Origin of the sequence: Streptomyces sp. NBC_01450, from assembly GCF_036227505.1 — a bacterium.
Lineage (GTDB): Bacteria > Actinomycetota > Actinomycetes > Streptomycetales > Streptomycetaceae > Streptomyces.
Map to the genome: position 1 here is coordinate 7,535,844 of NZ_CP109480.1, position 230,686 is coordinate 7,766,529.

197 protein-coding genes, 4 tRNA genes and 3 pseudogenes (2 of these 204 only partly in view) are annotated in these 230,686 nt (G+C 70.9%); 93 read left to right on the forward strand and 111 right to left on the reverse strand.

Translation table 11 applies throughout. From position 1 onward, the window contains the following. The 4 genes from OG568_RS33490 to OG568_RS33505 all read right to left on the reverse strand — a co-directional run. Positions 1-784: the 5' portion of an MFS transporter gene (locus tag OG568_RS33490; RefSeq protein WP_329534239.1), read on the reverse strand. Its footprint begins 479 nt before the window's first position; only the first 784 of its 1,263 coding nucleotides appear in the window; it begins with the start codon at positions 782-784; its stop codon lies beyond the left edge, outside the window. Further along, complete coding sequence (locus OG568_RS33495) at positions 781-2,109, reverse strand: GH1 family beta-glucosidase (protein WP_329534240.1); 1,329 nt, start codon at positions 2,107-2,109, stop codon at positions 781-783. The genes OG568_RS33490 and OG568_RS33495 overlap by 4 nt, the downstream gene beginning before the upstream one ends. A gap of 172 nt (positions 2,110-2,281) precedes the next feature. Then, positions 2,282-2,548 (reverse strand): protealysin inhibitor emfourin, encoded by a 267-nt coding sequence (locus tag OG568_RS33500; RefSeq protein WP_329534241.1) that lies wholly within the window; start codon positions 2,546-2,548, stop codon positions 2,282-2,284. 32 nt (positions 2,549-2,580) lie between these two features. Further along, complete coding sequence (locus OG568_RS33505) at positions 2,581-3,654, reverse strand: M4 family metallopeptidase (protein ID WP_329534242.1); 1,074 nt, start codon at positions 3,652-3,654, stop codon at positions 2,581-2,583. Positions 3,655-4,007: 353 nt separating this feature from the next. On the opposite strand from OG568_RS33505, the gene leuA reads away from it, so the two are divergent. The 3 genes from leuA (at position 4,008) to OG568_RS33520 (ending at position 7,907) form a co-directional block, all read left to right on the forward strand. Beyond that, positions 4,008-5,729: a 2-isopropylmalate synthase gene (gene leuA / locus OG568_RS33510; RefSeq protein ID WP_266582405.1), complete on the forward strand. Its 1,722-nt coding sequence runs from the start codon at positions 4,008-4,010 to the stop codon at positions 5,727-5,729. Between the two features lie 186 nt (positions 5,730-5,915). Then, positions 5,916-6,611 (forward strand): tellurite resistance TerB family protein, encoded by a 696-nt coding sequence (locus OG568_RS33515; protein ID WP_266414071.1) that lies wholly within the window; start codon positions 5,916-5,918, stop codon positions 6,609-6,611. Positions 6,612-6,737: 126 nt separating this feature from the next. Beyond that, entirely contained in the window at positions 6,738-7,907 is a 1,170-nt protein-coding gene (locus tag OG568_RS33520) for a sialidase family protein (protein WP_329536530.1), read from the forward strand. A 29-nt stretch (positions 7,908-7,936) separates the two neighbouring features. On the opposite strand, the gene OG568_RS33525 is transcribed toward OG568_RS33520, so the two are convergent. Genes OG568_RS33525 through OG568_RS33535 form a run of 3 tightly spaced genes read right to left on the reverse strand, consistent with a single transcriptional unit; the run spans position 7,937 to position 10,208 of the window. Continuing rightward, positions 7,937-8,872, reverse strand: a complete 936-nt coding sequence (locus OG568_RS33525) for a dihydrodipicolinate synthase family protein (RefSeq protein ID WP_329534243.1) — start codon at positions 8,870-8,872, stop codon at positions 7,937-7,939. Between the two features lie 19 nt (positions 8,873-8,891). Beyond that, positions 8,892-9,974, reverse strand: a complete 1,083-nt coding sequence (locus OG568_RS33530; RefSeq protein WP_329534244.1) for an ABC transporter ATP-binding protein — start codon at positions 9,972-9,974, stop codon at positions 8,892-8,894. A 27-nt stretch (positions 9,975-10,001) separates the two neighbouring features. Next, a complete protein-coding gene (locus OG568_RS33535) occupies positions 10,002-10,208 on the reverse strand; it encodes an Arc family DNA-binding protein (protein WP_329534245.1) in 207 nt (68 codons plus the stop codon). A 17-nt stretch (positions 10,209-10,225) separates the two neighbouring features. On the opposite strand from OG568_RS33535, the pseudogene OG568_RS33540 reads away from it, so the two are divergent. The 3 genes and pseudogenes from OG568_RS33540 (at position 10,226) to OG568_RS33550 (ending at position 13,421) form a co-directional block, all read left to right on the forward strand. Then, positions 10,226-11,484, forward strand: a pseudogene (locus OG568_RS33540) (RNA-guided endonuclease InsQ/TnpB family protein). A 185-nt stretch (positions 11,485-11,669) separates the two neighbouring features. Continuing rightward, entirely contained in the window at positions 11,670-12,419 is a 750-nt protein-coding gene (locus OG568_RS33545; protein WP_329534246.1) for a FadR/GntR family transcriptional regulator, read from the forward strand. Between the two features lie 108 nt (positions 12,420-12,527). Beyond that, entirely contained in the window at positions 12,528-13,421 is an 894-nt protein-coding gene (locus OG568_RS33550; RefSeq protein ID WP_329532835.1) for an IS982 family transposase, read from the forward strand. 215 nt (positions 13,422-13,636) lie between these two features. Here OG568_RS33550 and OG568_RS33555 read toward each other — a convergent pair whose 3' ends face one another. The 3 genes from OG568_RS33555 to OG568_RS33565 form a co-directional block, all read right to left on the reverse strand. Then, a complete protein-coding gene (locus tag OG568_RS33555; protein WP_329534247.1) occupies positions 13,637-14,752 on the reverse strand; it encodes a hypothetical protein in 1,116 nt (371 codons plus the stop codon). Positions 14,753-14,853: 101 nt separating this feature from the next. Further along, a complete protein-coding gene (locus OG568_RS33560) occupies positions 14,854-15,690 on the reverse strand; it encodes an ABC transporter permease (protein WP_329534248.1) in 837 nt (278 codons plus the stop codon). Further along, a complete protein-coding gene (locus OG568_RS33565; protein WP_329534249.1) occupies positions 15,687-16,601 on the reverse strand; it encodes an ABC transporter ATP-binding protein in 915 nt (304 codons plus the stop codon). The genes OG568_RS33560 and OG568_RS33565 overlap by 4 nt, the downstream gene beginning before the upstream one ends. Positions 16,602-16,735: 134 nt before the next feature. On the opposite strand from OG568_RS33565, the gene OG568_RS33570 reads away from it, so the two are divergent. Next, a complete protein-coding gene (locus OG568_RS33570; protein ID WP_329534250.1) occupies positions 16,736-17,965 on the forward strand; it encodes a sensor histidine kinase in 1,230 nt (409 codons plus the stop codon). Beyond that, the gene (locus OG568_RS33575) at positions 17,965-18,627 is read left to right on the forward strand and encodes a response regulator transcription factor (RefSeq protein ID WP_329534251.1); all 663 of its coding nucleotides are present in this window, start codon (positions 17,965-17,967) and stop codon (positions 18,625-18,627) included. Before OG568_RS33570 ends, OG568_RS33575 begins: the two co-directional genes overlap by 1 nt. 33 nt (positions 18,628-18,660) lie before the next feature. Here OG568_RS33575 and OG568_RS33580 read toward each other — a convergent pair whose 3' ends face one another. Continuing rightward, entirely contained in the window at positions 18,661-20,898 is a 2,238-nt protein-coding gene (locus OG568_RS33580) for a serine/threonine-protein kinase (protein ID WP_329534252.1), read from the reverse strand. A 278-nt stretch (positions 20,899-21,176) separates the two neighbouring features. On the opposite strand from OG568_RS33580, the gene OG568_RS33585 reads away from it, so the two are divergent. The 3 genes from OG568_RS33585 to OG568_RS33595 all read left to right on the forward strand — a co-directional run bounded on the left by OG568_RS33585 (position 21,177) and on the right by OG568_RS33595 (position 23,139). Then, positions 21,177-21,404: a hypothetical protein gene (locus tag OG568_RS33585; protein ID WP_266582397.1), complete on the forward strand. Its 228-nt coding sequence runs from the start codon at positions 21,177-21,179 to the stop codon at positions 21,402-21,404. A gap of 114 nt (positions 21,405-21,518) precedes the next feature. After that, positions 21,519-22,265 (forward strand): DNA repair protein RecO, encoded by a 747-nt coding sequence (gene recO / locus OG568_RS33590; RefSeq protein WP_266414084.1) that lies wholly within the window; start codon positions 21,519-21,521, stop codon positions 22,263-22,265. 22 nt (positions 22,266-22,287) lie between these two features. Continuing rightward, on the forward strand, positions 22,288-23,139 hold the full coding sequence (locus OG568_RS33595) for an isoprenyl transferase (RefSeq protein ID WP_329534253.1): 852 nt from the start codon (positions 22,288-22,290) through the stop codon (positions 23,137-23,139). A 117-nt stretch (positions 23,140-23,256) separates the two neighbouring features. On the opposite strand, the gene OG568_RS33600 is transcribed toward OG568_RS33595, so the two are convergent. The 4 genes from OG568_RS33600 to OG568_RS33615 are packed head-to-tail and all read right to left on the reverse strand — an operon-like array spanning position 23,257 to position 26,431. Then, positions 23,257-23,673, reverse strand: a complete 417-nt coding sequence (locus OG568_RS33600; protein ID WP_266582395.1) for a Fur family transcriptional regulator — start codon at positions 23,671-23,673, stop codon at positions 23,257-23,259. A gap of 58 nt (positions 23,674-23,731) precedes the next feature. Next, positions 23,732-24,634, reverse strand: a complete 903-nt coding sequence (locus OG568_RS33605) for a metal ABC transporter permease (protein ID WP_329534254.1) — start codon at positions 24,632-24,634, stop codon at positions 23,732-23,734. Further along, a complete protein-coding gene (locus OG568_RS33610) occupies positions 24,634-25,401 on the reverse strand; it encodes a metal ABC transporter ATP-binding protein (RefSeq protein WP_329534255.1) in 768 nt (255 codons plus the stop codon). Before OG568_RS33610 ends, OG568_RS33605 begins: the two co-directional genes overlap by 1 nt. 52 nt (positions 25,402-25,453) lie before the next feature. Then, positions 25,454-26,431, reverse strand: a complete 978-nt coding sequence (locus tag OG568_RS33615; RefSeq protein ID WP_329534256.1) for a metal ABC transporter substrate-binding protein — start codon at positions 26,429-26,431, stop codon at positions 25,454-25,456. A gap of 191 nt (positions 26,432-26,622) precedes the next feature. Between OG568_RS33615 and OG568_RS33620 the strand changes: the two genes are divergently transcribed. Continuing rightward, complete coding sequence (locus OG568_RS33620; RefSeq protein WP_266414094.1) at positions 26,623-28,005, forward strand: glycine--tRNA ligase; 1,383 nt, start codon at positions 26,623-26,625, stop codon at positions 28,003-28,005. Positions 28,006-28,130: 125 nt separating this feature from the next. Here the strand turns inward: OG568_RS33620 and OG568_RS33625 are convergent, their stop codons facing one another. Continuing rightward, positions 28,131-29,183, reverse strand: a complete 1,053-nt coding sequence (locus OG568_RS33625) for a chitinase (RefSeq protein WP_329534257.1) — start codon at positions 29,181-29,183, stop codon at positions 28,131-28,133. Positions 29,184-29,418: 235 nt separating this feature from the next. Here OG568_RS33625 and OG568_RS33630 point away from each other — a divergent pair, with 235 nt between their 5' ends. Beyond that, positions 29,419-30,423 carry an aldo/keto reductase gene (locus OG568_RS33630; RefSeq protein ID WP_329534258.1) on the forward strand — a complete coding sequence of 335 codons (1,005 nt, stop codon included), beginning with the start codon at positions 29,419-29,421 and terminating at the stop codon, positions 30,421-30,423. A 26-nt stretch (positions 30,424-30,449) separates the two neighbouring features. Continuing rightward, complete coding sequence (locus OG568_RS33635) at positions 30,450-31,055, forward strand: TetR/AcrR family transcriptional regulator (RefSeq protein ID WP_329534259.1); 606 nt, start codon at positions 30,450-30,452, stop codon at positions 31,053-31,055. Positions 31,056-31,103: 48 nt separating this feature from the next. Here OG568_RS33635 and OG568_RS33640 read toward each other — a convergent pair whose 3' ends face one another. After that, on the reverse strand, positions 31,104-31,310 hold the full coding sequence (locus OG568_RS33640) for a hypothetical protein (RefSeq protein ID WP_266624619.1): 207 nt from the start codon (positions 31,308-31,310) through the stop codon (positions 31,104-31,106). A 199-nt stretch (positions 31,311-31,509) separates the two neighbouring features. Between OG568_RS33640 and OG568_RS33645 the strand changes: the two genes are divergently transcribed. From OG568_RS33645 to OG568_RS33655, 3 genes are read left to right on the forward strand one after another with little or no spacing between them, the layout of a single operon-like run. Then, the gene (locus tag OG568_RS33645; RefSeq protein ID WP_329534260.1) at positions 31,510-32,244 is read left to right on the forward strand and encodes a transporter substrate-binding domain-containing protein; all 735 of its coding nucleotides are present in this window, start codon (positions 31,510-31,512) and stop codon (positions 32,242-32,244) included. A gap of 14 nt (positions 32,245-32,258) precedes the next feature. Beyond that, the gene (locus OG568_RS33650; protein WP_329534261.1) at positions 32,259-32,639 is read left to right on the forward strand and encodes a VOC family protein; all 381 of its coding nucleotides are present in this window, start codon (positions 32,259-32,261) and stop codon (positions 32,637-32,639) included. Between the two features lie 12 nt (positions 32,640-32,651). After that, positions 32,652-34,664, forward strand: a complete 2,013-nt coding sequence (locus OG568_RS33655) for a PE-PGRS family protein (RefSeq protein ID WP_329534262.1) — start codon at positions 32,652-32,654, stop codon at positions 34,662-34,664. Here OG568_RS33655 and OG568_RS33660 read toward each other — a convergent pair. Continuing rightward, positions 34,657-36,087, reverse strand: a complete 1,431-nt coding sequence (locus tag OG568_RS33660) for an MFS transporter (protein WP_329534263.1) — start codon at positions 36,085-36,087, stop codon at positions 34,657-34,659. The genes OG568_RS33655 and OG568_RS33660 overlap by 8 nt on opposite strands. Positions 36,088-36,188: 101 nt before the next feature. Here OG568_RS33660 and OG568_RS33665 point away from each other — a divergent pair, with 101 nt between their 5' ends. Further along, entirely contained in the window at positions 36,189-37,172 is a 984-nt protein-coding gene (locus tag OG568_RS33665; protein WP_266414106.1) for a helix-turn-helix transcriptional regulator, read from the forward strand. Here OG568_RS33665 and OG568_RS33670 read toward each other — a convergent pair. Further along, a complete protein-coding gene (locus tag OG568_RS33670) occupies positions 37,169-38,614 on the reverse strand; it encodes an MFS transporter (protein WP_329534264.1) in 1,446 nt (481 codons plus the stop codon). The genes OG568_RS33665 and OG568_RS33670 overlap by 4 nt on opposite strands. A 168-nt stretch (positions 38,615-38,782) precedes the next feature. Between OG568_RS33670 and dusB the strand changes: the two genes are divergently transcribed. Then, positions 38,783-39,937: a tRNA dihydrouridine synthase DusB gene (gene dusB / locus OG568_RS33675; RefSeq protein WP_329534265.1), complete on the forward strand. Its 1,155-nt coding sequence runs from the start codon at positions 38,783-38,785 to the stop codon at positions 39,935-39,937. 18 nt (positions 39,938-39,955) lie between these two features. Here dusB and OG568_RS33680 read toward each other — a convergent pair whose 3' ends face one another. Both OG568_RS33680 and OG568_RS33685 read right to left on the reverse strand, forming a co-directional pair. Beyond that, positions 39,956-41,893, reverse strand: a complete 1,938-nt coding sequence (locus OG568_RS33680) for an amylo-alpha-1,6-glucosidase (protein ID WP_329534266.1) — start codon at positions 41,891-41,893, stop codon at positions 39,956-39,958. Continuing rightward, complete coding sequence (locus OG568_RS33685) at positions 41,890-43,548, reverse strand: MGH1-like glycoside hydrolase domain-containing protein (RefSeq protein WP_443077804.1); 1,659 nt, start codon at positions 43,546-43,548, stop codon at positions 41,890-41,892. The genes OG568_RS33680 and OG568_RS33685 overlap by 4 nt, the downstream gene beginning before the upstream one ends. 128 nt (positions 43,549-43,676) lie before the next feature. Here OG568_RS33685 and OG568_RS33690 point away from each other — a divergent pair, with 128 nt between their 5' ends. From OG568_RS33690 to OG568_RS33705, 4 genes are all read left to right on the forward strand, one after another. Next, positions 43,677-44,960, forward strand: coding sequence for an ROK family transcriptional regulator (locus tag OG568_RS33690; RefSeq protein WP_329536532.1), 1,284 nt, complete (start codon positions 43,677-43,679; stop codon positions 44,958-44,960). A gap of 453 nt (positions 44,961-45,413) precedes the next feature. After that, positions 45,414-48,164 (forward strand): pyruvate, phosphate dikinase, encoded by a 2,751-nt coding sequence (gene ppdK / locus OG568_RS33695; RefSeq protein WP_329534268.1) that lies wholly within the window; start codon positions 45,414-45,416, stop codon positions 48,162-48,164. A gap of 207 nt (positions 48,165-48,371) precedes the next feature. Next, complete coding sequence (locus OG568_RS33700) at positions 48,372-48,728, forward strand: FtsX-like permease family protein (RefSeq protein ID WP_443077805.1); 357 nt, start codon at positions 48,372-48,374, stop codon at positions 48,726-48,728. A gap of 53 nt (positions 48,729-48,781) precedes the next feature. After that, positions 48,782-49,717 (forward strand): oxidoreductase, encoded by a 936-nt coding sequence (locus OG568_RS33705; RefSeq protein ID WP_329534269.1) that lies wholly within the window; start codon positions 48,782-48,784, stop codon positions 49,715-49,717. 40 nt (positions 49,718-49,757) lie between these two features. Here the strand turns inward: OG568_RS33705 and OG568_RS33710 are convergent. The 3 genes and pseudogenes from OG568_RS33710 to nirB all read right to left on the reverse strand — a co-directional run. Next, positions 49,758-49,874: pseudogene (locus OG568_RS33710) on the reverse strand (SDR family oxidoreductase); the annotation flags it as partial. 58 nt (positions 49,875-49,932) lie between these two features. Further along, a complete protein-coding gene (nirD, locus tag OG568_RS33715) occupies positions 49,933-50,283 on the reverse strand; it encodes a nitrite reductase small subunit NirD (protein ID WP_329534270.1) in 351 nt (116 codons plus the stop codon). Then, entirely contained in the window at positions 50,280-52,931 is a 2,652-nt protein-coding gene (gene nirB / locus OG568_RS33720; protein WP_329534271.1) for a nitrite reductase large subunit NirB, read from the reverse strand. Before nirB ends, nirD begins: the two co-directional genes overlap by 4 nt. A 392-nt stretch (positions 52,932-53,323) precedes the next feature. Between nirB and OG568_RS33725 the strand changes: the two genes are divergently transcribed. Next, positions 53,324-54,106 carry a sulfite exporter TauE/SafE family protein gene (locus tag OG568_RS33725; protein ID WP_266414116.1) on the forward strand — a complete coding sequence of 261 codons (783 nt, stop codon included), beginning with the start codon at positions 53,324-53,326 and terminating at the stop codon, positions 54,104-54,106. Positions 54,107-54,119: 13 nt separating this feature from the next. Here OG568_RS33725 and OG568_RS33730 read toward each other — a convergent pair whose 3' ends face one another. The 3 genes from OG568_RS33730 to OG568_RS33740 all read right to left on the reverse strand — a co-directional run bounded on the left by OG568_RS33730 (position 54,120) and on the right by OG568_RS33740 (position 56,626). Continuing rightward, positions 54,120-55,076, reverse strand: coding sequence for a S1C family serine protease (locus OG568_RS33730; protein WP_329534272.1), 957 nt, complete (start codon positions 55,074-55,076; stop codon positions 54,120-54,122). 227 nt (positions 55,077-55,303) lie between these two features. Beyond that, the gene (locus OG568_RS33735) at positions 55,304-55,933 is read right to left on the reverse strand and encodes a class F sortase (RefSeq protein WP_329534273.1); all 630 of its coding nucleotides are present in this window, start codon (positions 55,931-55,933) and stop codon (positions 55,304-55,306) included. Between the two features lie 171 nt (positions 55,934-56,104). Next, a complete protein-coding gene (locus tag OG568_RS33740; RefSeq protein ID WP_329534274.1) occupies positions 56,105-56,626 on the reverse strand; it encodes a hypothetical protein in 522 nt (173 codons plus the stop codon). 324 nt (positions 56,627-56,950) lie between these two features. Between OG568_RS33740 and OG568_RS33745 the strand changes: the two are divergent. After that, positions 56,951-57,160: pseudogene (locus OG568_RS33745) on the forward strand (MFS transporter); the annotation flags it as partial. Between the two features lie 167 nt (positions 57,161-57,327). On the opposite strand, the gene OG568_RS33750 reads toward OG568_RS33745, so the two are convergent. After that, positions 57,328-58,998 carry a M4 family metallopeptidase gene (locus tag OG568_RS33750; RefSeq protein WP_329534275.1) on the reverse strand — a complete coding sequence of 557 codons (1,671 nt, stop codon included), beginning with the start codon at positions 58,996-58,998 and terminating at the stop codon, positions 57,328-57,330. Positions 58,999-59,196: 198 nt separating this feature from the next. Between OG568_RS33750 and OG568_RS33755 the strand changes: the two genes are divergently transcribed. Continuing rightward, the gene (locus OG568_RS33755; RefSeq protein ID WP_329534276.1) at positions 59,197-59,607 is read left to right on the forward strand and encodes a gamma-glutamylcyclotransferase family protein; all 411 of its coding nucleotides are present in this window, start codon (positions 59,197-59,199) and stop codon (positions 59,605-59,607) included. 98 nt (positions 59,608-59,705) lie between these two features. Here the strand turns inward: OG568_RS33755 and OG568_RS33760 are convergent, their stop codons facing one another. The 3 genes from OG568_RS33760 to OG568_RS33770 form a co-directional block, all read right to left on the reverse strand. Continuing rightward, positions 59,706-61,808 carry an alpha-galactosidase gene (locus OG568_RS33760; protein WP_329534277.1) on the reverse strand — a complete coding sequence of 701 codons (2,103 nt, stop codon included), beginning with the start codon at positions 61,806-61,808 and terminating at the stop codon, positions 59,706-59,708. A 144-nt stretch (positions 61,809-61,952) separates the two neighbouring features. Further along, positions 61,953-63,464: a membrane-associated oxidoreductase gene (locus OG568_RS33765; RefSeq protein WP_329536533.1), complete on the reverse strand. Its 1,512-nt coding sequence runs from the start codon at positions 63,462-63,464 to the stop codon at positions 61,953-61,955. A gap of 8 nt (positions 63,465-63,472) precedes the next feature. Then, entirely contained in the window at positions 63,473-64,180 is a 708-nt protein-coding gene (locus OG568_RS33770; protein WP_266582372.1) for a SanA/YdcF family protein, read from the reverse strand. A gap of 364 nt (positions 64,181-64,544) precedes the next feature. On the opposite strand from OG568_RS33770, the gene OG568_RS33775 reads away from it, so the two are divergent. The 5 genes from OG568_RS33775 to OG568_RS33795 all read left to right on the forward strand — a co-directional run bounded on the left by OG568_RS33775 (position 64,545) and on the right by OG568_RS33795 (position 71,680). Continuing rightward, positions 64,545-65,360, forward strand: coding sequence for a sirohydrochlorin chelatase (locus tag OG568_RS33775; RefSeq protein WP_266421794.1), 816 nt, complete (start codon positions 64,545-64,547; stop codon positions 65,358-65,360). Between the two features lie 62 nt (positions 65,361-65,422). Next, positions 65,423-66,760 (forward strand): deoxyguanosinetriphosphate triphosphohydrolase, encoded by a 1,338-nt coding sequence (locus OG568_RS33780; RefSeq protein ID WP_329534278.1) that lies wholly within the window; start codon positions 65,423-65,425, stop codon positions 66,758-66,760. Between the two features lie 91 nt (positions 66,761-66,851). After that, positions 66,852-68,117 carry an NAD(P)/FAD-dependent oxidoreductase gene (locus OG568_RS33785; RefSeq protein ID WP_329534279.1) on the forward strand — a complete coding sequence of 422 codons (1,266 nt, stop codon included), beginning with the start codon at positions 66,852-66,854 and terminating at the stop codon, positions 68,115-68,117. 144 nt (positions 68,118-68,261) lie between these two features. Beyond that, entirely contained in the window at positions 68,262-70,169 is a 1,908-nt protein-coding gene (dnaG, locus tag OG568_RS33790; protein WP_329534280.1) for a DNA primase, read from the forward strand. Positions 70,170-70,369: 200 nt separating this feature from the next. Further along, entirely contained in the window at positions 70,370-71,680 is a 1,311-nt protein-coding gene (locus OG568_RS33795; RefSeq protein ID WP_329534281.1) for an RNA polymerase sigma factor, read from the forward strand. A 292-nt stretch (positions 71,681-71,972) separates the two neighbouring features. Here OG568_RS33795 and OG568_RS33800 read toward each other — a convergent pair whose 3' ends face one another. The 4 genes from OG568_RS33800 to OG568_RS33815 all read right to left on the reverse strand — a co-directional run bounded on the left by OG568_RS33800 (position 71,973) and on the right by OG568_RS33815 (position 77,824). Next, complete coding sequence (locus OG568_RS33800; protein WP_329534282.1) at positions 71,973-73,901, reverse strand: ABC transporter ATP-binding protein; 1,929 nt, start codon at positions 73,899-73,901, stop codon at positions 71,973-71,975. Next, positions 73,901-75,634 (reverse strand): ABC transporter ATP-binding protein, encoded by a 1,734-nt coding sequence (locus OG568_RS33805; RefSeq protein WP_329534283.1) that lies wholly within the window; start codon positions 75,632-75,634, stop codon positions 73,901-73,903. The genes OG568_RS33800 and OG568_RS33805 overlap by 1 nt, the downstream gene beginning before the upstream one ends. 215 nt (positions 75,635-75,849) lie before the next feature. Next, a complete protein-coding gene (locus tag OG568_RS33810; RefSeq protein WP_329534284.1) occupies positions 75,850-77,304 on the reverse strand; it encodes an FGGY family carbohydrate kinase in 1,455 nt (484 codons plus the stop codon). A gap of 214 nt (positions 77,305-77,518) precedes the next feature. Beyond that, entirely contained in the window at positions 77,519-77,824 is a 306-nt protein-coding gene (locus OG568_RS33815; protein WP_054233549.1) for a hypothetical protein, read from the reverse strand. A 145-nt stretch (positions 77,825-77,969) separates the two neighbouring features. Here OG568_RS33815 and OG568_RS33820 point away from each other — a divergent pair. From OG568_RS33820 to OG568_RS33830, 3 genes are all read left to right on the forward strand, one after another. After that, a tRNA-Asn gene (locus OG568_RS33820) sits at positions 77,970-78,042 on the forward strand. A gap of 5 nt (positions 78,043-78,047) precedes the next feature. Further along, a tRNA-Asn gene (locus OG568_RS33825) sits at positions 78,048-78,120 on the forward strand. 165 nt (positions 78,121-78,285) lie between these two features. Continuing rightward, positions 78,286-78,359: transfer RNA gene (locus tag OG568_RS33830), tRNA-Ile, on the forward strand. Between the two features lie 225 nt (positions 78,360-78,584). On the opposite strand, the gene OG568_RS33835 is transcribed toward OG568_RS33830, so the two are convergent. From OG568_RS33835 to OG568_RS33845, 3 genes are all read right to left on the reverse strand, one after another. Then, positions 78,585-79,664 (reverse strand): glycoside hydrolase family 5 protein, encoded by a 1,080-nt coding sequence (locus OG568_RS33835; RefSeq protein WP_329534285.1) that lies wholly within the window; start codon positions 79,662-79,664, stop codon positions 78,585-78,587. 437 nt (positions 79,665-80,101) lie between these two features. After that, positions 80,102-80,359, reverse strand: coding sequence for a DUF1932 domain-containing protein (locus OG568_RS33840; RefSeq protein ID WP_329536534.1), 258 nt, complete (start codon positions 80,357-80,359; stop codon positions 80,102-80,104). An 8-nt stretch (positions 80,360-80,367) separates the two neighbouring features. Next, on the reverse strand, positions 80,368-80,700 hold the full coding sequence (locus OG568_RS33845; RefSeq protein ID WP_329534286.1) for a hypothetical protein: 333 nt from the start codon (positions 80,698-80,700) through the stop codon (positions 80,368-80,370). Positions 80,701-81,247: 547 nt separating this feature from the next. On the opposite strand from OG568_RS33845, the gene OG568_RS33850 reads away from it, so the two are divergent. After that, complete coding sequence (locus OG568_RS33850) at positions 81,248-82,165, forward strand: class I SAM-dependent methyltransferase (RefSeq protein WP_329534287.1); 918 nt, start codon at positions 81,248-81,250, stop codon at positions 82,163-82,165. 95 nt (positions 82,166-82,260) lie between these two features. Continuing rightward, complete coding sequence (locus OG568_RS33855) at positions 82,261-83,022, forward strand: SDR family oxidoreductase (RefSeq protein WP_329534288.1); 762 nt, start codon at positions 82,261-82,263, stop codon at positions 83,020-83,022. Positions 83,023-83,037: 15 nt separating this feature from the next. On the opposite strand, the gene OG568_RS33860 is transcribed toward OG568_RS33855, so the two are convergent. The 10 genes from OG568_RS33860 to OG568_RS33905 form a co-directional block, all read right to left on the reverse strand. Then, positions 83,038-83,787, reverse strand: coding sequence for an SDR family NAD(P)-dependent oxidoreductase (locus tag OG568_RS33860; protein WP_329534289.1), 750 nt, complete (start codon positions 83,785-83,787; stop codon positions 83,038-83,040). Positions 83,788-83,886: 99 nt separating this feature from the next. Beyond that, positions 83,887-85,398, reverse strand: a complete 1,512-nt coding sequence (locus OG568_RS33865) for a sensor histidine kinase (RefSeq protein ID WP_329534290.1) — start codon at positions 85,396-85,398, stop codon at positions 83,887-83,889. Between the two features lie 26 nt (positions 85,399-85,424). After that, positions 85,425-86,462, reverse strand: a complete 1,038-nt coding sequence (locus OG568_RS33870; RefSeq protein WP_329534291.1) for a rod shape-determining protein — start codon at positions 86,460-86,462, stop codon at positions 85,425-85,427. A gap of 210 nt (positions 86,463-86,672) precedes the next feature. Further along, entirely contained in the window at positions 86,673-91,454 is a 4,782-nt protein-coding gene (locus OG568_RS33875) for an SAV_2336 N-terminal domain-related protein (RefSeq protein WP_329534292.1), read from the reverse strand. Next, positions 91,444-92,517 carry an AAA family ATPase gene (locus OG568_RS33880; RefSeq protein ID WP_329534293.1) on the reverse strand — a complete coding sequence of 358 codons (1,074 nt, stop codon included), beginning with the start codon at positions 92,515-92,517 and terminating at the stop codon, positions 91,444-91,446. The genes OG568_RS33875 and OG568_RS33880 overlap by 11 nt, the downstream gene beginning before the upstream one ends. A 93-nt stretch (positions 92,518-92,610) precedes the next feature. Beyond that, positions 92,611-94,458, reverse strand: coding sequence for a VMAP-C domain-containing protein (locus OG568_RS33885; RefSeq protein ID WP_329534294.1), 1,848 nt, complete (start codon positions 94,456-94,458; stop codon positions 92,611-92,613). Then, on the reverse strand, positions 94,455-94,814 hold the full coding sequence (locus OG568_RS33890) for a CU044_2847 family protein (protein ID WP_329534295.1): 360 nt from the start codon (positions 94,812-94,814) through the stop codon (positions 94,455-94,457). The genes OG568_RS33885 and OG568_RS33890 overlap by 4 nt, the downstream gene beginning before the upstream one ends. A 107-nt stretch (positions 94,815-94,921) precedes the next feature. Next, positions 94,922-96,247 carry a carboxyl transferase domain-containing protein gene (locus OG568_RS33895; RefSeq protein WP_329534297.1) on the reverse strand — a complete coding sequence of 442 codons (1,326 nt, stop codon included), beginning with the start codon at positions 96,245-96,247 and terminating at the stop codon, positions 94,922-94,924. Continuing rightward, positions 96,240-97,775 (reverse strand): acyl-CoA synthetase, encoded by a 1,536-nt coding sequence (locus tag OG568_RS33900; RefSeq protein ID WP_329534298.1) that lies wholly within the window; start codon positions 97,773-97,775, stop codon positions 96,240-96,242. Before OG568_RS33900 ends, OG568_RS33895 begins: the two co-directional genes overlap by 8 nt. Positions 97,776-97,874: 99 nt before the next feature. Beyond that, the gene (locus OG568_RS33905; RefSeq protein ID WP_329534299.1) at positions 97,875-98,534 is read right to left on the reverse strand and encodes an O-methyltransferase; all 660 of its coding nucleotides are present in this window, start codon (positions 98,532-98,534) and stop codon (positions 97,875-97,877) included. Positions 98,535-98,617: 83 nt separating this feature from the next. Between OG568_RS33905 and OG568_RS33910 the strand changes: the two genes are divergently transcribed. From OG568_RS33910 to OG568_RS33925, 4 genes are all read left to right on the forward strand, one after another. Next, a complete protein-coding gene (locus OG568_RS33910; protein ID WP_329534300.1) occupies positions 98,618-99,058 on the forward strand; it encodes a DUF6086 family protein in 441 nt (146 codons plus the stop codon). A 150-nt stretch (positions 99,059-99,208) separates the two neighbouring features. Continuing rightward, positions 99,209-99,823 (forward strand): transcriptional regulator, encoded by a 615-nt coding sequence (locus tag OG568_RS33915; protein ID WP_329534301.1) that lies wholly within the window; start codon positions 99,209-99,211, stop codon positions 99,821-99,823. Continuing rightward, complete coding sequence (locus tag OG568_RS33920) at positions 99,820-100,428, forward strand: toxin-antitoxin system, toxin component family protein (protein ID WP_329534302.1); 609 nt, start codon at positions 99,820-99,822, stop codon at positions 100,426-100,428. Before OG568_RS33915 ends, OG568_RS33920 begins: the two co-directional genes overlap by 4 nt. A gap of 6 nt (positions 100,429-100,434) precedes the next feature. After that, positions 100,435-101,688 (forward strand): MAB_1171c family putative transporter, encoded by a 1,254-nt coding sequence (locus OG568_RS33925; RefSeq protein ID WP_329534303.1) that lies wholly within the window; start codon positions 100,435-100,437, stop codon positions 101,686-101,688. Here the strand turns inward: OG568_RS33925 and OG568_RS33930 are convergent. Then, positions 101,673-102,746 carry a MerR family transcriptional regulator gene (locus OG568_RS33930; RefSeq protein ID WP_329536535.1) on the reverse strand — a complete coding sequence of 358 codons (1,074 nt, stop codon included), beginning with the start codon at positions 102,744-102,746 and terminating at the stop codon, positions 101,673-101,675. The genes OG568_RS33925 and OG568_RS33930 overlap by 16 nt on opposite strands. A 248-nt stretch (positions 102,747-102,994) precedes the next feature. On the opposite strand from OG568_RS33930, the gene OG568_RS33935 reads away from it, so the two are divergent. From OG568_RS33935 to OG568_RS33950, 4 genes are all read left to right on the forward strand, one after another. Next, positions 102,995-103,840 carry a hypothetical protein gene (locus OG568_RS33935; RefSeq protein ID WP_329534304.1) on the forward strand — a complete coding sequence of 282 codons (846 nt, stop codon included), beginning with the start codon at positions 102,995-102,997 and terminating at the stop codon, positions 103,838-103,840. After that, the gene (locus OG568_RS33940) at positions 103,837-106,014 is read left to right on the forward strand and encodes a bifunctional serine/threonine-protein kinase/ABC transporter substrate-binding protein (protein ID WP_329534305.1); all 2,178 of its coding nucleotides are present in this window, start codon (positions 103,837-103,839) and stop codon (positions 106,012-106,014) included. Before OG568_RS33935 ends, OG568_RS33940 begins: the two co-directional genes overlap by 4 nt. 70 nt (positions 106,015-106,084) lie before the next feature. Beyond that, entirely contained in the window at positions 106,085-108,094 is a 2,010-nt protein-coding gene (locus tag OG568_RS33945) for a bifunctional serine/threonine-protein kinase/ABC transporter substrate-binding protein (protein ID WP_329534306.1), read from the forward strand. 199 nt (positions 108,095-108,293) lie between these two features. Continuing rightward, entirely contained in the window at positions 108,294-109,211 is a 918-nt protein-coding gene (locus OG568_RS33950; protein ID WP_329534307.1) for an ATP-grasp domain-containing protein, read from the forward strand. On the opposite strand, the gene OG568_RS33955 is transcribed toward OG568_RS33950, so the two are convergent. The 9 genes from OG568_RS33955 to OG568_RS33995 all read right to left on the reverse strand — a co-directional run bounded on the left by OG568_RS33955 (position 109,192) and on the right by OG568_RS33995 (position 120,786). Next, on the reverse strand, positions 109,192-109,797 hold the full coding sequence (locus OG568_RS33955; RefSeq protein ID WP_266624556.1) for a hypothetical protein: 606 nt from the start codon (positions 109,795-109,797) through the stop codon (positions 109,192-109,194). The genes OG568_RS33950 and OG568_RS33955 overlap by 20 nt on opposite strands. A gap of 38 nt (positions 109,798-109,835) precedes the next feature. After that, complete coding sequence (locus tag OG568_RS33960) at positions 109,836-110,081, reverse strand: Trm112 family protein (protein WP_329534308.1); 246 nt, start codon at positions 110,079-110,081, stop codon at positions 109,836-109,838. Continuing rightward, a complete protein-coding gene (locus OG568_RS33965; RefSeq protein WP_266421805.1) occupies positions 110,078-110,983 on the reverse strand; it encodes a hypothetical protein in 906 nt (301 codons plus the stop codon). The genes OG568_RS33960 and OG568_RS33965 overlap by 4 nt, the downstream gene beginning before the upstream one ends. A gap of 15 nt (positions 110,984-110,998) precedes the next feature. After that, the gene (locus OG568_RS33970; protein WP_329534309.1) at positions 110,999-111,769 is read right to left on the reverse strand and encodes a class I SAM-dependent methyltransferase; all 771 of its coding nucleotides are present in this window, start codon (positions 111,767-111,769) and stop codon (positions 110,999-111,001) included. Then, positions 111,766-113,172, reverse strand: a complete 1,407-nt coding sequence (locus OG568_RS33975; RefSeq protein ID WP_329534310.1) for a condensation protein — start codon at positions 113,170-113,172, stop codon at positions 111,766-111,768. Before OG568_RS33975 ends, OG568_RS33970 begins: the two co-directional genes overlap by 4 nt. After that, positions 113,169-117,701: an alpha-(1->3)-arabinofuranosyltransferase gene (locus OG568_RS33980; RefSeq protein ID WP_329536536.1), complete on the reverse strand. Its 4,533-nt coding sequence runs from the start codon at positions 117,699-117,701 to the stop codon at positions 113,169-113,171. The genes OG568_RS33975 and OG568_RS33980 overlap by 4 nt, the downstream gene beginning before the upstream one ends. Further along, positions 117,698-118,477, reverse strand: coding sequence for a class I SAM-dependent methyltransferase (locus OG568_RS33985; protein ID WP_329534311.1), 780 nt, complete (start codon positions 118,475-118,477; stop codon positions 117,698-117,700). The genes OG568_RS33980 and OG568_RS33985 overlap by 4 nt, the downstream gene beginning before the upstream one ends. 5 nt (positions 118,478-118,482) lie before the next feature. Beyond that, positions 118,483-119,634 (reverse strand): glycosyltransferase family 4 protein, encoded by a 1,152-nt coding sequence (locus tag OG568_RS33990; RefSeq protein ID WP_266414162.1) that lies wholly within the window; start codon positions 119,632-119,634, stop codon positions 118,483-118,485. A gap of 174 nt (positions 119,635-119,808) precedes the next feature. After that, the gene (locus OG568_RS33995) at positions 119,809-120,786 is read right to left on the reverse strand and encodes a DUF3068 domain-containing protein (RefSeq protein WP_329534312.1); all 978 of its coding nucleotides are present in this window, start codon (positions 120,784-120,786) and stop codon (positions 119,809-119,811) included. Between the two features lie 294 nt (positions 120,787-121,080). Between OG568_RS33995 and OG568_RS34000 the strand changes: the two genes are divergently transcribed. The 9 genes from OG568_RS34000 (at position 121,081) to arfA (ending at position 130,482) form a co-directional block, all read left to right on the forward strand. Continuing rightward, positions 121,081-121,233: a hypothetical protein gene (locus OG568_RS34000; RefSeq protein WP_329534313.1), complete on the forward strand. Its 153-nt coding sequence runs from the start codon at positions 121,081-121,083 to the stop codon at positions 121,231-121,233. Between the two features lie 209 nt (positions 121,234-121,442). Beyond that, on the forward strand, positions 121,443-122,657 hold the full coding sequence (locus OG568_RS34005; RefSeq protein WP_329536537.1) for a helix-turn-helix domain-containing protein: 1,215 nt from the start codon (positions 121,443-121,445) through the stop codon (positions 122,655-122,657). 185 nt (positions 122,658-122,842) lie between these two features. Then, on the forward strand, positions 122,843-123,619 hold the full coding sequence (locus tag OG568_RS34010) for an IclR family transcriptional regulator (RefSeq protein WP_329534314.1): 777 nt from the start codon (positions 122,843-122,845) through the stop codon (positions 123,617-123,619). Then, the gene (locus OG568_RS34015) at positions 123,616-124,488 is read left to right on the forward strand and encodes an SMP-30/gluconolactonase/LRE family protein (protein WP_329534315.1); all 873 of its coding nucleotides are present in this window, start codon (positions 123,616-123,618) and stop codon (positions 124,486-124,488) included. The genes OG568_RS34010 and OG568_RS34015 overlap by 4 nt, the downstream gene beginning before the upstream one ends. 189 nt (positions 124,489-124,677) lie before the next feature. Continuing rightward, positions 124,678-126,066, forward strand: a complete 1,389-nt coding sequence (locus OG568_RS34020) for an extracellular solute-binding protein (protein ID WP_329534316.1) — start codon at positions 124,678-124,680, stop codon at positions 126,064-126,066. Continuing rightward, positions 126,063-127,013 (forward strand): carbohydrate ABC transporter permease, encoded by a 951-nt coding sequence (locus tag OG568_RS34025; protein ID WP_329534317.1) that lies wholly within the window; start codon positions 126,063-126,065, stop codon positions 127,011-127,013. The genes OG568_RS34020 and OG568_RS34025 overlap by 4 nt, the downstream gene beginning before the upstream one ends. Next, a complete protein-coding gene (locus OG568_RS34030) occupies positions 127,010-127,867 on the forward strand; it encodes a carbohydrate ABC transporter permease (RefSeq protein WP_266624538.1) in 858 nt (285 codons plus the stop codon). Before OG568_RS34025 ends, OG568_RS34030 begins: the two co-directional genes overlap by 4 nt. A gap of 21 nt (positions 127,868-127,888) precedes the next feature. Then, positions 127,889-128,857 (forward strand): arabinan endo-1,5-alpha-L-arabinosidase, encoded by a 969-nt coding sequence (locus OG568_RS34035; protein WP_329534318.1) that lies wholly within the window; start codon positions 127,889-127,891, stop codon positions 128,855-128,857. A 119-nt stretch (positions 128,858-128,976) separates the two neighbouring features. Continuing rightward, the gene (gene arfA, locus OG568_RS34040; protein WP_329534319.1) at positions 128,977-130,482 is read left to right on the forward strand and encodes an arabinosylfuranosidase ArfA; all 1,506 of its coding nucleotides are present in this window, start codon (positions 128,977-128,979) and stop codon (positions 130,480-130,482) included. Here arfA and OG568_RS34045 read toward each other — a convergent pair. From OG568_RS34045 to OG568_RS34055, 3 genes are all read right to left on the reverse strand, one after another. Then, positions 130,479-133,469, reverse strand: coding sequence for a beta-galactosidase (locus OG568_RS34045; protein ID WP_329534320.1), 2,991 nt, complete (start codon positions 133,467-133,469; stop codon positions 130,479-130,481). The genes arfA and OG568_RS34045 overlap by 4 nt on opposite strands. A 179-nt stretch (positions 133,470-133,648) precedes the next feature. Next, complete coding sequence (locus OG568_RS34050; RefSeq protein ID WP_329534321.1) at positions 133,649-134,245, reverse strand: DUF4232 domain-containing protein; 597 nt, start codon at positions 134,243-134,245, stop codon at positions 133,649-133,651. A gap of 143 nt (positions 134,246-134,388) precedes the next feature. Further along, positions 134,389-135,483 carry an alpha-hydroxy acid oxidase gene (locus OG568_RS34055; protein WP_329534322.1) on the reverse strand — a complete coding sequence of 365 codons (1,095 nt, stop codon included), beginning with the start codon at positions 135,481-135,483 and terminating at the stop codon, positions 134,389-134,391. Positions 135,484-135,593: 110 nt separating this feature from the next. Here OG568_RS34055 and OG568_RS34060 point away from each other — a divergent pair, with 110 nt between their 5' ends. After that, on the forward strand, positions 135,594-136,106 hold the full coding sequence (locus OG568_RS34060; protein WP_329534323.1) for a DinB family protein: 513 nt from the start codon (positions 135,594-135,596) through the stop codon (positions 136,104-136,106). Between the two features lie 4 nt (positions 136,107-136,110). Beyond that, complete coding sequence (locus OG568_RS34065) at positions 136,111-136,503, forward strand: VOC family protein (RefSeq protein ID WP_329534324.1); 393 nt, start codon at positions 136,111-136,113, stop codon at positions 136,501-136,503. Positions 136,504-136,697: 194 nt separating this feature from the next. Here OG568_RS34065 and OG568_RS34070 read toward each other — a convergent pair whose 3' ends face one another. The 6 genes from OG568_RS34070 to OG568_RS34095 form a co-directional block, all read right to left on the reverse strand. After that, on the reverse strand, positions 136,698-137,120 hold the full coding sequence (locus tag OG568_RS34070) for a nuclear transport factor 2 family protein (RefSeq protein WP_329534325.1): 423 nt from the start codon (positions 137,118-137,120) through the stop codon (positions 136,698-136,700). 47 nt (positions 137,121-137,167) lie between these two features. Then, on the reverse strand, positions 137,168-137,908 hold the full coding sequence (locus tag OG568_RS34075) for a DUF2637 domain-containing protein (RefSeq protein WP_329534326.1): 741 nt from the start codon (positions 137,906-137,908) through the stop codon (positions 137,168-137,170). Positions 137,909-137,936: 28 nt separating this feature from the next. Further along, positions 137,937-138,092 carry a hypothetical protein gene (locus tag OG568_RS34080; protein WP_266582330.1) on the reverse strand — a complete coding sequence of 52 codons (156 nt, stop codon included), beginning with the start codon at positions 138,090-138,092 and terminating at the stop codon, positions 137,937-137,939. A gap of 157 nt (positions 138,093-138,249) precedes the next feature. Further along, positions 138,250-139,011: an intradiol ring-cleavage dioxygenase gene (locus tag OG568_RS34085; RefSeq protein ID WP_329534327.1), complete on the reverse strand. Its 762-nt coding sequence runs from the start codon at positions 139,009-139,011 to the stop codon at positions 138,250-138,252. 32 nt (positions 139,012-139,043) lie between these two features. After that, a complete protein-coding gene (locus OG568_RS34090; protein WP_329534328.1) occupies positions 139,044-140,366 on the reverse strand; it encodes a HupE/UreJ family protein in 1,323 nt (440 codons plus the stop codon). Further along, entirely contained in the window at positions 140,363-141,529 is a 1,167-nt protein-coding gene (locus OG568_RS34095; protein ID WP_329534329.1) for a DUF3500 domain-containing protein, read from the reverse strand. The genes OG568_RS34090 and OG568_RS34095 overlap by 4 nt, the downstream gene beginning before the upstream one ends. A gap of 154 nt (positions 141,530-141,683) precedes the next feature. Between OG568_RS34095 and OG568_RS34100 the strand changes: the two genes are divergently transcribed. Further along, positions 141,684-142,388, forward strand: coding sequence for a response regulator transcription factor (locus OG568_RS34100; RefSeq protein ID WP_329534330.1), 705 nt, complete (start codon positions 141,684-141,686; stop codon positions 142,386-142,388). Further along, on the forward strand, positions 142,385-143,773 hold the full coding sequence (locus OG568_RS34105) for a HAMP domain-containing sensor histidine kinase (protein WP_329534331.1): 1,389 nt from the start codon (positions 142,385-142,387) through the stop codon (positions 143,771-143,773). Before OG568_RS34100 ends, OG568_RS34105 begins: the two co-directional genes overlap by 4 nt. Here the strand turns inward: OG568_RS34105 and OG568_RS34110 are convergent. Together OG568_RS34110 and OG568_RS34115 are read right to left on the reverse strand one after the other, a co-directional pair. Next, positions 143,745-143,996 carry a DUF397 domain-containing protein gene (locus OG568_RS34110; RefSeq protein WP_329534332.1) on the reverse strand — a complete coding sequence of 84 codons (252 nt, stop codon included), beginning with the start codon at positions 143,994-143,996 and terminating at the stop codon, positions 143,745-143,747. The genes OG568_RS34105 and OG568_RS34110 overlap by 29 nt on opposite strands. Beyond that, positions 143,993-144,832 carry a helix-turn-helix domain-containing protein gene (locus tag OG568_RS34115; RefSeq protein ID WP_329534333.1) on the reverse strand — a complete coding sequence of 280 codons (840 nt, stop codon included), beginning with the start codon at positions 144,830-144,832 and terminating at the stop codon, positions 143,993-143,995. Before OG568_RS34115 ends, OG568_RS34110 begins: the two co-directional genes overlap by 4 nt. Before the next feature lie 128 nt (positions 144,833-144,960). On the opposite strand from OG568_RS34115, the gene OG568_RS34120 reads away from it, so the two are divergent. Next, on the forward strand, positions 144,961-145,467 hold the full coding sequence (locus OG568_RS34120) for an ATP-binding protein (RefSeq protein ID WP_329534334.1): 507 nt from the start codon (positions 144,961-144,963) through the stop codon (positions 145,465-145,467). Positions 145,468-145,562: 95 nt separating this feature from the next. Here OG568_RS34120 and OG568_RS34125 read toward each other — a convergent pair whose 3' ends face one another. The 8 genes from OG568_RS34125 to OG568_RS34160 all read right to left on the reverse strand — a co-directional run bounded on the left by OG568_RS34125 (position 145,563) and on the right by OG568_RS34160 (position 156,180). Beyond that, the gene (locus OG568_RS34125; protein WP_329534335.1) at positions 145,563-147,413 is read right to left on the reverse strand and encodes a pyridoxal phosphate-dependent aminotransferase; all 1,851 of its coding nucleotides are present in this window, start codon (positions 147,411-147,413) and stop codon (positions 145,563-145,565) included. 181 nt (positions 147,414-147,594) lie between these two features. Continuing rightward, positions 147,595-148,743, reverse strand: a complete 1,149-nt coding sequence (locus tag OG568_RS34130; RefSeq protein WP_266414185.1) for an aldose epimerase family protein — start codon at positions 148,741-148,743, stop codon at positions 147,595-147,597. A gap of 55 nt (positions 148,744-148,798) precedes the next feature. Then, a complete protein-coding gene (gene mmsB, locus OG568_RS34135) occupies positions 148,799-150,043 on the reverse strand; it encodes a multiple monosaccharide ABC transporter permease (protein ID WP_329534336.1) in 1,245 nt (414 codons plus the stop codon). Next, the gene (gene mmsA, locus OG568_RS34140; RefSeq protein WP_329536538.1) at positions 150,040-151,590 is read right to left on the reverse strand and encodes a multiple monosaccharide ABC transporter ATP-binding protein; all 1,551 of its coding nucleotides are present in this window, start codon (positions 151,588-151,590) and stop codon (positions 150,040-150,042) included. Before mmsA ends, mmsB begins: the two co-directional genes overlap by 4 nt. 32 nt (positions 151,591-151,622) lie before the next feature. Then, a complete protein-coding gene (gene chvE, locus OG568_RS34145) occupies positions 151,623-152,744 on the reverse strand; it encodes a multiple monosaccharide ABC transporter substrate-binding protein (RefSeq protein ID WP_329536539.1) in 1,122 nt (373 codons plus the stop codon). Between the two features lie 140 nt (positions 152,745-152,884). Next, positions 152,885-153,853 carry a hypothetical protein gene (locus OG568_RS34150; protein WP_266414188.1) on the reverse strand — a complete coding sequence of 323 codons (969 nt, stop codon included), beginning with the start codon at positions 153,851-153,853 and terminating at the stop codon, positions 152,885-152,887. Positions 153,854-154,021: 168 nt separating this feature from the next. Then, positions 154,022-155,026 carry a zinc-dependent alcohol dehydrogenase gene (locus OG568_RS34155; RefSeq protein WP_329534337.1) on the reverse strand — a complete coding sequence of 335 codons (1,005 nt, stop codon included), beginning with the start codon at positions 155,024-155,026 and terminating at the stop codon, positions 154,022-154,024. Further along, positions 155,023-156,180 (reverse strand): mandelate racemase/muconate lactonizing enzyme family protein, encoded by a 1,158-nt coding sequence (locus OG568_RS34160; protein ID WP_266414190.1) that lies wholly within the window; start codon positions 156,178-156,180, stop codon positions 155,023-155,025. The genes OG568_RS34155 and OG568_RS34160 overlap by 4 nt, the downstream gene beginning before the upstream one ends. Positions 156,181-156,445: 265 nt before the next feature. On the opposite strand from OG568_RS34160, the gene OG568_RS34165 reads away from it, so the two are divergent. Next, positions 156,446-157,282: an SCO2400 family protein gene (locus OG568_RS34165; protein WP_329534338.1), complete on the forward strand. Its 837-nt coding sequence runs from the start codon at positions 156,446-156,448 to the stop codon at positions 157,280-157,282. A gap of 172 nt (positions 157,283-157,454) precedes the next feature. Here OG568_RS34165 and OG568_RS34170 read toward each other — a convergent pair whose 3' ends face one another. Beyond that, entirely contained in the window at positions 157,455-157,889 is a 435-nt protein-coding gene (locus tag OG568_RS34170; RefSeq protein ID WP_266582321.1) for a MarR family winged helix-turn-helix transcriptional regulator, read from the reverse strand. Between the two features lie 124 nt (positions 157,890-158,013). Between OG568_RS34170 and OG568_RS34175 the strand changes: the two genes are divergently transcribed. Next, positions 158,014-159,033, forward strand: coding sequence for an NADP-dependent oxidoreductase (locus OG568_RS34175; protein WP_329534339.1), 1,020 nt, complete (start codon positions 158,014-158,016; stop codon positions 159,031-159,033). A 111-nt stretch (positions 159,034-159,144) separates the two neighbouring features. On the opposite strand, the gene OG568_RS34180 is transcribed toward OG568_RS34175, so the two are convergent. Further along, positions 159,145-161,709, reverse strand: coding sequence for a M14 family zinc carboxypeptidase (locus OG568_RS34180; RefSeq protein WP_329534340.1), 2,565 nt, complete (start codon positions 161,707-161,709; stop codon positions 159,145-159,147). A gap of 440 nt (positions 161,710-162,149) precedes the next feature. On the opposite strand from OG568_RS34180, the gene OG568_RS34185 reads away from it, so the two are divergent. After that, positions 162,150-162,947, forward strand: coding sequence for an EI24 domain-containing protein (locus OG568_RS34185; RefSeq protein ID WP_329534341.1), 798 nt, complete (start codon positions 162,150-162,152; stop codon positions 162,945-162,947). A 6-nt stretch (positions 162,948-162,953) separates the two neighbouring features. Here OG568_RS34185 and OG568_RS34190 read toward each other — a convergent pair whose 3' ends face one another. Next, positions 162,954-164,237, reverse strand: coding sequence for a pyroglutamyl peptidase (locus OG568_RS34190; protein ID WP_329534342.1), 1,284 nt, complete (start codon positions 164,235-164,237; stop codon positions 162,954-162,956). A 254-nt stretch (positions 164,238-164,491) separates the two neighbouring features. On the opposite strand from OG568_RS34190, the gene OG568_RS34195 reads away from it, so the two are divergent. Beyond that, positions 164,492-165,304 carry an NAD(P)-dependent oxidoreductase gene (locus OG568_RS34195; protein WP_329534343.1) on the forward strand — a complete coding sequence of 271 codons (813 nt, stop codon included), beginning with the start codon at positions 164,492-164,494 and terminating at the stop codon, positions 165,302-165,304. 161 nt (positions 165,305-165,465) lie between these two features. Beyond that, positions 165,466-167,919 (forward strand): glycoside hydrolase family 3 protein, encoded by a 2,454-nt coding sequence (locus OG568_RS34200; protein WP_329534344.1) that lies wholly within the window; start codon positions 165,466-165,468, stop codon positions 167,917-167,919. 89 nt (positions 167,920-168,008) lie between these two features. Here OG568_RS34200 and OG568_RS34205 read toward each other — a convergent pair whose 3' ends face one another. Both OG568_RS34205 and OG568_RS34210 read right to left on the reverse strand, forming a co-directional pair. Further along, positions 168,009-168,986, reverse strand: a complete 978-nt coding sequence (locus tag OG568_RS34205) for an aldose epimerase family protein (protein ID WP_329534345.1) — start codon at positions 168,984-168,986, stop codon at positions 168,009-168,011. Between the two features lie 37 nt (positions 168,987-169,023). After that, positions 169,024-169,926: an SGNH/GDSL hydrolase family protein gene (locus OG568_RS34210; protein WP_329534346.1), complete on the reverse strand. Its 903-nt coding sequence runs from the start codon at positions 169,924-169,926 to the stop codon at positions 169,024-169,026. A 243-nt stretch (positions 169,927-170,169) separates the two neighbouring features. Between OG568_RS34210 and OG568_RS34215 the strand changes: the two genes are divergently transcribed. Then, on the forward strand, positions 170,170-170,664 hold the full coding sequence (locus tag OG568_RS34215) for a DUF3145 domain-containing protein (protein WP_067369479.1): 495 nt from the start codon (positions 170,170-170,172) through the stop codon (positions 170,662-170,664). A 151-nt stretch (positions 170,665-170,815) separates the two neighbouring features. Here OG568_RS34215 and fabF read toward each other — a convergent pair whose 3' ends face one another. The 5 genes from fabF to fasR form a co-directional block, all read right to left on the reverse strand. Continuing rightward, entirely contained in the window at positions 170,816-172,087 is a 1,272-nt protein-coding gene (gene fabF / locus OG568_RS34220; protein ID WP_266414204.1) for a beta-ketoacyl-ACP synthase II, read from the reverse strand. A gap of 106 nt (positions 172,088-172,193) precedes the next feature. Next, a complete protein-coding gene (locus OG568_RS34225) occupies positions 172,194-172,442 on the reverse strand; it encodes an acyl carrier protein (protein ID WP_028800941.1) in 249 nt (82 codons plus the stop codon). A 77-nt stretch (positions 172,443-172,519) separates the two neighbouring features. Continuing rightward, positions 172,520-173,551, reverse strand: coding sequence for a ketoacyl-ACP synthase III (locus OG568_RS34230; RefSeq protein ID WP_266414208.1), 1,032 nt, complete (start codon positions 173,549-173,551; stop codon positions 172,520-172,522). Between the two features lie 14 nt (positions 173,552-173,565). Continuing rightward, positions 173,566-174,492: an ACP S-malonyltransferase gene (locus tag OG568_RS34235; protein ID WP_266634293.1), complete on the reverse strand. Its 927-nt coding sequence runs from the start codon at positions 174,490-174,492 to the stop codon at positions 173,566-173,568. A gap of 89 nt (positions 174,493-174,581) precedes the next feature. After that, positions 174,582-175,787, reverse strand: a complete 1,206-nt coding sequence (gene fasR / locus OG568_RS34240; protein WP_266582311.1) for a fatty acid biosynthesis transcriptional regulator FasR — start codon at positions 175,785-175,787, stop codon at positions 174,582-174,584. A gap of 91 nt (positions 175,788-175,878) precedes the next feature. On the opposite strand from fasR, the gene OG568_RS34245 reads away from it, so the two are divergent. Then, complete coding sequence (locus tag OG568_RS34245; RefSeq protein ID WP_329534347.1) at positions 175,879-176,541, forward strand: pirin family protein; 663 nt, start codon at positions 175,879-175,881, stop codon at positions 176,539-176,541. A 205-nt stretch (positions 176,542-176,746) separates the two neighbouring features. On the opposite strand, the gene OG568_RS34250 is transcribed toward OG568_RS34245, so the two are convergent. Continuing rightward, the gene (locus OG568_RS34250) at positions 176,747-177,571 is read right to left on the reverse strand and encodes a serine hydrolase domain-containing protein (RefSeq protein WP_329534348.1); all 825 of its coding nucleotides are present in this window, start codon (positions 177,569-177,571) and stop codon (positions 176,747-176,749) included. A gap of 126 nt (positions 177,572-177,697) precedes the next feature. On the opposite strand from OG568_RS34250, the gene OG568_RS34255 reads away from it, so the two are divergent. After that, on the forward strand, positions 177,698-178,186 hold the full coding sequence (locus OG568_RS34255; protein WP_329534349.1) for a MerR family transcriptional regulator: 489 nt from the start codon (positions 177,698-177,700) through the stop codon (positions 178,184-178,186). Further along, complete coding sequence (locus OG568_RS34260) at positions 178,183-179,196, forward strand: aldo/keto reductase (RefSeq protein WP_329534350.1); 1,014 nt, start codon at positions 178,183-178,185, stop codon at positions 179,194-179,196. The genes OG568_RS34255 and OG568_RS34260 overlap by 4 nt, the downstream gene beginning before the upstream one ends. A gap of 11 nt (positions 179,197-179,207) precedes the next feature. On the opposite strand, the gene OG568_RS34265 is transcribed toward OG568_RS34260, so the two are convergent. From OG568_RS34265 to OG568_RS34275, 3 genes are all read right to left on the reverse strand, one after another. Next, positions 179,208-180,071: a DUF4429 domain-containing protein gene (locus OG568_RS34265; protein ID WP_329534351.1), complete on the reverse strand. Its 864-nt coding sequence runs from the start codon at positions 180,069-180,071 to the stop codon at positions 179,208-179,210. Between the two features lie 57 nt (positions 180,072-180,128). Continuing rightward, positions 180,129-181,346: an alpha/beta hydrolase gene (locus OG568_RS34270; protein ID WP_329534352.1), complete on the reverse strand. Its 1,218-nt coding sequence runs from the start codon at positions 181,344-181,346 to the stop codon at positions 180,129-180,131. A 143-nt stretch (positions 181,347-181,489) separates the two neighbouring features. Continuing rightward, positions 181,490-182,146 carry a TetR family transcriptional regulator gene (locus tag OG568_RS34275; RefSeq protein WP_329534353.1) on the reverse strand — a complete coding sequence of 219 codons (657 nt, stop codon included), beginning with the start codon at positions 182,144-182,146 and terminating at the stop codon, positions 181,490-181,492. A gap of 244 nt (positions 182,147-182,390) precedes the next feature. Between OG568_RS34275 and OG568_RS34280 the strand changes: the two genes are divergently transcribed. Next, positions 182,391-183,881, forward strand: coding sequence for an MFS transporter (locus tag OG568_RS34280; RefSeq protein WP_443077902.1), 1,491 nt, complete (start codon positions 182,391-182,393; stop codon positions 183,879-183,881). A gap of 281 nt (positions 183,882-184,162) precedes the next feature. Here the strand turns inward: OG568_RS34280 and OG568_RS34285 are convergent, their stop codons facing one another. Together OG568_RS34285 and aceE are read right to left on the reverse strand one after the other, a co-directional pair. Next, positions 184,163-184,930 (reverse strand): potassium channel family protein, encoded by a 768-nt coding sequence (locus tag OG568_RS34285; RefSeq protein ID WP_329534354.1) that lies wholly within the window; start codon positions 184,928-184,930, stop codon positions 184,163-184,165. 93 nt (positions 184,931-185,023) lie between these two features. Beyond that, positions 185,024-187,771, reverse strand: coding sequence for a pyruvate dehydrogenase (acetyl-transferring), homodimeric type (gene aceE / locus OG568_RS34290; RefSeq protein WP_266414219.1), 2,748 nt, complete (start codon positions 187,769-187,771; stop codon positions 185,024-185,026). A 469-nt stretch (positions 187,772-188,240) separates the two neighbouring features. Here aceE and OG568_RS34295 point away from each other — a divergent pair, with 469 nt between their 5' ends. The 6 genes from OG568_RS34295 to OG568_RS34320 all read left to right on the forward strand — a co-directional run bounded on the left by OG568_RS34295 (position 188,241) and on the right by OG568_RS34320 (position 192,872). After that, positions 188,241-188,669, forward strand: coding sequence for a DUF3052 domain-containing protein (locus tag OG568_RS34295; RefSeq protein ID WP_329534355.1), 429 nt, complete (start codon positions 188,241-188,243; stop codon positions 188,667-188,669). A gap of 184 nt (positions 188,670-188,853) precedes the next feature. After that, positions 188,854-189,312, forward strand: coding sequence for a peroxiredoxin (locus tag OG568_RS34300; protein ID WP_266421819.1), 459 nt, complete (start codon positions 188,854-188,856; stop codon positions 189,310-189,312). Between the two features lie 129 nt (positions 189,313-189,441). Beyond that, positions 189,442-190,017, forward strand: coding sequence for a TerD family protein (locus OG568_RS34305; protein WP_329534356.1), 576 nt, complete (start codon positions 189,442-189,444; stop codon positions 190,015-190,017). Positions 190,018-190,141: 124 nt separating this feature from the next. After that, complete coding sequence (locus OG568_RS34310; RefSeq protein ID WP_054230997.1) at positions 190,142-190,717, forward strand: TerD family protein; 576 nt, start codon at positions 190,142-190,144, stop codon at positions 190,715-190,717. 111 nt (positions 190,718-190,828) lie between these two features. After that, the gene (locus OG568_RS34315; protein ID WP_329534357.1) at positions 190,829-191,977 is read left to right on the forward strand and encodes a DUF475 domain-containing protein; all 1,149 of its coding nucleotides are present in this window, start codon (positions 190,829-190,831) and stop codon (positions 191,975-191,977) included. A gap of 154 nt (positions 191,978-192,131) precedes the next feature. Continuing rightward, positions 192,132-192,872: a TerD family protein gene (locus OG568_RS34320; RefSeq protein WP_329534358.1), complete on the forward strand. Its 741-nt coding sequence runs from the start codon at positions 192,132-192,134 to the stop codon at positions 192,870-192,872. A gap of 16 nt (positions 192,873-192,888) precedes the next feature. Here OG568_RS34320 and OG568_RS34325 read toward each other — a convergent pair whose 3' ends face one another. Further along, positions 192,889-193,776, reverse strand: a complete 888-nt coding sequence (locus OG568_RS34325; protein WP_329534359.1) for a TerD family protein — start codon at positions 193,774-193,776, stop codon at positions 192,889-192,891. A 189-nt stretch (positions 193,777-193,965) separates the two neighbouring features. Here OG568_RS34325 and OG568_RS34330 point away from each other — a divergent pair, with 189 nt between their 5' ends. The 3 genes from OG568_RS34330 to OG568_RS34340 are packed head-to-tail and all read left to right on the forward strand — an operon-like array spanning position 193,966 to position 198,466. Then, positions 193,966-195,138, forward strand: a complete 1,173-nt coding sequence (locus OG568_RS34330) for an HpcH/HpaI aldolase/citrate lyase family protein (protein WP_329534360.1) — start codon at positions 193,966-193,968, stop codon at positions 195,136-195,138. 47 nt (positions 195,139-195,185) lie between these two features. Beyond that, complete coding sequence (locus OG568_RS34335) at positions 195,186-197,639, forward strand: phosphoribosyltransferase (protein WP_329534361.1); 2,454 nt, start codon at positions 195,186-195,188, stop codon at positions 197,637-197,639. Next, a complete protein-coding gene (locus OG568_RS34340) occupies positions 197,639-198,466 on the forward strand; it encodes an HAD family hydrolase (protein WP_329534362.1) in 828 nt (275 codons plus the stop codon). Before OG568_RS34335 ends, OG568_RS34340 begins: the two co-directional genes overlap by 1 nt. 142 nt (positions 198,467-198,608) lie before the next feature. Here the strand turns inward: OG568_RS34340 and OG568_RS34345 are convergent, their stop codons facing one another. Then, positions 198,609-198,833 carry an FmdB family zinc ribbon protein gene (locus tag OG568_RS34345; protein WP_266414233.1) on the reverse strand — a complete coding sequence of 75 codons (225 nt, stop codon included), beginning with the start codon at positions 198,831-198,833 and terminating at the stop codon, positions 198,609-198,611. Positions 198,834-199,168: 335 nt separating this feature from the next. Here OG568_RS34345 and OG568_RS34350 point away from each other — a divergent pair, with 335 nt between their 5' ends. The 3 genes from OG568_RS34350 (at position 199,169) to OG568_RS34360 (ending at position 204,298) form a co-directional block, all read left to right on the forward strand. Further along, positions 199,169-201,592 carry a transglycosylase domain-containing protein gene (locus tag OG568_RS34350; RefSeq protein WP_329534363.1) on the forward strand — a complete coding sequence of 808 codons (2,424 nt, stop codon included), beginning with the start codon at positions 199,169-199,171 and terminating at the stop codon, positions 201,590-201,592. A 111-nt stretch (positions 201,593-201,703) separates the two neighbouring features. Continuing rightward, a complete protein-coding gene (locus OG568_RS34355; RefSeq protein WP_329534364.1) occupies positions 201,704-203,005 on the forward strand; it encodes a hypothetical protein in 1,302 nt (433 codons plus the stop codon). A gap of 156 nt (positions 203,006-203,161) precedes the next feature. Continuing rightward, entirely contained in the window at positions 203,162-204,298 is a 1,137-nt protein-coding gene (locus OG568_RS34360) for an amidase domain-containing protein (RefSeq protein WP_329534365.1), read from the forward strand. A gap of 30 nt (positions 204,299-204,328) precedes the next feature. Here the strand turns inward: OG568_RS34360 and OG568_RS34365 are convergent, their stop codons facing one another. The 3 genes from OG568_RS34365 to OG568_RS34375 all read right to left on the reverse strand — a co-directional run bounded on the left by OG568_RS34365 (position 204,329) and on the right by OG568_RS34375 (position 207,404). After that, positions 204,329-205,027 (reverse strand): DUF4383 domain-containing protein, encoded by a 699-nt coding sequence (locus OG568_RS34365; protein WP_329534366.1) that lies wholly within the window; start codon positions 205,025-205,027, stop codon positions 204,329-204,331. A gap of 137 nt (positions 205,028-205,164) precedes the next feature. After that, a complete protein-coding gene (locus tag OG568_RS34370; RefSeq protein ID WP_329534367.1) occupies positions 205,165-206,553 on the reverse strand; it encodes a hypothetical protein in 1,389 nt (462 codons plus the stop codon). Between the two features lie 74 nt (positions 206,554-206,627). After that, positions 206,628-207,404 (reverse strand): DUF4097 family beta strand repeat-containing protein, encoded by a 777-nt coding sequence (locus OG568_RS34375; protein ID WP_329534368.1) that lies wholly within the window; start codon positions 207,402-207,404, stop codon positions 206,628-206,630. A 178-nt stretch (positions 207,405-207,582) separates the two neighbouring features. On the opposite strand from OG568_RS34375, the gene OG568_RS34380 reads away from it, so the two are divergent. Continuing rightward, positions 207,583-207,657: transfer RNA gene (locus tag OG568_RS34380), tRNA-Val, on the forward strand. A 251-nt stretch (positions 207,658-207,908) separates the two neighbouring features. Here OG568_RS34380 and OG568_RS34385 read toward each other — a convergent pair. Beyond that, positions 207,909-208,352 carry a hypothetical protein gene (locus tag OG568_RS34385; RefSeq protein ID WP_329534369.1) on the reverse strand — a complete coding sequence of 148 codons (444 nt, stop codon included), beginning with the start codon at positions 208,350-208,352 and terminating at the stop codon, positions 207,909-207,911. A gap of 278 nt (positions 208,353-208,630) precedes the next feature. Here OG568_RS34385 and OG568_RS34390 point away from each other — a divergent pair, with 278 nt between their 5' ends. Both OG568_RS34390 and OG568_RS34395 read left to right on the forward strand, forming a co-directional pair. Then, positions 208,631-209,524 carry a 2-dehydropantoate 2-reductase gene (locus tag OG568_RS34390; RefSeq protein WP_329534370.1) on the forward strand — a complete coding sequence of 298 codons (894 nt, stop codon included), beginning with the start codon at positions 208,631-208,633 and terminating at the stop codon, positions 209,522-209,524. Between the two features lie 356 nt (positions 209,525-209,880). Further along, entirely contained in the window at positions 209,881-210,282 is a 402-nt protein-coding gene (locus OG568_RS34395) for a hypothetical protein (protein WP_329534371.1), read from the forward strand. An 11-nt stretch (positions 210,283-210,293) separates the two neighbouring features. Here the strand turns inward: OG568_RS34395 and OG568_RS34400 are convergent, their stop codons facing one another. The 3 genes from OG568_RS34400 to OG568_RS34410 form a co-directional block, all read right to left on the reverse strand. Next, entirely contained in the window at positions 210,294-211,430 is a 1,137-nt protein-coding gene (locus tag OG568_RS34400) for a hypothetical protein (RefSeq protein WP_329534372.1), read from the reverse strand. 155 nt (positions 211,431-211,585) lie between these two features. Beyond that, entirely contained in the window at positions 211,586-212,467 is an 882-nt protein-coding gene (locus OG568_RS34405) for a nuclease (protein ID WP_329534373.1), read from the reverse strand. Between the two features lie 80 nt (positions 212,468-212,547). Further along, complete coding sequence (locus tag OG568_RS34410) at positions 212,548-212,889, reverse strand: hypothetical protein (protein WP_329534374.1); 342 nt, start codon at positions 212,887-212,889, stop codon at positions 212,548-212,550. A gap of 178 nt (positions 212,890-213,067) precedes the next feature. Here OG568_RS34410 and OG568_RS34415 point away from each other — a divergent pair, with 178 nt between their 5' ends. Then, on the forward strand, positions 213,068-213,547 hold the full coding sequence (locus tag OG568_RS34415) for a MarR family winged helix-turn-helix transcriptional regulator (protein WP_329534375.1): 480 nt from the start codon (positions 213,068-213,070) through the stop codon (positions 213,545-213,547). A gap of 103 nt (positions 213,548-213,650) precedes the next feature. After that, entirely contained in the window at positions 213,651-214,241 is a 591-nt protein-coding gene (locus OG568_RS34420) for a hydrolase (protein WP_329534376.1), read from the forward strand. Positions 214,242-214,278: 37 nt separating this feature from the next. Here the strand turns inward: OG568_RS34420 and OG568_RS34425 are convergent, their stop codons facing one another. Beyond that, positions 214,279-215,250, reverse strand: coding sequence for a ketopantoate reductase family protein (locus OG568_RS34425; protein ID WP_329534377.1), 972 nt, complete (start codon positions 215,248-215,250; stop codon positions 214,279-214,281). A gap of 125 nt (positions 215,251-215,375) precedes the next feature. Between OG568_RS34425 and OG568_RS34430 the strand changes: the two genes are divergently transcribed. Next, positions 215,376-215,609 carry a DUF2277 domain-containing protein gene (locus OG568_RS34430; protein ID WP_266582268.1) on the forward strand — a complete coding sequence of 78 codons (234 nt, stop codon included), beginning with the start codon at positions 215,376-215,378 and terminating at the stop codon, positions 215,607-215,609. A gap of 42 nt (positions 215,610-215,651) precedes the next feature. Here the strand turns inward: OG568_RS34430 and OG568_RS34435 are convergent, their stop codons facing one another. Then, a complete protein-coding gene (locus OG568_RS34435; protein WP_329534378.1) occupies positions 215,652-216,287 on the reverse strand; it encodes a DedA family protein in 636 nt (211 codons plus the stop codon). A gap of 201 nt (positions 216,288-216,488) precedes the next feature. Between OG568_RS34435 and OG568_RS34440 the strand changes: the two genes are divergently transcribed. Beyond that, a complete protein-coding gene (locus OG568_RS34440) occupies positions 216,489-217,025 on the forward strand; it encodes a superoxide dismutase family protein (RefSeq protein ID WP_329534379.1) in 537 nt (178 codons plus the stop codon). 57 nt (positions 217,026-217,082) lie between these two features. On the opposite strand, the gene OG568_RS34445 is transcribed toward OG568_RS34440, so the two are convergent. From OG568_RS34445 to OG568_RS34455, 3 genes are all read right to left on the reverse strand, one after another. Further along, positions 217,083-218,963, reverse strand: a complete 1,881-nt coding sequence (locus tag OG568_RS34445) for an FAD/NAD(P)-binding protein (protein ID WP_329536540.1) — start codon at positions 218,961-218,963, stop codon at positions 217,083-217,085. 296 nt (positions 218,964-219,259) lie between these two features. Next, the gene (locus OG568_RS34450) at positions 219,260-220,918 is read right to left on the reverse strand and encodes an alkaline phosphatase D family protein (protein ID WP_329534380.1); all 1,659 of its coding nucleotides are present in this window, start codon (positions 220,916-220,918) and stop codon (positions 219,260-219,262) included. Between the two features lie 108 nt (positions 220,919-221,026). Further along, entirely contained in the window at positions 221,027-221,671 is a 645-nt protein-coding gene (locus OG568_RS34455; RefSeq protein ID WP_266414272.1) for an HNH endonuclease family protein, read from the reverse strand. A 480-nt stretch (positions 221,672-222,151) separates the two neighbouring features. Here OG568_RS34455 and OG568_RS34460 point away from each other — a divergent pair, with 480 nt between their 5' ends. Both OG568_RS34460 and OG568_RS34465 read left to right on the forward strand, forming a co-directional pair. After that, positions 222,152-222,733: a TMEM165/GDT1 family protein gene (locus tag OG568_RS34460; protein WP_266414274.1), complete on the forward strand. Its 582-nt coding sequence runs from the start codon at positions 222,152-222,154 to the stop codon at positions 222,731-222,733. Between the two features lie 219 nt (positions 222,734-222,952). Beyond that, the gene (locus OG568_RS34465) at positions 222,953-223,612 is read left to right on the forward strand and encodes an HAD family hydrolase (RefSeq protein ID WP_266414276.1); all 660 of its coding nucleotides are present in this window, start codon (positions 222,953-222,955) and stop codon (positions 223,610-223,612) included. A gap of 228 nt (positions 223,613-223,840) precedes the next feature. Here OG568_RS34465 and OG568_RS34470 read toward each other — a convergent pair whose 3' ends face one another. Continuing rightward, complete coding sequence (locus tag OG568_RS34470; RefSeq protein WP_329534381.1) at positions 223,841-224,803, reverse strand: peptidoglycan-binding domain-containing protein; 963 nt, start codon at positions 224,801-224,803, stop codon at positions 223,841-223,843. Positions 224,804-225,162: 359 nt separating this feature from the next. On the opposite strand from OG568_RS34470, the gene OG568_RS34475 reads away from it, so the two are divergent. Next, positions 225,163-227,124, forward strand: a complete 1,962-nt coding sequence (locus OG568_RS34475) for a DHA2 family efflux MFS transporter permease subunit (protein ID WP_443077903.1) — start codon at positions 225,163-225,165, stop codon at positions 227,122-227,124. Positions 227,125-227,139: 15 nt separating this feature from the next. Here the strand turns inward: OG568_RS34475 and OG568_RS34480 are convergent, their stop codons facing one another. Next, complete coding sequence (locus OG568_RS34480; protein ID WP_329534383.1) at positions 227,140-227,643, reverse strand: GNAT family N-acetyltransferase; 504 nt, start codon at positions 227,641-227,643, stop codon at positions 227,140-227,142. Between the two features lie 154 nt (positions 227,644-227,797). Between OG568_RS34480 and OG568_RS34485 the strand changes: the two genes are divergently transcribed. Then, on the forward strand, positions 227,798-228,466 hold the full coding sequence (locus tag OG568_RS34485; protein ID WP_329534384.1) for a hypothetical protein: 669 nt from the start codon (positions 227,798-227,800) through the stop codon (positions 228,464-228,466). Between the two features lie 13 nt (positions 228,467-228,479). Next, positions 228,480-229,190: a hypothetical protein gene (locus tag OG568_RS34490; protein ID WP_329534385.1), complete on the forward strand. Its 711-nt coding sequence runs from the start codon at positions 228,480-228,482 to the stop codon at positions 229,188-229,190. A gap of 85 nt (positions 229,191-229,275) precedes the next feature. Here the strand turns inward: OG568_RS34490 and OG568_RS34495 are convergent, their stop codons facing one another. Next, positions 229,276-229,680: a J-domain-containing protein gene (locus tag OG568_RS34495; RefSeq protein WP_329534386.1), complete on the reverse strand. Its 405-nt coding sequence runs from the start codon at positions 229,678-229,680 to the stop codon at positions 229,276-229,278. 141 nt (positions 229,681-229,821) lie between these two features. On the opposite strand from OG568_RS34495, the gene OG568_RS34500 reads away from it, so the two are divergent. Continuing rightward, complete coding sequence (locus OG568_RS34500; RefSeq protein ID WP_329534387.1) at positions 229,822-230,217, forward strand: hypothetical protein; 396 nt, start codon at positions 229,822-229,824, stop codon at positions 230,215-230,217. Between the two features lie 23 nt (positions 230,218-230,240). Here OG568_RS34500 and OG568_RS34505 read toward each other — a convergent pair whose 3' ends face one another. Further along, positions 230,241-230,686 carry the 3' portion of an O-methyltransferase gene (locus OG568_RS34505; RefSeq protein WP_329534388.1) on the reverse strand. 226 nt of this gene lie beyond the right edge of the window, so the window shows 446 of its 672 coding nt (coding positions 227-672); its start codon lies beyond the right edge, outside the window; the stop codon is at positions 230,241-230,243.

Consider the following 230,686-nt stretch of genomic DNA (forward strand, 5'->3'; position numbering starts at 1 on the left):
AGTAGAGGAGGTAGAGCAGGACCAGGGCGTTGCTCAGGTTGATCAGGAAACGGGTCAGCCAGGCCCAGGCCAGGTCCGGGTGGCGGCGCGGACTCAGCCAGAAGGAGGCCGCGAACGAGCGCCAGGACCAGGCGGGCCGGGCCGCGGCCGGCAGCCGCAGATCCTCGTAGCGCAGTACGTACGGCAGTACGCCCACCAGCGTGAACACCGCGCACGCTGCGTAGCCGCCGCCCACACCCCCCGCCGCCGTCGCGAGGCCCGTTCCGCCCACCACGCCCAGGATCTGCGCGGCGCCCAGCCAGCCGCCCACGGAGCCTCGCTGGAGCCGCGGCACGCGGTCGGGGACGGCCGCGGTGATCGCGGCGAAGGCGGCGTTCAGGGTCAGCTGGACCAGGCACCAGCCGGCCGCCATCGTCCAGACCCCGCCCGCGCCCGCCAGGAGCAGCAGGGAGAGGGCGCCGCCCGCCGCGCCCGCCACGATCCACGGCGTACGGCGGCCCCAGCGCGCCGTCGTCCGGTCGGACAGCGCGCCGAAGAACGGGTTGGCGAACAGCGACACCACCGCGCCCGCGCCCGTGACCCACGCCAGCATCGTCTCCTTCGACATGCCGGTGCCGGGCGCGAAGTCCTCCGCCTGGGAGGCCAGCAGGATCTGCAGCGGGCCGTACCAGCCCACCCAGATCGCCCCGTTGGCGAGCGAGAGCGCCGAGGTCCAGCCCCGGCCGACCCGCTCCACGGGCTCGGCCAGCGCCCCCACGTTCGCGACGGGGTCCGCCGCCGTCATCCCCGCGCCCGCAGCGCGTCGCGCAGCCAGCCGTACGACGCCTTCGGGGTCCGCTTCAGCGTGTCGTAGTCGACGTGGACCAGACCGAAGCGCCGCGCGTACCCCTCCGCCCACTCGAAGTTGTCCAGCAACGACCACACGAAGTACCCGCGAACGTCCACGCCCTGTTCCGACGCCCGGTGCAGCGCCCGGACATGGCCGTCGAGGAACGTGATCCGCTCCTGGTCGTCGATGCCCTCGTAACTGCAGCCGTTCTCGGTGATGACGACCGGCGGAAGGCGGTCCCCGTAGCGCTCGCGGAAGCCCACGAGCAGCTCGGTCAGCGCCTCGGGGACCACCGGCCAGCCGAAGTCGGTGACCGGGTAGCCCTCCAGTTCCCTTACGGAGAAGGGGAGTTCGGCGGGCAGGGTCAGTCCGCTGAACTCGATCTCCGCGCCCTCGGGGGCGCCCACCTTGGTCGGCTGGTAGTAGTTGATCCCGTACCAGTCGATCGGCTCCGCGATGACCTTCAGGTCCGCCTCGACGTCGCCCGGCATCAACTCCCCGATGCCCTCGGGGTAGTGGCCGAGAAGCAGCGGGTCCGCGAAGAGGCGGTTGAGGAGGAGGTCGTAGAAGTCGGCGGCCTGCACGTCCTCGGGCTGCCGCGAAGCCGCCCAGGTCGGGCCGTGCGAGTTGGCGATGCCGATGTCCGTGACGCCGGCCGCGCGCAGGGACCGGACGGCGAGGCCGTGGGCGAGGAGCTGGTGGTGGGCGACCGGCAGCGAGTCGAACAGGAGCTGCTTGCCGGGGGCGTGGGCGCCGAGCGCGTGGCCGAGCAGAGTGTGTTCGGCGGGCTCGTTGAGGGTGATCCACTTCTTGACGCGGTCGCCCAGGCGCGCGGCGACCGTGCCGGCGTACTCGGCGAAGCGCTCCGCGGTGTCGCGGTTCAGCCAGCCCCCCGCCTCCTGCGACTTCAGTGGGAGGTCCCAGTGGAAGAGGGTCGGTACGGGGCGGATGCCCGCCGTGACGAGCGCGTCCACCAGGCGGTCGTAGAAGTCGAGGCCGCCGGGGGAGTTCACACGGGGCCAGGAGATCGAGAAACGGTACGCGTCCACGCCGAGGTCGGCGAGGAGGGCCACGTCCTCGGGGTAGCGGTGGTAGTGGTCGCAGGCCACGTCCGCCGTGGAGCCGTCCTTGATGTGGCCGGGCTCGGCGGTGAAGGCGTCCCACACCGATGGGTCGCGTTCGTCCGCGGCTCCCTCGATCTGGTGGGCCGAGGTGGACACGCCCCAGAGGAAGCCGGGCGGGAACTGCGGTAGGGGGTTCGTCGCCATGCGCGCGATCATCCTTACCGGCAGTAAGGGAAGTCAACGGGTTGGTGTGAACCGGGAGTTACGGCTTCTTGGGGCGCCAGGGGAGGGGCGGTGCGGAGTGTTTCGCGACTGCGGGGCGGTGGGGGCTGGGCGCGCAGTTCCCCGCGCCCCTAAAAGATCAGGACCGCGCCCCTCGCTTCGAAAGCTAGGCGCCCTCCTTCAGGACCCTCGAAATCAGACTTCGCTGTTCCTCCGTAAGTCTCGGGTCGGCGGCGTAGACCGTCTTCCCGTCCACCGTGATCTCGTAGCTGAAGCCGTCGGGGACCCCGGCGGGGCGCGTGCCCTGGCCGGAGGCGATCGCCTGCTCGGCCAGGGCGTGCCACTGGTGGGCGTCGGGGCGCCCCGAGGTGTCCACCTCGGCATGGCGCTCGATGCCCGCGAATCCGCCCGTGCGCCTCACCTGAATACGCATGGGTCCTGTCTAGTACTAGTCGGACGCCGAAGCTACGACGTCGGCACCCCGACCTGTTCCCAGGCCTTCGTGACGGACTGGAGCTCCTCGCCCTCGCCGTACCGGCTCCTGGCCTGGGCGACGGTGAGCCCCGCGAAGTCGGAGAAGCTCGCCTGGGACTGGAGCTCGCCGCCGGTGAGGACGTCGTACCAGATCTGCCCGGCGCGCTCCCAGGCGTGGCCGCCGAGGGCCTGGGCGACCAGGTAGAAGGCGTGGTTGGGGATGCCGGAGTTGATGTGGACGCCGCCGTTGTCGCGGCCGGTCTTCACATAGCCGTCCATCGTCGCGGGCTGCGGGTCCTTGCCGAGCGCGTCGTCGTCGTACGCCGTGCCGGGCTCCTTCATGGAGCGCAGCGCCTTGCCGGTGACGCGCGGGGCGAGCAGGCCCGCGCCGATCAGCCAGTCGGCGTCGGCGGCGGTCTGGCCGAGTGTGTACTGCTTGATCAGCGAGCCGAAGACGTCCGACATGGACTCGTTCAGGGCGCCCGGCTGGCCGAAGTAGGTGAGGTTCGCCGTGTACTGGGTGACGCCGTGGGTCAGCTCGTGGCCGATGACGTCGACCGGGATGGTGAAGTCGAGGAAGATCTCGCCGTCGCCGTCGCCGAACACCATCTGCTCGCCGTTCCAGAAGGCGTTGTTGTAGTCGACGTCGAAGTGCACGCTCGCGTCGAGGGGCAGGCCCTCGCCGTTGATGGAGTTGCGGGCGTAGGCGTTCAGGTAGAGCTCGAAGGTGGCGCCCAGCCCGGCGTAGGCGCGGTTGACGGTGGCGTCCTTGCCGGGCTTGTCGGCCTCGCCGCGGACCTTCTTGCCCGGCAGGTCCTGGTGGTGCTTGGCGTCGTAGATGGTGCGCTGCGGCTTGTCCGCGGGCGCGCCCTGGGGCGGGGCCAGGGCGGGCGCGCCGATGACCGTGGTCAGCCGGCGGTGGGTGCGCTCGAAGGCGTCGCGCTCCAGGGTGCGGCGCGCGGGCCCGGAGAGCGAGGGGTCCTCGTGCTGGGCCAGCGTGTCGAGGACGTGGGGCGGCACGATGGTGCAGAAGACAGGCTCGAAGCCTGCCGGGTTCGCGGTCATGCCCGGCACAATTGCACTGAGTGACGCCACTGTCACTACTGGCGACCAAGATCGTGTGAAATGCGGCGATAAGGATCCTCGGAGTCCGCTCGTCAGTGGTATGAGGCCTCACTCTGAGTGGCGTGCCGCACTTTTTGTCTGTTTTCTTCCTTATGTGGTCGGGATCCCGCATACTGATACAGCCCTCCGGAGAGAGTGAGGCTCGGCTAGGCTGCGGAGCATCATGCGTATCGGGCTGCTTCTCCTTAGCTGCCGCGGCGAGGGCCTGTAGTCGAGGCCGACCCCCTCCCCGCGGAGTTCGGCGTTGCGCCGTCGGCCGTCCTTCCGGACACCCTCTGAGGAGCCCACGCATCATGCCGAACTTCCAGCAGTCCACCTCTATGCCGGTTCACAAGTACGGCAAGTACGAGCAGGTGGACATCCCGGACCGCACCTGGCCGGACAACCGTGTCACCGTCGCCCCCCGCTGGCTGTCGACGGACCTGCGGGACGGCAACCAGGCACTCATCGACCCGATGTCCCCGGCCCGCAAGCGCGAGATGTTCGACCTGCTCGTGAAGATGGGTTACAAGGAGATCGAGGTCGGCTTCCCGGCCTCCGGACAGACCGACTTCGACTTCGTCCGTTCGATCATCGAGGACGAGACCGCGATCCCGGACGACGTCACGATCTCCGTACTGACCCAGGCCCGCGAGGACCTGATCGAGCGCACGGTGGAGTCCCTGATCGGCGCCAAGCGCGCCACGGTCCACCTGTACAACGCGACGGCCCCGGTCTTCCGCCGGGTCGTCTTCCGCGGCTCCAAGGACCAGATCAAGCAGATCGCCGTCGACGGCACGCGGCTGGTCATGGAGTACGCCGAGAAGCTGCTCGACGAGCGGACGACGTTCGGCTACCAGTACAGCCCCGAGATCTTCACCGACACCGAGCTGGACTTCGCCCTGGAGGTCTGCGAGGCCGTCATGGACGTCTACCAGCCCGGCCCGGGCCGCGAGATCATCCTCAACCTGCCCGCCACGGTGGAGCGTTCGACGCCGTCCACGCACGCGGACCGCTTCGAGTGGATGTCGCGCAACCTGTCCCGCCGCGAGTACGTCTGCCTGTCCGTCCACCCGCACAACGACCGGGGTACGGCCGTCGCCGCCGCCGAACTGGCCCTGATGGCCGGCGCCGACCGCATCGAGGGCTGTCTGTTCGGCCAGGGCGAGCGCACCGGCAACGTCGACCTGGTCACGCTGGGCATGAACCTGTTCTCGCAGGGCGTCGACCCGCAGATCGACTTCTCGAACATCGACGAGGTCCGCCGCACCGCCGAGTACTGCAACCAGATGGAGGTCCACGCCCGCCACCCGTACGTCGGCGACCTCGTCTACACCTCCTTCTCCGGCTCCCACCAGGACGCCATCAAGAAGGGCTTCGACGCCATGGAGGCGGACGCCGCCGCGAAGGGCGTCACCGTCGACGACATCGAGTGGGCCGTCCCGTACCTGCCGATCGACCCGAAGGACGTCGGCCGCAGTTACGAGGCCGTCATCCGCGTCAACTCGCAGTCCGGCAAGGGCGGCATCGCGTACGTCCTGAAGAACGACCACAAGCTGGACCTGCCGCGCCGGATGCAGATCGAGTTCTCGAAGATCATCCAGGCGAAGACGGACGCCGAGGGCGGCGAGGTCACCCCGAAGGACATCTGGGCGGTCTTCCAGGACGAGTACCTGCCGAACCCCGGCAACGCGTGGGGCCGTATCCAGGTCAAGGCCGGCCAGACCACGACCGACCGCGACGGCGTCGACTCGCTGACCGTCGAGGCCTCGGTGGACGGCACCGACACCGTCCTGACCGGTACCGGCAACGGTCCGATCTCCGCGTTCTTCGACGCCCTGCAGTCCGTCGGCATCGACGTACGCCTCCTGGACTACCAGGAGCACACGATGAGCGAGGGCGCCTCTGCGCAGGCCGCCTCGTACATCGAGTGCGCGATCGGCGACAAGGTCCTGTGGGGAATCGGCATCGACGCGAATACGACACGCGCGTCGCTGAAGGCCGTGGTCTCCGCGGTCAACCGCGCGGCCCGCTGAGGACTTTGACCGGCACTTTCGGGGCCCCGTCCGCCTTTCGAGGCGGGCGGGGCCCCGTCGTATACCGGCCAATAGCCGTGGAGATCACGGAAAGGTCTCGTCCAAGGTACTGACTCCGCATCAACAATGTGGCTAACATCACGCCAGCGCGGCGATGTTGCCGCGGGGTTACGGAGGTGTGCGAGCGTGCTGCCAGGATGGGGACGAAACGGTCGTGCAGTGCAGATTTCCCGCATCCTAGGCACTCGTACCGCGTGGACCACCATGGGGGACGGCGAGTTCTTCTGCCCGGGCTGCGGGGGCGACCGCAACTACCAGCGGCTCACCGGCCGCCGCCGCTTCACCCTCCTCGGTGTCCCCGTCCTGCCGCGCGGCGACACGGGGCCCGTCGTCGAGTGCGCCGCCTGCGGTCACCACTACGGCGCGGACGTCCTCGACCATCCGACCACCACCCGCTTCTCGGCGATGCTCCGCGACGCCGTCCACACCGTCGCGCTCGCCGTGCTCGCCGCCGGCGGCACCTGCTCCCGTACGTCCCTGGAGACCGCGGCGACCGCGGTGCGCTCGGCCGGCTTCGACGACTGCACGGAGGACCAGCTCGGCGCCCTCGTCGAGGCGCTCGCCGCGGACACGGGCCGGATCTTCGGGGAGCCGTGCGGGGCGGGCCTCGCCATAGAGCTGCACGAGGCCCTGGACCCGCTGGCGCCGCACCTCGCCGCGACGGGACGCGAGTCGATCCTGCTCCAGGGTGCCCGGATCGCCCTGGCGGACGGCCCGTACACGACCGCCGAGCGGGACGTCCTCGCCACCGTGGGCGCGGCGCTGACGATCTGCGCGGACGACGTGACGCGACTGCTGGCGGCGGCGCGTACGCCGTCGTAGTGACGGGGCGGGAGTGGCGAGCGGTGACTCAGGGTACGGTGTGAGCGACACACCGTAACGAGGCCCTCGTGTCGCGCGGGGGAGAGCGAGGATCCCCTGAGACGCAGCCTCGTCGCCGCCCTGGCCATCGGCCTCCTCGCCTCCGGCGCCGGCGTCGCGTTCGCCGCCGCCCCCGGTCCCCGTACCGACTGCGCCTCCTCCGTGCCGTACACCGCGGGCGAGGGCGGCTACGACACCTACCGCATCCCGGCGGTCCTCACCACCCGTGCGGGCACGGTGCTCGCCTTCGCCGAGGGGCGGCACGACGGCGCGGGCGACAGCGGCCACATCGACGTCGTCCTCAGACGCTCCACCGACGGCGGCTGTACGTGGGGGCCGCCGCGGGTCGTCACGGCCGGGGGCGGCGACACCCGGGGCAACCCGGCGCCGGTCGTGGACCCGCGCACCGGCCGGATCGTGCTGGTGACGTCCTACAACAGCGGTGCGGCGACCGAGGCGCGGATCATGCGGGGCGAGGTCGCGGCGCGCCAGAGCCGCCGCGTGTTCGTGCAGACGAGCCGCGACGACGGCGTGCGGTTCTCCGCTCCCCGGGACATCACGGCCGAGGTGAAGCCGCCGGGCTGGCGCTGGTACGCGACGGGCCCGGGCCATGCGATCGCCCTGCGTCACGGCCCGCACGCCGGCCGTCTGATCGTCCCCGCGAACCACTCCGCCGCCCCGCCCAAGGGCTCGAGCGACACGGGCCGGGAGGCCAAGTACTACGGGGCGCACGCGATCTACTCCGACGACGGCGGCCGCACCTGGCACCTGGGCTTCACCGACCGCACCTATGACGGCCACGTCGACGCCAACGAGAGCGGCGTGGCCGAACTCCCCGACGGACGGCTGTACTTCAGCGCCCGTGACCAGGGCGGCACCACCCCCGGCAACCGCCTGGACACCTACTCCAGCGACGGCGGCGAGACCCTGGACCGCCCCTACGCGATCCAGCCCACCCTGGACGCCGTACCCGTCGTCCAGGGCAGCGTCCTCCAACTGCGCGGCGCCCACGCCCCCTTGCTCTTCTCGGCCCCCTCCGTGGCCAACGCCCGGCGCTCGATGGCGCTGTGGCGAAGCACGGACGGCGGCGCCACCTTCACCAAGGCGATGACGCTCTCCTCCGCCTGGGCCGCCTACTCGGACCTGGTGGACCTCGGGCACGACCGGGTCGGCATCCTGTACGAGACGGGCTCGACACGGCCGTACGACAGGATCGAGTTCCGCCGTCCGCGCTGGACGGCCTCATCCGTCAGGTGAACGCGGCCCCGTCCTCGAACCCGCTCTCGTCAGAGCAGGCCCGCCCCCGCCAGGTACTTCCCCACCCGTTCCACCTCCGCCTCCGACAGCGGCACCTGCGGCTCCGCCGTCGCCGGACAGGCGATGACGCCCCGCAGGTGCAGCGCCGCCTTGAACGCCCCGAGCGCCGACGAACCGCCGCCCATCCGGGCGGGGTCCCCCACCCCGACCATCCCGAACAGCCCGCACAGCCGCTCCTGTTCGGCCCGCGCCCGCTCCCGGTCGCCCCCTCGGCAGAGCCGGTCGAGCCGTACGTACCCGTGCGGGTCGACGTTGGCGAGACCCGGTACGGCCCCGTCCGCCCCGAGGGCGAGCGCGGAGTCGACGACGAGTTCGGACCCGGTGAGAGCGGTGAAACCGGTGATGTCGGGGCGGGCGCGGGCGCCCGTGACGATCGCGCGGAACGCGGCGAGGTCGCCGCTGGAGTCCTTCAGACCGGTCAGCACGCCCTCCGCGGCGAGGGACAGGACCAGCTCCGCGTCCAGCTTGGTGTGGACGGACACCGGGATGTCGTAGGCGAAGACGGGCACGGCCGAACGGGCGGCGACCAGGCGGAAGTGGCGCGCGATCTCCGCCGGATGGGTGCGGGCGTAGAAGGGGGCGGTCGCCACGATCGCGTCCGCGCCCGCCGCCGTCACATACGCCACATGGTCCAGCACCCTCGGCGTGGTCATGTCGATCACCCCGGCCAGCACGGGGAGCGCGCCGCTCACATGGGCGACCACCGTCTCCACCACCAGCCGCCGCTGGGCGTCCGTCAGGAACGCCGCCTCCGAGGACGAACCAAGGACGAACAGGCCGTCGACGCCCCCCTCCACCAGATGGTCCACGAGCCTGACGAGCGAAGGGACGTCCACCTCGCGGTCCGGTGTCAGGGGCGTGCAGACGGGCGGAACGACACCGGTCAGCGGGGTGGGGATCGGCATGAAGGCTCCCTCGGGACGATCAAGGCTGCTGCTGGGCGGGGATGTCGGCCACGGCGGGCGCGGCGGACCCGGCCTGGGCCACCAGGTCGCGCGTCGACTGGTCCTCCTGCACAGGATGGTGGCACCGGAAGCGGTGGTCCGGCGTCGACGCGGCCGTGAAGTCCGGCATCACGCTCACGCACTCCTCGTCGGCCTTCCAGCAGCGGGTGCGGAACGGACAGCCGGTGGGCGGGTGCGTGGCCGAGGGCACCGGGCCCACCAGCGGGATCGGGTCGATCGGGTCCAGGAGACCGGGCGTGGCGGAGAAGAGGGCCCGGGTGTACGGGTGCCGGGCGCGGTCGGTGACCTCGGTGGCCGGGGACTCCTCCACGATCCGGCCCAGGTACATCGTGATCACCCGGTCGCTCATCCTGCGTACCGTCTGGATGTCGTGCGAGACGAAGACCAGAGCCGGGTTCAGGCGCTCCCTCAGGTCCAGCAGGAGGTTGAGGATCTGGGCGCGGACCGAGACGTCCAGCGCGCTCGTCGGCTCGTCCGCCACCACCAGGTCCGGGTCCAGGGCCAGGGCGCGCGCGATGGCCACCCGCTGGCGCTGACCGCCGGACAGCTGACCGGGCAGCACGTCCGCCAGGGCGTGGGGGAGGCCCACCAGGGACATCAGCTCCCGCACCCGGTCCTCCCGTTCTCGTGCCGTGCCGCGCCGGTGCACGTCCAGGGGGTCCCGCAGGATCCGGCGTACGGGCAGGCGCCGGTTCAGGGCCGTCGACGGGTCCTGGAAGACCATGCCCGTGCCGGCGCCGACGGACGCTCGTCGCTCGGCGGGCTTCATCGACCACAGGTCATGGTCACGGAAGCGCACCGTGCCGGACGTGGGTCGCTGTACGCCCACGAGCACCTTCGCCAGCGTCGACTTCCCGCAGCCGGACTCGCCGACGACGCCGACCGTCTCGCCGGGCGCGATGGTGAGGTCGGCGCCGGTCAGGGCGTACACCCGGTCGCGGGTGAACAGGCCGCCGGAGCGGGCCTTGTGGACGACATGGGCGCCGGAGAGGGTGATGAGCGGGTGCGCCGGGGTGAGGGGGGTCGCCGGGGTAGGGGGCACTTGAGGTCCCAGAGGATGCCGCGGCTTTCAGGTCGGGGAGGATTCCGGTTCCCCGTGTAGCGGGGCAGGAGGAGTCGGATCGCCGCCGGATGATCCGGCGTCCGCTCCTGCGGCGTTGAGGGCGACCTCGATGAGGTGGAGGATCTCGGAGTTGAGGGACCGCCGGTCCGTGGCCGCGCGGGCGATCACCCGTTCGTGTAGGTCTTCCGGAATGCGGAGCGAGAAGCGGATCATGACGCTTTTTTGGCATCATGACGACGCCAGTGGAAGTCGATGGGACCCGGCATGCCCGGTACACCTACCGGCTGCGTGTGTCATCGACCGCCCGCGCGCGGCTGCTGGGCGAGTGGGACCGGTGCCGGTGGGTGTGGAACGAGTGCGTGGCCAAGTCGAAGGCCGTGTACGCGCACAACAAGGCGCACCCCATGGACGGGTGGACGTGCGGCCCGGCGCAGTTGGACCGGATGCTGACGGAGGCGCGCGAGCGTACGCCGTGGCTGCGTGAAGGAAGTTCGGTCCCGCAGCAGCAGACCATCCGGGACTTCGGTCGCTCCCGCGCGAAGGCACAGAAAGACATCAAAGACCGCCGGCTGCCCCCGCGGCAGCGGGCCGGGATGCCTAGGTGGAAGAAGAAGCGCGAAGCGGACCCGACGCTGAACTACACGCGGCGCGGGTTCCGCCTGAAGGACGGGCACCTGTACCTGGCGGGCGGAATCGTACTGGCGGTGGTGTGGTCCCGTGACATTCCGGCTGACCCGTCGAGTGTGCGTGTGTACCAGGACAGCGTCGGGCACTGGTACGCCTCGTTCGTCGTCCCGGCGCAGGTGCGTCCCCTGCCGTTGACGGGCCGGGTGATCGGTGTCGACTGGGGCGTGCGCGAGACCGCGACCACCACCTCAGACGAGCACGACCTTCCGCACGCCCAGCATGGGAAGAAGGCCCGGCAGAAGCTGACCCGGTACGACCGGATGATGGCCCGTCGCAAACCCAAGAAGGGGCAGGCCGCCTCGAAGGGCTACCGCGAGGCGAAGCACCTGCGGGCGAAGGTGGGCAAGAAGGTGGCCCGGCAGCGGCAGGACACCGGACGCAAGTGGGCCAAACGTGTGGTGACCGACCACGACGCGGTCGCCGTGGAGGACTTCCGCCCGAAGTTCCTCGCCAGGACGTCGATGGCCCGCAAGGCCGCCGACGCCGCGATCGGCGCCACGAAGCGGGCCCTGACCGAGATGGGCCGCAAGCACGCACGGGACGTGCGCCTGGTGCACCCCGCGCACACCACCATGGGCTGCGGACGCTGCGGAGCGAGAACCAAGCACGCTCCCCCACTGTCTTAAGGACGTGGGGGGACCCCCAGCCGTTGTCCGAGCGCACCTACACCTGCACCGCGTGCGGAGTCGTCTCTCCCAGGGACAAGAACTCCGCCCGCGTGATGCTCGTCCGGGCAGGTCTGAACCCGGCTGGTGTCGAGGGCATAAGACCTCCCGGACCGCCGGTCCGGAAGGCCGCCTGAGCCAGGAATCCCCCTCGTTCACAAGCGGGAGCATTCAAGTCGCGCACGGTTCCTCGACAGAGAGGGACGGGAGATATGACGTGCTAGTAGAGGTGCGATCAATGAAGCCCTGAAACAGGGGTAGTTGGTGCTGAATCCGCCCGGAGGCGGGACGTCGGATGTCCAGTGAGCGTACGATGCGGCGCATGTCTGAGGAGACCGGGAACCGGCGCGGGCCCGAGCGCAGGTCCGAGCGCCGGGTGAGCAGCCAGATCCAGCGCGAGGTCACGCAGCTGATCCTCGACCGCAAACTTCAGGCGGGCGCCCCGCTGCCCACCGAGACCGAGCTGATGCAGGACCTCGGCGTCAGCCGCAACTCCGTCCGCGAGGCCCTCAAGGCCCTGCAGGCCCTCGACATAGTCGACATCCGGCACGGTTACGGCACCTACGTCGGCGAGGCCTCGCTGACCCCCTTCGTCGACGGCCTCACCTTCCGCACGCTCGCCCAGCCCGACGACAAGAACGAGACCGGGGCGCTCGCCGAGATCCTCCAGGTACGGGAAGTACTGGAGGAGGGGCTGATACGCCGGGTCGCGGCCGTGCTCACCGAGCCGGAACTCGACCGCCTCGAAGCGGTCGTGGCGGAGATGGAGGAAGCGAGCCGCTCAGGCCGCCCCTTCCCCGAACTCGACCGCGAATTCCACGAGTTGCTGTACGCCTCGCTCGGCAACGCACTCGTGCCACAGCTTCTGGGCGCCTTCTGGACCGTCTTCAGCCGGGTCGCCGGCATACGCGGCTGGACCGACGACCCGTCCCCCGAACTGACCGTCCGCCGCCACCGCGACATCGTCACCGCCCTGCGCGCCCGCGACGTGGAGGCCGCCCAACGCGCGATGGCCGACCACTTCCGCGGCATCGAGGCGAGGGCGGCCCAGGAGTCCAGGGGAGTGGGCTGAGTACGGGGTCCTCTGTCCGGCCCCTGGTGCCTGTCCGCCCCTAGACGAGTCATTCCGAATGCTGACGGTGTGTCTGGGAACGCAGACAGGGCGTCCAAGATTCGTTGTGTGACGAACAACCTAGACGCCCTGCTGACCGCACTGTACGTGAAGATCGACGACGAGATCGGAGGTAGCCGATGGCTTGGCCGACCGCCGCAGCTGACGGATTCTGAGCTGGTCACCCTTGCCGTCGCCCAGGCGCTGCTGGGCTACACCTCGGAGTCGCGCTGGCTGCGGTTCGTGGACTCCCGACTGGGAGCGATGTTCCCGTACGTGCCCAGGCAGCCGGGCTGGAACAAGCGGCTGCGGGCAGCGTTGCCACTGGTCAAGAGGGCAATACGACTGCTGGCCGTCGATACGGACTTCTGGTTCGACAACCACTGGATCATCGACTCCACACCGGTGGAGTGCGGCCGCTCGCGTCCGACGGTGAAGCGGTCGGACATGGCCGGCTGGGCCGGATACGGGTACTGCGCCTCGCACTCCCGGTTCTTCTGGGGCCTGCGCCTGTTCCTGGTATGCACCCCGACCGGGATGCCCATCCTGTGGGCACTGGCGAACCCGAAACTGGATGAGCGGGAGGTGCTGTCGGCGATGCTGGACCGCGAACCGCACCTGTCCACGGACCGGCCGAGCCTGCTGGTGATCGCAGACAAAGGCTTCGCCTCCAAGGAGTTCGAGGCCGATCTGGCCTTCCGGGGCGCGGAGTTGCTGCGTCCTTCTTTCAAGCGCGAGAAGAAGCGCAGGGGCGAGAGCCTCCTGAAGTCGGTGCGACAGCTGATCGAGTCGGTCAACGACACCCTCAAAGGCCAGCTCGACCTGGAACGGCACGGTGGACGGACCTTCGAAGGTGTCGCCGTCCGCGTCGCCCAACGCATCCTCGCGATGGCCGCCGCGATCTGGCACAACCACAAGACCGGCCAGCCCGTCATACGATCCTTGATCGCTTATGACCACTGACCACATCGGAATGACTCGTCTAGTGCCGCGGCAGGCAACGTTCGCCCCGTCGCGACGCCCGGCACGCCCTCTCGCCGCACCGGCCGAAAGCCCAAGTACGTCCGGTCCGTCGACGGGGTCTTCCGGCCGGCACTCCCCCAGCCTTCGGCCGGGGGGACCCCCAGAGCACGCACCGGACGCCGCTCCTTGACGGGCAAACGTTGCCTGCCGCGGTACTAGATCCCGGCCAGGCGCCACACCTGGAGTTCCTTCGTGTCCTCGGCGATCGTGTACCAGCTGCCGTCGCCCAGGGTGCCCGGCACGCCGGATGTCGGGAAGGGGTACGTGACCTCGCCGAGCAGCCGCATGTCCCGCACGTCGACCAGCCAGTGCCGCCCCGCCCCGTACTCCTCGTCGGCCTCGCTCGTGCCCGCGATGACGGTGTGTTCGTCGAGGAAACCACCGTAGTAGTCCCAGCGCACCTCGGGCTCGTCGTTGTCCGGGTGCAGTGCGGGGTGATCGGGTATGACCTCCTCCGCGTCCAGCTCCGAGACCACCGAGCCGTCCTCGACCCGGTGCAGGGCCAGGGCCTCCTGGTAGTGGGTCACCGTCAGGAAGTGCTCGCCGGACGGGCTCACCGCCATCAGACAGCGGTCGTCGTCGCCGATCCGGTCGACCGTGAGCCGCTCGCCGTCCCAGCGCCCCCACAGCAGCGGCACCCCGTCCTGCCCCTCGCCGACGCTCAGCCCCATCTGACCGGGGTCCGGGTGCGACACATGACCCGAACCGGCGGCCGCGGTCAGGATGTCCGCCTGCCCGAGCACCCTCCCGTCCGTGGCGTCCAGGACCAGCCACTCGTCGATCACGCCCGGGTCCTCGTCCCCCTCCGCGAGCGGCCCGCGGACATGGGCCCAGACCAGCTCGCCGTCCGCCGAGAAGACCACCGAGCCGCTGTCGGCGTACAAGTGCCCGCGACTGTCGGTGTTTTCGCCGTATTCGTCGAACGAGGCGTGCGACTCCTGGCAGCTCCCCTCCCAGCAGCCGTGCCGCACCTCCCACAGGGTGGTGCCCCGCCGGTCCACCGCCCGCACCGCGTGCACGCCCGCGAAGACCGCGACGTCCAGTCCCGGCGACACGGTGCACGTCCCGAAGCGGCGCGGCCACGGCCTCGGGAAGCGGGCCACCGAGGCCTCACCCGCGAGCGCCGCGGCCAGGTCGTACGCGGCCAGCTGGGTGTCGTCGCCCTGGAGGATCAGCGTCCGGCCCGGCAGGCACCGCTCTCCTGGCAGGCTCGCCGTGGCCGACTCCAGCGGGCCTGCGAGCGTGGTGACGAGACGGGCGCTCGCGGACATGGTTCCTCCAGTGCGCGTGATGCCGTACGGCGTTGTGTGCGTGGGGTGCACAGTACGGCCGCCCACTGACAATCCCGTACGCGCCCGTCCCGTACGACCTCTCACACGTCCCGGCGGTCCACCGCCACCACGGCGATCACCGCCGACACCGCCGCCCACGCCGCGAGCACCACCCAACTGCCCGTCACCGTCGCCCCGTAGCGCGGGAGCCGGGTGAAGGGATCGCGGCCGTAGGCGATGTCGGTCAGCCGCGTCCACGCGTTGACGGGCATGGCGTGCCGCACGGCGGCCGTCCAGCGGTAGCGATCGGTGATGAAGCTGGGGACGAGGAGGAGGACGGCGGTGACGGCGACCATCGTGCTCGCGCTGTGCCGGATCAGGACCCCCAACGCCATGCCCGCCAGCGCGCAGACCGGAGCGAGCAGCGCGGAGGCGACGACCACGCGCAGGGCACCGGAGTGGGCGATCGACACGGCGGCGTGACGGGTGGTGAGGATCGCCTGCGTCGAGGCGAAGGAGGCACTCGCGACGAACGCGCCGTACAGCGTCATGACCGCCGTCACCACCACGACCTTCGCCGCCATCAGGGCGCGCCGGTCCGGGACGGCCGCGAGGGTCGTACGGATCAGGCCCGTCGAGTACTCCCCGACGACCGTGATCGCGCCGATGCTCGCCGCCGCGAGGATCAGGATCAGCGCCGATCCGTCGGTGAAGGCGTCACGCAGGGCCAACTCCCACGCGAAGGAACGCATGTGGGGATTGAAGCGTGGATAGTCGTGCGCGTGCACCCGTGCCGCGTTGGCGTTGAAGCCGATGACGGCGAGGGCGCCCGCGCCGAGTGCCCAGTAGGTCGAGCGCAGGGAACGGAGTTTGATCCACTCGGCGGCGAGGAGATCGGTGAACCGCGCGGGGGCCGGGGTGAGGGCGAGGGTGGTCATCGGGCGTCTCCCGCGAGGAACTCGGTGCTCTCGGCGGTCAGTTCCATGAAGGCGGCCTCCAGGGACGCGGTCTGCGGAGTCAGTTCCTCGAGCAGGATCCGGTGCTGGAAGGCGAGTTCACCGATGCGCGCCGCGCTCAGGGCGGTCACCTTGAGGGTCCGTTCGTCGTACGGCGCCACGGCCGCCCCCTCCTCGGACAGCACAGCCGTGAGCTTCGCGAGGTCCGGCGTCCGCACGGTCACCGTCGGCCGGGTGCCGCGCGCCGCGAACTCGCGCACGCTCTCCGCGGCGATCAGCTCACCCCGCCCGATGACGATCAGCTCGTCCGCGGTGTGCTCCATCTCGGACATCAGATGACTGGAGACGAACACGGTGCGCCCCTCGGCCGCGAGCCTGCGAAACAGCTCCCGTACCCACAACACACCTTCCGGATCCAGCCCGTTGAGGGGCTCGTCGAAGAGCAGCACCGGAGGTTCGCCGAGCAGCGCGGTGGCGATGCCGAGTCGCTGCCGCATGCCCAGCGAGAACCCGTCGACCCGGCGCCGCGCCGCCGCCCCCGCGAGCCCCACCTCCTCCAGCACCGCGTCCACCCGACTCCGGGGGATGCGATTGCTCCGCGCCAGCGCCTCCAGATGGGCCCGCGCGCTGCGCCCGCCGTGCACATCGCCCGCGTCGAGCAGCGCGCCCACGTGCCGCAGTCCGCGCGGATGACGCCGGAACGGCTGCCCGTCGATCGTCGCGCTCCCGCCGGTCGGCCCGATCAGGCCGAGCAGCATGCGCAGCGTCGTCGTCTTGCCCGCGCCGTTCGGGCCGAGGAACCCGGTGACGTGCCCCGGGCGCACCTGGAACGTCAGATTCCGTACGGCGGTGGTGTCGCCGTACCGTTTGGTCAGTTCGTTGACTTCGATCACACGGACCACCGTCTCGTCGGCGCCCCGCCGCGCGGTATCGCCCCCTGGCCGACACTCTCCCCGGCCGGTGTCGACCAGGGGTGTACGTCCCAGGACCGATGCCCGTCCACGGCTCCCCTGCCTACGATCGCCGCATGCATGCCATGCCGCTCCCGCCCCGCCTCAAGCTCGTGCCGCCCGGTGCCTGGGTGGCCCTGGCCTGGTGCGCGAGCACGGTGTTCACCTTCCTCGCCCGTGTACGGCTCCCCGGTGAGGAGACGGCCAACGTGCTCGCCGCCGTCCAGTTCTACCGCTGGGACGGCCTGCTGATCCTGACCGTCGCCTGCGCCCTGGCGTTGCTCGGCAGCATGTGGTTGCACCGACGGCCGCTGACCGCCCTGGGCCTGCTCCTGACGGCCGCCGCCTTCCTCACCACCAACCTGGCCGTGGGAGCGATCCAACTGGCCCAGTTCCTCGCCGTCGACCTCGCCCTCTACTTCATCGCGGCCGGCCGCCCCCGGCGCACCGGAGTCGCCGCCCTCTGCGTGGCGCTCGCCGTCCTGGTGGCCTGGGAGTCCCTGCGGTTGCTGCGCGGGTGGGGCATCGGCACGCTGGAAGAGCTGACCGTGGCGCTGACGGCCGTCGTCGCCTGGCTCCTGGGCGACGCCTCGCACCGCACCCGCGCGTACGGCGAGACGCTCCGCGCGCAGGCCGCCACCCAGGCGGTCACCGACGAACGTCTGCGTATCGCCCGTGAGATGCACGACATGGTCGCCCACAGCATCGGCATCATCGCCCTCCAGGCGGGCGCGGCGGCCCGCGTCGTGCACACCCAGCCGGACGCCGCGGGTGAGGCGATGACGGCGGTGGAGACGGCCGGGCGGGAGACCCTGGCGGGGCTGCGCCGGATGCTGGTCGCGCTGAGGCAGGCGGACCAGGACCGGGCCTTGGCCCTGGGGGATCCTCAACTGCACCCGGCCGAGGGCCTCGCCGACCTCGACCGGCTGGCCGCCGCGACAACGGCGGCGGGCGTCCGGGTCGACGTCCACTGGAAGGGCGCGCGCCGTCAACTCCCCCCGGACATCGACCTCTCCGCCTTCCGGATCGTCCAGGAGTCGATCACGAACGTCGTACGCCACGCGGAGACGAAGGCCTGCCGGGTGACGGTCGACCACCTGGAGGAGTACGTGGCCGTCGAGGTCACCGACGACGGCCGGGGCCGGGGCAGCACCACCGACACCGGCTTCGGACTGGTCGGGATGCGCGAGCGGGTGGCCCTGCTGCACGGCGAGTTCACGGCGGGCCCCCGTCCCGAGGGCGGCTTCCGGGTGACGGCCCGCCTTCCGGTCCCGGCGACGGCGGCGGCGACCGGGGTGGCCGCCTGATGCCGGTCCGTGTCGTCCTCGCCGACGACCAGCAGCTGATCCGCACGGCGCTGCGGATGGTCATCGCCGACATCGAGGACGTGGAGGTGGTGGGGGAGGCCGCGGACGGCGAGGAGGCGGTGACCCGTACCGAGGAACTCCGCCCCGACGTCGTGGTGATGGACATCCGCATGCCGGGCGTGGACGGCATAGAGGCGACCCGTCGGATCACGGCGGGTGCGGGCGAGTCGAGGATCGTCGTCCTGACCACCTTCGACGACGACGACTACGTGTACGGGGCGCTGCGCGCGGGCGCGTCGGGGTTTCTGGTCAAGGACATGGCCCTGGACGACATCATCGGTGCCATACGGGTCGTGGCGGCCGGCGACGCGCTCATCGCCCCCAGCGTCACCCGCCGCCTGATCCAGGACTTCACCTTCGCCCGCTCCGCCGAACCACCGCGGCCACGCCGCGACCTGACCGCGATCACGGACCGCGAACGCGAGGTCCTGACCCTGGTCGGCTCGGGCCTGTCCAACGCCGAGATAGCCGAACGGCTCTTCATCAGCGTCGCCACGGCGAAGACGTACCTGACCCGCCTGCTGTCCAAGCTGGACGCACGGGACCGGGTGCAGTTGGTGATCATCGCGTATGAGGCGGGCCTGGTCTCGGCGCGCCGGTGAAGCGCCGGTGAAGCGGTCGGCCGACGACGTGCGTCACTTCTTGGTCGCGGCCGGCTTCGGTCTGGCCTTGGGGCGGTCCGGGCGTACGGAGAAGGCGGTGTCGCCCGCCACGGCGACGATCGCGTCCTTCACGAGCAGCAGGCTCGGGACCGTGGTCTCCGGCGAGTTCCCGGGGTCGTCCAGCTTGTCCGTGCTCCACCGCGCGGCGCCGGACGCGCGGTCGAGCGCGAGCAGCCGGCCGTAGCGGTTGGCGAAGAAGAGGTCGTGGTACGTCGTCGACAGCGCCGGCTTCGACAGGTTCTCGATCTGCGTCTCCCGCTGCCAGAGCCGGGCGCCGTCGGTGACCCTGATCGCGGTGACGGTCCCGTCGGGCCGCACGAAGTACACGACGCCGTCGAGGAGGGTGACCGAGCCGCGCGGGGGGCCCGCCAGGGGGGTCCGGACGAGGGCGCCGCCGGCCGGGTTCACCCTCAGCAGGCTTGAGAACGGCGTGTCCGTGTCGTCGGCGTACTGGTCCTGCGCCGCGTTCCTCGGCACCGCGAACAGCGGCTGCCCGGCGACGGTGCCGAGCGGCACCGCCCCGCGGGGGAGTGTGGCGAGGTCGTGCGCCGTGCCGTCGGCCGGGTCGAGGCGCACCAGGCCGGTCGAGCCCGTGTCGGTGTTCTCCGGCGTGCACAGGCCGTAGGGGACGCCGTCCAGGGCCAGCGGGGTGCAGGAGTCGCCCGCCGACGACTTCGCCGGTGTCCGCCACAGGTCCTTGCCCGTCCTGGCGTCGATGGCGACGAACTCCGTCCCGTCGTCCCCGTCGTCCGACTTGGCCAGGACGCCGCCGTCGAACAGGACGGCGGGCCGGACTTCGTTGATCGGGCGGTACCAGAGCCGTCTTCCGGTGCCGGCGTCGAGGGCGACAAGCCGCCAGGTCTCGCGCACGTTCAGGCCCGGCTTCTCGTAGGTGTACACGATCCCGTCCCGGACGCCGACCGGCAGCGTGGTCTGCGGGGTGTGGCCGGCCCGCCACTGGACGCGGCCGGAGGCGGCGTCGAGCTTGGCGACCGTGAAGCCGGACCCCGCGCAGTACAGGGCGGAGCCGCCGGACACACAGCCGGACTCCGAGCCGCTGATGGAGATGTCCGCGTACGCCTTGTCCGGGACCTGGGTGAGGTTCGCGCGCCAGGGCTTCCAGCCGACGGGGAGCGCCGCGGCGGGAGAAGCGGCGGCGCGGGACGCGGCCGTCCGCCCGCCGGGCGTGCCCTCGGTGCTCTTCGGGCGCGCCACCATGTAGTACACCGACGCGGACACCATGGTGACGGCCAGGGCCGAGCCGAGGGCGACGAGGAGACGCACCCGGCGACCGCGGCGGCCGGCACCGTCCGGGGCCGTCGTGTCACCGCGCTCGCGGGCGGGCCCGCGCCCTCCCGTGACGGTCGACGGTCCCGACGCGGCCGGGGCGGTCGGCACGTCCGGCAGGTCCCTGAACAGCCGGTGCAGCTCGGTGAGGTCGGGCCGGGCGGTCGCGTCCTTGTCCAGGCAGCGCTCGGCGATGCTCCTGAGGGGCTCCGGTACGCCGTCCAGGACCGGCTGTTCATGCACCACCTGATAGCCCGTCATGTACGGGCTGCCGCCGTCGAAGGGACGGTTGCCGGTGGCCGCGTACACCAGCAGCGAGCCCAGCGAGAACACGTCCGAGGCGGCGGTGACGTCCCGGGGCGAGGCGAACTGCTCCGGGGACATGAAGGGCGGGGTGCCGATCAGCCGCCCCGTCACGGTGAGGGTCTGGTTGTCGGCGGCGCGCGAGATGCCGAAGTCGATGACGCGCGGACCGTCCTGCGCCAGCAGGACGTTGCTCGGCTTCAGGTCCCGGTGCACCACGCCCGCCTCGTGGATGTCCCGCAGCGCCTCGGCGAGCCCCAGCGCCAGCGTACGCAGCGCGGGCCCGCCCAACGGGCCTTCCTCCGCCACGATTTCGGCCAGCGTCCGGCCCGGCACGTACAACGTCGCCATCCAGGGCACTTCGGCATCCGGATCGGCATCCACCACGGGGGCGGTGAACGCCCCGCTCACCCGGCGGGCCGCCGCGATCTCCTGCCGGAAGCGGACCCGGAACTCCTCGTCCTGCGCGTACTGGGCGTGCACGACCTTGACCGCGACCTGCCGTCCCGAGGCCGAATGTCCCAGGTACACGACGCCCATGCCGCCGCTGCCGAGCCGGTCGACGAGCGTGTAGCCGCCTATGGACCCGATGGACTCCGATTCCCCGGTGCTCAGCGGCATGGCCGGTTGCCCTTCCCAAATCCCCTGTGTCGCACGCCTGTTCCGCGGCATCACATTAGTACCTACGCCACAGGGGGCCGCGCGTCAGGCTCACTTCGCGACGGTACGGGGGAACGCCGTCCGGACGAGGGAGCGGACGAGTGTAGTTGTGGAGAGTCACCTTGGAGACACGAAGAGTGAAACCCGGGAAGTCGGGGGAACAGGGTGAAGGCACAACACTCGGCGCTCTGCGTCGAAGAGGCGGAGGTAACGGTGAGGGAATTGCGGGCGGCGCTGCGATGAGGCCACCGACGAAGCCGCCGATCGGCTCGTACGTCGTCGACACGCACACAGGGAAGGTGGGCATGGTGATGGGACACGAGGGACCGTACGTACAGCTGAGAGCGCTGGGCGGGGGCAAGGAGTGGGACGTCGCCCCCGACGCCGTCCGGCGGGCCACCGCGGAGGAGCGGCTCGGCGCGGCCACGGCGTATGCGAACGCACGCGGCCACGGTGACGTCCCATGAGCGGGCGCCGTCCCGCCTCGACCGGTGCGGGTGCCAGGGGCAGGCCGCCCGCGGTGAGGAGCAAGAAGTACGGCACCCTGCGGCGCATGTCCTCGCGTACGCGAGAATGGGCCCATGAGTCTGTTCCGCGACGACGGCATCGTGCTGCGCACCCAGAAGCTGGGTGAGGCGGACCGGATCATCACGCTGCTCACCCGCGGTCACGGCCGGGTACGGGCCGTGGCCCGTGGCGTGCGGCGCACCAAGTCGAAGTTCGGGGCGCGGCTCGAACCCTTCTCGCACGTGGACCTGCAGTTCTTCGCGCGGGGGAGCGAGCTGATCGGACGCGGCCTGCCGCTGTGCACGCAGAGCGAGACGATCGCTCCGTACGGCAGCGGGATCGTGACGGACTACGCGCGCTACACCGCCGGTACGGCCATGCTCGAAACCGCCGAGCGGTTCACCGATCACGAGGGCGAGCCCGCCGTGCAGCAGTATCTGCTGCTCGTCGGCGGGCTGCGCACCCTCGCCCGGGGCGAGCACGAGCCGCACCTCGTCCTCGACGCCTTCCTGCTGCGCTCCCTCGCCGTGAACGGCTACGCGCCCAGCTTCAGCGCCTGCGCGAAGTGCGGGATGCCGGGACCGAATCGGTTCTTCTCGGTCGCGGCGGGAGGTTCCGTCTGCGTGGACTGCCGGGTGCCCGGCAGCGTCGTACCCTCGGCGGGGGCCCTCGAACTGCTCGGCGCGCTGCTGACGGGAGACTGGGAGACCGCGGACGCGTGCGAGCCGCGGTACGTCCGGGAGGGCAGCGGGCTGGTGTCGGCCTATCTGCACTGGCATCTGGAGCGCGGGCTGCGTTCACTCCGGTACGTGGAAAAGTAAGACTGAGGGAGACGAGAAGCACATGGTCGTACGCGGGATCCTGGGACGCCAGCGCCGCGAGTACAAGACGCCGGAACCGCACCCGTCCGGTGCCGTCGCGCCCAAGCTCCCCGGTGAGCTGATCCCGAACCATGTGGCGATCGTCATGGACGGGAACGGCCGCTGGGCCAAGGAGCGCGGGCTGCCGCGCACCGAGGGGCACAAGGTCGGCGCCGAGCGCGTCCTCGACGTGCTGCAGGGCGCGATCGAGATGGGGGTCGGCGCGATCTCGCTGTACGCCTTCTCCACCGAGAACTGGAAGCGCTCGCCCGACGAGGTGCGCTTCCTGATGAACTTCAACCGCGACTTCATCCGCAAGACCCGCGACCAGCTCGACGAACTCGGCATCCGGGTCCGCTGGGTGGGCCGGATGCCCAAGTTGTGGAAGTCGGTGGCCAAGGAGCTCCAGATCGCCCAGGAGCAGACCAAGGACAACGACCGGCTGACGCTGTACTTCTGCATGAACTACGGCGGTCGCGCCGAGATCACCGACGCCGCGCAGGCTTTGGCTCAGGACATCAAGGCCGGCCGGCTCGACCCGTCGAAGGTCAACGAGAAGACCTTCGCGAAGTACCTCTACTACCCGGACATGCCGGACGTGGACCTGTTCCTGCGGCCGAGCGGCGAGCAGCGCACCTCCAACTACCTGCTCTGGCAGAGTGCCTACGCCGAGATGGTCTTCCAGAACGTGCTGTGGCCGGACTTCGACCGGCGCGATCTGTGGCGGGCGTGCGTCGAGTTCGCCTCGCGCGACCGTCGCTTCGGCGGCGCCGTCCCGAACGAGCAACTGCTCGCCATGGAAGCCGCGATGAGGGGCCGCCCGGAAGGCGCCTGACGCCCGATGGACCGGGGCGGCCTCGGACGGGGCGGCCCCGAAGGGGCGCCCCTCAGGGGCGCGGGGAACTGCGCGCCCAGCCCCCACCGAGCCCGCAGATGACAACGAACCCCCCGGCTACCCCTTAGCGGCAGCGCACTCCGCACACGTACCGAAGATCTCGACGGTGTGGGCGACGTTCACATAGCCGTGCTCGACCGCGATCGCCTCCGCCCACTTCTCGACGGCCGGGCCCTCGACCTCGACCGCCTTGCCGCAGACGCGGCAGACGAGGTGGTGGTGGTGCTCGCCGCTGGAGCAGCGGCGGTAGACGGACTCGCCGTCGGAGGTGCGCAGCACGTCGACCTCGCCGGCGTCGGCGAGGGACTGCAGCGTGCGGTACACGGTGGTGAGTCCGACCGAGTCACCCTTGTGCTTGAGCATGTCGTGGAGCTCCTGCGCACTGCGGAACTCGTTCACCTCGTCGAGTGCCGCCGCCACGGCGGCACGCTGCCGGGTGGAACGGCCCCGAACGGGCGATCCAGCGGTTGTCACCGTTGCCTCCTCGCGTCTGCCCTTGCCCGGCCATTGTGCCAGCCCGGACTGTGCGTGGTCAGACGCCGACCTTGCGTTCCGGGCCGCGGGTGGCCGGAATCGCACACTCCGCGGGGTCTCCGGCCCCCTGCGCGGCGGCCAGGGCCCGGGCCCGGCGCCGGGCCAGCGGGGTCGCCAGCACGGTGAGCGCGATGAACGCGCCGATGGTCAGCAACACGATCGTCGCACCGGGCGGCACGTCCTGGTAGTACGACGTCACGGTGCCGCCGATCGTCACGCTCACCCCGATCGCCACCGCGATCGCGAAGGTGGCGGCGAAGCTGCGGCTGAGCTGCTGGGCCGCGGCCACCGGGACCACCATCAGCGCGCTGACCAGAAGCAGGCCGACCACCCGCATCGCGACCGTCACGGTGACGGCCGCGGTGACGGCGGTGAGCAGGTTCAGGGCGCGCACCGGCAGGCCCGTCACCCGCGCGAACTCCTCGTCCTGGCTGACCGCGAAGAGCTGTCGGCGCAGGCCGAGCGTGACCAGGACGACGAAGGCGGCGAGGACGCAGATCGCCGTCACGTCGGACTCGGAGACGGTGGACAGCGAGCCGAAGAGGTACGAGGTGAGGTTGGCGTTGGAGCCGCCCGGCGCGAGGTTGATGAACATCACGCCGCCCGCCATACCGCCGTAGAAGAGCATGGCGAGCGCGATGTCGCCGCGCGTCTTGCCGTACCAGCGGATCAGCTCCATGATCACGGCGCCGAGGACGGAGACGGCCGTCGCCATCCACACCGGGTTGGTGGAGAGCAGGAAGCCGAGACCGACACCGGTCATCGCCACATGGCCGATGCCGTCGCCCATCAGGGCCTGGCGGCGCTGGACGAGGTAGATGCCGACGGCGGGCGCGGTGATGCCCACCAGGACGGCGGCGAGCAGGGCCCGCTGCATGAAGTCGTAGTTCAGGAGGTCCATCAGCTCAGCAGTCCCGTCCGGATCGGTTCGGCGTCGTGAGCCGCGTGCGGGTGTACGTGGTCGTGGCCGGGCAGGGCGTGCTGGCCGACCGCCTGCGGGGGCGGGCCGTCGTGCAGGACGCAGCCGTCACGCAGGACGACCGCGCGGTCGATCAGCGGCTCCAGGGGTCCCAGCTCGTGCAGGACGAGCAGCACGGTGGTGCCCGCCGCGACCTGCTCGCGCAGGGTCTGGGCCAGCACCTCCTGGCTCGCGAGGTCGACGCCCGCCATCGGCTCGTCCATGATCAGCAGCTCGGGTTCGGAGGCGAGGGCGCGGGCGATCAGTACGCGCTGGTGCTGGCCGCCCGACAGGGCGTTCACCGAGTCCTTGGCGCGGTCGGCCATGCCGACGAGCTCCAGGGCGTGCCGTACGGCCTCGTGGTCGGCCTTGCGCAGGACGCCGAAGCGGGCGCGGGAGAGCCGGCCGGAGGCGACGATCTCCGTCACCGTGGCGGGCACGCCGCCCGCGGCGGTCGTGCGCTGCGGCACGTACCCCACCCGCCGCCAGTCGCGGAAGCGGCGCCGCGGGGTGCCGAAGATCTCTATCTCGCCGCCGCTGACCGGGACCTGGCCGATGACGCTGCGGATGGCCGTCGACTTGCCGGAGCCGTTGGCGCCGAGCAGTGCGACGACCTCACCGCGGTGCACGGTGAGATCGATGCCGCGCAGGACGGGGCGAGAGCCGAGCTCGGCGGTCACGCCGCGCAGGGATATGACGGGCTCGCTCACGCTGTCCTCCTGGAACTGGGGGTCACTTGGCGCCCGACCTGGAACCGGGGGGTCACTTGGCGCCCAGCGCCGTCTGCAGCGCCGTCAGATTGGATTCCATGACCTGCAGGTAGTCGCTGCCCTTGGACTTGCCGGTGATGCCCTCGATCGGGTCGAGGACGTCCGTCTTCAGGTGCGCGTCGCCGGCGACGGTCTTGGCGGTCTTGTCGCTGACGAGCGTCTCGTAGAAGACCGTCGAGACGCCGTCGGCCTTGGCCATCTTCTCAAGGTCCCTCACGCGGTTCGCGCTGGGCTCCGACTCCGGGTCGAGACCGTTGATGGCCTCCTCGGTGAGGCCGTAGCGCTCGGCGAGGTAGCCGAAGGCGGCGTGGGTGGTGATGAAGACCTTGGTCCTGGTGTTCGCCAGCCCGGTCTTGTACTGGGTGTCGAGGGTGGAGAGTTTCTTCAGCAGGGTCGCGGTGTTCTTCTCGTACTGGGCGGCGTGCTTCGGGTCGGCCTTCTCCAGGGCCTTGCCGACGCCGCTCGCCACCTCGGCGTACTTCACCGGGTCGAGCCAGATGTGCGGGTCGGTGGCGCCGCTCTCCTCGCCCTTGGAGCTGTCATGGGCGGCCGCGTGCCCGCCGACCTCGTTGCCGTGCTTCTCCAGCGTGGTCAGCGACGCGGCGTCGATCTTGGTCTTGACCTCGGACTGCGCCACGGCGTCGTCGACGGCCGGCTGCAGGTTCTTGAGGTAGACGACGGCGTCCGCCGACTGGAGCTGCGCGGTCTGCCGTGCGCTGATCTCCAGGTCGTGCGGCTCCTGACCGGGCTGGGTCAGGGTCGTGACGTGCACGTGCGTCCCGCCGATCTGCTCGGCGAGGTACTGCATGGGGTAGAACGACGCCACGACGTCGAGCTTCCCGTCGCTCGTGCCGCCGGCCGCCGTGGAGACCGAGCAGCCGGTGAGGGCGCCGAGGCCGACCGTGGCCGCCAGGGCCGCGGATCCGGCTGTGCCTATTCGAGAAGCGGCGAGGCGCCGTCGTACGTTCATGACAGTCATTTTCAACAAACCTGGAAACGATTGTCAACAAGCCTTGGGTATGCCCTGGGTAAACGAGGCGGCGAATGAGCCGGTAAGGGGCACGATGAGGCGAGGTGTCCCCGAACCGATTTGATACGAGGGTGGGCGGCGCCGGTAACCTGAATCATTCGCTGCCGTCCGTTCGTAATGAAGAGAGCACCGTGGCCGCCGACAAGATCGACACCATCGTCAGCCTGAGCAAGCGCCGTGGCTTCGTTTTCCCCTGTAGCGAGATCTACGGTGGACAGCGTGCCGCCTGGGACTACGGTCCGCTCGGCGTCGAGCTCAAGGAGAACATCAAGCGCCAGTGGTGGCGCTACATGGTCACCTCCCGTGAGGACGTCGTCGGTATCGACTCGTCGGTGATCCTGGCGACCGAGGTCTGGGTCGCGTCGGGGCACGTCGCCACCTTCACCGACCCGCTCACCGAATGCACCTCCTGTCACAAGCGCTACCGCGCCGACCACCTGGAGGAGGCCTACGAGGCGAAGCACGGCCGCGCCCCGGAGAACGGCCTCGTCGACCTCAACTGCCCCAACTGTGGCAACAAGGGCACCTTCACCGAGCCCAAGCAGTTCTCGGGCCTGCTCTCCACCCACCTCGGCCCCACGCAGGACAGCGGCTCCGTCGCCTACCTGCGCCCCGAGACGGCCCAGGGCATCTTCACCAACTTCGGCCAGGTCCAGCAGACCTCGCGCCGCAAGCCGCCCTTCGGCATCGCGCAGATGGGCAAGTCCTTCCGCAACGAGATCACGCCCGGCAACTTCATCTTCCGCACCCGCGAGTTCGAGCAGATGGAGATGGAGTTCTTCGTCAAGCCGGGCGAGGACGAGAAGTGGCAGGAGTACTGGATGCAGGAGCGCTGGAACTGGTACACCGGCCTCGGTCTGCGCGAAGAGAACATGCGCTGGTTCGAGCACCCGCAGGAGAAGCTCTCCCACTACTCCAAGCGCACTGCCGACATCGAGTACCGCTTCAGCTTCGGCGGTAACGAGTGGGGCGAGCTGGAGGGTGTCGCCAACCGCACCGATTACGACCTCGGCGCGCACTCCAAGGCCTCCGGCCAGGACCTCTCCTACTTCGACCAGGAGGCCGGCGAGCGCTGGACTCCGTACGTCATCGAGCCCGCTGCCGGTGTCGGCCGCGCGATGCTGGCGTTCCTGCTGGACGCCTACGTCGAGGACGAGGCCCCCAACGCCAAGGGCAAGATGGAGAAGCGCACGGTGCTGCGCCTCGACCCGCGCCTGGCGCCGGTCAAGGTCGCGGTCCTTCCGCTCTCCCGCAACCCCGAGCTGTCCCCGAAGGCCAAGGGCCTCGCCACGGCCCTGCGCCAGCACTGGAACATCGAGTTCGACGACGCGGGTGCCATCGGCCGCCGCTACCGTCGTCAGGACGAGATCGGCACCCCGTTCTGCGTCACGGTCGACTTCGACACCCTCGACGACAACGCCGTCACGGTGCGCGAGCGCGACTCGATGAAGCAGGAGCGCGTCTCCCTCGACCAGATCGAGGGCTACCTGGCGGCCCGCCTCATCGGCTGCTGACCTGCCTTCTCGAGCCCCCGGTTCCCCGATGTGGGAGCCGGGGGCTCTGCGCGTTCCTGGCGCGTTCCGGGTGCGTGCGGGACGCGTTTTGGCGAGTGCTGCTGGAGCCGCTCAACGACCCTCGCTCAACGCCCCTGCAGCGCCTTGACGTTGTCGCCGAACGTCCAGTTCTTCGAGCCGTCCCAGTTGATCGACCAGGTCATCAGCCCCTTGAGGCCGGTGCCGTAGTGGCGCCACGCCTGGGAGACCAGGCTCGGTGCCAGGTAGCCGCCGCCGGCGCCCGACTGGGCGGGCAGCCCCGGCACCTGCTTGTCATAAGGCACCTTGATGGTGGTGCCCTGCACGACCAGTCCCTTGTTCAGGCAGTCGGTCTGCGCGGTGAAGCCCTGAACGGTGCCCGCGGAGTAGGAGTCGCCGGAGCATCCGTACATGCTCCCGTTGTAGTACTGCATGTTCAGCCACCACAGGCGGCCGTTGTCCGCGTACTTCTTGATGATCGGCAGATACGCGCCCCAGATCGAGCCGTACGTGATGCTGCCGCCCGTGACGTACGCGGTCTCCGGCGCCATGGTCAGCCCGAAGTTGGCCGGCATCTGCGACAGCACACCGTCGATGATCCGGGTCAGGTTGGCCTGGGACGTGGAGAGCTGACCGATGCTGCCACTGCCGACGAGACCCGTCTCGATGTCGATGTCGATGCCGTCGAAGTTGTACTTCTTCAGGATGGGCACGATCGTCGCGACGAACTTGTCGGCGACGGCGGAGGAACTGAGGTCGATGCCCGCCGCCGCCCCGCCGATCGACAGCAGGATCGTCTGCCCGGACGCCTTGGCCGCACACATCTCCGCCGGCGTCGCGACCTTCACGCCCGCGTCCATGCCGTCCTGCCACAGGGCCGTTCCGTCGGAGCGGATGACCGGGAACGCCGCGTTGATCACGTTGTAGCCGTGGGCGGCGATACGGGAGTCGGTGATCGGGGTCCAGCCGAAGGGCGGGTGGACCCCGTTGGAGGAGCCGTCCCAGTTCTCCCAGTAGCCCTGGAGAACCTTCCCGGACGGGCGGGACTTCACGGCGCAGGTGTCGGCGGCGGATGCGGTGGGGGCGGTGGCGACCGACAGTGGGGTGAGGACGGCTGCGGTCAGTGCGAGGGCGAGCAGGCGCAGCTTCCGACGGATCATGCGAGGCCTCCCGGTGGGGGGTGCGGCGAGGTGTCGTAGGCATGACAGTGCCTGCGGTCCAGACCTGTCGTCAATAGGTCTGGACCAGAGTGGGTGTCGGCTGGCAGATGACAGATAACAGATGACAGGTATCAGGTGACAGGTATCAGATGACAGATGACAGATATTGAAATCTGTCATCTGTCATGCCATCGTGAACGGACACCACCCCTCCAAGCAACACCAGGGAGTCCTCATGCGAACCCGCCCCCTCGGAACCACCGGCCCCCAGGTCTCCGCCCTGGGCCTCGGCTGCATGGGCATGTCCGCGCTGTACGGCGAGGCGGACCGGGCCGAGTCCATCGCGACCATCCACGCCGCCCTGGAGGCGGGCGTGACGCTCCTCGACACCGGCGACTTCTACGCCATGGGCCACAACGAGATGCTGATCGGCGAGGCCCTGCGCGCGGCTCCGGCGGCCCTGCGCGAGCATGCGCTGACCAGCGTCAAGTTCGGCGCCCTGCGGGACCCGGACGGCGGCTGGGCCGGATACGACGGTCGCCCCGCCGCGGTGCGGAACTTCGCCGCGTACTCGCTGCAGCGCCTCGGCGTCGACCACATCGACGTGTACCGGATCGCGCGGCTCGACCGGAACGTCCCGATCGAGGAGACGGTCGGCGCGATCGCCGAGCTCGTCGAGAAGGGGCACGTCAGGCACATCGGCCTGAGCGAGGTCGGCGCCGACATCATCCGCCGGGCCGCCGCCACCGCCCCCATCTGCGACCTGCAGATCGAGTACTCGCTGATCTCGCGCGGCATCGAGGACGAGGTCCTGCCGACCACCCGCGAGCTGGGCATCGGGATCACCGCGTACGGCGTGCTGTCCCGCGGGCTGATCTCCGGTCACTTCACGGCCGACCGACAGCTGGCCCCGACCGACTTCCGCTCCATGAGCCCCCGCTTCCAGGGCGAGAACCTCCAGCACAACCTCTCGCTCGTCGAGGCGCTGCGGAAGATCGCCGAACAGAAGGGCGTCAGCGTGGCGCAGATCGCGATCGCGTGGGTCCTCTCGCGGGGCGAGGACATCGTGCCGCTGGTCGGTGCGCGGACCCGGGAGCGGCTGACGGAGGCGCTCGGCGCGCTGGACGTCACGCTCGACGACGCCGACCTCGCCGCGATCGAGCAGGCCGTGCCGGCGGACGCCGCAGCGGGCGACCGCTACCCGGCGGCGCAGATGGCACATCTCGGCACCGACCGCTGACAGTGCCGACAGGTACGGTTTTCGACATGGCACCGACCACCGAAGCACTGACCGCCGAGCGCATCCTCGAGGCGACCGAGGAGGTGCTGCGCCGCCACGGCCCCGCGAAGGCCACCGTGGTGGACGTGGCCCGCGCGCTGGGCGTCAGCCACGGCAGCGTCTACCGTCACTTCCGTACGAAGGCGGCGCTGCGGGAGGCGGTCACGAAGCGCTGGCTGGACCGTACGTCGCGGATACTCGCGGAGATCGCCGGTCCGTCGTCCGCGACACCCCCGGAGGCGCTCCAGCACTGGCTGGGGACGCTGTTCACGGCCAAGCGGCACAAGGCGGGCGACGATCCCGAGCTGTTCGCCACCTACTCGGTGCTGCTCGCCGAGGCCAGCGCGGTGGTCGAGGAGCACATCGCCGAGCTGGTCGAGCAGCTCTCGGACATCATTCATCGCGGCGTGATGGAGGGCGACTTCATGGCCGTGGACGGCGACTCCGTCGCGACGGCCCGCGCCGTCTTCCACGCCACGAACCGTTTCCACGACCCCGCCTACGCCCACGAATGGGAACAGCCGGGCATCGAGGCCGAGTTCTCGACGCTCGTCACCCTCGTCCTGCGCGGACTGCGCCGCCGAATCGACTGAGTCCACGCCCCGACGAACGGGCGAGCCAATGGATCCGCCGGACAGGCCCTAACCCTCCGCCGGGTCCACCGTCGCCTGATGCGCCTCGGCGAGGTGTTCCTCCGCCTTCAGCCACGGCAGGAACTGGGCGCCCTTGCGCCAGCCGCAGGTGTCGCATCTGATTGTGCGCTGTACACCGGCGCGCTGGACATGGACGACATGCTCGCGACCGTGCTGGTCCCAGCGGCTTACCTTGCTCGTGTTGATCTGCAGCATGACACCTCCAGGTGTTACCGCTCCGCTCGCGCGGCAAGGCGTTGGCGGCAAGGCTTACGCAGCAAGGAGTGTGCAGCATCGGGAAGATCAACGGGGGTTCTTCGGCCGCGAGTTCACCGCGTGGCCGTACGCGATCACGATCCGTCGCCGCCCGTCCATCCTCCGCGCCCCCGCGCCGCCCCGATCTACACTCCGCTCCATGACGACCGGAACTCCCGCCATCGCCAAGGACCTCGCGCCGCACGGCACCCTGCGGGCCTCGATCAACCTGGGCAACCCCGTGCTGGCCCAGGGCACACCGACGGCCCCGGCCGGTATCACCGTCGACCTCGCGCGGGAGATCGGTGCCCGTCTGGACGTTCCCGTGGAACTCCTCTGCTTCGACGCGGCCCGCAAGTCGTACGAGGCGATGGCGGAGGGCCGTGCCGACCTGTGTTTCCTGGCCGTCGAGCCCGCCCGGGAGGCCGAGGTCGCGTTCACGGCGCCGTACGTCGTCATCGAGGGTGTGTACGCCGTGCCCCGCGACTCGGACCTCACGACCGTCGCCGAGGTCGACCGTCCCGGCGTACGGATCGGTGTGAAGCGCGGTTCCGCCTACGACCTCTTCCTCTCCCGCACGCTTCGGCACGCGAGCGTGGTGCGTGGGGAGGATGGGGTCGAGGCGTTCCTGGCCGAGGGGCTGGAGGTCGCGGCCGGGATCAGGCAGCCGATGACGGAGTTCGTCGCGGCGCGCCCCGAACTCCGCCTGATCGAGGACCGTTTCATGCGGATCCAACAGGCGGTCGGCACGACGAGGGCGCGCCGCCCCGAGACCGTCCGCTTCCTCCGAGACCTCATCGAGGAACTGAAGGCGAACGGATTCGTCGCGAACGCCCTGCGGCGCGCCCGGCAGTCGCAGACCCTGCTCGCCCCTCTTGCCCGCCCCGGGAGCTGACCTAGGATCGGCGCGTGATCGCCGAACTGCAGTGCGTGGTGCTGGACTGCCCCGAGCCGCTCCGACTCGCCGAGTTCTACGAGGCCTTGCTCGGCGGAAGTGTCAACCGGCCGGACCGGCGCTGGGCGCTCGGCGAGACCTGGTCGACGCTGCACACGCCGTCCGGTCTCGTGCTCGCCTTCCAGCGCGTGCCGGCCACGGAGTACCGCCCTCCGCAGTGGCCCGATCCCGCCCGCCCCCAGCAGTTCCACCTGGACTTCGGCGTCCCCGACCTGGACCGGGCGCGGGAACAGGTCCTGGCTCTGGGCGCGACGCCGCTGGACGTCTCCGACGGGCGGCCCTGGCACATCTACGCCGATCCGGCAGGACATCCCTTCTGTCTGGTCCGTCACTGAGGAGTCGCATTCATGACGCGGGGGACAGCCGAGCTCGGGGAGCTGTTGCGGCGGGCGGGGCTGGAAGTCGTCGGGGAGCGGTGGGTCGAGTACGTGCCGTCGCCCCGGTTCGCGTGGCGCGCGGCCGTCCCGGGTGACGCCGAGCGGGTGCTGTGCGTGGCCGGTGACCGGCCGGACCCGATCGGCGAGTTCAACGCGCGGTGGCACCGGCTGGCGGCCGAGGGCGGGATCCTCGGCGAGGACGGCGTCTTCCTCGTCGACGTCGGCGACCACCGCACGGGCAGCGCGCCCTGGGCCTGGACGCCGGTCCGGCTCACCGACCGGTGGGACCTCGCCGGAGTACTGGGCGAGCGGCCCGGCGAGCCGAAGTTCGCCGCGCTCTCCACGGACGGCGACAGCCTGCTGGCGACGACGCCCGAGGACGACGGGATCCGGCTCGTCGCCGTGGAGCGGATGAGGGAGCGGCGGGAGGCGGCCGCGCGGGAGACGGCCCGGGAGACTCCTGAGGAGCGGGCGGCCGCCTGGGAGTCGCTGTTCGAGGGGCTGGACCTTTCGGAGCGACTGCGCACGTCATGGGCGAACGGGCTGGCGCTCAACCCGGCAGTCCCCGATGACCTGCGCACCGGACTGCTGGGCCTGTCCACCTACTTCATGTACGGCGCGATGCCGACGGCGGTCGTGGAGGCCGCCATGGTTCACCCGGACTGGCGGATACGGGCGCGGCTGGCCGAGGTCCAGCAGAACATCACGGCCGACCAGTGGACCCGCCTGGTCCTCGCCGAGCGGAACGAGCGGCACCGGTGGTTCCTCACCATGCTCGCGGCGGACCGGCGTGCCGAGCTCACCGAACCCGCGTATGAGCGGCTCGCCGTGGATCCGTCCGCCCGGGTCCGTGCGGAGGCCGCCCGCCTGTCCGGGGTGCCCGCGCACCTGCTGACCGTGCTGGCCGTCGACCCCGAGTGGGTGGTACGGGCCGAGGCCTGCCCACGGGCCTGGCCCCACCTCCCGAGCGGGACCCGGCACAAGCTGCTCGGGGACCCCAGCGGCAAGGTCCGCGCGGAGGCCCTGCTCCGGCACCACCAGGATCATCCGCTGCCCCGGTCCGTCTTCGCCGGCGCCGACTTCGCCTCCGACACCGCCTACGGGGGGTACCGCGATCGTGCGGTGAAGTCCTGCCGCCTGGAGCGCGACCTCGCCGAACACTGCGCCCATGACAGTGATCCGGCCCTGCGCCGTTCCCTCGCGGAGAACCCGGGCCTGGACCCGGACCTGGTGGCCCTCCTCGGCCGGGACCAGGACGAGTCCGTCCGTTTCGCGATCTCCACGCGCCCCGACCTCACCGAGGAACAACGAGCCGGCATCGACATCGACTTCGATCCGCGCCTGCACCACTACCCGCTCGACTGGGTCCTGGACCTACATGACGACCCCGCCGCCCTGCGCCGCCTGGCCGCCTCCGCCCACCCCCTCGTACGCCGTAGCGTCGCCCGTGCCAAGAGCCTTCCGCCGGACGTCGTCGAACTCCTCGCCCGGGACGAGGACCGTGTCGTCCAGCTCTTCCTCGCCGAGTCCTGCGACGACGCGCCCGCCGACATGCTGCTACGGGTGTGGCAGTGGTGGACCGGCAGCCTCAGCACCCCCGACCGCCCCCACGGCCACCCGAACTTCCCCCGCCACGACCTCCTCCGCCATGCCGACGACCCGAACCCGCGGATGCGTCAACTGGCCCTGGACGACCCGGAGTCGACGTCCGAACTGGTGGAGCGGTTCAGTCGCGACCCGGACGAGGAGGTCAGATACCGGGCCGCGAAGGACCCGCGGCTGACGACGGTGTCCGCGGTACGACTGCTCGACGACCCGCACGATCACATACGCCGAGCGGCCTTCTGGCACCCGCGGTTTCCCGCTCGGGTCGTCGTCCGGCTGCTGCGCGACCCCGACACCGCGGAGTCCGCGACCCGGCACCCCGCCCTGCCCGTCCCCGTCATGGAGCGGATGCTCCGACTGCTCCGACCGCTCAGCTGATCGCGCGCGGCAGGCGCAGGCTCAGGGCCGTCGTCAGGGCCACGCCCGCCAGTTGGACGAGAAGGGTGGTGACGAGGGCGTCCCGCATGCCGTGGCTCGAGCTGAGGGACAGGAAGAGGGTGCCCAGGGTGGCGACGCCGATGGCGAGGGCCGACTGCTGGGTGGTGGCCATGACGCCACTGCCGACGCCTGCCCGGGCGGGCGGGACCTCGGAGAGGATGATCCGGATGAGGACGGGGAGCTGGAGCGCCTGGCCCGCGCCCGCGACCGCCGCGCCCGGCAGCAGTTGCCACACGCCCAGGTCCGGCCAGGACCGCCACGCGGCCAGCGCGATGAGGGCCACGCCCACCGCCTGGATGAGCCCGCCCGCGGTGACGATCCGGGTGCCGTAGCGGACGATCAGCCGGGGGCCGCAGAGGGAGACGACGAAGAAGACCAGGGCCATCGGGGCCAGGGCCAGGCCCGCCGGGACGGGGCCGAGGCCCGCACCCCGCTGCAGCGCCACCGCGATCACGAACATGAAGCCGCTGAAGCCGATCGAGAACGGCACGATCATGATCAGGCCCCGGCGGAGCGGGGTCAGCGCGAACAGGCTCGGCGGCACCAGGGGCGTACGGCCCTCGCGGTCCTCGCGGCGTTCGACGAAGTAGAACGCCGCCGCCGCGAGGGGGAACAGCGCCAGCGACAGCCAGGTCCACAGGGGCCAGCCCGCCGCCCTGCCCTCGGTGAGCGGGGCGAGGAGCGCGAGGAGGGACACGGCGAGCAGTACCGTGCCGGGGGCGTCGATCGGCTCCGGGCGCTGCGAGCGTGTCTCGGGGACGGCACGCGTGGCCAGGATCAGGCCGAGGAGCACGACGGGCACGTTCACGAGGAACACCGCGCGCCAGCCGGTGCCGGCGATGTCCGCCGCGACGAGGAGGCCGCCGAGTATCTGCCCGGCGACCATGGACAGGCCGGCGGTGGCCCCGTACAGGCCCATGGCCTTGGCGCGGCGCGGGCCCGCCGTCGCCGCCTGGATGGTGGCGAGCACCTGAGGCAGCATGGCCGCGGACGCCGCGCCCTGCGCGACGCGCGCCGCCACCAGCGTCCAGGCACTGGGCGCGAGCCCACACGCCAGGGAGGTCAGACCGAAGGCCGCCATGCCGCCGAGGAAGAACTGACGTCGCCCGAACAGGTCGCCGAGCCGGCCGCCCAGGACGAGCAGGACGGCGTACGCGACTCCGTACCCGGCGACGACGAGTTCGAGGACGGCTTCGCTCGCGTTCAGGTCTCGGCCGATGGTCGGGAGGGCTACGTTGACGATGAAGAAGTCGATGAGGGGCAGTGCTGCCCCGAGCAGCACGGTGAAGAGGCCGAGGCCTCCGAGCACGGGGGCTGCGGGGGGCAGGTGGACGGGAGTCCTGACGGTTCCGGTTTCGGTCACGTTCTCCAGACTTCTCCTGACCTCAGACTGGTACCAGAGTGTCCTTATCCTGGTAGAAGCAGTACCTGGCAACAGGTTCCGGTGAACGGCAGGCTGGAGGCATGACGACGATGGCGCAGGAGAGCACCGCTCCCCGGCCGGTGGAGGACATGGCCCCTGCTCCGCAGGCGGTGTCCGTGACCTCTCCGCGGCCGGTCGACCCCGAGCCGCACGGCACCGCCGCCCCCCGCGGCAGCGAGATCCGGCGGCACGAGCTCGCGACCTTCCTGCGCAACCGCCGCGAGCGCATCACTCCGGAGCAGGTCGGACTGCCCCGCGGTCGCCGCCGGCGCACGCCCGGCCTGCGCCGCGAGGAGGTCGCGCAGCTCTCCGCCGTGGGCGTCACCTGGTACACCTGGCTCGAACAGGCCCGTGACATCCAGGTCTCCGAACAGGTCCTCGACGCCCTGGCCCGCACCCTGCGGCTCGACCCCAGCGAGCGCGCCCACCTCTTCCGGCTGGCCGGAGCCGTCGACCCCACGCCCGCCGCGCCGTGCCCGACCCTCACCCCGGCCCTGCTCGAGGTGCTGTCCCAGCTGGAGCCGGTCCCGGCCTGTATCCAGAACAGCCGCTACGACATCCTGGCGTACAACCGCACATACGCCCGCCTGATGATGCGCGACCTCGACGCCGTACCGCCCGAGGACCGCAACTGCATGATCCTCGCCTACACCCACCCGGAGTGGCGCGAGTCGATCGTGCTCCTCGACGAGACCATGCGCGTGATGGCCGCCAAGCTGCGCGGCTCGATGGCCGGCCACCTCGGCGAGCCCGCCTGGAAGCTGCTGGTCAAACGGCTGCGTACGGAGTCGGCGGAGTTCCGTGAGATCTGGGAGCGGTACGAGGTGTACGGCGGCTCGCGCAGCAAGACCAAGCAGTTCCTGAACCCGTACGTCGGGCTGCTCACCGTCGACCACACCGATCTGTGGCTCGCCCCCGACATGGGCGCCCGCATGGTGACGTACGCCCCGACGGACGAGCAGAGCCGCGAACGTCTGAGGGCGCTGCACGAGATCGCGCTGACGGCGGAGACGGAAGCCGCCTAGGCCCGGACGCTCACCGGGTCCCGGACCTCCGCCGACTCCAGTTGCCGTGCCGTCCGCTCGGCCGTCCCGCGTGCCCAGCGTCCGCTGGTCAGCGCGCCCAGGACGAGGACCGCGAGACCGCAGCCGGTGAGGATCCACCAGCCGGGGCGGGCGGCCGACACGAACGTCTCCCGGTACGCCGAGGCGTGGATGCCGGAGGCGAGGACCGCGCCGACCACGGCGACCCCGAGGGTGCCGCCGATCTGGCGGCTGGTCGAGGCGACGGCGGCCGCGACCCCGGCCTGGGTGCGGGGCATGCCGGAGACGGCGGTGTTGGTGATGGGGGCGTTCACGAAGCCGAAGCCGAGGCCGAAGAGGGCGTAACCGATGACGAGCGTGACGTTCGACGTCTCGGCCTCGAACGCGGCGAACAGGATCCCGCTCACGGTCATCGAGACCCCCGCGATCAGCAGGGGCAGCCGTGGGCCCCGGCTGCCGACCAGCCGCCCCGACAGCGGCGCGCACACGAAGCACATGAACGCCATGGGCAGCATCCACAGGCCCGCGTGCAGTGCGTCCAGGCCGCGCACGTTCTGCAGATAGAGAGTCGAGAGGAACAGGAACCCGCTGAGCGAGGCGAACGCGCTGACGGCGACGACCGTGGCCCCGCTGAACGGCGCCGAACGGAAGAAGCGCAGGTCGATGAGGGGTTCGGCGCGCCGGGGCTCGTACCACAGCAGGCCGGCCAGCGCGGCGACGGCGATCGCGCCGAAGGCGAGGGTCTTGGGGGCGCCGGAGCTGGGCGCCTCGATGATCGCGTACGTCACGGAGCCGAGCAGCGCGATGACGAGGAGCTGCCCGACCGGGTCGGGGCGGCGGGCCTTGGGGGCGCGGGACTCGGGGACGTAGCGCCAGGTGAGCAGGAGCGCGGCGAGGCCGACCGGGAGGTTGATCCAGAAGATCGACCGCCAGCCGACCGAGTCCACGAGGAGGCCGCCGACGATCGGGCCCCCGGCCATCGATATGCCGATCACGCCACCCCAGACGCCGATCGCGCGGGCGCGCTCGCGCGGGTCCGTGAAGGTGTTGGTGATGATCGACATCGCGACCGGGTTGAGCATCGAGCCGCCGACCGCCTGCACCATGCGGAAGGCGACGAGCGAGTCCAGGTTCGGGGCGAGGGAGCACAGGGCCGAGCCGATCGTGAAGATCACCAGGCCCGCCTGGAAGACCCGGCGGCGGCCGATGCGGTCGGCGGTCGAGCCCGAGAGCATCAGCAGCGACGCGAGGACCAGCGTGTACGCGTCGATGGTCCATTGCATGCCTGCCACGCTCGCGTGCAGTTCCTTCTGCATCGAGGGCAGGGCGACGTTCAGGACCGTGTTGTCGAGGCTCACGATCAGCAGGCTCATGCAGCAGATCGCGAGGACGAGCAGACGGTGGCGGGGACTGAGCTCGAGCATTCCTCCAGCCTACGCCCGTATCGATAGTGCGTCTAACTAATGACCCTTCCCGCACCGGCCCCTGACAATCACCACCCGTCCCTGACGGTCACCGCACCCTTTCCCGTACGCGACAAGCACTGTTCCGGTGCGCGACGAGCACTTGCTCCGGTACGCGACAATGGGGGAATGTCCACGATCGCCCTCGCCCCCGCCGCCCCGCTGTCGATCGGCCCCCACACCGTCCAGCCGCCCGTCGTCCTCGCTCCCATGGCCGGGATCACGAACGCGCCGTTCCGTACGTTGTGCCGCGAGTTCAGTGGCGGCAAGGGCCTGTTCGTCAGCGAGATGATCACCACACGGGCGCTGGTCGAGCGCAACGAGAAGACCATGCAGCTGATCCACTTCGACGCGACCGAGAAGCCGCGTTCGATCCAGCTGTACGGCGTGGACCCGGCGACCGTCGGCAAGGCCGTCCGCATGATCGCGGAGGAGAACCTCGCCGACCACATCGACCTGAACTTCGGCTGCCCGGTCCCGAAGGTCACCCGCAAGGGCGGCGGCTCCGCCCTCCCGTACAAGCGCAACCTCCTGCGGGCGATCCTGCGCGAGGCCGTCAGCGGGGCGGGGGACCTGCCCGTGACGATGAAGATGCGCAAGGGCATCGACGACGACCACATGACGTTCCTCGACGCCGGCCGCATCGCCGTCGAGGAGGGCGTCACCGCCATCGCCCTGCACGGCCGCACCGCCGCCGAGCACTACGGCGGCACGGCCGACTGGGACGCCATCGCGCGCCTCAAGGAGCACGTGCCGGAGATCCCCGTCCTCGGCAACGGCGACATCTGGTCGGCGGAGGACGCCCTGCGGATGGTGCGCGAGACCGGCTGCGACGGGGTCGTGGTCGGGCGCGGCTGCCTCGGCCGGCCGTGGCTGTTCGGCGACCTGGTGGCCGCCTTCGAGGGGCGCCCGGACACCTACGCCCGCCCGACCCTGCGCGAGGTCGCGGCCGTCATGGTCCGCCACGCCACCCTGCTCGGCGAGTGGATCGGCGACGAGGCACGTGGCGTCATCGACTTCCGCAAGCACGTGGCCTGGTACCTGAAGGGCTTCGCGGTCGGCTCCGAAATGCGCAAGCGGCTCGCGATCACCTCGTCCCTCGCCGAACTCTCCGACGGACTCGCCGAGTTGGACCTCGACCAGCCCTGGCCGACGGGCGCGGACGGGCCGCGCGGCCGCACGTCCGGCAACAACCGGGTCGTCCTGCCGGACGGCTGGCTCAAGGACCCGTACGACTGCGCGGGCATCAGCGAGGACGCGGAACTGGACACGTCCGGCGGCTGACTTTTCTGTCGGGGGCCCTCAAGCGCCCCCGACCGCCGTGAGCAGCGCCAGCGGAGCCGCCGCCGACCGCGACTCCCGTACGCACGCGTGCGGGTAGGGCACCGGCTCCGTGTGGGTGTCGCGGCCGTACCCCGCGAGGACCTCCGGCAGACGGTGGCCGGCGGCCGTGGCCGCGTCGACCAGCGCGTGGGCGACCGTCCGGGCCTCGTCGTGCAGGCCGTAGCGGGCGAGCCCCAGCGTGATCAGCGCGTTGTCGTGCGGCCAGACCGAACCGCGGTGGTACGACAACGGGTGGTACGCCGGCTGGTCGGCGGCCAGCGTGCGCACACCCCAGCCGGAGAAGAAGTCCGGCTCCAGGAGGCGGTGGCCGACCAGTTCGCCGTACTCCTTGTCGAGCAGCCCCGACCACAGCAGGTGCCCGGCGTCCGAGGCGAGGGCGTCGACCTGGCGGCCGTCACCGTCCAACGCCAGTGCGGGGAAGGCGCGTTCACTCATCCAGAAGTCCCGCTGGAAACGGTCACGGAGGTCGCCCGCCGCCTGTTCGAGCAGCGCCGCGTAGACCTCGTCGCCCCAGACCGTACGGGACAGGTGGGCGGTGCGGCGCAGCGCGTCGTACGCGTACCCCTGCGCGCCCGCCGCCATCACCGGCCCACTGGGACGGCTCCCGTCGGCCGAGCAGATGGCGCCGGGGGAGTCCTTCCAGTTCTGGTTGGCGAGGCCGCCGCCGTCCGCGCGGTAGACGAGATAGCCGACGGAGGTCAGACCGCCGTGGTCCAGCATCCAGCCGATCGCCGCCCGGGCGTTGGCCTCCAGACGCCGGGCCAGGGTCGGGTCACCCGTCTGCTCGGTGTACGCGCCGAGCAGCACCAGGAACAGCGGCGTGGCGTCCACCGAACCGTAGTACCGCCCGTACGGCACCTGCCCGAAGTGCGCCAGCTCACCGTGCCGCACCTCGTGCACGATCTTGCCTGGCTGGGCCACCGCACCCGCTCCCCCCTCCACCGCCTGCGTCGCGGCGAGCGCGGGCAGCGTGGCGGCCGCGAGCTCGGGGCGGTAGGGGAGCGCGAACAGCGAGGTCAGCAGGGCGTCGCGGCCCAGGAGCGTGAGGAACCACGGCACTCCGGCCGCCGGCACCCGCAGCTCCTCGCCGTCCGGGCCCGTCGCCGGGACCTGGAGCACCGCGAGGTCCGACAGCCCGCGCGCACAGGCCGCGGCCAGCTCCGGCCAGCCGGTCGGGAAGGGCACGCCTTCCGCGAACTCGCCTTCCAGCGCGAGGAGTCGTGCGTTCGCCGCGGAGGGCGAGGCGGGCACCTCCGGGTCCTTCAGCGCCCCGTGCGGGCGGGCCGCCACGCGCAGGGCCAGCTCCGCCGAGGCGTGCGGTTCGAGGTCCAGGGTCCATACGAGGCGCCGGGCGCCGGTACCGGTCTCCTCGACCCCGTCCGGCGGCGGTTCGGAGGTGACCGTCGTACAGGAGCGCCATTCCCCGCGCTGGTAGCTGAACTCCACCCCGTCGTCGAGGACCTGACGCCCTCGTACGGCGCCGATCTTCGCGTACGTACGGTAGTCGGAGCGCAGCTCGAACTGGTCCGTGAAGTCGGCGTCCACGGTGAGCGCGATGCGCACGGTCGTGGGTGACGGGCGGTTACTGGTGACGCGCAGCGCCTCCACGAACGCGCCGTCGGTGACGGCCTGTTCACGGAAGAGCGTGTACGCGGGCGGTTCGTTGCGCCCGCCGCGCGGGACGAGCACACAGCGCGCCGTGTCGCCGTCCGCGACCGGCGTCAGCGCCTCGGGCACCGCGCCGTCGACGGTCAGCTGCCAGCGGCTGAGGTGCCGGGCGTCCCGTACGAATAACCCGTCCGGGGAGCTGCCACTGCGCACCCCGCTGATGTCCCCGCCGTCGCCCACGGCGGCGAACGTCCCACCGTGCACGAGCAGATGATGCCGGTCCGTCATCCCCGGTCCCCTCCCTTGGCGCCCGTCTCGAATGAACTGTGTGGCGTATGCGGCGTGCCTGATGCGTGCGATGTGTGTGACGTGTGCGGCGGTGTGCCGTGTGTCTGGTCGGCCCGCGCGGGCTCGTGCAGCAGATCCAGCGTCAGCGCGGCCGTCCAGCTGAAGCCGAGCGCGCCGCAGGCCTCGCCGGTGTACGGGTCCACGTACTCCGCGAACCCGGACGAGTCGGCCGTCTCCAGCAGCGCGGCCCGCAACTCCTCCGCGCGCCCGTGCTCCCCGTGCAGCCGCAGGCCGCGCTCCAGCAGCCAGTTCGTGTTGAACCACGCCGGGCCGCGCCAGTAGCGGTGCGGGTCGAAGGCGTGGCCGGTCAGGTCGTAACTCGGCGCCAGTCGGGCGACCCCGCCGAGCCCGAAGTGCGGCCCGCCCGCCGTGCGGACCAGGGTGGCCGCGATGTCGCGGGGGAGCGCGGGGAGGATGAGCGGGAGCAGCCCGGCCACGCTGCGCTCGGGGATGAGCGCGCCGGTACGAGAGCGCTGCTCTGAAGCGAGATCACCGCTCCGACGGGAGCGCCGCTCCGAACCGAGAGCACCGCTCTCGCCTCCGCCGTGCGCATGCCCACCGCCCGCATCCCCGCCGTACACGTCCCGGCAGAAGAACATCCCCTCCGTCGGGTCCCACAGCCGCTCCACCAGGGCCGCCGTCAACCGTTCCGCGCGGGTGTGTCGCGCGGTCCCCGCCGCGCCCAGTTCCTGAGCGATCGCCGCGAGCGCGTGCTCGGAGGCGATCAGCAGCGCGTTGAACGCCGGGTCCTCGACGGCGAACTCGCCGGCGCCGTCGGCGTACCCGCCGTCCCGGTAGTCCGTCGCCAGTCGCACGTACCGCCCGTAGTCGAGGTCCGTGGGCCGGTCCTCGGCGGACCCGTGGTCGAGGTCGGCGCGGCGGAAGGAGCGCGGCGCGGCCGGGGTGACACGGCTCAGCGGGGCGTCCCAGCACGGGCTGTTGTCCATGCCCTGTTCCCACGGGTGGACCACGGAGGCGAGCCCGCCGCCGCCCAGGTCCCGGCGGTGCAACAGGTAGCGGTGCCAGGCGGCCAGCCGGGGATACATCCGGGAGAGGAACGAACGCGACCGGGACAGGCCCGGGTCGGCCTGGTGCACCAGCCAGGCGGCGAGCGCGTGCACCGGTGGCTGCACGATGCCCGACGTCTGTACGGTGCGCGGGGCGCCCGCAGCGCGCCCCGCGGTCGAGGAGCGCCAGAAGTCGGGGCTCGGGAAGTAGGCGTCGAGCGGAACGGAGGGGTTGAACACGATGTGCGGGATCCGGCCGTCACCCCATTGGGCGCCGAGCAGCGTCTCCAGTTCCGTCTGTGCCCGCAAGGGGGACAGGTGGCGCAGGCCGATCGCGATGAAAGCGGAGTCCCAGGACCACTGGTGGGGATACAGGCCGCGTGAGGGAACCGTGGACGTTCCCGTCCAGTTGCCTTCGAGTACCCGGGCGGCCCTGAGGTGCAGCGACCCGGTGGACCGGTCGGGATCGTATACGTGTGCGCCGGAGTGGGTGATCTCGGGGGAACCGGGCGGAGCGGGGGAACCCGAGGTGCGCACGGGGGCGGTGATCCCCGTGCGGCGGATGGTGAGTTGGGTTGTGCTGTCCACTCAGGTCTCCCCGAAGACGTCCGGCCGATCGGTTCGGCACTAGGTACCGTAGGGTTACGTCTATTTAACACGCAAAACTCAATATGTAATGCAGAGTTGGTGAGCGCAAGGGGTTGGGCATGACAGGCATGGCGGGGACGGCGGGAAGGGCGGCGAAGGCCATGAGGGCCGGGCATCAGGCGAGCGCCGGAGATCTGCTCGAACTGGTACGCAGCGGGCGTGCCACGACGCGCGGCGCGCTGCAGCAGGCCACCGGTCTGTCGCGGGCCACGGTCGGCCAGCGTCTCGACCGGCTCTTCCGTGCGGGCTGGCTGCGTGAGGGCGCGGGCGGCCCGGTGGACTCCCCGCAGGGCGGCCGGCCCTCGATCACCCTGGAGTTCGACGACGAACACGCCGTCGTCCTCGCCGCCGACCTCGACACCCGGCACGGCAGGGCCGCCGTCGTCTCGCTGAGCGGCGAGATCCAGGCCGAGCACCATGGAAGCCTGCGCATAGAGGACGGCCCGGACGCCGTGCTGGGTGAACTCGGCCGCTGGTTCGCCGAGCTGCTGGAGAAGGCCGGGCAGCGCGCGGACGCGGTGTGCGGGATAGGACTCGCCGTGCCGGGCCCGGTCGACACCGAGACCGGCAAGGTGGTGCAGCCGCCGATCATGCCAGGCTGGGACGGCTACGACATACGCGGGCGCCTGGGACGCGCGTTCGCCGAGCACGCCGGCGTCGAGGGCGCGGGGGGTGCGGGGATCACCGGGAGCGCCGGGATCACCAGGGGCGGCACCCGGATCCCCGTGCTCGTCGACAACGACGCCAACCTCATGGCGTACGGCGAACAGCGCACCGGGTATCCGGACTGTTCGGCGTTCGCCCTGGTCAAGGTCTCCACCGGTATCGGTGCGGGCATGGTCGTCGGCGGTTCCGTCTACCGGGGCGTCGACGGGGGCGCCGGCGACATCGGGCACATCCGGGTGGGCGCGGACGCGCTGTGCCGGTGCGGTTCGTACGGCTGTCTGGCCGCCGTCGCGAGCGGTGGCGCGGTGGCGCGCAGGCTCGCCGAGTCCGGCGTCCCGGCCACCTCCGGATCGGATGTGCGTGACCTGCTGACGGCCGGACACCCGGAGGCGATGGCGCTCGCGCGGGAGGCGGGGCGGCAGGTCGGGGACGTCCTCGCGACCGTGGTGACCCTGCTGAACCCGGGCGTGCTGATGATCGCCGGGGATCTGGCCGGAACTCCGTTCCTCACGGGTGTGCGCGAGCTGCTGTACCAGCGGGCGCTGCCGCGTTCGACCGCTCATCTGGACGTGGTGACCTCGCGGCTCGGGGAGCGGGCGGGTCTTGTGGGGGCCGGGGCGCTGGTCGTGGAGTACCTGTACGCGCCGGAGCGGGTGGAGGAACGGCTGGCGGCGCTGGGTGTGTGACGCCCGTGTGGCGCCCATGGACGGCGGGGCGTATGACATCCGTGTGTCGTATCCGCGTCGCGTCCACACCGTGGTCCGCATGATGAAATTCCGCCCGTCTTTACTGCGTGATTCTCGCCACCCTTGATAGGGGTGATGCTCAGATGAGCGGATCTTGAGCGACTGCACTTCCCTAAGGGGTGGCACTCAGTGCCACCCCTTGATCGTTCATCGATTAAACTCAGACGTGTTGGCTGCCGCTCATCTGAGCGTATACTTCCTTTTGAGGGCGTCGATCCGTTCAAGAAGTGAAAACATCTCTCCGTCACCGCTTGCCAAGGCTTGACTTTCAATCGAGTGGCGGACGGGTGGTTACAGGCGCATGACGTGCAAGTAGACGTACCCAGACGCCTTCGATCTGGGTATGTTCCTCGCCGTCAGGGCAGCCACCGCGACGTCGAGGAGTCGAGACTCGTGTCGGAAAACAAAGATCCCCACGTAGCTGAGAGCGGCGACAGCGGCGCCGAGGGGGCGAAGTTCGTTTACGACTTCACCGAAGGCAACAAGGACCTCAAGGACCTCCTCGGCGGCAAGGGTGCGAACCTCGCCGAGATGACCAACCTGGGCCTTCCCGTCCCTCCGGGCTTCACGATCACCACTGAGGCGTGCAAGACCTACCTCGACAGCGGCGAGGAGCCCGCGGCACTGCGTGACGAGGTGAGTGCGCACCTCGAGGCCCTCGAGGCGACGATGGGCAAGAAGCTCGGCCAGGCCGATGACCCCCTGCTCGTATCGGTTCGCTCCGGGGCGAAGTTCTCCATGCCGGGCATGATGGACACCGTCCTGAACATCGGCCTCTCCGACAAGTCGGTCCAGGGCCTCGCCCAGCAGGCCGGCGACGACCGCTTCGCGTGGGACTCGTACCGCCGTCTCATCCAGATGTTCGGCAAGACGGTCCTCGGCGTCGACGGCGAGCTCTTCGAGGACGCGCTGGACGCGGCGAAGACGGCCAAGAAGGCCACGGTCGACACGGAGCTGGAGGCCGCGGACCTCAAGAAGCTGGTCACCAAGTTCAAGAGGATCGTCAAGGCCGAGGCCGGCCGGGACTTCCCGCAGGACCCGCGCGAGCAGATGGACCTCGCGATCCACGCGGTCTTCGACTCCTGGAACACCGACCGCGCCAAGCTCTACCGCCGCCAGGAGCGCATCCCGCACGACCTCGGCACCGCCGTCAACGTCTGTTCGATGGTCTTCGGCAACCTCGGCCCCGACTCGGGCACGGGCGTCGCGTTCACGCGCGACCCCGCCTCCGGCCACCAGGGCGTGTACGGCGACTACCTCCAGAACGCCCAGGGCGAGGACGTGGTCGCGGGCATCCGCAACACGGTCCCGCTCGCCGAGCTGGAGTCGATCGACAAGAAGTCGTACGACCAGCTGATGCAGATCATGGAGACCCTGGAGAACCACTACAAGGATCTCTGCGACATCGAGTTCACCATCGAGCGCGGCCAGCTGTGGATGCTCCAGACCCGCGTCGGCAAGCGCACGGCGGGTGCGGCCTTCCGTATCGCCACCCAGCTGGTGGACCAGGGTCTGATCGACGAGGCGGAGGCCCTCCAGCGTGTGACGGGCGCCCAGCTCGCGCAGCTGATGTTCCCGCGCTTCGACGACCAGGCGAAGGTCGACCAGATCGGCCGGGGGATCGCGGCGTCGCCGGGTGCGGCGGTCGGCAAGGCGGTCTTCGACTCGTACACCGCGATCAAGTGGTCGCGTTCGGGCGAGAAGGTCATCCTGATCCGCCGTGAGACGAACCCCGACGACCTGGACGGCATGATCGCGGCCGAGGGCATCCTGACCTCGCGCGGCGGCAAGACCTCGCACGCCGCCGTCGTGGCACGCGGCATGGGCAAGACGTGCGTGTGCGGCGCCGAGGAACTCGAGGTCGACACCAAGCGCCGCCGTATGACCGCCCCGGGCGGAGTGGTCATCGAGGAAGGCGACGTCGTCTCCATCGACGGCTCCACGGGCAAGGTCTACCTGGGCGAGGTCCCGGTCGTGCCCTCCCCGGTCGTCGAGTACTTCGAGGGCCGGATGCACGCGGGCGCCGACGACGCGGACGAGCTGGTCGCGGCCGTGCACCGGATCATGGCGTACGCGGACCGGGTCCGCCGACTGCGTGTCCGCGCCAACGCGGACAACGCGGAGGATGCCCTCCGCGCCCGCCGCTTCGGCGCGCAGGGCATCGGCCTGTGCCGCACCGAGCACATGTTCCTCGGCGACCGGCGCGAACTGGTCGAGCGCCTGATCCTGGCCGACACGGAGGCGGAGCGCGAGGACTCCCTCAAGGAACTCCTCCCCCTCCAGAAGCGGGACTTCGTCGAACTCTTCGAGGCGATGGACGGCCTCCCGGTGACGATCCGTCTCCTGGACCCGCCGCTGCACGAGTTCCTGCCCGACGTGACCGAACTGTCCGTACGGGTCGCGCTGGCCGAGTCGCGCGGCGACGCCAACGAGAACGACCTGCGCCTGCTCCAGGCCGTGCACCGCCTGCACGAGCAGAACCCGATGCTGGGTCTGCGCGGCGTACGTCTGGGCCTGGTCATCCCCGGCCTGTTCACCATGCAGGTACGGGCGATCGCCGAGGCGGCGGCGGAACGCAAGAACGCCAAGGGCGACCCGCGGGCCGAGATCATGATCCCCCTCGTCGGCACGGTCCAGGAGCTGGAGATCGTCCGCGAGGAGGCCGACCAGGTCATCACGGAGGTGCAGGCGGCCGCCGGCACGAACCTCAGGCTCGCCATCGGCACGATGATCGAACTCCCGCGGGCCGCCCTGACCGCCGGTCAGATCGCCGAGGCCGCCGAGTTCTTCTCCTTCGGCACGAACGACCTCACGCAGACCGTCTGGGGCTTCTCCCGGGACGACGTGGAGGCGAGCTTCTTCACCGCGTACCTGGAGAAGGGGATCTTCGGCGTCTCCCCCTTCGAGACCATCGACAGGGACGGTGTCGGTTCCCTGGTGAAGTCGGCCGTGCAGGCCGGCCGCGCCACCCGCCCCGACCTGAAGCTCGGAGTCTGCGGCGAACACGGCGGCGACCCCGAGTCGGTCCACTTCTTCCACGAAGTGGGACTGGACTACGTGTCCTGCTCCCCCTTCCGGATCCCGGTGGCACGCCTGGAGGCGGGCCGCGCGGCCTCGACGGCGAAGGGCAGCGACCACCGCTAGCTCGCCGGAACTCCGGAGCCGCCGACGGTCACCCCGACCCTCACCGACGGCCGACGGCTCCGGCGTAAGAAAGAAACGGGGCGGCACCTTGTGCGAGGTGCCGCCCCGTCGTGCGTCCGGGGCCAGCCGTCCGCATGTCACGGACAGTGATCAGACGGCACGTCGAGGTCGGCGCCCGCTCGTGCTCTCGTGCTCCCGGATCACCTGATGGGATGGCGATTCACAGGCCAAAGGCCCTATCTCGTCGCTGCCACCGACCGCGCCGTCGAGCGGCGGCCGCAGGTTACCGCGTTGGCGTTGTTGGGGGCGCGGGCGCGGACCTTGCTGGCTGTGCAGGTGGTGCAGGTGGTGTTGCCGTTGACTGTGGGGTTGGTATTGGCGGTGGTGGTGGGGAAGATGGCCGAGTCGAGCTATCTGGTCACCGGGGGTGGCGCCGTTTTTTGGGACGGGGACGGAGTTCCGCTGCTGCTCGCGTGTGCGCTCGGGGTGCTGGTCGTCGCCGCCGTGGGCGCGTTGCCGCTGGTGGGGCGGAGGATTGATCCCGAGTTGATCAGGCGAGACTGAGCGTACGGTGAGCGTACGGTGAGTGACGGACAGTGGTTGAGAGGGGTCTGGGTATGACTGCGTGGAATGTGAGTGATATCCCTGATCAGCGTGGCCGCACGGCCGTAGTCACCGGGGCCAACAGCGGGATCGGGTTCGTCACGGCGCGTGAGCTGGCGCGGCGGGGGGCGCGGGTCGTGCTCGCCTGTCGGAGCGAGGCGCGGGGCAGTGAGGCGGGGGACCGGATCGCCTCCGAAGTGCCGGGTGCGGACGTGGAGTTCGTACGGCTGGACCTCGGGGATCTCGACTCCGTGGCGGAGTTCGCGGCGATGTTCGACCTTGTGTATGGCGAGCGGCTCGATGTGCTGGTCAACAACGCCGGCGTCATGGCTCTGCCGTTCGCGCGTACCACCGATGGGTTCGAGACCCAGTTCGGGGTCAATCATCTGGGGCACTTCGCGCTCACAGGCCTGCTGCTTCCCGCGCTGCTCGCCACCCCGGGCGCACGCGTCGTGACCGTGTCGAGCATGTTCCACGTGCTCGCCAATATCGACATCCATGACCTCAACAGCCGGCGCGGCGGCTACCGGCGCTGGGTCGCCTATGGGCGCTCAAAGACCGCCAACCTTCTGTTCACCCATGAGTTGGCGCGGCGGCTGGCCGCTGTCGGGTCCGATGTCGTCGCCGCCGCCGCTCATCCCGGGTACGCCTCCACCAACCTGCAGACCGCCGGCCCGAAGCTCGCGGGGCGCAAGGGCGCCGAGCGGGTCATGGAGATGGGGAACCGGATCCTCGCGCAGAGCCCGGACGCCGGGGCGCTGCCCACGCTGTACGCCGCCACCGCGCCCGGTGTACGGCCCGACTCGTTCACCGGACCCTCGTTCGCGATGTGGCGCGGCGCGCCCGCGAGCTCCTGGCGGGCCGGGTGGACGCGCGACGACACCGCAGGCGAGCGCCTCTGGAGCGCCTCCGAGCAGCTCACCGGCGTGACGTACGAAGGTCTGAAGTGACCTGAGTCCCCGGTTCGCGTCCGGCCCGCCCCGGCTCGCGTCAGAGGGCGCTTCCGCTGTCCACCACCAGGTCGGTGCCCACGATCGACGCCGCGTCGTCCGATGCCAGGTAGAGGACGGCCGCCGCCATCTCCTCGGTCTTCGAGACGCGGGCCAGTGAGGCCCGACAAGCCGGGGTGACCGGGGGCGCGAGGAGGTTCCGGTCACCCCGGACGTCAGGAAGTCCGGACCTCGTACGTCGTCACCTGTACCGTCTCGTCGTCCAGGCACCGGCCCGACTCCAGGTCGAACCGCTGCTTCAGCAGGGGCGAGGCCACGAACGGGCGGCCCTGGTGGGAGCCGATCAGGCCGCGGGAGAGGACCGCCGCGCCGCTGAACGGGTCGCGGTTGTCGATGGCGTACATCCGGCCCACGCGGTCGAGGAAGACGGCCGCCTGGCCGCCGTCCGGGAGCAGGGCGGCGACTCCGCGGCCCGGCGTCAGTGCGGACAGGTCGCAGAGGGCCAACCAGGTGTCGCCCAGCCGGAGTTGGACCTTGAGGGCGATCGTCTCGGGTGCCAGGGTCATCGCTGGGCACTTCCTTCCAGGGCTTCCATGGTGTCCAGGGCTTCCAGGGGGCGGCGGCCGATGCTCAGCAGCGGCAGGTCCGGCTTGATCTGGTCGCGCTCGGGGACGAAGCCGACGACCGGGTCGGGGGTGTCCGGGGCGTTCACGAAGGACACGAACCGGGACAGCTTCTCGGGGTCGTTGATGGTCTCGGCCCACTCGTCGCGGTAGGCGGCGACATGCGCGGTCATCAGTGACTCCAGTTCCTCGCAGATACCGAGCGAGTCCTCCACGACCACCTCGCGTACGTGGTCCAGGCCGCCCGGAATCCGCTCCAGCCAGGTCGATGTGCGCTCCAGGCGGTCCGCCGTGCGGATGTAGAACATCAGGAACCGGTCGATCAGGCGGACGAGTTCGGCGTCGGAGAGGTCCTGTGCGAGCAGGTCCGCGTGGCGCGGGGTGGCGCCGCCGTTGCCGCCGACGTACAGGTTCCAGCCGGCGGCCGTGGCGATGATGCCGAAGTCCTTGGACTGGGCCTCGGCGCACTCGCGGGCGCACCCGGAGACCGCCGACTTGAGCTTGTGCGGGGAGCGCAGACCCCGGTAGCGCAGCTCCAGGTCGATCGCCATGCGGACGGAGTCCTGGACGCCGTAGCGGCACCAGGTCTGGCCGACGCAGGATTTGACGGTCCGCAGGGCCTTTCCGTACGCGTGCCCGGACTCGAAGCCCGCGTCCACCAACCTCGCCCAGATGAGGGGGAGTTGTTCCACGCGTGCGCCGAAGAGGTCGATGCGCTGGCCGCCCGTGATCTTCGTGTAGAGGCCGAAGTCCCGGGCCACCTCGCCGATCACGATCAGCTTCTCGGGGGTGATCTCGCCGCCGGGGATGCGCGGCACGATCGAGTACGAGCCGTTCTTCTGGAGGTTGGCGAGGAAGTGGTCGTTGGTGTCCTGGAGGGCGGCCTGCTCGCCGTCCAGGACATAGCCGCTGGCGCCGATGGCCGGGGCGAGGGAGGCGATGATCGAGGCGACGGTCGGCTTGCAGGTCTCGCAGCCCTCGCCGCCCCGGGCGCTCTCACGGCCGTAGCGGTCCAGCAGGACGCGGTACGAGGGGATGCGCAGCGCGAGGGCGATCTCGTACAGCTCCTCGCGGGTCTGGGAGAAGCAGCCGCACAGGCCGTGGTCGACCTCGACGCCGCTCGCCTCCAGTTCCTCGTTGACGAGCTGGCCGAGGACCTTGACGCAACTCCCGCAGCCCGTACCGGCCTTGGTGCACTTCTTGACCTCGGGCACGGTGGTGCAGGAGTGCTCGGTGACCGCGCCGCGGATGGTGCCCTTGGTGACGTTGTGGCAGGAGCAGATGACCGCGGAGTCGGGGAGCGCGGAGGGGCCGAGGGCCACCGGGGCGCCCGCGCCCGCCGGGAGCACCAGCTGCTCGGGGGCGATCGGCGGCACGGAGCCGGTGAAGGCCCGCAGGGTGCCGTACGCCTCCGCGTCGCCGACCAGGATGCCGCCGAGCAGTTCGCCGTCGCGGCCGATGACCAGCTTCTTGTACGTGCCCGAGCGCGAGTCGGAGTAGACGACGTCGAGGCAGTCGGCGCCGGTGCCGTGCGCGTCGCCGAAGGACGCGACGTCGACGCCGAGCAACTTCAGCTTCGTGGACAGGTCGGCGCCCGTGAAGCTGGCCTCGTCCGCGGCGATCGTCGCGGCGGCCGTCTCGGCCATCTCGTAGCCGGGTGCGACCAGGCCGTACACCCGGCCGTCCGAGGCGAGGGCGCACTCGCCGATCGCGAACACGCGCGGGTCCGAGGTGCGGCACTGGTCGTCGACCGTGATGCCGCCGCGCTCGCCGACCGTGAGCCCGGTGTCGCGGGCGAGCTGGTCGCGCGGGCGGACGCCGGCCGAGAACACCACCAGGTCCGTGGGGAGTTGGGAGCCGTCGGAGAGCTTCATCCCGGTCACGGCGCCGTCGTCGCCCGTGACGATCTCCTGGGTGCCCGTGCCCGTGTGCACGCTCAGGCCCATGTCCTGGATGGTGCGCAGGAGCGCCGCGCCGCCGCCCTCGTCGACCTGGACCGGCATCAGACGCGGCGCGAACTCCACGATGTGCGTGGCCAGTCCGAGCCCCTTCAGCGCGCCCGCCGCCTCGAGCCCGAGCAGGCCGCCGCCGACCACCGCACCGGTCGTCGCCCGCGCCTTCGCGTACTCCTCGATGGCGAGCAGGTCCTCGATCGTGCGGTAGACGAAGCAGCCCTCGGCGTCCTTGCCGGGCACCGGCGGCACGAAGGGGTACGAGCCGGTGGCCAGGACCAGGGTGTCGTACGTGATGACCAGACCCGAGCGGGCCGTGACCTGCCTGGCCTCCCGGTCGATCGTCTCGGCCGGGTCGCCGAGGCGCAGTTCGATGCCGTGCTCGGCGATGAACGCGGCGTCGGTGAGGGAGAGCTCCTCCGGGGTGCGGCCCGAGAAGTACGAGGTGAGCTGGACGCGGTCGTACGCCGGGCGCGGCTCCTCGCACAGCACGACCACCCGGTGCGTGGCGGTCAGGCCGCGCTCGGCCAGCGCTTCGAGGAAGCGCTGGCCGACCATGCCATGGCCGACGAGCACGATGGTGTGCGCGCTGCCGTCGGTGGCGTTCGCCGCCGCCGTCATCGTCGTGTCCGTGGACATTTAGGAGCCTCCGTCGTTGGTGAGCAGGTGGAGCAGCGGGGCGCTGTCCGCGGGGGAGCGGTGCGGTTCCCTCCCGGGCCGAGGGCGAGGGCGATCCGGGTCAGGGAGCGGGCGCATTCGAGGTCATGCACCGCAGCCTGCGATGCCGGTGTTACCCGGTCGCATCACGGCTGTTTCCCGGGGGGAACGCTGCCCTCAGCGGGAGCGGCGCCCGGTTGTGAGGGTTTGGTGGGGTCAGCCGAACCCCCGGGACCCCGGGCCCCGGGCCGAACCGCGGAAGACGCCGAACCGCAGAGGACACCGAACTACGGAGGACGCCGAACCTCAGAAGACGCTCAGGCTTCACACAATCCATGGACGGCGCATCTATCCCGTCACATAGGGTCGCGATCATGCCCGACATATCGCTGACCACCGTCGTTGTACTCTGCCTCGCCTCCCTGGCGGCGGGCTGGATCGACGCCGTGGTGGGCGGTGGCGGGCTGCTGCTGCTCCCCGCGATGCTGCTCGGGCTGCCGGGCGGCACACCGGCGGCGTACGCGCTCGGGACGAACAAGGCGGTCGCGATCGTCGGGACGACGGGTGCGGCGGTGACGTACGCGCGCAAGGCGCCGGTGGATGTGCGGCTGGCCGTACGGATCGGGCTCGCGGCGCTGACCGGTTCCACGGCGGGCGCCTTCGTGGCCGCCGGGATGAGTACGGACGTGCTGAAGCCGGTGGTCATGGTGGTGCTGCTCGGCGTCGGGACCTTCGTCATGCTGCGGCCCGCCTTCGGTACGGCGCCCTCGACCGAGCCGGTCTCCCCGCGGCGCGTGCTGGCCGCGATCGGGCTCGCGGGGCTCGGGATCGGCTTCTACGACGGGCTCATCGGCCCCGGCACGGGTACGTTCCTGGTGCTGGCGCTGACCGCGCTGCTCCACTTCGACCTGGTGACCGCCTCCGCCACGGCGAAGATCGTCAACTGCTGCACCAACGCGGGCGCCCTCGCGACCTTCGCCTGGAAGGGCACGGTGTACTGGCAACTGGCCGCGCTGATGGCCGTGTTCAACCTGGTGGGCGGCACGGTGGGGGCGCACACCGCGCTCAAGAAGGGCAGCGGGTTCGTCCGGGTGGTGCTGCTGACGGTGGTCTTCGCGCTGGTGGCGAATCTGGCGTACCAGCAGTGGATCGCGTAGCGGCGGGTGGACGTCAATTCTTCAGCGCCATGTTGACTTCCCAGGGGTCGCCGACGTTGACGGGCACCCCGTTGACATCTTTCCCTGCGGCCGTGAACACGCCGCTGACTTTGAGCTTCTCGCCCGGCGCGGACGACCGAAGGATGTCGCACATCTGAGGGAAGCTGGTGACCGGAGTGTCCTTGATGTGGGTGATGACGTCACCGGCCTGAAGGGTTGCCACACTGGCCGGAGAGTTGCTCGTCACGCTCGACACGTAGAGACCGTCGATGCCCTTCTCGGTGAGGCGCTTTTGCAGGTTCTTCTGGGTGGCTTGGTCCTCCTCGACGAAGTAGGAGACGAAATTGGGGTCGCTGAGCGCGAGGAGGTTCTGCCATCCCGGATTGTTCTTGCTCTTTCCGTCGGCCAGCCCTTTGAGGAGAGGTTTGGCGTGGTCGCTGCTGATGGAGTAGTACTGCCCCTCGGCGCCTTCGAGACTGTAGGTGTTGATTCCGACAAGCTCCGCTTTGTCGTTGAGCAGGGGGCCCCCGGAATTGCCCTGGTTGAGCGTCGCCGAATGCTGCACGGCCGACGGCAGGTTGGGCGCACTGACCTGACCCTCCTGGGGGACGTCCGGCGACTGGACCACACCGGTGGTGAGTACGGCCTTCTCGTGAGTGATGTCGCCGGCCCCCGTCGGATAGCCGATCGCGGTCACTTCGTCCCCTTGCCCGAGATCACCGCTGTCGCCGAACTGCACCTCTTGGAGGTCGTCCTGTGGCGTGGCGAGTTTGATGACCGCCAGGTCCTCGCAGGGGTCGCTGGCCAACACCCGTACAGGAACGGGCGTACCGTCCTTTATGCGGACCTGGATGGAGGTCTGACCGGCGACCACATGGTCGTTGGTGACGACAAGGCCTTGGTCGGCGTCGTAGATGACTCCCGTGCCGGCCATATCGCCGGCGAGTACCTGCACGGTCGCGGGCGCCACCTTCTCGAAGATCTCCTTCGGTGAGTCGTCCGCTCTCGCCCCGGTCGCCATGACTGAACAGCTCAAAGAAATGGCTGACACGGCGGTGACGGCCGTTCGCGCTATCGGCTGCATAAGGCGCTCCCAGCTCCCGGCTGGAGGCCCCAACACTCAAGCCGGGGAGAAAATCTGCCCCTTTCAGGCTAATGCTCCTGCAAACGCCTGTCGCGGTGAAGCAGGACCGCGGGTCAAACGGCCTCGGCCCGGCTCCCCGTCAGGTGGGCGAAGACGACCACGTTCCCCTGGTAGCCGGTGGCCTTCGAGTAGTCGCCGCCGCAGGTGATGACGCGCAGTTCGGGGCGGGACGCGGCGCCGTACACCTTCTCGTCCGGGAAGTCGCGGGCGGCGTAGACCTCGACGGCGTCGACGGTGAACAGCGCGGTGCCGCCGTCGCGGCGCGACACCTCGATGGCGCTGCCCTTCTTGAGGGCGCCGAGGTTGTAGAAGACGGCGGGGCCCTTGGCGTTGTCGACGTGGCCCGCGACGATCGCGGTGCCCCGCTCGCCGGGGGTGATTCCGGCCTGGTACCAGCCCGCGAGGTTCTTCTGCTCGGCGGGCGGGACGTCCAGGCTGCCCTGCGGGGTGAGGCCCAGGCCCATCAGAGGGGCGTTCACTCCGATGGTGGGTATGCGGATGCGCTCGGGCGGGGAGTGGCGGAGCGCGGGGGCGCCCTGCCGGCGGGCGTCGCCGGTGCCCGCCTGGGCGGCGGAGGGCTGGGGTGGCGGGTGGACCTGGGTGCCGTTGTGCAGCAGCCAGGTGCCTGAGCAGAGGGCGACCACGGTGACGGAAGCTATCGCGGTGTTGCTGACCCGGCGCATGTGAGCCTCCTCTCGGGGTCAGGGTTTGCTCGGTTGTGGTCGTGACGGTCGCCGTGGTCGCAACCGCGGTGGTGGTCGTGGGTCCCCTTCCCCCTCCGGGCCGCGAGGGGCGTCGGGCCACGGAGGGGGAGGGGACGGCGGTACCGGCGGACGGACAGCGGAGGGTGTCCGTCAGATCCTGTCGCCTCTCGCCCGGCGATGCAGGAGCCAGGTACCGCCCGCGGCGGCGACGGCCAGGGCCGCCACTCCCGCCGCGGTCTGTACGGGGTCGGAGCCGAGTGCGCCGCCGACCCCCGTGTTCACATGCCCACGCGGCAGATGGATCTGTTCGCGTGTGGCGGTCAGGTTCACGATCAGGTCGCCGGTGACCTGTCGGCCGCGGGAGCACTTCGCGACGATCTCGTACGTCCCCGGCTGGGCGCTCGGTGGCACCTTGAACTGGCCGATCACGTCCTGTTCGTGGGTGCTGGCGGCGAGCATGAAGATGCCCGCGCCGACCGCGCTGGCGTCACCCGTCGCGGTGCCGTCCGTGCCGCACGCCGCCGTGTTGACGGTGACGTCGGCCCCCGGGACGACGGTGGAGGGGAACACCTCCAGGCTCTCGGTGGACCCGCCGTACGCGGGCGCGGTGGCGAGGCTCGCCGCGGCGACGGCGAGCGCGGTACCGGTCAGCAGACGGGCTGTGCGTCGCATGGCAGTGCTCCTCCGAGGGGGCGCGGCCGGCGGCACCCCCAAGTGCCGCTGTGTCGGTCGTGCCCCTGCCTTTCCGAGGTAAGTGGCAGTCGGCCGGGCCCGCTTCCTGACGGAGCGTCATAAATGTGGGGAAAGGGCGTCGGACGGGGGTGCCGGAGGGGTCGTATCGACGGCGTTCCAGCAGGTCATCGGCGTACGGCTGGTGTGTCGTGGCAAAGAACCCGAAGAGCGGGGGGAGGGGGTGCGAACGGGTGACGGGGGCGGGCGTTGCGGGAGGCCGGGGAGCGGCGGCCGTACGGGGAGTGAGCGGCCGGCCGTCGATCAGCCACCTATCGCCTCGAACGGACCGAGGCGGACCGGGTCGCGCGTACCCTGTCCGCCTGGTCGGTGACCAGCAAGCTCGCCACCGCGGCGATGACCGCGCTGTGGGGCCTGCTGGGCACTCTCGTCGGCCTCCGCGCCGCGATCGCGCTCGCCGGGCTGATCCTCCTTGCCACCCCGCTCCTGCCGCCCCGGCGCGAGCGTGTGCCGCAGGCGCGCCGGCCGGTCGAGGCCCGGCCGGCGCGCCTGACGTATGGGGCCGGGGGTGGTGGGGCCGACCTGGGACCCGACCCGGGACCCGACCTGGGACCCGACCTGGGACCCGACCCGGGACCCGATGCGGGACGACAGGCCCGGGCCGACCCCCTACCACCGTCGGTTCAGCTCACGGACACCGCGGACCAGGCCGCCGCCACCGCGTTGTACTCCGTGCTCCCCGCCCCGTACAGGTCCTTCGCCGCGTTCAGCGTCGCCGTCCGCGCGCCCGCGTAGTTCGTCGAGGACGTCATGTAGACCGTCAGGGCCCGGTACCAGATCGCGCCGAGCTTGTTCCGGCCGATGCCGGTGACCGTCGAGTTGTTGCAGGTCGGGGAGTTGTAGCTGACCCCGTTGATCGTCTTCGCGCCGCTGCCCTCGGCGAGCAGGTACGCGAAGTGGTTCGCGACGCCGGACGAGTAGTGGACGTCGAGATTGCCGACCGAGGAGCTCCAGCAGTTCGCCGAGTTGCCGTCCTTGGAGGGCTGGTCCATGAAGCGCAGGGCCGGCTTGCCGAAGCCGGAGCGGACGATCTTCTCGCCGATCAGATAGTCCCCGGGGTCGGTGGAGTTGTTCGCGTAGAACTCCACCAGCGTGCCGAAGATGTCGGAGGTCGCCTCGTTCAGCCCGCCGGACTCGCCCGAGTACGTCAGCGCCGCCGTCTTCGACGTGACACCGTGGGACATCTCGTGACCGGCGACGTCGAGCGCGACCAGCGGCCCGAGCGTCGTCCCGTCACCGTCTCCGTACGTCATGCAGAAGCAGGTGTCGTCCCAGAAGGCGTTGTTGTAGTTGCTGCCGTAGTGCACGCGGTTGTACGAGCCCTTGCCGTCGCCCGCGATGCCGGTGCGGCCGTGCATGTTCTTGTAGTAGTCCCAGGTCTCGTTCGTGCCGTACTGGGCGTCGACCGCGGCCGAGGAACGGTCCGAAGCCGCCCCGGTTCCCCAGTGGTTGTCGGTGTCCGTGAAGAGGGTCGCCGGGGCCCGGCTGACGCAGATCCCGAGGATGCACAGGTCCGTCTTGTTCGCCGCGTCGCCCGTGTACGTGTTCCCGCGCGTCGGGTCCTTGAGCTGGTACGTCGATCCTGACTGGGTCGACTCCAGCGCGACCGTGCCGCTGTAGAGGGACTGGCCGTCACCCGTCGCCGTCTCGATGCTGTCCCACGCGTCGATCTGCCGTCCGGTGCGGGCGTCGGTCAGCACGGTGCGGGCGACCGGGTTGCCCAGGGAGTCCTGGCCCGCCACGTCGGTGCGCCAGGCCAGCCGGGGCGCGCCGTGCAGGGCGTCCACGACGAGCTGGGGCGCGGCCGTCACCTTCTTCAGCGTCTCGCCGAGGTGCGCGGCGCGCAGCGCGGCGGTGGCCAGGTCGGCGGCCTTCGGGGCGGCGAGCGCGGGTGTGGTGGTGGGGACGGAGAGGTCGCGGGTGGTGGCGCGGTTCGCGCCGCGGTAGGAGCCGTCGGGGGCGAGGTGGACCACGAAGTCGCCGCCCAGGACCGGCAGTTCTCGGTAGGTGCGGTCGTAGCGCACATGCTGGCCGCCGTCCGCGTCGACGACGACGTCACGGACACTGGTGCCCTCTGTGGAGGTCAGGCCCAGCCGGGCGGCTTCCTTGACGAGGGCCGCGGCGGCGTTGTCGATCGCGGTGGTCCGGCTGGGCCGGTCGGTGGCGCCGGCGGTGGGGGTCAGGGCGGCGGCCAGCAGGGCGGTGGCGGCCGCGGCCATACCGGCCGTGGCCAGGCGGGAGCTTCGGGTGTGCCGGCGGGTATCTCGGGTCTGCCGTATCCGGATCCGACTCATCGGTCTCCTCGGGGAGGGGCGCTCAGACGCGTGGGGGCGCTGATGTCGACTCAGGTTTAAAGGTCCACGACATGTCATGTCCATAGCTCATGCGCGATTCCGCGAGGTGTGGAGAGAATCGTTTCAGCACCCTCACGAATGAGAGACGATCATGGAGACGCCCGTCGTTCAGAGGGCCGTGGACGAGGAGACCGCCGAGTGACCGTCCCCTTCTTCGTCTACGGCACCCTGCGCCCCGGCGGGCACAACCACGACCTGTTCCTCCGTGGCCGTACCGAGTCGGAGGAGCCGGGGCGGATGCGGGGAGCCGTGCTGTACGAAGGGCCCGGGTATCCGTACGCCGTCGAGGCGCCCGGAGGTGTCGTGCACGGGGAGTTGGTCACCGCGCTCCCGGAGGCGTACGGGCAGTTGCTTGGCGCGCTCGACCGGCTGGAGGAGTACGTGCCGGGCGACCCCCGCAACCTGTACGAGCGGGTGGCGCGGGAGGTGACCCGCTCGGACGGCACCGCCGTACGGGCCTGGGTGTACGTGGCCGCCCCCGCGGTCGCCGCACGACTGCGGGCCGGCGGCACGCTCATCGAGGGCGGGGACTGGCACGTCCGTCGCTGAGGGCACGGGCACGTCCGTCACCGAGGGCGCCGGCACACCTGTCATCGAGGAGCGCACTCGTGCGGGTGGGCAAGAGGAGCGCCCCGCCCAGGTGACCGCTACACGGTGAGGCGTGTCAGCAGCACCGCCGGAGCCCGCGGCAGCGTCACCCGCAGCGCCACCCCGTCCCATGCCACCGGCCCCACCGCCCCGTGCAGCACATCGACCCGCACCTCGCGCCCCGCCAAGTGGACGATGGGCAGGGCGACTTCGGCGTCGTCGCTCGCCCTGCGCCACACCAGCACATACGTGGTGTCGAGGAACGGCACCCGCATCCCCAGCGCCACCCGGGCGTCCCGCCACCCCGGCAGCCCCAGCGGCCAGAACGGCACCGACTGGCACAGATCAACCCGGACGGCCTTGTATGTCACCAATGCGTCCCGCACCAGACCGAGTTGACGTGACGTCATACGGTCCAGGTGGCCGGAGAGATGAACCCGCCCCAGCAGCGCCGAGCCGAGCGTGAAGGCGATCTCCTCGTCCGTGAACTCCGGTTGCGGGTACGCCCACACGGCCCCCTGCTCGGGCGGCACCGCGGTCGGCGCGGAGGCCGCGATGGGCGGGTAGCGCAGGGGGTCCTGCTGGTCCGAGGTGGACTGGAGCTGGGCCACGGCCAGCGACGCGCCGTCCATGCGCAGGCCGCCCGACCCGCAGTTCTCGACGACCAGCCCCGGGTGGCGGTCCAGGACGGCCGACAGCCAGGACAGCCAGGCGCGCGTGTGGTCGAGGAGCCCCGGCGCGGAGGTGGTGATGTTGTAGTCGAGCTTGAGATAGCCCACGCCCCACTCAACGACGATCCGGTCGACCGTCCGGTCGAGGTGCGCGCGGGCGGCCGGATGCGTCAGGTCCAGCTGGTGGCGACCCTGTTCGGTGACGCGCACCCCGCCCTCGTGACGCAGGAAGGCCTCGTCCGGCAGCTCGGCGGCGAGCGGACTGCGGACGCCGACCACCTCGGGCTCCAGCCACAGCCCCGGCACCATCCCGCGCTCCCGGATCCGGCCGAGCACGGCTTGGAGGCCGCCGGGGCCGGGGAAGCGCCGCGTCGCGGGCAGCCAGGCGCCGACACTGTCCCACCACCCCCCGCCCGCGTCTCCCTCCCCCTCCCCATCCCCATCCCCGCCCTCGTCGTCGTACCACCCGGCGTCGACGCAGAAGTACTCCGCGCCCGCCTCGGCCGCCGCGTCGATCAGCGGCAGCAGCTTCTCGGTGGTCGGGTCGCCCATGAGGGTGTTCATGTAGTCGTTGAAGACGACGGGGAGCCGGTCGTGGTCGGGGTGCGGGCGACGGATCCGGCGGCGGTACGCGGTCAGCGCGCTCAGCGCCCCGTCGAAGCCGTCGCCGAGCGCGAGGGCCGCGTACTCGGAGGTGAACTCCGCACCCGGGGCGAGGACTTGACGCCACTGGTGGTCGTCCGCCGTCGGGCCGCTCAGGGAGAGATACGTGTGGTGGTCCGCCTCGCCCGCCTCCCACAGCCAGCTCGCGGCGGACTCGATCTGCCAGAGCCAGCAGCGCCCGTCCGTGCGGTCGGTGAGCGCGCCCATCGCCAGATGCCCGTCGGTGGGCCAGCTCCCGTGCCCGGCGAGCCGCACCCCGGCCCGCCCGTCGTGCCCGTGGAACGCCCGGCCGACGTCGGGCACGGACTCCCGCAACTCCTCGGCGTACCAACGGCATTCGGCGAGCCAGTCGTTGCGCGCCCGGTGCACGTCGAGTACGTCCGGCGAGGGCAGCGCGCCCAGCAGCAGACTGCTCACGGAGCGCACGGTGACGGGCGTGTCACCGTCGTTGCGGAGCCGGACGCGGGCGCGCAGCACGGGCACCGCGTCCGGCGAGGAGTACTCGACGAAGACGGTCAGGCCGCCCCGCCGGTCCTGGAGCTGGACGGTGAGGTGGTGCCAGCCGTCGCCGTACGCCGCATGGTGGGCGCGATGGGTCAGGCGCTGCCCGAGCGCCGTACCGGTGAAACGCGGCCCGGACCAGCCGGTGCCCTGCCCGAGGAGGGTCACGTCGACGAGCGGCAGCGCGGCGCCCGCGGTCTCGGTGACGTTCTCGGGCCGCGGTTCACCGGGCACGGTCAGCCGGACCAGACGGGGTGTGCGGCCGTCCAGGTCGAAGTCGGCCGTGAGTGCGGAATGGCCCCAGCGGTAGCTGAACTCCTGCGTCACGCGATCCCCCGCCGCCGAGTCGTTCCCGCACCGGTCCAAAGCCACGGCGCGGTGGTTGGCAGGGGTTCATGTTAGTGCCGGAGGCACCTGCCAACGGGCACATTCCCAGGAGCCGTTCACCGCGGGGCTGCCGGGCCGGAGGCGTTATTGACGGTTCAGGGAGCGGGTGACGCCCGCCGCGATCGTCGTGGCCAGGATCCAGCCGGTGGCGATCAGCAGATACGAGAGCCACTGGTACCAGCCGCGCGGCGCGAAGGCCGTCTCCTGACCGAAGTCGACGAGGGGCAGCAGGAGATCGAGGGTGTAGAAGACCGGGTTGAAGCCGGGCGCCTCGGCGGGTTTCAGGGCGGGCGGACGGTGCAGCGCGAAGGCGGTCGCGCCGGTGCACAGCAGCAACAGCAGCCAGCCCGCCGCGCGCATCGGGCGGTAGCCGTAGCCGACGGCCACGTCCTGCAGCCGGCCCCAGAATCTGGCGTAGCGGGGGAGGGCGCGCCGGTGCCGGCGGAGTTTCGCCAGCTGGACCGTGCGCGCGGCGGCGTCGTCGCCCGCGGTGCGGTACGCGGCAGCCAACTGCTCGTAGGCGTACGGGAGATAGCCGCCCTCCTCGCGTTCCAGCAGCGGCAGCCGTTGCTCGGCGGGCAGATGCGGGGCGAGGGTGCGGTAGCTGAGGCCGTCGATCCGGACGCGGTCGGGCCACACGTGCGGAGGGACGTGCAGGAGGTCCAGTTGGGAGCGGCGCAGGTTCACGGTGCCCACGATCGGCGTGGCCTCGCGCAGCCACAACTCGCCGATGACGCAACTGCTGGCGCGCAGGGCCGGGCCCCCGGGGTTGGCCAGCCGGGCGTAGGCCAGATTGAGCTGGTGGGGAATGCGCGCCCCGCTCAGGTTGACCCGGCCCCGCGCACGCAGCCGCGTGGCCCGCAGGTCGGTGCCGACCGACAGGGTCTCGGCGTGCAGGGCGGTCTCGCCCGGCGGCACGCGCAGGTCGGCGTCGTCGAGGTTCACCTGGCCGCCGACCGTGGCCCCGTTCAGCCGTACCTGGCCGTGCGCGACGAGGCCGACGGCCCATACGTCGGTGCCGATGGCCGTGTGGTTGAGCTGGAGAACCGGTTCCGCGGTCGTGTCCCCCGCGTCGGTGTCCGGTGCGGCCGGGGAGCCGAGCCGCGCTCCGTTGACGAAGACGGCGCCGGAGATCTTCGCGCCCTGGAGCCGCACCGGGCCGGTGACCCGGGAGCAGCTGAGCCGCAGCACCCCGTCGACGCGCAGGTTCCCCGCCGTGAGCCCGGGGAGCCACGAGTCGCTCAGCACCAGGGCGCGCAGCTGTGCTCCGTACAGCGTCGGAGCCCGCTCGAAATGACAGAACCGCAGCCGCACGGCCTGCTCGACCGTCCCGTACACGAGATCCAGCTGTCCGGTGATGCGCGCGCCGGTGAGCTTCAGGCCGGCTATCTCACCGTCGTGCGCCGGTCCGTCGATCAGCAGCGCCCGCAGCACCTCGGCGCGCACGGTCCGCTCGGGACCCCAGGAGGCGCCGCCCGCGGGGTCGTCGGCGGGGTTCCCTCCGGAGGCGGGTTCCTCGCGGAAGTCGACGCCCTCGCCGAGCGGAAAGGCCTCCCAGACACGGCGTTCCGCGGGTGTCAGACCGGCGGGATCGATGACCGCGCTCACTTCCGCGCCGCCGCGAGGGCCCGCGCCACCCCCGGCTCCTTCCGCCCCAGGAACTGTGGATCGGGCTTGAACACCGCGTCCAGCAGGGCCTTGCCCGCCGCGAACACCTCGCGCGTGCCCCCGTAGTACCAGGTGACGTCGTGGGTGGCGTCGACCCCGACGCCGTACGACCGCACACCCGCCGCCCGGCACAGCGCGACGGCCCGCCGGATGTGGAAGGTCTGGCTGATCAGCACGGCCTCGTGGACGCCGAAGATCTTCCGGGCCCGTACACAGGAGTCCCAGGTGTCGAACCCGGCGTAGTCGCTGACGATCTGCCGGTCCGGCACCCCACGCTTCGTCAGATAGGCCCGCATCGCGTCCGGTTCGTCGTAGTCCTTGCGGCTGTTGTCCCCGGTGACGAGCACGGCCTCGATCCGCCCGGCCCGGTACAGCTTCGCCGCCGCGTCCAGCCGGTGCGCGAGGTACGGGGACGGCTCGCCGTTCCACAGCCCGGCCCCGAACACCACCGCGACCTCGGTGCGCGGCGCGTCGGCCGTCGTACGCAGCCCGTCGGCCGTGCTCACGTACAGCCAGGTCACCGGAAGCAGCGCCAGCACGCACAGCAGCATGATCGTCTGTACGGCCCGCCGCTGCCCGGCGCGGGTGCGCGGCAGGCGGGGCAGCCGCGGTCTGAGAATCCTCGGGTGCGGCAGGCGCGGCATGGTCGTTCGTCCCCCCGGTGGCGTCCGATCGCGTCGGTATTCGACAGATGGGGACGCAGCGTAAGCCCGTTCGGTTCGCACCGATATCGTGACCGGGCTCACTCGGGGCCACGGAACCCCAGGTGGGAGACGCTCACACCGCCACCGCACCACGCCGTGAACCCCCGGAAAACACCTGACACGCCCGTGCAACCGCGCGGCAACCTCGTACCGTCACCATCGGTTCATGACGGCGTCGAACCCCTCTCACGACGAGCACGACGAGTCCAGGAACCTCTCCCGCCCTCGGCTTCGCCCGAGCGGGGGGACCCCCATCGGCGGGCAGCCGCTCGGTGGCGCCCACCTCGACAGTACGGCGCAACTCATGAACGCGATCACCAGCCAGCTCGGCAGTCAGCTCAGTCTCGTCTCGCTCAACGGAGCCCGCCGTCCCGCGCCCCCGCCGCTCGTCCTCGTCGCACACGGCAGCCGCGACCCGCGCGCGCTGAACACCGTACGCACCCTGATCGAGCGCGTCCGCGAGCTGCGCCCGCACCTGCCCGTGCACCTCGGCCACATCGAGCTCAACGAACCGCTGCTGGCCGACACGCTCGCCTCCCTGGATCCCAAGGACGGTGCCGTTCTCGTGCCGCTGCTGCTCAGCCGCGGCTACCACGTCAAGCGGGACATCCCCGAGGCCGCGGCCGCCGTACCGGAACTGCGGGCCCGTATCGCCGCCCCGCTCGGCCCGCACCCCCTGCTCGTCGAGACGCTGTACGCCCGGCTCGTCGAGGCCGGCTGGCGGGCCGGGACGAGCGACGCGGCCCGGCGTGCCGGCGGGGTCGTGCTCGCCGCCGCGGGCTCGCGCGACCCGGAGTCGATCGTCGACACCCGCCGCACGGCCCAGCTGCTGGCCGAACGCCTCGGCGTGCCCGTCGTCCCCGCCTACGCCTCCGCCGCCGCGCCCACCGTCTCCGCCGCCGTACGCGCCCTGGCCGCCCGCGGCCGCCACCGCATCGCCGTCGCCTCCTACTTCACGGCCCCCGGCCGCTTCGCCACCGAGTGCGCCGCGGCGGCCCCCTGGATCGCCGCCGCCCCCCTGGGCACCCACGCCGCGATGGCCCGACTGGTCCTGCACCGCTACGACCAGGCCGTGGCGACCCCCGAACCGGCCCCCGAACGCGAGCTGGCCTCGGCCTGATCCACGACTCCCGGCGGTAGGCCGCGCCCCGTTTGTCACTGCCTGCGTTTACTGTCGGGTACATGGACGGCACCGCACCCCTCTCCGACGAGTACGACCCGACGTCAGTCGAGCGCTGGGCCGTAGAACCCGACAAACGTCCCGGCCGCACCGCCTTCCAGCGCGACCGCGCCCGCGTGCTGCACTCCTCCGCGCTGCGCCGCCTCGCGGGCAAGACCCAGGTCGTCACCCCCGGCACCCGCAGTCAGGCCTGGGACGCCAGCGCCCGCACCCGCCTCACGCACTCCCTGGAATGCGCGCAGGTGGGCCGCGAACTCGGCGACGCCCTCGGCTGCGACCCCGACCTCGTCGAGGCGGCCTGTCTCTCCCACGACCTCGGCCACCCGCCCTTCGGGCACAACGGCGAACAGGCGTTGAACGAGTTCGCGGAGGACTGCGGCGGCTTCGAGGGCAACGCGCAGTCGCTGCGCCTGCTGACCAGGATCGAGCCCAAGCGCTTCGTCCGCTCCGACGCCGTTGCATCAGCCGGTGGGGCGGCGGGGGACGAACTCGTCAGCGTGGGACTGAACCTCACCCGCGCCGCCCTCGACGCCGCCACCAAGTACCCCTGGCCGCGCGGCGCCCACCCCATCGACCCCGCCTCGCCGAAGTTCGGGACCTACGAGGACGACCGGCCGGTCTTCGACTGGGTCCGCAAGGGCGCCCCCGGCACCCGTACGTGCTTCGAGGCCCAGGTCATGGACTGGTCCGACGACGTGGCGTACTCGGTGCACGACGTCGAGGACGGACTGCACGCCGGCCACATCGACCCCAACTGCCTGCACGCGGAACCGGAACGCGAGGAGATCTTCAAGGTCGCCATCGGCCGGTACGTGCCCGCGGACACCGACCCGGCCGAACTCTCCGAGGCCCTCGACCGGCTCCTGGAACAGGAGTGGTGGCCGCACGGGTACGACGGATCGGCCGTCGCGCAGGCCCGGTTGAAGGACGCCACCAGCCAGCTCATCGGCCGCTTCTGCCTGGCCGCCGAGGGCGCCACCCGCGCACGGTACGGCGCCGGCCGGCTCACCCGGTACGCGGCGGAACTGGTCGTCCCGCGCGCAGCCCGCCACGAGTGCGCCGTCCTCAAGGCCGTCGCCGACCGGTACGTCATGCAACGCGCCGAGCAGGAGCGGCTCCGCGCCGATCAGCGGATCGTCGTCGCCGAGCTGGCCGAGGCGCTCACCGCCCGCGCCCCCGACGGTCTCGACCCGCAGTTCCGGGCGCTGTTCGACGCCGCCGGGGACGACCGCGCACGCAAGCGGGTGATCGTCGACCAGATCGCCTCGCTCACCGACGCCTCGGCACGCTCACTGCACCACGGGCTCACCACCCGCCCCACAGGCGGCGGCGGAGTGTGACCCTGCGTGGCCTGATCGGGCCACACCCTCTTCCCGCATCACGCTGCGTGCGGGACGCTCGCTTGGCGACAACGTTACGAGGAGGCATCAAGTGGTCGACGCGGATCAGACATTCGTCATCGTCGGAGGAGGCCTGGCCGGCGCCAAGGCGGCCGAGACGCTCCGAGCGGAGGGTTTCACCGGCCGCGTGATACTGATCTGCGACGAACGTGACCACCCCTACGAGCGCCCGCCGCTCTCGAAGGGCTATCTGCTGGGCAAGGAGGAGCGGGACAGCGTCTTCGTGCACGAACCCGCCTGGTACGCGCAGAACGACGTGGAGCTGCACCTCGGTCAGACCGTCGACGCCATCGACCGCACGGCGAAGACCGTCCGCTTCGGCGACGACGGCACCCTCGTCCACTACGACAAGCTGCTCCTCGCGACCGGCGCCGAGCCGCGCCGCCTCGACATTCCGGGGACGGACCTCGCGGGCGTCCACCACCTGCGCCGCCTCGCCCACGCCGAACGTCTCAAGGGCGTCCTGGCCGCGCTCGGCCGTGACAACGGGCACATCGTGATCGCGGGCGCGGGCTGGATCGGCCTGGAGGTCGCGGCGGCGGCCCGTGAGTACGGCGCCGAGGTCACCGTCGTCGAACACGGGCCGACCCCGCTGCACGGGGTCCTCGGCCCCGAGCTCGGCCAGCTCTTCGCCGAACTGCACCGCGAGCACGGCGTCCGCTTCCACTTCGGGGCCCGGCTCACCGAGATCGTCGGCCAGGACGGCATGGTGCTGGCCGCCCGCACGGACGACGGCGAGGAGCACCTCGCCCACGACGTCCTGGCGGCCATCGGAGCCGCGCCGCGCACGGGCCTCGCCGAGGCCGCGGGCCTGAAGATCGCCGACCGGGCGTACGGCGGGGGTGTCGCGGTCGACGAGCGGCTGCGCACCTCCGACCCCGACATCTACGCCGCCGGTGACGTCGCCGCCTTCCCCCACCCCCTCTTCGACACCCGGCTGCGCGTCGAGCACTGGGCCAACGCCCTCAACGGCGGACCGGCGGCGGCCCGCTCGATGCTGGACCGCGGGACGGCGTACGACCGCGTGCCCTACTTCTTCTCCGACCAGTACGACGTCGGGCTCGAGTACTCGGGCTGGGCGCCCCCGGGGACGTACGACGAAGTGGTGATCCGGGGCGACGCGGGCAAGCGGCAGTTCATCGCCTTCTGGATGAAGGACGGACGGGTGCTGGCCGGGATGAACGTGAATGTGTGGGACGTCACGGAACCCGTCCAGCGGCTGATCCGGTCCCGGGCGCGGGTGGACACCGAGGCACTGGCGAACCCGCACGTACCGCTGGAGAGCCTCGTTCCCTGACCGATCAGAGGTCCCTGCGACGGACGGCGGTCATCGACTGTCACACCACCCCCGGCTGTGATTCCCGGGGGGGCAACCCCCGGACCCCCGGCCGGGGCGTTCGCCTCGCCCAGGAGTGTCAGTCCGGCCCCGTAGAATCACCTCGTGGCTGGAAGGATCAACGACGAGGACGTGAAGGCGGTTCGGGACGCGGTCCCGATCGACGCCGTCGTGTCCGAGTACCTCCAGCTGCGCAACGCGGGCGGCGGAAACCTCAAGGGGCTGTGCCCCTTCCACGACGAGAAGTCCCCGTCCTTCCAGGTCAGCCCCAGCAAGGGCCTCTTCCACTGCTTCGGCTGCCAGGAGGGCGGCGACACCATCACGTTCGTGATGAAGGTCGACCACCTCACCTTCTCGGAGTCCGTCGAGCGCCTCGCCGGGCAGGCCGGCATCACCCTGCGTTACGAGGAGGGCGGGTACAACCCCTCCCACCAGCGAGGCGAGCGGATCCGCCTGGTCGAGGCGCACAAGATCGCCGCCCAGTTCTACGTCGAGCAGCTCGACACCAGCCCCGAGGCCGACGCGGGCCGCAAGTTCCTCGCCGAGCGCGGTTTCGACCAGGCCGCCGCCGCGCACTTCGGCGTCGGCTACAGCCCCCAGGGCTGGGACCACCTCACCCGCCATCTGCGCGGCAAGGGCTTCAGCGACAAGGAGCTGCTCCTCTCCGGCCTCTCCCAGGAGGGCCGCCGGGGCCCCATCGACCGCTTCCGGGGCCGCCTGATGTGGCCGATCCGCGACATCGGCGGCGAGGTCGTCGGCTTCGGCGCGCGCAAGCTCTACGAGGCGGACAACGGCCCGAAGTACCTGAACACCCCCGACACCGCGATCTACAAGAAGTCCCAGGTCCTCTACGGCATCGACCTCGCCAAGAAGGACATCGCCAAGGCCAGCCGCGCGGTCGTCGTCGAGGGCTACACCGACGTCATGGCCTGCCACCTGGCCGGCATCACCACCGCGATCGCGACCTGCGGCACGGCGTTCGGCAGCGACCACATCAAGATCCTCAGACGCCTCCTGATGGACAACGGCTCGGCCCGGGTGATCTTCACCTTCGACGGCGACGCGGCGGGCCAGAAGGCCGCCCTGCGCGCCTTCGAGGACGACCAGAAGTTCGCCGCCGAGACGTACATCGCCATCGCGCCGGACGGCATGGACCCCTGCGACCTGCGCCTCGCCAAGGGCGACGAGGCGGTCGCCGACCTCGTCGAACCCCGCACGCCCCTCTTCGAGTTCGCCCTGCGCCAGATCATCCTGCGCTACGACCTGGAGACCCCGGCGGGGCGCGCCGCCGCGCTCGACGAGGCGGCCCCGATCGTCGCCCGCATCAAGAACAGCGGCGCCCAGCACGAGGTCGCCGTGCAGCTCGCCGGCATGCTCGGCATCCTCGACACCCAGTTCGTGGTCAAGCGGGTGGCCCAGCTGGCCCGTTGGGCCCGCGACCGCGGCGGCAAGGGCCCGGCCCCGGCAGCGAACGGGCAGCGCCCCCAGCCGGCGTACGGCGCCGTCCAGAGTTCCGCCGGCGGCCCGGCGCTCAACCTCCGCAACCCCGTCTTCGCCACCGAGCGTGAGCTGCTCAAGCTCGCCCTCCAGCGACCCGAGCTGGTCTCCCCGGCCTTCGACGCCTACGGGATCGACGAGTTCACCGCCTCGCCCTACGCCGCCGTACGCCTGGCGATCATGGAGGCGGGCGGCGCCGACTACGGCACGCAGGACCCCCAGGAGTATCTGGTCCGGGTCCGCGAGGCCGCCCCGGACGACGTGGTCCGTTCCATGGTCACCGAGCTGGCCGTCGAGGCGATCATGCGCAAGACCGTCGACGAGACCTACGCGGGCGACCAGCTCGTCATGGTCCGCCGCCGCGCCGTCGAGCGCCGCATCGTGGACGTCCAGGGCGCCCTGGCCCGCGCGAGCGCCCACGGCGACCCGGCCCAGCTGGCGGCCGTGCAGAACGAGTTGTGGGTGCTCCAGCAGTACGGTCAGGCGCTGCGCGAGCGGGGCGCGGAGGCGCTCTGAGGCCGCCCTGCCCGGTCCAAGGCCCGGGCTGCCCGGATGGGCCCGGCGCACATGCCAATCCCGTACGCCGTTCAATCGGTTTCGCGCGCGCTGAGCTGCGCACTCGGACGGCACGGTAACCACCGGGTCACCGACCGGAAGCAAAAAGTCACCGCACGCCCCTCGTGGCGGCGATGTGTCGTACTCCACACTGGGTTGCGGTGCCTGAGTCCTCGGAGCGCGGCCGACCCGCACGCGACGGGTTTCCGATTCCCGCGGTTCCGCCAAACGACTACGGGATGGACAGCGGCGAGGCCGTCGACCCCATCCCCGACGTACCGCTGCCGCACGCCTCAGCAGCGACATCCCTGGAGGTCGCCCCCGTGCAGACCCAGACCCTCACACAGACCGAGAACCTCACGGACACGGATACGGACGCCGAGCCCGACGTCGTCGCGGCGGTGCCCCCGCAGAGCCGTGTGGCGCACCACCCCGAGACGGAGCCGGACGGGCCGCCGGCGGACGCCGTCGAGGCCGAGGCCGAGCCCGTCGAGGTCGAAACCGAGGCCGAGGTCCCGGAGCCCGTCGAACTGCCCCGAGGACGCGGTACGGACACCGGAGGCCCCTCCTCGGACCTGTTCCGCCAGTACCTGCGCGAGATCGGCCGCATTCCGCTGCTCACCGCGGCGGAGGAGGTCGAACTCGCCCGCCGCGTCGAGGCCGGGCTCTTCGCCGAGGAGAAGCTGCGCCTCACCCCCGACCTGGACAGTCAGCTCGCCCTCGACCTCGACAAACTCGTCGTCATGGGCCGCATGGCCAAGCGCCGCCTCATCGAGGCGAATCTGCGCCTGGTCGTCTCGGTCGCGAAACGCTATGTGGGCCGCGGGCTCACCATGCTCGACCTGGTCCAGGAGGGCAACCTCGGTCTGATCAGGGCGGTGGAGAAGTTCGACTACGCCCGTGGGTACAAGTTCTCGACGTACGCGACCTGGTGGATCCGGCAGGCCATGTCACGGGCGCTCGCGGATCAGGCCCGTACGATCCGAGTCCCCGTCCACGTGGTCGAGTTGATCAACCGGGTCGTGCGTGTCCAGCGGCGGATGCTGCAGGAGCGCGGCTACGAACCGACGCCGGACGAGGTCGCCGCGCACCTCGACCTTCCCGGTGAGCGGGTGAGTGAGGTGCTGCGCCTCGCCCAGGAGCCGGTGTCGTTGCACGCGCCGGTGGGGGAGGAGGACGACGTCGCGCTCGGCGACCTGATCGAGGACGGGGATGCCACCTCGCCGGTGGAGTCCGCGGCCTTCCTGCTGTTGCGGGAACACCTGGAAGCGGTGCTGTCCACGCTCGGCGAGCGTGAACGCAAGGTCGTGCAGCTCCGGTACGGGCTCGCGGACGGGCGCCCCCGCACGCTCGAGGAGATCGGCCGCATTTTCGGCGTCACCCGCGAACGCATCCGCCAGATCGAGTCCAAGACCCTCAACAAACTGAGGGACCACGCCTTCGCGGACCAACTCCGCGGCTACCTGGACTGACCCGACGTCTCTCGCCCCCGCCGCCCCTACCCGTCCCATCCCTACTTGGGGGCTCCGCCCCCAAACCCCCGATCGGCCTGAACGGCCTCGTCCTCAAACGCCGGACGGGCTGAAGATGCGCGCCAGCGCCCTCAAGGGGCGCGGGGAACTGCGCGACCAGCCCCCACCCACCCGCAGCCGAAGAACCCACCCGGGGGGTCTGGGGGCGGAGCCCCCAGGTTGAGGATGGGTCGGGTAGGGGCGGCGGGGGCGAGGAAGCACCTCCCCGCACCCGCCTACCCAACCCCACCCGCTAGTCGACCTCCGCCACCGCCTGGGCGAACTGGGCCTTGTAGAGGCGCGCGTACGCACCGTCCGCCGCCAACAGCTCCGCATGCGCGCCCTGCTCGACGATCGACCCGTTCTCCATCACCAGGATGGTGTCCGCGTCCCGGATCGTGGAGAGCCGGTGGGCGATCACGAACGACGTCCGCCCGTGCGCGAGCTTCGCCATCGCCTTCTGGATCAGCACCTCTGTACGGGTGTCGACGGAACTGGTCGCCTCGTCGAGGACAAGGATCACCGGGTCGGACAGGAACGCCCGCGCGATGGTGATCAGCTGCTTCTCACCCGCGCTGACCCCCGTCCCCTCGTCGTCGATGACGGTGTCGTAGCCCTCGGGGAGCGTACGGATGAAACGGTCCGCGTGCGCGGCCCGCGCCGCCTCCTCGATCTCCCCGCGCGTGACCTCACGCGAGGCCCCGTACGCGATGTTCTCCGCGATCGTGCCGCCGAACAGCCAGGTGTCCTGGAGCACCATCCCGATGCCGGCCCGCAGTTCGTCCCGGGACATGGACGCGATGTCGACGCCGTCGAGGGTGATCCGGCCGCCGGTGACGTCGTAGAAGCGCATCAGAAGGTTCACCAGCGTGGTCTTGCCGGCGCCGGTCGGGCCGACGATCGCCACCGTGTGGCCCGGCTCGACCTTCAGCGACAGGTCCTCGATGAGCGGCTTCTCGGGGTCGTAGCGGAAGGACACGTTCTCCAGCGCCACCCGCCCGCGCAGCTCGTCGGGGCGCGCCGCCGGCACCGGGTCGGCCTCCTGCTCCTCCGCGTCGAGGAGTTCGAATATCCGCTCCGCCGACGCGACACCGGACTGCACGAGGTTCGCCATCGAGGCGACCTGCGTCAGTGGCATCGAGAACTGGCGGGAGTACTGGATGAAGGCCTGGACGTCGCCGATCGACAGCGAACCGGACGCGACACGCAGTCCGCCGACCACCGCCACCAGCACGTAGTTCAGGTTCGACACGAACATCATCAGCGGCTGCATGACCCCGCTGTTGAACTGCGCCTTGAACCCGGCCTCGTACAACTTCTCGTTCTGCTCGGCGAACTGAGCCGCCGACTCCTCCTGCCGCCCGAACACCTTCACCAGCGTGTGCCCGGTGTACATCTCCTCGATATGGGCGTTGAGCTTGCCGGTGGTGCGCCACTGCTGCACGAAGTGCGGCTGCGAGCGCTTGCCGATGCGCGTGGCGATGAAGAAGGAGAGCGGGACCGTGACGAGCGCGACCAGCGCGAGCAGCCACGACACCCAGAACATCATCGCGAGCACACCGACGATGGTCAGCAGGGAGTTCACCAGCTGGCCCATGGACTGCTGCAGGGTCTGCTGGATGTTGTCGATGTCGTTCGTGGCGCGGCTGAGCACCTCACCGCGCTGGCGCTTGTCGAAGTACGACAGCGGCAGGCGCGAGAGCTTCGCCTGCAGGTCCTCACGCATGTGGTAAACGGTCTTGTTGACGGCCCGGTTCACCAGGCGCGTCGCCACCGCCATCAGCAGGCCGGCCAGCAGGAACGTACAGAGCGCGAGCAGCAGTACGTTGCCGACGGCGTCGAAGTCGATGCCCTTGCCGGGGGTGAAGTCCGTGCCCGCGAGCATGTCGGCCACGCCGCCCTCGCCGCGCCGCCGCATACCCGCGAGGACCTCGGCCTTGGTGGCGCCGGCCGGCATCTGCCGCCCGATGATGCCCGCGAAGACCAGGTCGGTGGCCCTGCCGAGGATCTTCGGCCCGACCACCGAGAGCCCCACGCTCAGGACGACGGCGACCAGCATCCCGTACATGGTGCCGCGTTCGGGTTTGAACTGGGCCAGGAGCCTCTTCCCGGACACCTTGAAATCCATTGAGCGCTGATCGGGGCCGCCCCCGGCCATCATGCGTCCCATGGGCCCGGCCATCAGGCGGCCTCCGCTTCCGTCAGCTGGGAGAGCACGATCTCCCGATAGGTCTCGTTGTCGGCCATGAGCTCGTGGTGACGCCCGGTGCCCACCACCCGGCCCTCGTCGAGGACCACGATCCGGTCGGCGTCACGGATGGTCGACACGCGCTGGGCGACGATCACCACGGTCGCCTCGGCCGTCTCCTGGGAGAGCGCCGCGCGCAGCGCCGCGTCGGTCGCGTAGTCGAGCGCGGAGAAGGAGTCGTCGAAGAGGTAGATCTCGGGCCGCTGGACGAGGGTGCGGGCGATCGCGAGGCGCTGGCGCTGACCGCCGGAGACATTGGTGCCGCCCTGCGCGATCGGCGAGTCCAGACCGTTCTCCAGCCGCTCCACGAAGCCCTTGGCCTGCGCCACCTCCAGCGCGTGCCACAGTTCCTCGTCGGTCGCGTCCGGATTGCCGTAGCGGAGGTTGGTGGCGACCGTCCCCGCGAAGAGGTACGGCTTCTGGGGGACGAGTCCGACCGTCTTCGCGAGCAGCTTCGGCTCGACGGTCGCCACGTCCACGCCGTCGACGAGGACTTCTCCGTCGGTGGCGTCGAAGAGCCGGGGCACGAGCCCGAGCAGCGTCGACTTGCCGCTGCCCGTCGACCCGATCACGGCGGTCGTCTCACCCGGCCGCGCCACCAGTTCGATGGACTTCAGGACGGGCTCCTCGGCGCCCGGATAGCGGAACCCGGCGCCGCGGATCTCCAGGTGGCCGTGGCGCCGCAGTTCCACGACGGGCGCGCTCGGGGGCACGACGCTGGACGAGGTGTCCAGGACCTCCTGGATCCGCTCGGCGCAGACCTCCGCGCGCGGCACCATCATGAACATGAAGGTGGCCATCATCACGGACATCACGATCTGCATGAGGTAGGCGAGGAAGGCGGTCAGGTCGCCGATCTGCATGCCGCCGCCGGCGATGCGGTGGGCGCCGAACCAGACCACGGCGATCGACGAGAGGTTCACGACGGTCATGACCATCGGGAACATCAGGGCGAGCATCCGGCCCGTACCGAGGGACACCTCGGTCAGCTGGGAGTTGGCGGACTCGAAGCGGTCCTTCTCGTAGTCGTCCCGGACGAAGGCGCGGATGACGCGGTTGCCGGTGATCTGCTCGCGCAGCACCCGGTTCACGGTGTCCAGACGCACCTGCATGGTCCTGAACAGCGGGCGCAGCCGGCGCACGATCAGGGTCACTCCGATGCCGAGTACCGGCACCACGGCGACCAGGACCGCGGAGAGCGGTACGTCCAGGCCGAGGGCCAGCACGATGCCGCCCACACACATGATCGGCGCGGACACCAGCAGGGTGAACGTCATCAGGGCGAGCATCTGCACCTGCTGGACGTCATTGGTGGTGCGGGTGATCAGGGACGGCGCCCCGAAGTGGCCCACTTCGCGGGCGGAGAAGGACTGCACCCGGTCGAACACGGCGGCCCGGATGTCCCGGCCGACGGAGGACGCCGTACGGGCGCCGTAGTAGACGGCGCCGATGTTGCAGAAGACCTGGACCAGCGAGATCCCGATCATCAGGGCCCCGAAGGACAGGATGTAGCCCGTGTCTCCCTTGACGACACCGTTGTCGATGATGTGCGCGTTCAGAGTCGGCAGGTACAGGGTGGCGCAGGTCTGCAGGAACTGCAGCAGCACGAGGAGAGCGATGGGTTTCTTGTACGGACTGAGGTAGGTCCGAAGGAGTCGTATGAGCACGCGGCTTCTCTCGGAGTCGTCGACGGCAGTGCGGTCGGTGGTGCACCACCCCCTATCGTCGGACACTCCACCCGCGTTACCTCAACCGATTAATCCAAGAGCAGACCAAGAGCGGACCGGAACAGGACCTTGAGACGTACGTCATAGGACCCATGCGGGCCTGTACGCCCACCGGGACATCCCTCCGCATTCCCTCCGCGCTCCCTCTACGCCCCCTATGACCGGAATGCCCCCGGATGCGTCTGTTCCCGTACGGCCACGTACTGCTGCCGTACGGCCTGACCCACGGCCAGTTCCTCGCCGGGCTCCAGAATCTGGGCGACCGCACCCTGCCAGACCGGTGGCAGCTGGGGGTCGAGCGTGCCCTGCGAGACGCCGAGCGCCCAGGCCGCCTGGCGGGCCGCGCCCAGTGCCGCGTAGTCCGCCGGCTGGGGGACGATGACCTGCGCGCCGAACAGCGCGGGCGCCGCGGCCTGCACGGCCGGCAGCTCGGCGGCCGCTCCGAGCAGGAACACCCGCCGTACGTCCACGCCGCGCCCGCGCAGCACGTCGAGCGCGTCCGCGAGCCCGCACAGCATGCCTTCGAAGGCGGCCCGCGCCAGGTGCTCGGGCCGCATCGACTCGCGCCGCAGCCCGGCGAGGGTCCCGGCGGTGTGCGGCAGGTTCGGGGTCCGCTCGCCCTCCAGGTAGGGCAGCATGACCAGCCCGTGGGAGCCGGGCGTGGACTTCATCGCGAGCTCGGACAGGCTCTCGAGGTCGGGCAGGCCGAGCAGTTCGACGGCGCCGCGCAGGGTCCGTACGGCGTTGAGGGTGGTCACCACCGGCAGATGCATGCCGGTCGCGTCCGCCAGTGAGGTGATCATGCCGGAGGAGTCGACCAGCGCCTCGGGGTGTACGGCCATCACGGACCCGGAGGCACCGAGGGACACGACCGCGTCCCCGAGCCCGATGCCGAGCCCGAAGGCCGCCGCCATGGTCTCTCCGGTACCCGCGGAGATCAGCAGCCCCTCGGGTGTCGTCCCCGCCGCCTCGGACGGGCCCAGCACATCGGGCAGCGCGGCCTGGTGGCCGAGCGCGAGCTCGACGAGATCCGGCCGGTAGGAGCCGGTCGCCGCCGACCAGTAGCCGGTCCCGGAGGCCCCGCCCCGGTCGGTGGTCCGCCGCAGCGGCCGCCCGAGCAGCTGCCACACCAGCCAGTCGTGCGCCTGCAGCAGCATGGCGGTGCGCAGCGCGGCGTCGGGCTCGGTCCTGTTCAGCCAGCGCAGCTTGGTCACCGGCTGGGCGGCCTGCGGTACACAGCCCACGGCCTGCGCCCACGCCTCGCGCCCGCCGAGCGCGTCGATGAGATCGGCGGCGGCGACCTGTGCCCGCTTGTCACCGCCGACCATGGCCGGCCGCACCGTGTTGCCCTGCGTGTCCAGCGGAACGAGCGCGTTCTGCTGCGCGGAGACGCCGATGGCCTGCACGCCTTCGAGCAGCCCACCGCCGGCCGCCTCGCCCAGGGACAGCAGCCAGGCCTGCGGATCGACATCGGAAGGACGGCCGCCGCCTTCGGTGTTCTCCACCGGATGCGGCGCATACCCCTGCCTGAGCACGGCCCCCGTGTCCGTGTCGCAGACGACGATACGAGTGAAATCGGGCGAACTGTCCAACCCGGCGACTATCCCCATGGCGGAAATTCTGCCGTACGGCGGGGGATGGGCGCGCCGGGCGGGGCGGTGCCGAGCGGGACGCGGGGTGCGCGCCGGGCCGGGGGCGCAGGTCGGACCGGGTGACGCGCCCGCCGGACCCCGTCCGGGATCACTCGCCCCGCCCGCCGGGAGTCGTTCGGTTTTCGGCCGGTGGGGGCCGGGTGCGCGGTTCCTCGAGCTCCTCGCGGGGTCACTACGTGTTGCTGGTGCCCCAGTCGTCCTCACGGGTGCCGTTGGTGTTGCGTTCGCGCAGCGAGCGGACGCGGGCGGTGACCGAGTCGGGGACGTGGTCGCCCACCTTCTCGCCGACCGTGTGGAACGCCTTGCCCGCGATCTCGCGCCCCTGCTGGGCGGCGGTCTCGGCGGTGTTGCGCACCGCGGGGTTCTGCGCGACCTGGCGCGCGGACTTCTTCAGCTGCTCGTAGCGCTCGCGCCCGGCGCGTGTGCCGAGCACGTAACCCAGAGCCAGTCCGGCGACGAATGTGAGCCGGTAGCGCATGGCGGCCACCCTTCCCTTGCGTCGGCATCGGTGCGGGGGGAACCGATTGGCGGAGCACCCCCCTGCTTGCGCTAATGTATGTGTCGCAGCGAGCGCACGCCCCCTGGCGAATACCCGGGTAGGTGCGTTCGATGCAACGAGGCAATCCTCCGTAGCTCAATTGGCAGAGCAGCCGGCTGTTAACCGGCAGGTTACTGGTTCGAGTCCAGTCGGGGGAGCGCAGTCTCCTGTAGCTCAATTGGCAGAGCAGCCGGCTGTTAACCGGCAGGTTACTGGTTCGAGTCCAGTCGGGAGAGCAACGGAAGAGGACCCCTCCGGGGTCCTTTTTCATGTCCGGGGGAACCGCGCAGTCCATGCCGAAGTCCTCATGGTCATGCGTTGCCGACCATCCGAAGCAGGAGATCGTATGAGCGGCTATGCTGCGGCAGACGGCGCGCACAAATGTGCGCGACGCGCCGTAAGGGGCGGTAGCTCAGCCGGTTAGAGCAGCGGACTCATAATCCGTCGGCCGTGGGTTCGAGTCCCACCCGCCCCACCCCGCGCTACGCGTGAAGAATCGATGCCGCCTGCGCGTTCATGGTTCGCCAGCAACAAGGTTGCGGCCCCCGGAGCTGATCCGGGGGCCGCAGTCGTGCGTTTCGCTCGCTTTGCACTCGTCCGGGGTAATCGCCGAGGGACGGCCGTTCCTCGGCGCGAAATCAGTTCGAACGAAGAGCGGCTCGATCGGCCCCGTGCGGGGCGGACGGGCCCTGAGGCCGCGTCAGGGCTGGACGGGCTTTCCGCGGCCCCAGGCCCAGGCGAGGCGGTCGGCGCCGGACTGGTTGGTGGTGGCGAGCCAGGGGCGGGCGGAGGTGCCGGTCAGGGTCTGCAGCGAGTACGTGTCGTCGGTGCGCAGGCCGGGCCAGTAGACGGAGCCCATCTTCAGCTCGCGGAAGGTGTCGGTGACGGCCTGGACGTAGTTGACGAAGTTGTTGGAGGCGTCCGGCTTGTCGTAGTCGAGGCCGGTGGTCATCGGGGCGCCGAACTCGTCGGCGACGGTACGGCCCGCGCAGTCACCGATGCGCTCCTTGAGGTCGGACACCCACTGGTCGTAGGTGGCGTAGTCCTTCCAGAACCCGTAGTGGTGCAGGGAGAGGTAGGTGCCCTTCAGGCGGGGGTCGGCGCAGACGGAGGTGACGTGGTCGTTGTAGCCGGCGCCGCTGACGAACACCCGGTCGCGCGGGACGGACGGGTAGGTGGCCAGCCACTGGGCGGCGATGTCGGCCCACTGGGCGTCGGTGTAGCCGTGGGGCTCGTTCATCGGCTCGAAGTAGACCCGCTTGTCGTTCTTGTAGGTCTTGACCACGGTGTTCCACATGGGCCAGAAGGTGGCGGGGTCGTCGATGAAGCCGTCCTTGCGGGCGCCCGTGCCCTCCCAGTAGGAGACGATGACCTTGAAGCCCTTGTCCGACGCGGCGTCGATGACCCCGCGGTACGACTTCCAGTACGAGCCGTTGACGGTGTACGGGTTGATGGGCAGCCGAACGGTGTTGGCGCCGAGGTTCGCGCGGAACGCCGAGATGATCCGGCTCGCCTTGGTGTAGGTCTGGGCGTAGCTGTCGGAGGTCGACAGGCCGGACAGGACGACGGGGTCGTCGGCGAAGTTGTCGCGCGGGTCGGCCCAGTTCACGCCTTTGAACTGGGTCGTGTCCTTGCTCGGCGCGGCGTGCGTGGGGCTGCCGGCGACGGCCGTGCCGCTGGTCGCGGCGAGGGCCGTGCCGCTGGTGCCGGCGATCAGGAGCGCCACGAAGGCGGCGCGCAGACGGGGCGTGAGGCGGGTTCTGGCGGGGGTGTTGCGCATCGACTTGCCCTTTCAGGTGACTGCGACTCGGTGCCCGGCGGAGCCTGCGCGGGGCTGAGCGGCCGTCGGAAGGTTCGCCGGGCCGGACGGGACGCGTGGTGCGTCGGCTCGCCGTCGTGGGTCCGGTGACGATCGGTGGTGCTGTATCGGTGGTGCGGGTGGGGCTTGGCGTACTCAAGACAGGTGCGGGGCACGGTTCTTGTCGGTTCGACCGGAACGCTGTGTTTACGTAAACATCGGCCGGCACGGCGAGGCCTGATCTCGTGGCCGGGGCTGGGTCGGTGGCGATGTTTACGTAAACATGGCGGCGCCGGAATCGTGGCACCCGGGGCAGTGATCGTCAAGGTTTCCCGCACGTAACGCCGTTGGGCTCCTGGTGTGAATTCGCGGCACCGGGCCGAAAGAGGTGAGAGGTGGCGAAGTGGCGGAACTGGACGTCAGTCCAGGTCGTCGGGTGCGTGGAGGTGGGCCAGGACCTCCTCCAAGGGGAGGTCGAAGCGGTCCTTGTCGGCGGTCCAGTGGCGCAGAACCGTGGCGCCGGCCTCGGCCAGGGCGGGCGGAAGGCCGGCGGAGCGGAGGGTGGCGGCGATCTCCTCCATCTCGGGGGCCCAGCGCCAGGCGCGGGCCGCGAGGCTCGGCAAGTAGTCCACCTCGGCGAGAATCCTGGAGGTGATCGACTCGGCCTCCAGGGCCAGTTCGTCACCTACGCCGTGACGCGCGGCGACCCCGGCCTCGAGCGGTCTGGCAGTACGGCGGTGTCCTCGAACACCGCGGCCACCCGGCCGACGGCCTCCGGGTCGCCGCTCAGGTAGAGCCGCGGGGCACTGTCTCCTCCGGGAGGAGCGCCGATGATCGAGCCGTCGACCATGACGATGCCGCGGTCGCGGCAGGCTCCGTCGATACGGAGGGCCCGTTCAGGACTGATGGCGTTCGCCTCCACGTAGACACCGCGGAAGGCGTGCCCGAGGACCTCGTACGCGGCGTCCTCCGCCGCGTGCGGTGGACAGACCGACAGGACCAAGTCGCTGACGGCCAAGGCGGACCCGAGTGACTCGGCCGCCTCCAGGCCGGCCTTCCGGGCCGCTCGACGCCGGCGGAACCACGGCCGGTGGGGACGTGGAGCACTCGGGCCCCGGCGCGGCGTGCCTGGGCGCCGACCTCCGCGCCCATGGCGCCGGGGTGCAGGAGTGTCACGGTCGTCGTGAACGGTCCTCGTGGAGTCGGGGAGATGGATCAGGTGGAGGCGGGCGACGCGAGAGGGCTTCACGTTACGACGAAGATCCGCCCGGTGCGGGGTGTCGCGGCGCGACCGCGCTCCGTGGCCCTCGCGCCCTCCTGACCCGCCATTCAGCTGACGGCGCGGCACATCACGACGTGCGTAACCCTCTCGTGGCCCAAGCATCATTCAGGCGTTCCCCTTTGGGGGGCCGGTGTTCGCTGTGTTTTAGCTGTGGGACGTTTACGCTTTACCGTCCTTTGGGCGTTGGGTCCCCACTGCGCAGCCGGTCGTCATCAGGGTGTGCGCACCTTCTGTCCCCCCGCGTACGCAGCACTTCTCCCCTACCTGTGAGGGTCCAAGAACCATGCGAACGTTTCTCACCACCAAGGCCGCCAGGCGCGTCCTGCGTCCGATCGCCGATCTCATCGATCAGCGCATCGAGCGCCAGATCCGCCGCTCCATCGGGGGCGGATCCGAAGGCGGACTGCAGCGCGAGCTGACGGCGCTGCGCCAGCGTCAGCGCCCGCTCGAGCTGCTGCTCGACGGGACGGGGCGAGGCGTGTCGCGCATGCCGGCCCAGGTCCATCTCGACCGTGCCATCGAGGAGCTGGCGCAGGTGAGTGGGGACAGGAGCGGTGCGGAGCGGAACATCGCCCAGGCGTTCCGGCTGCTCATCGCCCTGGAGGCGCTCGGGGTCGGCCGGATCGCCGGCGGCACCATGAACATCTGCGGCAAGCTCTCCGCCGTACCGCTGCTCGACCCGCCGAACGACGAGATCCTCGAGATCGGCACCCTGTACGGGATGTTCGGCGCGGCCCTGATCCGGATGATGGAGCGCGCGGGACGCGACCCGCGTCTGACGATCGTCGACCCGCTCGCGGGCCTGCAGCTGCAGCCCGGCACCACCGAGGGGGCGGACCCGACGGGCACTCCCGTGCGCGGGGCCGCGGTGCGCGCCAATCTGGCTCTGGTCGGCGCGGCCGGCGCCGCGGCCCGTGTCCAGCAGGGCTTCTCCGAGGATCCCGAGGTGCGCGCCCTGGTCGCCGACCGTTCCTACGGGGTGATCATCGTCGACGGCGACCACTCCGCCTCCGGTGTCGCCGCGGACCTGGAGTGGGCCGAGCAGATCGTCGCGCCCGGCGGGATCGTCGTACTCGACGACTTCGGGCACCCCAAGTGGCCCGGTATCAAGGAGGCCTTCGACAAGCACATGGCGACCGACACCCGGCTGACGTTCCTCGGGCAGGTGGCGAACTCGGGGTATCTGCGCGCGAGTGCGTAGAGAGGCGTTGCGGCGCGGGGGGTCTGCCCATCGACCCCGACTCGTGATAGAAGCGGCGGAAGAGGATTGTCGGATACTGAGAATGGGGTTCTGGCATGAAGGCTGTCGTGGTCGGGGCGTCGAGTGGACTGGGCCGGTGCATAGGGGTCGACCTGGGGCGCCGCGGTGACCAGGTCGCCCTGCTGGCGCGCCGGCACGACCGGCTGGTCGACGCGGCGAAGGAGGCGGGCCCGGACGCGCTCGCCGTCGCCTGTGACGTGACCGACGAGTCGTCCTGCCGGGCGGCGATCGAGGAGGCCGCCGCCGGGCTGGGCGGCATCGACGCCCTCGTCTACGCCACCGGCATCGGCCCCCTCGCCCCGGTCGAGAAACTCGACGCCGACGCCTGGCGCCGCGCCATGGACACCAATGTGATCGGCGCGGCGCTGGTCACGAGCGCCGCGCTGCCGCATCTGACGAGGTCGGGCGGGGTCGCCGCCTACCTGTCCTCCATCGGCGGCTCGCTCACGCCGTCCTGGCCCGGGTTCGCGGCCTACCACGTGAGCAAGGCGGCCCTGGAGAAGCTCGTCGAGGCCTTCCGCGTCGAGCACCCGAGCGTGGGCTTCACCCGGTTCGTGGTCGGGGACTGCGCGGGCGGCGAAGGGGACTCCAGGACCGGGTTCGCCGACGGCTGGGACCGGGAGTACGCGGCCCAGGTCCACCCGGTCTGGCGACAGCGCGGCTATCTGACGGGCGCTCTGCTGGACGTGGACGAGTTCCTCCGTGTGCTCGACGTCGTACTGCGCTGCGGCGGCACCGTCCCGGAGGTGACGGTGACGCCGCGCCCGCCCGCCCGGGCCCAGGCGTCCCAGGCCTGATCTAGAAGGAAGGCCCTAACGGCCCAGCGCCGCACCCCCGTTGATGTGCAGCAGCTGCCCCGTCAGGTACGCCGCCTCCGGTGACGCCACGTATCGGACGGCGGCGGCGATCTCGGAGGGGTGACCCGGCTTGCCGGTGAGGGTCTGGCCGACCCGGGAGGCGATGAACTCCGGCGTCGCGCGGGCGCCGAAGAACTCCGTGTCGCCGACGAAGCCGGGGGCGATCGCGTTCACGGTGATGCCCTCGGGACCGACGCGCTGCGCGAGGGCGTAGGTGTACGTGTTGACCCAGGCCTTGGAGCCGCCGTAGGAGCCGGGCCCGCGCAGTGAGGCGATGGAGGAGAGCTGCACGATACGGCCGCCGGGGCGGCGCATGTGGGGGAGCAGGGCCTCGGTGAGCAGGACCGCGGTCAGCACATTGGCGTCGAAGTTGTCGCGGTAGCTGTCCGCGATGGAGGCGAGGGTGCCGTCGTGCTCGCGGGCCACGTTGCCGCCCGCGTTGGCCACCAGCACGTCCACCGGGGTCTCGTCCGTCGTGATGAACTCCCTTACCGCGCCGACCTGTTCGGGGTCGGCGAGGTCCGCCGCGTACCAGCTCGTGGTGGCCTCGCCGTACTGGCCGTTCAGGGCGTCGGCCGCCTTGCGCAGCACGTCCTCGCGGCGACCGAGGAGCACCACCCGGTCCCCGTCCGCGGCGAACGCCTCCGCCGTCGCCAGGCCGATCCCGGTACCGCCGCCGGACACCACCACACGTCGCTGAGCCATGGCCATCCCGTCCTCGGATGTGAATATCGGTCATGTGGGCGTACGGGCTGTGACGCTACGGAGGCCCTGAGGGGACGTCAAGTGGCTTGTGGGAGCGGCTCACATGGGCGACTGCCAGGTCACCGTCGTGCCCGAGCCGCCCTCCGGTTCGCCGCCCTCCGAGTCGCCGTCCTTCAAGTCCCTCTCCGTATCGCCGTCGTCGAAGACCGTCAGGCGGACCCCGGGGCGTCCGCCGGGGAGGATCGCCGTCGCGTCGACCGTGATCTCGACGCGGGAGACACCGGCGCGGCGGGAGGCGGCGGTCAGAGCGCGGCGCAGTGCGGTGAGCAGCCGGCCGGCGACGGGTTGTGCGATACGGCTCTCCACCGCGCCGGTGAACCGGGTGGACGGCTGGAAGCCGAGGACCGCGGCCGCGCCCGCCGTCTCGCGCAGTACCTTGCCGCGGAAGGTGGTGGGGGCGTCGGACGGCGGCTGCTGGAGTGCGAAGATCGCCGTGCGGACCTCCTGGATGGTGGACTGGAGTTCGTCGACGGCACGGCCGAGGGTCGCGTGCACGTCGTCGTCCACCTCGCCCGCTCCGGCGCTTCTGCGCTGCGTGGACTCCAGCATCATGCCGGTCGCGAACAGCCGTTGGACGACGAGGTCGTGCAGGTCGCGGGCGATCCGGTCGCGGTCCTCGTAGACCGCGAGCCGCTCCCTGCTGTGCTGGGCCGCGGCGTGGACCAGCGCCAGCGCGGCCTGTGAGGCGAACTGGGTGGCGAGCAGGCGCTCCACCGCGGTGTACGGACGGCCGCCGCGCCGGCGAGGGAGGGCGAGCGTGCCGATGAGGCGGCCGCCCTCCTGGAGCGGCAGCATCATGTTCGGCCCGAACCGGTGCCGCACATGCGTGGTCATCCGCGGGTCGGTCGCCGAGTCGTCGATGAACACCGGTTCACCGCCGAGGAGTTGATCGAGAACCGGGCTGCCCGGCTCGATCGTGGTGCCGAGGACGTCGTCGGAGTCGTCGAGCGTGGAGGCGGTCACGATCTCCATGCCGCCGTCCTCGGTGGGCCGCAGGATGATGCCGGCCTCGGCCTTGGCGAGGCGCCGGGCCCGTTCGGCGACGGTCATCAGCGCGTCGTCGGCGCTCTCGCCGGAGAGCAGCGCGGTGGTGACGGCCGCCGCGCCCTCGATCCAGCGCTCGCGCTGCCGCGCCGTCTCGTACAGCCGGGCGTTGCCGATCGCGATGCCCGCGTGGGTCGCCAGGACCCGTACCAGCTGTTCGTCCTCGTCCGTGAACGGGCCGTCGCGCTTCCCCGCGAGGCACAGGTCGCCGAACACCTCGTCGTCGACCTGGATCGGCACGGCGAGCTCCGGCAGTTCCGGCGGCTGTGGAGGCTCCGGGCGTCCGGGCGGCCCCGCGGAATCGGGAAGATCGGCCCGTCTCGCCGTGCGGATCTCCGCGAGTCCGTCCCGTCCGGGATCGGTCATGTCCAGCGCCGCGTACCGGGCCTCCGTGAGTTCGGCGGCGGCGTCCACGATGTGCTGGAGCGTGGCCCGCAGTTCGAGGTCGGTGCCGACGCTGAGGACGGCTTCCAGGAGCGCCGGCAGGCGGGGGCGCGGATCGTGCATACCGGGGACTTTCCGGGGCCCGGTCGTCAGAACGCCAGCGGGCCCAGCAGCAGCGGCTCGATCTTGCCCTCCAGCATGTAGCCCAGGCCCTGCACCGCGCACACGTCGGGACGCTCGGCGATGTGCACCGGCATGCCCGTCGCCTGCCGCAGCATCTGGTCCAGGCCCGGCAGCAGCGCGCTGCCGCCGACCATCATGATGCCGCGGTCGGCGAGGTCGGCCACCAGGTCGGGCGGGCAGGCCCGCAGCACCTTCCCGATCCCGTCCAGTACGGCGGTCAGCGGGGTCTGGATGGCGTCCCGAACGGCGGCGGTGTCGACCTGCACGGAACGGGCCAGGCCGGTCGCCACGTCCCGGCCGTGGATCTCCGTGGACGTCGGGCCGTGCGGGGTGAGCCCGTTGCCGGAGAGGGCCAGCTGCAGGGGCCGTACCGACTGCGAGGGAAGCATCAGCTCGTGCTGGTGGCGCAGATGCTGCACGATCGCGCGGTCGACGGCCTCGCCGCCCACCGGAACGCGCTCGGCGGTCACGATGGACCCCAGGGACAGCACGGCGACCTGGGTGGCGGCCGCCCCGCACACCATGATCATGGTCGCTTCCGGCTGTTCGACGGGCAGACCGCACCCGACGGCGGCGGCGATCAGCGTGTCGACCAGCTCGACCCGTCGCGCCCCCAGCCCGACCAGCGTCTCGATCGCGGCGCGCTGCGCCAGCGGGTCCGCGTCGTGCGGGGTGCAGGCCGCGGCGCGCAGCCGGGGCTTGCGGCGCAGGGCGCGGCGGACCTTGTCGCCGAGCAACTGGCGCAGCATGCGCTGGGCCATCTCGATGTCGACGACCGTGCCGCCGGACACCGGGCGCATGACGCGGATGTAGTCGGGGGTACGGCCCGTCATCCGCTCCGCGAACTCGCCGACTGCGATCAGGGCGCCGGTCCTGGTGTTGATCGCGGCGACGCTCGGCTGGTCGACGACCAGGCCCGCGCCCTTCACGTACACCCGGGTCCGGGCCGCGCCCAGGTCGACGGCGAGGTGGCAGCGGCGCAACCGCTCGAGAGTGGCGGTCATGGCAGGTCCTCCCGAGAGCAGACCGTCGGGGCTCCGCCGGGTGGCGGTCCTTACTCGCATCGTCGGCGGGAGCCGCACCGGGCGCCTTTTGTGGGGGGCCGGGCGGGTGCCGCTGAACGGGTGGTCGTGGGAGGGGTGCCGGACGGGTGGTCTTGAGGGAGTGACTTGAGGGGAGTGACTTGAGGGGAGTGACTTGAGGGGAGGGAGCTGTCAGGGGGAGCCGAAGGCGCGCAGTGAGTTCAGCAGAGGTGTGTGATCCCCTACCAGGATCTGTTCGCCTCCGGCCGCCAGCAGCCGTGTCCTGGTCCGCTCGTCGGGCGCGAAGGCGAGGAACGGTACGCCGAGAAAGCGCGCCACCGATTGCTCCGCGACGGTGGAGCCGATCATGAGGCAGCGCGCCGGGGGCACGCCCAGCCGGTCGAGGGCCTGGCGCGGGCTGTGGGGGTGCGGCATGAGGCGGCCGAGGTCGGTGGGACGGCCGTGGACGCCGCCGTTCATGGCGTCGTCCAGCCCGCGCCGTTGCAGATAGGTCCGGACCGCGAGCGTGGCGTGGTCGGTCACCACGGCCAGGCCCGTGCCCCGGGCCTCCAGGGTGCGTACCAGCAGGTCGGCGCCGGTCCGGGGCCGCGCGGTGCGGGCGGCCCGCGTCTCGATGGTGTCGAGCCGCAGCCGCAGCTCGTCGGCGAGCTCGTGCCGTGCGAAGGTGCGCAGCAGGTCGAGCGGGTTGGCGTACCCCTCCACGGGGTCGCCGTGCGGCAGGGGCTGCCCCGACAGCGCGTCCTCGGGGTCGCGGGCCTCCGTGAGGAACTGGGCGAGCTCGCGCAGTACGGTGGCCGGCTCGTCCGGCGTGTACAGCTCGGCCAGGGGGCCGTCGAAGCCGAGGATCACGGCCTGAGCCGTCCGGAGCGCCGCGCTGACCGCGTTGTCCGCGCGGGCCGTATTGTCCGCGCGGGCCGGCCCGGGAGGGGGTGTGGTCGCGCTCAGGGTGACGTTCCAGCGGAAGGTGCACCCGTACATGCGCACGTTCAGCCGCTTGTGGAGAGCGGCGGCCGCCTGGGAGGCGTGCGAGGGCGGGAAGTCGAGGGCGAGCCGGCGGATGCGGGCCAGCAGCTGGTGGCGCAGTTCGTCGGCGACATCGGCCGCGCGCAGCCGCACCGCCTCGACCGGGTCCGTGACGCGCCAGGTCACCTCGCCTCGCGCGGTGAAGACGGGTACCTCTTCCGTGTCCGGCCCGGGGACGTCGAGCGCGGTGCGTTGTTCGCGGAGACTCACCTCGTAGTAGCTGGCCGTGGTGCGGCTCGGGGTGGTGCCGAGTTCACCGTCGGGGCTCGCGTAGACGACGGTTCTGGTTCTGCCCTGGGGCTGGGGGAGTCCGGTCCGGGTGGTGGGCAGGGGGTAGGGGCCGAGTACGGCGGGTGGCGGGAGGGTGCCGTCGTACGTCATGCGCGGAAGGAGGTAGAGGCGGTGCCAGCCGGTGGGCGGGTCGCCGTCCGGACCCGGGGCGAGGGGCCGCAGCAACGGGGCGGAGTCCGACTCCTCGCGCAGGCCGTCCCGGAAGTGGCGGGGCACGGCGACGATGCCCCGCGCCTCCTCGGACGCGTCCAGCGCCGCCCGTACGGCCCCCGGATCGGGCCGTTCGGCATTCCCCCGCGCGTCGGCCCGCCAGAAGGTCACGCACAACCGGAGGCCCTCCAACTCGACCAGCCGGTCGTGGAGTTGGAGCAGTGTCAGGGAGAGCAGCGGGAACGCGGAGACGCCCTCCTCGGTCAGTACGGTGTACCCCTCGGTCCGCCGCAGCAGCTGGTACTCCTGCCCCGCCATGCCACTCGCCGTCACCAGCCGCGTGACCGCCCGGCCCAGTGCGGCCAGCGTGTCCGGTTCCTGTGGGCCGTCCGCGAAGTCGAAGAAGACGCAGGTGCGGTACGCGGAGTCGGGCTGGTGTCCGGTCCGGGGTCCGGGCGGTTGCCGGACCGGCGTGGCCATGGAGCTGTCGGGCGTACCGGTGTCCGCCGTCTCGTCGTACGCCTCCTCGCGGGGCTGTTCGTCCGGTTCCCCCGCCTCCTCGGTACGGCCCAGGTACCGGAGCGCGATCCGGTGCAGCCGGCGGAAGTCCTCGCGGGCGGGGTGGGCGCGCACGAGGGCGGCGAGGTCGGTGGCGGCGTTCTCGAACTCACCGAGATCCAGGTTGAGTTCGGCACGAGTGGCGCGGAGGGAGAGACGGAGTCGGTCGAAGCGGGTGCGAGCGGTGCCGGCGGCGGGGCCCGGGACGCCGTCGAGGGCGGTCCCGTACCAGAGGGACAGCGCGTTGTTCACGTGGGCGAGGGCGGTCTCGGGGCGTCCGGCGCCGCGTTCGGCCTCGGCGCTCGCCACGGAGCGTCGGCAGTCGACCACGTCCACGACGTCCGCGCTGGTGTGCAGGGCGTACCCGTCGGGCAGGGTGGCCAGCGCTCCCGGTCCCAGGGCGTTGCGCAGCCGGGACGCGTAGGTGCCCAGGACGGCCTGGGCGCGCTCGGGCGGTGTGCCGCCCCAGATGCCCTCGGCGAGTTCGGCGTGGGTCACCGCGCGGCCGTGCCGGAGGAGGAGCATGCAGAGCATCGCCTGCTCCTGGGGGGAGCCCGTGGCGACGGGGGCGGTGCCGCGTGTGACCGTCGGCGGGCCGAGGAGGGAGTAGTGCAGCGGGGTGTGGGCCGTTTTGGCGACGAGGGCGAGGTCGCGGCTCCACAGCTGGGCCGCGCCCCGTCGCTGTGCGGTGAGTTCGCCGGTCAGCAGCAGGTGGAGGGCCGAGGCGTACGGGCGGCGCAGCCGGGCCGGGAGGGCGGTGAGCTGTCCGGCGGTGACGTCGGTGAGGGGGCGCCACGGCCCGCCCGACGACAGATGGAACAGCAGCCGGCCCAGTGCTCGCAGATCGACCCCGAACTCCCGCTGTCCCCCCGTCTGCTGGAGGTGGAACAGCGTGATCTTGGCCGTCCCGTCCGGCAGGATCAGGACCTCGGCCATATCGAGGAGTCCGCCGTGTGTGACGTCGGCCTCGTGGACAGCCCTGAGGGCGTCGGCGAGTTGTCGGCCCAGCGACACCAACAAAGGCGCCGGGATTCGGTAAATACCCTCCACAGTAAGGGAGTTGAGGGAAATGCCGTCCACGTGCTCCATGACGGCGTACGGCGTCCCGGCGTCGACTCCGTAGTCGTGGACCTTCACCACGTTGGGGTGATCGACACCCGCCAGCGTACGGGCGTCCCGCAGGAAGACCTGGTCGTCGGCCCCCGACGGATACAGCCGCACCACCACCGTCCGCCCCGACTCCGTGTCCTCGGCCCGCCACAGCGACCGGCTGGACCCGAGCTGTTCGACGAAGCGGTAGCGCTCACGCAGCGCCCGGGTGCGGTCCGTCGCCGCCGTCCCCAGCAGCCGCCGCGCGCTGTCGGGACTGACCGTCGCGATCGGTTCGCTCGCGGCCGCCGCCTCCGTGCCGGACGCCATCGGTGTGCTCGCCCGGAACTCCCCGGCCGCCCGCCCCGCCCGTTCGTCGATCGACGCCCCCACCCGGGCCAGCAGGCGGGTCGTCCGGCCGTGAGCGGTGCGGGGCAGGCCCCGGAGCAGGAGGTCTCGCACACCTGGACGGAAGGCGTACGACCCCGGTGGGCCCGGGGCCGTGGTGAGCATGCCGCTGAGGATGATCTCGGCGAGGTGCTGGGGGCGTGGGTGCGGCTCGACCGCCGCCTGCACCAGGCGCATGACGGGCAGGTGCGGGGGGCCGACGGCCAAGTGGCCGGCCAGGCGGAAGGCCTCGGGGGACGCGCCGGCGCGAAAGCGGAGGACGAGTTCCTCGGCGGGCAGCCGGGTGACGTCGCTCCGGTTCCCGGACGTCTCGTCCAGGAGCGGCGGCCGGGGCGTCAAGTAAGCCACTGACCCGGGGAGTTGGCTGCCGCCCTGGCTCGCCACCAGGGCCGACCAGTGCGCGAGCCAGAGCGCGTCCGGCTCCAGTACGGGGAGGGGGACCGTACCGGCCCTCGGACGCGCCTCCTCCGAGGTGTCGTACGGCGTGAAGGCGAGGGACACCGGAGGGGCGGCCGGGAAGGGTGCCGACAGGAGCCCGGGGGTCGTGGGCAGCGCGGTGTCGCGCCACAGGCGTTCCGGGAGGGGCTGGACGAGGGCCAGCGGCATCCGCTGGGACCAGCGGCGCAACGTCGCGTACCAGCGGTCGCCCGCCGGGCCCGCCCACCACTGCGGGCCCATGCAGTCGCTGACCAGGAGGGTGACGGTGCGTCCGTCGGTGGGCACATGGGCGCCCGCGTCGCCGGTGACCGTGCCGTCGGGGCGGGCGCGATGCGTCGTCACCGTGCGGAAGACGCCCGACTGGGCCAGCGCGGTGTGCAGTTCACGGATCAGGGGGTGCCAGACGGGCATCGTGGGACCCGCGTCGCGGACCAGGCGCAGGCTCAGCCAGCGTTCGCGCGCGGGGCGCATGACCGGCAGCCACCACTCGGGCCGGCCGCCCAGATGGGCGATGCGGTGTGCGGTCGCCCGCTCGTCGAGTTCACGGCGGACCGGGGCGTCGCTGCGGCGCTTGAGCGGGCGCAGGGCGCGTTGCAGCGCGAGCGGGCCGCGCAGCATCGGGGGAGCGGGGGCCAGCAGGGACGCGTGGGGTCGCGTGTCGCCGACGGGGGAGGGGGCGGAGGCCGGCAGGTGGAGCGGGACCCGGGTGTCGTCGTTCGGTGGGTGGGGTTCCGTCTCCTGGCGGGGCTCCTCCTGGCGGGCGTTCTCGGGCGGCGACTCCTCCGCCGAGGGCGTGGGCGCGGGTGACGTCCCTGGCTCCTGTGCGGCGTCGGGGGCGGCGGGCGCGGGGGCCGGGTCCGCCATCTGCCGTGCCAGCCACAGGAGTTCGGCCAGTTCGACCGGCGTCGGGTGGGCGCCGTCGCCCGCCTCGGCGAGGATCTCGGCGAGGCGGCTCAGCGGTCGCGCGCCGAGCGGTCCGGCCGGTTCAGAACGCATCGGTCCCCGGCGCCTCGCTCAGGTACGGCATCAGCTCCTCCGCGAGTTCGTCGAGCGACTCCGGGGCCAGGCCCGACGCGCCCGCCAGGTAGATCGCGTTGAGGAGCTGGTCGGTGGCCAGGTCGCCGCCGGACGACCGGGACAGGAAGCGGGTGATGAGGGTCTGCGCGTAGTCGTCGGGCTCGCCCAGGTGGGCGCGGACGATCCCGGCGAGATGGCCGTCGTCGGGCTGGCGCAGCCGCAGGGTGACACAGCGGCGCAGGAAGGCGGGCGGGAACTCGCGCTCGCCGTTGCTGGTGAGCACGACGAAGGGGAAGGCCCGGCAGCGCACGCGGCCCCGGGCCACCGGGACGCGTTCGTCGGTGCCGTCGACCATCACCCGGGCCTCGGGGGTGTGCCGGGCCGCGCGCACCAGTTCGGGGATCTCGTACTGGCCTTCCTCCAGGATGTTCAGCAGGTCGTTGGGCAGATCGAGGTCGCTCTTGTCGATCTCGTCGATGAGGAGGGCGCGAGGGCGGCCGTAGGGGAGGAGGGCGGTGCCGAGCGGGCCGAGCCGCAGATGGTCCTCGAGGCCCGAATCCGGTCTCGGGCCCGGGCCCGCCGCCGACTTCGACCCCGTCTCGGCCTGTGACTCCGCCTCGGACTCCTCCTGCGGCTTCCCGGTTCGCCGCGCCGCGTACAGCCGCGACAACGGGTCGTACTGATACAGCCCGTCGTGCAGTGTGCTTCTGCTCGTGATGTTCCAGCGCAGAACCGGGCCGAGGCGCAGCTCGCGGGCGACCGCGTACGCGAGCGACGACTTCCCGGTGCCGGGCGGGCCGGTCACCAGCAGGGGGCGGCGCAAGTACAGGGCCGCGTTGACGAGTTGCACGCTGCGCTCGGTGGCCTGGTAGGTGCGGGCACGATGTCTGCGGTCGGGGGAGGTCGCCGAGCTGTCGTCGCCGTCGGCCGGGGTCTTCAGGGCCGGTCCGCCGTCGAAGGCCCGCCACGGCGGGGGCGGCGGCAGCTGGGTGATGCCGTCGTGCGGCTCGTTCGCACCGGTGTAGACGGGCCACAGGGGCATGAGGCGGATCTCCGTGGGATCGAGGGCGTGCGGGCTTCGGACGAGTTCGGAGGAGTTCGTACTAGTATGGCCGAGTTCGGGCGACAGGCGGCTTCAGGCGACGGGCGAGCGCACAGGGGCGGCGGGTTCCGGGAAACGGCGGGGATCGTCCCACAGGAGCTGGACGTCCTTGGCCCAGTGCCGCTCCGGTTCGTCCGAGGCGTACACCCGCTCCCGCAACGCCAGTACGTGTCGGGGGAGTTCGGCGGGTGCCAGCCCCTCGACATACCCGGCGAGCTCGTCCAGGAAGACACAGCCGCCCTCGTGCTCGGGGCCGCCCGCGCAGCCCGTGCGTGTCCACAGCAGTACCGGGACCGGGGCGTTGAGGGTCACGTCGAAGAGCGCACCGGTGCGGGCGGGCGGAAGCGAGAAGGCGGCCAGCTGGGTGTCCTCCTGCCGCAGTCGGAACCGGAGCTTGGTCGGCTTCTCGTCGCTCCAGCAGCCGATCCGGTGCAGGGACGTGCTCGCCTTCCTCTCCAGTTCCTCCCACTTGCGGGTCAGTTGGTGCCGGACGCCGCCCCGGCGCCGGGTCCGGTCAGTGACGACGAGCGGGTACGCGCAGCCGAGCGGCGTCTCGTCGTCGACGCCGCGTGCCCAGTGCGCCACGGGCTCGTTCAGCCACTCACGGGGCAGCACGAAGGCGATCAACTCCTCGGCACCGGGCTCCAGTTGGCTGAACGCCTCGTCTATGTGCTCCTGAATGAAGGCCCGTACGCCGGACCGCGGCAGCCGACGGGCGCCCACCGGGCGGCGCAGTCCGTCGCGGTAGGCGGAGACCTCGACATTGACCTGGTCGCCGCCCGCGCCGCTGTGGTCGATCTCGACGAGGATCGGGGACCAGGAAGGGGAGGTACGGGTGCGGGAGCGGGAGCGGCCACGAGGCGTGTCCGACAGCTCGGCCGACCTCCCACTCGGCATCGGCACGCCCGATCTCCCGCCCGGCATCAGCTCGTCCGATCTCCCGCCCGGCATCAGCTCGTCCGATCTCCCGCCCGGCATCGACTCGTCCGAAGCCTTGCCCGGCGACCGGCCGGACGCCTTGTGCGAAGCCTCGTCGGGCGGCGCGCTCAGCAGTTCCTCCAACCGGCCGGCGAACCGGGCCACGGCCTGCGCGTCCGCCACCTCCCACAGTACGTACCAGGCCGCCGCCCACAGCGAGCCGAACCCCTCCGCCGGCAGCTGCGGGCCGAACGGGCCCACGGCGTCGACGTACAACCGGTTCGGATCGTGGGCGAGCCCCGCCCGCTCCGCGCGCTGCACCAGGACGCGTAACCGGTCCTTCGCGGCCGGCCGGTGCTCCGGTGTGGGGATCAGCGCGCTGAGCGCCGGCCAGTAGCGGGCCATGACGGGGCTGGGCAGCATCCGGCCGTTGCGAATGTCCTTGGCGCCCGAGGCCGCCGAGACCATGCCGACCACCCTGCCGTCCGCGAGGGTCACCGCCGCCCCGCTGAACCCGGCCGCCAGCGGCTGGCCGTGTCCGCTCCAGGCCTCCAGCTGCACCCATTCGTCCGCGATCAACTGGTCCGAGGCGGCCCGGTATTCGGCGAGCGTGCCCTCGTCGTAGCCCTTCGGGAAGCCGTACGCGAGGAGCCTGGGATACGGCTCGGTGTATGCCTCGCCGGGCGGGGCGAACACGGCCGGGGCGAGCCGCACCGCACGGTCCAGTTCGAGGACCGCGAGGTCGCCCGGGTCCGTCACGCCGCCCGCCCAGCCCCCGCGTACGACCACGGTGGCGGCCAGCTCCCCGAGCCCCCGGTCCTGCGGGAAGGACACCCGCACCCCCGACGCCTCGCTGCGGCGGACGACGTGCGCGCAGGTCAGCACCTTGCGGTCGGAGACCAGGAACCCCGCTCCGACCTCACCCCCGCAGACGATCCGGGCGTGCCAGAACGTACTGCTCATGACCGCGGGGCGGTCTCCGCGGGACCGTCGGACTGCCCCGGGGACCAGGAGAGCTTGACCACCAGATGGCCCTCGACCGCACTCTTGGCGATCAACGCGCCCGCCTCCGCGGTGAGTTTGACGCCGAACTCGATCTCCACGGAGCCGGGGCGCAGGCTTCCGTCGCGGAACACCCGCAGCGCGGACTCCGCCGCGGACCGTACGCCCTCCAGGGCGCCCTCGAAGGTGCGGGTCGCCTGGACCACGCCGTTCTCGCCGCGCGAGACGAGACGGGAACCGGAGCCGGACTCGTCCTCGCCCTCCTCGATCAGGATCACGGCGCCGTCGCCGGTCTTGAACTCCATCACGCCGTCCATGCAGTGGCCAACCCCCGTTGTGTCGCGGCCCGTTCCTCCTCATTGTTACGGACGGTGCAGGAGTCTGTCCCGGTTTTCCTGACTCGTCCCGCCCCCGCCCGAGACGACTACACGATGCCCCGGATCACGCCCAGCTCCACCAGGTCCTGCGGCCGGATGCGGAGTTGGTCCGCCGTGGCGCGCACCTCGTTCGCCGGGCGCTTGAGGATCGCGGCCGCGAGCTCCGGCGCGATGACGGAGAAGTAACTGTCCGGCGTGGCCCAGGTGTTGCCGGGCGCGGCCAGCGCGAGCGCGCCGCCCGAACCGCCCTCGCCGATCACCAGGGTGGTGACCGGCGTTCGGGCGGTGGCCACCGCGGCGAACAGATCCGCGATCGCCGAGCCCGCGCCCTGCCGCTCGGCCTGAGAGTCGTTGGCGGCGCCCGGGGTGTCCACCAGCGTCAGTACGGGGATGCCGAGCCGGCCGGCGAGCCGGATCAGCCGGGCTGCCAAGCGGTATCCGGCGGGTCGGGTCGCGGTCCCGCACTGGGCCGCGTACGCCACGGTCCGCCCCCCGGGTCCGGAACCGAACCCGCACAGCATGCCGTCGTCGCTGCCGCCGCAGCGGTCGCCGCTGATGGGGGCGCGCCGCGAGAAGTAGGCGTCCAAGTACGCGGTGGCCCGGGGACGTTCGGGGGAGCGGGCGCGACGGACGGCGTCCCAGCCGGTGGCGGGGAGGCCGGGGGCGCCGAGGGCGGGCGGGGGAGCGACGGGCCCGGTGGAGGGAGTGGTCAGCAGGTCCAGCCACAGCGCCAGCGTCTCCCGCAGCTCCTCCTCCCGTACGACGGCGTCCACCGCGCCCGACGCCACCTGGGCCTCGGCCGTGTACGCCGCCGGGTCCGCGTCGGGCGGGCGGACCCGGGAGCCGGCGAAGCCGACCTGGGCGCCGGGCAGCGCCAGGATCACGTCCGCGCCCGCGCCCAGCGTGGCCCAGCCGCCGCCCGTGGTCGGATCCCGCAGTACGGCGATCTGGGGCAGCCCCGCCTCCCGGGCGAGCGCCGACTGCCGTGCCACCCGTTGGAGTTGGGTGAGCGCGAGCATGCCCTCCTGCATCCGGCTGCCGCCCGTCGCGACGAGCGAGACGACGGGCAGGCGGTGCTCACGGGCGTGGGTGTAGGCCGCCTCGACGCGGTCGCCGGTGCGTTCGCCGAGCGAGCCGCCGAGGAAGCCGAACTCGAAGGCGATCAGTACGGCGCGGGTGGAGCCGATGACCGCGGTGCCGCAGACGACGGACTCGTCCTCGCCGGTGCGGGTGAGGGCGCGGCGGCGCGAGTCGTCGTACCCCTGCCAGGACAGCGGACCATCCGGCTTGAACACCCGCATGGGTACGGGAAGTTCACGGAAGTCGTCGCCGGCCAGGGCGACGGCCTCGCGGGCGGAGAAACGCTCAGTCATGCTGGGGGGCCTTCGCGACGGCATCAGGGAGGGCTCGCTTGAGAATCTTGCCCATGTCGTTGCGGGGCAGCGACGTGAGGAAGCGCACGGTCCGCGGACGTTTGTGCGGGGCGAGGCGGCGGGCCACGTGGTCGGCCAGCTCCCCGGCGGCGGGCGGGTCCTCGGGATCGACGGGCACGATCCAGGCCACGATCCGCTCGCCCAGATCCTCGTCGGGCTCACCGGTGACGGCGGCCTCGCGCACCGCCGGAAGCTCGAGCAGCGCGTTCTCGATCTCCCCGGCGCCGATCTTGTAGCCGCCGCTCTTGATCAGGTCGGTGGCCTTGCGGCCGACGATGCGTACGGAGCCGTCGGGGTCGACGACCGCCATGTCGCCGGTGCGGAACCAGCCGTCCTCGGTGAACGCGGCGGCGGTCGCGTCGGGCCGGTTCAGATACTCGGTGAAGAGGTTCGGCCCCCGGACCTGGATCTCCCCGACGGTCTCGCCGTCGTGCGTACCCGTGGGAGTGCCGTCGGCGTCGTACGAGGCGATCGTCGTCCCGTCCTCCTCGACGAGCCGCACGTCGACGCCCGGCAGCGGGACGCCCACGGTGCCGGGCCGGGGTACCCCGTCCACCCGCACGCTGGTGTTCATGAGGGTCTCGGTCATGCCGTACCGCTCGACGACCCGGCGTCCGGTCGCGGCCGTGATCCGCTCGTGGTCGTGCACCGGCAGCGCGGCGGAACCGGACACGAGCAGCCGCGCCCCGCCGAGCGCCTTGGCCAGCCCGGTGTCCTCGGCCAGCGCCTCGGCGAGCCGGTGGTACATCGTCGGCACCCCGAACAGCATCGTCGCGCCCTCGCCCAGCTCCCGCGCCACGCCCTCCGCGCTGAACCTGCCCAGATGCCGCACCGCCGCGCCGCGCCGCAGCGGGCCGAGGATGCCGAGGATCAGCCCGTGCACATGGAAGAGCGGCAGCCCCTGCACGAGGACGTCGTCGCCGGTCCACTGCCAGGCGTCGGCCAGCGCGTCGAGAGTCGAGGCGATGGCGCGCCGCGGGATGACGGCGCCCTTGGGCGGGCCGGTGGTGCCGGAGGTGTAGACGATGAGGGCGGGGGCGGAGGGGTCGTCCGGTTCGGTGCCGGGGCGCGCGGCGGCGCCAGGGCTTGCCTGGGCGTCCTGACCGGCGACGTCCACCTGGACGTCGAGGCGCTCCACATCGCTCACGGGCGAGGGAAGTTCGACGCCGGGCTCGGCCAGTACCAGCGACGGCGCGCTGTCGCCCAGAATGTGCCCCAGTTCACCCTCCCCCGACTTGGGGTTGAGCGGCACGGCGGGCACCCCGGCGAGCAGCGCGGCGACGACCCCGACGGCGGTCTCCAGGGACGGCGTCGCCCACACGGCGACCCTCCCCCGGCCGTCGAGCCGCGCGGCCAGTTCACCCGCCGAGGCGGCGAGCTCCGCGTACGTCAGGGACCGGTCGCCGAAACGCAGGGCGGGCCGCCGTGCGGTCGAGCCGCTGACCAGGGCGGGGAAGAGGGAGGACACGCGGGGTACTCCTTGCCGTAGGGGCCTGCTGGAGGACGTGCTGGCGGTGACAGTCACCACCGTTCCTACACCAGCCCGGGAGAAACCAGGTCGACGCGCTCACTCCGATGCCTCCGATGACGCGCTCGTCCCCGTCGAGGCGAACCGTCGCCGCGTGCCCACCAGCGTGGCGAGGTCCTCGGCGAGCCGGAGTTCGACCGTGTCCAGGGCGACATGCTCCAGCCAGTGCAGCCGGGCCCGGTCGGGAGCGCCCTCGTGCAGGGGCGGCCAGGCGGTGGCCGGGGTGAAGTCGTCGACCACCACCGTGCCGCCCGGAGTCAGCAGCCCGGCCGGGTCGGCCGGGTCGGCCGGGTCGTCGCCGGGCGTCTTGCCCATGCCGCCGCCGTCCAGGACCAGCAGGTCGTACGGGCCGTGCTCCTCGATCCGCCGCCAGTCGCCGTGGATCACCTCGACCTCGGGCCGGTCGGCGAAGACCTCGGCCGCGACCCGGGCCCGCTCGGCGTCGCGCTCCACGCTGAACAGCCGTACGCCCTCCCGGGCCCCGGACGCCAGCCACGCGAGCCCGACCCCGCACCCCGTACCCGTCTCACCGATCCGCTCCCGGGCACCGCCCGCCAACGCGTGCAGCAGACGGCCCTGCTCCGGACGGCACGCGTACGCGAAGCCGTGACGACGCGCGGCGGCGAGGGCCCGTCGGACGAGCGGGGGGAGGGTGGCGGGGTCCGCAGCGGCGTGGGCGTCCGTTCCTGAGATCGACATGGAGAGGATCATGCCGTTATTGCCGCGACGGTATCGCCCGGGGCTGATTACGCTGGCCCGCCGCGACGGAACGAGGAGCCGGCATGAGCCAGGACTACTACATGGATGACGAGACTCTCTGGAATCCCTCCAACGGGGCGTCCCGGCTGTTTCTGCGTCAAGTGGCCCTCTTCGAAGCGGAGCTGGAACTCCCGTCGGGCATCGGGCCGATGGTGAACGACGAGAGCCGGATCGACCGGGACACCTTCGCGGTCTTCGTCGACGCGCTGCTGGCACGGCATCGAAGAACGAGTCACGCCATCATGCTGGCCCTCTCCGAAGGCTTCGCCGCCACGGTGCTGGTGCTCGCGGAGCGCGGCGGGGTCGCGGTGGACTGGGCACGGCTCGGTGCCGCTTTGGTCGGCCCGCGGGAGAATGTGCAGATCTCGGCCTGTACCGGGATGTCCGCCCTGCCGGAAGGCGGTGCCTGGGAGTCACGACTGCGGGAGAGGTCACGAGAACTGGGTCGCTCCATGGCCCGTTGACCGGAGCGATTCCGGTTCTTCCGCCGCACGGGAGCGATCGTTCTTGAATCGGGAACGATCGTTCGGAAAGCATGGCGCGGGCCCCGCCGGGGACCGTAGTCTCGGCCCTCAGCGTGACAATTTGACGGGTCAACTGCCGGGAGCGCATGGGTGAGTGCGTCGCTGCCTCCTCTTCACAAGACACTCGCGCGTCTCGACGCGCACCTCGCCGAGAAGGGCCTCGATCGCGGGGAGTTCCTCGACGTACGGGAGTTGTCGAGAAGAACGGCGCTGGCCGAGGGGGAGGTCCGGGCGCTCCTCGATGGCACGGGGGTGCTCGACGACAAGGTCGACGACCGCATCCGCGGACGCGTCCGCGCGCTGTACGGGGCGTATCTCGACGAGAGCGGGAAGCGGCCCGCCGATGTGTGCCGGGAGGTCGCCGGGCAGCTCGGGATCAGTGACAAATGGGCCCGCAGTCTGCTCAACGGCGACAAGATGCCGAACGTGCCCGACCTCACCCGGCTCGCGGAGTTCTTCCGGATCGAGGAGGGCACGAAGTTCTTCACCGATCCGGCCCCCGTCGTCCTGAACGGCGCACTTCAGCGTGTCGTCGGTGAGCTGGAGGGCGGCGTCGAGGACGGGCCGCTGCTCAGGTTCACGCTCGAGCACGGGGTCGTCACCCTCGCCCTGCGGGGCCATCGGCTGACCCCCCGCAAGCAGGAGGCGCTCGCGCTCATGCTCGAGAGTCTGCTGAGCGGCGAGAGCGAGGAGGTGGAACGATGAGGCCTTTGCACACCGTGTGGAAGCGCGCCTCGGCACGGCTCTCCCGCCGGGCCGACTCCGAGATGCGCGGCCTCGCCGTCGAGCTCACCCGGGCGCTGAAGAAACGACTCGACGCGCCCGTGGACGTACGGGAGTTGGCCGAGGCTCTCTGCCAGGAGATGAGCCGGCGCCGCGAGGACCGCCCCATCCAGCTCCGCTTCGAGCGCTTCCCGGACGAGATCGAAGTCACCGGGCTGTGGATGGAGTTCCACGACTTCGACCTCGTCATCGTCGAGGAACGCGCCGAAACGGTCCAGCAGCTCGTCATCCTCGGCCACGAGTTGTGGCACATGATGGCGGGGCACTCCCACTCCCACCACCACTACGCGGGTGCGGCGGCCGCCGCCGGCGCGCTGTCGGACGACCCCCGCTGGCAGGAGATCGCGCTCACCGTCGCCGCCCGCAACGGCTCGCACGAGGCCGACGAGGCCGAGGCGGAGGACTTCGGCCTGCACCTCGCCAGCGTCTTCCGCTCCTGGGTGACCGGCCCGCGTACGAAGGGCCCCGCCGACCCGGTCGGACGGGCCATCCAGGCCTCCCTGGGCTACCGCGGACCCCAGGGCTGACCGGCGATGAATCCTTCCCGCTTCTTCGCCGGGCTCTACATCTCCTTCTGGATCCCGACGGCGGTCCTCACCGCCGCGCTGGCGATCAAACTGCCCAGCATCCTCAAGCTGTGGAAGGACCCGCTGCTGCGTGCCGTCGGCGGCCTGCTCGTGCTCGCGTGCGGCGTCTTCGTCTTCGCGGCCCCGGCGACCATCGCCCGGACCAACCACGTCACCGGCGTACCGAACATCTCGGCCCCCCTGGTCTACAGCCTGATCACCGCGTTCTGCGGCTCCTGCCTGCTGCTGATCACCACGTGGCGCGACGGCATCTCCGACCGTTCCGGCGCCACCCGTCGCGCGACCCGCCGCACGATCCGCTGGGTGGTCACCGTCTACGCGGGTGTCATCGTCGCGCTGTGGGTGCTGTTCGCGCTCGCCGACGCCCCCGTCGAGCGGATACGGGACCTCGACACGTACTACGCCAACACCCCCTTCATGCGCGAAGAGATCGTGCTGTACCTGCTCGCGCACACCGTGGCCGCCCTGATCACGTCCAAGGTGATCTGGAACTGGATCCGTACCGACGGACTCGACCTCTGGCTGCGGGGCGGTCTGAAGTTCCTCGGTGTCGGCTACGTGATGAACCTGGTCTACGACAGTTGCAAGTTCTGCGCCGTCGTCGCCCGCTGGACCGGCCACGACCTCGACTGGCTCAGCACCGAGGTCGCCCCGCCGGTCGCGAGCCTCTCCGCCATCCTCATCGCGGTCGGTTTCATCCTTCCGCACACCGGCCAGTATCTGCACCGCCGGGCTCGCACCCGGCTCGGGTACTGGCACCTGCGACCCCTGTACCGCCTGATGGGGACCGTCACGGGCGGCGGACGCGTCCCCTTCAGACTCCGCGCCACCCCCGAACTGCGCCTGACGCGCCGCGAGACGTTCATCCGGGACGCGCTGCTGCACCTGTCCCGGTTCATCGACGAGGACCTCCGGCAAAAGGCGTACGACGCGGCCCTCGGCCTCGGCTTCGAGGCCGGGCGGGCGGGGGCCCTCGCCCACGCCGTCACCGTCCAGGACGCCATCGAGACGAGGAAGCGGACCCGCCAGGACGCCGCCGCCGCGCCCCTCAACACCCCGGACACGCTTGATCTGCTGGCGGAGATCGATGCCGTGTCCCGGGCCCTGCGCCACCCGGCCGACATCAGGGCGGTACGGGAGGCCGCGGCCGCCGCGGCGCAGAGCGTGCCGGGCCCCACCCTGACTCAGCCGAGCCGATGACCCCCGGTGGCCTCGGCCACGTCCGCCACCACGCAGCTCACGTTGTCGGGGCCGCCGGCGTCGATCGCGGCTTCGACGAGGGAGCGTACCGCCGCGTCGGGAGCCGGGGCCGAGTCCAGCAGCCGGCGGACCTCCTCGTCCGGCACGACGGTGCAGAGCCCGTCCGAGCAGAGCAGGTAGCGGTCCCCGGGCAGGGCGTCGCACAGCCGTAGATCGGGTACGACGGTGTCGGCGGCGCCGGTGAGCGCCTTCAGCAGCAGGGTGCGTTGGGGATGGACGGTGGCCTCCTCCGGTGTGAGCCGGCCCTCGTCGATCATCGACTGGACCATGGTGTGGTCGTGCGTGACCCGGAACAGCTCGCCGTCGCGCAGCAGATAGGCGCGGGAGTCGCCGATGTGGACGAGTCCGAGCTGGGATCCGGTCCACACCAGGGCGGTGAGAGTGGTGCCGTCGTCCGCGCCCACGGCGTCCTGGACGGCCCGCGCGGCTCCCCGTGCCGCGTCCTCCAGAAGGTTCAGGACGCTCCCGCCCGGAAGGGGCTCGCCGTCCAGGAACTTCAGGGCCTCCACGGCCGCCGTACTGGCGGGCGCGCCGCTCGGTCCGAAGCCGTCGGCCACGGCGAGGACGCGGGCGCCCGCGTGGGCCGTGTCCTGGTTGGCGGGGCGGACCAGACCGGTGTCGGAGAGTGCGGAGTAGCGGAGTTCGAGCATGGTGGTGTCCTTCCTCGGTGTGTACGAGAGGTGGTCCACGAGGAACGCCACGAGTTCGCGTCGAGCGGCGGTCTCGGCCTCGACCCGTGCCCAGTAGGCGCGGATCTCCTGGGCGGCGGACACGTCGTCCAGTGCGCGCACCCGCCGGATCCGGGCCAGCGGCATCCCGATCCGGCGCAGCCACGCCACCAGCCGTGCCTGCTCCAGCTGCGCGACGGCGTAGTACCGGTACCCGGTCTCCGGGTCGACCCGGGCGGGCCGCAGCAGCTCCAGCTCGTCGTAGAGCCGCAGCGCCTTCGGCGACAGCCGGCACGCCTTCGCGAACGCCCCGATCGTCAGCATCTCCATGCGCCCACCCGTGGTCGTGTCGTGCCCCGTCATTCGTCCTTCGTACCTCGTACGTCGTTCCTCGTACGTCGTTCCTCGTTCCGCCATCGATGCTGCGGCTTCACCGAGGGTGAAGGTCAATGAGGTTGCCGGAGTTCGGACCTCCGTGGCCCTTAACTGCTCATGTTTATAAGGGCAGTTGGCATTCCAGGGCGCTTACGTGCGCCACACTGATTTCGAGGACGCGGGCCTACGGGTGGGAGTGATGCATGGCCGGGTGGAGACCAGCCTTAGCCACGGCGGCGGGAGTGCTGCTGCTGGCGGGGTGTACCAGTGGGCCGGGCGACGAGCCCAACGCGGAGGGGACGCCGAAGAAGAGCTCCGGCGCGTCGCCTTCGGCCTCGGCGTCACCGGTGAACGAGCCGTACACGCTCGCCGAGGACCGGGCGCCGAGGACGCGGGCCGAGGCCGTCGAGTTCGTTCGTCAACTCGTCGTGCGCCCCGACTACTTCGGCGCTGGGTACCGCAAACGTGATCCCTTCGAGAGCGATCCGGCCGAGTGGGCCGTACTCGGCGACGACTGCCTGTGGCGGCGCGAGGCGCTGCCGGACACCGTACTGGCCAGTCTCACTCGGGCGTTCGAGCTGCCGGAGAAGGGCGGCAAGGGGCCGGTGTACGTGTCGATGACCGTCACCGTGCACCAGGACGCCGTGGCGGCGCGGCGCGACATGGCCGGGTCGCTGGAGGAGGCGCTGCGCTGCCCCGAGCAGCAACTGAACGCCACGGACCGGGTGCTCGGCCTGTTCTCCCGGGTCGACGCGTTCGCCGACGGGCGGTCCGTGATCTCCGACGACGACCTGACCGAGACCGGGGACTGGGCCGCCGACGGCGGCAAGGCGCATCCCTTCGACTGGTACAAGTTCCGGATGGGGCCGATCACCGTGGCCGCGACCGCGCGGCACGGCGCGGGCCGGACCGAGGCCGAGGACTCCACCGTCACCACCGACATGGGCAAGGGCATGACCTTCGTCGCGGCGAGCATCGACAGCCGGGGCAAGGCGGGCGACGCGGATGCATCCCCCGAACCGACCGAGACGAAGGGGGCGGGGCAGTGAGCGAACCGCTGCGGTCGTCCGACCCGTCCCGCATCGCGGGCTTCCGGCTGCTGCGGCGGCTCGGCGCGGGCGGCATGGGCGTCGTCTACCTCGGTCGCACCGACTCCGGGGCACTCGTCGCGGTCAAGGTGATCCGCGGGGAGAGCGCCGGTGACGACGGCTTCCGGGCCCGGTTCGCTCGGGAGGTGGAACTGGCGCGGAGGGTGGACAGCCCCTGGGTGGTTCCCGTCCTGGACGCGGACGCCGAGGCACGCGAGCCGTGGCTGGCCACCGCGTTCGTCCCCGGGCCCTCCATCGCCGAAGCGGTCGCCGCGCACGGCCCGCTGCCGTCGCGTGCCGTACGCGTCCTGGGCGGGCTGCTGGCCGATGCGCTGGACGCCGTGCACACGGCCGGGCTCGTCCACCGGGACGTCAAGCCGGGCAACGTACTGCTCGCCCTGGACGGACCACGCCTGATCGACTTCGGCATCGCGCGCGCCGCCGACGACACGGCACTGACCGCGTCCGGGATCGTTGTCGGAACCCCCGGCTTCCTCGCCCCGGAACAGGCCCAGGGGCAGCCCGCCACGTCCGCGAGCGACGTCTTCGCGCTCGGCTGTGTGCTGGCGTACGCCTCGACCGGCACTCCGCCCTTCGGTACGGGGACACCGGATGCCCTGATGTACCGCACGGTCCACGACGAGCCGGAACTCGGCCGTGTGGAGGGCGAGGTGCGGACCCTCGTGGAGCGCTGCCTGGCCAAGGACCCGGCCGAGCGGCCCACGGCCGAGGAGATACGGGGCCTGCTCGCCGGTGACGCTCCGGACGTCTCCGGCGACTGGCTCCCCGATCCCGTCGCCCGGATGGTCGCCGCCCGGGCCGCCGAGAGCCTCGCCTTCCCTGACATCGAGCCCACGGTCGTGGACGATCCGGCCGTCCCCGCCCGGCACCCGGGACGACGCCGCCTGCTGCTGGCCGGCGGTGCGCTGCTGCTCGCGGGCGGTGGGACCGGAGCGGCGGTGTGGGCGTCGGGGGACGACGAGAAACCGCCCGCGAGCGTAGGGCGTCCCGTGTACGTCCTCGGTGTGCACACGACCTCCGGCACGGCCGAGGCCGCCGTCAGCCGGGCCTCCGAACGCGCCGCCCGCCTCGCCGTCGCCCAACACAACGCCACGCCGAAGCGCTCCTACGACCTGAAGGTGAAGGTCCTCACCGACCGGGGCGACGCGGACACCGCCCAGGAGGTGGCCCGTAAGTTCACCGTCGACCGGAACGTCGTCGCCGTACTGGGACCGGTCGCCGAGCTCCCCATGCACAGGGCCGCGGCCGTCTACGGTGCGGCGGGGCTGACCCATGTCTCCAGCACCACGGGCCAGCAGGACTACTTCCTCACGTCGCCGAAGAGCTCGTTCCAGAGCGGCCCGGCCCACGCCGCGCTCGGCAGCTGGATCGCATTGCACGCCTACGTGACCCGACAGGTGGTGCGGGTCGGCGTCGTGATCGACCGGGCCGGAGGCTCGGCGATCCAGGACCAGGGCACCCAGGTGGTCAACAACTGGCGCACCATTCTCAAGAGCGAGGTCGTGCCCCGCGTCGTCGCGGAGGAGACGGACGACGGCCCGAAGGCGGTGCGTGAACTGCTCGCCGCCGGTGTCAAGGCCTTCGCGTACCTGGGCCCCCTGGACGCCACCGTCCGCACAGCCCAGGACCTGGCCGCGGCCGGCTTCTTTGGGCAGCGCTGGATGCAGCACCAGTTGTACGGCTCGGACTTCCCGCGCCTCGCGGGCTCGGCGGGCGAGGGCTGGTACGTGGTGACGGACGCCGTAGACCCCTCCGTACTGACGACGAAACGGGCCAAGGACTTCACCGCGGCCTGGCGGAAGCGCTACGGCAGCACTCCGGAGCCGTACGCCACCGAGGCGTACGACAGCGTGGGGATGCTGCTCGCCGAGTTCGCCCGCACGGTCCCGGCCGGGGCACGTCGGCGGCCGGTGCGGGCCGATCTCGCCGTGCGGCTGGCGAAGGTGAAGTACCAGGGCATCGCCCGGACGTACGCCTTCGGCGACTTCCACCAGTACGACAACAGCTCGACGGGCTGGGCGGACGCGACCTTCGTCCACGAGGTCCGCGGTGGGCGGTTCCGGCAACTGGGATCGCTCGGCGATCTGCAGCGCGCGGCGGAGAGCCAGGGCTGACGAAAGCCCCAGGGCTGACGAAAGCCCGGAGCCGGCGGGCGGGAACGACCGGGAAACGGAGGCGGCTGACGTGGAACGGCTCCTGCCCGCCGATCCGTCCCTGATCGGCGGACACCGGCTCGCCGGCCGGCTCGGCGCGGGCGGCATGGGCGTCGTCTACCTGGCGCGCTCGCCGCACGGCGCCTGGTGCGCGCTGAAGGTGATCCGCGCCGAGTACGCCGACGACCCCGGCTTCCGCGCCCGTTTCCGCCGCGAGGCCGAGCTGGCGTCACGCCTCACGAGCCGGTGGACCGTGCCGGTCGTCGCGGCCGACGCCGACGCCCGCTCCCCGTGGCTGGCCACCGCCTATGTGCCCGGCCCGTCCCTCGCCGAGGCCGTGACGCTGCACGGACCTTGGCCCGAGGCGCAGCTCCGCAGCCTCGGTGCCGTGCTGGCCGAGGCGCTGGACGGGGTGCACGCGGCCGGGCTGGTCCATCGGGACGTGAAGCCCGCGAACGTGCTGCTGGCCGCGGACGGGCCTCGCCTGATCGACTTCGGGATCGCGCGGGCCGTCGGCGCGACCGCGCTCACCACGGACGGCTCCGTCGTGGGCTCCCCCGGCTACCTCTCGCCCGAGCAGGCCCGCGGGCACACCGTGGGTCCGCCCAGCGACGTCTTCTCGCTCGGCTGCGTCCTCGCCCACACGGCCACCGGCCGGCCGCCGTTCGGCACCGGCGGCGCCGCGGCCGTCCTGTACCGGACCGTGGGAGAGGAACCGGACCTGGACGGCATCCCGGAAAACCTCGGCCGGACCGTACGGCGATGTCTGGCGAAGGAACCGGAGCGCCGCCCGAGCGCCCGTGAACTCCTCGACATCTTCGGCGAGTTCGCCGTGGACGAGTGGCTGCCCGAAGGGCTGCCGGCCCTGGTCGCCGCCCGTGCCGCACGCGTCCTCGACCTGCCCGTTCCCGAGCCCACCGAGATCGCCGGGCCCTCCTTCGAGGACGCGCCGCCCTCGCCCACCCGGCGGCGCCTCCTCGTCGCGGGGGCTGCGCTCGGTGTCACCGCGGCGGCCGGTGCGGGCGCGTGGTGGAAGTGGGGCCGGGCCGCCGCGTCGGCGAACACCGGCTCCGTACGGCGCTCCCGCCACGTGGTCGCCCTGCTCGGCAGCCCCAGCGATCCCTTCTTCACCGACCACCAGCGCGGCGCCCTCCTCGCCGTCGAGCAGCACAACCAGGACGCCCGGCGCACCGTGGACCTCGCCCTGCGCACCGCGGACGACGGCGGCACCGCGAAAGGCTCCGCCGAGGCCGCCACCCGGCTGGCGGCCGACCCGGACGTGTCCGTGGTGATCGCCGCCGGCCCGAACGAGACCGTGCCCGCGGCCTTGGCCCCCTGCACGAAGGCCCGGCTGACCCTGCTGGTCACTCGCGCCGACACCGACAGCCTCGACACTGTCAACGTCACCACCGCGCTCGTGCTGCGCGCCACCCGGACCGTCGGCCCGTTCGCGGCGGTGATGATCTATCTGAACCGGGTCGCCAAACCCGCCCGCACGGTGATCGTGCACGACCTGGCCACCGAGGTGGAGAGCCTGGCCACGGTCCGCATCGCCACCGTCTACGGCAAGCTCGACGGCGAGACGTCGGTGGAGGAGGTCGCCGCGGACGAGGACTTCACCGGGGCCGCCCGCCGTATCGCCGCCCGCCCCCGCGACGCCGTCTTCTTCGCCGGGGTGAGCCCCGACCGTGCCGCCGCCTGCGCCCGCGCGTTGCGGGACGCGGGCCACCGGGGCGCCCGGGTCGCGGGCGAGCACGTCCTCGGCGCCTCCTTCCTCGCCGTCGGCGAGGACTGGAGGATCGCTACGTGCTACACCGACGCGAGCGCCGACCCCCGTACCAAGGCGTTCGCCGCCGCGTTCCGCGCCCGCCACGGACACGCGCCGGGCCCCTGGGCGGCCGAGGCGTACGACGCCGTCCGGTTCGCCGCCCACGGCCTCGCCTCCGTCGGCGACGACGGTCGCACCACCCTGCGCTCGGAACTCCTGCGCCGCTCCTGGCAGGGCATCACCCGCCGCATGAGCTTCGACGCCGCCACGTAGTACTTCCAGGTCGACGAGGGCAACGGAGGGTTCCTGTTCCGGGTGACCGGGGGAGCCGCCCGCTTCGTGGCGCGCTCCGACGACATCGGCAAGAAGACGTGAATGAGCCCCAGGGCACCGCGACCACAACGCATGCCGCAACGTCTTCTTAGAATGACGCCGCATCGTCGCCGCCGGACGGGCGGAGCACGTCAAGAGGATGGAGTCCGCCGTGGCCCGCACCGCCGCCGCCCGCGCACGTATCGCGCTCGCCACCTACCGGCCCGAGGAGGGCGAGGAGAGCGCGGACCGGGATCTGCCCGTGCTGAGGGTGGCCCTGGAGGATGCCGGGGCGGAGGCCGTCGTCGCGTACTGGGACGATCCGGACGTCGACTGGGCGGCCTTCGACCTCGTGGTGATCCGGTCCACCTGGGACTACAGCTGGCGGGTGGCGGAGTTCGTGGCGTGGGCCGAGCGGTGCGCGAAGCTGACGCGGCTCGCGAACCCGGCTGCCGTGGTGCGGTGGAACACCGACAAGCGGTACATCGGGGACCTCGCGGAGGCGGGGGTGCCGACCGTGCCGACCCGGTATCTCGCGCCGGGCGAGCCCGCCGAGTTCCCCGACGACCGCGAGTACGTCGTGAAACCCACCTCCGGCGCGGGGGCGCGGCTCGCCGCCCGATACCGGTCCGAGGAGCGGGAGACGGCCCTACGACAGCTGGAGCGGATGCACGACCGGGGACTGACCGCCATGGTCCAGCCCTACCTGACCAGCATCGACACCGCCGGTGAACGCGCCCTCCAGTTCTACGGCGGCCGCCTCCTGCACGCCAGCCGCAAGGGCGCCGTCCTGGCACCCGGCACGGCCTACGACGCGGACAAGGTGGCGCACCCCCGCCTGGAGCCCTGGCAGCCGACCCCGGCCGAACTCGCCGTCGCGGAGCGCGCGTTGGCGGCCGTACCGGAGCGGACGGGCGGCGCCGAGCTGCTCTACGCCCGCGTCGACCTGGTCGACGGCGACGACGGCAACCCGTGTGTCATGGAACTGGAGCTCGTCGAACCGAACCTGTTTCTGTGGCTGCACCCGGAGTCCGTGCCCGTCGTCGCGGAGGCCGTCGTCAGGGCCGCTCTCCGCTGACGCCCACCCGCTGCAGCAACCCCCAGGTGAACTCCGCCGCGCACTCCCGTGGCACCCCCGACGCGTCCGGGGCCGTGAACGCCAGGCCCCAGCGGGTCGGGGCGGTGCCCTCCAGGGGGCGGGCGGGGGCGAAGGCGCGGGCGACCTCGTCGACCGTGCAGGACCAGGGGCGGAGGTCGTCCAGAGTGCGCGGCTCGGCACCCGCGGCACCCGGTGCGCGGACCAGCCACTCGTTCCAGGCGACGCCGTTCGGGGCGACGAGGACCTCGAAGCGGAGGTCGGGCCAGAGGGGGACGGGCCAGAGCAGGGCCTCGCAGGACAGGTCGCCGATCCGGCGGGGGGTGACGGACTCGGGGGCGCCGAGGATCGAGCGGTAGCGGGAGGTCGCCGACCGCGAGCGGGGGGCGTGCAGCATCGCCTGCCAGCGGCGGTTCGCCTCGCGCATGTCCGCGATCGAGACACCCAGCTCATGGCGGGCGTCCTCGACGAGGCCGGGGTTGTGGTCGGCCATGCGGCGCAGCAGGACCAGTTGGAAGTCGAGCGGGGTGAAGGGGCTGGCGGGTCGCTTGGCGGGCATGGGGTCCATGGTCGCGCATCGGGAGGGAGTCCGGTCGGCGGCCGTCGTCACGGGGCCATCCGCTTGAGGAGTTCCTCGTGCTCGTCCTCCGTGACCTGCTCCCCGGAGGACGGCAGCAGTTGCGGGATGCCGTCCACGATCGGATAGCGGCGACGCAGGCGCGGGTTGTACAGCGTCTCCTCAGCGCTCTGCGCCTCCTCGGTGCTCTGCGTCTCGTCCGCCGCGAGCAGGTGCAGTGGGCCCTTGTCCAGCGGGCAGGCCAGGATCTTGAGCAGGGGGTCGTCGGGGTTCATGGTGGCGTCAACTCCTTGGCCACGGTGGAGGGTGGGGGTGCCGCGTCGTGCTTGGGCATGACCAGCAGCACGGAGACCGCGAGGGCGGTACCCGCCAGGCGCAGCGTCAGCCGCACCGGGTCGTGCGGCAGCGCCTCGCCGAACGCGAGCGTGCCGAGCACCGCCGTGAACAGACTGGTCACCGTCGTACAGACCGGCACGATCAGCGAGGCCCGGCAGCGCTGCAGTGCCGCCTGGGACATGACCAGGCCGAACGCGCCGGTGAAGAGCAGGAGATAGGGGTACGGGGAGCGGAGCACGTCGACCACCGCCCCCGCCAGGTCACTGGTCGTCAGATAGCTCGACACGCCCTTGATGGCCAGCGAGCTCACCCCGTACAGCAGGCCCACCGCCACGCCGTACTCGACGCCCGTCGTCGGCATCCGGTGCCGGTGCCGCGCCCGGCGCTCGGCGGCCCCGTACAGCCACAGGCCCGCCGCCAGCGACGGCAGGCAGACGGTCAGGATCAGCGGCGCGGGGGCGCCGCGGCTGACCCGGTCGGAGCCCTCGCGCAGGGAGAGGACCACCATCAGCAGGGCCAGCAGGATCGCGCCGAGCGCGTACCGCTCGCGGCCCGACGTCTCCTCGCCGAGCAGCCGGGCGGAGAGCAGCACCAGCAGCACGAGCCCGGAGACGAAGATGCCCTGGGCGGCGGCGATCGGCAGGGTGCGGTAGACGGCGAGCTGGGCGCCGAAGCCGGAGGCCAGCGCCAGTGAACCGCCGATCCACAGCGGGCTGCCGAGCACCAGCCGCAGCAGCCGGGCGGGGTGGCGGATGTCGACCTCGGGCAGTGCGGCGAGCGCGCGCTTCTCCAGGACGAATCCGGTGCTGTACAGGACGTTCGCCAGCAGGGCCGCGGCCACTCCCCACCACATGGGCTACGTCCTTCGGGCGTGCAGGAGCAGGATGGAGGAGAGGGCCGGTGCCGCGCAGGCCAGCCGGTCCAGGGGGCGCAGTGGACGCGGTACGCCGTGGAAGGGCGCCCCGCTCAGCCGTACGACCTCGAAGCCCGCCGCGGTGACGAACTCCCGCAGCGCGCGGGCGGTGTAGAGCCGCAGATGGCCCACGACCTCGCGCCCCGGGCGGCCGTGGATCGCGCGCAGGCTCACCTCCGAGAAGACGGGCTGGACACCGGCGAGCAGCAGGGCGCGGTTGTACCAGGCGGCGAGGTTCGGGGTGGAGAGCATCAGGTGGCCGCCGGGGCGCAGGACTCTGCGGAGTTCGTCCAGGGCGCTGTCCGGGTCCACGAGGTGCTCGATCACCTCGCTGAACAGGACGGCGTCGGCCGAGGCGTCGGCGAACGGCAGTCCGCCGTCGGTGAGTTCGCCGCGGATCGCGTACGGCAGCCGGACGTGGGCGCGTCTGAGGGCGTCCTGCGACCAGTCGACGCCGACGAGACGGTGCCCGGCGAGCAGGGGCGCCGCGGTGGCGGCGGCGGTGCCGTCGCCGCAGCCGATGTCCAGCACGGTCCGCGCGCCGGCCGTGGCGGGGCCGAGCGCGGCGGCCAGCATCCGGGCCTGGCGCAGGCTGCGGGGGGTGCCGGAGGCGACGGGGACGCTCGGATCCTCGTAGAAGTCGCGAAGTCCCCGGCGGGCGGGGGCCGTTGGCGTCACCGGGGCAGTGGTCGGGGTCGAGGTCGCGGGTGTCATCGGCTGCCGTCCTCCTCCGTCGCGTGCAGATAGTGCTCGAAGAGGTCGCGGAGGTGGGCGCCGTCGCCGTGGCTGAGCAGGGTGCGCGACCAGCGCAGGGCGACATGCAGACGGCCCGCGGTGGACGCCGTGGTGACGGTCAGGCCGCGGGGCGTCCGGGCGGGCGCCGAGAACCACACGGCGTGCGCGCGGCCCGCCTCCGTGCCGAAGTCCAGGGCGTACGGGATGCGGCCGATGTTGCTCAGCAGCGTGGTCGACGTCCAGGGGCCGGCCGCGCGGCGCAGGCCCCTGGTGAGGGCGGCGCGCCAGGCGACCGGGACCACGGGGGCGGTCAGGAGGGCCGCGCCGTGGCCGAGCTGGGGCCGGGGCAGCGACTTGAGGGCGCGGGTGCGTTCCGCCGTGCGGCGCAGCAGCTCGCCCATCCGCCCGGCGTCCAGCTCCTCGACCGTGAAGGGGACTTCGACGAGTCGTGTCCCGTTGCCGATGGGCATGTCCGTGCCGCGGGGGCGGTCGTCGACCGGCATCGTGATGCGCAGGGGGCGCGGGCGGGCGCCGTGTTCCCTGTTCCAGTGCGTGATCATCAGGGCCGTGGCCGCCATGAGCTGGTCGTTCACGGTGTACGGGGAGCCCTTGGGGCGGTGCGGGACGCCGAGTTCGGTGACGAGGAGTCCGTTTCCGGGCGAGGGCTCCGGGGTGCCGTGGGCCACGCGGGCGGGCGGGGTCCAGGTGGGGGGGGTGTTGACCTGCCCGGCCTTCGCCGCTGCCTCGGGCGGTCGTACCGGGGGTGCGGCCGGGGAGTTGTCCTTGCCGCCGTACAGCTGCGCGGCGGTGGCGAGGACGCGGAGGCAGGCGGGGCCGTCGAGGGCGGTGTGGTTGACGGTGAGGAAGAGGACGGTGCCCTTGGGGCGGGGGCCGGTGTGGGGACGTGGCGCGGCGCTTCGAGGCGGCGCCGTACCCACCGCGTCCGTCGCCTCGCTGCCCACCGGCGGGCCCGCCCCGTCGACCACCTCCAGACGGATGGGCGGCGAGGCGGACAGCGGCGGGGCGGTCAGCAGGGCGCGGGTCCGTGCGTGCTGGAGGGCGCCCGGGCCCGGCGGCGGGAAGGAGACGACCTCCACGTCCGGATCGGGGGTGAGTTCCCACTCGTAGCGGCGGCGGTACCAGGGGCCCGCGGCCTCGCGCATCAGGATGCGGGGGTGACGGTGCAGGGCCTGGGTGAACGCGACGGTGAGTCGGGCGGCGTCCAGACGGCCGGGGAGGTGGACCTCGATGTGGACGGTCTCGGGTTCCTCCTCCTGGAGACAGTGCCGGGCGACTTCGTCCACGACGGGGAACGGCACGCGGGCTGGGGGCCGGGACGGCCCGTCGGTACCGTCCCGTGCCGGGTGCTCGAGCGCGGTCATCGAGGCTCGCCCCTTCCCGTGTCGTCGTCCGCCGGGTTCCCCGCCTTGCGGAAGGCGATCCGTGCGGTGGGCGGAGCGACCTCGCCCGCGCCCGAGTCACTCGCACCTGTGCCCGAGTCACCCGCGCCCGCACCCGCGGCACCCGCACCCGCCTCGCGCGGGGCGGAACCCGGGCCGCGTGCGGAGATGGTCTGGCTGGAGGCACGGTCGGGCCCGGGGGCCGGTGCGGGGGGCTCGGCTCCGGTCGGCTCGGACGAGCCGGGTTCGCCGCTCGGTGCCTCCCCGACCGATCTGGTCCCCGTACCCAGTGCGGCCCCGGGGCCGCCGTTCTCGCCGCGGCGGCGTCGCGGCAGGGGTGAGGCCGGGGCCTCGGAGCCCGGGACCGGGACGGACGCCCGGGGTGCCGGCCGGGTCCCGGGCTCCTGGACGCTCACCAGGCCCGCGAACAACCCGATCAACGCCAGCAACTGCGCCGCGGGCCCGAACGCGCCCTCGCTCGCGCCCGGCGGTGACCCGGCGCCCGTGGCGGCCGCGATCCCCGCCCCGGCGAGCGCGAGGAACGCGATCGGTACGAGCAGCGCGTGCCGTTTCCACGCGAGCAGCGCCAGCGCGGGGACCAGCAGCGCGAACGGTCCCGCGATGACCACGCCCACCAGCGTGAGCGCCACCGTGCCGAGCCAGAGCCCGGCGTCCGGCGCCGCCGGCTGCGGCTCGTCGGGGCCCGCCTCGCGGCGGCGCCACAGCACGAGGCCCGCGAGCGCCGCCACGCCGACCCCGCCGCCGATCAGCCCGGCCTCGTACGTCGTCGAGGGCTCGTAGGACAACTTGACCGTGCCGCCCGCGCCGGCCGGGATCCGCCAGCCCTGCTGCCAGCCGTCGAGCCGCAGGGGCGTCAGCTTCTTGCCGCCCAGCGTGGCCTGCCAGCCGTCGTTGTAGTTCTCGTACGTCGTGAGGTACGAGGCGGCGCCGGAGCCGACCTTCACCTCGCGGCGGTCGCCCAGCCAGTCCACGATCCGCAGGGTGCGTCCGGCCCCGGCGACGGCCTCGACGGTTCCACGGGTGAGGGTGACGTCCGTGATCGCGAGGGGTCCGGCGTCGCCCGCCTCGACCCGGTGCGAGCCGGAACCGAGATCCAACGCGGACTCCGTGGAGTCTTCTTGACACAGCATCAGCTCAACCGGCCGCCGCTCGACGAGATCCCCCACCGTCCCCTTCGCGCTCGTCGCGTACAGCTTCCCGTCGACCGCGAGCGTCGGCCCCTTTCCGCAGGCGAGCGAGAACTCCTGTGTCTCCACGGCCTGCGCGGTGCGGTACTCGGCGAGGGCCGGGAGGTACACCTCCGTCAGCCCGACCGGCAGTTGCAGGTCGGCTCCCGCGACCGGGTTGTGGAGGGTCAGCGGCGCGGTCTCGGTGACGGTGATGTCGAGGTGGTTCGTGGTGATCGGGTCGAAGCGGGCCCAGCCGTTCTCGTCGACCCCGGCCACGGTGTCCCCGTCCGGGGAGCGGATCTCGATCTTCGTCGGTCGGGTGGAGAGGCCGCCCGCCGCGGCCAGGACCATGGACGAGACGGGCTTCTTGTCGGGCCAGCTCAGATGGATCGTCGGCCTGTCCCCGGCGATCCAGGCCGTGGTCAGATTGCCGTCCGTGAGATTGCGCGCGTCGAGGCCGGGGCCGAGGTCCGTGGTGGAGTCGGCCGTCGCGACGATCCGGCTCGGCTGTTGGGGCGAGACGTCGTACAGGAGCTTGTCGAGTGCGTCGCCGCTGATCGCGACGGCGCTCGCCTTCACCTCGTACGATCCCGCCGCCGAGGTGGAGAAGGTGCGGTGCAGGCCCGCCTCCGTGCCCGTGGGGGCGAGGCCGGTGGGGTCGGCGGTGCGGTGCAGGGAGACGATCTCGGCGGAGGCGTCCGACCCCGCTGCGTCGGTCGGGAGCTTCAGCAGGCGGGTGACCTGGACGTCCGGGAGAGCGATCTCGGAGAAGCCCGCGCCGGTGAGTCCGGCGTGCCGCGCGGTGGAGTCGGTGATCGTCAGTTTCAGCCAGCTCGTGGACCCGGCGGGCGCCTTGATGGACTGGGTCGTGCCGTCGGGTTCGAGATAGCTGGTGGCGGAGCCCTTCTCCGTCTCCACCCGGACCCGGGTCGCCGCGGACCGCATGCCGTCCTGCGGGAGTGGGGTGACCTTGAAGGACTTCGGCAGGTCCAGGGACCCCTCGAAGCGGATCCGCAGCCACTGCCCGTTCGCGGAACCGGGCGCTCCCTCCGCCCACGCGGTGTCGGGGTTCCCGTCGAAGGCGTTCACGGGGTCGTACTGGGGGAGATGGAACAGCCAGTTGCCGGTGGAGGAGGCGGTCACCGAGCGGGCGCCGCGCAGCTCGGCCACCGTCTGGTGCTGGATGCCCTTGGTCGGCAGGATCTGGTGGGGTTTCTTGCCGGCGTCCTGGGCGCTGTCGCTGTCGTTGCGCTGGTCGGGCGTGTACGTGTATGAGGTGTTGGAGTTGACCAGGCCGAAGCGGGTGTCGGCGCGCCGCAGCCCGTCGCCGACCACCTGGACGGCGGCGGTGCCGAGGCCGGGATGGTTGTCGCCGGTCAGGACGGCGGGGCGGCCGCGCATCGAGGGGTCGGCGGCCAGCGGCAGCAGCGCCTCGGGGCCGCCGGAGACGACGGCGGTGTCCGCGATGGCGCTCAGGGCGGCCTGCCCGGGGCGCGGCGCGCCGTTGCCCGCTGGTTCGTAGATCTCGACGGCGCGCTCGCGCGGGTAGAGGCCCTCGACCTGGAGCGGGGTGTGGTGGGCGATCCGGCCGCCGGTCACGACCGGTCCGAAGCCGGTGACCCGCTGGTAGCCCGACTGTTCCAGGGTCCGCTTCACGGTCTGGGTCGGGACGTAGCCGACCTGGTCGGGGTCGAGGTCGTTGCGGACGACGACGTAGTAGAGCCCGGCGCGGCTCAGGTAGTCCCCCAGGCCGGGGACGTCACTGCCGGTCATGAGCGCCTGCTCGACGGCGTCCATGGCGCGCCGGTTGCCGGGGGTGCCGAAGGGGACGTAGTCCCGCTCGGCCCAGCGGGAGTCGGCGAGCACGTCGAGGGGCTCGTCGATGGGGGAGCCCCAGGTGTAGAGGCCGTGCGCGGTGGCGGGGACGACGAGGGCACGGGAGTCGGGCGAGTACTTCTTCAGCCAGTCGGCGGTGGTCTGCCAGTACTTGGGGAGCTGCTGGAAGGAACCCGGGTTGAGGATCGATCCGTTCAGGTACGGCCAGGCGAGGCCCGGCAGGACCAGTACGGCGGCGACGAGGGGCGCGTAGCGGCGGCCGCGTACGGGACGGGCGCCGCGTGGCTGTGCCGCGATCCCGACGAGATGCGCGAGGCCGAACACGAGGGCCAGGGCGAGGCCCGTCTGGAACTTGTAGATGTTGCGGAAGGGGACCAGCCAACCGTTCAGCCAGTCCTGGACCACGCCGTGGAAGGGCGCGCCGAACGCGCCGCCGTACCCGGCGAGGGTGAGGAGCGCGACCGACAGCACGGTCAGGACCAGCCAGCGGCGCTCGGGCATGTCACGTCTGGCGAGCCCGGCGAGACCGAGTCCCGCCGCGAGCGTCGAGCAGACGATCACGATCACCGAGGCGGCGACGGTCCAGCCGGCCGGCAGCCAGGCCTCGCCGAAGTGGAGGTAGGCGACCCAGTTCCCGGCGCCGCGCAGGGACTCGGTGGCGGACATGGTGGCGGTCGTGGTCGCCGAGGTCTCCACGTACGGGAGGAAGTTCTCGCCGTAGACGCCGAGCAACAGCAGCGGGATCACCCACCAGGCCGTCGCCAGGATCACGCCCGGCACCCACCAGGTGATCAGTCTGCGCTGCCGGGGTCCGCGCGGACGGGAGAGGAGGTACAGCCCGACGGGGAGCAGCGAGGCCAGGGTCGCCGCCGCGTTCACACCGCCCATGAAGGGGACGACCAGCGCCGAGCGGAGGGCGGCGACGCGGGCGCTGTAGCGCTCGTCGGTGAGGGGGAGCAGGACCCAGGGGAGGAAGGCGCCGGGGAGCGCGGCGGCCGAGGTCGAGCCGACGACGGTCGTGAAGACCGGCCAGAGCGCGTAGGCGACGGCGGCGAGCAGCCGGGAGGAACCGTTCCCGATCCGCAGCCGTTCGGCCAGCCGCAGGGCGCCCCAGAAGGCGACGGACACGACGATCGACAGCCACAGCCGTTCCGCGAGCCACACCGGGAGGTGGATCAGCTTGCACAGGCCGTAGAACGGCAGCATCGGCCAGAGGTAACCCGCGTACTGGTCCTGGATGCCGCCGAAGCCGCCCCGGTCGTGCCACAACTGGCCCAGGTCGGACAGGAACTGCCACGGGTCGAGTGCGACACCGAGTTTGGTGTCGAACGTCATGCGTCCGGGGTGCACGGCCAGCAACAGCACGAACACCACGGCCCAGAACCCCAGCAGCCAGCGCCTGGACCGCGGCCCGTGCGGGGGGCCGGACGTGGTCGTCACGGGGCGGACGGCTGCCGGGGGAGGAGCCTGGACCGTGGTCGTCATGGTGGACACCGCCGGAGGATGAGGAGGAGGTTCCAGGTGGCGAACTCCCGCAGCCCCGGCGCCCTGGTGACGGCGGAGGCGAGGAGCGGCCAGTAGCGGGAGCGCGCCGAGACGACCGTGACGTCGTCGCGGGCGCGCACCTGCCGCAGGGTGGGGCCGATGTGCACGGCGAACAGGTTCTCGCCGAGGGTGTGCTTGGCGGGCTTTCCGGTACGGCGGTGATAGCGGGCCCGCGCCCGCTCCGCGCCGAGGTAGTGCCAGGGCGCCCACTCGTGACCGCCCCATGGGGAGAGCCAGTTGGTGAACGAGACGTAGATCAGCCCGTCGGGCCGGGTGACACGCACCAGTTCGCTCAGGAACGTCTGTGGATCGGCCACGTGCTCGAGGACGTTGGAGGAGAAGGTGACGTCGGCGACGCCGTCCGCGAGCGGCAGCAGATAACCGTCCGCGACGACCGCCGAGTCGGGGGGATTCACCCCCAACTCCCGTACGTCCGGCTCGAAGAGATACGCGTGCGCGCCGCGCCGCCGGAACTCCGCGGTGAAGTACCCGCCGCCGCCCCCGACGTCCACGACGGTACGTCCCTCGACGCCGCCGTACGCCTCGACCTGGTCGGCGGCGTCTCGGGCCAGCAACGAGTAGCAGCCCTCGGGATCTTCCTGCTCGCGCAGAAAGGCCCGGAAGAGTGCGAACGAACGCCGGAAGGAGGGGTCCTTCCATACGGGGGGCGCGTCTTCGGCGGGTGCTCGCCGGGGTATCTCGGGGTCGCCGTCCATGGACGTCACCTCCGCCAGGTGGTGGCCGCCTCCGTGGCCACCGCCCTGAACTGGCGGACCGTGTTGTTCCAGCGGAACTGGGCCGCGCGGTCGCGGGCGGACTTGCCCATGAGGGTGCGGCGGTGGGTGGACAGGGCGAGGGTGCACCAGGCCGCCGCGAAGGAGGACTCACCGCGGGCCAGTACACCCGTCTCGCCGTCGACCACGGAGTCGCGCAGACCGGGCACGTCGAAGGCGATCGCCGGGGTCTCGCGCACGGCCGCCTCCGTGACCACCAGGCCCCAGCCCTCCACGGCGGAGGGGTGCAGCAGCAGCCACGCCGCGCACAGCAGCCGGTGCTTCTCGGCCTCCGTGACATGGCCGGCGAACTCCACACCGGGGCCCGCCAGTTGCTGGAGTCTCTCCCGCTCGGGACCGTCGCCGACGATCACCAGGCGGCCCCCGGTGACCGGACGGACCCGCTCCCACAGCCGCAGCAGCAGATCGATCCGCTTGTACTCGACCAGCCGTCCCATCGCCAGGAACAGCGGCTCCGGCGAGCGCTCGGCGAGCGGCCCCGGCTCCTCGACCCCGTTGTGCACGACCCGGATGCGCTCCCGCTCCACCCCGATCGCACGCAGCGCGTGGGCCGTCGACGGCGAGACGGCGACCAGCAGATTGCGGCGCTGTGCGCCCGCCAGTGCCCAGTGTTCGAGTCTTCGGCCGATCCGCGCGGCCGGCGCCAGCGGTCCGCCGAACCGCATCCGCCACAGGTCCGTGTGGACGTGGTTGACCAGGCACAGGGTGGGGCCGTGATGCCAGAGCGGGGCCAGGTAGGGCATGCCGTTGCAGACCTCGACCAGCAGATCGCAGTCGCCGACCTGACGGTGGAAGGCGGAGCGGGCGCGCAGGAAGTGGCCCAGGTCGCCGCCCGCCGAGACGACCCGGTAGTCGTGGTAGGCCGCGGGCCCGCCGCACACCAGGGTGACCTGGTGGCCGAGCGAGGTCAGTCCCTCGGCGAGCCGGTCGACGAGGATCTCGGAACCGCCCGCGGACCGGTTGCCGAGGTCTCGATGGGCGAGGAAGACGATACGGCGCGGCTGTGGGGGAAGCGCCGGGAGGGACTGCGTGTCGCGCGGGACCGCGGCGCGCAGCGGGGAGGGCACGTGCTGGGGCATGGGTGCTCCAACTCGTCTCAGGGTGCGGAACTCAGCGTGGGGGATGTGGGTACCGGCTGTAACGGGAATGCGGGCGGGCTGTGCTCGGGTGGGGGTGGATAGTTTTCGCCCGGCGCTGGGAAGCTGCTACTCACCGAGGTGACAAATTCCGGGCTTTGTGGAGCTGACAGGGCATCACATCGTGAGTGCTGAAGGGGAGTTACCGGGCGAACCGGGATCCCGTCGCCCTCGTACCACCAAAACGCCCCCCACGGCGGCGAGAACGAACCCGATCACACCGGCACCAATGGGCAACGTCTCGCCCAGTAGGCGCAGTTGACCGCTCTCCTTCTTCGCCTGCTTCACCTGGTCCTTCTGGGTGGCCGTGGTGAAGGCCAGCTTGTCGGCGTCCAGGAGGAGCGTCGAGTCGTACGTGGAACCGGGCGCGCGCAGCGTCCTGCGCGGGCCGACCTGGGCGTAGAGCACCCGGCCGGTGCGCTGGTCGACGACCAGCTCGATGCCGTGGTTGGAGTACCACTCCTCGGCCAGCACCTGGGGGCGACCCGGCAGGTCGACGATGCTGCCCGGCACCAGCCGGGTGCCGATCTTCGTCGGGGGGACCGTGCCGGTGAAGCGGTAACCCGTGTAGCCCTGGACCTTCTTGGTGCCCCGGTAGGCCAGGGTGACGGGTGCGCCGAGGGAGTTGTCCCACCAGCGGTACGCGTGTTTCCGCACGTCGAAGGGGAACTTGAGGTAGGCGTCGCCCGCGAAGCGCGGGTTCTCCTGGCAGCAGTGCACCGGCTGGTTGGTCTTCCGGTCGGTGACCCAGCGGTTCGGGAAGAACTCCAGCGCGTCGTACGGGTCGGCCGCGGGCAGCGACTTGTCCGTGTCGACCGTCGTCGTCACGTCCCAGACGGCGCGCCCGCTGTGCTCGCTGTCGGCGACATCGCCTCTGACCTGCTGGGTGACGGTGATCCGCTTGTCGAACAGGGTCTGGACCTGTGCGGTGTCGAAGTAGGCGCCCGTGCCGGTGTAGACGGCGGTCGTGTCGATGTCGACGGGGTTCACGGCGGCCCGCGGTTCCACGTACCACGCGAGCATCGGGGCCAGCACGAGCAGAAAGGTGCCGAGACCGAGCAGGACCAGTGCGAAGGGTGAGGGTTTCCGGCGCATCCGGGCACTCCAGGGGCGTGAGGAGGCTCGACGCACGAGTGACCACGAGTGACCACGGGTGATAAGGGTGATACGGGTGATACGGGTGATGCAGGTGGAACGCGGCGATACGGGTGCGTCGACACCAGGAGGGAAAGTGCACGTGCGGTATGGGCCGGGAACCGTACGGGCACCCTTGACGGAGTGTCAATGCATTGTCGAGACTGAGGACTTGCCGGACGGGACCGGCGTGGCGGGCTGCGCGGATCACGGGAACGGGTGGGGACGACCTCCGACAGAGAGGCTCACCCTGCGATGTCCAGACTGCTCGCCGCCGTACTCACCGTCGCGGCCGCCGCCGCGCTCGCCGTGGGTGCCGCGCTCGGCGTCGTCGCGCTGCTCGACGCGACCCCCGACCAGCCGAACACCCCACTGATCACATACGAACATGCCGACCAGGAGCACTGACCGTGCCCAGCCGCAGGGGCGCGCCGGTATCGAGAGGGGACGCGAGTCTCCCCTGCTCGGACGAGGCCGAGAGCGTGGGGGAGCGCGCGGGCCCCGACGAACCCGACCGACCCGGCGAAGGACCCGCTGAGCACGGCCACCCTCCCGGCACCGGTGGTAGCGCCCCGGAGGCGGACGCGGAAGCGCAGGCCGGCCACGGAGCCGTCGGCGTGCGCTCGGCCTGGCACGACGTGCCTCGCCCTCAGGTGCGGCGGTTCGCGGCGATCGCCCTGGCCGAGGCGCCGGATCTCGCCGAGGAGATCCTCCGGGAGATCCGCCGCGAGTACCCGAACCTGCCCCTCGTCGTCGACGACTCCGGTGAGCCGATGGCCCTCGTCGGCATCCGCCGGGCCATCGAGGTCTTCGTGCAGCACCTGGGGACGGCGGAGGGCCGGCCCCGCGTCCACCCCGAGGTCTTCCAGGAGTTCGGCCGCGGCGAGGGACTGCACGGGCGCAGCCTCGACTCGCTTCAGGCGATCTACCGGCTGGGCGTCCGCCTCGCCTGGCGCCGGTTCGCGGAGATCGGGCAGCGGGTCGAGATCCCGCCGCCGGCGATGTACGAGCTCGTCGACGCGGGATACGAGTACCTGGACGGTCTGGTGGATCAATCCGTACGGGGTTACGCCGAGGCCGCCGCCCGGCAGGCGGGGGAGCGCCTGCGTCTCCAGCGCCGTCTGATGGAGCTGCTGCTCGCCGAGCACCACCGGGGCGATCCCGCCGAGGCGCTCGTCGAGCGGGCCGCGCGGATCGGCTGGCCACTGCCGGACAAAGTCGCCGTCGGGGTGTTGCTGCGGCCGGCCCGGGAGGCCGTGGCGCCCGCCGTGGGGCAGGGGGTGCTGCTCGACATGGAGTACGAGCAGCCGCGGATGGTCGTGCCCGAGCCGGACGCCGCCGGGCGCCCGGAACTGCTGCACCGGGCGCTGACCGGGTGGTCCGGGGCGATCGGGCCGCCGGTGCCGCTCGCCGACGCGGCGAAGTCGCTGCGCTGGGCGGATGCGGCGGTACGGCTGATGGAGCGGCGGCTGCTGCCCGGCGGGGAGGTGCTCCACTGCACCGAGCACACCGAGGCCCTGGTGCTCCTCCAGCCCGAGGAGCTGATCGACGATCTCGCCCTGCGCTGCCTCGCGCCGCTCGGGCACTGCGGGCCGACGCACGGACGGCGTCTCGCGGAGACGCTGCTGGCGTGGCTGGAGACGCGCGGGGGCGCGCCGGAGGTTGCCGCGCGGCTCGGTGTCCACCCCCAGACCGTCCGCTACCGCCTCCGTCAGATCAGGGAGCTGTGGGGTGACGAGATCGACGACCCGGACCGGCGGTTCGAGCTGGAGCTGGTACTGCGGGCGCAACGCCTCAGGGGTGAACTCGGGGACCCGCGCCCCCGCCGCTGACCTCCCGCCTCCTTCCCCACCCCCGCCTCCGTCACCCACCTCACCCCCGACACCTCACCCCCGACGTCTCACCCCCGACACCTCGCCGTTGCCCACCCATTGCCCGCCCAAGAGCACTATGAGTAGCCTACGTTCGTCATGCCGATCGGCTGTTGAAATTTCGAACACAGGAGAGGGGGCCGGTCGTGGGACGCCTGGTGCCTGCCGTGACCCGAGCTCTCGACATACTCGAGCTCTTTCTCGACGGGGACGGGACGCTCTCCGCCCCCGACATCGTGCGCAAGCTCCAGCTGCCGCGCACGACGGTGCACGAGCTGGTCACCACGCTCGCCGCCCGTGCGTACATCGTGCAGGTGCCCGGCCAGCCGGGACGCTACCGCCTCGGGGTGCGCCCGTACCAGCTCGGGAGCCGGTACGCCGAGCAGCTGGACCTCGCCGCCGAGGGCCAGCAGGTCGCCCGTTCCGTCGCCGAGACCTGCGACGAGACCGTCCACGTGGCGATCCTGGAGGGCACCGACGTCATCTACATCGCGAAGGTCGACTCCACGCACGCCGTGCGCATGGTGTCCGCGGCGGGCCGGCGCCTGCCCGCCCACTGCACCTCCGTCGGCAAGATGCTGCTCGCCTCGCTCCCCGACGCCGAGCTGACCTCCCGCATCCCGGACAACGCGGACCTGGTCGCGATGACGTCGAACAGCATCACCGAGCCGGGCGCCCTGCGCGAGGCCCTCGCCGAGATCCGCCGCCGCGGCGTCGCCGTGGAGAACCGTGAGTCGAACCCGGACGTCAGCTGTGTCGCCGCTCCGGTGCGCGACCGCACGGGCCAGGTCGTCGCCGCGCTCTCCATCTCCGTACCGATGATCCGCTGGAGCGACGAGCGCCGTGTCGAGCTGGAGCAGCTCGCCGCGAAGGGCGCCGTCGATCTGTCCGAGCGGCTCGGCCACCGGAGCGTGGGGGGATGACGGGGGCGGCAGGGGTGACGGGGAACACGGCCTTCGATGTCGCGGTGCGCGCCGAGGCGGCCCTCGGGGAGGGTCCGACCTGGGATCCGGACGCGCGGCGGCTGATCTGGGTGGACATCCTCGGCTCCCGGGTCCACACGTACGACCCCGTCTCCGGGCGCCGCACGGTCATGGTCACCGAGCAGCACGTGGGCGCCGCCAAGCCCCGCGCGGGCGGCGGCCTGGTCGTCAACCTCCGGGACGGCGTGGCGACGTACGGCCCCGAGGGCTTCCGGTGGCTGCACCGCGACCCCGTCCCCGGCCGCCGCGCGAACGACGCCGCGGTCGCCCCCGACGGCTCGCTGCTCTTCGGCACCATGCGCTACGACGAGGCCCCGGGCGGCGGCACCCTGTCCCGGATCACCGCCGACGGCACGGTCACCGCGGTCCTCGACGACGTCGCCGTCAGCAACGGCACGGGCTGGAGCCCGGACGGCCGGCTGATGTACTACATCGACTCACCGACCCGCCGTGTCGACGTCTTCGACGTGGGTGACGGTCAACTGCCTGTCAACAGGCGTCCGTTGACGGTGATCGAAGAAGGCGCGGGGTGGCCCGACGGGCTCACCGTCGACGCCGACGGTTGCGTCTGGGTGGCCCTCTGGGACGGTGGAGCGGTCCGCCGCTACACGCCGGACGGCGAGCTGGACCGGGTCGTGGAACTCCCCGTTCCGCGTCCCACCGCCTGTGGCTTCGGCGGCGCGGACCTGACCGACCTGTACATCACCACGGCACGTACGGGTCTGGAGGCGCCGCATCCGCTCTCCGGCTCGGTGCTCGTCGTCCCCGGCGCGGGGAAGGGCCTGCCGCAGCCGCCGTTCGCCGGCTGACGGTTTTCCTCTCGCAGGTCCCCGTCTTTCCTCTCGCAGGTCCCCGTCCGGTCATCGACTACTGGGCGGGGGCCTTCGATTTTTGCGCAAACCATTGACGAGAAAGCGCTTCCTATCTACGGTCCCGTTCGAAGTTACGAGCGATCACCGAAATTTCGAACAAAGAATCTCGAACAGTGAGGGCAGGGCATGGGACGACCTGACCTGAACGACGGGTATCCGAACCGTGGGAACCTGAACCGCAGGAACGTTTTGGCTGCGCTCGGCGGCCTGACCGTCGCCGGCAGCCTGGGCTTCGCCGCCCTCGGCACCGGCGCGGACGCGCTCGCCTCCAGCGCGCGCACCCGGGTCCGCTACTGGAACCTCTTCCAGGGCGGCGACGGCACCAACCAGGTCGCGATGGTGGATGCCTTCCGCAAGGAGCATCAGGACATCGCGGTCAAGGACTCCACCCTGACGTGGGGCGGCCCCTACTACACCAAGCTCGCCATGGCCGCGGCCGGCAACCGCGCACCGGACCTCGCCGTCATGCACCAGGGCCGCGTCCCCGGGTTCGCGCCGGGCCGCCTCCTGGACCCCTGGGACATCGACCTCCTGGCCAAGTACGGCGTGCGGGAGGCCGACTTCAACCCCGTGCTGTGGAAGCGCGGCATCGTCGGCGGCAAGCTCTACGCCCTGCCCCTCGACATCCACGTCCAGCTCTGCTTCTACCGCAAGGACGTGTGCAAGAAGGCGGGCCTGCTCGACGCCGACGGGCGGCTGCCGTCCGCCGGCTCCACCGACGAGTGGTTCGCCCTCCTCAAGGCGGCCAAGAAGCAACTGAGGAACGGGCAGCAGACCCTCGGCCTGCACGCCAACGACCAGAACTTCGCCTGGTGGTTCTTCGTCGCCTTCTACCAGCAACTCGGCGGCGGCTACTTCAACGACGACCAGACCGACGTCACCTTCGACACCGACAAGGCCACCGAGGTCCTGGAGTTCTTCCGCAAGCACGTGACCGACGGTTACGTCACCGTCGGAGAGGCCGACGGCGAGGCCTTCCTCGCCGGGTCGCCGTTCACCTGGGAGGGCAACTGGTCGGTGCCGTACTTCAACGGCGAGAAGCTCGACTTCGGCGCCCAGCCGCTGCCCCCGGTGTTCGGGAGACCGGCCACCCACGCCGAGTCGCACTCCTTCATCCTGCCCCACCAGTCCGGCCGCGGCGGCGCCGCCGACGAGGGCGCCTACCAGCTAGCCGCCTACATGGTCACCCACGCCACCACCTGGGCCATCGGCGGCCACGTCCCCGCCTATCTGCCCACCTTCAAGGACCCCGCCTACCTCAAGCTCAGCCCGCAGAGCGAGTACTCCAGGCCCGCCATGGAACACCCCGCCACCGAACCGCACATCTGGTTCGCCGGCTCCACCGGTGTCCTCGCGCAGCGCGTCGGCCCGGTCGTCGCCTCCTCCAACCTCGGCTCCACGAAGCCGGCCGCGGCGGCCCGCCGTATGAAGTCCGTCCTGGAGCAACTGCTCGCCATGAAGAACCCCATGGACGGCAGGACGGCCGCCCAGGAGCTGAAGGGAGCCGGCGCATGAGCAGCGCCACGAGCACGGTCGCCGCCACCACCCCGCGCCCCCGTGCGACCACCGCCGCCGACTCCGCCCGCCTGCGCTGGAGCCGCCGCTTCCAGCACGGCGGCTGGTTCGTCGCCCCGTTCTTCGTCCTGTACGGGCTCTTCGTGCTGCTGCCGGTCGTCCGCGGCCTCTACCTCAGCTTCACCGACGCCAACATCTCCGGCGACCACACCAACTTCGTCGGCCTCGCCAACTACCGCGAGGCCCTCAAGGACGACCTGGTGTGGAACTCGCTGTGGCACAGCGTCCAGTTCACCCTGTACGTCGTCCCGTGCATCGTCGTCGTGGCCCTGTTGATGGCGCTGATCGCCCACCACACCGTGCACTTCAAGTGGCTGTGGCGGCTGTGCTTCTTCGCGCCGTTCCTGCTGCCCTCGGCCGTCATCGGCAACCTGTGGTGGTGGCTGTTCCAGCCCACCAACGGCATGGTCAACCACGTCCTCGGCCTCACCACGCCCTGGCTCACCCAGAAGTCCACGGCCCTGCTCGCCGTCGTCGTCGCGACCCTGTGGTGGACGGTCGGGTTCTCCTTCCTGCTCTTCCTCGCCGCTTTGCAGAACATCCCCCAGCACCTCTACGAGGCGGCCGAGCTGGACGGAGCGAACGCCTTCCAGCGCATGCTGCACATCACCGTGCCGAACCTGCGCAACATCACCGGCCTCGTCATCGCGCTGCAGATCCTCGCCTCGCTGCAGGTCTTCGACCAGGCTGTGGTCATGTACCAGTTCGGCCCGGGGCCGGAGGAATCGACCCGCACCTTCGTCCAGTACACCCTCGAACAGGGCTTCACCAGCTACCGCGTGGGCTACGCCTCCGCGATCTCCTTCGTCCTGTTCCTCATCATCGCGGCCGTCGCCCTCGGGCGGATGTGGCTGCTCCGCAGCCGAGAGGAGGGCATCTCCCGATGACCACGCCGTCTCCCACCCTCCGCAAACCCCGCAGCACCTGGACGCCCGCGCAGATCGCCCTGACGGTCGTCGCCCTCGCCCTGTCCGTGATCTGGATGGCGCCGCTGGCGTGGGCCCTGTCCACGTCGCTCAAGACCCCGGCCGAATCGGTGGCCTCGCCGCACTGGATCCCCGAGCACTTCACCCTCGACTCCTGGCAGAAGGTCTTCGCGGCCGGCAACATCCCCAACTGGTTCGTGAACTCGCTGGTCGTGTCGGTCTGCGTCACCTTCATCGTGCTGCTGGTCGCCTCCCTCGCCGGATACGGCTTCGCCCGCACCGAGTTCCGCGGCAAGTCCGTCCTGATGGCCGTGACGATGGCGGGCCTGATGTTCTCCCCGGCGATCCTCGGGGTCCCGCTCTTCACCACCGTGCAGTCGCTCGGCATGGTCGACACCTACTGGGGCATGATCCTGCCGCAGTGCGCCCCCGCCGCGATGGTCTACATCCTCTACAAGTTCTTCCAGTCGCTGCCCCGCGAACTGGAGGAGGCCGCGTTCATCGACGGCGCGGGCCGCTGGCGGATCTTCTTCACCCTCGTCCTGCCGCTCTCGAAGCCCTCGCTGTCGGCCGTCGGGATCTTCACCTTCATCGCCTCGTGGAACAACTTCCTCTGGCCGTACATGGTGACCAACAACCCCGACCTGATGACCATGCCGAACGGCATCGCCACCGTGCAGAACGCCTTCGGCATCGTCTGGCCGCAGCTCATGGCGGGCGGTCTGATCGCGGGACTCCCGCTGATCGTCGTGTTCGTCTTCTTCCAGAGCCAGATCGTGCGGGGCGTGGCCCACACGGGTCTGGCCGGCCAGTAACAGCCATGAGGAGAGTGTGAGTTGAAGCGCTTCAGACTCGCCGCGCTGCTCGCCGCGGCCACCATCGCCCTGCTCCCGGCCACCGCGTCGGCCGACGTCACCTACCCCGACCCCCTCCCCCTCACCGGCCAGCAGATCATCCACGACCCCACGGTCACCCACCTCAAGAACGGCCGCTACGTCGCCTACTCCACCGGCGGCGTCATCGGAGCCCGCCTCTCCACCGACCTCCACCACTGGGACGACGCGGGCAACGCCTTCACCACGCCCCCGGCCTGGTGGTACGACTACAACTCCACCGCCGACCCCTGGGCCCCCGACCTCTCCTACCGCGACGGCCGCTACTGGCTCTACTACGCGGTCTCCTCCTGGGGCACCAACCACTCGGCGATCGGCGTGGCCACGTCGAAGACGGGCATGCCCGGCACCTGGACCGACCACGGAGCCGCCTTCACCTCGGCGACCACCGACGCCTGGAACGCCATCGACCCCGCGGTGATCCGGGCCGACGGCAAGCTGTGGATGGCGTTCGGCTCGTACTGGACGGGCATCCGCATGGTCGAACTGGACCCGAGCACCGGCAAGGCGCTGCCCGAAGCCACGGTCCACCACCTGGCGACCCGCCCGGACGCCCCGTACGCGGTAGAGGGCCCGTACATCGTCCAACACGGCCGCTACTACTACCTCTTCGCCTCCTACGACGCGTGCTGCGCGGGCGTGAACTCGACGTACAAGATCCGGGTCGGCAGATCGGCATCGGTGACGGGCCCCTACGTGGACAGCACGGGCAAGCCGCTGCTGGAGGGCGGCGGCGACCTGTTGCTCGCCGGCCACGGCCGCTTCGTAGGCCCGGGCGGCGAGTCGGTCTTCAAGGACAAGGGGCGAGACGTCTTGGCGTACCACTACTACGACGCAGAGGACTCGGGTACGCCCAAGCTGGGGCTCAACACCCTGAACTGGAACCCAAACGGCTGGCCAAGCTTGCGCTAGGGGCGCGGGGCCGTGACATTGTGCGGCTCCGCCGCGTGGGCGCGACCAGCCACAACAGACCCGCACGCGCCCACAAAACACAAGCCACCCCCCACCAATGGCACACTCGAAAGGAAAGCATGCGTACCGCCCGTTTCGCCCTGGACCCCGCCTTCACCATCGGCGAGGTCAACCCCCGCCTCTTCGGCTCCTTCGTCGAACACCTCGGCCGCTGCGTCTACACCGGCATCCACGAACCCGGCCACCCCTCCGCAGACGCCGAAGGCCTCCGCACGGACGTCCTGGAACTGGTCCGCGAACTGGGCGTCACCACCATCCGCTACCCCGGCGGGAACTTCGTCTCCGCCTACAACTGGGAGGACTCGGTGGGCCCGGTCGAGGAGCGGCCCCGCCGCCTCGACCTGGCCTGGCGCTCGACCGAGTCGAACCGTTTCGGCCTGTCGGAGTACATCGCGTTCCTGCGGAAGCTCGGCCCGCAGGCCGAGCCGATGATGGCGGTCAACCTCGGCACGCGTGGGGTCGCCGAGGCCCTGGAGCTCCAGGAGTACGCCAACCACCCCGGCGGGACGGCCCGTTCGGACCTGCGGGTGGCGCACGGCGACAAGGAGCCGTTCGGTATCGGTCTGTGGTGTCTGGGCAACGAGATGGACGGGCCCTGGCAGACCGGCCACAAGACGGCCGAGGAGTACGGCCGGCTGGCCGCCGAGACCGCCCGCGCGATGCGCCAGATCGAGCCGGACCTCGAACTCGTCGCGTGCGGATCCTCGGGACAGGACATGGAGACGTTCGCCGCGTGGGAGGCGACCGTGCTGGCCGAGACGTACGACCTCGTCGACTACATCTCCCTGCACGCCTACTACGAGGAGACCGACGGCGACCGCGACTCCTTCCTCGCCTCCGCCGTCGACACCGAGTCCTTCATCGAGAACGTGGTGGCGACCTGCGACCACGTGGGTGCCCGGCTGAAGTCGAAGAAGAAGATCAACCTCTCCTTCGACGAGTGGAACGTCTGGTACCAGAGCCGCCCGAACCCGCATCCGGTCGAGGACTGGCAGGAGGCCCCCCGCATCCTGGAGGACGTCTACACCGTCACCGACGCGGTCGTCTTCGGCTCCCTGCTCATCGCGCTGCTGCGGCACGCGGACCGGGTGACCGTCGCCTGCCTCGCCCAGCTCGTCAACGTCATCGCCCCGATCATGACGGAACCCGGCGGCCCCGCCTGGCGCCAGACCACGTTCTACCCCTTCTCACAGGCGGCGAAGTACGGGCGCGGAGAGGTCCTCGACGTCCGCGCGGTGTCGCCGACCTACGAGACGAAGAAGTACGGCGAGGTCGACCTGCTGCACGCCACCGCCGTACGCGCCGACGACGGCTCGGTCACCGTCTTCGCGGTCAACCGCAGCCAGACCGAGCCCCTGCCGCTCGAAGTCGCCCTGAACCGCCTGGGACTGACGACGGTCGTCGAGCACACCGCGATCGCCGACGCCGACCCCGACGCCCGCAACACCCTGGACGACCAGGAACGGGTCACCCCGCACCCCGTCCAGGGCGCCACCCTCCAGGACGACGGCACCCTGACCACCGTCCTGGAACCCCTCTCCTGGAACATGATCCGGCTCAGCTAGCGGACGTGTGCGCGACCGGGGGAGTCCACCAAGGTCACCGGTACTCCGCCGGCCGCGCTGCCCAGCAGCGTCAGCTTCACCTCGCCCGGACCGGCCGGGGTGGTGCCGTCGGACAGTACGGCGAGGGCCAGGGTGTTGGCGCCCCGGGTGCGCAGGACGCCGTTGGGCAGGACGAAGGTGTGCTGGGGGCCGACGTCGTTGATGTACTGGCCCATGTTCCAGCCGTTCAGGAAGATCTGGACGCGGTAGGCGCGGGTGGGGTCGTCGGTGAGGGTGAGCCCGATCGAGGCGTCCACGCCCTGGTCGACCGCCAGCCGGAACCCGGTGCGGTACCAGACGACTCCCTGCCCGCGCGCCGCCCGCGGGAAGTCCACGACCTTCCAGCCGCTGTCGGCGAACTCCGGCAGATGCCAGCCCTGCCGTTCCCCGTACAGCCCGCCGTGGTTGAGCGGCCCCCGCACCGGGTCGGGCGCCGCCTCGCCCTGGATCCGCCAGGTGACGGCCGGGCTCGCCCCGGCGAACGTCACCGCCGTGAGGCCCCGCGCGACCTTGTGCGTGTCCTTCGCCGCGCCGTCCATGTCGTGCTGCATCCGGCGTACGAGGACGGAGAGGACGTGTGGCCCGTTCGCGTACCGCACGGGAAACGTGGCCGTGGCCGACCAAGTCCCCTTTCGTACCGTCGACTTGTCAGGCACCGGCATCCGGTGCGTGCCCAGCGGCCTCCCGTCCAGCCACGCCATCAGCATCCCCTGCGTGCCCGTGACGTACGAGAGGGACACCGACCCGGCGGCGCCGCCCGCGGCCCGGGTGTTCTCGAAGTGTCCCCGGTACCAGACGTCTCCGTAGTGGAAGCCGTAGTCGTCGGCGAAGAGGACGGGCTGCCCGGCCGGTACGGGGGTGGTGCTGTACGAGGAGGTCCTGTTCGCGACCTTCCACGCCGAGTCGTCGAACGCGGCGGCCGACTCGGGGTTCTCGGCGTGGAAGCGCCAGTCGCCCAGCTCGGGAAGGTGGACGGCGGCGACCCCCGGCAGCCGCTGCTCGGCCCGCAGACTCCCGGAAGTGGTCGCCCGGGCCTTCAACGTGCGCCGGTTCCACGCCACTTGACTCATCCCGCGCGGCCCCCACACCTCCAGATCGGCCGCCTCGACCGTGTCCCCGGTGAGATGGACGGTCGTACCGCGCAGGGCCGCGGTGCGCAGGAGCGCCGGGCCGTGGACGAGCACGGGCCCCGACGGGGTGTCGTACCGCCACAGTCGTACGGAGGTCTCGTCGTCGGCCAGCAGGAGGAGGAGGGGAGCCCCGGTGCCGCCGCCCTCCACCAGAACCCTTGTCAGGCCGCCGAGTTCGGCATCGATCCGCAGCGCGCCGGACGCGTACGTGTGGTCGGCCTTCCCCTCCAGCACGGTGACCGTGGGCTCGCTCGCGCACTCGACGGCCGTCCGCGTCGACTCGCCCTTCCGGCCCGTGAACACGGCGATGTCCTGCCGCCCGGCGGTGAGCCACAGCATCGGCTGGGCGCTGGAGTACCGCAACGTCCGCCGCCCGAGCGGGAGACCGGTGGCGAGCAGCCGGGCGTCGAGGCCGGGGACGGGTACCGGAACGCTCACCCCGGCGAGGGGGACGGCGGCGAGGACGTCGTCGGTCCGGTCGTTGCGCAGGATGTGGAAGTGCGCCTTGGTGTCCGGGTTGACCAGGTGGTACGCCGTGATCCCGGCGTCCGCCCCCGCCGCGCCGCCGCTCGCGCCGACCTCGATGTCGGCCGCCCGGTCCAGCTTGGCGAGTTCGGGCACGGAGTGCAGGAGCTGCCCGAGCTGGTGCATCGGGACCAGCTTCGGGGTGGGCCTGCGGGCCTCGTCGAGGGCGGCCCCGTAGTCGTACGAGGTGTAGACGACCGGCGCGGGCAGCCAGCCCCAGGAGGTCCCCCCGAACGTCATGTAGACGTTGTGGACCTTGATGCCGTTGGCGAGGTTGGTGAGGTAGAAGCGCCGCTCGTACGCCGCGTCACGCGTCCGCGCCGACTCCGCGTACCCCTTGCCGTCGAACTCCACCCCGCCCCACGGGTCGAACCAGCCGCCCCCGAACTCGGCCAGCAGCCCCGGGGTGTCGGGACTCGCCGTCGAGCCGCCCTTCGTACCGCCGATGCCGTAGTAGCCCCAGTCGGGCGGCGGCGCGAAGGGGGAGGGATACCCGTCGAAGCCGTACAGGTAGCGGCCTGTCTCCCCGCCCGTGTCGAACGTTCCCGGGGCCCAGTACCCGTTGCGCCCCTTGTCGTTGTGGAAGAGCGGCACGTCGATACCGTCGGCGCGGACCTTGGCGTAGAGGTGGGCCATGTAGTCGCGCCCGCGGGGGCTGGTGACGTTGTTCGCGTACTCGTTCTCGAGCTGGTAGAGGACGATCGTGCCGCCGCCGTGGGTGTAGAGGTGCCGGGCCGCGATCCGGTTCACGGCGGTCAGCCACTCGTCGACGTACGACAGATAGGTCGGGTCGGAGGTGCGGGCGGTGCCCCGGGTGGCGGTCAGCCAGCCGGGGAAGCCGCCCGCGTCGACCTCGGCGTTGATGTACGGGCCGGGCCGCAGGATCACGTACAGGCCGGTCTCGGCGGCCGTGCGCAGGAACAGGTCGAGGTCGCGGACGCCGGTGAAGTCGTAGTGTCCGGGCGCGGGGGAGTGGTAGTTCCAGGAGACGTAGACGCTGATGGTGTTGTACCCGTGGGCGCGCAGCTTCTCCAGGACGTCCCGCCAGAGGGAGGGGCTCGGCAGCCGGAAGGGGTGGACCTCGCCGGACCACAGGACGACCCGGCGTCCGTCGACCAGCATCGAGTACTTGTCGAAGCCCACCGTGTGGCGGGTGCCGTCGGCGGCGGGCGGCCCCGGCGCTGGGCCGGTGGGGGCGGTCGTGTGGGCGAAGGCGCCGTCGCACCCGCCGAGCGAGAGGCCGAGCGCGGTGGTGCCGACGAGTGCGCTGAAGGTACGTCTGCTCAACACCATGCGGGGCCTTTCGAGGACAGCGATGGGGGTCCCCCCTGTTCGAGCGAAGCCGAGAACTTGGGGGAGGGTGCGGCCATTGTCCACAGGGAGACGATCGCCTGCGCACAGGACATCCCACACATTCCAGGAGGGGATCCTCGCAGATCCGCGGCGGCCTGAAGAACGGCCGGGCAGGTGGGTCAGGAGGGCTTGACCGAGGACAGGGCGGTGACCGTCACCTTGTCGTCGCACTCGGCGATGACACCGTCCGTCAGCGCGACCTGGTGCGCTCCGGCACCCGGGACACCCATCACCAGGGTCGGATAGCCGGCGGGTGTGGCTCCGGACTTGCAGTAGCCGTCGGCCTCACCCTGGACCTGCACGAACGTCAGCTTCGTCCACGCCTTCCCGCCCGGCGCGATCTTCACCGTGGACGCGGCCCCGGTCGTGGTCACCTTGAGGGGACGGTTCTTCTGCGGGGAACCGTTGCCCGCCCCCGCCACGGTCGGATACCCCCGGACGGTGCACGCCTTGCCGGACACGTTGGTGAACTCGACGACCGTCGCGCCGGTCCCGGTACCGTCCGGCCGCACCGCGGCCTGGCGCATGGAGGCGTTGAGATCCGACACTCCGCAGGCCTTCGTCCCGGTGGACGCGGCCGGCTTGACCGGAGCGCCGGGCGGCGAAGAGCCCGCGCCCGCCGGGCTCCCGCCCGGCTGACACGCGGTCATGAGCAGGGTGGCCGCCGACGCGGTCACCAGCGCGGTCGCGACCCTGCGGACACCGATTCCGTACATGAAGTCCCCCGAAGTGGTTCAGGCGCCGGTCTCTCACCGACACTCGTCGCTTCAGAGCGCGTCATCGGTTTCCGGGGTTCACCTGCTGGGCTGTCTGTGACATGACGGTGACACAGCGGGTCTTACCGTGCATTTCGGGACGATCAAATGAGCGGTGCGTGGGGAGCCGCCCACCCGTTCGGAGACGGCTGGGGAGCCGCCCACAGGAGGTCGCGGGTCAGTTCGAGCACGCTCGGTGTGCCGGTCAGGCTCATCGCCTCGATGAGTTCGTCGGTGAGGTCGTCGATCAGGCGGGTCACGCCGGCGGCGCCGCGGACGGTCAGAGCCCACAGGACGGGCCGGCCGACGAACACGGCGCGGGCGCCGAGGGCGAGGGCGGCGAGGATGTGGGTGCCGCGGCGCAGTCCGCCGTCCACGTAGACCTCGGCACCGGAGCCCGCCACCGCGTCGACGACCTCCGGCAGGGCCCAGGCGGTGGGTACCAGCCCGTCCAGGTGCCGCCCGCCGTGGTTCGAGACGATGAGGCCCGACGCCCCCGCCGCCACCAGTTCCCGCGCGTCGTCGCCGCGCAGTACACCTTTGACGACGATGGGCAGACCGCCGGACCGCTCGCGCAGCCAGCCGATGACGTCGGGGGTCAGATCGGGCGCGTGCTCGGCGGCCTCGGGCGAGGGGACGCCGGTGACGTTGCCGTACAGGTCCTCCGGCCCCACGAAGTCACCGACGTGCGCGCCACGCTTGCCCCGTGACCCGATGACCGGCGTGTCGGCGGTCAGTACGACCGCCCGCGCCCCGGCGGCGAGGGCCCGTTCCAGTGTTTCGATGGTCAGGACGGGGTCCCGGGCCACGTACACCTGAACCCACCACGGCGCCCGGCTCGGCACCAGGTCGGCGAACGGCACCGCGGTGTTCGAGGTCACCGCCAGCAGCGATCCCGCCGCCGCGACGCCCCGCGCGGTGGCGGCCTCCCCGTCGGGGTGGGCCTTGCGCTGCAAGGTGCTGGGCGCGACGAGTACGGGCGTACGAACGGGGGTGCCCAGTACGGTCGTCGAGGCGTCGCAGGTCGAGACGTCCCGCAACAGTCTTGCCCGGTAACGGAACTGGTCCCAGACCGTGGTCGCCTCCGCGACGCTCATGCCGCGACCGGAGCCGCGCCGGAAGTGCGCGTAGACGTCCTCCGGCAGCACCTCGGCGGCGCGCTCCTGGAGACCGTCCATCCAGCGACCGATGTCTGTCACCTGACATCCCTTCGTCGTACGGTACGACGAAGCAAGGGTGCCCCAGGCAGCCGCCTCGGCGGTCTAATTCGCTCGACACCGTACGGGTGGGGCGGCGATGCTGCACCCTTATGACGCGAACCGACACGCCTCCCGCCTGGGACGAGCGCACACAGCTGACCACCTTCCTCGACTACGCCCGCGCCACCGCCCGCGCCAAGTGCGAGGGGGTCTCCCCGGAGCACGCGCGCGAGGCCCCACTGCCCGGATCCCCCCTGATGACGCTGTGCGGGGTGATCAGCCATCTGCGCTGGGTCGAGCACTACTGGTTCGAGGTGGTGTTCCTCGGCGAGGAGGACTCGGGGCCGATCGCGGCCGCGACCGAGGAGGATCCCGATCCCGAGATGCGGATCGCCGTCGACGTTCCGCTGCCCCAACTCCTGGACGAGTACGAGGAGCAGAGTGCCCGCCACCGTCTCCTCGTCGCCGGCCACGACCTGGACACCACGGCCAAGCGCCCGATCCGCGACGGCCGCCACGTCGACCTGCGCTGGATCCTCCTCCACCTGATCGAGGAGACCGCCCGTCACAACGGGCACGTGGACATCGTCCGGGAACTCGTCGACGGCGTGACGGGGTACTGAACTCATGAGCGAAACAAGTGGGCTGAACCCCACCATCCGAACCCTCACCTTCGACTGCACGGGTGACCCGTACGATCTCGGGCTGTTCTGGAGCGAGCTGCTCGGCCGCCCGCTGGACGACGACGACAAGCCGGGCGACCCGGAGGCGCTGCTGCGCGACCCGTCGGGTGGCCCGACGCTGCTCTTCGTGCGCGTCCCCGAGGGCAAGTCGGCCAAGAACCGCATCCACTTCGACCTCCAGCCGCAGGGTCGGACCCGCGCCCAGGAGGTCGCCCGCGCCCTCTCCCTCGGCGCTCGCCAGATCGCCGACCACACCCGTCCGGACGGCGGCGGCTGGGTCACCCTCGCCGACCCCGAGGGGAACGAATTCTGCGTGGAGCGCGGGGAGTTGGGCTAGGGCCTGTCCGGCGGATCATGCCGCAGACGCGGGGCTTGGCACGCCCATCTGCGGCGTTGTCGTCACTCGCCGACGCTCCGCGTCGACTCCCTCCTCCGCCTTGCAGCTGCACGCACCAAGCCCCGCTCACCAGCGTCGATGAGGCGCCGCCTGTTTCCTGCGACTTGATCCGCCGGACAGGCCCTAGCCGGCGCTCAGCGCCGCGCGTGCGTCACCCCGTTCAACGGCACGCGCCGCGCTTCCACCGCCCGCCGCGCGATGCGCCACCCCTCGGCACGCCGCACCACGACGTCCTCGTACGACACCGATCCGCACCGGCCGTCCGCCATGACCGCCAGCCCTTTGGACCGCACCCGCGCGCGGCCGTCACCAAGGTCGTCGGTGATGACGATGTTGGTGACGTGATGGGCGACGGCGTTCGCGGCGCCGAGCGCGAGGGCCGCGTCCTGGATCGCCTCTATCCCGACCAACTCGCCCTGCCCGAACGCGGACACGTCGTAGACGACGTCCTCGGTGAACAGTTCCGTCAGTTCGTCGAGGCGTCCGTCGTCGAAGAAGTGGCCGTGCAGGGAGATCAACTCGGCGATGGCCAGGCGGTCTTCGGTGGAGAGTGTCATGGCGGGCCCTTCCGGATACTTCCGTGCAGCCGGTCGGGGCCCACGGGTTACGTTCTTGGGTGCTTGGACCGCTTCGCGGTGTGGCAGGCGTGTCGGGGGCCGTGCTGGGGTGAGATCTGGCCGACCAGTTCCCGGAAGCAGATCAGGGCGGTGATGGGCGGGATTCCGACGACCACCATCGCCAGCAGGGAACGCGGAGACTGACCGACGCAGAGGGCCACCGCGGTGGCGGAGGCGATCAGCATCACGGCCCAGGACCGCCGCGCGCTCCGGTGCTGAACGGTCGCCCGCAGGATGGACAGACCCGCCACGAGCCACGGTCCGTACACCATCAGCGGCCACCATCGTGCCAACTTCGCCGAAACCACCAGCAAAGAAATACCGCGCAGTTGGTTGTATGAATAAGAGACGGACCATCCCAACATCATCACCGCGGATACAATGATCATTACGACCAGGAAAACAACCGTGATGATCCTGTGTTTAGCGGCAATGGCCTGAAAGCCTGGCCTGGGCCTGCGCCGGTTGATCGTGCGGCGCGGCATCGCATGGCTGTGCGGCGGCCCCGGAACGGTGGGCGCCGCGCTCGACGTCGTGTACAGCATCTGCGCCAGCTCTTCGTCCGGATCCCACGCGTCCGGCGCGATCGTGGGCTCGGAGACGTGCCAGAAGTGTTGCGTGCCGAGCTGGTCAACACCGTTGAGGTGCGGGTTCAGCGGATCGTAGGGGGTGGCTCGCGGATCGAGCTGAATGTCGCGGAGGGTCGGATCGTCCTGAGTCCAGTCCATGCTGTCTGCGGCTCCTTCGCGCCCCGGCTCAGAGGGATCCGTCTGCGGTGTGTCCGTCCCACGCGGCCCGGAGGTATTCGGTCTCCATGCGGTTCATGGCCTTGAGGAACTCCTCGAGCAGGTCCGCGCAGTGCTCCAGCCGTGTCCTCCCGTCGACGGTGTCGAGCCAGTCGTTTGCGTGCATATCTTTTGGAGTCACGTCTGAATAACGAGCACCATAGGGTGTAAGGCATTCGGGCATTCAGGGGAATGTGCGTCCATAGATCCACAGATCAATTGAGATGATCGTGCTGTTATCGATGAGGGCCCCGCCGGACTTCCGGCGGGGCCGTCGTGCGAGGTCAGCTGGTTTCCACGCCGAGCGTCAGCGTGCCCGTGTAGCCCGATGACGTCGTGCTGCCCAGGGCCGTCAGCGTGAGGAGGCCGGACGCGGCGCCTCCGTCGTCGTAGATCGAGTCCTGGGCGAGGGTGGTGCGGGTGACCGTGTTCGTGGAGTACGGGGAGAGCTTGGCCACCGCCGCCGTGATCGTTTCGTTGATGAAGAGCTGGCCGGTGTGGATCTCACGGCCGCCGGTGAAGCTGCCGTCCGAGGTGAGCGTGACTCCTGTGTGCACCTTGACGTGGATGTGGACGCAGCGACCCCGGTACCAGCCGGGGTAGATGGTCGTCAGGTGCGCCACCCCGTCGGTGCCGGACAGCACGCCGCCCCGCAGGAACGTGCCGTCGTCCGGTTCGCTGTGGCCGTTGTTGCCGACGAAGCCGGAGTACTCGCCCAGCGCGTCGCTGTGCCAGATCTCCACGAGGGCGCCGGAGAGCGGGGCGCAGGTGTCGTCGTCGACGACGGTGAGCGCGAGTTTGAGCGGGATTCCGGCCTTGCCTTCGGTGACATCGGCGCGGACCAGGGCGCCGTCCAGGTAGTAGGGGCCTTCGGTCAGCTCCTTCGTGAGGGTGCAGACGGCCGCCGCGGCGACGGGGGTCGCGTCCGCCGTGTCGGTTGTGGGGGCTTCAGGTGCTGCGGCGCCCACGGCCAGCGCTGCGGCCGTGGCTCCCGTGGCGATCAGTACGGTGCGACGCCCGAGTGGGGTTTCTGAAGTGTCTGTCATGAACACGGCACCGTAGAAACGGTTGCTGTCGGTCAGCTGTCAGTACGGCAAAGTGACGGCCCGTCAAGTTCCTTGTGAGACAGGCGGGCGACGGCGGCCGGCACCGCCAGCGCCACGGCCACGAGCAACGGGTGACCGACCAGCCACGTCTGTACGCCCTCGAACGGATCGGACGACGTCAGCGTCGCGCGCTCCAGCATCCAGGAGGTGGCGAAGAGGAGGCCCACCACGGCCAGGCCGACGCGGAACGCCGGATACACGGCCGTACGGGCCAGCACGAGAAGTGAGGGCATCAGTAGAGCCACGACCAACAGTTGGGTCAGCTCGATCCCCAGGTTGAAGCCCAGGAGAGTGGTGACCAGAGAGCCTCGGCCGAGGCCCAGGTCGTCGATGAGCGAGGCGAACGCCAGCCCGTGGACCAGGCCGAAGCCCGACGCGATGAGCACCTCGCCGCGCGCCACCAGCGGCCGTATCGCATGCGCCGCCGACACCGCGATCGAGAACGCGATCAGCGTCTCCACCGGACGGGACGGCACGTCGACCAGCCCGGTCGCCGCCAGCGCCAGGGTGAGCGAGTGGCCCACGGCGAAGGCCGAGACCACGTGCACCACCCGGACGACGCTCCGGCGCGACGACGGGGCGGCGGCCGTGCGCCAGCCGCCGCCCGCCGCCACCAGCGGGGCCGGGACCAGCAGCATGAGGAGGAACAGGAGGTGGTCGGCGCCCTCGCCGACGTGCTTCATGCCGAGGCCCGCCGTGGTCGCGAAGCCGCGGAGCCATGAGCCCTCGCCCGCGGGGACTTCGAGGGTCTTGGTGTCGAAGTCGAAGATCCCGAGCGTTTCGGCGTCGTCGGTCTTCAGGATGCCGCGGTCGAAGTCGTGGCGGACGGTGACGATGACGTTGTGGGTGAGGAGCTCCTCGACGATGACGTCGTAGCGCAGACGGAAGTCGGTGACGTCGTCGCCGTGCGGCGGGCGGATGGTGAGGGGGTAGACGAGGTGCGGGGACGCGTCGATCGTGCGGACCCTCGCCGCACCCAGCGCGACCGTCCAGGGTGCTCCGCCCGTGGCTTCGGTGCCGGTCGCGCTGATGTGCGCGGCCGTGTAGTCGGCCAGGAACGCCCGGTCGGCGCCCAGGACGCTGTCCGGGGTCAGATCGCGGTGCACGGCGATCGCCAGGCGGTCGATGGGCAGCTGCACCTCCCCCTCGACCCGGTCCTCGCCGATGTCGAGGAGGACGGCCGAGGTGCTCATCGGGTGGGCGCCGGCCGGCGACGCGAGGCCGCCGGCCAGCAGGAACACCGTGAGCAGGAGCAGAGGGAGGAGACGGCGGCGCACGGCGGGGGACTCCGTCATTTCCAGCCGTAGTCGGCCGTCTCGTCCCGGAAGATCGTGTGCTGGTGGACCCCGTCGGTCGAGGCGCCGGGCTGGTTGGAGAACTCGACCCAGGCGGACGGGCCGTCGAGGCGCACATACGTCTGGTTGTTGTCGAGGGTCGTGCCACCGCTCCAGCCGATGTACGTCTTGTCGTACTGCGAGACGTACTTGGCGAGAAGACGCCCCGCGGCCTTCTCGTCCAGGTCGTCGACCCAGGCCTTCAGCATCGCGGTGACCTTGGCCCGCTGCTTCTTGGTGAGGCTGGAGACGAGCACGCCCTCGGGCTGCGCGGGGAACGGGCCGTCATGGCCGGGACCCAGATACAGGTCGTCGAAGCTCCCGTCGATCTCGGCCGCCGTCAGCTCGTCCGCGGTGAGCGACTGGATGGCGCCGATGGTGGCGGTCCGCTTGTCCTCCAGCGGGGCGTAGAACATGTCCTCCCAGTCGAACTGCATCGGCTCGACCGCCGTCAGCGTGGGCGAGATGCTGACGTTCTTCCCGGCGTAGGTGAGGTTGTACGCCGCGTGGTGGCCGCCGTACTGGACCGTGAACTCCCCGGTCCTGCTGGGCTTGCCGAAGAAGGAGATGTAGTACCACTGCGAGCCGAAGTTGGCGCCGCCCCCGCCCGGGGGACGCCCGCCGCCTCCGGTCGGTGTGGCGGTCGGTGTGCCGGTCGGCGGGGTGGGCGTGCGGGGAGGCAACGAGGCGAGATAGTCGTCCGCCTTGCGGATCTCCACGAGCTCCTCGTAGCCCTTCTTGCTGAGCGCGGCCTCCATGACCTTCAGGGCGGCCGCCTGCTGCTCGTCGGTCAGGTCGCCCAGCTTGAGGCCGTTGCGTGCGACGACGGGGGTCGGGAAGTTCGACCAGCCGGTCTTCTTCGCCGCGTCGTCGAAGTCGTAGAGGGCCGTGTCCTTCTGCTCGTCGGAGAGCGTGGCGAGGAAGGCGTTGGCGGCGGCCACGACCTGGGCGGTGTTCGCGCCGCCGGCTCCGTGCCGGGCCGCCGAGGCCGGGATCGGCGCCTTCGCCGCCAACTCGGCCGTGGGGGATGCCGAGTTGAGGGCCGTGCAGCCGGTGGCGGCGAGGGCGGCGCACACGGCGAGCACCAGGGCGCGGCGCGTGCGTCGGACAGTGACGGTCGACATGGGGGGACTCCCGTGGGGGGCGGTCAGAAGCTCCCATCGTGGGTGTGTGATCTCAGACCCCGGTGGGAGGAAGTCCGGAGGGAGGTAAGAGCTGCGGCGCGAGGGAGGCCGAGAAACGACGGTCGCACATGGGGCCGTGGGTCATCATGTGGGCGTGGTGAACCGAGTCCTCGTCGTCGACGACGATCGCGCCGTCCGTGAATCCCTCGCACGGGCACTGGAGTTGGAGGGCTACGACGTCGTCACGGTCGCCGACGGAGTGGAGGCCCTGACCCGGGCCCGCCGCGACACCTTCAGCGCGCTGGTGGTCGACGTGATGATGCCGTACGTCGACGGAGTGGGCGTCTGCCGAGTACTGCGCGCCGACGGCGACCGCACCCCGGTACTGATGCTCACCGCGCGGGCCGGAACCCCGGACCGGATCACCGGCCTCGACGCGGGCGCCGACGACTACCTCCCCAAGCCCTTCGAGATACCCGAACTCCTCGCCCGATTACGGGCGTTGCGACGCCGTGGCGATCTGGCACCGGACGCCGCCGAGCCACCGCCCCGGGCCGTCGAGGTACTGCGGATCGCCGCACTGCGGCTCGCCCCGGCCGCCCGCCGCGCCTGGTGGGGGGAGGCCGAACTACGGCTGTCCAAGACCGAGTTCGACCTGCTGGAGCTCCTGGTGCGCGACGAGGGGCTGGTGCTGGACCACGCGACGGTCTACGGGCGGGTCTGGGGGCCCGACGCCGGTGTGGACGCCAAGAACCTGGCCAGTTACGTCGGTTACGTGCGGCGCAAGCTCGCCGACGCCGGCGCGCCCGACCTCATCCACACCGTACGGGGCGTGGGCTACGCGGTACGGCGTCCATGAGCCTGCGCTCGCGGTTCGCGCTCGCCTTCGCCGCCGTCGGCGCGGTGGTGGCGGTACTGGTCGGCATGCTCAGCTACGGCGCCGCCGCCGACCGCGTCACCGCCGAGACCGACCGGACCCTGCGCTCGGCCATGACAGCCCTCGTCCGTGACCAGGACCGCGCGGTCGCCCTCTCCGAGGCGGTCACCGAGGGCCCCGACCTCTTCCCCGGGCCCGACCGGCCCGGACCGGGGGACGAGGAGGAGCGACAGATCGTCATGCAGGCCGTGGCACCCGACGGCACCCCCACCCACCTCGGCGGCCCCACCGTGAAGCTGCCGGTCTCCGACACCGCCCGCGCCCTCGCCGCCTCCGGCGCGCAGGGGGAGTCGTACACCACCGAGGTCAAGGCCGACCACGCCACGCACCGCCTGCTCACCACCGCCCTCGGCGGCGACCGGGGAGCCCTCCAGGTGGCCGTGCAGGTCGACCAGACGCACTACGTCCTCGTCGGCATGGCCAGGGAGATCGCCGGGGCCGGTCTCCTGGTCGCACTCGCCGCGGCCGTCGCGGGACGACTCCTCGCGGGGCGCATCACCCGGCGGCTCGTACGGCTGACGGCAGCCGCCGAGGACGTCAGTCTCGACGGACGGATCACGTACGACGGTCCGGCGGGCGGACGGGACGAGGTCGGCCGCCTCTCCGCGTCCTTCGGTCGGATGGTCGCCCGGCTCGCCGCCGCCCGTGACGCCCAGGACCGGCTGGTCCAGGACGCCGCCCACGAGCTGCGCACCCCGCTGACCAGCCTGCGCACCAACGCGGGGGTGTTGCGCCGCGCCGCCGAACTCTCCCCGGACGCCCGCGAACGGCTCCTCGACGACGTCGAGGGCGAGACGCGTGAACTCGGCCACCTCGTCGACGAACTCGTCGAACTCGCCCTCGTACGCGGCCGCGACGAGCCCGAGGAGCCCGTGGAACTGGCCGAGGTGGCCCGCCGCGCCGCGCGGCGCGTGCACCGGCGTACCCGGCGCCTCGTCCACATCGACGCCGACGGCAGCGTCGTCCAGGGCCGCCCCCAGGGTCTTGAACGCGCGGTGGGCAACCTGCTGGAGAACGCCGCCAAGTTCGACCCCGACGAACGCGAGCCCATCGAGGTACGGATCCGCGAGGGCGTGGTCACCGTGTCCGACCGCGGTCCCGGCATCGCCGCGGAGGCCGCCGGGCGGGTCTTCGACCGGTTCTACCGGGCCGAGACCGCCCGCGCCCTGCCAGGTTCCGGACTCGGCCTCGCCATCGTCCGGGACGTCGCCGAGACCCACGGCGGCACGGTGTTCGCGGGCACGCGGTTGGGGGGTGGGGCCGCGGTCGGGTTCACGGTCAGCGGCGCGCGCCTGCGGCGTACGTGAGGAAGTCGGCCCAGGTGGTGGGGGAGAGGGTGAGGTGGGGGCCGTCCGTGTTCTTGGAGTCGCGGACGTGGATGGTTTGGGGGCAGGTGGCGACCTCGACGCAGTCGCCGGAAGCGCTGCTGCTGTAGCTCGACTTGTGCCAGGAGAGGGCGACCTCGACGCAGTCGCCGTCGCCGCTGCTGCTGTAGCTGCTCTTGAACCAGGCCAGTTCGGACGTGCTCATAGCGCTCCTCGCATCCGCTCCAGCAGGCTCACGGAGTCGTGAAGGGTGAGAGCCTGCGAACGCATCCTGGCATATCGCCGCTGGAGGACGCTGATCTCTTTTGGGTCGGAGAAGAACAGGCCGCCGCGCTGCCCCTCGTTGTACGCGTACCACTTGTTGTCGGGGGTCTCCAACTGTTGCAGAGGGCCCGCCATCCCGGCGTGCGACTCCCGCACCAACGGCATGATCTGGACCTCGACGTTCCGTAGTGTGGCGATCTCCAGTACATGGTCGATGAGCTCGCGCGTGACCTCGACTCCGCCTGTGCGCCGCAGGAACAAGTGCTCTTCGAGGATGAAGCTGAACGCGGTGTTCGGCCGCTCCCGCAACAGTCGTTGACGCTCGGCCCGCGCTGCCCACTGGGCCTCGATCTGCTCGTCGTCCAGGGATGGCAATCGATCGGTGAACAACTGCCGCGCGTACGCCTCCGTCTGCAACAGACCTGGAATCAACCGGCACTCATAGGTATAGAGGGTGATCGCCGTCGTCTCCAGCCTCGCCCACTGTCGAAACCACGCCGCCAACCCCGGCTGGCGAGCCAGATGCCCCGCCGCCTTCCGTAACGCCCCAGTGTTGCCCAGCACCTCCTCCGCCCGTTCCACGAACGTCGGATCCGGCATCCTGCGCCCCAACTCCACGGACGCCACCGTGTGTTTGGAGAACCGCACTCGTTCCCCGAACTCCTCCCGGCTCAGCCCCGCGTGCTCCCGCAGGGCCTGTACGACCGCTCCGAACGTCCGCAGACTGTCCGACGACTCGGGTTCTCCACCCGTCCCCACCGCACCATCGACCACCATGGGTCACCTCCCGCACCCCATGGTCACGCCCAGTGACCAGTACTGTCCAGTCCGTTACCGCGTACGCTCGCGCAGCGTACGCGGCGCGGACCTGGTGAAGCGGGCGTGGTCACCGCCAGATTGGGCGCATGACCGCACCATCCACCCCGCAACACCCGGTTACCGTACGTGTGTTCACCCAGCGGCTCAGCGCCACCCCGCGCGGCGCCCGCCTCGCACGTCACCTCGCCCTGAACCAGCTGCACGCCTGGGGCATCCCGCACGGTACGGACGCCTCCGACGCCGTCGCCCTGATCGTCGCCGAGCTCGCCGCCAACGCGGTCACCCACGGGCGGGTGCCGGGGCGGGACTTCGAGCTGCGGCTGTCCCTCGTCACGGGCGGCGTCCGCGTCGAGGTCACCGACACGCGCAGTGGGCCGCGCCCGCCGGGACCGGGTGTCGTACCGCCCCTGCGTCCCCTCGACGAAGGCGGGCGGGGGCTCGTGCTCGTCGAGGCGGTCGCCGACCGTTGGGAAGTGCTGGACCGGGAGCCGCCCGGCAAGACCGTCCGCGCCGAGGTCGATCTACCCGGGTGGCTGTCCCTGCTCAGGAGGCCGAGCGGGTCGCCCGAGCAGGGCCCCGCGGCCCGGACCTGATCCGAACGACAGGCCCTAGGGCCTGTCGTTCGGATCAAGTCGCAGGAAACAGGCGGCGCCTCACCGCGTCTGCGGCATGATCCGCCGGACAGGCCCTAGCCCACCTGGTTGTACATCGCGCCCGCCGCCGGCCAGCCCGTGGGCTGGGGTGCGGGTGCCGGTTCCGGCTCGGTGCGGCCCCGTACCTGGGCGGCGGTCAGGCCCCGGTTGCGCAGACCCGGCATGCCGGTCTGGCCCAGCCCCGCGGCCGGGGCGGGGGACATGGCGGGCATCGCCGGGGGCTGGGGTGGCGGCTGCATCGACCGTGCCTGCGCCTGGGCCGCCGGTGACGGGGCCTGGGCGACGGCGGGGATCGGCGCCTGCTGTCGTTGTGCCTGAGCCTGGGCCTGTGCGGTCTGGGCCATCTGGGCCATCTGCGCCATCTGAGCGACCGGGGACATCTGAGCGACCGGGGACATCTGCGGCGTCTGCGGCATCATCTGGGCGGCCGGCTGCATCTGGGCCACCCCGGGCATCTGGGCGACGCCGGGCATCTGCGCGACCGCCGGCATGGGCTGCTGCTGCGGGGCAGGCGCGGGCATCCGTGCCGCGGGCTGCTGCTGGGGCGGCATCATCGCGGCGGCCGGGGCGGGGGCCAGGCCCGGCATACCGGTGGGGGCCTGCGCCGGGGCCGGGCCCGGCCAGGTCTGGGCGGGCGGCAGGCTCGGCATCGCGGCGGCCTGCGCGGCCAGCGGCATGCCGACACCGTTCGTCTCGCTGATCAGACGGTCCACCGCCGCCGTACCCGAGCTGTAGCTGGTCCCTGTGCCCAGCTCGGGTACGGCGGCTCCCCTCCTGGATCCGTAGAGCACCTGTTCCATTCCGGACACCAGGCGACGCACGTCCGTCTCGGGGCGCACCACGAGTCTCAGGAAGCGACTGGACGAGCCGATCTTGTTGCCGCACTCACGGACCAGGATCCGGTGTTCGCTCAGCAGCCGGTCGCGGACGACGGTGCCCTCGGCGCCCACGGGAAGCCGTACGAAGAGGAAGTTGCCCTGCGAGGGGTAGACCGTCAGGCCGGGGAGCGCCGAGAGCTGGCGGGCCATGTCGAGGCGGTCGCGGCGCACCATGTGCAGGCTCTCCATGTACTCCTGCCCGTGCTCCTTGAGCATGAACACCACGGTCTCGGCGAAGGAGTTGAGGTTCCACTTGGGCAGCATGGAGCGGACCTTGCCGGCGAGCGCGGGGTTGGCCACGAGGTAGCCGAAGCGGATGCCGTGGAGGCCGAAGTTCTTGCCGAGGCTGCGCAGGACGATGACGTTGGGCCGCAGGACGGCCTCTTCCACGACGCTCGGGTCGCTCTCGGCGTCGGCGAACTCCAGGAACGACTCGTCGATGACGATCAGGTCCAGGTCCTGGAGCTGATCCATGAAGTTGACCAGCGCGCGGCGGGTGAGGAAGCCGCCGTCGGGGTTGTTCGGGTTGCAGATGACGGCGACACGGGTGCCGCGGGCGCGGATGAACTCGATGTACTGGGCCGGGTCCAGAGCGAAGCCGTTGGACTCCATGAGCGGGAACATGTCGACCCGCTTGCCGGTCTCCATGGGCTGGTCGGTCCAGCGGCCGAAGGTGGGGACGGGGATGGCGAGGGACTCGCGTACGAGCAGGTGGTCGATCCAGGTGATCAGCTCGGTGGAGCCGTTGCCCATCGCGACGCAGCTCGGCGGGAGTTGGAGCAGCGCGCACAGCTCGGCCGTGATCGTGTCGGCGCTGCTCGGGTAGTACGTGATGATCTCGCGCAGCCGCCCGGCCAGTTCGTCGAACATGCCGGGGGTGGGGAAGTACGGGTTGCACGGGATGCAGAAGTCGATCGGGCCGACTCCATCGCTCTCGCGGGCCAGCGCAGCCATCGAGGGGCTGTGCGCCGCAGTACCGCGGAACAGCGAGGCGACGTTGTCGGCCATGGAACCTCCGGTCTCTGGGTGGCCCGCGCGGGGGAGCACGGGCCGCCCTCTCATACGGATGCGGAGGGGGCGCTGTTCAACTCGTGAGGATTGAGTAAGGGTCGACTTTTCCCGGCAACCAAAAGGGCCCCGGTGGCGTCACCCACCGAGGCCCCGATGTCATGCGGAAGTCAGACGGACGTCACGCGCTGAACGAGTGGACCGTCGTCGTGCGGTAGGTCTGCCCAGGTCGCAGCACCGTCGAGGGGAACGACGGGTGGTTCGGCGAGTCCGGGAAGTGCTGGGTCTCCAGGCACATGCCGTCGCCCTGCCGGTAGGTGTGACCGGAGGGGCCGACCAGGGTGCCGTCCAGGAAGTTGCCCGAGTAGAACTGCACGCCCGGCTGGTCCGTCGCGATCTTCAGGGTGCGGCCGGACTTCGGGTCGCGCAGGGTCGCGATGTGCTCGGGGCGGGCGGTGACGCCCTTGTCGAGGACCCAGTTGTGGTCGAAGCCCTTGGCGGTGACCAGTTGGGGGTGGCCGACGCGGATGTCCCGGCCGATCGGCTTGGCCTTGCGGAAGTCGAAGGGGGTGCCCGCGACCTTGGCCAGCTCACCGGTGGGGATCAGCCCCGAGTCGGTGGGCGTGAAGCGGCCCGCGGCCAGGTGGAGCTCGTGGTCGTAGATGCCGCCGCTGCCCTCACCGGCGAGGTTGTAGTACGTGTGGTTGGTGAGGTTGACGACCGTGGCCTTGTCGGTGGTGGCCTGGTAGTCGATGCGCCAGTCGCCGTGCTTGGTGAGGGTGTACGTCACCTTCACCTTGAGCGTGCCCGGGTAGCCCATCTCGCCGTCGACGCTGGTGTAGTGGAGGTGCAGGCCGACGTCGGAGCCCGAGGTGAAGCCCTCGATGTCCCACACCTTGGTGTTGAAGCCCTTGGCGCCGCCGTGCAGGCTGTTCACGCCGTCGTTGACGGAGAGCTGGTAGGCCTTGCCGTCCAGGGTGAACTTTCCCTTGGCGATACGGTTGCCGTAGCGGCCGATCGTCGCCCCGAAGAACGTCGTCCCGGCGACGTACGAGGCGAGGTTGTCGTAGCCGAGGGAGACGTTGGCGTAGCGCCCGTGCCGGTCGGGGATCTCCAGGGACTGGACGATGCCGCCGTAGGAGATGACCTTCAGCCGCGTGCCGCCGTTCTCCAGCGACCAGCGGTAGACCTTGGTGCCGTCGGCGAGCTTGCCGAAGAGCTCCTTCACCGGCTTCCTGCCTCCCGTGCTCGCGTGGGCGGTGCCGACCGTGGCGGCGGTGAGACCCGTGGCCGCGGCCGCGGCGATGACCGTACGTCTGCTCGTTTCCATGTGCGGCTCCATTGGAAGAGGAAGGCCCCCACCGGAGTGGGGGCCTTGACGAGACTTACGAACCGACCTTGCGCTTGTTCCACACGTCGAAGCCGACCGCGGCCAGCAGTACCAGTCCCTTGATGACCTGCTGCCAGTCGGAGCCGATGCCGACGAGGTTCATACCGTTGTTCAGCACGCCCAGGACGAGACCACCGATGATCGCGCCGAGAACCGTGCCCACGCCGCCGCTCATCGACGCGCCGCCGATGAACGAGGCCGCGATCGCCTCGAGTTCGAAGTTCAGACCGGCCTTGGGCGAGGCCGCGTTGAAGCGGGCGGCGAAGACCAGACCCGCCAGGGCCGCGAGCATGCCCATGTTCAGGAAGAGCAGGAAGACGACCTTCTTGTCCTTCACACCCGACAGCTTGGCCGCCGGGAGGTTGCCGCCGATCGCGTAGACGTGCCGGCCGATGACCGAGTTGCGCATCAGGTAGCCGAAGCCGACGACCAGGACGCCGAGGATCAGCAGGACCACCGGAGCGCCCTTGTAGCTGGCGAGCAGCATGGTGACGGTGAGCACGGCGGCGACCAGCGCGACGATCTTGAGGTAGAAGAGGTTCGTCGGCAGGACGTCGAGCGAGAACTCCTGCTGCCGCTTGCGGTCGCGGACCTCCTGGAACACCACGAACACGATCAGACCGATGCCGAGCAGCAGGGTGAGGTTGTGGTAGTTGGTGTCGGGACCGACCTCGGGCAGGAAGCCGTTGGCGACCTTCTGCAGACCGTCCGGGAACGGGCCGATCGTCTGGCCCTTGAGGAAGATCTCGGTCAGACCGCGGAAGGTCAGCATGCCCGCCAGGGTCACGATGAACGACGGCATGCCGAGATACGCGATGAAGAACCCCTGCGCGGCGCCCGCGGCCGCGCCTATGGCCAGGCACAGCACCAGGGCGATCGGCCAGGAGATGTCGTGGTTGACCATCAGCACGGCGCCCATCGCGCCCACGAACGCCGTCAGCGAGCCGACCGACAGGTCGATGTGGCCCGCGATGATGACGAGCATCATGCCGATCGCGAGGATCAGGATGTAGCTGTTCTGCAGCACCAGGTTGGAGACGTTGCGCGGCAGCAGCAGGTCTCCGTCGGTCCATACGGCGAACAGCACCACGATCAGACCGAGGGCGAACAGCATGCCGTACTGCCGCATGTTGCGGCGCATGCCGTCCAGCATCAGCTGAAGCAGGCCCTCGCCCGTGGCCGAGCCGCTCTTGCCGGGCGGCGCCGGGGCCGGCGTCTTGGCGGTCACATCCGTGCTCATCGGGTTACCTCTTTGTCCTTCGTCATCTGGCGCATCAGCGATTCCTGCGAGGCCTCCGCCCGCGAGAACTCACCCGTCAGCCGTCCTGCGGCCATGGTGTAGATGCGGTCGCACATTCCGAGCAGCTCCGGGAGCTCGGAGGAGATGAAGACGACCGCCTTGCCCTCGGCCGCCAGCTTGTCGATGACCGTGTAGATCTCGAACTTGGCGCCCACGTCGATCCCGCGGGTCGGCTCGTCGAGGATCAGCACCTCGGGGCCCGCGAAGATCCACTTGCTGAGGACGACCTTCTGCTGGTTGCCGCCCGACAGCTTGCCCACCGGCTCGAAGACGGTCGGCGCCTTGATGTTCATGGACTTGCGGAAGCCCTCGGAGACCTGCCGCTCCTCGTGCTCGTCGACGATCCCGCGCTTGGCCACCTTGCCCAGGGCACTGAGCGTGATGTTGCGGTTGATGGTGTCGATGAGGTTGAGACCGTAGTGCTTGCGGTCCTCGGTGACGTACGCGATCCCGTGTCCGACCGCTTCGGACACGGTCTTCGTACGGATCTCCTTGCCGTCCTTGAGCACCGTGCCGCCCGCGTACCGGCCGTAGGTGCGTCCGAAGACGTTCATCGCCAGTTCGGTGCGTCCGGCGCCCATGAGCCCCGCGATGCCGACGATCTCGCCGCGCCGCACGGAGATCGACACGTCGTCGACCACCTTGCGCTGCTGGTCGATCGGGTGGAACACGGTCCAGTCACGGATCTCCAGGGCGGGCGCGGCGCCCTCCTCCGGCGTGTGCGGCGTCCGCTCCGGGAAGCGGTGTTCGAGGTCGCGGCCCACCATGCCGCTGATGATCCGGTCCTCGGTGGTCTCCGCGGCCTTCACGTCGAGTGTCTCGATGGTCCGGCCGTCGCGCAGGATGGTCACCGAGTCCGCGACCCGCTCGATCTCGTTCAGCTTGTGGGAGATGATGATCGAGGTGATGCCCTGCTTCTTCAACTCCAGGATGAGATCCAGGAGTTTGCCGCTGTCCTCGTCGTTCAGGGCGGCCGTCGGCTCATCCAGGATGAGCAGCTTCACCTGCTTCGACAGCGCCTTGGCGATCTCGACGAGCTGCTGCTTGCCCACGCCGATGTCGGCGACACGGGTCTGCGGGTTCTCGTCGAGCCCGACCCGCCGCAGCAGTTCGGTGGCGTGGCGCAGCGTCTCGGTCCAGCTGATGAGTCCGCGCGTGGCGTGCTCGTTGCCGAGGAAGATGTTCTCCGCGATGGAGAGGTAGGGAACCAGGGCCAGTTCCTGGTGGATGATCACGATGCCGTGGTGCTCACTGGCCCTGATGTCCTTGAACGAGCAGACCTCTCCCTCGAAGAGGATGTCCCCCTCGTACGATCCGTGCGGGTGGACGCCGGAGAGGACCTTCATCAAGGTCGACTTGCCGGCGCCGTTCTCCCCGCAGATGGCATGGACCTCGCCCTGCTGGACGGTCAGAGTGACGTCCGACAGCGCCTTGACGCCGGGAAAGGTCTTGACGATCGAGCGCATTTCCAGGACGGGTCCCGCCATGGTCGTGCCTTCCAATCACTAGAGGGTGGCGGTTACTTGAGGTCGCTGTCCTTGTAGTAGCCGGTGGCGACGAGTTCCTTCTCGTAGTTGGTCTTGTCGACGCTGACCGGCTGCAGCAGGTAGGCGGGGACGACCTTGGTGCCGTTGTCGTACGTCTTGTCGTCGTTGATCTCGGGCTTCTTGTTGTTGAGGGCCGCGTCGACCATGTCCGTGGCCACCTGCGCCAGCTTGCGGATGTCCTTGTAGACGGTCTGCGTCTGCTCACCCGAGATGATCGACTTCACCGAGGCCAGCTCGGCGTCCTGACCGGTGACGACCGGCAGCGGCTTGTTCTTGGAGCCGTAGTCGTCCGACTTCAGCGAGGAGAGGATGCCGATGGAGATGCCGTCGTAGGGCGAGAGCACCGCGTCGACCTTGGCGCTCTTGTACGACGAGGTCAGGATGTCGTCCATGCGCTTCTGAGCGGTGCCGCCGTCCCAGCGCAGGGTGGTGACCTGGTTCAGCGCGGTCTGGCCGGACTTGACGACGAGCTGCTTCTTGTCGATGTAGGGCTGCAGAGCCTTCATCGCGCCGCCGAAGAAGTACTTCGTGTTGTTGTCGTCGTTCGAGCCGGCGAAGAGCTCGATGTTGAACGGGCCCTTCTTGGAGCCGTCCGCGAGACCGAGCTTCTGCAGGATGTAGTTGCCCTGGAGCGTGCCGACCTTCTCGTTGTCGAAGGACGCGTAGTAGTCGACGTTCTTGGAGCCGAGGATCAGGCGGTCGTAGGAGATCACCGGGATCTTGGCGTCGGCAGCCTGCTGGAGCACGTTGTTCATCGACTTGTTGTCGATGGCCGCGATGATCAGGGCCTTCACGCCCTGCGTGATCATGTTCTCGATCTGCGAGACCTGCGTGTCCGGGTCGTCCTCGCCGTAGGCCAGCTTGGTCTTGTAGCCCTTCGCCTCAAGGTCCTTGACCACGTTCTTGCCGTCGGCGATCCAGCGCTCGGAGGACTTGGTCGGCATGGAGATGCCGATCGTGCCGCCCTTGGCGTCCTTGCTGTCGGAGTCCTTGCTGCCGCCGTCGCTGTTCTGGCCACAGGCGGTCAGGGTGAGGGCGAGAGAGGCCGCGCCGGCGATGGCGGTGAGGGCAGCTCTGCGGTTACGCATGATCATCATCCTTGATGTCTTGTCTTGGACCGGCTCGGCCTCGCGTTACGGGGATGCTCCGAGAGCGTTGCGAGGGAAAACCGAGTAGAGGTGTGTGGGATTGTGCGCGGCTGTGTCGGCTTGTGTGAAGAGGGTTTGTGCGAACGTTATGAGGGAGTGTCAAAGCGGGTAAGAGATCCGGGCATCCGTGAACCGAGCGCAGCCATGTCGCCGTCCGCTCCATGCCGTGCGAGCAGGTCCAGGGCGAGCCGGCCGCGCCGCACCCGCTCCTTCGCGGTGTTCAGCGTCAGGTCCCGCAAGTGGTGCCCGTACGGGTAGATTCCGGGGGCTTTGGACAGGCCGAACTTGAGGTACAGAGGCGCGCCGCGACGGATCAGCTCGGCGACCTCGTACATGCGCACGTAGCCGCCGAGATCGTCGGGAGCCTCGATGTACATGTCCATGGGAGCGGCCGAAACTCGCCGTATTTCTGTGAGGTGAGCAAGTGTCAGATCGCTCGGAACGTTGATGGAGTCCGCGCCGAGGTTCTCGTACACCGCGTACGAGGCCGGGTTGACCGGCCCCACCAGTGCCGAGAGCTTGAGGGTCGTGTCGGCCGGGATGATCCCGGCGGTGCGTGCCCGGTGCAGGGTCCACAACACGCCCTCGTCGGCGACGAGGAGACACTTTACGCCCAACTCCGTTGCCCTGACGGCGTCTTCGACGCAGCCGGCCACCGCGTCATGGCCACGGGCCCGCAGGCCCGCGCCGCGCGAGTCGGTCCGCACGGAGGCGCCGGTGTCCCAGGTGCCGCGCGGCCCGGTGAACAGACACAGCTCGATGTCGCGCTCACCGGTGGCCTCGACCATCTCGGTGATCTCGGCGTCGGTCAGCATCCAGACACCGCTGCCCTGGCTGATCCGGTGGATCGGTACGTCGAGCCGCGAGGACTCCTTGAGGACCACGGCCAGGGCCTCGGGCCCCTCCACGGAGGGAACCTCGGTGCGCCAGCGACCGCCCCCCGGGAAGGTGTGCGGCGAGGCGTCGGCGGGGGAGAGGGCGGGCGCGCCCAGGCCGAGCGCGGCGAGCGCCTGCTCGCCGGGTCGACGGGCTGCCGTAGGGGCGGCGTCGGTCACTGGCTGTCCTTCGCGTTCGAGGGTGGCGCGTACATATGTGGTGCGCGTACAGATATGTTCGATATTTCGGACAAGGTTCGTGACCTTGGGAGTGCGGGGCCCGGGTGGTACGCCGGTACGGAGCCGTCAGGTGACTCCGTACCGGCGTACGGCTCAGGGGGCGCGGAACTACGGCTTCAGCAGGACCTTTCCGACCTTGGGATCGCCGGACCCCACCAACTCGATCGCCTGCGGGAACTCGGCGAGCGGCAGCTCGTGCGTGACCAGCGGCAACGGGCTGAGCAGCCCGGCCCCGAAGACCCGCACGGTGTGCGCCCAGGCCGCCGGCGGCGCCCCGAACACGGTGTGCACCTCCAGCTGCCGTACGACGAGATCGGTGGGGTCGAGCCCCTCCGCACCCGGCGCCGGGATCCCCGTGAGGACCAGGCGTCCGCCGCGCCTCAGCAGGGAGGCAGCGGAGCGCGCGGCGGACGCGGACCCGGCGGTCTCGATGACGACATCGAAGTCGTCGGGCAGCTCCTGGTCCTTCGTACGGAAGTCGGTGGCGCCGAAGTCCTTCGACAGCGCCGCCCGGTCCGGCCGGGTCCCGACCACCAGCAGCTCCGCCGGGGAGTTCGCCTTCAGGAACTGGATCGCGAACATCCCGAGCGTGCCGGTCCCGACCACCGCGACCCGCTCACCGGGCTGGGCGTTCGCCTTCAGCGCGGCGGCCGCGATACAGGCGGCGGGCTCCAGGAGGGCCGCCGCCGTCAGGTCGGCGTCGTCCGGCAGTACGTGCAGCAGCCGGGCCGGGAGGGTCAGCGTGGTGGCCATCGCACCCGGCTGGGTGAACCCGGTCTCCTCGTACCCCGAGGTGCACAGCGTTGTCTCGCCCGCGTGGCAGCGGTCGCAGACCTGGCAGTTGCGGAAGCCCTCACCGACGACCTTGCGGCCGACGATCGACTCCGGCACCCCGGCCCCGACCGCCTCGACGGTCCCGGACCACTCGTGGCCGGGCGTGAGCGGATAACGGACGTACCCGTCGGGCCGGTTGCCCTGATAGACCTCGCGGTCGCTGCCGCAAATACCCACGGCGTGGACCCGGACCAGGGCCTCACCGGCACCCGGCCGCACCGGCTCGTGCTCGATCAGCCGGTGCTCGCCCGGCGCCTCGATGACGACCGCGGTGCTCACTGGGTCCCCTTGGGCTTGCGCTGTTCCCAGCCGTCGGCCCACAGGTCGAAGCGGGCCTGCTGCTGCGGGAACTCGGCCGCCGCGTCGACGTCCAGCTCCACGCCGAGACCCGGCTCGTGGGACAGCTCGAAGTAGCCGTCGACGACCTGCGGGGCACCCTTCACGACCTTCTTGATCTCCGCGTCCGCGAAGTCGTTGAAGTGCTCGAGGATCTTGAAGTTGGGGGAGGTGAAGCCGACCTGGAGTGAGGCGGCGGTGAGGACGGGACCGCCCACGTTGTGCGGCGCGACGAGGACGTAGTGCGCCTCGGCCGTGGCGGCCAGCTTCCGCGTCTCCCAGATGCCGCCGATGTGACCGACGTCGGGCTGGATGATGTCCACGGCCTGGCTCTCGAAGAGCTCGCGGAACTCGATGCGGTCGTGGATGCGCTCACCGGTGGCGACCGGGATGTCCACCTTGGCGGCGACCTTCTCCAGGGCCTTCAGGTTCTCCGGCGGGACCGGCTCCTCCAGCCACGCGGGCTTGAAGGGCGCGAGTTCGCGGGCGAGCCGGACGGCGGTGGAGGGGGAGAAGCGGCCGTGCATCTCCAGCATCAGCTCGGCCTCGGGGCCGATCGCGTCGCGCACGGCCTCGATCAGCGAGACGGAGTAGAGGGTGGCTTCGTGGTCGAGCTCGAAGTGCCCGGTCCCGAAGGGATCGATCTTCAGGGCCTTGTACCCGCGCGCCACGACCTCCTGGGCGGCCTTGTGGTAGGCCTCCGGAGTCCGCTCGGTCGTGTACCACCCATTGGCGTAGGCCTTGACCTTGTCGGTGACCTTGCCACCGAGCAGCTGCCACACGGGGACGCCGAGGGCCTTGCCCTTGATGTCCCAGCAGGCCATCTCGATGACCGCGATGCCGGACATCACGATCTCGCCGGCGCGCCCGTAGTCGCCGTACTTCATCCGTCGGACGAGGTCCTCGACAGCGAACGGGTCGGAACCGAGAATGTGATTGGCCTCCGCCTCTCGCAGATAGCCGATCAGTGCGTCGGTGTGGCCCAGCATGCGGGTCTCGCCGACTCCGGTCAGGCCCTCGTCGGTGTGCACCTGGACGTACGTCAGGTTGCGCCAGGGCGTCCCGACCACGTGTGTGCTGATTCCCGTGATGCGCACGGCAGTTGCCCCCTGTGCTCTTGCGGCTCTGTTCGAAATTTCGTCACACGTTCGAAATGCTGGCGTGACAGTAAAGACGTGGCCCCTGGAGTGTCAATGGGTCGAACGCATCGGTCGGCGACGGATTTTGCCGGTATGCCTCGGCTCGTCGCGCGCGCGATGCTGCGAACGGGGGGCGCGGCGCGCCGGAACGGGCGGTTCCCTACATAACTTTCACAGCTGTGACTATGCACGTTACCTAGGAGGAACTTAGTCTTCCGGCGTCATGGACTACTGCGACCCGTGCCGACGGCACCTCAATGGCGCCCTTGCCTGCCCGGGGTGCGGCACCTCAGCCGAACAGCTCCGCGCGCATGCGGAGAAGACCGACATGCGTGGCGGAACGGGCGCGGGGGCGGTCGATGCCGGTGGCGGCTCGTTGTATGAGAGCGACAACCGCGCTGACGATGACGGTGACGAGGACTACGACGACGAGGACGGGGACGACGAAGACGGGGACGGTGAGGGGGAGCGGTCCGGGCGGGCCGCCGCCCGGCGGCGGAACCGTGGACGTGGCCGGGGCCGGGGCCGTGACTCGGAGGGTCCCGGTGCGGCGAGCCGGCGTGACCGGAAGGCCGCGGCGCACCGTCGTCGGCGGCGTCGGGTGCTGTTCATCGCCGCGGGGTTCGTGCTGGCGGCGGGCGGGCTGAGCCTCGCGGAGCTCGGCATAGACGGGCCGGGGCTGCTGCCGAGGCCGGCCGCGGCCGGGGGTGAGTCGGCGGACGGGTCGGCGACCTCGGACGCCGGGACGGCGCGGCCGATCTCCGGCAAGGGGGGTGCGTCCGGTGGTACGTCGACCGCGTCGGCCTCTCCGGACGCGTCGGCTTCGCCGTCCGCCTCCAAGTCCGCCAAGGGGGACAAGTCCAAGGACGACGAGGACAAGGGCACGAAGGGGCCGTCGGCGACGACGGGTTCCGGTACGGTGCCGTCCGCGACGTCCGACCCGGCGTCCTCGACTCCTCCGAAGTCGTCCCCCACGCCGACGGCCGCGCCGACCTCGAGCGCGCCGACGCCGGCGGCCTCGCCTTCGAAGTGCAACCGTTTCCTGTGGTGGTGCACGTAAGGGGTTCCCAACCGGGGGCTCCGCCCCCAGACCCCCGCGGGTGCTTTTGTCGGCTACGGGTGCGTGGGGGCTGGCCGCGCAGTTCCCCGCGCCCCTGAGACGGGGCTTCGCCCCGAGTTTTTGGGGGCGCGGGGAACTGCGCGAGCAACCCCCACGCACCCGCACCCGAAAACTACGGCGTGAGCATTCTCTGCAGGAGGTCCCGGAGGGACAGGCGCTCCTCGTGGGAGAGGCCCGCCAGGGGCTCGCGGGCGAAGTTCAGGGCGTCGCGCAGGGAGCGCGCGACACGCCGGCCCTCCTCCGTCGCCGCGGCCAGCTTCACCCGGCGGTCGGACGGGTCGGGACGCCGCTCGACCAGGCCCCGCGCCTCCAGCCGGTCCACGATCCCGGTCACGTTCGAAGGCTCACACTTCAGCTGCTGGGCGAGCCGTCGCATCGGCAGTGGCTCCAGCGAGAGCAGGCCCAGAAGTCGCGCCTGCGCGCCGGTCAGGGCATGCTCGGCGGCAGCGTCCTCGTACTCCTCGTGGTAGCGGGCCACGACCGTGCCGATGAGGTTCACGACCTCAAGGGTCAGTGGGTCGATACGGGGTGTTCTTCGCGTGGCCATGGGTTCCAGGCTACTCCGTTGCTTGACATCATGAAATATTGAGGAGCATGGTTGTTTCAGGTACTGAAGTATTAGAGCCGTAGTCGCACGTACCCGTGCATGCACGTAGGAAAGGCACCTCCTCATGACCGAGACCCAGCTTCCCGCCGTCAATCGCGAATGGCACCTGGTCAGCCGCCCGGTCGGCTGGCCGAAGCCCGAGGACTTCGCCCTGGTCGAGGCCGAGGTCCCGCAGCCGGGGGAGGGCCAGGTCCTCGTCCGGAACGCGTACGTGTCCGTCGACCCGTACATGCGCGGCCGTATGAGCGCCGCCAAGTCCTACGTCGCCCCCTTCGAGCTGGGCAAGGTCATGCAGGGCGGCGCGGTCGGTGAGGTCGTCGCCTCCAACGCCGAGGGCATCGAGGCCGGCGACCACCTCCTGCACTTCTTCGGCTGGCGCGAGTACGCCGTCGTGGACGCCAAGCAGGCCGTCAAGGTGGACCCGCAGGCCGCGCCGCTGTCGACGTACCTCGGCGTTCTCGGTATGACCGGCCTCACCGCCTACGCGGGCCTCCTGCGCACCGCCTCCTTCAAGGAGGGCGACTCCGTCTTCGTCTCCGGCGCCGCCGGTGCCGTCGGCAGCCAGGTCGGCCAGATCGCCAAGCTCAAGGGCGCCTCGCGCGTCATCGGCTCCGCCGGCTCCGACGAGAAGGTCAAGCTGCTCGTCGAGGAGTACGGCTTCGACGCCGCCTTCAACTACAAGAACGGCCCGGTCAGCGAGCAGCTGCGCGCCGCCGCCCCCGACGGCGTCGACGTCTACTTCGACAACGTCGGCGGTGACCACTTGGAGGCGGCCATCGGCCAGCTCAACCGGGACGGCCGCATCGCCATCTGCGGCGCGATCTCCGTCTACAACAGCACCGAGCCCGTCTCCGGCCCGAAGAACCTCGCCCGCCTCATCCAGACCCGCGGCCGCATCGAGGGCTTCCTGGTCGGCGACCACTACGACCTGCAGTCGCAGTTCGTCGAGGAGGTCGGCGCCTGGGTCCGCTCCGGCGAGCTCAAGTACGCCGAGACGGTCGTCGAGGGCATCGAGAACAACCTGGAGGCGTTCTTCGGCGTCCTGCGCGGCGACAACGTCGGCAAGATGATCGTCAAGCTCTGACCGGCAGCACCGTGACGCTCGTCTGACGACGCTCGTTGGACGTGACGGAGGCCGCACCCTAGGACGTGGGGTGCGGCCTTTGCCCTGTCTCGTGACACGGCCGGGGGTGTCTTACGACACGGTCAGCAGTGCCCTTCCCACCTGCGGGAACTCCCCCTTCGGATGGTCACGGAAGAGCGGCTCCGTACCGAAGAGCACGGCATGCGGACCGCTGACGACAGCGGCCTGCCCGCCCGCGGCCGTCGGCCCGCCGGTCCCGTCGGCCAGCGGGCGCCAATGGCCGGAAACAAGCGGATCGCCCGGCGCGTACGCCTGCTCGACGCGCACTCCGGGGCCGAGATCGGTGAACCAGACCGGCGCGTAGACGAAGCCGTGATCGGGCGTGTTCGCGGTGAGCGGGCCGCCCGAATTCACCACCCGCACCACGCCGTTGGCGTCACCGTTGCCCTCCACCGGCCGCGCCGCCAGCAGCCCGGCCGCCGAGTTGAGCGCCGCTCCGACGGCCCCGCGGCCGACGAGACCGTGGGTGTGGAGGAAGGCGTCCAGCGCCGCCCGCGCGCCCTCGTCCAAACGGGCGTGGTCGAGCCCCGACGACACGAACAGCACGTCCACCGACGACCAGTCGAAGCCCGCGTTCAGGACGGCCGTCGACACCGGCACGACGTCGAAGTGCATCTCCCGCAGCGCGAAGAGCTCACCCGAGGTGACGGCCGCGGCGACGCGCACGCGGTGCAAGGATGTTTCCCGGCCACCCCCGGTCACCTCCGTCGCGTCGAAGGCCACGTCGTGCGTACGGGCGAGAGCGGTGGCCCGAGCCCGCGCCGACCCCGGCACGACGACACTGCCGTCCGCGAGCTGCCGCACCGAAACCCCTTGATCCAGAAGGGAGTTGAGGGCGGCGATTTCCTGCGGGGTGTCGAGACGCAGCCGCAGATCGCCGCGCGGGGCGACGTACCCGACGTGCGCGGCGGCCTCGACCCGAAGGGCGGCCGCGGCCGACAACTCCCCGGCGCGCACGGGAACGACCGTCGCCCCCCACAACCGCCCCAGACTCCAGCCCGAGATGTCGTACATCACCGACACCTTGTCACTGATGTCCCGCCCGTCGGCCAGCATCACATTGGCCAGACCACGTTTGGGCTGGTGCAGGTCGACGACGTACGACCCCTTCGCGTACGACCGACCGGCCAGCCGGAAGTCGCGCGTCGCGCGCGTGACGCGGACGTCGCCCGCCAGCAGGTGGTCGACGAGACGGGCGGCGGCCGTGGCCGAACGCTGGGCGCCGCCCGCCGGGATCACGTAGGCACGCGGGAAGTCGGTCGTGTAGACGTCCTCGGGACCGATGCCCGGCACCCCCGGCACCGTGTCCGCGGAGACCGGTACCTGGGCCGCGCCCGTCGCGCCCCGCCGGAAGACCTCGATCTGGTCGGCGATGATCGAGGCGCGGTGGGTCTGCGCGTAGGTGAGCGTCGCGCGCATGGCCGCGCCGGCCACGTCCACGTTGATGGCGGAGCGACGGCGGAGTTCGGCCACGGGCAGGGTGTCGTACGCCGAGTTGTTCACCGTCAGCGGGATCTCCACGGTGTGCGCGGCGACCGCGCCGTGGAACGCCTGGTACTGGGGTGTGAAGACCGGAGGCCAGTCGTCCCAGCCCTCCCGCTGGTCGCGGAAGGGGATCTGGGCGGGCTCGACACCGTCCTTCGCGGGGGTGTAGCCGAGGCCGTTGACGGCGGCCTCCATGCCGAGGGCGTTGGCGTAGGTGTTCTTGAGGAAGAGGTCGTACTCGTAGTTCTCGCCGTGCGGCGGCGTCGTCGGCTCGATCAGGGTGCCGTTGACGTACCCGTGCAGATCGAGCATCACGGCCGGCTGCTTGTCGATGGCGATCTGGCGGATCGCGCGCGCCTCGGGCTGCGAGGCGGTGATGAAGTCCCGGTTCAGATCGAAGCCGTTGGCGTTGGCGCGGGTGCCCGCGATACGGCCGTCCGGGTTCGCCGTGATGTTGAAGTAGAGACGGTTGTGGGCGAGGAGGTCGGCCGTCCGGGCGTCCTTCGCGCTCGCGAGCCGCTCGATGAGATCGAGGGCGGCGTCGGTGCCCTCCCACTCGTCGCCGTGGATGTTGTTGTTGAAGAAGACCGGCGTCTTGTACGTCGCCTTGACGGCCGGGTCCTTCGCCGCGGCCCCCGGCGCGTTCTCGATGAGCTCGCGCATCCGCTCCTGGGCGAGGGCCTGGCCGGCGGACTCCGGGGCGGTCACGGTGACCAGGTAGAGCCGGTGACCGCCGGCCGAGCGGCCCGCGACCTCCACGCTGACGCGGTCGCCGAGCCGCTGGAGGACGTTCAGCTTCGGAGCGATGGCGTGGTACGGGGTGAGCCCCAGCTTGATGGACTTGTCCGCCGGGTTCTCCGGGTCGGGGGAGAGGACCTGCTCACGCGGGTACCCCTGGCGGGCGGAGGCGAGGCGGGAGTCGGACAGGTCGATGACGGGGCTGGTGAGGGCGTTGCGGGCAGCGTTCGCCGGGCCCTTGGCAGCACCCTGCGGATGGTCCGCCCCTGCACGGCCCGCTCCTTCACGGACCGGGGTTTCGCGGTCCGCGGTGGCGCTGTGCGGGGCGAGGAGAAGCGATCCGGTCGCGGTGGCGATGACAGTGGCGATCAGGACAGGTCTCGGTAGGCGCACGCGTCGTACCTCCGGTGGGGGGCCTGAGATCGGTACAGGTCGGTAGGGCACACGTCGGTAGGGCACACGTCGGTAGGGCGAGGTGTACCTGTTCGACTCTTCCGCAACAAGAGGGCCTTGGAGCCACAGTGGCTCCCCCGGGCGCCATGGATGCCACGGATGGGGCATCGCCGACGGGCCGAAGGAGGGCGGAACGGGGCGTTGTGGTGGGGGTGACTCCAGCGTGACGGCCGGTGGGGGCTGGTCGCGCCCACGCGGCGGAGCCGCATATGTGACGGCCCCGCGCCCCTGGAGCGGGGGCTTTGCCCCGCATCTTCAGCCCGTCCGGCGTTTGAGGACGAGGCCGTTCAGGCCGATGCGGGGGGCCGGGGGCGGAGCCCCCGGGGATGGGACGGGTAGGGGCGGCGGGGGCGAGTCAAAGCCCGGGTAAAGTTCGGCACATGCGTGATCTGGGGGCGGGGTTCAACTACCTCATACAGGGCCAGCGATGGGTGGCACGGCACGGAAAACAGTACAGTTTCGGACTGTTGCCGGGCCTGATCACCCTCGTTCTGTACGCGGCAGCACTCGTCACCCTCGCCCTCTACGGCGAGGACTTCGTCACCTGGTCCACCCCCTTCGCCGACGACTGGTCCAGCCCCTGGCTGGGCCTCTTCCGCGGCTTCCTCACCGCCGTACTGTTCGCCCTCGCCCTCCTCCTCGCCGTCCTCACCTTCACCGCGGTCACCCTCCTCATCGGCCAGCCCTTCTACGAGTCCCTCTCGGAGAAGGTCGACAGGGACGTCTCCCCGGACGGCACGGCCCCGGAGTCGGGCCTCCCGCTCTGGCGCGAGCTGTGGATCTCCGCGCGAGACAGCCTCCGTATCCTCGTGCGGGCCGCGGTCTGGGGCGTCCTCCTCTTCGCCCTCGGCTTCGTCCCGTTCATCGGCCAGACCGTCGTCCCCGTGATCGGCTTCTTCGTCACCGGCTTCTTCCTCACGGAGGAACTGGCCGCGGTCGCCCTCCAGCGCCGGGGCGTCGAGCTCCGCGACCGCCTCGCCCTGCTCCGCTCCCGCAAGATGCTGGTCTGGGGCTTCGGCACCCCGCTGGGCCTCGCCTTCCTGGTCCCGTTCGTCGCCGTCTTCCTGATGCCGGGCGCGGTGGCGGGCGCCACGCTGATGGCCCGCGACCTGCTGGACGAGGAAACGGAAGAGCCGGACGACAACCACGGCAACCACGAACAGCACGCCACCGCGTGACCGGCATCACCCCCGCGTTCGCCCCGTCCCACTGACGACCGACGTGCTCGCGTCCGCGGCCACCGTCACGATCGCCCGCACCTGGGCGATGATGTCCAGCCGGTTCCGAACGAACTCGGGGTCGGTGACCGTCCCCGTCGCCGGGTCCGTGTTGCCGGTGCCGAACTGCAGTACGGGCGTGTGGACATGCCCGCCGGGCAGGCTGTCGTGCAGGCCGAGGCGGTCACGCAGCAGCGTGGCGCGGTAGGCGATCTCGTTGGAGAGGTAGTCGCCGCCGCCCCCGGCGCGGGCCGTCGAGCCCGGGGTCGGGCCGTCCGGGCGTACGACCGCGTCGGTGCCTCCCGCCGGGATCTCGGTCACCGAGGTGTGGTCGTACACGGGGAAGCGGCCTGTGGCCGCGGCCACGATCCGCGCGTACGGGAGCGTCGTCGACGTCCATTGCGGCTGCGAGGCCGGGTCGGTCACAGGGATCGTCTCGGTGCGGGAGACGTTCTCGTTGTCCGGGAAGCCGCCCCGCCAGGCCCCGTTGGTCCGCTCCACGTCGAAGCGGCCGACGCGGCCCTGGCTCACCGTGGTGAACAGGTCCACGCGCGGGAGCTGGCGCCGCAGCGTGCGCTCCACCGTGCCCCCAGCGAAGTCCTGCCAGCGGACCGGGAACACGGCGGTCTCGATGCGCGCCGGGCCGTCCGCGGTCTGGATCGTCGTGCCGTCGAGGGCGAGGGCGGTGGCTCCGGACGGGTTGGAGATCCGGACGTCCCGGTCCAGCGTGAACGGGTCGAACCCGGTGAGCAGGATCCGCTTCACGCCCTTGGCGCGTGGATAGCGGATGGTGTTCTCGCCGCGCGAGTTCTCCTCCAACTCGGCCAGCAGTCGGGTGCGTTGTACGTCCGTGAGGCCGAACTCCGGCTGCCACTGCCGCACCTCGCGCGTCATGCCAAGGCGTGCCCAGTACAGCGGCCGGTCGTCGTCGCGACTCAGGTCGCCGCCCGCCGGGCCCCGCCCCTGCGCCCGGTCGACGGCCCGTTGCCACAGCCGCGCCCCCTGCCGTACGACGACACGCTCGGCCTGCCCGAACGAGCCCGCCCGCTCCAGCGCCCGCGCGAACCCGGGGGCCACCGTGTCGAATCCGGAGCGCCGCAGGATCTCCTGGGGAGCGGCCTGGTCGAGGCGCTGTTCCTCGACGGTGGCGGGCGCCGTCGCTGTCGCCGACGCGGTGGGCGCCGCGGCCAGGCCGCCCACCAGAGCCAGTCCGAGTACGCCTGCACCGAGCCGAACGCGTATGTAGGTCAAGGGAGTTCATGCCTTCCGTTGCCGTGGGGAGCTGCCGGACGGCGGCAGTATCGCGCGACGGAGGGGACCTACGCCATGAGGTGTTGCTCAGGTGGGCAGGTGGGCACGTGGGGCGCTGCCTCTTACCCCTGCCTGGCCGTCCACTCGGCCACGACATGTGGGTTGGGCATGAGAGCCATGTCAGACATTCGCTTGTCGCATCACGCGGGCCCGCCTAGGGCATGATCGGCCGGACAGGCCCTAGCGTTGAAGGTATGGAAAAGATCGCATTCCTCGGCCTCGGGCACATGGGCGCCGCGATGGCGCGCCGACTCCTCGCCGCGGGGTTCCCGCTGACCGTCTGGAACCGCACCGCAGAGAAGGCCGAGCCGCTCGTCGCGGAGGGCGCCACTCTCGCCGCGTCCCCGGCCGAGGCCGTACGGGACGCGGACGTGGTGATCACGATGCTCGCCAACCCGGTCGCGCTCGACGCGGTCGCGGGCGCCATCGCGCCGGAGCTGCGCCGGGGCACCACCTGGGTGGAGATGTCGACCGTCGGCCCCGACGTGGTCAAGGAACTGGCCGCCCGGCTCGGGCAGGGCGTGACGTTCGTCGACGCGCCCGTGGCGGGCAGCACGGACAAGGCGGCCGCCGGGCAGCTCGGCATCCTCGCGGGCGGCGAGGTGACGGGCGTCGGGCACGTGCTCGTCCATCTCGGCACCGTCACCCGGACCGGCCCGGTGGGCTCCGGCGCCGCGCTCAAGCTCGTCGTCAACACGGCCGTGCTCGGCGGGGTCGCCCTCGTCGCGGAGTCCATGGCCCTCGCGGACAAGCTCGGCATCGAGGAGAGCGTCGCGCGCGCCGCGCTCGCGAGCGGCCCGCTCGGCGGCGCCGTCGGCCGCGCCTTCGCCGAGGACGTGCACTTCGCCACCGCGCTCGCCGCCAAGGACGTCGCCCTCGCCACGAAGGTCGCCGAACTCCCCGTACTGGACGCGGTGTTGGACCACTTCAAGCGTGCCGCCGCCGATCCGGCCGTCGCCGACGCCGACATCGCGATGGCCGTCGAACACATCCGCCGCTCCGCCTGAGAGGGCTTCCCCCGCAGATCACGCTCGACAACCCGCCCTCGGCGCCGGGGCTCGCCAACGGCTGACCGGAGGCGCGCAATTGATGGGTGCGGTTCCGATTCCTTTGCCGGAGACCGAGGCAGGATGGAGGCGTCCACGGACTTCAGCGAGGAGGCACCGAGATGGCGGGAACGCGCACACCGGCCGACGAGGCCCGCGAGGCGGTCGTCGAGGCAGCCCTCGGCAAGCTGGACCTGGACGCGAAGACGAGGCTGCTCGCCGGGCAGGACATGTGGTCGCTGCCCGCGCTGCCCGAGATCGGCCTCGAGTCCCTCGTCATGTCCGACGGCCCGATCGGCGTACGCGGTGTCCACTGGACCGCCGACGACCCGTCCATCGCGCTCCCCTCACCGACCGCGCTCGCCGCCACCTGGGACCCGGCCCTCGCCCGCCGGGCCGGGATCCTGCTCGCCCAGGAAGCCCGCCGCAAACACGTGCACGTCCTCCTGGCGCCCACCGTCAACCTGCACCGCTCCCCGCTCGGCGGCCGCCACTTCGAGGCGTACAGCGAGGACCCGTATCTGACCGGCGAGATCGGCTCCGGCTATGTCCAGGGCGTCCAGTCGGGCGGCGTCGGCACCACCGTCAAGCACTTCGTCGCCAACGACGCCGAGACCGACCGCTTCACGGTCAACAACCTGCTCTCCGAACGCGCCCTGCGCGAGCTCTACCTGGCCCCCTTCGAGGCCATCGTCGCCCATGCCCACCCCTGGGGCATCATGACTGCCTACAACACGGTCAACGGCACCACGATGACCGAGCACCACCACCTCGTGAACGAGATCCTGCGCGGCGAGTGGGGCTTCGACGGCTTCAACGTCTCCGACTGGACCGCCGCCCGCGCCACGGCCGGCGCCATCGAGGGCGGCCTCGACGTCGCCATGCCCGGCCCCCGGACCGTGTACGGGGAGGCGCTCGCCGCCGCCGTCCGCGCGGGCGAGGTCGAGCAGGCGAAGGTCGACCGGGCCGTCCGCAACGTCCTGCGGCTCGCCGCCCGCGTCGGCGTCCTGGAGGGCGCCGAGCCGGTCGTCACCGAGCTGCCCGCGACCGTGGACGGCGAGGCCCTGGCCCGCGAGATCGCCCGCCGTTCCTTCGTCCTCGTGCGCAACCAGGGGGCTCTGCCGCTCGGAGAAGGGCACAAGGTCGCTCTGATCGGAGCCGCCGCCCGCGACGCCCGCGTCCTGGGCGGCGGCTCCGCCACCGTCTTCCCGTCCCGGGTCGTCACGCCCCTCGACGGCCTCACCGCCGCCCTCCCCGAGGGCAGCCTGACGTACGCCGTCGGCGCCGACCCGAACGAGGAACTCCCCATCGCAGACAGGGGGTTCACCCTGCGCGCCGTCTGCCGCGACCGGTCCGGCACGGTCATCGGCACCGGCTCGGCACCCAACGGGCAGATCCAGTGGATGGGCAACGACCTCCCCGAGGGCGTCACCCACGCCACCCTCCACAGCGTCGAACTGACCGGCACCTTCACCCCGCGCGAGAGCGGCACCCACACCCTCGGCATCAAAGGCCTGGGCCCGTTCACGCTCACCGTCGACGGCACGGTCCACTTCGACGGCATCCAGCGCAGCACGAAGGACGACCCCTTCCTGACGTTCTTCGGCGCCCCCGTCGAGCGCGCCCGGGTGGACCTCGTCGCCGGTGAGACGTACGAGGTGTCGCTGCGCCATGTCATCGTGGTCCCCGAGGGCGCGCCACTGAAGACGATCGGTTTCGCGCTCGCCCACCAGGACCCGCGCCGCGACCCCGACGAACTCATCGCCGAGGCCGTCGAAGCCGCCCGCGCCGCCGACACCGCCGTCGTCGTGGTCGCCACCACCGAACGCGTCGAGTCCGAGGGCTTCGACCGGAGGGACCTGCGACTGCCGGGCCGCCAGGACGAGCTGGTGCACGCCGTCGCCGCCGCCAACCCGAACACCGTCGTGGTCGTCAACGCCGGCTCCCCGGTGGAGCTGCCGTGGCGCGAGGAGGTCGCGGCCGTCCTGCTCGGCTGGTTCCCCGGCCAGGAGGGCGGCGCGGCCCTCGCCGACGTCCTCACGGGCGCCCACGAGCCCGGCGGCCGCCTGCCCACCACCTGGGGCTCCCTCACGGCCGCCCCGGTCACCCAGGTGGTCCCGGCCGACGGCGAGCTCCCCTACACCGAGGACGTGTTCATCGGCTACCGCGCCTGGGCGAAGGAGGGCAGGACGCCCTCGTACGCCTTCGGACACGGCCTCGGCTACACCGACTGGACGTACGAGTCGATCGAGCTCGGCCGCGGCGCCGGCGGTGCCGTCACCACGGCCACGGTCCGTGTCCGCAATTCCGGTGCGCGTGCCGGGCGCGAGGTCGTCCAGGTGTATCTGGCGCCCGTCGAGGCCGACCCCGGGCGCCCGGCCCGATGGCTCGCCGCCTTCGCGGGCGTCGAGGCGGGCCCCGGCGACAGCGTCGACGTCGTCCTCGAGATCCCGCGCCGGGCCTTCGAGATCTGGGACGAGACCACCGGCACCTGGGTGTTTGTGAAGGGTTCGTACGAGGTTGCGGCCAGTCGCTCGATCATCGACCGTCGGGTCGCGGCGACGGTTAACGTCTGACGTGGGACGAGTCCACCACCCCAGACAGCCCCGGTCCGGAACCTGACATCCGGATCGGGGTTCGTCGTCTCCAGCCCTCCGGAGGGGCCCTAGCCCCGTACGCCGAACCCGTACACGGTCTGCGACCGGTACACCTCGCCCGGCCGCAGTTCCGTGCTCGGGAACTCCGGCCGGTTGGGGGAGTCGGGGAAGTGCTGGGTCTCCAGCGCGATGCCGTCGCCGGGAGCGAAGGGGTCGCTCAGGTGGTCCGCGGTGTACAGCTGGAGCCCGGGCTCGGTGGTCGCGACGGTCAGCGTCCGCCCGGAGGACGGGTCGTGCAGCTCGGCGACCTCGACCGGGCTCTGGGTGAGCCCCTTGTCGAGCACGAAGTTGTGGTCGTAGCCGGCGCCGACCTTCCGCGCCGTACGGAAGTCGAACCGCGTCCCGTCCACGGGGTCCAGTGCCCCGGTGGGGATCAGATCGGCGTCCACCGGCGTCAACCGTGAGGCGTCCAGACGGAGTTCGTGCCCACCCGCGTTGCCCGTACCGGCCAGGTTCCAGTAGGTGTGGTTCGTCAGGTTCACCACGGTCGGCGCGTCCGTGACCGCCTCGTACGCGATCCGCAGCGCACCGGACTCGTCCAGCGTGTACGTCGCCGAGACCTCCAGACGGCCCGGGAAGCCCTCCTCGCCGTGCGGGGAGACCCGGGTGAGGCGCAGTCCGTGTTCGACCGGCTCCACGTCCCACACCCGCTTGTCGAAGCCGCGCTCCCCGCCGTGCAGGGAGTTGGGCGGGTTGTTCTGCGCCAGATGGTAGGTGAGACCGTCGAGGACGAAGCGGCCGCCGGCGATCCGGTTCGCGTACCGCCCGACCAGCGCCCCGAGGTACGGCCCCGTGTGTGTCAGATAGCCCTCGAGGTCGGAGAACCCCAGCACCACGTCCGCGCGCACCCCGTCCCGGTCGGGGACCTCGACCGACTGGACGATCCCGCCGTACGGCAGGATCCGCGCCCGCACCCCGGCGCGCTCCAGCGTCCAGCGGTGGACCGAGCTGCCGTCGGGAAGAGTGCCGAAGAATTCGCTGTGCATGATCGAAAGCCTAGGCCAAGGATCCGCCGGGCAGGTCCTAGCTCACCGGCTTCGTCGCCGTCACCACCCGATAGGCCATCTCCGCGAGCCGCGCCTGCCCGTCCTTGCTCGGGTGGAACCAGTCCCAGTGGCTCAGCTGGTCCGTGCCGAAGCGGTAGTCGAAGACCGCGCCCCCGTCGAAGCGGCAGTGCAGGTCCTTGGCGCACACGTCCTTCAGGACCTGGTTGTACGCCTCCACCCGGTCCTGCACCGCCGTGCGCCGCCGCATCGCCGCCGTGGTCAGTGAGTCCGCGTCGCTCAGCATCGAGGGGCAGATGCCCAGCTTCCAGATCTGCTTGCCCAGTGGGTTGCTCCGCCCCTCGGACCACAGCCGCTTCAGATCCGGCACGCTCGACACGTACACCTGGGTCTTGGGCAGCGCACCGCGCAGCGTGTCCATGGCGTCCTCGAACTCGGCACGGAAGTCGGCGACGGAGGTCATCGCCGACACCGACGAGCGGCAGGCGTCGTTCGCGCCCGCCATCACGGTCACCAGCTCCGGCTTGTTCGTGACGGCCTGTGCCATCTGATCGGGGAGATCCGCCATCCGGGCGCCGGTCACCGCGTAGTTCCAGCTGCGCTCGGCGGCCCCGGTCCGCCCGAGCAGCCGTACGGCGAGGCTCTTGACCTTCGTGTCGCTGCCGGTCGCCCAGGACACCTCCGGACAGTCGGACAGCACGGTGCACGCGTCGAAGCCGCGCGTGATGGAGTCCCCGACGGCGGCCACCGACTTCGGGCTGCGGTTCCAGGTGGGCGTCGGTTTCGGGAGCGCCTTGGCCGTCGTGTCCTGGGGGGCCGGGGAGTTGTCACCGACGGCGTCGCAGCCGGCGACGGCGACGCCCAGGAGAGCCGCCGACGCGACGGAGAGGACGACCCGCGAACGGTGACTCCTGTGACGCATCCCCTGGTCCCCTCGTTGGTTGAGCACGATCGCTCGGCATCCGTCCGCCCCGGTCGGCCTACACCCCGCGGTACACAACCGGTCGCACCGCGTCCCCTTGGGTGAAACCTCAATGTTTCTGGGCGCTGGGACCGACGGTACGTCACACTCCTTGCGCCGCCGCACGGTAGCCTCGCCACGTGGCCGCCCTGCCACTGCCGTGCCGCTAAGTTACAAGATGTCTCGCTCTGTCCGGAGGCCCCAGTGACGACACGTGGAGTTCTCTACGTGCACTCCGCGCCCCGTGCGCTGTGCCCGCACGTCGAGTGGGCGGTCGCGGGCGTGCTCGGTACCCGCGTCAACCTCGACTGGATCCGGCAGCCCGCCGCGCCGGGCACCTGGAGATCCGAGTTCTCCTGGAAGGGTGAGGTGGGCACCGCCTCCAAGCTGGCCTCCGCGCTGCGCGGCTGGCAGATGCTGCGCTTCGAGGTCACCGCCGAGCCCTGCCCCACCGCCGAGGGCGAGCGCTACAGCTGCACCCCCGAACTGGGCATCTTCCACGCCGTCACCGGAATCCACGGCGACATCCTGATCCCCGAGGACCGTCTGCGCGCCGCCCTCCTGCGCTCCCAGCGCGGCGAGAGCGACCTGGAGTCCGACCTCGCCAAACTCCTGGGCAAGCCCTGGGACGACGAGCTGGAACCCTTCCGCTACGCGGGCGAGGGAGCCCCGGTCCGCTGGCTCCACCAGGTGGTCTGACCTGACAAACGGGCGTGAGGGGAAGCTTTTAGGGGCGCGGGGAACTGCGCGACCAGCCCCCACGCACCCGCACTCGACGAACAACAGATGTGGCCCCGGACTCCAGAAGGAGCCCGGGGCCACACCCCGTTCAGTACAACTACGGCCTAATTCAGACCGTACGGAACGCCAGCACCACGTTGTGTCCACCGAACCCGAACGAGTCGTTCAGGGCGGCGATACGGCCCTCGACGGGCAGCTTGCGAGCCTCCCCGCGCACGATGTCGGCGTTCGCCTCGGCCTCGGGGTCGAGGTTTTCGACGTTGATGGTCGGCGGAGCGATCCGGTTGTACAGCGCCAGCACCGACGCCACCGACTCCACACCACCCGCGCCACCGAGGAGATGACCGGTCATCGACTTCGTCGCCGAGACCGCCATGTGGTCCGCGTCGTCACCGAAGACCTTGCGCAGCGCCTTCAGTTCGGCCACGTCACCGGCGGGCGTCGACGTCGCGTGCGCGTTCACGTGCACGATCTCGGCCGGGTCCAGGTCGGTGTTGTCGAGCAGGTTCTGCAGGGCGTGGGAGATGCCACGCCCCTCCGGCTCCGGCTGCACGATGTCGTGGCCGTCGGCGGAGATGCCCTGGCCGACCGCCTCCGCGTACACCCGGGCCCCGCGCGCCGCGGCGTGCTCGGCGGACTCCAGGACGAGGACACCGGCGCCCTCACCGAGGACGAAGCCGTCACGGGCGACGTCGTAGGGGCGCGAGGCGCCCTGCGGGTCGTCGTTGTTCTTGGACATCGCCATCATGTTGCCGAACGCGGCGATGGGCAGCGGGTGGATCGCCGCCTCCGTACCACCGGCGACGACGACGTCGGCGCGCCCGGTGCGGATCATCTCGATGGCGTAGCCGATGGCCTCGGCGCCCGAGGCGCAGGCGGAGACCGGGGTGTGCACGCCGGCGCGGGCGCCGACGAGCAGGCCCACGTTGGCGGACGGGCCGTTCGGCATGAGCATGGGGACGGTGTGCGGGGAGACGCGGCGGACGCCCTTCTCCTTCAGCACGTCGTACTGGTCGAGCAGGGTCGTCACGCCACCGATGCCGGAGGCGATGACGGTGCCGAGCCGGTCCGGGTCGACGGAGGGGTCGTCGCCGGCCCTGTCGGTGAACCCGGCGTCGGCCCAGGCTTCCTTGGCGGCGATCAGGGCGAACTGCGCCGAGCGGTCGAGACGGCGGGCCTGCGGGCGGGGGATGACCTCGCCCGGCTCCACGGCGATCTGCGCCGCGATACGGACCGCCTGGTCGGCGGCCCAGTCCTGCTCCAGGGGGCGGACACCGGACTTGCCGGCGATCAGGCCCTCCCAGGTAGAGGCTGCGTCGCCACCCAGCGGTGTGGTTGCGCCGATACCGGTGACGACCACGGTGCGATTGGTCGAGCTCACGGGAATTCTTTCTCCAAATACGAGGATTCAGCGGCGCCACCGCCGGGTGGCGGGGCAACGGACTGATCGATGGACCGGGCCGGGCGAACCGGGCCCGATCGCAGGATCAGGCCTGGTGCTTGAGGATGTAGTCGGTCGCGTCGCCGACGGTCTTGAGGTTCTTGACGTCGTCGTCCGGGATCTTGACGTCGAAGCGCTCTTCGGCGGCGACGACGACCTCGACCATGGACAGCGAGTCGACGTCCAGGTCGTCGGTGAAGGACTTGTCCAGCTGGACGTCCTCGGTGGGGATCCCGGCGATCTCGTTCACGATCTCGGCGAGACCTTCGACGATCTCTTCCTGAGTGGCGGCCATGTCAGGCGCTCCTTCGGTGTGTATCCAGAGAGGGTTGGCGGTGTTCCGTACGGACCGGATGATCCGGCACGGAGTGCCTAGGGGAGAGTAACGACCGTCGCGGCGTACACGAGACCCGCCCCGAAGCCGATGACGAGCGCGGTGTCGCCGCTCTTCGCCTCGCCGGTCGCCAGAAGCCGCTCCATCGCGAGCGGGATCGAGGCGGCCGAGGTGTTGCCGGTGGTGCGTACGTCACGCGCGACCGTGACGTGCTCCGGCAGTTTCAACGTCTTCACCATCGAGTCGATGATCCGCTCGTTGGCCTGGTGGGGAATGAAGACGTCCAGGTCGTCCGCGGTGATTCCGGCCGCGTCCAGCGCTTGCTGGGCGACCTTCGCCATCTCGAACACGGCCCAGCGGAACACCGCCTGGCCCTCCTGCGTGATCGCAGGGAACTTGATCTCGCCCTTGGAGTCGCGCGGCAGCTGGGACAGGTCCGAGGCGCGGAACTCGTCCCACGGCACGGTCTGCTTGATCGTGCCGGACTTGTCGCCCTCGCTGCCCCACACGGTCGGGCCGATGTGCGGCTCCTGGGAGGGGCCCACGACGACCGCGCCCGCGCCGTCACCGAACAGGAAGGCCGTCGCACGGTCCTCCAGGTCGGTCAGGTCGGACAGCCGCTCCACGCCGATGACGAGGACGTACTCCGCCGAACCCTCGACGATCATGCCCTTGGCGAGCGTGAGGCCGTAGCCGAAGCCCGCGCAGCCGGCCGAGATGTCGAAGGCGGCGGCCTTCTGCGTGCCCAGCTTGTCGGCGATCTCCGTCGCGACGGCCGGGGTCTGGCTGAAGTGCGAGACGGTCGAGACGACCACGGCGCCGATCTGCTCGGCGTTGATCCCGGCGTCGGCGATGGCCTTGCCGGACGCCTCGATCGACATCGCGGCGACGGTCTCCTCGTCGGAGGCCCAGTGCCGGGTCTCGATGCCGGAGCGCGAGCGGATCCACTCGTCCGAGGAGTCGATCGTCTCGAGGATCACCTCGTTCGGCACGACCCGGACGGGACGGTAGCCGCCCACGCCCAGAATCCGCGCGTACGGGGCGCCCTTGCTGGGCCTGATCTTCGACATGCTCTGTCGGCTCCTTATGCGGAGGCGTGCTCTGCGATGAGCTCGCGAGCCGCGTCGAGGTCGTCGGGGGTCTTCAGCGCCAGGGTCTTCACACCCGGCAGCGCACGCTTGGCGAGCCCGGTGAGGGTGCCGCCCGGGCAGACCTCGATCAGGGCGGTCGCGCCGAGCTCCTGGAAGGTCTCCATGCACAGGTCCCAGCGGACCGGGTTCGCGACCTGGCCGACCAGTCGCTGTACGACCTCGGCACCGGTCGTGACGGTCTTGCCGTCCTTGTTCGAGACGTACGCGACCTTCGGGTCCGCGGGGTTCAGGGCCTCGGCGGCCTGCGCCAACGTCGCGACCGCGGGCGCCATGTGGTGCGTGTGGAACGCGCCGGCGACCTTCAGGGCCACCACCCGGCGGACGCCCTCGGGCTTGTCCGCCTCCAGGGCGGCCAGCTGCTCCAGCGTGCCGGCGGCCACGACCTGGCCCGCGCCGTTCACGTTCGCCGGGGTCAGACCGAGCTTCTCCAGGTGCGGGACCGTGATCTCGGGGTCCCCGCCGAGCAGCGCCGACATGCCGGTCTTCGTGATCGCGGCGGCCTCGGCCATCGCCAGGCCCCGGGTGCGCACGAGCTTCAGCGCGGCCGTGGCGTCGAGCACGCCCGCGAACGCGGCGGCGGTGATCTCACCGACGCTGTGACCGGCGACGGCGCCGGGGCCGAGCTCGGAGACATCACCGAGCGCGGCGGCGGACAGGAGACCGGCGGCGACCAGGAGCGGCTGCGCGACAGCCGTGTCCCGGATCTCGTCCGCGTCTGCCTGGGTGCCGTAGCGGGCAAGGTCGAGCTCGATGGCGTCCGACCACGCGGCGAGGCGGTCGGCGGCACCGGGGAGATCGAGCCAAGGGGTCAGGAAGCCAGGCGTCTGAGCGCCCTGGCCGGGAGCGACGAGTACGAGCACTCTCACACTCTCTCTTGTGGACGGCCACGGCCGCCCGTGGGGACAGGGACGAAGAACACGAAGGGGAATTGTAGGGCCCCGACAAAAGGCTAGGCTTGAGGATCCCCATCAGCCAGACGCCCCAGGATCAGCGCGATCCGCAGTGTGAACGCGGATCGTACATCCGAAGGCGACCAACCGGTGACGTCAGTCACACGTCGTAGCCGGTAGCGAACGGTGTTGGGGTGAACGAAGAGCATCCGGGCCGCGCCTTCGAGACTGCTCGCCTGTTCCAGATAGACACTGAGCGTTTCCAGCAGCGCGGAGCCGGCCTCCTCGAGCGGTCTGTAGATCTCCTCCACCAGTTGCTCGCGGGCCGAGGGGTCTCCTGCGATAGCGCGCTCCGGCAGCAGATCGTCCGCCAGAACCGGGCGCGGGGCGTCCTGCCAGGCGAAACACGCCTTCAGCCCGGCGGCGGCGGCCTGCGCGGAGCGGGTCGCGGCGAGCAGATCGGACACGATCGGCCCCGCGACGACGGGCCCGGCGGCGTACGGCCCGATCAACGACTTCGCGACCCCGAGCGGATTGTTGTTACCTCCCGCGATGACCACGAGCCGGTCCCCGAGCACACCGGTGAGCACCTGCAGCTTGGCGTGTCGGGCCGCCCGCCGGATCGCCTCGACCGTCAGTTCGCTGTCACCGTCGGGCGCCGTACCCAGCACCACACAGACATGTTCGGGCGAGTTCCACCCGAGGGCCGCGGCCCGGCTGACGGCACCCTCGTCGGCCTCGCCGGACAGCACGGCGTTCACGACGAGCGATTCGAGGCGGGCGTCCCAGGCGCCCCGCGCCTCGGCCGCCTGCGCGTACACCTGCGCGGTGGCGAAGGCGATCTCCCGCGCGTACACGAGCAGTGCCTCGCGCAGTACGGACTCGTCGCCCGGGGCGGCGACCTCGTCGATCGCGCTCTCCATGACCTCGATGGTCGTGCGCACCATCTCCACCGTCTGCCGCAGGGTGATCGCCCTGGTCAGCTCGCGCGGCGCGGTCCCGAACACATCGGTGGAGATGGCCTGCGGGGCGTCCGGGTGCCGGAACCACTCGGTGAAGGCCGCGATACCGGCCTGGGCGACGAGCCCGATCCAGGAACGGTTCTCCGGTGGCATGGCCCGGTACCACGGCAGCGTCTCGTCCATCCGCGCGATGGCCTGTGCGGCGAGAGTGCCGGAGGACTTCTCCAGCCGCTTCAGGGTCGCGGAGTGTGTATGGATGTCGTGCGCTGGGCGCTCGGTGTTGCTGGATTCGGGTTCGGGCACGGGACAAGACTGCCTTATCAGGACGGAGGCGTGCGGCGGCGGGTCACAAGTAGGCGGGGGGAGGTCCTGGGGCGGGGCTACGGTGTTCGTTGTGACGGACGTACGGCGCGCCGACGAGCGCTACCGCGGAGGTGACCCGGACGCCGGGATCACCTCCTTCCACGCCTTCTCCTTCGGACCGCACTACGACCCCGACAACCTTCGCTTCGGTGCGGTGATCGCCTGCAACGAGGAGCGGCTCGCGCCCGGCGCCGGCTTCGACGAGCACCCGCACAGCCACACCGAGATCGTCACATGGGTGGTGGAGGGCGAGCTGACCCACCGCGATTCGGCGGGCCACGAGTCGGTGGTCCGCCCCGGAGACGTCCAGCGACTCAGCTCCGCGGGCGGCGTCCGCCACGTGGAACGCAACGACGGCCCGGGCCCCCTCACCTTCGTCCAGATGTGGCTGGCCCCGCTCTCACCCGGCGGCGAACCGTCCTACGAAGTCGTCCACGGCATCGCCGACTCCACGCCGTACGCCGTCCCCGAGGCCGGCGCGATGCTTCATGTGCGGAGGCTGGTGGCGGGGGAGCGGACGGCGGTGCCGGATGCCGGGCTCGTGTACGTCCATGTAGTACGGGGCGAAGTGCTCCTGGACGGCGAGGAGTTGGGCCCCGGCGACGCGGCCCGCATCACCGAGCCCAAGGACCTGGAGGCGGTGGCGGGAGCCCCGGCGGAGCTGCTCCTGTGGGAGATGACCCCCTCACCCTGACCCCGGCGGGCAGTTCTTCGGCCGCGGGTGGGTGGGGGCTGGTCGCGCAGTTCCCCGCACCCCTGAGGCGGGGGCTTCGCCCCGCATCTTTCAGCCCGTCCGGCGTTTGAGGACGCGGCCGTTCAGGCCGGTCGGGGGTTTGGGGGCGGAGCCCCCGAGCGGGGATGGGACGGGTAGGGGCGGCGGGGGCGAGGAAAACGGGGGATCAGCCTCGTAGGGCTGTCAGCACGGCATCCGTGAACGGGGGCCAGGACTCGACCGCCCAGGGCCCGAACGCCCGGTCCGCGAGGGCGACGCACGCCGCGCCCGCCACCGGGTCGACCCACAGGAACGTACCGGACTGCCCGAAGTGACCGAAGGTCCGGGGCGAGGAGGAACCCCCCGTCCAGTGCGGGGACTTGGAGTCGCGGATCTCGAAGCCGAGCCCCCAGTCGTTGGGGCTCTGGTGCCCGAACCCGGGCAGCACTCCCTTCGTACCGGGGTACTGCACGGTCATCGCCTCCGCGACCGTACGAGGGTCGAGAAGCCGCGGCGCCTGCACCTCGGCCACGAAACGCACCAGGTCCGCCACCGTCGACACCCCGTCCTTCGCGGGCGAGCCGTCCAGCGACGTCCTCGTCATGCCCAGCGGCTCCAGCACCGCCTGCCGCAGATACTCCCCGAAGGGAATGTCGGTCGCCTTGGCGACATGGTCCCCGAGCACCTCGAACCCGGCGTTGGAGTACAACCGCCGCTCCCCGGGCACGGACGTCACCCGGTGCTCGTCGAAGGCGAGCCCGGAGGTGTGCGCGAGGAGATGACGAACCGTCGACCCGGGCGGCCCGGCAGGCTCGTCGAGCTCGATCGCCCCTTCCTCGTACGCGACGAGCGCGGCGTACGCTGCCAGCGGCTTGGTGACCGAGGCGAGGGGAAAGCGGTGGGTGACCGGCCCGTGGGTCCCGAGTACCACCCCGTCCGCGCGTACGACGGCCGCGGCCGCCGTGGGAACGGGCCAGTTCTCGATCAACGCCAGGCTGTTCTGCAAAGACATGCTCATGAGCCTAAGCCGCTCACGGCCGCCGTCGCATCGACGGGTCGGGCTCGCGGACGTCGCCGGACGGGTTCTCACCCGAATCCGCTTGCTTCGAGTGCACTCCAGGGTTTTAGCGTGGAGGTCATGACGGTGATGGAGACCACGGCCGAGGCCGCCGAGACCGGCACCAGTACGCGTACCCGGGACTGCGCCGCCCCGCCCCAGCGGCGCCGGCGTCCGGACGGCGAGGACAGCTACACGATCAGCGAGGTCGTCGCCTTCACCGGCCTCACCGCGCACACCCTGCGCTGGTACGAGCGGATCGGGCTGATGCCGCACATCGACCGCTCGCACACCGGCCAGCGCCGCTACAGCAACCGCGACCTGAACTGGCTCGACCTGGTCGGCAAGCTCCGGCTCACCGGTATGCCGGTCGCCGACATGGTCAGGTACGCGGAGCTGGTGCGCGAGGGGGACGACACCTACATCGAGCGCTTCGAGCTCCTGGAGGCGACCCGCCGGGACGTGAAGGCGCGGATCGCCGAGCTCCAGGACACCCTGGCGGTTCTCGACCACAAGATCAGCTTCTACGCGGACGCAGGGCGTGCCCTGGCGTCGGAGAGGTCCCGATGACGGACAGCAGGATCGCGAAGGTGGAACTGGGCACGGCCGGCCCCGAGGTCGGTGTGCAGGGCCTCGGCTGCATGGGCATGAGCGCCGCGTACGGGCCCACGGACGCCGACGAGGCCCGGGCCACCCTGGAACGGGCGCTGGAACTCGGCGTCACGCTCTTCGACACGGCCGACGTGTACGGCCTGGGGGAGAACGAGAAGTTCATCTCGCCCTTCGTCAAGGCCCACCGCGACGAAGTCGTCCTCGCCACGAAGTTCGGCATCTTCCGTGATCCCGCCGAGCCGACGAAGCGGGCCATCCGCAACGACACCGCCTACATCCGCCAGTCCGTCGAGGGGAGCCTGAAGCGGCTGGACGTCGAGGTGATCGACCTCTACTACATGCACCGCCGTGACGTGAACATCCCCATCGAGGAGACCGTCGCCGCGATGGCCGAGCTGGTGCGCGAGGGCAAGGTCAAGCACCTCGGGCTGAGCGAGGTCACCGGCGGGGAGCTGCGCGCCGCGCACGCCGTGCACCCGATCGCGGCGGTGCAGTCGGAGTGGTCGCTGTTCAGCCGGGACATCGAGGCGGGCGTGGTGCCGGTGGTCCGTGAGCTGGGCGTCGCTCTGGTGCCGTACTCGCCGCTCGGGCGCGGTTTCCTCACCGGTTCGTTCGTCAACGCCGAGGATCTGACCTCGGACGACTTCCGCCGTACGATGCCGCGCTTCACCGGCGACAACGCGGCCGCCAACGCCGCGCTGCTGGAGCCGGTGCGTGCGGTCGCCGAGGCGCACGGGGCGTCGCCGGGGCAGATCGCGCTGGCCTGGGTGCAGCAGCAGGCGGCGGTGCACGGGTTGCCGGTGGTCTCGATCCCGGGCACGCAGAGGCGCAGCCGGGTCGAGGAGAACACCGCGGCCACGCGGATCGTGCTGACGCAGGACGAGCTGGGGGTGCTGGAGCCGATCGCCTCGAAGGTGGCCGGGGACCGGTACGCGGACATGTCGTTCTCGTCGGCGGGGCGGGAGTAGCGGCTCTCGCCCTAGAGCTCGGCCAGCAGCTCCGCCTTCTTCGTCGTGAACTCCTCGTCCGTGACCAGGCCCGCCTGGTGGAGTTCGCCGAGGTGGCGGATGCGGTCGGCGATGTCGGCCGGGTCGCGGCGGGGAACCGCGGCCGCGGTCACCGGGGCCGGGCCCGAGGCCCGTACGGCCGCGAGGACCGAGGCGGCGAACGGGAGGGACTCGTGGACGGGGCCGTAACCGAGGCCGAAGACGACCGCCGCCGGGTCCTGGTCGGCCTGCGCGGGCTGTGCGGCGGCGGGCTCGCGTCGCAGCAGCCGCAGATGGCCCTCGAAGACCTCGGGGGAGCGCCACTCGACCCCGCTGAGGCCGGTGACCGGGAAGCTCTGGTCGCCGGCCTTCCACTTGGTGGAGGACGCGCCCGTCCAGAACCAGCGGAAGGACACGGCCTTGCCGTCGAAGGATGCCTTCCCGTCGTACGCCTTGAAGTGGAGCGGCGCCTCGGGGGGCGCGACGAGGTAGCGCTCGGGCGGTTCGGCGTCCTCGGTGAGCGCGGCGCGAAGTTCGTCCGCGTAGTACTCGGCGAGGGTCTCCCGGTCGGCGGGCAGCACCAGCCGATAGGGGTCGCCCCCTTCCTTCAGCTGCCCCGCGGCCGCTTCCATCAGCGGATCGGCGCCCGCTCTCGGCACGGCGTGCAGGACGACCGTGCCGCGCTTGCCCGGCGTCAGTGTGACCCCCGCTATCGCCTCCAGGGGGATGCGGCGTTCGCCGAGCGCCTGGAACAGCTTCGGCGTACGGATCCCCCGTTCGAAGCGGATGAGCACGGAGTCGGACTCGAACTCCCAGGCGGCATGAAATCCGGCCAGTACGTCACCCATGCGGGCCATCGTAAGCGGCTCGCACGTCTGCGTCGCCTCCCCGGGCGGACCGCAGTTTTTCGTCCTCTACGCGCGTCCCGCCGCCGGGGCGTCGGACAAACCCTGTCGGCACGCGTCATCCTCGTGTGCGCACCGCACCGCCTCGTACGCGCCAACGCCGATCTCGGCGAAGTTGCGCAGGCTCTCGGTGCCCGGCTCGAAATAGCCGCCGTGGCCGTTCGCGCCCCGAGCGGACAGCACTCGTGCTCCGAACGCCTTCGACACCGGGTCGGCGCCGTGTCCGATCCCGCCGAATTCGAGGTACGGCACGTCCTGGATCCAGTCGCCGGAGTCCCGCATCGCCCAGACCCGGGCGGTGGTGTGCAGCGAGGACGCCTTCTGGGCCCGCATGCCGGGGCTGCCGGCGACCGCTATGTCGGAGACCCGGGAGGGCAGGTCGCGGGCGGCGAGGCCGCACAGCACGGAGCCGTAGCTGTGGCAGTAGAGCGCGACGGGCGCACGGCCGGGCAGGGCGCGCAGCAGCGCGTTCAGCCGGACCGCGCCCTCCTCGGCGCGGCTGCCGGTGGCCGCGTCCACGCCCAGTCCGCTGGGTGTGGTGTAGTCGGCCCAGGCGATCACGGCCGTACGTGCCAGGGGGGCGGCGGCCTTCTCCGCCCCGTACAGGGCCTGCGCCATGCCGACCGGCGCCGAGTACTTCTTGTTGGTGCGCTGGAACGTGAGCAGGTCGGTGTCGACACCGGGCACCACGATGGAGACCCGCTCGGCCCGGTCGAGATTTCCGAAGACCTCGGCGACCCGGCCCGAACCCATGGGGTCGAAGGCGAGGAAGTCGCGGTCCTTCTGCAGCATCGCCTCGTAGCGGTGCATGCGGCGTCCGGCCTGCTGCTGTCCCAGGGACGAGAGCCGGTTGTCGTGCATGCGCTTCTTCTCGACCTTGCGCTGCTGGTCGATGGCGACGCGGTTGGCCGCGTAGCGCAGCGCCACGGGCGCGCCGTTCATGTTGCCGACCGCGAGCGGATAGCGGTGGGCGAGACGGGTGCGCTCGTGGGCGTCGAGGGACGCGAAGAAGCGGGCGAGGCGGCTCGGCGTGGAGTCAGGGGTGGGCAGTCGCTGTCCGGCGACGCTGCCGTGCTCCCACGCGGAGCGGGACGCCTGGAGAGGGGTTGCCCCCCGATGGCCCTGGAGTGCGGTCCAGCCACTGGTGGCCAGCATCACGAACACCACGGCCAGCGCGAGCAGTGCGCGCCAGACGTTCAGTTGGGGGGATGTGTCGAAGGAAGTCACTGAGAGGACACCCTAGGAGAAGGTTGGCGCCTCCCGTTACATGAGTGACTGGTATCACGTTTCTCACGGGGTAATTGGGGCAAACCGGGTTCAGTTTCAGATAAATAGTGACGGTGTGTGCCCGGAGTTGATCGTTCCGTTCCTCACTCCGTGCGCCACTTCTCCGCCAACGCCGGGCCCACCTGGTCGAGGTAAAGGGTGGTCAACTCGCGGATCGCCGGGACGCTGTGATCCGCGCCCTCGCTCCACAGACGGCCCGTGATGCGCATCACTCCGCCGAACACGGCCACCGCGACGCGCGGTCTCGGGTCCGCGTCCACGTCGAGTCCCTCGCGCTCGGCGATCACTCGCGCGATCTCCTCCTCCAGTTCCGCGGAGCGGCGCAGATAGGCGGCGAGGAGGGCGGGTGTCGACTCGATCAACCGGTAGGCGCGCATGTGCAGTTCGAGCGGCACGACGGACGCGATCGACTCGCCGATGGTGTCCCAGCCCTCCAGGACGGCGCGTCGCAGCGCCTCCAACGGGGCTTCCTGGGGCGGGCGTTCGCGCACGGCGGCGAGGAAGCGCGCCTCCGCGACCCCCTGGGTGAACAGGGCGACCTCCTCCTTGCCCGCGAAGTAACGGAAGAAGGTGCGCTGCGAGACGTCGACCGCCTCCGCGATCTCGTCGACGGTCGTCCGGTCGTACCCCTGGGTGGTGAACAGCTCGAGGGCGGCCCGCAGCAGCGCCTCCCGGGTGCGCTGCTTCTTGCGTTCGCGCAGGCTCGGCCGGGGCGACGCCTGGGACGCTGTCGTCTCCATGAGGTCCTCTTCTGTCCTTTCAGCCCAGCTCAGCGTACCGGTGGGTGACGTGACAGTTACCGACTTGTGAATTGGTTTGTCAATTGTCAGTGGCTGTCACTAGCCTCGAGGTATGACTAGTCAGACCACCATCGACACGACGGGTTCGGGGGACAAGGCTCCGGTCACTCCGTCGGACAAGGCGCCGTCCGACGGGCTGCGCGGCCATCCGTGGTTCACCCTGTTCACCGTTGCCGTCGGCGTCATGATGGTCGCCCTGGACGGCACCATCGTGGCCATCGCCAACCCGGCCATCCAGAAGGACCTGGGCGCGAGCTTCGCCGACGTCCAGTGGATCACCAACGGGTACTTCCTCGCACTCGCGGTCACCCTGATCACCGCGGGCAAGCTCGGTGACCGCTTCGGCCACCGCCAGACCTTCCTCATAGGCGTGGTCGGCTTCGCCACGGCCTCCGGCGCGATCGGCTTCTCCAGCAGCATCGCCCTGGTCGTCACCTTCCGTGTCTTCCAGGGCCTGTTCGGCGCGCTGCTGATGCCGGCCGCCCTCGGCCTGCTGCGGGCCACCTTCCCGGCCGAGAAGCTGAACATGGCGATCGGCATCTGGGGCATGGTCATCGGCGCCTCCACCGCGGGCGGCCCGATCCTCGGCGGTCTGCTGGTCCAGCACGTCAGCTGGCAGTCGGTGTTCTTCATCAACGTGCCGGTGGGCGTCATCGCGCTGGTCCTCGGCCTGATGATCCTCCTCGACCACCGCGCCGAGAACGCCCCCCGCTCCTTCGACGTCCTGGGCATCGCGCTGCTCTCCGGCGCCATGTTCTGCCTGGTCTGGGCGCTCATCAAGGCCCCGGCCTGGGGCTGGGGTGACGGCCTGACCTGGACGTTCCTGGCCGCCTCGGTGCTCGGCTTCGTGCTCTTCGCCCTCTGGGAGAAGCGTGTCAAGGAGCCGCTGATCCCGCTGGCGCTGTTCCGCTCCGTACCGCTGTCGGCCGGTGTGGTCCTCATGGTGCTGATGGCCATCGCCTTCCTGGGCGGCCTCTTCTTCGTCACGTTCTACTTGCAGAACGTGCACGGTATGAGCCCGGTCGACGCCGGTCTGCACCTGCTCCCGCTCACCGGAATGATGATCGTGGGCTCACCGCTCGCCGGCGCCCTCATCACCAAGACGGGCCCGCGCATCCCGCTGGCGGGCGGCATGGCCCTCACCGCGATCTCCATGTACGGCATGTCCACGCTGGACACGGGCACCAGCGGCGCCGTCATGTCGCTCTGGTTCGCCGGTCTCGGCCTCGGCCTCGCGCCGGTCATGGTCGGCGCCACCGAGGTCATCGTGGGCAACGCGCCGATGGAGCTCTCCGGCGTGGCCGGCGGTCTCCAGCAGGCCGCGATGCAGATCGGTGGCAGCCTCGGTACGGCCGTGCTGGGCGCGGTGATGGCCTCCAAGGTCGACGGCGACCTCGCCGGCAACTGGGCCGACGCCAAGCTGCCGCCGCTCACCCCGGCCCAGCTCGATCAGGCCTCGGAAGCCGTCCAGGTCGGCGCCGCGCCGGTCGCCCCGGGCACCCCGGCCGCACTCGCCGAGAAGATCACGACCGTCGCCCACGACACCTTCATCTCCGGCATGAGCCTGGCCTGTCTGGTCGCCGCCGTGGTCGCCGTCGTGGCGGTCTTCGTCGCGCTCCTCACCAAGCGGGGCGAGAACGCGGACGCGGCGGGTGCGGGCGCCGGCCATATCTGAGCCGATCCGTATGACCAGCACCTTTTCGTGCGGGTTTCACCTATCTGGGTGACGCCGCCGAAGATCCCTCCCGCCCGGCAGCCGTCGCACGTCACAGTGGGTCAAGTCCTCCGCACGACATGGGAGGACCACCGGAACTGCGGCGCGCTGCCGGAGGGGGGCGGCGCGCCCGCAGTCCGAAGGGGGCGGGAGCGCCCCTTCATGGGGCGCCCCTGAAGGGGCGCGGGGAACTGCGCGCCCAGCCACATCGGACCCGCACCCGACAACGAACCCCCCGCGCGCTAGCGCGAATGCTCTTCCGCACCCCCTGGCACCGGGTGCCGAACCCCACCAGCCAGCGCAGCCACCTCCGCCCGGAGCGCCCGCACCTCCTCCGTGAGCGACTCGATCGCCGCCGTCTGCCGCCGTTCCTCCACGTCGTCCTTCTCGAACCGTGAGATGAACCACGCGGCGATGTTCGCGGTCACGACACCGAGCAGCGCGATCCCGGAGAGCATCAACCCGACCGCGATCATGCGCCCGAGACCGGTGGTCGGCGCGTGATCGCCGTACCCCACCGTCGTCATCGTCGTGAACGACCACCACACGGCGTCACCCAGCGTCTTGATGTTCCCGTTCGGCGACTCCCGCTCCACCGACAGCACCGCGAGCGAGCCGAACATCAGCAGCCCGACGACCGCGCCCCCGACGTAGGTCGTCAGCCGGATCTGCTGGTCCATCCGAGCCCGCCGCCCGACCAGCGTGAGCGTCGCGACGAGCCGCAGCAGCCGCAGTGGCTGGAGGATCGGCAGGATCACCGCGCACAGGTCCATCCAGTGCGTACGGACGAAGTCCTTGCGGTCCCGCACGAGTATGAGGCGCACGAGATAGTCGGCGGCGAACGCGCCCCACACCGTCCACTCCACGGCCGTGCACACGCCCGTCAGGCCACGGCTCGCGTCGCTGTCCACGATCGGCACGGCATAGGCGATGGCGAAGGCCACCGCGAGTCCCAACAGGGGCCGCTGCGTGCGCCGCTCCCAACGGACCTGCACCGATTGCTCGTTCATGTCCGCATCGTAGGTGCACACAGCACCCCGTAAGGGGCGCGGGAAACCGGGCGACCGGCTCCCCGCGCGCCCACCGGCGCTCGCGCGGAGCGCCTACGCGTCGCCGCCCGCGGCGCCCGGGTCGGCCGACGCCACGTCGAGCAGCTGATAGCGGTCGATCGCCTGCTTCAGCACCGAACGGTCGACCTTGCCCTCGCGGGCCAGCTCGGTCAGCACCGCGACCACGATCGACTGCGCGTCGATGTGGAAGAAGCGCCGGGCCGCGCCGCGCGTGTCCGCGAAGCCGAAGCCGTCCGCGCCCAGCGACTGGTACGTGCCCGGCACCCACCGCGAGATCTGGTCCGGAACCGATCGCATCCAGTCGGAGACGGCCACGAACGGACCCTCGGCGCTGCTCAGCTTCTGCGTCACATAGGGGACGCGCTGCTCCTCCTCGGGGTGCAGCAGATTGTGCCGCTCCACGTCGACGGCCTCGCGCCGCAGCTCGTTCCAGGAGGTCGCCGACCAGATGTCGGCGCGCACGTTCCACTCCTCGGCGAGGATCCGCTGCGCCTCGACCGCCCACGGCACGGCGACACCGGAGGCCAGGATCTGCGCCGGGACGGAACCCGAAGTCCCCTCCGAGTAGCGGTAGATGCCCTTGAGGATGCCGTCCACGTCGACGTTCGCGGGCTCGGCCGGGTGCTGGATCGGCTCGTTGTAGACGGTGAGGTAGTAGAAGACGTCCTCGCCGTGCGGGTGTTCGTCGGACGAGCCGTACATCCGGCGCAGACCGTCCTTGACGATGTGCGCGATCTCGAACCCGAACGCCGGGTCGTACGCGACACAGCCCGGGTTGGTCGAGGCGAGCAGCTGCGAGTGGCCGTCCGCGTGCTGAAGACCCTCACCGGTCAGAGTCGTACGACCGGCGGTCGCGCCCAGTACGAAACCGCGCGCCAACTGGTCGGCCATCTGCCAGAACTGGTCGCCGGTGCGCTGGAAACCGAACATCGAGTAGAAGACGTAGACCGGGATCAGCGGCTCGCCGTGCGTGGCGTACGCCGAACCCGCGGCGATCAGCGAGGCCGTGCAGCCCGCCTCGGAGATACCGTCGTGCAGCATCTGGCCGGTCGGCGACTCCTTGTAGGCCAGGAGCAGATCGCGGTCCACGGACTCGTACTGCTGGCCGAGCGGGTTGTAGATCTTCGCGCTCGGGAAGAACGAGTCCATGCCGAAGGTGCGGTACTCGTCGGGCGCGATCAGCACGAACCGCCTGCCGATCTCCTTGTCCCGCATGAGGTCCTTCAGCAGTCGCACGAACGCCATGGTCGTGGCGATCGACTGCTGGCCGGAGCCCTTCTTCACACCCGCGTAGGCCTTGTCGTCCGGCAGGGCCAGCGGCTTCGACCGTACGACGCGCGTGGGGACGTATCCGCCGAGCCCCTTGCGGCGGTCGTGCATGTACTGGATCTCTTCCGAGTTCCGGCCCGGGTGGTAGTACGGCGGCGCGCCGGACTCCAGCTCCTTGTCGGAGATCGGCAGGTGCAGACGGTCCCGGAAGCCCTTGAGGTCGGCGACCGTCAGCTTCTTCATCTGGTGCGTGGCGTTGCGGCCCTCGAAGTTCGGACCGAGCGTCCAGCCCTTGACCGTCTGCGCCAGGATCACCGTCGGCTGGCCCTTGTGCGCCTTGGCCGCCGAGAACGCCGCGAAGATCTTCTTGTGGTCGTGACCGCCGCGTCCCAGGTGCAGGATCTGGTCGTCGGTCATGTTCTCGACCATCGCCCGCAGCCGGTGGTCGTCACCGAAGAAGTGCCGGCGGATGTAGTCGCCCGTCTCGGTGGCGTACGTCTGGAACTGACCGTCCGGAGTGGTGTTCAGCTTGTTGACCAGGACGCCGTCGCGGTCCTGCGCGAGCAGCGGGTCCCAGGTGCGGTCCCAGACCAGCTTGATGACGTTCCACCCGGCGCCCCGGAACTGTGACTCCAGCTCCTGGATGATCTTGCCGTTGCCGCGCACCGGGCCGTCGAGGCGCTGGAGGTTGCAGTTGACGACGAAGGTCAGGTTGTCCAGGCCCTCCCGAGCGGCGATGGACAGCTGTCCGAGCGATTCCGGCTCGTCCATCTCGCCGTCCCCGAGGAACGCCCAGACGTGTGACTTGGAGGTGTCCGCGATGCCGCGCGCCTCCATGTAGCGGTTCATCCGCGCCTGGAAGATCGCGCCGAGCGGGCCGAGGCCCATGGAGACGGTCGGGAACTCCCAGAAGCCCGGCATCAGCCGCGGGTGCGGGTACGAGGACAGGCCGTACGGAGCCTTCGACTTCTCCTGCCGGAACGCGTCGAGCTGCTGCTCGGAGAGCCGGTCGAGGAGGAACGCGCGGGCGTAGATACCGGGGGAGGCGTGCCCCTGGAAGAAGATCTGGTCGCCGCCGTCGCCCTCGTCCTTGCCACGGAAGAAGTGGTTGAAGCCGACGTCGTAGAGCGAGGCGGAGGAGGCGAAGGTGGCGATGTGACCGCCGACGCCGATGCCGGGACGCTGGGCGCGCGAGACCATCACGGCGGCGTTCCACCGGGTGGCGTTGAGGACCTTGCGCTCGATCTCCTCGTTGCCGGGGAAGAACGGCTCGTCCTTGGTGGCGATCGTGTTGACGTAGTCCGTGCTGCGCATCTCGGGCACGGCCACGCGCTTCTCGCGGGCCCTCTCGATCAGCCGCAGCATCAGATAGCGGGCGCGCTCACGGCCGCGCTCGTCGACGGCGGCGTCGAGGGAGTCGAGCCACTCCTGGGTCTCTTCGGGGTCGAAGTCCGGGACCTGACTGGGAAGGCCGCCAATGATGATCGGATTGCGATCGGATCCGGAAACCACGCTGTTCCTTCACTGTCAGAGGGCCGTGTGAGGGCTGCCCGAGGGGTTGTCTGGGAGGCTGTCCGGGGCGGGTTTTCGGTCTGTCCGCACCGTTGCCCATCGTGTACCTCGGGAACGGAATCGTCATCTCTACCGAGAGGTAACCAACACATTCCTGCAGTTGGTTGGGACGTGCCCGACCAAAACGCAACGATACGCTCACTCCGTGACGCGTTCCGCAAAGCCGTTCGGGTCTCGTACGCTCCAAGGGTTCCGAAATCCGCAAATGGGGCAGAAGTGTGTGGTGTGCGTCACTTATGGCCTTGAATCCTCGCCTGAGGTTGCGCCGACACCGCCGGGATCGTCACCGTTTCGGCGGTCTCGACGGCCGGGTACTTGCGCGATCCGTCCCGCCCGTGTGGACTACGGCCAATGCTGCGCGTACGCGCGTGGCTGAGACATCTACCGAAACATGATCAGGAGGCAAGCCGTGAGCGCGACCGCGGACCACGCGGAGGAGCGGACCAACCCGGCCGGCAGGCTGGGGTTCGAGCCCGGACAGGTGGTCCAGGAGATCGGCTTCGACGACGACGTCGACCACGAGCTCCGTGAAGGTATCGAATCGTTGATCGGCCAGGATCTGGTCGATGAGGACTACGACGACGTCGCTGACGTCGTGTTGCTGTGGTTCCGCGACGAGGACGGCGACCTTACGGACGCTCTGGTGGACGCCATCGGTCTCCTTGAGGACGGCGGCATGATCTGGCTGCTGACCCCGAAGACCGGCCGGGACGGCTACGTCGAGCCCAGCGACATCAGTGACGCCGTCCAGACTGCCGGCCTCTCCCAGACGAAGAGCATCTCGGTCGGGAAGGAGTGGTCGGGCACGCGTCTGGCCACACCCAAGTCGAAGCGCTGAGCTCTCGCTCCGTCTGCCGCACCAAACCACCCAAGAGGCCCCTGTCGGCGTCCCGCCGTCGGGGGCCTCCCCCATGCCCCGGGGCATCCCGCGCGGCGTGCGTCGGGGCGTGGCCGGTGGGGCGGGGGGTGCTGCGTAGGGTGGGGTTCACCCGAACAGGCCCTTGGAAGGGAAGCGTGTGACTATGGCGATCGAGGTCGGCACCGAGGCACCGGACTTCGAGCTCAAGGACAACCACGGCGCCACCGTGAAGCTGTCCGACTTCCGCGGTGAGAAGAACGTGGTGCTGCTCTTCTACCCGTTCGCCTTCACCGGCGTGTGCACCGGAGAGCTGTGCGCCCTGCGCGACGAACTGCCGAAGTTCGTCAACGACGACGTCCAGCTGCTGGCCGTCTCCAACGACTCCATCCACACCCTGCGCGTCTTCGGCGAGCAGGAGGGCCTGGAATACCCGCTGCTCTCCGATTTCTGGCCGCATGGCAACACTTCACGCGCGTACGGCGTCTTCGACGAGGGCAAGGGTTGTGCCGTGCGCGGCACCTTCATCATCGACAAGGCGGGCGTCGTCCGCTGGACCGTCGTCAACGGTCTGCCGGACGCGCGTGACCTGAACGAGTACGTGAAGGCGCTCGACACTCTGTGAGCCCGACACCCTGTGATTGTTCGGTCGCAGGGCCTGCAGGGTGCGGGAACCCGTCACTAGGATCGACACGTTGATCCGATACCAACGCACGACGGGGCTCCCCGCCCCTGGACACCATTGGGAGGACTCGTGGGAGTCAGCCTCAGCAAGGGCGGCAACGTATCGCTGACCAAGGAGGCCCCGGGACTGACCGCGGTCATCGTCGGTCTGGGATGGGACGCCCGAACGACCACCGGCGTCGACTTCGACCTCGACGCCAGCGCCATCCTCACGAACACCGAAGGCAAGGTGAGCACCGACCAGAACTTCGTGTTCTTCAACAATCTGAAGAGCCCGGACGGTTCGGTCGAGCACACCGGGGACAACATCACCGGTGAAGGCGAGGGCGACGACGAGCAGATCAAGGTCAACCTCGCCGCCGTTCCCGCCGACGTCCAGAAGATCGTGTTCCCGGTTTCCATCTACGACGCCGAGAACCGTCAGCAGTCCTTCGGCCAGGTCCGCAACGCGTTCATCCGCGTGGTGAACCAGGCCGGCGAGGCGGAGATCGCGCGTTACGACCTCTCCGAGGACGCCTCGACGGAGACCGCGATGGTCTTCGGAGAGCTGTACCGCAACGGCCCGGAGTGGAAGTTCCGCGCCATCGGCCAGGGCTACGCCTCGGGCCTGCGCGGTATCGCGCAGGACTTCGGCGTCAACGTCTGAGCCGTACGGCCTTCGGCTCCAGGTCCGGCGCCGCACCCTTCATGGGCGGCGCCGGACCCGCTGGACCACCGCGCGCTGGCCGCGCGGCACAACTGAAAGTCTGACCTCGGGGAGGACCAGCATCATGGGCGTCACGCTCGCCAAGGGAGGCAATGTCTCCCTCTCCAAGGCCGCACCCAACCTCACGCACGTGATGATCGGGCTCGGCTGGGACGCGCGCTCCACCACCGGAGCCGACTTCGACCTCGACGCCAGCGCCCTGCTGTGCAATTCCGGCCGGGTGCTCGGCGACGAGTGGTTCATCTTCTACAACCAGCTCAAGAGCCCGGACGGCTCCGTGGAGCACACCGGCGACAACCTCACGGGTGAGGGCGAGGGCGACGACGAGTCGATCCTGATCGACCTCTCCAAGGTGCCGGCCAACGTCGACAAGATCGTGTTCCCGGTCTCCATCCACGATGCCGACAACCGTGGCCAGACCTTCGGCCAGGTCAGCAACGCGTTCATCCGTGTGGTCAACCAGGCCGACGGCCAGGAGCTCGCCCGCTACGACCTCTCCGAGGACGCCTCGACGGAGACGGCGATGATCTTCGGCGAGGTCTACCGCTACAACCAGGAGTGGAAGTTCCGAGCGGTCGGTCAGGGGTACGCGTCCGGTCTGCGTGGCATCGCGCTCGACTTCGGAGTCAATGTCTCTTAGGGCCCGCCCGAGTCAGCCGAAGGGGCGGCCCTCTAGACTTCGTGGTCAACAGTAGGTAAAGCCGAGTGCGGCGCGGGGGAGACCCGTACACACACGATGATTGGGTAGCCAGTGCTTCTGAAAACCTTCGGCTGGTCGTTTGCGGTCACCGCGCTCGGCTTGGTCGCAGCGGTGATCTACGGGGGGTGGACCGCCTTTGGCATCGTGGCGATCCTGGCCATCCTGGAGATCTCGCTGTCCTTCGACAACGCGGTGGTCAACGCCGGAATCCTGAAGAAGATGAATGCCTTCTGGCAGAAGATCTTCCTCACGGTCGGTGTGCTGATCGCCGTCTTCGGCATGCGCCTGGTCTTCCCCGTCGTGATCGTGGCGGTCACGGCCAAGAAGGGCCCGATCGAGGCGGTCAACCTCGCGCTGACCGACAAGGACCAGTACCAGCAGCTGGTCACGGACGCCCACCCGGCGATCGCCGCCTTCGGTGGCATGTTCCTGCTGATGATCTTCCTCGACTTCATCTTCGAGGAGCGCGACATCCAGTGGCTGCGCTGGATCGAGCGCCCGCTCGCCAAGCTCGGCAAGGTCGACATGCTGTCGGTCTGCATCGCGCTGGTCGTGCTGCTGGTCTCCTCCATGACGTTCGCGGTCCACGCCCACCAGCACGGCGGCGCGCACATCGACAAGGCGCAGACGGTGCTGATCTCCGGCATCGCCGGCCTGATCACGTACATGGTCGTCGGCGGACTCTCCGGATACTTCGAGGACAAACTCGAGGAGGACGAGGAGCGGGAGCACGAGGAAGAGGAGGAGGCGGCGCGGACCGGCAAGAAGAAGCCGGCCGTCGTCCTCGCCGGCCAGGCCGCGTTCTTCATGTTCCTCTACCTCGAGGTCCTGGACGCGTCCTTCTCCTTCGACGGTGTCATCGGCGCCTTCGCCATCACCAACGACATCGTGCTGATGGCGCTCGGCCTCGGCATCGGCGCCATGTACGTCCGCTCGCTCACGGTCTACCTGGTCCGCCAGGGCACCCTCGACGACTACGTCTACCTGGAGCACGGCGCGCACTACGCGATCGGCGCCCTCGCCGTGATCCTCCTGGTCACCATCCAGTACCAGATCCACGAGGTCATCACCGGTCTCGTCGGTGTCATCCTGATCGCCTGGTCCTTCTGGTCCTCGGTGCGCCGTAACAAGGCGCTCGCGGAGGCCGAGGGAAAAGCGACGGCCTCGGACGAGAAGACTGAGATCTCGTCCGGGGTGTGAGACGCCCTCCGGACCGGGGAGAGGCGGCGCACCCTCGGTGCACGGGGGTTGGCACCCCTCCGGTTGAGGAACGCTCTGAGCGGGGCGGCCGTCGAGGACGAGTCCTCGTGGCCGCCCCGCCGCACATCCGGACAACAGGGGGCGGGACAAGGCGATGGGCTTCTGGGACGACCTGTGGCGCGGACGTTCGACGGACTTCGACTCCGGCAGTGCCGCCACCAACTCCATAGAACTGACCAAGCGGAACCACACGGTCTCGCTCACCAGACAGGGCGCGGCCACCGGCAACCTGCGCATCAACCTGTCCTGGCGCATGCGTACGTCGGACATCGGCGGCGGCCAGCAGGGCGGCAGCCTGTTGCGGCACCCCTTCAAGACCTTCAAGCCGGACGTGGTCCAGGCGCACACCCAGAGCATGGTGAACGTCGACCTCGACCTGGGCGTCATGTACGAGCTCACGGACGGCTCCAAGGGCGTGGTGCAGCCGCTGGGCAACTTCCTCGGCGACATCAACGACCCGCCGTACGTGAAGCTCAGCGGTGACGACCGGTTCGGCTCGGCGTCCGGGGAGACGGCCTACGTCAACCTCGACCACCGCGACGACATCAAACGGCTCCTGGTCTTCGTCTACATCTACGACCAGACGCCCGCTTTCGACCGCACGCACGCCATCATCACGCTCTACCCGAGCAACGGGCCCCGGATCGAGATCGGCCTCGATGAGCGGCATCCGCAGGCCCGCTCCTGCGCGGTGGTGATGATCGAGAACAACAAGGGCGAGATCACCGTGCGGCGTGAGGTGAAGTTCGTGTACGGGTTCCAGGCGGAGCTGGACCGGTTGTACGGGTGGGGGCTGCAGTGGGGGCGCGGGTACAAGTCCAAGGCGGACCGTTGACGTCGCCTGTCACGCCCTAGCGTCCGATGAACTGTGGCCCTTGCGGCGGCAGCCTGAAATCCGGGTCGGGCAGGGAGCCGACCGCCTGGGGGAATCCGTAGGCCGGCTGGACGGCCGGGGCCGTCTGGGGCTGCGGGTAGCCGTAGGCGGGCTGGCTGGTCGGCTGGGGATAGCCGTACGCGGGCTGGACGGGAGCCGTCTGCGCGGGCCCCGGATAGCCGTAGGCGGGCTGCTGGGGCACCGGAGGGGCCTGCTCGGGCGGAAGTGGCACCGAGGTCTCCGGGGAGCCCGCGGGGTCCGCCCAGGCGGTCGCGTCGGGTACGGGTGCGGCGGCCTCGGGATCCGACTCGTCCACCGTGATCCCGAAGTCGGAGGCGAGCCCCTCCAGACCGTTCGGGTAGCCCTCGCCGAGTGCGCGGAACTTCCAGCCCTGACCGCGCCGGTACAGTTCGCCGCAGATCAGCGCCGTCTCCGTACCGGTCTCCGGCTTGATGTCGAAGTGGGCCAGCGGCTCGCCGTCCGAGCCGGTCGCGCTGGTCGTGCCGGACGCGTCGTACAGCAGGATGCGTAGGGCGCTCACCTGGTCGAAGGTGACGCCGTCCGCCGATGCGACCAGCAGAATCTGTCCTACGCCGGACTCGACACCCGCCAGATCCGTCTGGATGGTGTCGGTGAGGCCCTCGGCGACACGTTTCTTGCCGAGGCGCCACACCTTGCCGGAAGGATGGCGTGGCTGGTTGTAGAAGACGAAGTCCTCGTCGGATCGCACACGACCGTCGGGACCGAGGAGAAGCGCCGAGACATCGACATCGGGGACACCCTGTCCGGGCGTCCAGCGCAGCACGGCGCGTACCGCTGTGGCGTCCAGCGGGACGTTCGACCCCTTCAGCATCGCGTGCGTCATGCGGTCATCCTGCCCTCTCGGTCCTGGTCACGACAACGCGGGGGTAAGGATTGCCGGTCGGGATGTGCAGGCAACCGACACGGCCGAGTTACCTGAACTTCACGCCTGGTGGGAACGACTGACATGGATTTGTACGTACTATTACCGGCCACCTCACATAGGTCCATCTAGCCGCCACGGGGGAGTTTCATGCGTCATTTCGGGCACATCGCCCCTGAAGAGCGGCAGCGTCTCTTCCATCGGGAGCCGTGCGTCTTCACCGCCGACTCGCCCGCCCGCGTGCTCGCGGCGGCCCTCGGCGCCACCCTGTACAGCCCCGCGACCAGACCCCACCTCGCCGACGACGTCATCAAGCAGGCCGGGCGCGGCGTGGTCTCCATGGTGCTGTGCCTGGAGGACTCGATCGACGACGCCGAGGTCGTGGGTGCCGAGGAGAACCTGGTCCGGCAGTTCGCCGACCTCGCCGGACGGCCGGAGAGCGACGGGCTGCTCCCGCTGCTGTTCGTACGGGTCCGCGAGCCCGCGCAGATCCCGGACCTCGTCCAGCGGCTCGGCGCGTCCGTACGGCTGCTGTCCGGATTCGTCCTGCCGAAGTTCACCGAGGAGCGGGGCGTTCCGTTCCTGGAGGCGCTCACCGCGGCCGAGTCCGCGAGCGGCCGGCGGCTGTTCGCGATGCCGGTCCTGGAGTCGCCCGGGCTGCTGTACCTGGAGAGCCGCCGGGAGACCCTGGAGGGCATCTCCCGGGTCGTCGACAAGTACCGCGACCGCGTCCTCGCGCTGCGCCTGGGCGTCACCGACTTCTGCTCGGCGTACGGGCTGCGCAGGGCGCCCGACATGACCGCGTACGACGTCCAGATCGTCGCCTCCGTGATCGCGGACGTGGTGAACATGCTGGGGCGCTCGGACGGCACCGGGTTCACGGTGACCGGGCCCGTGTGGGAGTACTTCCGGGTCCAGGAGCGCATGTTCAAGCCGCAGCTGCGCCGCAGCCCCTTCCAGGAGGGTGAGGTCGAGGAGCTGCGTCAGGCGCTGATCGAGCACGACCTGGACGGGCTGCTGCGCGAGATCGCCCTCGACCGGGCCAACGGTCTGCTCGGCAAGACCTGCATCCACCCCTCGCACGTCCCGGCGGTGCACGCGCTGTCCGTGGTCAGCCACGAGGAGTACAGCGACGCCCAGGACATCCTCAGGCCCGAGCGGGGCGGCGGGGGTGTGCTTCGGTCGGCGTACACGAACAAAATGAACGAAGTGAAGCCGCACCGCGCCTGGGCCGAGCGGACCCTCCAGCGCGCCGAGGTGTTCGGTGTGGCGAACGAGGACATCGGCTTCGTGGAACTGCTCGCGGCCGCCCTGCCTGCGTGAACCGCGCCGGCTCGACCGACCGGCCTCGACCGACCGACAAGGAATCGATGAAGAACGTGGTGTGGACGGGGACCTGGGTCGCCGAGCGGCTGGGAGTCGAGCTCGTCGGTGACGAGAGGCTGACCGACCTGCTGGGGCTCGCGCTGCGGCGCAACCCCCGCCGGGCGCATCTGCTCGTGTCGAACGTGCTCGGCAAGCACGTCCCGCAGTCGCCGTCCGTGGTGTACGGACACGGGTTCGCGCTCGGCCGGTGGGTACGGGAGCTGCTCGGCACCGAGGACGCCCGCGCGGCCGTCGTCCTCGGGTACGCCGAGACGGCCACCGGCCTCGGCCACTCCGTCGCCGACGGCGTGGGCCTCGCGCCCTACCTCCACTCGACCCGCCGCCCCGTCCCCGGCGTCGACACGGCGGGCGGCTTCGAGGAGTCCCACTCCCACGCCACCTCCCACCTCCTGCTGCCGGAGGACCCCGGTCTGCTGGCGGGCCCGGGCCCCCTGGTCCTCGTCGACGACGAGTTCTCCACCGGCAACACGGTCCTCAACACCATCCGCGACCTCCACGCCCGCCATCCGCGCGACCACTACGTGATCGTGGCCCTGGTCGACATGCGCTCGGCCGCGGACCTGGGCCGTCTGGAGGAGTTCGCGACGGAGATCGGCGCACGGGTGGACCTGGTCGCCGCGGCAACGGGCACCGTGAAGCTCCCGGAAGGTGTCCTGGAGAAGGGCCAGGCCCTGGTCGCGCGGTACGAGAAGGCCGCGGCCGACGGCCCGGGGGAGCCCACCGCGCCCACCGCGCGCCGTCCCGGCGCCGTCCGCGTCGAGCTCGACTGGCCCAAGGACCTGCCCGACGGGGGACGGCACGGGTTCACGCCCGGGCACCGAATACGGCTGGAGGCGGCGCTGCCCGCCATGGCCGCGCGGATCGCCGACGCGCTGCCGGACGGGGCGCGGCGCGTCCTCGTGCTCGGCTTCGAGGAGCTGATGTACGCGCCGCTCAGGCTGGCCACGGAGCTGGAGCGGACGGTGTCCGCCGAGGTGCGGTACTCCACGACCACCCGCTCCCCGGTGCTCGCCCTCGACGACCCGGGTTACGCCATACGGACGCGCCTGGTGTTCCCCGCCCACGACGACCCCGACGACGGACCGGGCGAGCGGTACGCCTACAACGTCGCGGAGGCCGGTTTCGACGCGGTCGTGGCCGTGGTGGACTCCACCGGCGACACCCCCGACCTGCATGCCCCCGACGGCCTGCTGGCCCGGCTCGCGGAGCACACTCCGAGCGTCCTGCTCGCCGTCGTCCCGTCGTACGTCCCCGCACGGCCGTCCACCGAAAGGCCCTCCATGCTCCCCGAGCCCCTCCGCGGCCCCGCCTTCTCCTCGTACGCGCCCGACGAGGTCGGCTGGCTGCTGCAGGACCTCTCGGACGTGACGCTGGAGGCGCCGACCGAGGAGCGCGAGGAGGCGATCCAGAGCGGCGGCGCCCACTACGCGGAGTCGTTGCCGGTCGAGTACCAGCCCAGCCCCCAGTACCAGGAGCTGTTCCAGGCGGCCCTGGGCACCTCGGCCGCCCGGATCGCCCAGGCCGTCGGCGCGGTGACCGAGCTGGTGCTGGCCGAGCGCTCCCCGCGTCCGGTCCTCGTCTCGCTGGCCCGCGCGGGCACCCCCGTCGGCGTCCTGATGCGCCGCTGGGCCCAGCACCGGCACGGTCTCGACCTGCCGCACTACGCCGTCTCCATCGTCCGCGGCCGCGGCATCGACGCCAACGCGCTGCGCTGGCTGGCCGCCCACCACGACCCGGCCGACGTCGTGTTCGTCGACGGCTGGACCGGCAAGGGCGCCATCACCCGCGAACTCGCCGACGCCATCAGGGAGTTCGAGTCCGCCGAGGGCGTCACCGGCTTCGACCCGGAGATCGCGGTCCTCGCCGACCCGGGCTCGTGCGTACGGACGTACGGCACCCGCGAGGACTTCCTCATCCCCTCCGCCTGCCTCAACTCGACGGTCTCCGGCCTGATTTCGCGTACCGTGCTGCGCTCGGACCTGGTAGGCGAGTACGACTTCCACGGCGCGAAGTTCTACCGCGAGCTCGCCGGCTCCGACGTCTCGGTCGACTTCCTGGACGCCGTCACCGCCCACTTCCCCGACGTCACCGACGCGGCCTGCGCCCAGGCCAAGGAGCTCCTCGCCGCCGACCGCACCCCGACCTGGGAGGGCTGGGCGGCCGTCGAGCGGATCAGCGAGGAGTACGAGATCCACGACGTGAACCTCGTCAAGCCGGGCGTCGGCGAGACCACCCGCGTGCTGCTGCGCCGCGTCCCCTGGAAGATCCTCGCGCGCGCCGGAGCGGGCGCCGACCTCGACCACGTACGCCTGCTCGCCCAGCAGCGCGGGGTGCCCGTCGAGGAGGTCGACGAACTCCCTTACACCTGCGTGGGGTTGATCCACCCGAAGTACACGCGCGGCGCGACCGGCGCCGACGGCAAGGCGGTGACGGTCTGATGTCCGCGCCCAAGGTGCTCGTCGCCAGCGATCTCGACCGTACGCTGATCTACTCCTCCGCCGCCCTCGCGCTGACCATGCCGGACGCGCGGGCACCCCGGCTGCTCTGCGTCGAGGTGCACGAGGCCAAGCCGCTGTCGTACATGACCGAGACGGCCGCCGCGCTGCTCACCGAGCTCGGTGACACCGCCCACTTCGTGCCCACCACGACCCGCACCCGCAAGCAGTACCAGCGCATCAACCTGCCGGGCCCCGCGCCCGAGTACGCGATCTGCGCCAACGGCGGGCATCTGCTCGTCGACGGTGTCTCCGACCCCGACTGGCACGCGGCCGTGACCGCGCGGCTCGCCGACGAGTGCGCGCCGCTGGCCGAGGTGCGGGACCATCTGGCGGCCACCGCCGACCCGGTCTGGGTCCGCAAGCACCGGGTCGCCGAGGACCTGTTCGCGTATCTGGTGGTGGAGCGCGAGCTGCTGCCCGAGGAGTGGGTGAAGGAGCTCGCCGTCTGGGCGGAGAGCCGGGGCTGGACGGTGTCGCTGCAGGGCCGCAAGATCTACGCCGTGCCGAAGCCGCTCACCAAGAGCGCGGCGGTGCGCGAGGTGGCCCGCCGCACCGGCGCCCTCCTCACGCTCGCCGCCGGTGACTCACTCCTCGACGCCGACCTGCTGCTCGCCGCCGACCGCGGCTGGCGGCCGGGCCACGGGGAACTCGCCGAGGCCGACTGGACGGCACCGGCGATCACCGCCCTCCCTGAGCGGGGGGTCGCGGCGGGGGAGCGGATCCTGCGGGAGTTCATGCACGCCTGCGGTCGCCCGGGCGCGGCCTGAGCGCGAGACCGGGCGCGGCCTGAGCGCGGGCCGTGCCCGGCCTGTGCGGCGGCCACGTACGGTCTGAGAGCGCGACACGCCCGGGCCGAACGGGGGATTCGGGCGAAGAAAAGCTGAAGACTTCCTGAAAAATCCCGGTCGGTCAGCCGCAGCAACCGCCGCCGCAGCACCCGCCTCCGCCGCCTGCGGAGGGGCGTGGGGCGGGCGCGGACGCCGACACGCCGGTGGCGACCGCGACGGTCGACAGGAGTTTCACGGTGTCGTCGTGCCCGGCGGGACAGTCCGCCGGAGCGGCGGATTCCGCCATCGGACGGCTCAGTTCGAAGGTGTCGCCGCAGGTCCGGCAGCGGTACTCGTAGCGAGGCATACGCACAGGTTAGCGGCCGGGAGCCGACGACCGAAGCCTTCCGCGGCCCCGTCGTGCACCGATCGGCGCCGCGGTCCCGGAGGCGGACCTCCTCGATTCCTCCTCGATTCCCGCCCGGTGCCTTCAGAGGGCCGACTTGACCTGCCGAACATTTCTGTCTGGTTCCTGAGCGAGGAGATCGTATTAGTCGCTGATAATTTAAGAGGGCCGCGACGAGCCGCAAGGTCGGGGATGGGGGGCTCGCAGCCGCATGTGCGGCCGCTGCATCTACCCGCGCGCGCAATTCCGAAGTGCGGAGGGAGACGCAGTCGTGACCGAGGCATGGCATCGAACAGATGCCCCGTATCCCCTGGGCCGTCCACGCGCCGGAGCCCGCCGTGGCTAGCGGGGAGCGCGACGACCGCTCGAACAGTCGCCGCGGGGGCGAACCCGAACAGCCCGCGAGCCGCCGTACGCGGAAGGAAAGCCCCGCTGAGGAGACCACTCAGCTGCGCGTGCCGCCGCAGGCCGAAAGCCCGGCTGAGCTGACCACTCAGCTGCGCGTGCCGCCCCCGCCCGAACGCCCGGCTGAGCTGACCACCCAGCTGCGCGTACCGCCCCAGCCCGAAAGCCCCGCCGAGCTGACCACCCAGCTCCGTGTCCCGTCCCCCGCCGAGCTGACCACCCGGCTACGCATCCCGTCTCCCTCCGAGGATGCCGATGAGACGCACCCCGGAGCGGAGGAAAGTACACAACGAGCCGATGGAGCGACGAGTTCACGCCATCGTGGCGCTCGCCGCAAACCGGCCGTGCCCTCCGCGCTCGCCGGACGCTGGGCGCGCGTCGCCCGCCGTCTGAGACCGGCGTACCCGCGTCCCGGCCGCACCGGCTGGCGGCGCTGGGTGCCCTCCTGGCGCCAGTGGCTGGGCGCCTGGGGCCTGGCCATCGGGCTGAGCGGAACGTTTCTGGTGATTGCCTACGCCGCGACAGACATACCCCAGAACCTCAACACGTACGCCACCCAGCAGGACAACGTCTACTTCTGGTCCGACGGGACGCCCATGGCCCGTACCGGGTGGGTGCGGCGGCAGGCGATGCCGCTGAAGGACATACCCCAGGACGTGCGCTGGGCGGTGCTCGCCGCGGAGAACGAGAGCTTCTACTCCGACCCGGGCATCTCCTTCAAGGGCATCAGCCGCGCCCTGGTGCGCACGGTCGGCGAGGGGAACACCGAGGGCGGTTCGACGATCACCCAGCAGTACGTCAAGAACGTCTACCTGAACCAGAACCGCTCGGTGAGCCGCAAGTTCACCGAGGCGATGATCTCCCTCAAGCTCGACCAGAAGATGAGCAAGGACAAGATCCTCGAGGGCTACCTCAACACCAGCTGGTTCGGCCGCGGCACGTACGGCATCCAGCGCGCCGCCCAGGCGTACTACGGCAAGGACGTCGGCCAACTCGACGCCAGCGAGGCCGCGATGCTCGCGTCCCTGCTGAAGGGCGCGGGCCTGTACGACCCCACGCTGAGCCAGGCGAACCACAAGCGCGCCGTGGAACGCTGGTCCTGGATCCTCGACCGCATGGTCAAGATCGGCAAACTGTCGCCGGCCGAGCGGGCCAAGTACACGAAGTTCCCCGAGCCGACCACGCAGTCCCAGACCTTCGACACCGGCAAGCAGAGCGACTACCTGGTGGAGCTCGCGACCCAGTACGCCAAGAAGGCCGGGCACATCTCGGACCAGCAGTTCGACCTGGGCGGTTACCAGATCTACACGACCTTCGACCGCAAGCGGGAGACGGCGCTCACCGACGCCGTCGCCAAGGCCCGCAAGAAGGCTCTGAAGGACGACCCCAAGACGGCGAAGGCCGCCCACTACGGGGCCTCCTCGGTGGCCGCCGACGGCAAGATCCTCGCCGTCTACGGCGGCCCCGACCACCGTACGCAGGGCTACAACGAGTCCAACGCGACCACCGTGCCCGCAGGTTCGGCGTTCCTGCCGTTCGTCTACGCGGCCGGTCTTGAACACGGCATCCACAAGACCCGCGACAGCACGGCGACACCGGTCACGCCGGAGACGCTCTACGACGGCAACGACAACATCCCTGTCACCACACCCGAAGGGCCCTACTGGGACCGCGCCAACAAGAAGGTCGCCGCCCACAACGACGGCAACAAGTCCTGGGGGCGGATCAGCCTGCGCCGGGCGCTCGCCGAGTCCGTGAACGTGCCGTTCATGCAGCTCGGCATGGACACGGGCCTGGACAAGGTGCGGCAGACCGCGGAAGCGGCCGGGCTGCTCTCGTCGAGCATGGGACCCCAGGTGCCCGCGCTGTCCCTGGGCAACTCCACGCCCAGCGCGATCCGGATGGCCAACGCCTATGCCACCTTCGCCGCGGGCGGGTCGCACATCGAGCCGTACTCCGTGCGACGCCTCACCCGCAACGGCTCCCAGGTCGCCCTGGCCACGCCCCGCCCCGAGCGCGCGGTGAGCGCCGAGGTGGCCCGTGAGGTCACCGAGGCGCTCACGGACGCCTTCGGCAGAGCGCATCCCGCAGTGGCCGGCAGCGCACCGGACGCGGCCGGGAAGGCCGGCACCACGGCGGACGACACGGCCGCCTGGTACGTCGGCACGAACGACTCCGTGTCGACCGCGGTCGTCCTCTACCGCATCGACCTGACCAAGAGCCTCGAACCACTGCCGCTCAAGGGGCTCGCGGGCGCGTCCGCCGACGACGTCCCGTACGGCATCTGGGCCGGCGCCATGAGCCCGCTCGGCTGACCGCGACGGCCACGAGGCCGCCCACCCCGACGGCCGACAGGCCACCGCGCACCCCGACGGCCGAGAGGCCCCCGCCCGCTCCTTCCACCCCCCTCGCAGAATGTGCCCCGTATGAACTCGAAGCACAGCGGTCGCCGCCGCCGCGACCCCGCACCCGCTCCTGGTTCCGCCCGCCAGGGTTTCGTGGCCATGGCGGCCTTCCTCGTCGTGACGTCGACGACCGCCACCTTCCTGGCGCTGAACCACTCGGACGACACCACACCGGCGGCCTCGGCCGGCGGGCCCCGCTCCGGGACCAGCACCACCAAGACGACCAAAGAACCCCCGTGGGACGGCAAGACGAAGGTGCTCGGGGACGGCTCCACGTCCTACACCGGGCCGCAGAAGGGCCAGTTGAAGCCCGTCCCGCTCAAACCCGGCGAGAAGCCGCCCCAGTTCGTCGTCTTCTCCTGGGACGGCGCCCTCCAGGGCGACGACAACCTCTTCTCGCACTACCAGGAGCTGGCCAAGCAGTACAACGCGCATATGACGTTCTTCCTGACCGGCATCTATCTGCTGCCCAAGGACAAGAAGACGCTCTACGAACCGCCGATGCACGCGCCCGGCTCCGCGGCGATCGACTACGCCACCAACGAGCACATCCGGGACACGGTGGAGGAGCTCGGCAAGGCGTGGAAGGACGGCAACGAGATCGGCACCCACTTCAACGGCCACTTCTGCGGTGACAAGGGCGGCGGGGACTGGAGCGTGGCGGAGTGGGAGAGCGAGATCAAGCAGTTCTTCTCGTTCGTCGAGAAGTGGAAGACCAACACCGGCGACAGCGACCTGCCGGCCCTGCCGTTCGACCCCGTACGTGAGGTCAGCGGCGGGCGCGCGCCCTGTCTGGAGGGCCAGGAGAACCTGCTCAAGGCCATGAAGGCGACCGCCAAGGACTACGACTGGCGCTACGACGCGAGCTCCCCGGGCGGCCTCCAGATATGGCCCACCAAGAAGGAGGGCGTCTGGGACTTCCCGCTCCAGCAGCTCCCCTACGAGGGCGGCAAGTTCCAAGGCCTGTCCATGGACTTCAACTTCCTCGCCAACCAGTCCGGCGACTCGACCCAGGGCGATCCGGCCCGGTACCTCGAGTGGGAGCAAGAGACCGTCGCGTCGTACATGAACGGTTTCAACCGGGTGTACTACGGCAGCCGCGCACCGCTGTTCATCGGCAACCACTTCGAGGACTGGAACGGTGGCATCTACATGAAGTCCGTCGACCAGGTCGTCAAGAACGTGTGCACGAAGAAGGGCGTTCGCTGTGTGTCCTTCCGTGAACTCTCCGACTGGCTCGACGTGCAGAAGCCCGGGACCCTGGAGCGCCTGCGCGGTCTGGATCCCGCGCAGTCCCCGGACTGGTCGACGGTGGTGAAGTAGCCGTGGAGGGCGTCCTGACTGTCGGTGCGTCAACTTACCGTTTGCGTAAGAGAGTTGACCTCGCCGTGCACGAAATCCACCCGGGTTCACCACAGTTGAGGAGGACGTGTAAAGATTCCCTCCCCGGTGCCTGATCGGGGATAAGGAGAATCATCAGTGAGATCAAAGACGTTGAGCCGATGCTCGACCCTGACGGCGATCGCCGTCTCCGCTGTCCTGCTGCCCCTGTCCGCCGCCCATGCGGCGACCGCGCCCGGCACCGTGAACCGGGCGACGAGCGACGCCTTCGGCCGGATGGCGGACGCCGTGCTCACCGACCGTACGGCCGCCCTCCTCGACAAGAGCCAGACGGCACCCCGCACGGCCCTCGCGTCGAAGGGAGGCGTCAAGCTGACCGCCGCGCTGACCAAGACGGAGGACACCGCGGTGACCTCCCTGCGCGGCACCCGTTCCCGCCTCGCGGCGCTGGGTGAGGCCTACACCGCCGCCGACACCAAGGTCACCGTCGACAGGACGCGGGTTCTGGGGAAGGTGGCCACCGCCTGGGTCACCGAGACCACCGTCCTGACGTACAAGAAGATCCACGGCGACGAGCCCGACACCACGGGCTTCGACGCGCACCACGTCCTGACCTTCGCCGCCCAGTCGGACGGCACCTGGAAGCTCTCGGACCTGCGCACGACGGACAAGGGCCTTCCCCAGGTCAACCAGCCCGTCACCGCCGCGCCCGCGCGCATGCGTCCGATGGCCGTTGTCGACGCCCCCCCGGCAGCGACCTCGTATCCTGCGCCCGCCAACCCCAAGAAGCTCACCGGCGGCACGTACGACTACGCGGCGATGGCTACCTACGCCGAGAAGTACTGGAAGAACTACAACACGGCCTACCGGAAGTTCAACGGGGTCGGCGGTGACTGCACCAACTTCGTGAGCCAGAGCCTGCTGGCGGGCGGCTGGCAGCCGATCAGCACCGTGACTCCGGAGGAGTACGACACCTGGTACTACGTCGCCAACGGCCAGTCCGACTCGTGGGCGGGCGTGAACGAGTGGTCCTGGTTCACCCAGACCGCCAATCGCACCACACCGCTGGCGAACGTCTACCAGATGGACGTCGGTGACGTCCTGCAGATGGACTTCGACAAGGACGGGTCCAAGGACCACACCATGATCACGTCCTACCGCAGCTCCAGCGGCATCCCGTACCTGACGTACCACGACGCCGACACCTACCGCCGGTCGCTGTCGAGCCTCATCGCGTCGTACCCGACCTCGGCGTACTACGCGTACCGCACCTGATCACCGGGTCACCTCAGCGCCTGAGGTGACCTAGGGATCCGTGGTCCCGGGCGGCTCGGTGGGCTTGGACTCGGACGACTTGGTCTCGGACGACCTGGTCTCCGTCTCCACGGCCTTGGTTCCCGTGCCGCCCACGGCCCCGGGCGTCGGCGCGGCCCTGTGCGACTGCTGCAGGGCCGTTGCCGAGGCCGACTCCCGCAGCGCCTGGATCCGCTCCGCCCGCTCGGCCTCCTCGGGGTGGCGGGCTTTGTAGTACGGGTTGTCGTGCGGCAGGGCCGAGCCGACCCTCCCGTACATCCCGAAGAACATCAGCAGGACGCCGACCACAAAGCTGAACAGCACGTTCTGGATGCGGAAGGCGAGGAAGTTGTAGCGGCCGTCCAGCAGCGCCAGGTTCAGGAAGCCGTTGAGGATGAACAGGACGCCGAAGACCATGTTGAGCGTCGAGGCGAAGTTCCCGCCGATCACCATGCCCACGAACAGCAGCAGCCCGACACAGATGGACAGCACGCTGAGCGAGCCGTTGGTGTTCAGCCCTATGACCGTGTCCCCGTGGGTGGTGAAGTAGCCGACCCTGTTGGCCAGGCCGAGGATGCCGAAGGCGAGCAGGAAGAGGCCCATCAGGCCCGCGCCGATCCGGTAGAACGTGTTCAGCCGGTGATCGACCGGCAGATGGTCGTCGAAGGCGATGCGTCGTCGGGATCCGGGACGAATTACGTGCGTGGCCATGTCCGCCTCCCTCTCCAGCTAGCGGAGGCCGTACGTACAACCCAGCATCCGCCACGAGACCGGGGACCGCCAACACCGGAGACCGGGGACCGCCGGCACCGGGCGCCGCGGACAGGGCTGACCGGCGCCGGAGAAGCTCAGGCCGGGCCGCCGCGCTCCTCGCGGATCTGGGAGACCACGCGGGCCGTCGTCGCCCGCACCGCCTCCGTCTCGGTCAGGAAGTGCCAGTAGTCGGGGTGGCGCCCCTCCAGCGTGGCGATGGCCCGCTCGAGCCGGGCGACGGAGTCGTCGAGCGGGCGGGCGTGCCGCGGATCCGGGGTGTTGCGGCCCGACATGGCCAGGCGCTGGGCGTCCCGGATGGCGAAGCGGGTGCGGTCGATCTCCTGCTGGGGGTCCTTGGACACGGCGTTCAGCCGCCGCAGCCGGTCACCTGCCGCGGACACGGCCTCGTCGGTGCCGTTCAGCAGCGCGCGCACGGTGGACAGCAGCGAGGTCGCGTCCGGCCAGCGCTGCGCGTCGCGCGCGGCCTGCGCCTCCTTCAGCTTCAGCTCGGCCTGCCGTACGTTCTCGGCGGCCTGCTCCGGCACATGCTGCAGGTCCTGCCAGCACGCGGCCGAGAACCGGCGCCGCAGCTCGCTCAGCACCGGCTCCACCTGCCCGGCGCGGGTGGTCAGCGCCTGGGCGCGGGTGCGCAGGGACACCAGCCGGTGGTCGATCTCCGCGGCCCGCTCCGGCAGCCGCTCGGCCTCCGCGCGCACCGCCCCGGCCTCCCGCGAGACCCGCTCGGCGCGCTCCAGCGTCTCCGGTACGCCGTGCTGTCCGGCCCCCTGGTTGAGCTTGGTCAGCTCGGGCCCGAGCGCGGCGAGCCGAGCGGCGAGATCATCGGCTCTGAGCCCTGTCTCCCGTACACCGTCGAGGGCGTTCGAGGCGGCGAGCAGGGCCTGCCGGGCGCGCTCGACGGCGGGCGCGAGCCGGGCGAGCTGCGTCTCGGCCTTCCCGAGCAGCGGCCCGAGCCCCTGACCGAACCGGTCCAGGTCCTGCTTGACCCGCCCCAGCTGGTCCTTGGCGGCGATCAGCTCGGCGCGGGCGCGCGCGGCGACCGACGCCTCGAGCTCGTCCCGGTCGAGGTCGTGGGCGTCGACGGCCTCGATGTACTTCTGACTGGCCTCGTCGATGCGCCGGCCCAGCGCCTCGAAGTCGGAGACGGCGCGGCGGGCCGCGGGGGTGTCGTCGACGGCGGTGATGGTCTCGATCGAGATCCGCAGATCGCGCTGGGCGGTGTCCAGCTCGTAGAAGGCGGCCGCGGCGGCGTCCTTCGCGGCCTGCGCCTCGGCCCGCTGACTCTCGGCGCGCCCGCCGAACCAGCGCCGGGTGCCGCCACCGGCGAAGGCGGCGGGCAGGGCGAGGGCGGCGAGGAGGGGGAGGGTGACGAGGGTCAGTACGTCACGGTACGGATGAGGCTGACGGCGTACCGACTGCGCGCGTGGCGCGAACGGCGTGTACGGCTCTGAAGGTGTCGCCGTCACATCCCTCTCCCGTGCTGTCATCCGCCTTGCCCGATGTCATTCTCCCACCGGTTAAGGACGAACACACGGGCCGGTTAGTTCGCTGTTCGTACTGTGATGCTTCCGTCGTTCGCGTGAGCGGACACCACGTGGGAACTGGCCGGGTCCCGGGGCACGGACACCCGCACGGAGCCGTCGCCGCTCTCGGCCGTCACCCGGTAGGTGTCGTGGGGCAGCCCGATGGTGAGCGAACCGTCCTGGCTGCGGGCCTCGACCAGGTCGGGCACGACGTCGAGTTCGAGCCGTACGGACCCGTCCGAGGACTCGGCGCGCACGCGGCGCGAGCCGATGCCGAGCGCCTGGACCGAGCCGTCGACGCTGCGCAGGTCCAGTGCGCCGGATGAGTTCGTCACACGCACACTCCCGTCCGACGTACGGATCCCGAGCGACTCCTTGAACCCGTCGGCCCGTACGCTGCCGTCCCTGTCCACGACCTTCACGGCGACACCGCGCGGCACGACGATCCGGTGCCTGGCGCTGCAGTCCGCGACCATGCCCGAACACTTCGTCCGCAGCGTCAGCCGGTCGTCCTTCATCGCCCAGGTCACCCGTGGATTCCCGCCGACGACGACATGCCCCTGGAACCACCGAGTGACCTCGACCTTGACCGCCTCGGCCGACTCGGCGACCACGAACTCCAGCGCGGAGTCGTCCGAGTCCACGGTGAGCGTACGACCGTGCAGCGCGAACGCCCGCCGGTCCGGATGCCGGTCGTCCCCGGCACTCGCCCCGCAGCCGGCGGCGGTCGCGGCGAGAGCGACGACGGCACCGGCGACGGCCGCTGCCCGTACCGGTGACTGAGTCCGAGCCATGAAGATCTCCCCCTGAGAAGCACACCGACGCGCGCCGATGCCCCTCGACGCCTTTCGACCGTACGGTTGCGGGGCGCGCCGGGGGATCCGGGCCGCTCCCGGACCGGAGGTGGGGTTAACCCCCGGATACGGGTTTGCGGGGCATCCCCCCGGGCAATGTAGGCTGTCGACTCGTCCTGGGCGCGTAGCTCAGCGGTAGAGCGCCGCCCTTACAAGGCGGATGTCGGCGGTTCGAAACCGTCCGCGCCCACCAGTCTCAGGACGCGAGTAAGGCCCAGGTCGGCGGGTGGATACCCGGAGGCCTGGGCCTTGATCTTTCTCGGCGGCCAGGTGGCGCCGTGCCACTTACGTGCCGGAAAGTCCACGTGGAGAGTGTCAGCAGGCCGACCGTCGACGCACCGTGACTGCGCCGGGAGACCCGCACCCCATGCCTCGGGTGCGGGCGGCGCTTCGAACAAGCGGGTCGGCAAAGCCCGCATCACGCCCGGCTCATCGAGGGTCTCGTCAGGTGAGGTTGCTCACCCAGCCGGAGCATGTACCCGCAGTGATCGTCTTGGTGTCCCAGTGGCCCGTGCAGACGCGGAAGCGGATGGTGACGCTCTCGGTGAAGTCCTTGTTCTTGTAGCGATCGGTGCCGGCGCCGTCAGCGTTGAAAATGGAGCCAAAGCGGCTCCCGACTTCCCAGTCCACGACGGCGGAAGAGCCATCCGGCTTCCCGTCGTAGACCGAGAACCAGTCGCCGGGGGGAGAGAAGCAGGCCCGGTACACGATGCCGCCATCCTCCTGTTTGGTGGCGCACTTCACCCACTCGACCTCATTGGAGAAATCAGTGGCGGTCGCGCGCTCGACTTCGCCGGCGGCGTTTGCCTGGGTGACGGTGAGGAGGAGGGCAGCGGAGAGGGTGCCTGCGACGGTGCTTATTCGCTTGAGGTGGTGGTTGTTGATCACACGGTTCCTTCTGTGGGAGGTGTCCAACTAGGCGTGTCCAATGAGGTGTTGGCGAACTCAAGAGGCTAACCAAGAGGGATGTGTCGATCAAGCGCCTGTTCGATATGACCGCTTGGCTGAGAGGACAAACGCCACTTGGCGGACGCGTCCCTCCGTACGCTCGGGACGGCGAGCGTGAAGGATGCAAACCCCTTGGTCCCAGGCCCCTTTGTGGCTCTCTCCTTCTGTGCGGCGGCGTTCTTCGAGTCGGTCTTGGTGCGGGGGTAGGTTCAGTGGGCATGACACGGGTTGCGGTAGTGGGCGTGGGGGCGGTGGGCGGCGTTGTGGCCGCGGGGCTGATGGCGACCGGGCGGGTAGAGGTGACCGCTTGCGTGCGTTCGCCGCTGGGCGGGTTGCGCATCGTACGGCCCGACGGGTCGGCTCTGGAGGCGTCTGTTCCTGAGGTCACCGACCCCGCCGAGGTGTCGGCGGTGGAGTGGGTGGCGCTGGCGACCAAGGCCTACCAGACGGCCGCAGCGGGCCCGTGGCTCAGCCGACTGTGCGGTGTGGGGACCCGGGTCGTGGTGCTGCAGAACGGCGTCGAGCACCGTGAGCGCGTCGCGCCGCTGGTCGGCGCCGCTCGCGTCCTTCCGGCCGTGGTGGAGATCTCGGCCGAGTCGCAACACCGCGGCCGGATCCGGCTGTTCGGCCGGCCACGGCTCACCGTGCCCGAGGGCGATGACGGCGCCGACTTCGCGGCCCTGTGTAAGGACAGCGGTATCGAGGTCACGCCGACCGCCGACTTTGTCACCGCTGCCTGGACGAAACTGTGCCTGAACGCGGCGAACGGTGCCGTTACGGCGCTGACGATGCAACGGATGCCGGTCTTCGCCAATCCGCGTATCGCCCAGTTGGGACGGGCACTGGTGGAGGAGGCGCGGCAGGTCGCCGTCGGGTCGGGCGCGCGCCTTCCCGATGATCTGGCCGACCAGGTCATCGCCCGGTTGCGAGCGATGCCGCCCGAGTCCGGCAGCAGCATGCTGTGGGACCGGCTGGCAGGCCGTGAGCTGGAATACGACGCCCGCAACGGCGCGGTGGTGCGCGCGGGAGCCCGCCTCGGCATCCCCACCCCCTACAACGACACCGTCACCGCGCTGCTGGAAGCCGTGAGCGCACCGGGGAACGCTTCCTAGCGTAGATACGGGCGCATCCCCAAAAGGAGGAAATTCTCGCCGACAACCCGCGGCGCTACCGTGGTGATTTAGCTGTCAATCAGGTGTATTGAGGCAAAAGTGGACACGGCGCTCGCCCCTGGCTACGCTCGATTGATGGATGTCACGCCTGAAGCGGCAATCGCAGCGCAAGGAAGTCGGCGTCGAAAAGACTGACTCGCCCGGATCATCAATGACAATCAGCGTCATTCGGCGCGATGCACGGCCGACCCCACATGCATGAATCACGCATGAATCAGGCCGGGTGCAGCCCTCAGTGGCAGGCGTGCGGATCCGCATGACGGCGCACGTCGAACAGTCAGTAGCGGGAGTCTGAAATGCGGAATTTCGGCAGCATCAAAAGAAATGCACTCAGTTCCGTGGCGGTCGCGTCCTCGCTGACGCTCGCTGCATCCGTGGCAGCAATCGGCACGGCGCACGCCGCTGTGAAGGTCACTATCACTGGAACGGTGAGCTGTGCCAAATTCGATGAGTCAACACCGAAGACGGTGACAATAACCCCCAAGAAGGGGACTCCCGGCTCGGACGAACCGGCCGGCGAGGAGAAGGTCGAAAAGTACACGATCAAGCTCACAGGCATTCCGAGTACCGGCACGACCGCCACCGCCAAGGTTGTCTGTGAAGACAGTGATGGCGACACGAATACGTACAAGACCAAGGATTTCCCGGTCAAGAAGCCCGCGAGCGGCGGCCCTGTGACCTTCAATCTTCCGGCATAGCGGGAAGTCGTCTACCGAATCGCCGGGTCCCGGCCCTCGCGTACCGTCCAGCCGATCACGCCCGGGAGTTCCCCGGCGCGGCGTGTGACGCCGAGGCCGGAGGCGGCCACGGCCACCGCCGTGCCGAGGCAGAGCAACGAGCCGGGGAAGCCGGTCACGGCGCCGAGCAGGGCCGGTGCGGCAAGCGCGAACGCGGCCGGCAGCCAGACGAGTTGGCGTCCGTGCAGATCCCGGCGGAACTTCGCACGGCCGGGCAGGGCGAGGCTCGAGCGGTCGGGGGAGGTGGGATGGAGGTTGATGGGGGCGCCGTTGACGGGGTCGGCGAGGTACTGGCGGGCGGCATCGCGGGACAGCTCGCCCCACACCACGTGCCCGGTGTCGGCGACGAGGGCTACGGGGAGTCCCTTGTCGATCAGCTTCCAGCGCGTCGGCAGGCACAACCAGGCCTGGTGGCCGCCGAGTTGGAGTCCGGCCTGGAGCAGGTCCGTGGTGGTGCGCGTCAGGCCGGTGCCTCCGCCCGCCGGATACATCGGGTAGATCTGCAGGGGGACACCACCCCCGACCGGTGACGCTTCGAGCCAGTGCGTGTGCTCGGCCTTGATCGTGCCGGGCTTGTCGCCGCGCTTCTCGTACCGCTTCCAGACGGGTGCCCCGATCCGTACGCGCACGGCGTGTACCTGCCCCTCGGCGGCGTCCGCGCACAGGACGCGCTGGCGGGGGCCCAGCCGACGCCCCAACAGGTCGGTCGCGACGTAGACGAGCAGCCAGAAGCCGAAGGCTGTCCCTGTGGCGGCGGCGAAGACTGTCAGCGCCCCCTCGTGCAGAGTGAACCCGAACCACAGAGCGGCGAGCGGAGTGACGATCGTCAGCGCCACGCCCGCCGCCAGGCCCCAGTCGTGGGGCGGTCGGCGCAGCGAGCGCGGGATCGAGGCCTGCGCCGGCACAGGCGACTCGACCCGCACGGTGGGCGCCGCCCGGCACGCGAGTATCCATCCGCCGGCGGCCAGGGCGGCGACCCCGAGGAGCTCGATGATGTCCCACCTGGGAGTGGGCGCGCCATGCCGTACGAGGGCGAGACCGACCGCGGCGGCCACCGCGAAGAGCGCGGCACCGCCGCACAAGCGGGTAAGGACCGTGGTACGTCGCATGGCGCACCTTTCTCCGAGGCTCCGGTGACGGGGTGGTCAGGGGAGTGGGGGGAGGGGTGCGCTATTCCGTCTGGTTCAGGTGGGAGCAGGACATTCTCGGCCCGGCATCGCGGAGAAGTAAAGGGTCAGCCGAACCGAAGGCTCTGCCGGGCTCGTCATTCCTCGGCGAAGACGAGGTCCTCGATCGGGTGGGTCATGCGTACGGTTCCGCCGTTGACCTCGACCACGTGGTGCAGGCCGGTGAGGGTCTTGGCGGTGGGGCCCTGGGAGAGGACGCGGAATCGGTCGGCGCCGCCGAAGAGGTAGCTGGGGAAGCAGTCCAGCGAGGAGTCGGGTGCGAAGCGCAGGTGGTCCGCGAGGCGGCGGAAGAGCTTCGGCAGCAGCACGAGGTCGTCCGTGAGGGAGGACAGGCCGGTGATCGCCGCCCCGGCGGTCGTCGCGTCCTTGGCCCATACGCCGAGACCCGCCGACCTCGCCTGCTGGGCCACCGTGGTGAGTTCGGTGCGCAGGTCGGGGAAGAGGTTCGCGTAGAAGGTCGGGAAGACCAGGCCGAGCGCGAGCAGATGGTGGTTGGCGGTGGTGCGGAGCAGCGGTACGTCGACGGTGATCCAGTCGCCGCTCTTCTTGCCCGCGGGTGGCGCGCCGCGCCCGGCCAGCGCGACGCAGCGGCTGTGTACGTCGATGGCGCTCGCCAGGATGAAACCGGGCACGCTCTCCGGGGTACTGGCGGTGACCTTCTCGCCGGCGTGCTGGACGGTGGTGAAACCGAGCCAGCTCAGCAGCTCGTCCCGGGCGGCGTGGGCGAGGTCCGGCGGCTGGTGCACCTCGTGCGGGCCCGCGCCCAGATAGTGGGTCTCCAGCGCGTCGATCGCGTCGAGCCGCAGGTTGGCGCCGCCGCGGCTGTTCCGGTGGGTCTTGTCGATCTTGTGCCGGCCGGGGATCTCGTACCAGAAGGCCGCGTCGTGTGGGTCGAAGCGGACGGTGTCGCCGTCCGGTTTCGCGTTCAGGATCCGGTAGTCGCCTTCGATGAGGAGCATGGGAATGAGTACCTCCGCGTCAACGCCGGTGACTCATTGTTGCCGCGCGGGGGCTCTTTCGTACCCGGAGTGACCCGGCTTTACGGCGTTTGCGGCGGGTCGTCGTAGGCGTGCTTCAGCTTCGCGCGGGCGTCCACCGTGTCCGGTGGGGCGACCTGCGACCAGAAGCGGTGGCAGGTGACGAAGACGGCGAGTTCTCGTTCGCGTTGGCGGAGCTTCTCGACCTCGGCCTGTTCGTCGGGTGTCCAGCCGGGCGAAGCGGGGCGTTCCACCTTGCGCCAGCCCTTGTCGTCGCTGAAGCCGTCCAGGGGCTCCACCGACCAGGGGAGCTTCTTGAGCAGGGCCAGGAGCTCCGCCCGGACCTGATGCAGCTCCTCCTGACCAGCCAGGAGGTCACTCGGGAAGTCATAGGTCGCAGCCACACGACAATGGTACGCCTGTTCGAATTTGGGGTGCGAGTTCCTTCGGGGACTTCACGCGAACGGGTGGGGTGTCCGCGACGGCGCCGACCGCTCGATGTGCATTACTCAGTCCAGACTGTGCAGTCAAGGCTGCGCAGTTCAGCTGGACAGTCTGGACTGAAGGTTTTAGCGTGAGGACATGGACGACAGCAGGGACGGCACCGAAGCTGTGGACGGTGCCTCCGGATCCGCCGCCCGTGCCGCGCGGGACCTGAGGGTCGCGTTCAGTCGGCTGCGGCGGCGGATCCGAGAGGTCGCCGAGACGGAGGGGGAGGCGCAGGATCTCTCACCCTCGCAGGTGTCCGCGCTCACGCTCGTGAGCAAGAGCGGGGCCGCGACGGCCAGTGGGCTGGCGGCGTCCGAGGGTGTGCGCCCGCAGTCGATGGCCGCCACGCTCGCCGCGCTCGACCAGTACGGGCTGATCGAGCGCAACCCCGACCCCGGGGACGGCCGGCGGCAGCTCGTCACGCTCACCGACGCCGGGCGCGAGCGGGTCGAGGGCACCCGGCAGGCCCGCGTGGAGTGGCTGGCCCGGGCCTTCGAGGACCGCTGCACGGAGGCCGAGCGGCAGACCGTCATCGAGGCGATGGCCGTGCTGGACCGGCTCACCAGGCCGTGATGCCCAAGATCTCCGGACTCGCTCACTCCGACCGGCCCTCGCGCGACCCCGTTCGACCGATCCCTGCGCCCCCCGCGCCCCGTACCTCCCGAAAGGCCTGACCATGGCTGTCACCACGCTCGACCCGAACACCGCGCTCGTCGTCATCGACCTGCAGAACGGCATCGCCGGAAACCCGGGCCTCGCCCCGTACCCGGCCGCCGAGGTCGTGGAGCGGGCGGCCCGGCTCGCGGACGCGTTCCGTGAGCAGAGCCTCCCCGTCGTCCTCGTCCGGGTCACCGCCGCCGCCGACGGCGCGGACGGCGTGCCCGGGCGCATCGACGGCCCCGCCCGCGCCGCCCGTGTCTGGCCGGAGGGCTGGGACGTCCTCGTCGACGAGCTCGCCGGTCACCCGGAGGACATCGTCGTCACCAAGCGGAACTGGGGCGCGTTCTACGGCACCGACCTCGACCTGCAGCTGCGCCGCCGCGGGGTCACCCAGATCGTGCTGGCCGGCATCGCGACCAGCATCGGCGTCGAGTCCAGTGCCCGCGCCGCCCACGAGCACGGCTACCACGTCACCCTGGCCACCGACGCGATGTCCGACATCGAGGCCGAGACCCACCGCAACAGCGTGGAGCGGATCTTCCCGCGTCTCGGTGAGACGGGCACGACGGACGAGATCCTGGAAGTGCTGGCCAAGACCCACGGCTGAGCCATGTCCAAGACCCACGGCTGAGCCGTAGCCGGGGTCAGCGGCGGTGGTTGTCCGCCAGCTCCTCCACCAGCGCCCGCGCCACCGGCACGGCCACCCCGTGCCGGTCCGCGGCCCGCAGCAACGCGCCGCCGATCGCGTCCAGTTCGAGCGGACGGCCCGCCTCGGCGTCGCGTTGCATGGAGGACTTGGCCTCGGGCGGGAAGGCGTCGTAGCGGGCGAGGGCCACGGACGGGTCCGCCGGGGCTCCGCACGCGCGGCTGACGGCTGCCGTCTCCGCGACCAGGGCCGTCAACTCCTCGCGGTGGCGCGTACGGACCTCGCCGAGCGGCACCCCGTAACGGGTCGTCAGCAGCGCGAACGGCGCGAGGAACGACATCTTCGCCCACAGCGTCGCCGCCTCGTCGTCCAGCACACGGACGGTGGGGCCGGCCGCCGCCAACACCCCGGCGAGCGCGTCCAGCCGGCCGCGCGGCACGCTCTCGCCGGTCAGGTCGATCTCGGCGAAGGGGCTGCCGTGTTCGATCACCCCGGGCGCGGTCCGGGTCGACTCGACGCGGATGACGGCGGGGGCGACGCGGGCGGCACCGTAGCGGGCGCGCAGGGCCGCCGGGTGTTCGACACCGTTCAGGAACGGGACCAGCAGCCCGTCACCGAGCACCTCCGGCCGTACCCGCTCCAGGGCCGCGTCCAGCGCCGTGTGCTTGACGCTGATCAGGCAGGCGTCGACCGGTTCGCGCAGTTCGGTGTCGGCCTCCACGGTCGCCGTGAAGTCGCCGAACCGGCGGCTGCGGACGCGAATGCCGTCCGTGCGCAGCGCCCGCGCCGTCTCGTCCCCGGCCAGGCAGATCACCCGGTGTCCGGCCCGGGCGATCAGCGCCGCCAGCAGTCCGCCGACGCCGCCCGGGCCCAGTACCGCCACGGTCGACCGTTCCCCAGCCTGGTTCTCGGCCTGGTTCTCGGCCTGGGCCTGGTCCTGATCCTGTGCCTTCGAGTGGTCCTTGGTCATGACTGTTCGATCCTCTCGTCGGTCGGCCCCGGGAGGTGGCCGCCTCGACATAGATCATCCCGCTGGGCCGGAGACGTAATCCCGACGGGGTCCCACGACCGTGGCGTACGCGCGAGACTGGTCGCATGTGCCGCAGCATCAAGACACTCCGTCCGCCCGTGCTCCCCGAAGAGGCCACCGAGGAGGAGATCCGCGCCGCCGCCCTCCAGTACGTCCGCAAGGTGTCCGGCTTCCGCGCCCCGGCCGCCCACAACCGTGAGGTGTTCGACCACGCGGTCGAGGCGATCGCCGCCGCCACCGCCGAGCTGCTGGGCGGCCTGGAAGTACGCGGGGCCGCTCAGCCGCAGCGCGCCGGATAGCATCCCGCGCGTTCACACGCCCGCGGGTCCGCGCGGACGCGGTCAGGCGCCGGTGCCCGACTCCTCGGGCGCGGGACGCCGCATCACGAACGCCGCGCCCGCCCCCGCGCCGAACAGCGCCAGGAGCGACACCCCGGTGGCGAGCCAGCTCGCGCCCAGCCACTGGCCGCCGAAGTATCCGAGGGCGACGCTGTAGACGGCCCAGGCCAGACCCGCCACGATCGACCACGGCAGGAACTCGCGGACCCGGCGGTGGGCGGCGCCCGCGCCGAGCGAGACGACCGAGCGCCCGGCGGGCGCGAAGCGGGCGAGGACGACCAGCACGCCCCTGGCACCGCCGCCGCGCGAGAGGACCGCGCCGAGACGTTCCTGCGCGCTGGACAGCCGGCGCGAGCGGGCTATGGCCCGGTCCAGGCGTTCGCCGCCGCTCCAAGCCAGCCGATAGGCCACCAGATCGCCGAGGACCGAGGCGGTGGCCGCGGAGAGGGTGAGCGCCATGATGTTGGGCACCGCCTGCCCGACGGCCGCCCCCGCGGAGCCCGCCGCCGCGGCCGTGGCCGCCGTGATGACGAGGACGCCGCTCGGCAGTACCGGCAGGAAGACGTCCAGCAGGACCGAGACGGCCACCGCCGCGTAGATCCATGGACTGCCGGTCAGCGGCCCCACACTCTCCAACACCGAAACTCCCCTGTACTCCCCCGTTGGCACGACCTCGCCGCTACGTCGCGAGGGAGCGGCAGGCGGCCTGTGACAGCCATACAGCGTACGCGGCGGGTGTGACAGGAGGGTCACTGGGGGTTCATGTGCCCTTCAGGGCGGGAGCGAGTAAGGGAGGGGCGAAGTCAGGGCGGGGACGAGCGTTGAAGGAGTGGGACAGCGATGGTGGCAGGGATGATCGCCGGGGCCCTGGCGTCGGCCGTACTGACGGTGGGCGGCGGCGCGGGAACGGACGGCTACTGGATGACGACGGAGGCGAGGTTCGCGCCGCCCGGCGCCTTCGTCCCGTCGACGGCACTGACGTACGACACGCAGGTCGTTCCGGCGGCCGACGGGATCGAGGTGAGTCAGCTGATGGACGAGCGGGGCGCCACGACCGTACGGCTGCGGGTGACCGGAGTGAAGTCGGGCCACGCGTTCGGGGCGCGGGTGCACCAGAAGTCCTGCGCCGCCGATCCGGCCGCGGCGGGCGGGGTCTACCAGCACCGCGCGGACCCGGCTCACACCGATCCGGACAACGAGGTGTGGCTGGACTTCACCGCCGACGAGAACGGGAGGGGGGAGGCGAGGACCCGGCACGACTGGGGCTTCAGGCCGGGCGGGGTCGGTTCCGTGGTGCTCTACGACGGGCCGGGCGCGAAAGGTACGCGGGTGGCGTGCTTCACCGTCCCGTTCGGATGGGTCGCCGGGACGGCCTGAGCGAGGGCGGTTCGGGACGGCGCCCACCTCCGGGTGAAGGTGGTGGGCGCCGGGCCGCTAATCAATGCCTGCGAGTTCAGCATTCAGCCATGCGCCAGGTGTCGACGGGGCCTCTGGTTCGGCTGTCGCCGCACGTAGAGCGGCCCGCGCCACCGCGTCGGCGTCCGAAAGCGTGACCGAATCCACCCCCGGCCGGGCCCCGGCCGCGGTCACCCAGTGCACGCCCTCCGTGGGGACCCCGAAGGCGAACCGCCTCGCGTGCGGGCGCCCTTGACGGTCGATCAGACGGTAGGGACGCGGTGTCACGTCCAGCCCTCCGGTCTCGTAACCGTCGCTCGTGTGCGGGCGGCACCCGCCCGTCCTCAGCAGCCGGGTGAGCAGTTCGTCGCCCGTCCGCCTGAGGTCCGGCTCCGGCAGCCGCGCCTCGATCAGCGTCGTCGCGCGGACCGTCGAACCCGGCACGTCGGGGGAGTGCGCGACCCACGCCCCGTCCTCGGCCCGCACCTCCAGCCGGGGGCCCACGACGTCCAGGACGCCCGCCTCGATCAGCGCGGTCATCTCCTCGACGCGGCGGCGGGGCGGCCCGATGGAGAGGAAGGCGTTGAGCGGTGTGTACCAGCGGTCCAGGTGTTCACGCCGCGAGCCGCCCGGCAGGCCCCCGTGGTCCACGATCCGCCGCACCTCGTTGCGCAGGTCGCGCAGCACGTCCAGGGCGGCCTTCAGGGGACCGTCGACGTTCCCGAGCGCGGCCTGCTCGGCGTCCTCGCGCAGATGCGCCAGCAGCCAGGAACGCCAGTCGCCGGGCGTGGTGAAGTCGCGGCCGGCGTACGGGCGCGCAACGCGGTCCCAGCACCAGCGCTCACCCTCCGGGACGCCGAACTCGTCGAGGACGCGGGCCTCTTGAGAGCTCCGGTGCCCGGCGGCGAGGAAACGGTGGCGGAACTCCAGCAGCCGCGGACGCTCCCACCGTCCGGCGCGCACACCCTCGTAGTAGACCGTCTCCACCTCCTTCGCGATCAACGGCCATATCTCGCCCAGGAAGTCCGGCGCCTCACCGGAGTCGGCACGCTTGCGGAAGCCTGCGACGACCTCGTCGGTGAGGACGAGCGGGAGGTGACGGCCGTAGGGGCCCTTCGCGTTGTCGCCGCGGGCCTGGTAGGGGATACCGCGGCGCGAACCCGCGTACAGGCGGGGCTCGCGGCCGGAGGGCAGGTAGCGAAGGCCCCCGGCGGTGCGGGTGAAGCGGCCGCCCCGGCCCGTCGTGAGCAGGGCCATGTGGTCGAAGAAGTTGAGGCCGAGACCGCGCAGCAGGACCGGTTCGCCGGGAGCGGGGGCGCGGAGGTCGACGTCCGCCGGGTTGGCGGGCGGGATGTGGCGCAGGCCGTGCCGTTCGGCGTACGCCGTGAGGTCGCGTTGGGCGCGGTCCGGGGCCGCCGGCAGATGCCCCTGGGCGAGGACGACCGCGGACAGCTCCGGCAGGGTGCGCCCGTTGTCCAGCGTGAGGCTCTGGCGGCCGTCGGGGCCGTCGTCGAGCCGTACCGCGCGCGCCGGGTGCACCACGACGCGCACCCCTGGCGGCGCCCCGCGCACCACCTCGGCGAACACCCACTCCAGATAGCGGCCGTAGTGGGTGCGGGTCGGATAGTCGTCCGGGCCCAGCTCGCCGTCCGCCCAGGTGTGCAGGCTCGGCCCGGTGCGGACCGGGCCCGAGCAGTCCACGCTGTCGTCGGTGAAGAGGGTCACCTGCGAGGCCACGGTGTTCATCAGCAGATGCGGCGACTGCGCGGTCCGCCAGACCCGGCCGGGGCCGGGCGGCGACGGATCCACCACGTGGACCGTCAGCCGTGCCCCGGGCGGGAGCAGCTCCGGCGCGGAGGCGCACAGGCGTTCAAGGACGCTGGTGCCCCGCGGTCCCGCGCCGACGACGGCGAGGGACATGTCGACGGCACGGGTGGTCCCGGAGGGCGCGGCGGCGCTCACTGCAGACAAAGGTGTGACTCCCGGGCATGGAGGGCGCATGACGGCTGACCGCCCGCGGGGAGGCCCACACGAAGGCTCCTTGGAAGCGGACGGTCCGCCTCATCATGCCGTCGGCGAGAACGCGAACCGAGCCCCGGGCGGGAGGATCGCCGCCCGCTGTGGGGTGCGTCACGGGTGTCTCACGCACCCCACACGCGCCCCGCGCAGGTCCATCACGCCTGCTCCACACACGCGTTGTGGACGACCGCGGGCGTTCACGGAGCGATCTCGGACTCCGTGACCGTCCGCAGCCGGACGGTGCGCCCGCCCTTGTCCACCCGGGCCTGCTCCAGCCGCAGCCGGGCCGAACGTCCGCTCAAGGTGAGAGTCATGAGCTGGTTGCCGAACCAAGGGCCGCCCGTTTTGCGCCAGTTGACGGGCGGCTCGGCGCACTTGCCGTGCCGGGCGAACCGGCGCCCGATCGTCCGGCCCACCGCGCTCCAGCCGAAACGGAAGCCGAGCCGTATGGAGAGGGGGATGGAGTTGTGGACGGGGGAGCAGGTCAGCTGCAGGACGCGGGCGTCGGGGGAGCGCGGGGAGCCGGCGGCGTCGGAGGGCCACTCGGGCTCGGCGATGTAGGCGTGGTGGACGTCTCCGGACAGCACCGACACCGTCGCCGGGGCGTCCGGCCCGGAACCGGCTTCGGCGATCAGCTCCGTGAGCGCGGCGAAGGACGCGGGGAAGGCGGCCCAGTGCTCCAGGTCGGCCCGGCGGCGCAGCCTCTCCCCGAACCGGGCCCAGCGCGCGCCCCGTTCACCCCGGCACAGGGCGGCGTCCCATGTCTCGGCGTCGTGCACGAGGTGGGGGAGCAGCCAGGGCAGTGAGGTGCCGATCAGGAGGTGGTCGCGGGAGTCCGGCGCGTCCAGCGCCTGCTCGCGCAGCCACCGCTCCTCGCCCGGGTCGAGCATCGCCCGCTCGTTCTCGGCCAGCACCCGGGCCGCCCGGGTGTCCACCATCAGCAGCCGTACGCGGCCGAAGTCGCGGCGGTAGCTCCAGCGGACGGAGGCCGGGTCGGTGTCGGACTGGGCGGCGAAGGCGCGCAGCACGTCGGTGCCGTCGGGAGTCTCGCGGACGGCGGCGTACAGGGGGTCGTCGGCGAGTTCGCGCGGTGAGAGGTTGCCGAGGTGCTGGTGGACCCAGTACGACATCAGGCCGCTGAGCAGCCGCTCGCGCCACCACAGCGTGGCGCGCATGTCGGCGAGCCAGGAGGCGCTGGTGTTCCAGTCGTCTATGACGTCGTGGTCGTCGAAGATCATGCAGCTGGGCACGGTCGACAGCAGCCAGCGGACTTCCGGGTCGAGCCAGGATTCGTAGTAGAGGCGGGTGTACTCCTCGTAGTCCGCGACCTGGTCGCCCGGGGGGTCTTCGAGGTTGCGGCGGGCGGCGAGCCAGCGCTGGGTGGCCTTCGAGGTCTCGTCGGCGTACACCTGGTCGCCCAACAGCACCAGGACGTCCGGCCGTTCGCCCTCGGGCTCGGTCGCGATGCGGGCCGCCAGCGTGTCCAGGGCGTCGGGCCCGACCGGGTCCTTCTCGTCCGCGGGCGGCGCGGCCCAGCGGCAGGAGCCGAAGGTGACCCGGACGGCGTCCTCCTCGCCCGGGGTGCGCACGAGCGAGGGCGGGAAGGGGGAGTCGGGCAGCGGCCAGACGCCGACGCCGTCCAGCAGCACCTCGTAGGTGGTGTCCGTGCCCGGGGTCAGACCGCTCACCGGCACCAACGCGTAGTGGTGTCCGGCGACTTGGAAGGTGCGGGCCGAGCCGCCGGCACCGTCGGCGCAGCGCACCTCGGCGGTGCACGGACGGCTCACCTCGACCCAGAAGGTCGCGGACGAGCCGTCGACGTACCTCAGCAGCGGTCCCAGGCTCAGCTCCGCCAAGGTGATCACCCCTCTCCGTCGCCCCGTACGGTACGGAACGACGGAGACGAGCGGGGAGGTTCCGGGAACTGCGCCGGTATCTGTGGGGGGTGGGGACCGGTACGGGGATCAGCAGCCGCTGAGGACCGAGCTGAGCTTGCTCTTCTCCGCCGAGTCGACCGAGAGGTTGTAGTAGTACTTCACCTGGACCCAGGCGCGGACGTAGGTGCAGGCGTAGGAGCTGAGCGGGGGCATCCACTCGGCCGGGTCCTGGTCGCTCTTCTGCTGGTTCACGTTGTCCGTGACGGCGATGAGCTGGGGACGGGTCACGTCGTTGGCGAAGGCCTGGCGCTGGGCGGTGGTCCAGGCGCTGGCGCCGGAGTCCCAGGCCTCGGCGAGCGGGACGAGGTGGTCGATGTCCAGGTCGGAGGCGGCGGTCCAGGTGGCGCCGTCGTAGACCGAGTACCAGGTGCCGCTGGTGGCGGTGCAGGCGGAGTTGGTGACGACGTTCGAACCGTCGCGCTTGAGGACGTACTCACGGGTGTTGCAGGTGCCGCTGATGGTGATCCAGGTGGGGAAGAGATCACGGTCGTAGCCGGTGCGGTTCTCCGTCGCCACGGTGAGCGAGGCGAGGTAGGTGCGCGCGGTGGCGGCGCTGACCGGGGTGGGCAGCGCCGCGGAGGCGGTCGGGCCGTTGAATATCCCGACCATGGCTATCAGGCCGGTGAAGGCTGCGAGTATGCTCAGCCGTCGACGCGCGTAGACCTTTGGCATGCGAACTCCCTTGAGGTGGGGGGACGTTGGGGCGAGCGGGCCCATGCTCGCGGTGGCGCATTTCCGGAAGGTGTGGCGCAGGTAAGAAGCTAGTGACGTGCGCATGACATGCCAAGGGGTCTGGGGCAACCGTTTTCTGTGGATCGGGGGGCGGGCTCCGGCGTGTGGCGTGCGAGGGGATCGTCCGGTGTGGTGCGAGGAGCTCGGGACCTATGGCCCTGTCCGGCGCATTTCGGCATCCCGTAGGATGAGTGGTGCAGAAGGGGAGTAGCTCTTCGCCGGACCGTCGACATACTGCTCAGCTCGTCTGAGCCGGCGCCCGGAGGCAGACCTTCACGGTCGGCCAGCGAGACCTTCGGCAGAGCAGTGCACTGTCCGCGCGTATGTCCTCGTGCGGGCGCCGACGTGTGCTGCCGCGCCGAGGTGTCGCGTCGCAGTCACAGCACTCTCGGTGGGGCAGCCCCGACCGATTGAGGGATTTTGATCAGCATCACCGTGATGGCGCTCGTCTTCGGCGTCGTCTTCCTCGCCGAACTGCCGGACAAGACCGCGCTCGCCGGGCTCGTCCTGGGCACCCGGTATCGCGCCTCGTACGTCTTCGCGGGCGTCGCCGCCGCCTTCGCCGTGCATGTCGCGCTCGCCGTCGCGGCCGGCAGTGTGCTGACCCTGCTGCCGCAGCAGATCGTGCACGCGCTCACGGGTGTGCTGTTCCTCGCCGGTGCCGCCGTGCTGCTCCTGAAGAAGGGCGAGGACGAGGAGGAGATCCGCAAGCCCGAGAACCAGACCTTCTGGAAGGTCTCGGGGGCGGGCTTCATGCTCATCCTGGTCGCCGAGTTCGGTGACCTCACGCAGATCATGACGGCGAACCTCGCGGCCCGGTACGACGACCCGCTCTCGGTCGGCCTCGGCGCGGTGCTCGCGCTCTGGGCGGTGGCCGGACTCGGCATCGTCGGCGGGAAGGCCCTGATGAAGCGGGTTCCGCTGGAGCTCATCACCAAGGTCGCGGCCATGCTGATGCTGGCGCTGGGGGCCTGGAGTCTGTACGAGGCGGTCGCGGCCTGAGCCGCCGGCGCCCCGCTCGTCGGCGGGTCGTCGAAGGGTCCGAGGCTCCGCCTGGTCGGAAGCGGTGGCGCCGGCCTCCCTCATTTTGTATCGTAGAGAAACAAAGTGGCTCCCGTCCGCACTCCCTGACCGGCGGGCGGGGCCGCCTTGTCCCCGGGGGACCCGGTGCTGATCCAATGGACGCCCCCGGCCCCTTCCCCCGCGCTCTGGAGCTTGCCGATGACGGCCACCACCGTTCTGACCGCCCGCGCCCTCCTGCTCGACATGGACGGCACCCTCGTCAACTCGGACGCCGTGGTCGAGCGCTGCTGGCGCCGCTGGGCGGAGCGGCACGGGCTCGACGGGGACGAGGTCATGAAGGTCGTCCACGGGCGACAGGGGTACGCGTCGATGGCGGTGCTGCTGCCGAACCGGCCCATGGAGCAGAACTACGCCGACAACGCGCGCATGCTCGCCGAGGAGACCGCCGACATGGACGGGGTCGTCGCGATTCCGGGTGCCGGGGAGTTTCTCGCCTCGCTGGCCGGGGTGCCGCATGCCCTTGTCACCTCCGCGGATGTGGGGCTGTCCACCGCGCGGATGGCTGCCGCCGGGCTGGGGCTGCCCGATGTGCGGATCACCGCCGAGTCCGTCGGCGCGAGCAAGCCCGATCCCGAGGGTTTTCTGAAGGGCGCCGCCGAGTTGGGTGTGGCGCCTGAGGACTGTGTCGTCTTCGAGGATTCGGGGGCCGGGATTTCCGCTGGGCGGGCTGCTGGGATGCGGGTGGTCGGGGTGGGGCCCCGGGCCGGCTTTCATCGTCCGGATGCCGTTGTGCCTGATCTGACGCGGGTGCGGGTGGAGGTTGTCGGGGGCGGGACGATACGCCTGCACCTCGGCTGACGCGTGCGAGATTCGCCCCCGCCACCCCTACCCGTCCCATCCCTGGGGGCTCCGCCCCCAGACCCCCGATCGGCCTGAACGGCCTCGTCCTCAAACGCCGGACGGGCTGAAGATGCGCGCAGCGCCCCTTCAGGGACGCGGGGAACTGCGCGACCGGCCCCCACCGGCCCGCAGCCGAAGAACCCCCCGCTCCGACAGAACCCCCGCACCGACAGAACCCGCCGAACCCTACGGAGTCGTCGTCTCGTTCTCCAGGCTCGTGCGGGTTGCCGTCCCGTACACCCCGGACTCGTCGCCCGTGATGCCCCGCGCCCACTGGTAGCGGCGTACCGCGTCCTCGACCCGGCCGGAGTACCTGCCGTCGGCGTCGCCCGTGTAGAGGGACAACTGGCGTAGGCGCAGCTGGAGTTCGGTGACTTCGGGGCCTCTGTCGCCGCGGCGCAGGGTCGGGGCGGGCTCGTCGCCCGCGGAGCCCTGGTCCGGCGCCAACGAGGCGGCCACGGTCGGTGTGGTGGTGGGTGTGGGTGACTGGGAGGGGTCGGACGGTCGCGTCGAGGTCGCCGAGGTGGAGGGTGATGGACTCTCGCTGGGCGACGGGGGCGGCGCGGCCGTCGCCGTGGGGGATGCGCCGGGTTCGGGAATCGACCCCGAGTCTGATCGTGACGAGGGGGACGGCGGCACCGAGGTCGGCGTCGATGACGCCTCCGGCACGCTCGCCCGTACGTCGTCCGGCAGCGCCCCGTTCCGCGCGGGGGTGTCGTACGAGAACAGCCCGCTCGCGAACCCCGCCGCCGCCACGACCGCCACCGCGGCCCCGGTCACGACCAGCAGGGCCGTACGCCGCCGCCGGCGGGGCGGTTCCTCGGTGAGGGGGGACGGGGGTGGTTCCGGGGGCGGGTACGGAGTCCCGTTTCCGGAGTCGGCGTCCCGTACGGCGGCGAGTCGTACGGTGGCGGCGGCCTCCGGCGGCACCGTACGCAGGCGCATGGTGGCGGGCGAGGACTCGTTCGCCACCAGATCCACGTACGGGCGTATCCGTAGGGGATCGAAGTCCTCCGCCGCTGCCGCCTCCGCCGTGCGCGCGTCGCGCAGGGCGTCGGACGCGCGCCGGGTGCAGGCGCAGGACGGGGTGCCGTCCGGCGTCCGGGGCGCGGCGCACTCGGGGCAGACATGCCCGTTCGGTTCAGTCACGCGTTGGGTCCCTCCCCCTGAGACTCGCCCCCTCGGAACTCCCGAGATTATCCACATCCACCACACCTTCTCCCAGGAGCCCCCGGAATCCCTCCTTCCGCACCTGTTACAAGCTTCAACAGGCCATAACCGGCCATACCGACCACCATGGAGGGTGACGAGACCCCAGGGGTTCATGGGAGGTCCGCATGACGGGCGAGACACCCGGTGATGTGCACGACTCGGACACGCCGCCGCACGACCCCCCGTACGGCGTGAACGAGACGGTCGTGCGGAGGCGCTCGGCGGCCGCCGTCGACGCCCAGGAGGCGCCGGTGCACGGCGGTGTCGTCGTCTCGATCGGCGCGCTGCTGCTCGGCATGCTGCTGGCCGCCCTCGACCAGACGATCGTGTCGACCGCGCTGCCCACCATCGTCAGCGACCTGGGTGGCCTCGAGCACCTGTCGTGGGTGGTCACCGCGTATCTGCTCGCGTCGACCGCGGCGACTCCACTGTGGGGCAAACTCGGCGACCAGTATGGCCGGAAGAAGCTGTTCCAGGCCGCGATCGTGATCTTCCTCGTCGGGTCCGCATTGTGTGGAATGGCGCAGAACATGGGCGAGTTGATCGGCTTCCGGGCCCTTCAGGGCCTCGGTGGCGGTGGGCTCATCGTGCTGTCCATGGCGATCGTCGGCGACATCGTCTCGCCGCGCGAACGAGGGAAGTACCAGGGGCTGTTCGGGGCTGTCTTCGGTGCGACGAGTGTGCTCGGGCCGCTGCTCGGCGGGCTGTTCACCGAGCACCTCAGCTGGCGCTGGGTCTTCTACGTCAACCTGCCGGTCGGCGTGGTCGCGCTCGTCGTGATCGCGACGGTCCTGCGCACTCCGAAGAAGTCCGCCGAGCACGTCATCGACTACCTCGGCACGTTCCTCATCGCCGCGGTCGCCACCTGTCTCGTGCTCGTCGCCTCGCTCGGCGGCACCACCTGGGCGTGGAGCTCGCCGCAGATCATCGGACTCGCGGTGCTCGGTGTCCTGCTCGCCGTGGCCTTCGTGGCGGTGGAGCAACGGGCGGCCGAACCCGTCCTGCCCCTCAGGCTCTTCCGCGTCCGCACCTTCTCCCTCTCCGCCGTCATCAGCTTCATCGTCGGCTTCGCGATGTTCGGCGCGATGACCTATCTGCCGACCTTCCTCCAGGTCGTCCGGGGCGTGAGCCCCACCCTGTCCGGCGTGTACATGCTGCCCATGGTGTTCGGGCTGCTGCTGTCCTCGACCGTCTCCGGGCAGATCGTCAGCCGTACCGGCCGCTGGAAGGTCTTCCCCATCGTGGGCACCGGTGTCACGGCGCTCGGTCTGCTGCTGCTCCACCAGCTCGACGAGCACAGCAGTACCGGTGTGATGAGCGTGTACTTCCTCGTCTTCGGCCTGGGTCTCGGCCTGGTCATGCAGGTCCTGGTCCTGATCGTGCAGAACGCGGTCTCGTACGAGGATCTGGGCGTCGCCACCTCCGGCGCCACCTTCTTCCGCTCCATCGGCGCCTCGTTCGGCGTGGCCATCTTCGGCACCGTCTTCGCGAGCCGCCTCGGCGACAACCTGGTGGCCGTGCTGAGCGGACGGCAACTCCCCGCCGGCATCACGCCGAACAGTCTCAAGGCCGACCCGAAGGGCATCGCCGACCTGCCGTCCGCGCTCCGCCAGCCCGTCCTGCACGCGTACGCCTCGTCGATCACCGACGTGTTCCTGTACGCCGCCCCGGTCGCCCTGCTCGGCTTCGTCCTGGCCTGGTTCCTGCGCGAGGACAAGCTGCGGGGTTCGGTCACGGCACCCGACATCAGCGAGACGCTCGCCACCAATCCCGTGGAGCGGTCGTCGCACGACGAGGTGTGCCGTGCGCTGTCCGTGCTGGGCACCCGGGAGGGGCAGCGGGAGATCTACGAGAAGATCACCGCGCGGGCCGGCTGCGACCTGCTGCCCGCCGCGAGCTGGCTGCTGCTGCGGATCAAGAAGTACGGCTGGGCGGAGCCCGCGCTGCTGGCCGAACGCAGCACCGTACCGCTGCCCGTCGTACTGGCCGCGGCCCGGCAGTTGGAGGAGCGGCGCCTCGCCGCCCGCGGAGGGCTCGACCTCGTCCTCACGGACGAAGGCCGCGAGGTCGCCGAGAAGCTGGCCAAGGCCCGCGAGGAGTCCTTGGCGGAGCTGCTGGGCGACTGGTGGGGACCGGACCGGCCGACCGATCTGACCAAGCTGGTCAAGGAGCTGAACGGCGAGCTGTGCGGCTCCGACGCCGAGCGGCCGCACGACGGGACGGTGCCGCGTGCGCATCCGCGCGGGAGAGCGGCGTGACTCCTCCGGCGGCCTTCAGGGCGTCAGCTTCTTCGTGAACCAGTGGTCGGCGTAGATGTCGTCGTTGTGCGGCTCGGTCTCCGCGTAGCCGTGCCGCGCGTACAGGGATCGTGCCTCCACCAGGTCGCCGCGGGTGTCGAGGATCAGCCGCTCGGCGCCGAGGCCGCGCGCCTCCTCCTCGGCCGCCGCGAGCAGCAGCGCCGCGCCGCCCTTGCCGCGCAGCCGCTCGCGCACGAACACCCGCTTCAGCTCACCCGTCGTGGCGTCGAGCATCCGCACCCCGGCCGTGCCACCGGGTTCGCCGCCGTACCGTGCGACCAGCAGCACCCCGCCGGGTGCCTGGAACTCGGCACCCGCGGTCGCCGCGATCTCCCGCTCCAGCTCCTCGGGGTCGGTCGGGTGCCCCTCGTGCAGCAGGTACCAGCGGTCGCTGACCTCCGTGTAGTACGCGCGCCACAGCGCGGAGGCGACGGACGAGTCGAAGGGCTCGGGGGCGATGGTCCAGGTCATGGCGGTCATTGTCGGGAGGTACGGCCTGCGGTCCGCAAGCGGATTTCCGCGGGCCGCGGGTGAGGACGGCGTCCGGGACCGTGGTGGGTTCGTTTGAGTGCGGGCTTCCGGGCAACCCGGTTCTCGAACCGGCCCGTCGGGTCGAGAACCCCGGAAGGCACCCATGTCCACAGGCCTCATCATCGCTTTGATCGTGATCGTGGCGGTCGCCGTCGTCGCGGCCGCGCTGATCCTCCTGGCCCGCAGGCCGCAGGGCGGGCGCACACTGCGGCGGCGCTTCGGGCCCGAGTACGACCGGGCCGTCGCCCAGCACGACGGCGACGCCAGGGCCGCCGAGCGCGACCTCGCCGAGCGGGTGAAGCGGCACGGCGCGCTGCGTGAACGGCCGCTGGAACCGGCCGCGCGCGACGAGTACGCCGCCCGCTGGGGGGCCGTTCAGGAACGCTTCGTCGACTCGCCGCAGGAGGCGGTGGCCGAGGCGGACCGGCTGGTCGCCGAGCTGGCCGGCGCACGCGGCTTCCCCGACGGCGAGCGCTACGAGGAGCAGCTCGACGCGCTCTCCGTCCACCACGGACACCATGTGCACGGCTACCGGCGTGTGCACCAGGCCACGTACGCACCCGTCTCGGACGCCCACGGCGGTACGGAGGAGCTCCGCGCGTCCGTGGTGGAGGCCCGCGCCCTCTTCGAGGAGCTGCTGGCCCCGGTCCGCCAGGACGCCCGCCAGGACACCGCCGACACAGCCCCTGCCGGGGACTCCGCCCCGGACGAGCGTTCCCACCGGGCCCATGTGCCGTGGGCCATGACCAGTCGTCACGCGAAGCGGAGTTGAGGAAGTGAAGAAGATGACATCGGACAACGGTAGTGAGAACAGTCCGCGTCGTGAGGCGATGACGGGCCGCGGGGACGTCGACCCCCTCGTCCACCGGCACGCCCAGGACGCCCAGGTCGCTCAGCCGCCCGGACCCGGCACCCCCGCCGACCCGGCCGCCTACGACCCCGGGGAGGCGCCCCGGAGTCCCGTCGACAGGGCGGCGCCCGGCGAGGCGGAGGCCCGCGGCGGCATGCGGTCCCGTGAGACCGCGAACCCGTCCCGCTCGACGGCGGGCGGCGCGGCGACCATGCCCGCCGGCGACCGGGACATCCGCGCCGGGCAGGAGGAATCCCTGCGTGGCGGGCAGGCGGAGTCCACCCGCGCCGGGCAGGGTGACCGTACCCGTGCCGGGCGGCAGGAGTCGGCTGCCGGGCAGCGTGACACCGGGCCGCAGGGCAACGGCGACGGGGCGCTGCTGTCGCACGACGAGTGCGACAAGTACGCGCTGCGGTTGCAGCACGCCGTCGGCGGGTTCGTGGACGGTCCGCGGGCGTCCGTCGAGGAGGCGGACCATGTCCTGGAGGAGCTGACCACCGAGTTCACCGACGCCATGACCCGGCGTCGCCGCACGCTGCGGACGACCTGGCAGGCGGCCGGTGAGGGCGACACGGCCGACACCGAGAAGCTGCGGCTGGCCCTGCGTGACTACCGCGAGGTCACGGAGCGGCTCCTGCACCTGTAGGAGGCCGTAGGCCCTGTCGTCGAGTACCACCATGAGGCCGCGCCCCGGACCATGTTCCGGGGCGCGGCCTCACCCGTCGACGGGGTCATCCGGCCCGGCGCTCGCGCCACTCCCGGACGATCTCGTCCACGTCGTACGGCTTGAGGCCGAGGGGAGGACCCGGCGGCGGTTTGAACATGACCTCGCGGATCTTGACGTTGATGTCCTCGACGATCTGGCGCACGACCCGCTCCGAGGGCGCCGCCGACGCCGCCGCGAGCGCGTCCTCGGCCTCCTTGCGCAGGGCCAGTGTCGGGGGCAGGACCGACAGCCCCTCGCGGGCCATCTTCCGCTTGATCCACCACAGTTCGTCGTACGGAGTGTCGGTCACGGCGGGCATGGGCTTGCCCGCGCCGGGCAGGTCCGCGAACTCGCCGCGGGCCTCCGCCTCACGGATCTGTCGGTCGACCCAGGTCTCGAAGCTGACCCCGGGTGGCTTCCGTTCGGTCATACGTCCATTGTGCAGGAGGACACCCGGTCGGACGACGGGGCGATTTATCATGCGGCGGCGGCGCGTCAACCACATCCGTCACCTGGACGGTTGAACCACCGCGCCGCGACCGGACGAACGCTGTAACTCGAAGGAGCGCACGTGCTCGAACTCACCATGGCCTCGGTCACCGGGGCGGACGCGGGTGCGACGGCCGGAATGCTGATGGCCGACGCGCCGAGCGACCCGGGAGCCGTGCTGCGGGTGGGGCGGGACCGGGCGGTGTGCCGGCTCGCGACCCCCGACGACTGGCTGTTCGTCTCCCGGGTCCACCTGGAGTTCCTGTGCGGCCCGGACGGCACGTGGCAGGTCACCTGGTTGCACGGGTCGCGCCCGGAGCCCTCCGCCGAGGTACGGCTGACGCTGGCCGGAGCACCGACCCAGCCGGTCCCGTACGGCGGGACGGTGAAGCTCCCCGCGGGCGGCTCGGGGGAGATCGTCATCCTTGACCGCACGGGACCGCAGAGCGTGAACGTGGGTTTCTACCACGAGGCCTGAGCGCCCCGGAGGGGAGAGGTGCGTCAGGCCAGCACGCGGGCCAGCGCGAACCCGTCGTACCCCTTGCTGCCCACCGTCTGGATCGCCGTACCGGTCAACTTCGGGTGGGCGGCGATCAGTTCGAGGGCGGCCCGGGTGCCCCGCACGCTCGGTTCGGCGCTGCCCGCGTCGGTGACCTGCCCGTCGCGCACGACGTTGTCGACGACGATCAGGCTGCCGGGGCGGGTGAGCTCGAGGGCCCACTCGATGTAGTGCGGGTTGTTCACCTTGTCGGCGTCGATGAACACGAAGTCGAACGGCTCCGGGTTCTCCTCGGCCAGTTTCGGCAGCGACTCCAGGGCGGGGCCCACCCGTACCTCGGCGATCTTGTCGAGGCCCGCACGGGCGAGGTTGCGGCGGGCGACCTCGGCGTGCGTGGCGTCGTACTCGAAGGTGATCAGCCTGCCGTCGGCCGGGAGGGCGCGGCCCA

Coding starts and splice junctions, on each gene's coding strand:
- OG568_RS33735 (WP_329534273.1), bottom strand. CDS start 55,933: ATGCGCCGGGTCAGCAACACCGCGATAGCTTCCGTCACCGTGGTCGCC.
- OG568_RS33670 (WP_329534264.1), bottom strand. CDS start 38,614: ATGCTCGAGCTCAGTCCCCGCCACCGTCTGCTCGTCCTCGCGATCTGC.
- OG568_RS34080 (WP_266582330.1), bottom strand. CDS start 138,092: ATGCACGCAAACGACTGGCTCGACACCGTCGACGGGAGGACACGGCTG.
- OG568_RS33655 (WP_329534262.1), top strand. CDS start 32,652: ATGACGCGGGGGACAGCCGAGCTCGGGGAGCTGTTGCGGCGGGCGGGG.
- OG568_RS33990 (WP_266414162.1), bottom strand. CDS start 119,634: ATGCCCCAGCACGTGCCCTCCCCGCTGCGCGCCGCGGTCCCGCGCGAC.
- OG568_RS34280 (WP_443077902.1), top strand. CDS start 182,391: ATGATGGTCGCCCTGGACGGCACCATCGTGGCCATCGCCAACCCGGCC.
- OG568_RS34355 (WP_329534364.1), top strand. CDS start 201,704: ATGAACTCGAAGCACAGCGGTCGCCGCCGCCGCGACCCCGCACCCGCT.
- OG568_RS34130 (WP_266414185.1), bottom strand. CDS start 148,743: ATGGAAACGAGCAGACGTACGGTCATCGCCGCGGCCGCGGCCACGGGT.
- OG568_RS34340 (WP_329534362.1), top strand. CDS start 197,639: ATGTCCGCGCCCAAGGTGCTCGTCGCCAGCGATCTCGACCGTACGCTG.
- mmsB (WP_329534336.1), bottom strand. CDS start 150,043: ATGAGCACGGATGTGACCGCCAAGACGCCGGCCCCGGCGCCGCCCGGC.
- OG568_RS34320 (WP_329534358.1), top strand. CDS start 192,132: ATGGGCTTCTGGGACGACCTGTGGCGCGGACGTTCGACGGACTTCGAC.
- OG568_RS34455 (WP_266414272.1), bottom strand. CDS start 221,671: ATGCCAAAGGTCTACGCGCGTCGACGGCTGAGCATACTCGCAGCCTTC.
- OG568_RS33815 (WP_054233549.1), bottom strand. CDS start 77,824: ATGCGCTACCGGCTCACATTCGTCGCCGGACTGGCTCTGGGTTACGTG.
- OG568_RS34230 (WP_266414208.1), bottom strand. CDS start 173,551: ATGTCGAAGATCAGGCCCAGCAAGGGCGCCCCGTACGCGCGGATTCTG.
- OG568_RS34275 (WP_329534353.1), bottom strand. CDS start 182,146: ATGGAGACGACAGCGTCCCAGGCGTCGCCCCGGCCGAGCCTGCGCGAA.
- OG568_RS34440 (WP_329534379.1), top strand. CDS start 216,489: ATGGTGGCAGGGATGATCGCCGGGGCCCTGGCGTCGGCCGTACTGACG.
- OG568_RS34200 (WP_329534344.1), top strand. CDS start 165,466: ATGGCGGGAACGCGCACACCGGCCGACGAGGCCCGCGAGGCGGTCGTC.
- nirB (WP_329534271.1), bottom strand. CDS start 52,931: ATGTCCACGGACACGACGATGACGGCGGCGGCGAACGCCACCGACGGC.
- OG568_RS33595 (WP_329534253.1), top strand. CDS start 22,288: ATGGTCGTACGCGGGATCCTGGGACGCCAGCGCCGCGAGTACAAGACG.
- OG568_RS33850 (WP_329534287.1), top strand. CDS start 81,248: ATGCGAACGTTTCTCACCACCAAGGCCGCCAGGCGCGTCCTGCGTCCG.
- OG568_RS34445 (WP_329536540.1), bottom strand. CDS start 218,963: ATGTCCCTCGCCGTCGTCGGCGCGGGACCGCGGGGCACCAGCGTCCTT.
- OG568_RS34185 (WP_329534341.1), top strand. CDS start 162,150: ATGCGTGATCTGGGGGCGGGGTTCAACTACCTCATACAGGGCCAGCGA.
- OG568_RS34265 (WP_329534351.1), bottom strand. CDS start 180,071: ATGGCCCGCATGGGTGACGTACTGGCCGGATTTCATGCCGCCTGGGAG.
- OG568_RS33810 (WP_329534284.1), bottom strand. CDS start 77,304: ATGGGGATAGTCGCCGGGTTGGACAGTTCGCCCGATTTCACTCGTATC.
- OG568_RS33570 (WP_329534250.1), top strand. CDS start 16,736: ATGCATGCCATGCCGCTCCCGCCCCGCCTCAAGCTCGTGCCGCCCGGT.
- OG568_RS34365 (WP_329534366.1), bottom strand. CDS start 205,027: ATGGCCACGCACGTAATTCGTCCCGGATCCCGACGACGCATCGCCTTC.
- OG568_RS34045 (WP_329534320.1), bottom strand. CDS start 133,469: ATGGTGTTGAGCAGACGTACCTTCAGCGCACTCGTCGGCACCACCGCG.
- OG568_RS34465 (WP_266414276.1), top strand. CDS start 222,953: ATGACGGCCACCACCGTTCTGACCGCCCGCGCCCTCCTGCTCGACATG.
- OG568_RS33910 (WP_329534300.1), top strand. CDS start 98,618: ATGAGCCAGGACTACTACATGGATGACGAGACTCTCTGGAATCCCTCC.
- OG568_RS33630 (WP_329534258.1), top strand. CDS start 29,419: ATGCGAACCCGCCCCCTCGGAACCACCGGCCCCCAGGTCTCCGCCCTG.
- OG568_RS33705 (WP_329534269.1), top strand. CDS start 48,782: ATGACTGCGTGGAATGTGAGTGATATCCCTGATCAGCGTGGCCGCACG.
- OG568_RS33775 (WP_266421794.1), top strand. CDS start 64,545: ATGAACGCGATCACCAGCCAGCTCGGCAGTCAGCTCAGTCTCGTCTCG.
- OG568_RS33575 (WP_329534251.1), top strand. CDS start 17,965: ATGCCGGTCCGTGTCGTCCTCGCCGACGACCAGCAGCTGATCCGCACG.
- OG568_RS33875 (WP_329534292.1), bottom strand. CDS start 91,454: ATGCGTTCTGAACCGGCCGGACCGCTCGGCGCGCGACCGCTGAGCCGC.
- OG568_RS34310 (WP_054230997.1), top strand. CDS start 190,142: ATGGGCGTCACGCTCGCCAAGGGAGGCAATGTCTCCCTCTCCAAGGCC.
- OG568_RS34325 (WP_329534359.1), bottom strand. CDS start 193,776: ATGACGCACGCGATGCTGAAGGGGTCGAACGTCCCGCTGGACGCCACA.
- OG568_RS34020 (WP_329534316.1), top strand. CDS start 124,678: ATGGGACGACCTGACCTGAACGACGGGTATCCGAACCGTGGGAACCTG.
- OG568_RS34395 (WP_329534371.1), top strand. CDS start 209,881: ATGCGGAATTTCGGCAGCATCAAAAGAAATGCACTCAGTTCCGTGGCG.
- OG568_RS33560 (WP_329534248.1), bottom strand. CDS start 15,690: ATGACCACCCTCGCCCTCACCCCGGCCCCCGCGCGGTTCACCGATCTC.
- OG568_RS34105 (WP_329534331.1), top strand. CDS start 142,385: ATGAGCCTGCGCTCGCGGTTCGCGCTCGCCTTCGCCGCCGTCGGCGCG.
- OG568_RS33995 (WP_329534312.1), bottom strand. CDS start 120,786: ATGCGCCGGAAACCCTCACCCTTCGCACTGGTCCTGCTCGGTCTCGGC.
- OG568_RS33800 (WP_329534282.1), bottom strand. CDS start 73,901: ATGGCCGGGCCCATGGGACGCATGATGGCCGGGGGCGGCCCCGATCAG.
- OG568_RS33500 (WP_329534241.1), bottom strand. CDS start 2,548: ATGCGTATTCAGGTGAGGCGCACGGGCGGATTCGCGGGCATCGAGCGC.
- OG568_RS33645 (WP_329534260.1), top strand. CDS start 31,510: ATGACGACCGGAACTCCCGCCATCGCCAAGGACCTCGCGCCGCACGGC.
- OG568_RS33700 (WP_443077805.1), top strand. CDS start 48,372: ATGGGATGGCGATTCACAGGCCAAAGGCCCTATCTCGTCGCTGCCACC.
- OG568_RS34260 (WP_329534350.1), top strand. CDS start 178,183: ATGACGGACAGCAGGATCGCGAAGGTGGAACTGGGCACGGCCGGCCCC.
- OG568_RS33835 (WP_329534285.1), bottom strand. CDS start 79,664: ATGCGCAACACCCCCGCCAGAACCCGCCTCACGCCCCGTCTGCGCGCC.
- OG568_RS34070 (WP_329534325.1), bottom strand. CDS start 137,120: ATGACACTCTCCACCGAAGACCGCCTGGCCATCGCCGAGTTGATCTCC.
- arfA (WP_329534319.1), top strand. CDS start 128,977: ATGCGTACCGCCCGTTTCGCCCTGGACCCCGCCTTCACCATCGGCGAG.
- OG568_RS33865 (WP_329534290.1), bottom strand. CDS start 85,398: ATGCACGATCCGCGCCCCCGCCTGCCGGCGCTCCTGGAAGCCGTCCTC.
- OG568_RS33855 (WP_329534288.1), top strand. CDS start 82,261: ATGAAGGCTGTCGTGGTCGGGGCGTCGAGTGGACTGGGCCGGTGCATA.
- OG568_RS33495 (WP_329534240.1), bottom strand. CDS start 2,109: ATGATCGCGCGCATGGCGACGAACCCCCTACCGCAGTTCCCGCCCGGC.
- OG568_RS33750 (WP_329534275.1), bottom strand. CDS start 58,998: ATGAGTCGGATCCGGATACGGCAGACCCGAGATACCCGCCGGCACACC.
- OG568_RS34420 (WP_329534376.1), top strand. CDS start 213,651: ATGGCTGTCACCACGCTCGACCCGAACACCGCGCTCGTCGTCATCGAC.
- OG568_RS34065 (WP_329534324.1), top strand. CDS start 136,111: ATGAGCGAAACAAGTGGGCTGAACCCCACCATCCGAACCCTCACCTTC.
- OG568_RS34095 (WP_329534329.1), bottom strand. CDS start 141,529: ATGTCGACCGTCACTGTCCGACGCACGCGCCGCGCCCTGGTGCTCGCC.
- OG568_RS33680 (WP_329534266.1), bottom strand. CDS start 41,893: ATGACGGACCGGCATCATCTGCTCGTGCACGGTGGGACGTTCGCCGCC.
- OG568_RS34090 (WP_329534328.1), bottom strand. CDS start 140,366: ATGACGGAGTCCCCCGCCGTGCGCCGCCGTCTCCTCCCTCTGCTCCTG.
- OG568_RS33690 (WP_329536532.1), top strand. CDS start 43,677: ATGGCGGGGACGGCGGGAAGGGCGGCGAAGGCCATGAGGGCCGGGCAT.
- OG568_RS34025 (WP_329534317.1), top strand. CDS start 126,063: ATGAGCAGCGCCACGAGCACGGTCGCCGCCACCACCCCGCGCCCCCGT.
- OG568_RS34485 (WP_329534384.1), top strand. CDS start 227,798: ATGTCCACAGGCCTCATCATCGCTTTGATCGTGATCGTGGCGGTCGCC.
- OG568_RS33615 (WP_329534256.1), bottom strand. CDS start 26,431: ATGAACGTACGACGGCGCCTCGCCGCTTCTCGAATAGGCACAGCCGGA.
- OG568_RS34170 (WP_266582321.1), bottom strand. CDS start 157,889: ATGGCCACGCGAAGAACACCCCGTATCGACCCACTGACCCTTGAGGTC.
- OG568_RS34405 (WP_329534373.1), bottom strand. CDS start 212,467: ATGCTCCTCATCGAAGGCGACTACCGGATCCTGAACGCGAAACCGGAC.
- OG568_RS34350 (WP_329534363.1), top strand. CDS start 199,169: ATGCCCCGTATCCCCTGGGCCGTCCACGCGCCGGAGCCCGCCGTGGCT.
- OG568_RS33770 (WP_266582372.1), bottom strand. CDS start 64,180: ATGCCGCGCCTGCCGCACCCGAGGATTCTCAGACCGCGGCTGCCCCGC.
- OG568_RS33935 (WP_329534304.1), top strand. CDS start 102,995: ATGGCCGGGTGGAGACCAGCCTTAGCCACGGCGGCGGGAGTGCTGCTG.
- OG568_RS34285 (WP_329534354.1), bottom strand. CDS start 184,930: ATGAACGAGCAATCGGTGCAGGTCCGTTGGGAGCGGCGCACGCAGCGG.
- OG568_RS33555 (WP_329534247.1), bottom strand. CDS start 14,752: ATGTCCGCGAGCGCCCGTCTCGTCACCACGCTCGCAGGCCCGCTGGAG.
- OG568_RS34060 (WP_329534323.1), top strand. CDS start 135,594: ATGACGCGAACCGACACGCCTCCCGCCTGGGACGAGCGCACACAGCTG.
- OG568_RS33905 (WP_329534299.1), bottom strand. CDS start 98,534: ATGTCGATCTCAGGAACGGACGCCCACGCCGCTGCGGACCCCGCCACC.
- OG568_RS34110 (WP_329534332.1), bottom strand. CDS start 143,996: ATGAGCACGTCCGAACTGGCCTGGTTCAAGAGCAGCTACAGCAGCAGC.
- OG568_RS33870 (WP_329534291.1), bottom strand. CDS start 86,462: ATGACCGCCACTCTCGAGCGGTTGCGCCGCTGCCACCTCGCCGTCGAC.
- OG568_RS33925 (WP_329534303.1), top strand. CDS start 100,435: ATGAATCCTTCCCGCTTCTTCGCCGGGCTCTACATCTCCTTCTGGATC.
- OG568_RS33535 (WP_329534245.1), bottom strand. CDS start 10,208: ATGATCCGCTTCTCGCTCCGCATTCCGGAAGACCTACACGAACGGGTG.
- OG568_RS34030 (WP_266624538.1), top strand. CDS start 127,010: ATGACCACGCCGTCTCCCACCCTCCGCAAACCCCGCAGCACCTGGACG.
- OG568_RS34015 (WP_329534315.1), top strand. CDS start 123,616: ATGACGGGGGCGGCAGGGGTGACGGGGAACACGGCCTTCGATGTCGCG.
- OG568_RS33505 (WP_329534242.1), bottom strand. CDS start 3,654: ATGACCGCGAACCCGGCAGGCTTCGAGCCTGTCTTCTGCACCATCGTG.
- OG568_RS33605 (WP_329534254.1), bottom strand. CDS start 24,634: ATGGACCTCCTGAACTACGACTTCATGCAGCGGGCCCTGCTCGCCGCC.
- OG568_RS33665 (WP_266414106.1), top strand. CDS start 36,189: ATGACGACGATGGCGCAGGAGAGCACCGCTCCCCGGCCGGTGGAGGAC.
- OG568_RS34115 (WP_329534333.1), bottom strand. CDS start 144,832: ATGGTGGTCGATGGTGCGGTGGGGACGGGTGGAGAACCCGAGTCGTCG.
- OG568_RS33985 (WP_329534311.1), bottom strand. CDS start 118,477: ATGGACGGCGACCCCGAGATACCCCGGCGAGCACCCGCCGAAGACGCG.
- OG568_RS33880 (WP_329534293.1), bottom strand. CDS start 92,517: ATGCCCCTGTGGCCCGTCTACACCGGTGCGAACGAGCCGCACGACGGC.
- OG568_RS33950 (WP_329534307.1), top strand. CDS start 108,294: ATGGAGTCCGCCGTGGCCCGCACCGCCGCCGCCCGCGCACGTATCGCG.
- OG568_RS33955 (WP_266624556.1), bottom strand. CDS start 109,797: ATGGACCCCATGCCCGCCAAGCGACCCGCCAGCCCCTTCACCCCGCTC.
- OG568_RS33930 (WP_329536535.1), bottom strand. CDS start 102,746: ATGGAGATGCTGACGATCGGGGCGTTCGCGAAGGCGTGCCGGCTGTCG.
- recO (WP_266414084.1), top strand. CDS start 21,519: ATGAGTCTGTTCCGCGACGACGGCATCGTGCTGCGCACCCAGAAGCTG.
- OG568_RS34205 (WP_329534345.1), bottom strand. CDS start 168,986: ATGCACAGCGAATTCTTCGGCACTCTTCCCGACGGCAGCTCGGTCCAC.
- OG568_RS33635 (WP_329534259.1), top strand. CDS start 30,450: ATGGCACCGACCACCGAAGCACTGACCGCCGAGCGCATCCTCGAGGCG.
- OG568_RS33740 (WP_329534274.1), bottom strand. CDS start 56,626: ATGCGACGCACAGCCCGTCTGCTGACCGGTACCGCGCTCGCCGTCGCC.
- OG568_RS34425 (WP_329534377.1), bottom strand. CDS start 215,250: ATGACCAAGGACCACTCGAAGGCACAGGATCAGGACCAGGCCCAGGCC.
- OG568_RS34480 (WP_329534383.1), bottom strand. CDS start 227,643: ATGACCGCCATGACCTGGACCATCGCCCCCGAGCCCTTCGACTCGTCC.
- OG568_RS33625 (WP_329534257.1), bottom strand. CDS start 29,183: ATGATCCGTCGGAAGCTGCGCCTGCTCGCCCTCGCACTGACCGCAGCC.
- mmsA (WP_329536538.1), bottom strand. CDS start 151,590: ATGGCGGGACCCGTCCTGGAAATGCGCTCGATCGTCAAGACCTTTCCC.
- OG568_RS34430 (WP_266582268.1), top strand. CDS start 215,376: ATGTGCCGCAGCATCAAGACACTCCGTCCGCCCGTGCTCCCCGAAGAG.
- OG568_RS33780 (WP_329534278.1), top strand. CDS start 65,423: ATGGACGGCACCGCACCCCTCTCCGACGAGTACGACCCGACGTCAGTC.
- OG568_RS34255 (WP_329534349.1), top strand. CDS start 177,698: ATGACGGTGATGGAGACCACGGCCGAGGCCGCCGAGACCGGCACCAGT.
- OG568_RS33885 (WP_329534294.1), bottom strand. CDS start 94,458: ATGAGCAGTACGTTCTGGCACGCCCGGATCGTCTGCGGGGGTGAGGTC.
- OG568_RS34175 (WP_329534339.1), top strand. CDS start 158,014: ATGACCGAGACCCAGCTTCCCGCCGTCAATCGCGAATGGCACCTGGTC.
- OG568_RS34050 (WP_329534321.1), bottom strand. CDS start 134,245: ATGTACGGAATCGGTGTCCGCAGGGTCGCGACCGCGCTGGTGACCGCG.
- OG568_RS34345 (WP_266414233.1), bottom strand. CDS start 198,833: ATGCCTCGCTACGAGTACCGCTGCCGGACCTGCGGCGACACCTTCGAA.
- OG568_RS34330 (WP_329534360.1), top strand. CDS start 193,966: ATGCGTCATTTCGGGCACATCGCCCCTGAAGAGCGGCAGCGTCTCTTC.
- OG568_RS33890 (WP_329534295.1), bottom strand. CDS start 94,814: ATGGACGGCGTGATGGAGTTCAAGACCGGCGACGGCGCCGTGATCCTG.
- leuA (WP_266582405.1), top strand. CDS start 4,008: ATGCCGAACTTCCAGCAGTCCACCTCTATGCCGGTTCACAAGTACGGC.
- OG568_RS34490 (WP_329534385.1), top strand. CDS start 228,480: ATGACATCGGACAACGGTAGTGAGAACAGTCCGCGTCGTGAGGCGATG.
- OG568_RS33895 (WP_329534297.1), bottom strand. CDS start 96,247: ATGACTGAGCGTTTCTCCGCCCGCGAGGCCGTCGCCCTGGCCGGCGAC.
- nirD (WP_329534270.1), bottom strand. CDS start 50,283: ATGACCCTGGCACCCGAGACGATCGCCCTCAAGGTCCAACTCCGGCTG.
- OG568_RS34300 (WP_266421819.1), top strand. CDS start 188,854: ATGGCGATCGAGGTCGGCACCGAGGCACCGGACTTCGAGCTCAAGGAC.
- OG568_RS33975 (WP_329534310.1), bottom strand. CDS start 113,172: ATGACCGCGCTCGAGCACCCGGCACGGGACGGTACCGACGGGCCGTCC.
- OG568_RS33585 (WP_266582397.1), top strand. CDS start 21,177: ATGAGGCCACCGACGAAGCCGCCGATCGGCTCGTACGTCGTCGACACG.
- OG568_RS33525 (WP_329534243.1), bottom strand. CDS start 8,872: ATGCCGATCCCCACCCCGCTGACCGGTGTCGTTCCGCCCGTCTGCACG.
- OG568_RS34000 (WP_329534313.1), top strand. CDS start 121,081: ATGTCCAGACTGCTCGCCGCCGTACTCACCGTCGCGGCCGCCGCCGCG.
- OG568_RS34225 (WP_028800941.1), bottom strand. CDS start 172,442: ATGGCCGCCACTCAGGAAGAGATCGTCGAAGGTCTCGCCGAGATCGTG.
- OG568_RS34195 (WP_329534343.1), top strand. CDS start 164,492: ATGGAAAAGATCGCATTCCTCGGCCTCGGGCACATGGGCGCCGCGATG.
- OG568_RS34475 (WP_443077903.1), top strand. CDS start 225,163: ATGCTGCTGGCCGCCCTCGACCAGACGATCGTGTCGACCGCGCTGCCC.
- OG568_RS33580 (WP_329534252.1), bottom strand. CDS start 20,898: ATGCCGCTGAGCACCGGGGAATCGGAGTCCATCGGGTCCATAGGCGGC.
- OG568_RS34075 (WP_329534326.1), bottom strand. CDS start 137,908: ATGGACTGGACTCAGGACGATCCGACCCTCCGCGACATTCAGCTCGAT.
- OG568_RS33545 (WP_329534246.1), top strand. CDS start 11,670: ATGTCTGAGGAGACCGGGAACCGGCGCGGGCCCGAGCGCAGGTCCGAG.
- OG568_RS34400 (WP_329534372.1), bottom strand. CDS start 211,430: ATGCGACGTACCACGGTCCTTACCCGCTTGTGCGGCGGTGCCGCGCTC.
- OG568_RS34335 (WP_329534361.1), top strand. CDS start 195,186: ATGAAGAACGTGGTGTGGACGGGGACCTGGGTCGCCGAGCGGCTGGGA.
- OG568_RS34120 (WP_329534334.1), top strand. CDS start 144,961: ATGACCGCACCATCCACCCCGCAACACCCGGTTACCGTACGTGTGTTC.
- OG568_RS33860 (WP_329534289.1), bottom strand. CDS start 83,787: ATGGCTCAGCGACGTGTGGTGGTGTCCGGCGGCGGTACCGGGATCGGC.
- OG568_RS33960 (WP_329534308.1), bottom strand. CDS start 110,081: ATGAACCCCGACGACCCCCTGCTCAAGATCCTGGCCTGCCCGCTGGAC.
- OG568_RS34415 (WP_329534375.1), top strand. CDS start 213,068: ATGGACGACAGCAGGGACGGCACCGAAGCTGTGGACGGTGCCTCCGGA.
- OG568_RS33920 (WP_329534302.1), top strand. CDS start 99,820: ATGAGGCCTTTGCACACCGTGTGGAAGCGCGCCTCGGCACGGCTCTCC.
- OG568_RS34375 (WP_329534368.1), bottom strand. CDS start 207,404: ATGGCTCGGACTCAGTCACCGGTACGGGCAGCGGCCGTCGCCGGTGCC.
- OG568_RS33970 (WP_329534309.1), bottom strand. CDS start 111,769: ATGACACCCGCGACCTCGACCCCGACCACTGCCCCGGTGACGCCAACG.
- OG568_RS34250 (WP_329534348.1), bottom strand. CDS start 177,571: ATGTCTTTGCAGAACAGCCTGGCGTTGATCGAGAACTGGCCCGTTCCC.
- OG568_RS34165 (WP_329534338.1), top strand. CDS start 156,446: ATGGACTACTGCGACCCGTGCCGACGGCACCTCAATGGCGCCCTTGCC.
- OG568_RS34390 (WP_329534370.1), top strand. CDS start 208,631: ATGACACGGGTTGCGGTAGTGGGCGTGGGGGCGGTGGGCGGCGTTGTG.
- OG568_RS34125 (WP_329534335.1), bottom strand. CDS start 147,413: ATGGCCGACAACGTCGCCTCGCTGTTCCGCGGTACTGCGGCGCACAGC.
- OG568_RS33725 (WP_266414116.1), top strand. CDS start 53,324: ATGCCCGACATATCGCTGACCACCGTCGTTGTACTCTGCCTCGCCTCC.
- OG568_RS34495 (WP_329534386.1), bottom strand. CDS start 229,680: ATGACCGAACGGAAGCCACCCGGGGTCAGCTTCGAGACCTGGGTCGAC.
- OG568_RS33640 (WP_266624619.1), bottom strand. CDS start 31,310: ATGCTGCAGATCAACACGAGCAAGGTAAGCCGCTGGGACCAGCACGGT.
- OG568_RS33980 (WP_329536536.1), bottom strand. CDS start 117,701: ATGACGACCACGGTCCAGGCTCCTCCCCCGGCAGCCGTCCGCCCCGTG.
- OG568_RS34210 (WP_329534346.1), bottom strand. CDS start 169,926: ATGCGTCACAGGAGTCACCGTTCGCGGGTCGTCCTCTCCGTCGCGTCG.
- dusB (WP_329534265.1), top strand. CDS start 38,783: ATGTCCACGATCGCCCTCGCCCCCGCCGCCCCGCTGTCGATCGGCCCC.
- chvE (WP_329536539.1), bottom strand. CDS start 152,744: ATGATCATGCGTAACCGCAGAGCTGCCCTCACCGCCATCGCCGGCGCG.
- OG568_RS34085 (WP_329534327.1), bottom strand. CDS start 139,011: ATGACAGACACTTCAGAAACCCCACTCGGGCGTCGCACCGTACTGATC.